Raw genomic sequence first — 230,686 nt, forward strand, 5'->3', positions numbered from 1 at the left:
CCGATCAGACTCCGGTTCCGTTTATCTACGACAACTCTTACGTAAAGGTGCGCGAAATTACGTTGGCTTACCGTCTGCCCAAAAGATGGATCAGCAAGGTGTTTGATGCCGTATCCGTATCGTTCGTGGCACGTAACCCGTTCATCATCTACAAGAACGTACCGAACATCGACCCGGACTCCAACTACAACAACGGCTCGGGTATGGGACTGGAATACGGCTCGCTGCCATCCAGAAGAAGCTATGGTTTCAATGTTAACGTAAAATTCTAATAGTAAGCAATCATGAAAACAATCTATAAAATCGCCTTCGGTATGTTATGTATATGCGGTCTGCTGCTGGGAGCCTGCACCGACTTTGAGGAACTGAATACAGACCCTTCCAAGTCATCCTCTACCGACCCGAACCAGCAACTGTCTATGATTCAGTTGCAAACATGGGGACATTGGCAAATGTGCCAGCCCTATCCATTCTATCTGGCTGCTTTCGCACAATATATGCAGGGCGACTGGAACACCACCAACTATGGCGGACAGTATCGCAAAAATGATGCGGAAATGGGAAACACATGGAACCTGATGTACCCGGCACTCATCAAGAACATTGTCGACATTCTGGACAAGACCAAGGATAACGAACGGGAAGTGAACATCCACTCTGTTGCCCGTATTTATAAAGTATATCTTTTCTCCATACTGACGGATATGTACGGCGACTGCCCTTACTTCGAAGCGGGTAAAGGCTTTATCACCGGTAACGTAAAACCTGCCTACGACAAACAGGAACTGATATACAAGGATTTCCTGAAAGAACTCGGCGAAGCAGCAGATGCTCTGACCGCCAGTGGTGACAAGGTCACGGGAGATATTATCTTTCAAGGGAATATCGACAAATGGAAACGTTTTGCCAACTCCCTGCACCTGCGCTATGCAATGCGCATCGTAAACGCAGATCCGGAACTGGCAAAAGCAGAAGCCATCAAAGCTGTCGGTCAGGAAGCCGGTCTGATGCAATCGGCCGCTGACGATGCCCTGATTGCTTACACCGATATTCAGGACTGGGCATCCAACGAATTCCGCAGAAACGGGCTCGCCCAACTATGGAGAGGTCGCGAAGCATATCCTACGGCTTATCTCTGCAGCACATTCTGGAAACAGCTGGACGCTACTTCCGACCCGCGGCAGTTTGTATTCGGACGTTGCTATGACGAAAGTTCGGCAAACAATCCATTCGGACGTGTGGATCTGACGGAGGAAATGCAGAATACGGAAGCTGCCAAGTTTCAGCCTTGCAACCCGGGTTATTTCTGGTACAGCAACGGGACATGGCCGGAGGGTTATTGGAGCAAGCTGACTAATAAATGGCAGGACAAAGCTACCCGTCCGCAGCTCAACAACATTTTCCTGAAAGGCGATATGCCCGGAGTGGTTATGACATACGCGGAAGCGGAATTATTACTGGCGGAAGCCAAAGCCCGCTGGGCAGGAGACATCACAACAGGTGCCGACGCTTCCACCCATTATAAAAACGGAGTACGCGCAGCCATCCATTTCCTGGAGAAATTCGGTGCCAAGACTTTTGACGATCAGGTCATCGATACCTATCTACAGGCTAATTCACTACCTGCCAGCGGATTGGATGCACAGCTTACTGCTATCAACACCCAATTATGGATTCTGCACTTCAACAATATCCCCGAAGGATATGCCAACTGGAGAAGAACAGACATTCCGGTGTTGCTTCCTTCTCCCCACTACGGGGCAGTGACGATTGATTCGCAGACTACACCGCTGCGTCTCTGCTACCCGCTCTTTGAAAGTTCGTACAATCCGGAAGGTTATCAATCTGCCATCCAGGCTATGGGAGGCAAAGACGACTGGAATTCACCGGTATGGTGGGACAAATAAACCTAAGATCATCAACACTAAAAGAAAAAACGATTATGAAGAAAATAATATTTATATGCACGTTGCTGGTATCTCTGTTTGCCATGAGTGGTTGCAGCGACGATATAGACACTCCGGTACTGACTACTGACGAATATCCGCGCATACTAGGCCGCTGGCCGGACAAGCAGGAGGATGGCACATTGGGTAAATTCAGTATTCCATTGAATCAGGTGCTTTCCATCAATGTACAATACACTCCTGCCGAACTATGCGAGGGGACATGGTATCTGGATGGAAGGGAAATTCATAAGGGAGTAGGATTGACGTACATTCCTTCGACTATCGGCACTTTCCACCTCGAACTGATTGTAAAGACGCCGACTAAGGAAACCACCCGTGAAGCTATTATCCAAGTAACCGAAGCAACAGAGTAAACCATTAAAACTAGAATTGTATGAAAAAAAGACTTATAATCTATCTGGCCTGTCTGTTTGCATGCCTGATAGCCTCCTGTTCCGAAAAAGATGAAGTAATCAGCAACGGAGGAGAACCGCAAAACTATGTTCCTTTTGCCATCAACAAAGGGGTGAATATCAGTAACTGGCTGTCGCAGGTAGACGCCATCCCCGCCAACGGCTTCTCACAAGCCGAAGCACAAAAGCTGGCCGGATACGGTTTCGACCACATCCGTCTGCCGATAAACGAAAAACTGTTCTTCACGGAAGACGGTCAGAAGATACCGGAAGCATTCACACTGTTGCACAATGCCATAGGATGGTGTCGGGATGCCGGAATGAAAGTGATTGTAGACCTGCACGTATTGCGCGATCACAACTTCAATACAACGGTCACTACATCGGGCGACCCGATTGAGAGTTTCTACGACACATTTGAAGATATGAAATGGGCGGGATGGTTTGCCAATGGCTCCGGCGTGACGGTGAACAATGTAGATAATCCCAGCAAAAGCGGTATAAACACCAGCAACAGGGTGTTCTCTGTGGTACGAAAATCAGGAGTGGACACTTGGTCGAACGCCAAGAAAAAGGATTTTTCCATTATTCCTGTCGGGTCAGGCAAAATGCAGTTCAAGTACCTGCGTGCCAAAATATACAAAAGCACCAAAAGCACTATTACCGTTGTATTGAGTGACGAGAACAATACGAACGACGGTTACTACGGATATACCAATACTACAGCAAATGAATGGGAAGAAATCGCCGTAGATGTATCCAACTATAACAAAAACTGCGGTCGCGTGGCTCTCCGTCCGGAAGAAGGAGAAACGATGTATTTCGACGATGTATTCTTCTCCGACAGTAAAACTGGTGACAACAAGATTTACCCTGAAAGTGGAACTACCACCGTTGTCCCCAAACTCTGGACAGACAAAGACGCCCAGTACAAATATCTCGACTTATGGAAAACGCTGGCGGAAGAACTGAACCAGTATCCCAACGATCTCGTTGCCTACGAGTTATTGAATGAACCGGTAGCCCCTTACGCCTCACAATGGAACTCTCTTTCCGCCCAACTGATTCGTGAACTCCGGCAAACGGAACCCGAACGTAAACTCATCATCGGCTCTAACCGCTGGCAGAGTGTCAACACTTTCAACGAGCTGACTATTCCCGGCGGTGATCCGAATATCATCTTGAGTTTCCACTTCTACAACCCGCATCCCCTCACGCACTACCAAGCCGAGTGGACGGAAGAAAAAGACCTGAATGTACCCATTCACTATCCGGGCGAACTGATAGAAGAGGCGGACTTCAACCAACTATCCGAAGCGATGCAAAAATTGGTGACTCCTTATATGGGAACGTATGATAAAACCACGCTTGAGTCACTCGTATTGAAAGCGGAGATGAAAGCTACCAGTCTCGGCGTACAACTCTACTGCGGTGAATTCGGTTGCTACAAAAAGACTCCGGCTGCCGACAGAATGGAATGGATACGGGACGTAGTATCTATCTTGAAGGATCGTCACATCTCCTACTCTTATTGGGAATATAAAGCAGGATTCGGTTTCTGCGATTCACAAGGAAACGTGATTGAACAAGAGGTACTGGATTTGTTAACTAAATAATAGTCATTCAGATAACAATAATCATTCAAATTAAAAAAGAAATATGCGACAAACATTCATCGCTATGGGAATTTGTTGTGCTATCGGCATTTCCACATTAGCTTGTCAGGATAAAAGCAAAGATTACACCGATCCTACGCTGCCTGTGTCCGAACGTGTCTCCAGCCTGATGTCTCAAATGACATTGGAGGAAAAAGTTGCCCAAATGTGCCAATACGTGGGATTGGAACACATGAAGAAAGCAGAAAAGGATATGTCTGCCGAAGACTTGAAACACAGTCATTCGCAGGGTTTCTATCCCAATCTACATTCTTCCGATGTGGAAGAGATGACGAAAAAAGGACTGATTAGCTCGTTCCTGCACGTGGTAAAGGCCGAAGAAGCCAACTATCTGCAATCGCTGGCACAGCAAAGCCGCCTGAAGATTCCACTCCTGATTGGCATTGACGCCATTCATGGAAACGGTTTGTATCGTGGTTCGACCATTTACCCCACTCCTATCGGACAGGCAGCTACTTTTGACCCTGCACTGGTAGAACGGATGTCGCGGGAGACTGCTATTGAAATGCGTGCCAGCGGTATGCACTGGACGTTTACTCCGAACGTGGAAGTGGCACGTGACGCTCGCTGGGGACGTGTGGGCGAAACATTCGGCGAAGATCCCTATCTGGTAGGACAGATGGGGGCGGCTACCGTACGCGGATTCCAGACAAAGGATTTCACGGGAAACGATAAAGTGATTGCGTGTGCAAAGCATCTTGTAGGTGGCAGTCAGCCAGCCAACGGAATCAACGGTGCTCCTGCCGAGTTATCGGAAAGAACGTTGCAGGAGGTATTTTTCCCGCCTTTCAAAGATTGTCTGGAAGCGGGTGTATTTACAGTGATGACGGCTCATAATGAGTTGAACGGGATTCCTTGTCACGGAAATAAGTATCTGATGACGGAAGTATTACGCAATCAGTGGAAGTTTGACGGTTTTGTTGTCAGCGACTGGATGGATATTGAGCGCATGCACGACTATCACAACGTAGCCGAAACGCTGAAAGACGCTTACCGGATCAGTGTAGATGCCGGAATGGGAATGCACATGCATGGACCGGAATTCTACGAAGCTATCATTGAGTGTGTGAAAGAAGGGAGTATTCCTGAAAAGCAGATAGATGCTGCCGTTTCTAAGATTCTGGAAGTTAAATTCAGGTTAGGATTGTTCGAGAATCCGTTTATCGACCTGAAAAAGAAAGATGAAATTGTCTTTAATGAGAAACATCAGCAAACGGCACTGGAAGGAGCGCGGAAGTCTATCGTCCTGTTGAAAAATGAAGGTAATATGCTGCCATTGGATGCTTCGAAATATAAGAAAGTGTTTGTTACCGGACATAATGCCAACAATCAGTCTATCTTAGGTGACTGGGCAATGGAACAGCCGGAAGAACATGTCACTACCGTATTGAAAGGTCTGAAAGCTATCAGCCCCGAAACGAATTATAATTTCCTTGATCTCGGCTGGAATGTACGTTTGCTATCGGACAATCAAATAAAGGAAGCAGTGCAACAGGCACGCAGCTCCGATCTGGCGATTCTGGTGGTAGGAGAAAACTCAATGCGTTATCATTGGAACGAGAAGACGTGTGGAGAGAACAGCGACCGTTACGAGCTTTCTTTGCCGGGACGTCAACAGGAACTGGTGGAAGCTGTGGCTGCTACGGGGGTTCCGACAGTCGTTATCCTTGTCAACGGCCGTCCGCTGACTACCGAATGGATAGATGAAAATATGCCGTGTATCATCGAAGCATGGGAGCCGGGAGTAGCCGGAGGACAGGCTTTGGCGGAGATTCTTTACGGAAAAGTGAACCCAAGCGGTAAACTGCCGATTACGATTCCAAGAAGCACCGGACAGATTCAATGTATGTACAATCATAAATTTACCAACCATTGGTTTCCGTATGCAACAGGAAATTCATTACCTTTGTACGAGTTCGGTTACGGTTTGAGTTATACGACGTATAAATATGAAAACCTCAAACTGTCTGAAGCAACGACCACTCCTGACAAAAGCGTGAAAGTAACTGTAGATGTCACGAATACCGGAAAAATGGATGGTGAAGAAACGGTTCAGCTCTATATCCGCGACGAATACAGTTCTGCTACCCGCCCTGTAAAGGAGTTGAAGGACTTTGCCCGCATACCTTTGAAAGCAGGAGAAACGAAAGAGGTTTCATTTACTCTTACTCCCGAAATGCTGTCCTACTATGACGCTAATATGCACTATGGAGTGGAAAAAGGAACTTTCAAGATTATGGTGGGAGCTTCTTCAAGAGATACCGATCTGCAAAGCATTATACTTACAGTGAAATAAAATAGATATGAAGAAATTACTATGTCTCGCCCTGTTATTGTCTGCCGGAAGTGTTTATACCGGCAGCGTTTCGGCAAGCAACCAACCTGCCGGTAAGAAATCCGGCAACAACTCAAAGGATATATACAAAAAGACCTGGATTGACTTCAACAAGAACGGTGTAAAGGATGTATATGAAGATCCTTCCGCGCCTATCGAAGCCCGTATTGCGGATTTGCTTTCGCAAATGACACTGGAGGAGAAGACCTGTCAGATGGCTACTCTCTACGGTTCGGGACGGGTGTTGAAAGATGCATGGCCTACCGACGGATGGTCTACAGAAATCTGGAAAGACGGTATCGGAAATATCGACGAGCAGGCCAATGGACTGGGTAAGTTCGGTTCTGAAATCTCCTATCCGTATGCCAACAGTGTGAAGAATCGCCACACTGTTCAGCGCTGGTTTGTGGAACAGACACGACTGGGTATTCCGGTCGATTTTACCAATGAGGGAATACGCGGATTATGTCACGACCGGGCTACCATGTTTCCCGCTCAATGCGGGCAAGGTGCCACGTGGAACAAAAAACTAATCCGGGAAATTGCGAAAGTCACTGCTGATGAGGCGAAAGCACTCGGATATACCAATATTTATGCTCCGATTCTGGACATCGCACAAGATCCTCGCTGGGGACGTGTAGTTGAAAGTTACGGAGAAGATCCTTATCTGGTAGGCGAATTGGGTAAGCAAATGATTCTTGGTCTGCAAAGTGAAGGAATCGTTGCCACTCCGAAGCATTTTGCCGTTTATAGTATTCCGGTCGGTGGACGCGATGGAGGTACACGTACCGATCCGCACGTGGCTCCGCGTGAGATGAAAACTCTGTATCTGGAACCATTCCGTAAAGGTATTCAGGAGGCGGGTGCATTGGGCGTCATGAGTTCTTACAATGACTATGACGGGGAGCCTGTTTCCGGAAGTTATCATTTCCTTACGGAAATTTTGCGTCAGCAGTGGGGATTTAAGGGATATGTAGTTTCGGATAGTGAAGCGGTGGAATTTCTACACACTAAACATCGTATCACTCCGACTGAAGAAGAAATGGCGGCACAAGTGGTAAATGCCGGATTGAATATCCGCACCAACTTCACTCCGCCACAGGATTTTATTCTTCCATTGCGCCGTGCTATTAGTGAGGGCAAAGTCTCTCTGCATACGCTTGATCAACGTGTCAGTGAGATTCTTCGCGTTAAGTTTATGATGGGGCTTTTTGATAATCCGTATCCCGGTGATGACCGTCGCCCGGAAGTGGTAGTGCATAACGCCGCCCATCAGGATGTATCTATGAGAGCAGCTTTAGAATCCATCGTGCTTCTGAAGAATGAAAAAGAGATGCTTCCGCTATCCAAGAGTTTTAGCAAGATAGCAGTTATCGGTCCAAATGCCGAAGAAGTGAAAGAACTGACTTGCAGATATGGTCCTGCCAATGCATCCATAAAGACTGTCTATCAGGGAATCAAAGAATATCTGCCCAATGCAGAAGTTCGCTATGCAAAAGGTTGTGATATTATTGATAAGTATTTCCCGGAGAGTGAACTATACAATGTTCCATTAGACACACAGGAGCAAGCAATGATTAATGAAGCCGTAGAATTAGCAAAGGCTTCGGATGTCGCTATCCTTGTATTAGGTGGAAATGAGAAGACGGTTCGGGAAGAATTTTCACGTACCAACCTCGATCTCTGCGGGCGCCAACAGCAATTATTGGAAGCTGTTTATGCCACAGGAAAACCTGTCGTTCTGGTAATGGTAGACGGAAGAGCAGCCACAATCAACTGGGCAAACAAATATGTTCCTGCCATCATTCATGCCTGGTTCCCCGGCGAATTCATGGGAGATGCCATTGCCAAGGTTCTTTTCGGAGACTATAACCCGGGCGGACGTCTGGCAGTTACTTTCCCGAAATCTGTGGGACAGATACCTTTCGCTTTCCCATTCAAACCGGGTTCGGATTCTAAAGGAAAAGTCCGTGTTGCCGGTGTGCTTTATCCTTTCGGATATGGTCTAAGCTATACGACCTTCGGATATTCAGACTTAAAAATCTCCAAACCGGTTATCGGGGCACAAGAAAATATCACTCTTTCATGCACTGTAAAGAATACAGGAAAGAAAGCAGGGGATGAAGTAGTCCAGCTTTATATCCGTGATGATTTTAGTAGCGTAACAACCTACGATAAAGTATTACGCGGTTTCGAACGTATTCATTTGCAACCGGGAGAAGAACAAACGATTAGCTTTACCCTTACTCCTCAAGACTTGGGGTTATGGGATAAGAATAATCAGTTTACAGTAGAGCCGGGAAGTTTCTCGGTGATGGTAGGGGCTTCTTCGGAGGATATTCGGTTGAAGGGAAGTTTTGAGGTTCAATAAATAAATCTAAGATAGTCACTAAAAGCAATGTGAGGCAGCCCCCTAATATTTAGGCTACCTCACATTCTTATTTATTTTTCTTTCATCAATTATAATAGGGGCATAAGTTATGCTTAATAAAATTGCTATATTTATTCTGTATATCAACTATAACTTATAAAAAGACGAAACTTATCAATAAGCCTATTTATACAGAACGTATTCGTCTGTTCACTCGAAAAAAAGATTTATCGACTAAAGATATTGCCCAATTCACCAACCTTACTATTCGTGGGGTAGAAACAGCCCGTTATCGAATAAGAAAGAAACTTGCCATTCCCGGAAATATTAATCTTGTTGATTTTCTGATTAACTTTACATAGAAACATTTACTGAATATTCCTTGTAATTTCACCCCCTATTCTGTTGGGATTTTCTAAAGAAACTTTATCTTTGTAATGTCACACAATTACAAAGAATATGGTTCGTTTTAATCTTGTTATCACCATACTACTAATGATAAGTATGGCTGTCAAAGCCAAACTGACCAGCCGGATGTTCGATGTCAGGCATGTAGGCTATGCGGAAGGTCTTAGTAGTCAACGTGTTTTTTCGATTGTCGAGGATGGAGACGGTGCTATGTGGATTGCCACAAAAACCGGGATAGACAGATACAACGGCTATACGGTAAAGAACTATGATTTACCGGGTAACTTCTATTATGGTGATCTTGCCGGACGCAGGCTTTACTTATTATACGACGCCCGACAGGGATTGTTTGCCTACGACCACACCGGACGAATCTACCGATACTCCACTATCTACGATCATTTTGAACAAATCCTCCATCTGGGACATTTGATTCAGGAAGAAGTCATCTTGAACAAACTTTGTTTGGATGATGACGGAACCTGGTGGATGGGATCTGATAAAGGACTATACAAGCAAGAAGCGGACAATCGTATAGTTGCCGTACTCAAAGGACAATATGTCAACGACATCGCATTTGCCGGCGAATCACTTTTTGTGGGTACTTCTAACGGAGTCTGGCAACTTTCACACGCCCTGCCGGATAGAAAACACCAACTGCTGGAAGGATGGAATGTACAGACATTGTTCTGCGACAAACCGAAAAAAGAACTCTGGATAGGAACATTTGGCAGCGGCTTGTCTGTAATGAACCTCAACACTTCCAAAGTATTTACGCTGGAGGGACAAGGGAATACGTTCCTTCATCCGATACGGGCAATTACAGACTATGATGAGCATACCATACTTATAGGCGTGGACGGTGGCGGCGTGTATGCGATAGATAAAGACACACAGAAAGCCCGTTTACTGATGAATACCAAAGATGACACAGATACTTACCTGCGGGGAAACGGCATATATGCCGTAACCAGAGACGATCAGGGTAACATCTGGATAGGTAGTTATACGGGAGGCGTATCTGTAGCTATCCTGCTGAAACATCCCATCTCGATATTAGCGCATGAAAAGGGAAACACCCATTCCCTCATCAGCAATAACGTGAATGATATCGAAGAAAACCCGGATGGCAACCAATGGTTTGCTACCGATAATGGAATCAGCATCCGAAACACCCTGTCAGGCACCTGGAAACACGTGCTGAAAGAAATTGTAACCATTTCTCTTTGCACATCCGGAAATGGAAACGTATGGGTAGGAACATACGGAGACGGGGTGTATCTATTGGATAACAGCGGGCGCGTGCTACGTCATCTCACCAAACAACAAGGGCAATTGACTACCAATTATATTTTCTCCGTCAGACAAGACATGGAGGGGGACTTATGGATAGGAGGTCTGGACGGATGCCTAATCATGTTCGAAAAAGAAAAAGGCAACAGACGTTCCTTCGACGTGAACTGGGTGCAGTCCATTGAACCTATCGACCGAAACCAGGTAGCGGTGGCTACCGTCAACGGTTTCTTTCTGGTGAACAAACACACAGGAAATATACAGCACTATGCCAATTCACAGGAATTTCACAATCAGAATGTCAGTGCTTATATCATCTCCATGCTATTCAATGACGACGGAACAGTGTGGCTGGGAACCGAAGGGGGAGGATTGAACCTGTATGACATGAAAAACCGAACGGTAAAAACTTTCACTGTTCAAGAAGGATTGCCGTCCAACGATATATATAGCTTGCAGCGAGACGACAAGAAACGCTTGTGGGTCAGCACCGGAAAAGGAATTGCCTTGATAGACAGCCTGCGCGTGTCGAACCTCAATTATGCGGGCAATATAGACAAGGAATATAACAAGTCTTCGTTTGCCCGATTAATGAACGGTGAGTTTGTATATGGCAGCACGGATGGCGCTGTCTTTATCATGCCACTCGACATTTCAACCGTTGACTACTGGACGCTCCTGCGTTTCACGGGACTGACAGTTGACTATCAAAACGCCAAGGAAGAAGAATCGTTGAAACCCGCCATTCATGATATGCTTGCCGACCATGCCGTACAGCTCGGCTATAAATATAACTCGTTTACTATTTCTTTTGAATCTATCAACTATCGTTTCCAGCGCGATATTGTCTATCAGCACATTTTAGAGGGGTATGACAATGACTGGAGTAAACCGTCTGCCGAGGGAAAAGCATCCTACACCAAAGTATCACCGGGCACTTATCTTTTTAAGGTGCGCAGTCTGCGGCGCAGCGACGGAAAGACTATCTCCGAAAACACCTTAGAAGTACACGTGAGCCAGCCATGGTGGAACTCGTGGTGGGCTTGGACTATTTACCTATTTATAATAGGCTTCATTTTCTATTTCATCCTGCGGTATAAAAGCAACCAACTCCAGAAGAAATACGACGAAGACAAAATACGTTTCTTCATCGACACAGCGCATGACATTCGCACGCCGGTGACGCTTATCATGGCACCGCTGGAGGATTTGAACCGGGAACAAGATCTTTCGGACAAAGCCCGTTATTACCTGAATCTGGCCCATGAAAGTACCCGCAAGCTCCATTCACTCATCACACAGTTGCTCGAATTTGAAAAGGTAGACGCCCACAAACATTCCTTTTTATCGACTCCGCTTTGTCTGAATGAAGTTTTGCTGAAAGAAGTCTCCGTCTTCCGGTCTTTTTGCGAGAAGAAGCAGTTGACACTGAATCTGACCCAACCCGACGAATCCATTTTCGTTTCGGCAGACAAGCATCTGATAGAGATGTTACTCGACAATCTTCTGTCCAATGCTTGCAAATACACAATGCCCCAAGGAGCAATCAGCCTGGATCTGAAAGTTACGAAACGCAAAGCCATCCTTTCGTTGAAAGATAACGGAATAGGTATACCAAAGAAAGCGAGAAAGCATATCTTTTCCGATATTTACAGAGCCGAAAATGCCCGGCAGTCACAGGAAGAAGGAACCGGATTCGGACTATTGCAGGTGCAGCGCATTGTAAAGATGCTACATGGAAAAATCACTTTCTGTTCCGAGGAGGGCAAGGGAACTACTTTCACCGTAACATTGCCACGAACTACCACCGTAGCCGAACCCGTGTCACACGAAGCATCCCTCGAACACTTTACCGACACATCGGATAAAAACAACCACGAAACAGACAAGATAAAAGATCCGGACGACCGGAATACATTGCTCATTGTAGAAGACCACGAGACTCTCCGTCACTACCTCCGCCAGACCTTTGAACACCTCTATCGGGTAATTGATGTCGCCAACGGAGACGAAGCTATCGCCTGCCTCGCCAATGAATATCCGGATATCATCCTCTCCGACGTCATGATGCCCGGCATACGGGGGGACGAACTTTGCAAACTGGTCAAAGAGAATCCCGACACATCGGGTATTCCTGTCGTTCTGCTGACGGCAAAGGCTAACCATGAAGCAATAGTGGAAGGATTGAAGAAAGGCGCGGATGATTACATCCCCAAGCCATTCAGTACCGAAATTCTGAAACTAAAAGTGCAAGGATTGATTGACAATCGAAACAGACAACGGCAGTTCTTCATGCGACAGGCCATCGCTCAAGTAGAGGCGGGTAGCAAACATAACGACAATGAAAGTAATATAAGCAATGAAAGTGTCGACAATGAAAGCGCAACGACAGCAAGCGAAACAATGGCCGAGGGTGACCGCCAATTCATTATGCAAGCCACCCGCTTCGTTCTTGAACATTTGGATGAACCCGATTTCAACATCAATCTCTTGTGTCATGAAATGGCAATGAGCCGGACACTGTTCTACAGTCGTCTTAAATCACTGACGGGAAAAGGGCCACAGGAATTTATCCGTATCATCCGACTTCAGAAGGCTGCCGAACTGCTGAAAGAAGGCAAAAGCGTAACCGATGTCGCCGCCGAAACAGGATTCGTCAACACGAAATATTTCAGTTCATTGTTCAAGAAACAATTCGGGATGCAGCCGAGTAAATATAGTGGGAAATAGACAACCTTTAAAAGATAAGAAAGGAATATATTTTAGGCACGGATTACACGGATTTCACGGTTTTAATGCAATGATTACGCAAAGCAACCGTGTTTATCCGTGTAATCCGTGCCTAATCCTTAATTTACAATTTAGTTCATAACCGTACTGGTTATGAATTAAACAAGGATAGTCTCTTATTCTTATTGCTCTCTATAGCTATTCTTTTATAGCTGGTTCCCTATTCAAACTTATTTTATTCGCTACTTTTATTTCGTTCCACTATAGTACACTTTGCGTCCGACTATAGTGGTACGCAAGGTACACTATAGTTATCTTTGCGGAACACTATAGTGGAACGAAAAAAGAATAGCTAACGGAGCTAATCTGATTAGGCAAACAAAGAAATAAAAATAGTATTTGACTCCTTTCCGCACCGAAACAATCTTTGAAAAAGAATGGGCAGGATAACGTCCGTTCGATAAAAATCAGCAGATTTGTCAGCAATCAAACCTTATATGTCAGCAATCTGACCATCGTTTTAGCCTGATATTAGCATCTTTGCACCAGGCTTTACAAGTATAAAGCACATATTACGTTCAACCTTTTAAAATGCTAAAACGATGAAAAAAGTAGCACTATTTCTATTTTTATCCGTTTGCTTCGCGCAACAATCCTGCTCGTCTGATTCTGTTGGAACGGAACCGGAGGAGAATCCACAAGACATTCTTTTTAAAGATGATTTCAACTTTTTCGACGAAAAAGTATGGACGAAAGAAACTCATGAACCCGGTTGGACCAATCAAGAACTGCAAGCATACGATGCCGCCCATGTATCAGTAGGAAAGGACGGGGATAAATCAGTTCTGATTCTGACTGCCGAACGCAAAGGGAATAAAATCTATTCCGGCAGAATCAATTCAAAAGGGAAAAAGAATTTCAAGTATCGCAAGATAGAAGCAAGTATCAAGCTTCCCAAGACCAACGGCGGACTTTGGCCTGCATTCTGGATGATGGGAGACAATGACAAACAGTGGCCGGCATGCGGAGAGATCGATATTATGGAAATGGGAGAACAGAGCGGAATGGCTGCGGGCGATTCGGAAAAACAAGTGAACACCGCCATTCACTATGGTGCCAGCGTGGCGGATCACGAACAGCAATACTACAAAGCCAATGTTGCCAACAGTCTGCAAGACGGCAATTATCACACCTACTCTCTGGATTGGGATGAAAACAGCCTGACCATATCCGTCGACAACGTGAAGTTCCATACATTCGACATTAGCTCGAACTCTTACTTTCACGACAACTTCTACGTCCTGTTCAACCTCGCCGTGGGAGGTGCGTTTACAGGAATTACCGACGTCAATAAACTGACAGGCCTGAAAGACGGTCAAAAAGTAAATATGTACATCGACTGGGTGAGAATATTATAGGAATCTTAAATATACATGCTATGAATATGAAAAAATGTAAGTATCTATTGTTTTGCGGAACGCTCGCCCTTGGGATGGCGGGAAGTTTCCAGCAAGTGTATGCAGCAACAGAACCAAGTTCACAAGCTGTTCAACAACAAAGTAACAAGGTAACCGGAAAAGTGAACGATGCCACAGGTCCCATCATCGGGGCTTCTGTAGTGGAAAAAGGAACTGCCAACGGAACCATTACCGATTTGGATGGAAATTTCAGTTTAAACGTAAAAGCAGGAGCTACGCTCGTTGTCAGTTACGTAGGTTATAAATCCGAAGAGGTGAAAGTGGGAAAAGGTCCTTTGAATATCACTTTGAAAGAAGATGCCAAAGCATTGGATGAAGTGGTGGTCACCGCCCTCGGTATCAAGAGAGAACGCAAAGCATTGGGCTACGGCATTGATGAAGTAAAAGGTGAAGCCTTAACCAAAGCCAAAGAAACGAATCTCATCAACTCCATGGCAGGACGTGTGCCGGGCTTGGTAGTCAGCCAGACTGCCGGCGGTCCTTCCGGCTCTACACGTGTCATTCTGCGAGGCAGTACCGAAATGACCGGAAACAACCAGCCTCTTTATGTAGTGGACGGTGTACCTCTGGATAATACCAATTTCGGCAGTGCCGGTACAAACGGTGGCTTCGACTTGGGCGACGGCATTTCAAGCATCAATGCCGATGACGTGGAAAACATGTCGGTATTGAAAGGTCCTGCAGCGTCCGCTCTTTATGGTAGCCGTGCCAGCCACGGTGTCATCTTGATTACAACCAAGCGCGCCAACAAGGACAAAGTCAGCGTAGAATATAACGGAACACTGACTTTTGACACCCAACTCGCCAAATGGGACGAAGTGCAGCAGATATACGGTATGGGAAGCAACGGTACTTATAGCTATGATGCCATATCCAACACAAACAAAAGCTGGGGACCCAAGGCAGACGGTTCAAACATGCTGAAGTATTTCGATGGCGTGGAACGTCCTTTCCTGATTATTCCCGACAATACGTCCAGCTTCTTCCGCACGGGTATCACCGCCACCAACTCCGCCATCATAGGTGTGAACAACGGAAAAACCGGTATTCGCTTTACCTATACGGACATGCGCAATAAAGACATTGTTCCCCAGACGCACATGAGTCGTGATATTTTCAACCTGCGTGCCAATACGTCTACAGGAAAAGTAGACTTGGATTTCAGCGTCAACTATACACGGGAAGACGTGAAGAACCGCCCGGCATTAGGCGACAGCAAGTCAAATATCGGTAAAAACCTGATGACCCTCGCTACCACTTACGACCAGGAATGGCTACAAACCTATCAGACTGCCGATGGCGAATATTCCAACTGGAACGGTATGGATCCCTACAACGTGAATCCGTACTGGGATATCTATAAGAACTTCAATAAATCCAAGAAGGACTTGTTCCGTATGAATGGCAAGGCTGTATGGAACATCGACCAGCACCTGAAACTTCAGGCAACATTGGGCGCCGAACTCAACTGGTTCACGTTCGATGATTACAAAGCGCCGACCACTCCCGGATTCGAAGCCGGAAGACTTCAAAACAGCGCTTTCCGCAACCGCATGTACAACTTTGAAGTATTGGCTCTCTATAACAACCATTGGGGTGATTTCGATTTCAACGCTACGTTGGGCGGCAATGTATATAAGGTGAACAACCAGACCACTGTTACCACCGCTCAAGACATGAAGATACGCGATGTCCCTTCATTGACGAGCTTCAACGAGATCAGTGTAGTGCCCGGCAGTTACCGCAAGCAGATTAATTCGGTCTACGGAGCAGTGAACGTAGGATGGAAACACATGCTTTACCTGGATGCTACGTTGCGTGGCGACCAATCGTCTACCCTTCCTGTCAGTAGCAATATGTATATGTACCCTTCTTTCTCCGGTAGCTTTGTGTTCTCCGAGCTGACGCAACTGGGTGACCTCCTGCCCTACGGAAAGCTACGTATGTCATGGGCGCAAGTGGGTAGTGATACCGATCCTTATCAATTGGGACTTGTCTATACGAAATCCAAATATGCTTATCCCGGATATACCATCGGATATATCGATAACGGAACCATCCCCAACAAAAACTTGAAACCGACCAAAACAAATTCTGTGGAAATGGGATTGGAATTAAAATTCCTGAAGAACCGTATCGGGCTGGATTTCACCTACTATTCTCAAATCAGTAAAAACCAGATTATGGGAATGGCAAGTTCCTGGACCACCGGTTATAACTATCGCTTAATCAATGCCGGCAAAATAGAAAACAAAGGTATTGAGATTGCCCTTAGCACACGACCGATTCAAACACGTGATTTCTCCTGGGATATTAATCTGAACTTCTCCAAAAACAGCAATAAGGTAAAAGAACTGGATGGCGAATCGGATATGTTTGAACTGGAAAAAGCTAGTTGGCTCGACGTTCAGGTAGCCGCTAAGGTAGGCGAAAACTTTGGTTCTATCGTAGGCCCGGACTTCCAACGAAACGAAAAGGGAGATATTCTGATTGACCCGCAAACCGGTCTGCCGCAATATGACAAAAGCAACCACGTATTGGGTAATGCCTCCTGGGATTGGACAGGCGGATTGCTCACCAATTTTACCTACAAGAATGTTTCGCTGGTAGCGGTATTCGATGTGAAAGTAGGTGCCGACCTCTATTCCATGTCTGCCCGTGCCGCGCACGAATCGGGTAAAAGTCCCGAGACATTGGCTGGACGTGATGCCTGGTATCGCTCGGAAGAAGAAAGATTAGCAGCCGGCATTGCGAAAGGAGCCGATAACTGGAAACCGACAGGTGGATTCGTTGCTCCGGGTGTCATTGACAACGGTGATGGAACTTATCGTCCCAACGACATCTACATCAATCCCGAAGACTACTGGATGAGCGTTTGCCGTAATGCACCTTCTATGTTTATTTACGACAACTCGTATGTGAAATGCCGTGAACTGACATTGAGTTATAATGTACCCAAATCCTGGCTAAAGAACGTAATAAGCGGACTGACCGTTTCGTTCGTTGCCCGCAATCCATTCATCGTATGGAAGAATATCCCGAATATCGACCCGGATTCCAACTATAACAATACCACCGGTATGGGACTTGAATACGGCTCATTGCCTTCACGCAGAAGCTATGGTTTTAATGTAAATGTGAAATTCTAAAAAGAGATATCATGAGACAATCTAAATACATCACAATCATCCTGATGGCATGCACCCTGTTTTTCGCTTCTTGTAGCGATGAATACATGGAAAACATGAACACTGACCCTTCCAAGGCTGCTACCATCGACCCGAATGCACAGCTCACCACTGCCCAACTGCAAACATACGGAGACTTGGGCATGATAGAGATCTACCGTAACTACCATTATGCGTTCACCCAACAACTGATGGGATGCTGGAACACCACTAACTATGGTGGACGCCACACAGTGGACAATAATGAAATGAGCCGCATCTGGACATCTTTCTATACCCAATCTCTGAAGAACATTACCGACGCTGAATATCGCACGGCCGAAGATGCAGAGAAAGTGAACATCAACTCTGTGCTCCGCATCTATCGGGTTTACCTCATGTCTATCATCACTGACACTTACGGAGACGCTCCTTTCAGTGAAGCCGGACTGGGATTCCTCGAAGGGAAGTTCAATCCCAAGTATGATAAACAGGAAGATATTTACAACGCTTTCTTTCTGGAACTGGAAGATGCTGTCAATAAAATCGATCCGACCAAAGATAAAGTGACAGGCGACCTCATCTATGCCGGTGATGTGGTTAAATGGCAACAACTGGCAAACTCACTTCGCCTTCGTTTTGCCATGCGAATCTCCAATGTCAACCCGACAAAGGCACAAACGGAATTTGAGAACGCTTTAACTGCCAACGGCGGTGTGATAACGGACGCTTCCGGCGACGCTCTCATCAAATACACAACAATAGCATTTAGTTTCGGACAAGAAGCTTACTCTGATTATCGCGGAAATTCATTGTCGCAACTGTTGTTCGGCAACGACCCCGCCAACAATCCAAGTTATCTCTGCTCTACCTTCTTTAATCAGTTATACAACTCCGGCGATCCCCGTACATTCAGAATTTCCCGTTGCTATTACGACGGACTGATGAGTGCCACCAGTACCGACAATCGTGTCGACATCACCCAGGAGATGATTGACAAAGGAATTGCTTTCAGTCCGCGCGACCCGGGTGCTTATTCGTGGGAACCGTGGCCTACGGGTTACGACAGCGATATTTGTGCGGAATTAGCCGTCAACAATCCTTCCGTTACGGCAACCATGGCTCGTGAAGTGGAACCCAAACTTGCCAATAATTTCCTTAAAAGCGACAATCCGGGTGTAGTGATGACCTCTGCAGAAGTGAAGTTGCTGATGGCGGAAGCTACCGTAAAAAAATGGAACGTCGGAAGTGTTTCGGCAGAAAATCTGTACAAGCAAGGAGTGCGTGCGGCCATGGATTTCCTGACAGACAACTACGATTGCACGGCTATCACCGATGAAGAGTTTGATGCATTCATTCAAAACAAAGGGGCTTTCGGGCACACGGACAATCAGAAACTCGAAGCCATCAATACGCAGGCATGGATTCTTCACTTCACCAACCCTACCGAATGTTGGGCAAACGTGCGTCGTTCCGGTTATCCGAAATTGAAATCACCGGCAGAATATGGTTTCGGACAATATCTCACCGGTGGCACGGACATTCCGGTTCGCCTCTGCTATCCTGTATTGGAATCTTCATATAATAAGAATAACTATAACGAAGCCATTGAACGTATGGGAGGAACAGATAATTGGCATGTCCTTCTGTGGTGGGATACTGAAAACTAACTATTAAATAATCATCCATTATGAAAAAGATATATATTGCACTATTTGCCCTACTCGCTGTAGGCTCCACATTTACTGCATGCACCGACGAAGAACCGTTCGCTACGATAACAGAGAATGATGATCCGCATATCCTTGATCCGGTGTTCCCTGACAGAACAAATGGTCAATTGGCTACATTCGCCAACATCAGTCGGGATGCAAACCTATCCATCTCACTGACCGTAACTCCGAAAGATTACACCACAGTCACGTGGTTTATTGACGGACAGGAAGTAGAATCGGGCACCGACTCCGACAAGGAAATGAACCGCAGCCTGAAAGCCGGTACGTATAATTTGAAGATAGAAGTAGAAACCGTGAAAGGGAAAAAGACTTCCCGTGAAGGATTGGTATTGGTCAACCCATTGGCAGATGACCCCCAATCCAAGGAAGTAGCCTTTGAGCGGATTGTATCTCCCGGTAAGACTGCCCGTCTATATGGTAGTAATCTACAGAACGTAACAGCCATCCTCTTGGGAGGAAGCACGGTCACCGATCCCACTTATGTTGAATCGGAAGATGGGGACTATCTGGAATACACTGTTCCGACAGACGTAAACGAAGGCGATTACCGTATCGTTCTGCAAGATGCCGAAGGCAATGAATATGGAGCCGACATGGTAAAAGTGACTAAGTCTTCCTTAATCATTTCGGGAGCCAACCGGGCTACTGCCAACGTGGACTGGACTATTTCCGGCATCAATCTCGACAACATCGCTTCTCTAACCATCGGCGGGCAGACAGTGTCTCAATTCAGCAACCAATCTTCTACGGAGATTACGCTGACTTGTCCGGATTTGTCTGATGGAAGCTATACGATGACAGGCAAGACGCGTGGCGGAGAGGCTGTACAGTTCTTGAACGATAATGCTACGACTACCGAGCAGACTGTTACCGTATCTACCGAAACAACGCTTTGGTCGGGACATCATTACGTTTCATGGGATATGCCGGACGGTGATCCCAACAAAATTTTTGGTTTGATTCCGATGGATGTGTTTGCCGGTATCACAGCCGGATCAACACTGAAAGTAGTCTATTCCATAGAACCTACTGCCGAATATCATCAGATGCGACTTGCTACCGGCAATTGGTCATACTTCACAGATCCGATAGACTTCTCGGAAAACGGTGAATACACACTGGTACTGACACAAGATATGTTGAATAAGATTCAAGCTGAAAACGGCTTCATCTGTGTAGGACATGGCTATTATGTAGATTTGGTAACCCTGAAATAATTATCCTACACAAGTGTGCAAATCATTCGCTCTGAATGACAGATTGGAGAAACTACGCTATTTAAAAAATAAATCATAATGAAACTAAGAAATATTATCTTAATGTCCGCATCCATCGCAGTGACTGCCTGTTCCAAACAGGCAGTTCCCACTGCCATTCCTGCAGACGCAAAAATAGAACAACAAGTGGAAGACCTTCTATCAAAGATGGACCTTGACGCCAAGATAGGACAAATGACCGAGCTGGCCATTGATGTATTAGGAGAGACAATAAATGGAGAATTCCAATTGGACGAGGCAAAACTCCACAAAGCGATTGCTGAATATAAGGTAGGTTCGTTTCTCAATGCTCCCGGTCCGGTGGCACAAAGCCCGGAAAAGTGGAACAAAATTATCGGTCGGATACAAGAACTGTCGATGAAAGAGATTGGTATTCCATGCATCTACGGATTGGATCAAAATCATGGTACTACCTATACATTAGGAGGCACACTCTTTCCCCAGAACATCAATATGGGTGCTGCGTTCAATCCTGAATTGGCCTACGAAGCGGCACGTGTGACGGCTTATGAGACAAGGGCAAGCAATTGTCCCTGGACATACTCCCCCACTGTCGATATGGCACGCGATCCCCGTTGGCCGCGTGTGTGGGAAAACTATGGAGAAGACTGTTTAGTCAATGCCATTATGGGCAGCAATGCTGTTCGAGGCTTCCAAGGAGACGACCCTAACCATATTCCCGCCGACCGGATTGCTACCTCCGTAAAACATTACATGGGATACAGCTCGCCGCGTACCGGCAAAGACCGTACGCCGGCTTATATATCCGTTTCCGAACTGCGTGAAAAATGCTTTGCACCGTTCAAAGCCTGTGTAGAAGCAGGTGCATTGACCATAATGGTCAACAGTGGTTCCATCAACGGAAAGCCTGTGCATGCCGACCACGAACTCCTCACAAAATGGCTGAAAGAGGACTTGGGATGGGACGGAATGTTGATCACCGACTGGGCGGACATCAACAATCTTTATACCCGTGAACATGTGGCGGCAGACAAGAAAGAAGCCATCGAAATGGCAATCAATGCCGGCATAGACATGGCTATGGAACCGTATGATCTCAATTATTGTACATTACTAAAAGAGTTGGTGCAAGAGAAGAAAGTACCCATGAGCCGCATTGACGATGCCGTCCGCCGCGTGCTTAGGTTAAAGTTCCGCTTGGGTCTGTTCGACCATCCGAATACCTTGCTGAAAGATTATCCTCTCTTCGGCAGCAAGGAACATGCACTGATCGCACTTCATGCTGCCGAAGAATCGGAAGTATTGCTAAAGAATAAGGATAACATCCTTCCGCTTCCTCAAGGAAAAAAGATATTGGTAACCGGTCCGAACGCCAACTCCATGCGTTGCTTGAACGGCGGTTGGAGCTATTCGTGGCAAGGACATCTGACCGACAGATTTGCCGACAAGTATAACACCATTTATGAAGCAATCTGCAACAAATTCGGCACCGATCATGTCCGCCTGGAACAGGGAGTAACCTACAAACCCGAAGGTGCTTACATGGAAGAAAATGAACCGGAAATCGAAAAAGCTGTCGCCGCAGCCCGCAACGTGGATATTATTATCGCCTGTATCGGTGAAAATTCGTATTGTGAAACACCCGGTAACCTTTCCGAACTTGCTATCTCTGCCAACCAAAGCAAATTGGTAAAGGCACTTGCTGCTACGGGAAAACCGATTATCCTGATACTCAACGAAGGTCGTCCCCGTATTATCAACGACTTGGAACCATTGGCTGATGCTGTTATTAACGTTCTATTACCCGGAAACTATGGCGGCGACGCATTGGCAAACATTCTGGCAGGAGACGTGAACCCCAGTGCCAAGATGCCTTACACATATCCGCGACACGAAGCGGCACTAACCACCTACGATTATCGGGTGAGCGAAGAAATGGACAAGATGGAAGGCGCTTACGACTACAATGCGGTAGTCTCCGTTCAATGGCCTTTCGGATATGGATTGAGCTACACTACCTTTGAATACAGCAACTTCCAAACGGACCAGTCCTCATTTACCGCAGGAGATGAATTGCACTTTTCCATAGACGTAACCAATACCGGTAAATATGTCGGGAAAGAAGTTGTCATGCTGTTCAGCAGTGATCTTGTGGCTTCGCTTACTCCTGAAAACCGCAGGTTACGAGCCTTCAAAAAGGTAGAACTGCAACCGGGCGAAACTCAAACTGTCACTCTATCCATCAAAGACAGCGACCTGGCTTTTGTCAATGCTGATGGACAATGGGTGCTGGAACAGGGGGATTTTCGTATGCAATGCGGGAATCAAGTATTGACGATTACTTATAAGTAAGCATTTATAAGTAAGTGTACATTATTAATGCAAACTGCTCCTTTTAATTCAAGCGATTGTATGTCTACAACAAAAGACGGTCGTTTGAATCAAAAGGAGCAGTTATTTTTAGCTGAAAAAAAGCAGCATTATCACAAAGGATATTCCTCAAAAGCATACAAAATGGTAGACAAATAACGTTCACCTGTATCAGGCAATAACGCAACGATCATCTTACCCGCATTTTCCGGTCGCTTCGCCAGCTCCGTAGCAGCATATACAGCTGCCCCCGAAGATATACCTACCAATAAACCTTCTTGTTTGGCTAATTCACGACTTGTACGAATAGCATCGTCATTCTGCACCTGAATAATTTCATCTACAACAGAGGCTTTGTACGTCTTAGGAATAAACCCTGCACCGATTCCCTGAATCTTATGAGGACCAGGTTTTCCTCCCGACAGTACAGGAGAATCAGATGGTTCCACTGCCACTATCTTTATACTCGGATCACGCATCTTCAACGCTTCACCTACACCGCTAACTGTCCCGCCAGTACCTACACCGGCTACAAAGATATCGACTTTCCCCTCGGTATCTCTCCATATTTCCAAGCCGGTAGTCCGTAAATGCATGGCGGGGTTAGCAGGATTCTCAAATTGTTGTAAGATGACAGCTCCCGGAGTTACTGTTTTTAATTCTTCCGCTTTGGCAATTGCCCCTTTCATACCATCCGCACCAGGAGTCAGCACTAATTCTGCTCCTAAGGCTTTCAGAAGATTACGTCGCTCAATGCTCATTGTATCAGGCATCGTCAGAATCAGTTTATAGCCTTTCGCTGCTGAAACAAAAGCCAATCCCACACCGGTATTGCCGCTAGTCGGTTCAATGATCGTTGCTCCGGATTGTAAGACACCTTTCGTTTCGGCATCCTCAATCATAGCCAATGCGATACGGTCCTTAACACTTCCCGCAGGATTAAAAGATTCAATCTTTACAATCAGACGGGCTTTCAAATCATTGTTTTTATTATAGTTACTAAGTTCCAATAACGGAGTATTACCTACTAGATCCGTCAATTTCTTTGCAATCTTTTCCATATATCTGTTTTTAAATTTTCTTGTTTTAAGATATGACAAAGATAGTGCAGATTCTGTTCAGGGGAAATACCACAGATGTGGTAATTTCATACCACATCTGTCTGATTAAAAAGCTCATTCTCTACCGACTCTTTAGTATCTAGGACGCTTTATCAGTATTCAAATAACGTGATAGGGCTTCCAGGAAGTAATAGTCGGCATAAACCAAGGGCACATCAATCTCTTTTCCATGTGGCAGACTGCCCGTCGAATGTTTCAAAAGAAATCCAGCATTATCGCCCAGTTTTGCTCTATACAGATCAGATGCCAAACTGTGAATCATCGTGGCAGCCGAATCATAGTATTCCGGACTCTTTGTATACTGATATAGTTCTAAAAGAGCAGAAGCAGCTATGGCAGCGGCAGAAGCATCTCTTGGAATATAACCTAGCTTTGTATCATCAAATTTCCATCCCTTTGTATATCCATCCTGCCCAACATTAAAGTCCCATAAAGGTATTTTATCTTCCGGCAAAGACGGGTTATTCAAAAAGAAATCAGCCATTTTTTGTGCTACAGACAAATACTTCGGATCCCCGGTTTCTCTATACACCATTGTAAATCCATAAATCCCCCAAGCCTGTCCTCTCGCCCAGGCAGAATTATCGGCATACCCTTGAGCAGTGGCCTTATCCCTGATTTCTCCCGTTATGGAATCATAATCGACTACATGATAGCAACTGAAATCTTCCCGAAGATGATTCTTGATAGTAGTGTTTGCATGTGTAACAGCCACATCATAATACTTTTTATCCCCCGTCTCTTTGGATGCCCAAAAAAGCAATTCAAGGTTCATCATATTATCTATGATTACAGGAAATTGCCACACTATTGTGTCATGGGGTGCTTTCCCTCCTTCCCATGATTTGATTGAATGAACATTCGGATTAAATCTCGTCATTAATGAATTCGCCGTTTGTACCAAAATGTCTCTATAACTTTTATCTTTCGTCAAAGCAAAACCTCTGCCAAAGCTATTGTACATCATAAAACCGACATCATGATCTTTTGTATTATACTTATTCGGCTCAAGTGGTAATGTCCATTCCACTGCTTTCTCCTTCCAGCAACTATCGTTTGTAAGCTCATATAGCATCCACAATGTACCCGGAAAAAAACCGCTTGTCCATCCATAGATATCTGTCGTAGATAAACTGCCATCTTTTTTCGTACTTCTTGGATATCGCCCTTGCGTTTCACCTAAAGATGTCAGCATACAATGAGTCTGTTCACACGCATAGATAATATTCTCTTCTACAAACTGCTTTCTACTGTCTACAGAAGTACACCCCACCAGCAGAATAAAGATAAAACTACCAAAAATGAATCTACTATTTCTCATTTTGATTCTTATAAAATAATATTCCTACTTACTTTCATTAAATAAAAGCGTTCCCAATCCCAGGCATTGCGCATTCCAGCTCTCACCACCCTGTCCACGCACTTTATCTACCGCTTTCTTAGTATATTCCACTTCTGCTTCTGAAAGTCCTTTCCTATTATAATAATGATTGTACACCATTTCATAGATAGGTTGAAGATTTCCTCTGTCGATCGTTGAAATAGAATTTCCATACACATTCCCCTGAAAGGGAACATCGTCATTACCCAGATTATATTTTGCCATATATTCAAAGCCTTTCAACAAACGATTGTCCATACTTTTATATAGATCAATTCCCTGTTTCCACGCCACCTCACAAGATTCTGCCAATCCCCCTATTCCATATTGCGCATGGGTCTGATCTCTCCCACTTTCAAAATTCTGTCCGGTATCATAGATGTTCTTCGACAACGTTCCGTTACTACCCTCGGTCGTTGAATTATAAAAAGCGATAGCTCTGTCAAAAATCTCTTTATCATCCAAAAATACCCCAACCGCTAAATGCATTTTGGTTATCGCAGTATCCCAGTTTCCCGCGCGCCCACGTTTCCAGTCTTTTATCAAGTCATAAAAGACCTCTTTAAACATTTTTTCAGCCTGAATGATATCCGCTTCTTTCCATCCCGCATCTGTATAACGTAATATTTCAGCAGCATTTATCAGATTGAAACCATACCATGCTGACATCAGCATATCATCTCCCCCGATCAAAGCCGTCAATGTACCCGACCAGGCATTCAATATCTCAATAGCTTTATCAGCATAACGCTGTTCACCTGTTATAACCCACATTAAGGCACAATGATATGCCATCTGGGAGTCACTACTCATTGCTCCCGCTGCGGGACTATTCACTCCTTCTGTTCTTTCTACTTCCGCATAAGGACCCTGTACTACATAATTCACATTAGCGTGACCTTTCAACATTTCATAACTCAGTTTCCAAGGTTTTGCATAATAAAAAGCCTGCTCCTTTATCCTGGCCATATCTTCGTAAGTAAAAAGGATACCCGGATGTGAGAATACCTTGACCACTTGCGGCTTTACTTCCTCCTTCGGAGAAATAGTAATATCTTTCATTTCATCGGATGAATCACAACTCATCACTGTGAAGGATAATAATAAAAATGCCAAATATCTAATAATCTTATTCATACTCAAGTATATTTTAATATTTTACTTCCACTCTTTCAACGGAGTTGTTTTATACTTCGCCTTTGCTTTCTGTGGGATCAGTTTCACACAATAGTTCACCTGCGTAGAGGCAGGTATTAGAGTTTCAAAACCAATTATGGTTACACCATCATTAGGAGCATCGTAAGAATTGGAAGATTTAGCAGGAGCAGTTTTCAGTTTGATTTTCTGATTAGTCTCTACTCTGAAAATCATTTTCTTCGTCCCTTCAGTCAGTTCCAGACTGTAATCATCCAGTTTTCTGACAGTGGCTTTGGTAACCATTGACCAAGTCAATTCTGTCGCTTTATCCAATGACTCGATTTCATCCTGCACTACCACAAAGCGATTATCAACAATGGCAATCCCTCTCCAGCAAGATTTCACCTGCCCTTTATACGCATTCGTCAAGTCCGAAATAAGATGCATGAATCCGGGAGAATCGCCATAGCTATTAATACGGGTATATCCGCCTACATCTTGTTTTTTCTTATCAAATGCCAATGTATTATGGGAGAAGTTATTATATCGATAAACATCCCATCGCTGTGAATTCTGCTTTCTGTTCCACAAATCAATTCCTATCGTTTCTAAAGAAGTATAATCCTGTGGTCCAAGATCGATTGCCCAGCGCACTCCATCTGCTTCCATGATAAATGACCCTATATCCATATGGGAATGGTTGGCTCCGGCACGTCCGGTTTTAAGTCCGACAAAGATGGCATTGGAATCTGTCCAGGAAGTTCTCATAGAACCTACCGGAGTTACACCCTGTCCAACCCATAAATTCCGGGATGGTGGAAGAATACGGTCCAGGTCGATGTTCTTTCCCCATATCATCAATGCTGGAAGGATTCTGTTTTTTGTAAATGAACTGCTTTTCTTTTTAGTCAGGTAATAATATTGACTCCACAACACAGTCGAATCACGCATCTTATCTGCAAACCAAAAAAGAGTAGGATTCAAAGAAGTGGCATCACCACTGTCGCCGTAATTAAAACTTTCTTTCGAAGGAGTTATCATATTCTCGATGAAATAGGCAGAAGGCAGAAAACCTTCCATTGAAGACAGCCCGAAATCAGTATGAAAGAGTTTTTCAATAGCAGACAGGAACAGCACATTGAAACTGGTACCATAAGACCAATAGGTAAACCCTTCGGGATAAGCACCATCCGGAGCATATCCCTTCATTGGTAAAGCGATAGAAGAGATAGCTCTATCTACGACTACTTTTGCTATTTCCGGTATATCTTCATAAACTGCTATGGCTCCATAGGCCATTCCGGTGTTGCACACTTGGTTCCAGTTATGACCGGAAGAAAGCCAACTATTGTTATCTGTACTGAATGAGGTGTCTATTCCTTTCTTGATAATGGCTTCTTTGATTTCACTTTTTGAAGACTCCGGCAAATCACGATATAACCAGTCATAACCGATTGCCATAGCCAAGGTCATTTCTGCCACATCCAGGAAGTGAGAAGGATTCCAGTCTTCAAAACCAGCAATGGCCAGCATTTCTTTCTCTGCCCTCGCTTTAAATCGTTCATCCGAAGTCATGCGATAGGAATAAGACAGATAAAAGATCCTCCGCAAAGCCTCACGTGAAACCTCCAGAATTCTACGTCCTTTCTGTACTCTCTTCAAAGCATCCACTTCAAAGAGTTTACGAGCTTCCGACTGAATGACATCATCTATCTTCCGCCATAGTTCATTCTTTTCAATATTACTTTTTATTTGTTGAATATCACTATCAAATAACAGTAATCGGGGATGCTCTCCAAAATTCGCTGTTTTATCCAAATGCTTCAACTGGGCATTTGCTTCTATCCCTCCAACGAGGGATAGAAGTATGTATAATAATAGAAATTTAATTGTTCTCATATTGTATCTGATTAATAAAGTGTACCTTCTATTGTGAGATTATAAATACCCATATTATGAGTGTAATCAGGATGCTGTATAATCCGCAATGCAACAGGTTCATCCGAAACATTCTCTAACTCCCATGACAAAACTGTTGTTTCATCTACCTCATCAGTAACGGCATAATCCGTCCATTCTTCATCGCCTACGCCTTTTGTCTGAAGTATGGCTTTACTTTTCTGCCCGGTATCTGCTGCAATTATCTTCACGACTATCGACTTAACTCTACCGAAAATAGGAGTTTCCAAAGCACCACCATCAGCAAAATTCTTTAATAACAGACGCCCTTGTGTCGCACCATTCGCATTCGCTGGTGGTTGGGTTGTATTCTGGACACGTCCCTGATAAATCTTAGTACGTAAAGTCCTTCCTTCCACTACGCGATCATAATGCAACTTTTCATAGAAAGTGTATCGATCCGGTGCCTGTCCTGTCTCCGTTACCACATAGATAGCCAAATCTCTAAACCTTTCATCCATTAAAGTGATGTCAACTGCTTCTTCCGGCAACAAGTCCGTCACACCCTCTATCACTAAATCATAAATAGCCAACGAATTTCCCTTAGTAATAGCCGGATCTTGCATGATGCGAATAGCTACCGGATTGGCAGAAACATCGTTCAGTACCCACTTCATAGGCGAATTTGCTGTAATATCTTCACTCATGGCAAGGTCTTTCCAGTCAGTAGTTCCCTTATCCCGGTATTGTATCAAAGCACGGGTAGCAACATCTCCGGCAGTTCCGGCAGAAAGAGCCAAAGAGATTTTACTAATAGAACCCAGTACAGGAAATTCAATATATCCGCCCCCTGTTCCTATCTGCAAACGTCCTTTAGAGGTACTCTCTCCATAGATTGAAATTCTGTTCTCTGTATAGTCAATACGACATCCATGCAGTTGTACTTTCAATGTTTGTTCTCCTATCGTTCTCTCAAAGTGCCCGTCTTTAGTATTCCAAGTTCCTCCGGGGAAAGCCGAGCCGTCACTAGCCTTAAAGATTTTTATACCTTCACCATCATTATAAAATCCTTCGTTGAACAATGTGTTTTCCGGAGATGGCCCCGGGTCAACAGGAGATTCACACAAAGTTCCTTCCAGGCTAAAATCATAGATTGCCAAGGCAGTTGAAGAAGCTGCCTCATCTGCAACAACCTTCACATAAATAGGATATTTCATTATTTTCCTATCCAATACCCATTCATAAGCATTGGTGCCTGAAAGAACCGGGCTTTTAGCATAAACTTCCCAATTTCCTCCTTTTGCCTTAATCATTAATACGACTTTAGTTCCCGTATTATTAGCCGAAGCGTTAGCCGCTACCAATGATACTTTTGAAACACTGCCTAGCAATCCTGTCTCTATAGCTCCGGTATTGGCATCCAGCAAAATACGTCCGTCCGAGGTCGTAGTGCCATTCACTGAAACACCAGGGGCATCCGGTTCCAACTGACATTGTGTCAAAAACACCTTCAAACTCAAATCCTGAATAACCTCATCGGATACGACTCTCTCAAAATAACCATTAGAGAAAAAAGAAGGAAACGGCTGTCCACCGGATGTCAAATACTTATTTTTATCATCAAAATGCTCATCCAGTACGGTTACGGGCTCTACCACGACCGGCGGTATCACTTCTCCCGGTTCATCTTTCTTTATCAACTCTTCATTGTCACTACAAGCCATCGCAGCAAAAAGAAAGATGATTAACAGATATATATCTTTTATATAGTTTTTCATATCAGACTATTTTAAAGTTAAACGCTTTATCGCAAAATTCATACGTTGCAGGTTACTGCTTGTCTCGTTGATATACAAATAGGCGATATACTTCTGATCATGACTCTTTATCAGCACTCCCTGATCTTGTCCTAACTCATAAGCATGTGTAGTAACTCCATCCAACGCCGCCTGGCGCAGATCAATCTCATCGACGTATATCGTAGGCACGCCACTAGTCTTTAGTTGACCATCAGGCCAATACCTTTTCTCCATCAAAGTGCGGTTGGTTGCTCCCGACGGGATTTCAACAGGATATAAATATCCTTTCTCATTGGACGGGGCCACCAGTCCATGAGCAAATGACCATCCGGAACCCATCGTCGATTTAAACGTATATATAAAATCAATCTTGTCGGCAATACCCAATTCCTCTACTTGAGCCACGGAATAAGATTGCATTGTCTCCAAAGAAAAACAGTTCCTCTCACCGGACGACAATGACAGATTCTTAAAGATTTCCACACTACTCACTGTATATTCAGGAGACTGAATAGTAGCCTCACCACCTTCGGTTATACTACGAAAATGAAACCTTATCTTATTTCCTCTGGCTTCTTTAGGCACTACATAAAAATAGCGTATAGTTGCAGCGATCGTATCAACAATATAAGCCTTGGAGACTGTTCCTTCGGTACTTGTTTCTGTAGCAATACGCACTTCCTCTTCTTCTCCGTTATTAGGATTGGTATATCTGCTATTCATGGCAATTCCCGTTCCTTCGGCACCCGGAAAGGATGCTGTTATCTCTACAGCCTTTATCGAAGTACCGTCAGTAGACCCTATCGCATAGGCAAACTCTAATGTATTTCCCACCAGAACCGGGCCTGCATCTTTCCGTAAGAGATCATTTCTCAAAGGGCTTTCATCGTCAGAACAAGACGAATAGAACACCACTGTAACAGTATACAGCAGTAAATACAGCGAAAACCAAATTATCTTTTTCATATCTTTCCTTATTCCTTTTCAACAACAATAATCTCATATTCCTTATATACCTCTCCACTTCCAGAAATAACGGTATACTTCACAGCTGCGCTAAAGTTAGTCCATACTCCCATTTTAGGAGTGATAGTTGCCTCGGGAGCCAAAGAACAACGAGGTTTTAGATGGGCTAAATTCACTCCATTCTTGACTTCCACATTAATAATCCCATTTACATCATCAATCGTCACTTGTGTAGCAACATTGCGATTATCTGCCGTATATAATTGCACAGAACTTATATAAGCATCCGTCCGGTCCGTTACCTGATACACTTCTTCATCGGTATCACAAGCTCCCATAACGATGGCAAGGAATAATACTTTTACCATTAATATGATATGTGTTTTCATTTATCTATGTTTTAATTACAACCATGGTTTATTTTGAGTCAGATTAGGATTCAGTACCCGCTCATCCTCCGGTATATTGTAAATGTAATATCTTGGGAAAGTACGGTCTGTTGCATTCTTATACTGATCTTGAATAAAATCATTCAAAGTGCTGCGTAGTTCCCGGCCATTGGGGTAATCCCAAACTGTTTCTGCAAGGCGCCACCTCCTAAGGTCAAAGAACCGTTGCCCCTCTGCCACAAATTCGATAGCTCTTTCCTGTTTGATCGCATCAAAAAAAGTATCCTTCGTCTTAAATTTATTACGATCCAGTGCAGGGAGTTTTCCCCGTCCCCTGATCTTGTCAATCAGGTTGTACAATTCATCCGACGGGCCATGAAGTTCATTCATTGCTTCACAATACATCAACCAGACATCCGGCAAACGCATCAGATAAAAATCCTGCGGTCCGTTAGATCTTGAATAGCCCGCATACTGTCTGACAAACTTGCGGAACATATATCCCGTCCTACTATCATTATAATCCAGATACCCATTCTTATTACCAAACATAAAAGCCAGGCTGTCTCCAATAGTCATTCCGTCAGGAGTGATTGTACGCATCTTCTGCCCGTTCCATACAATAGTACTGCGCATCCGGTAATCACGTCCTTCATATGTTTTAGGGTTAGCTGATCCATTTGCCAGATTCTGGTTTTTGTTCAGAATTATAGGGTCAACATAATCACCTGTTTTGGTACTCTGATATAAATTTACCAAATAATTTGTCGGCTGCATGTTTGCCCATCCATTGAGTACACTGCGGTTTCCGAAGATTTTGACAAACTCTTCTCCCTGCCCGATATTGGGTCCTCCGTACTGAAGAGAGAAGATGACTTCCGAGCATTTTTCATTTTCCAGTGTAAAGAGTTGAAGATAGTTGGGATTCACATACTCTCCGGGAGCACCATCCTTAAATAATTGAAGATTGTAGGCAGGTTTCATTACCTCCTTGAAATTACCGATAGCCTTTTCATAATATTCATTGGCTTCCGACTCACTTTGCTGGAAATTGTCGACTTCCGGACGTCCGTTCTTTTTCCAGCTAGCCCAAAACAGTTCTAACTTCCCCTTAAAAGCATAAGCGGCTATTTTGGTTGCCCGCCCCTGGTCTTCACTCGATTCATACGAAACCGGAAGTACCGATATAGCATAGTCATAGTCTTCGAAAATCAAATCTTTCACCTGCACAATAGGCGTTCTAGCAATAGAATAGGCTTCTTCTTGTGTAGGCACATGGTCCAAATATTGTATATCACCATACAAATCAATCATCAATGCATAATGAAGGGCACGGATAAAGCGGACTTCTCCTTCATAACGTCTCAAAAGATTAAGTTCTTTATCAGTCACAGCTTCTCCCTGCATTCTGCGTAATTGCATGATAGCATTATTAGCCCGGTTGACAGAAGCATAGCATTTATTCCAATAATCAGAAGTGATTGACTGGCTATTTGCATTTTGAAAATAAACCAGGTCAGCATTCGGATAACAATCCAGTCTATAAAATAATCCAAATGCATTACGCATGGCATTATAAACGGCATTTACCCCTTTCTCCGCATCCTCGGTAGTCTCCCAAAATGTATCTGCACTGATCTTGGTAGTAGCCGGATAATCCAGCAGATTATCAATGCAGCTTGTCTGTACCAACAAGACAACCAGCAATAATATATCTCTCATAGCTCTTTTCATACTATATCGTTTTAAAGCGTTATATTTATACCTAAAGAATAGTTTTTCATAAGCGGGTAAGGAATCTCCGAACCACTTTTAGGAAGTTTCTCCGGATCCAATCCCGGCCATTTGGTTATCGTAAACAGATTCTCTGCTGATACATGTATGCGCACGGAGTTTACACCTATATTTTTGAGAATCTTTGACGGTATTCTATATCCTAACTGGATATTCTTCAATCGGATATAGTCACATGAGTATAACCAGAACGTAGATTGTTCCTGATTAAATCCACCATTACTCCCCGATGTCAGACGTGGAAATTTCGCTCCCCGGTTATCAGGTGACCAAGTATCCAAATGATGCTCCTGGAAAGCATAACGAGAAGTATATACATTTACATTATTGAAATTATCCAGCCAGAAATTCTTTCGTCCCGCATTTCCCTGGAAAAGCATACTCAAATCGAATCCTTTCCAATCTGCATTGAAACTTATACTAAAGTCACTTGTCGGAATGTAGCGCATAATATTGGGCATAGCCACTTTATCATTACTGTCAATCATTCCGTCACCATTGATGTCTTCCATCAAAAGATCTCCCGGAGCTAAGTTATCACTTTGGTAAGGAGCATTGGCCACCTCTTCCCACGTTTGTACAATTCCGATCGCTTTGTAGGTATAGACCATCTCGTAAGGATAACCCAGGAACTTATCTCCGCGTCCCAATCGTTCATTCCATTTAAGCAGTTTATTCTTATTATATGAATAGTTGATACCAACACCATAAGAGAAATCAGCAATCTGATCTTGCCAGGAAAGAGAAATCTCCGCTCCCCTGTTTCTCATCTCTCCGATATTCCTGTCGGGTGCTTCCAGCCCCGACAATAACCTGGATACTTGTCCCGGACGAATCATACTTGTAGTCAGTTTATTATATAAGTCCAGTTCCATCTTCAAGCGATTGTTGAAGAAAGAAAGTTCCAATCCCAGATTTGTCATAGCAGTAGATTCCCAGGTAAAATTGGGGTCAATCAATTTATAAGGAGCATAACCTTCCACCAATACATTATTTCCGAACGTATATGGGTAAGAACTATATGTATCTTTCTGATAATAACGGTCTACCCCTGAATTATTTCCGACTTTCCCCCAAGACATTCTGATTTTTCCGTTAGATACAATATCCTTTAAAGGTTCAAAAAATCCTTCTTCCGAGAAACGCCACGCAGCAGATACAGAAGGGAATGTTCCCCATTGGTGACCTTTGGAGAACTTGGACGATGCATCCCAACGTATCAATGCCTGTAGCATATACTTATCGAGTATATCGTAGTTCAATTTAGTCACAATAGAACGTAACCCCTCTTTGCTAGACGAACCGCCTGTAGATTGAGTGGTCACTCCCGCACCGTCTATTTCAGTCAGATTCGGGTGAAACCTGTCATTACGGGAACTACTTTGTGATCTTTCATGCCAATATTCTTCAGAATATATAAACTGGAAGCGCAGATTATGCCCGCTGAAGATTTCCTGATTGTAGATAGCATGCAGGTTCAGGATTGTCTTCGTACGTTCGCGTGTGTAATCTGTGATGCCGGTACTCTTAGTTACAGTTTCATAACCAGCTAAGCCTGTTTGAAAGTTCTGTAAGATAGTAGGCATACTCCATGATTTTGTAAAGTCATTCCGGTAAGTCAAACCATAATCTGCCCTAAACTGGAGAAACGATACAGGTTTCCACTCCAAAAAAGCCATACCATTAAAGTCTTTGCGTTCCAGCTTATTGTTGTTTATACTATATTTTGCCAAAAGGTTACTGGCCAAAATATCTTCACCATAGGCCATAGCCCCACCATACTCCCCTGTCACCGGATGTTGCGGTAAGATACCTGCCACTGTTCTGACCATTTCCCATGTTGAAGCATTCCCGTAAGAAAGTAATCCTTCATCTAGGGGATATACCTGATCCGACCATTGCCCTGCGGCATTCAGACCTACTTTAAAATGGTTGCCAATTTTCTGATCTACATTAACACGGAAAGAATAGCGTCTGTAATCGTTATTAATCATCAATCCTTCCTGATCTAATAAACCGATAGACAGATAATAAGTTCCCTTATCATTTCCACCCGTAGCAGACAAACTGTGATTCTGTGTAAAAGGAGAGCGGAAGATGACATCCCACCAATCAGTATTAGGATACAACAGCGGATCGACCATTCCCTTCGCCATCCATTCATCAATTGTTCCATCTTTATAAATAGCTCCACTATTACCATTTGTCGCTGCTTGGTTATGCAACGTCAGTGCCCTTGGATAGTCTGCTAAAAAATCATAGAAACCGGTCGCTTTTCCAACGGAGAAATTACCTGAATAATTCACGTTTACCCGCCCTGATTTCCCTTTTTTGGTTGTAATCAAAATAACGCCATTGGCTGCTCTGGAACCATATACTGCTGACGAGGAAGCGTCTTTCAATACAGAAATACTTTCTATGTCATTCATATCAATCCGGTCTATCTCTATGTCAGGGATACCGTCAACTACAATCAGAGGAACAGAATTGTTGACAGTTCCCAGTCCGCGTACTCTCAAAGTAGCCCCATCCTTCCCTGCCATACCGCTGGACTGCTGCACCATCAATCCCGGTACCAATCCACTTAATGCAGTAGAAGTGCTTGAAATAGACCTGCCGGATAGTTGCTCATCAACGGATACCATTGATACCGCTCCCGATAAGTTTACTTTTCGCTGTGCACCATAACCAACAACTACTACTTCTTTCAGTAAATGAGAATTTTCCTTCAGGATAACGGCTAATTCTCTTTTCCCATTTACAGGTTTTTCAATTGTTTCATAACCTATATACGAAAAGACAACCGTTGAAGAAGGATCTACATTGTCAAGATGAAATTTTCCGTCAATATCAGTGATAGTGCCTTGTGAAGAGCCTTTTATTAGTACAGACACACCAATCAAAGGAATTCCTTTTTCGTCAACGATAGAACCGGTCAATCGTTCTGGTCTTTCTTTCGATTGAGTTTTAGGAACAATTGAAACAACCCGGTTTTCATTTATCTTATAATCTAAAGAGGTGCCGGATAAAATCTTCTGCATGGCGGATTCTATTCCTACATTCTCACATTTGATAGAAACCGGTTTATCCAGATCTTTCAGATTCTCCGAATAGAAGAAACGATAATCAGTCTGCTTTTCGATGTTTCTGATTACTTCTCTAACAGGGAGGTTAACAACACTCAAGGTAATTTTTTCCCGTTTTGTCTGTTGTCCATAACATTCAAAAGCGAACATTATAAGGCAACAAAATAGACATAGGAAGCCTGTAATTCTTGAACCCAAGAATTTTACTTTCAGATATTTTTTCATATCTTTGTGAATAAATTGTTTTTAATAATTAGTGATTAGGACAATTTAATTAAGGTCGAAGGAATTGCCCTTTTCTTCGGCCTTACATTTTTTCTAGTCAGATGTGTCTCATAGGCGTCATATTAATTTATAAAGTTAAACATTTTAAGGTCAATCGTTCATTATCTTTTCAAAGTCTTTGCTTCGTTTCTTGTCCACTCTGATTTTAATGATTCCCTGTTCCCATGCATAGTCAATAGGTGCAGTGTCTCTCATTAAGTCAAGCGTTTGTTGTATCGTTTCGTCCATCAGGATTCCTGTAAACTTGTAGTGTTTCAACAGTTCGTCTTCGATACTTATCTGTACTTTATATTTACGTTCAAGTTTCTTTACTATACTCTCCATTGTCTCTTTTTGGATAATCCACTTAGGATCTTTCCATGATGTATATAAGAGAGTATTCACATCCTTTCGGAATTCGACCTGTATATCTTCCTTATTTTTCTTACAAATCAAAACTGTTTCATTTGGTTTTAGATAAACTTCGGGAATGTCCCGCCCTGCATCGGGTTTCACTTTTACGGAACCTCTGACTAAGGTCGTTTCCACAATATCCTCATCATCGTAGGCTTTCACATTAAAACTGGTTCCCAACACTGTTATTTCTGTTCCCTTGGCAGAAACAATAAATGGCTTCTTATCTTTCTGCACTTCCAAAAAGGCTTCTCCGTGTAGTTCAATCTTTCGCTCCTCGTTCCCAAAAGATTTTGTGTATGTAATACTACTCCCGGAATTTAATGTTACAACAGAACCGTCCGGCAGACTTAAGACAGATTTAGAGCCTAAAGGAGCATTTACCATTGTAATCCCATCTACAACAAGACTGTCATTATGACTTCCCCATTCATAAGCAGCCCAACAGGACAGAATAAGGAGAGCAATCGCTGCTACATTTTTCCACATCATCAGATATCTTTTCTTCTGCACAGGCTGGTTGTGAGATTGTTCCTTAATAGTACCCATTACTCTATCATAGGCAGACTCCAGATAATTATCGGGTTTCATGTTTCGGGCAACCAATTCAATTGTGTAGACTTCTCTGAAATAACGTTTATTGTCCGGAGTTTCCAGCAGTTTTTTCAGTTCAGTCCGTTCCTCTTCTGATAATCCTTTCTCGAAAAAAGAAGATACCAGTTCATTTATTCTATCTATGTTATTATTTTCTTGCATATATATTAAAGACGATGTAAGTTAGAAAAAGGGTGGTTCTAAATCTGAAAAAAAATAAAGATTAGTAAGATTCCCAGTTTTTTTCTTAAAATAAGAATCGCTTCACGCAGATTAGATTTTACTGTATTTACAGAAATATCCATCTTTTGAGCAATCTCGCTATATTTGAGTTTTTCGAAACTTCTAAGTTTTAAAGTCTCCTGATAACGTTGTGGAAGTTCACTTATTGCAGCAGTAATGCGGGATTCATCTTCTTGAGAAATAAGATATTCTAATGGATTCTCATCCAAATCAGCCAGCGTATGGCATTCTTCCACCGGAAAAAAATCTTTCTGGACCCGCAGATAATCAATACAGGCATTTTTCACCGTTTGCAGCAGGTATCTTCTCATCGCAAGTTCCTGAATATTCTCCATATTCGCCCACAACTTGACGAAAGACTCGCTAACGATATCTTCTACAATGCATGTATCTTTCACATATCCACAAGCAAAATAATAGAGTTCTTTGTAGTATTGAGTAAAAAAGGATTTAAACTTCTCTTCCTTTATCCAATCCGCACTTTTTCCCATTCCAATAGTATAACAACTTAAAGTTCAACGTGAGTTCGAGATGGAGCAAAGTTACTTAAATATATTATTTAGAGAACGTTTCCCATATATTTTTTGCCATGAACAAAAGAATAGTTGAATCAGAAAAGTACATGATAAGAAAAATATCTCATAGTAATTTACAAGTGATAACCAATCATTTATAATCAAACTAGCCCAAGCCTACGCTAATTATCGTAGACTTGGGCCGACTATTTTCCTGAACTTATTATTTATAAAGTGCGTTTTTGCTTCTTGATGTAATCGACCATGAACAAACAACCGGGCGCATACATATTTCCATGATTGAAGCCCTGCAACTCATGCAAGAAAACTTGGTCGTTACCCAGGCTGCGAAGCACAGCATACAAATGGGCATTTTCCTCATAGCGGGCTGCCAGTTCCTGATTCCGGTCGCCAGTTATTAAATAGATCGGTGGTGTTCCCGAGTGCGCATGATATAATGGAGCAAACTCGTCGATAACAGGTATGCCGTCTTTCAATTTCCGTTCACTCCGAATCGTGAAATGTGTTACTGTCTGTCCGCTAAGTGGGAACCAGGCGGCCACTTTATCGGCATCTACCTGATATTTTTGCAGATAACTTTTATCGAGTGCCAACATCAAAGTCAGATATCCACCGGCAGAATGACCGGATACGTAGATCTTATCCGGATTTCCTCCATATTGGCTGATATGCTTGAATGTCCAGGCTACCGCTTCGGCAGCATCTTCGATGTAAGCCGGATTGGTAGCACGCGGACTTAACCGATAATTGACCGTTACTACTGCAAATCCTTGTTCTGTCAGTTCTCTTGGAATATGTTTACTCCCGCCCGTCAGACCACCACCATGAAACCAGACAACAGTTGGAAAGTCCTTGATACCCTCCGGGTAGTAAATATCGAGTTTACAACGTTCCAGACGATAAGCATCTGTTTCATTTTCCAAAAGATAAGAAATATCTTTCTTGTCTTTATAAATAGTTTGTGCTGATAATGACACAACACAGGCTAATAACAGAAGAAGAATTCGAGTTCTCATATAATTAACATATTAAGATGTAGACAAAATTATGTACATCTTTTGTATCACGCAAATAATCAACCGTAAATTTCTATAGATAAACGACAATCTCCCGCCCGAATATGTACCCGAAAACACATTTCCAGACAGGAGATCCACCATTATAGACAACAAAGTCCCTCTCTAAAGTTTCTTGATGGAGAAATCGGCGAAACGGATTTCTTCATCGCGCAACTGGTCTTGCCAGCTACGGTTCTCGCCCAAATAGCGGTAGATACCCCATTTGGGGCGAAGTCCCGTACAATCGGTGCGCCACATATCCATCTTCTGGGGATCGAGTTTCAAGAGAACTTTCCCGTCTTTCACGCGCGTGATGGTTACTTCATAAGAACCATCCTCACCGAAACGGGCTTTCTCTTCCACCTCTACCCAGTTACCGAGGAAGTCGGCCAAATCCGTGCTGACAATAGTCGTAGTACTCTCGCCACGCTTGTCATAGCGCACACGTAACTGTTGTCCGCCCTTACTATTCGAATAGGCAGTCAGTGTAATGAGCGGAGAGCTGACGTCTGCCGTACCGGATGCGTTGTCGATGCCTTTCAACTGGTGAAGATGGGAGAATTTGGTAGTTGTACGAAATCCTGCCGGCAAACAGAATTTCCAACGGAACACCATTGTCTCTCCTTGCTGGCCAACAAGGCTTTGTGGAGATTTATTATCTGTTTTTATTTCATTCCGCTGACGGTCTGTGATATTCGGCAGACCGCGGTCATCGTCTATCGCAGCATGAATAAATAATGCGAATACATATTTGTTCAACTGATTGTCACGCACCTGCTGAATATGCTGGAAATGCTCCGTTTTATGCTCGCGCGAAGAATCGGGAGCCTCGTGGTTGTAGCCCGAGCGCTTTATCAAGTCGTACGTTTTCGCGCTGTTGCCATCGGCTATTAATGAACCGTCCACTTGCTGTTCCGGTTGTCCGGGCTTCGGCTGTTCCTTGTCGTCTATCACTTCGGATGAACTATTGGAGCAGGCAATAAAGGCAAAGAGGGCTAAGAATAAGATTCCTGTTTTCATACGTTTATTTCATATAGGTGGTCAGGAAATCGACAGACTTGAAGAAAATCTCTTCCATCTTATCAGAAGTCTTTGAACTTACGTTGTGGTCATAATACTTATACGTCAGCAGGTTGCAGACGCCTCCTTTTTTCTTTAGTGCCGATGCAAACATTTCACTTTGCTCACACTCTACCGTCACATCACACGTGCCACATACCAGCATGGAAGCAGGGATATTCTTCTTTGGAATGAGATTGATAGGAGATGCTTCGCGCAGGACTTTCGGGTTCCGGTCACAGAAATAAGCGATGCGTTGAGCATCTTTTGTCTTCATGGTGATGGCAGCCTTTTCCAGATCATAGATACCGGAATAGCCGACAAGTGCTTTCGTTCCGGGAACAGTCATGGCAGCAACTGCCGCCAGGTGTGCACCTGCAGAAGTGCCCAGGAAGCCGACACAGGCAGGATTTACATTCAATTCGGCAGCATGCTCCTGCACGTATTTCACAGCATCCAGAATATCTTGAATGGAGACTTTCACGGTTGCGTCGGATTGCGGTGCCAGTGTATAAGAGACACGTACACCTGTAATACCCTTTTGCTTTGCCAGGTATTGAGACAGAGATCTGGACGAACCATTATCTCCACGTGCCCATCCACCTCCGTGGATGTAGACCACGAACGGAGCGGGTTTGTCAGTCTCTGCAAAGTCTACTGTGAGTATCAGCTCATAATCCTTATGTTTCTTATACACAATGTCTTTGGTAGTCACTCCCTTATAGTCCTTGCTTTTCAGACGGTCCGGCTGATAGGTATAAGGCACCATCACATCGGGAATGGTATTCACATCGATAAACTTCGCATATTTCTTTGCATACAGCAGCGCATAGGAGCCGTCCTCATTCTGCGTCATCTTCATGCCATAGCGATTGGAAAATTGCTGCGGTTGCGCTTCCTGGGCAAGGCAAAAAAGCGGCAGCATACACAAACATAAAATCAGTTTCAATTTCATGATATCACTTCATTAGGTGGGATAATCTTATTTCTTCTTTAAAATTAGATACGGTATCGTTTCTACATCCGACGTACTGTATTTCAGTCCGATGCGCTTTGCCGTATCTATGTACTTCTGATTGCCCAATGCCGTTCCCGCTTCATAAAGAAGAATGGCGGCACGCGACTGGTCGAATGGTTTAATCTGCTTGAACTTCCAGCTTTCGGGATTCATATAATAAGGATACAGATAGTCTACTGCCTGCGAAGCCACTTTGCCGTTGGCGGCCGGAGTATTCCACAAGTTGATACCTATCTGGCTGGTAATCTGATTGGCTTCCATCAGAGCTTCGAGAGCGAAAGTTGAATAATGCAGGGAGAGCGTCCGTTCCAGTTCTTGGGGTAGTGAGCCGTCATCGGCAATCTGTGCACCCATTTTGGGGAGGATGCTTTGCTCGGCTACTTCACGGATGCGGTCGGTGCGGTCCAGATAGGCGAGTACCATCAGGTGAATGGCTTCGTACCACAGGCCATGATTGTTGGCAGCATGAGATTCTCTTTGTCCCTGTGTGCTGTTCTCCATCCAATAACAGAAAGCGGTAGCCCAGTCATCGAGCTTTTTCTTGTCCGAGGCAGTCCAGCTTTTCGAGCTTTCTATCAATTTGGCAACTCCCAGTGCACGACTGAAACGGCGGGAGTCAATGAAGCCCGAACCACGCATATTTTTCATTCCCGGAACGGATTGTGCATAAGTCATATTGGGGTTCATACCCAATTTCGGGTCGGTAAACCATGTTCGTAAATGATCGGCACAGGCTTTGGCGTAGACTTCTTTTCCGGTGATGTAATAGAGTACACCCAAACAGTAGGCAGCGTCGCCAAAACGGTTGGCATTCTCACGTTCAGGGTATTCATAAACTTCCGGGTTGCGTTCGCCATCCTTACGGATATAGGGAAGCCCATCTGTCTTCGTAGAGTCCGGCCACCAGTATGGGGATAGAGTCATATAATCCCGGGGGTCCTTGCTGGGAGGTAATTTCTTTTTAGCTGTTACCGACAGAGGAGACATCTTTATATATTTCTCTGCCGCCTTTTCCTGTAATTCGATGTACTGGGTCACCTCTTTATCGCCTTTCTGATAATCGGTCTTCAGCTTCTCGAGCAATGTCGCATTAAACGGTCCCAACGGTGCCGCGTTCAGTACTCCCCAACAAAGGCATAGAGCCCATATAGCAAAGATTCGTCTCATAAATGTATTCTTTTAGAGTAGTGGAGATGAGTGGTTAAGATAAGATGTGTAATGGTAAGATTAATAGTGAAGCAAGTAAGAGGTAAGTTAGCAAAAAGCAGGTAATCAGGAAATAAGCAACCAAGCAGTAAGTAGTTGAGTATAAAATATTTGCTACTTAACTACTCACTACTTGATTGCTAAATCTTTACTACTTATACTAGCTCCAGATTCGGTGATTCTTCTTTAAGAGAAGAAACAACCACCGTTAATATCAATATTCGTACCTGTCAGGTAAGAAGATTCGGAGCAAGCCAGGAAGCAAACCAGTTCGGCAACTTCATCAGCAGTTCCCTCACGACGCAATGCGTAAGAGCCTTTCATACGTTCACGATTCTCCGGTGTATTGAAGCGGTCGTGGAACGAAGTAGCAATCGTACCCGGACAGATAGCGTTGCAGCGGATTCCTTGAGGACCGAGTTCTTTGGCCATAGAGCGAGTGAATGTCATTACGGCACCTTTGGCAGTTGCATACATGGAAGCTCCGTTGCCACCGCCGTCGCGGGCAGCCAATGAAGAGAAGTTTACGATAGAACCACCCTCCGGCATCATCGGAACTACCTCACGGGTACAAAGGAATACGGAACGCATATTGACATCCATCAGGAAGTCATACCAGTCTTCATCCTGTTCGGTGATTTTCTTACGGCCTACGATTCCGCCTACTACATTTACCAATACATCTACCTTGTCGCCAAAAGCCTTGTTGCACTCTGCAAAAAGATTCTTCACCGCAGCAGCTTTCGTCATATCACCCTGAACAGCGATTGCTTCACCACCCACGTTTTTAATCAATGCCAGTGTTTCCTGTGCATCGGCTTCATTATCAAAATAGTTCAAACAAACTTTAGCGCCTTCTGCGGCTAATTTTACAGATATTGCGCGACCCAGGTCACGTGCACCACCAGTTACAATAGCAACTTTTCCTTCTAATTTCATAATTGTCTTTTTTAAAATACGTTTATTTATTGATTTGTTTAATCTCTCCTACTGTCAGGAAGATGGAGCACAACGATAGTGGTACCAAAGCTCCCAACAGGCTGAATAATAAAATCCAGTTTGTAATATAGCTGGCAAAAAGAATAGCCAGAATTGTACCCAACACGGCCGAAGCACCTCCAAGACCTGCTAGAGAACCTACGGACTTGCCGCTATGCAAATCGCTCGGAATGGTCTGCAAGTTCGTCATGAAGAACTGGAAGCCTCCCAATACCAGTGCCATAAAGAGAATGGCAACCGGAGCCGTGGTAGACATGATAGCTGCCAGAATGGACGGAATGATTATAAATCCACCAATCAGCATGGCTGCTTTGCGGGCATAGTTCACAGTCTTTCCACGGTTTATCAGCCAACCGGAATACCAGCCCCCGGCAACACTTCCCAAAGCCGCGCCCACATAAGGCACCCAGGCAGAGAACGCCACCTCTTTTATATTCAGATGGAATACGTCAGCAAGATAAAGCGGCAGGAAGGTTACAAACATCCACCAGATAGGGTCGAGGAAGAATCGGCCGAGAATGACAGACCAGTTCTTTTTCACGCGCAACAGTTCGCCCCAGCTCTTTCCTTTATCTTCTGTCTTTATCTCCTTTTCGGGCTGACCGCTTAGAATATAAGTACGCTCTTTTTCCGTAATCCAGGGATGCTCTTTCGGAGTTGCCTTATTGATTATCAACCAGGGAATCAGCCAAATCAATCCCAATCCACCGACTACAATGAAAGTCAGTTTCCAGCCAAAGGCGATGAACAGCATCAGAATGATAATCGGAGCAAGAATGGAACCGATGGAAGCTGCCGCTCCAAACAATCCCTGTGCAAAAGCACGTTCTTTCTGCGGGAACCATTCGGCATTACTTTTCGTAGTGCCCGGCCATGGGCCGGCTTCACCCAAGCCCAACATCATCCGGAAAAAGGTCAGTGAGAAGATTCCTCTGGAAAGAGAGGCCAGCGCATCCGCCGCTCCCCATACCAGCACACTCCAGAAGAAACCTTTCCGGCATCCAATTTTATCGTACAACTTGCCGGAGACAAGTTGGCTGATGCCGTATGCAATCATAAAGAAAATCGTAATCAGGCCGAGAATGTCTTTCGCTTTCTGCGACGCATCGGGATCGTTACGGTCTATCAGACCGAGGTCGATGGCGATACCCTCGCGATTGGTGACAAAGGTGACTCCGTTCTTCTCTTTCATCTGCACATTGGCTACGCTGACCGAATCGCGGTTTCCGTTGGCGGCTGTCAGGATATACTGGTCGCCCACCAATGCGGCGTGGTTGCCTTTATCGCTCAACGCCTCCGCCTCGGGCAGAAGACGATAGTCGATATTAGCCACCCACATATAGTTGAGCGTGCCTCTATCCAGATAATTGATGATGGTTATCAACATGATTAATCCGATAACCACCCATCTAAGTCCTTTTACTTTCATGCGCCTAGAGGTTTAAGAAGTCTGCACGCACGGGACTAAAAGTATCAATCAGAATACCAGCTTCCAGGCAAACGCATCCGTGCCATTCATCCGGTGCTACGTAATAACCATCTCCGGCAGAAAGAATCTCTTTCTTATCGCCGATGGTGAGTTCGAATTTGCCGCTCACCACGTAAGTGGCCTGGCTGTGATAATGCTCGTGCATGGTTCCTACCGCACCTTTATCAAATTTCACTTTGACCATCATCAACTGTCCGTCATACGCCATAATCTGACGATTGACACCCGGAGCGGGGTTTTCCCACTTCAAATCTTTCTCAAACTGAAAAGTTTCACTACATGTTTTCATACTTTCTATCTATTAATGGTTTGTTCTCATTTGGCAAAAACTCCGCAACGACCGTTCCAGTCGTAATTCTTTCCTTCGACGGACAAGTGATGTTTATTCTCTTTGCTGTCTTCTGCGTTGGCCAGACAGAGTGTTACGGAATGTCCACCTTTATATATAGCTTTGATAACGGTGTATTCGGCCGTATCCATCACCACTTTCACTTCCTCGCAGGAGGATGTCAGATTGTTGGAAGTCTCCATCACTACGTCATAATCTCCATGCGTTTCGATGGAAGTAGCAAACGTGTGATTCTTCTGTTCTTTTTCTCTGATTAGAAACGCTGTCTCGTTTCGCAAATTGAAATCCGGATCATTAGCTCCCAGGCGAAGCATCTTTAGTTCTGTCTGGGGAGTGGTGGCCGCACTAATGGTATAGAGGCGGTTGTCCTTGACAAAAGTGAAACTGGAGGTGTTCGTTTTCTCATTCTGTCCCCAGGCTTCCAGCCACAGATGCTGATAACCGTTCTTTGTTCCGAGGGTTTGCAATCCGTTGCTTGCTTTGGTATATGGGAAATTCAAAGAAACGAAGTGCCCGTTATACCATAGCGGATAGTCGTATTGGTGTTCCTTGTCGGAGTTAGCCTGCAACACGTCCAGTATCAGCGGGAATTGCAGGAAAGGAGTAGTCACATACACTAATGTACGTTTCATTTCCACTCCAGAATATGCATTGGTTTCTTTGGCTACCATCACTTGGAAATGATCTCCGTTGAAATCACTGTAAATGATGTCCGAATGATAACGGGAAGACACTTTTATATCGCCACCGAAATTAGACGTTTCATCGACCACCAGTGTGTTGTGTGCAATGGTCTGTTTGGCAAACGATTCGTTCTCACGTGTGTAATGTCCCTTATTCTTGGCTTCGATATTGAGAAAACGAGAAGCTCCGTAATCTGTCAGAATCTCGTTTCCATTATCGTAATAGGCCATTGTGAGTTTATCGTAATGTCCGTGGCTAAGGCCATGAGAAGTGGCTTTCAGGGTCAGGGCACTATTCAGTTTAGGGTCTGTCGAGCGAATCACGGCAATGCCTCCCTCGTCTCCTTTGCGTCCGTCGCGGAACACACTGCTGCGATATACGATTGGAGCAGCTTCGCCACGGGCAATATCACGGGCTACCCGGAAACCACCGATTGTAGGCAGATAAGTATGCTGGTATTCGTTCGCTACGGAGAGCAATGATTTATCCGACGGATGGACATTGTATAGAATATCTGCAGCGTAAACCAGTTCCTGTGCAGAAAGTCCTTTCAGCAGGGCATCGTTGATGTGGAAGAATTCTCCCTCATAAGATAGCTGTATTAACGTGGAAAGTGCTTTTGAGAGTATGCTGTCGCGATAGCTGAAGATTTTCAGCTCCGGCAGTTTGTTTTCAATGCATTGGGCGAAGATGACGAAAGGCCAGATGGCATAACGTTGATAGTAGGCCCCCTCTGTGAAATAGCCATCGGGAGAGAATAGATAATCCATTTGACGGATGAATCCTCCGTGTTTGCCTGTTTCGTCGGAGCCATAAAGGGCTTTCTTCACGTAATCTTCACGATTCATGGCGAAACCAATCATACCTACGGCAGCCGTAGCCCAGGTGGCATGATTATGCATCTTGTTGAAAGTCTTATTGTTTGCATGGTTATCGCCCATACCATCCATGATGAAGTCCGCCATTGGGGCAAACAGATTCTTTTCGATGGTGGTGCGCTGCTTGGCCGAGAGTGTATGATAGATGCAATCGTATGCTACTGCTGTATGTACCAGCCATACACTTTCATTCAGTGTCTGCCAGAACAGGCGTCCGGGAACAGGGGAAAGTGATACGGGATGGAAACTCAATGTAGGATAGAGCTTTGCATAGGCTTCCAGCATATCTGCTACGTAACGGGCGTATTTCTTGTCACCGGTCAGCTGATAGGCAACTCCGCAATGAAACATGGCATAATAGTTCGACTTATGCTGTTCGTGTACCACCCCGCCACCGCCATCTGTCGGAACGGGAACGGGGATAGGAGAATTCAACGCTGCGTCGGCTGCGCTCAATACTTCCGAGAGCGTTTTATCGAATGCAGGCACGGTTCCCTTTCCTTCCCTCATCTCGTTCACTTCTTCCTGTGTGAAAAGAAGAGACGGATGTTGGGCAAACGAAAGGAGACATCCTCCTAAGACCATGAATATACAAATAATAAGTTTTCTCATCTAATCATTATTTTCTTGTTCCACTTACGATTACGGTTATTGCGGAAGCGAATTCTTTTTCAAACCAATAGAGAGTTTTTCCAATTCGCTGCCCGGCACTGGAGTATAATTGTATGCGTCGGCATTGATATATGCGGGACGGATATTATACATTTTTCCTTGTATAGCTTGGGAAGTGGTAGTTACCATTCTGCCGGAGTTCCACAGGTTACAGTTGGCTATGCGAACTTTCTCCCAGGTGGCCTCATCCAAACGGATGGTTGCTCCTCCGCGTCCGCTGTTGTCAAAATTACAATTCTCTACTGTCAGTACTTGTGGACCAATCAGGCGCATCACGCTTCCACGCTCTTTGTTACAACAGTCTGCGAAATTACAATGTCTGATAGTGATATAAGGGCCAGCCGTACTTTCATCACTTCCTCCACGATAAATATTAATAGGTAAACCCAGCAAACGATAGAAAGAACAGTTTTCAATCAGCATATCATCCGCATTGTAACGACCGATATCGTCTTTCTCGGCGGCATAGTTGATGGCATCTCCAGATAAGTCGCGGAAAAAGCAGTTTTTGATTGTCACACTCTTGGCGAAAGTGGCTTTCGTTCCTTTGATGGCAAAGAAGCCGCCCTCTCCGAAGTTCTGAAATTCGCAACCGTCTACTGTCAGTGTATAAGGTTGTATCATATCGATGGCTGTAGAAATTCCCGCTTTAGCCAAGGCTTTACCGGGTTCCAGCACTCCGTCAAATGCGATATTCTCAATAATCAGTTCACCACCGTCGGCGATGGTTACCATGTTATCCGGTTTCTCTCCGTTGAAACGAACCAACGGTTTATTGGCTGCGTTGGCAGCGCGAATTGTCAGCGGTTTATCGATGAACATGGCGCTTTGGATAGGATAGGTACCCTTAGCCAGAACAATAATCCCACCCGGTTCTGCTGAACGAATGATTTCAGAAAGATCAGTTCCCGGAGCTGCGTTGTATTCCTTATGAGTCTTTGCAGATGGTTGCGCTACCCGGTTTTCAAACCAGGAAGCACCTTTATCCTTACGTATTGCGGCCTGATCCGGCAACTGGGGAGCCTTTAGTTTCTCCGTAGTAAATCCCGGAGCCGAATAGTTCTTTGCCAGTTGCACTTTATTGCCTTTGAACTGAATACCTGATACATCATCAACGGCTATGTAAGGCTGAGACAGTTCCTTATTTATTATGATATTATCCGTAAAGCTCACATTGTCCGGTGCAAGGGTACGTTCCATGTCTTTGCCTGTGCCGAATTCGATATTTGTACAGTCTACGAAAGTATTACGGTACATCTTCACGTCAACTACCTGGCAATAACGGTTAGGCAATGAATTAGGTACGGCATCCATCACTCCCAAAGCAGAGAAGAAACGGGTTCCTGCCAGACCGACCAAAGTATTGTCATAAATCTGATGTCCGGCATTGACTACGCGAATACCGCCTGTGTTACGGAGCCCGTTGCCAATAAACAGGTTATTATTAACCGTGTTACGGTCACCGTGTCGCAGTGCTACTACTCCCTCGCATTCTAGCAAGATATTGTTCCGAATCACATTATCGCTGGATTTTATAGAGATTACTTCCACTTCGCCGGAACAGCGTTCGAACAGGTTATTTTCAATTATTGTGTTCGAGGAACTGTATGCCTGTTGGGAAGTTCCCACACGCATGGTTTCCGCACCGTTCGAACCGTACACCGGCCTCTCTCCGAAATAATTATGGTCTATCTGATGATGATTTTCCAGACAACGTTCATCGTTGAGGATGACAATCAAGGTCACCCCCAAATTAAGTTTTCCTGTCAATGAGCAATGATCTACACGGTTATGACGACCATAAAGCAAGATATAGCTGTAAGCCTGGTCCCGACGGGACGGATTGAATCCGTCTATCACACAATTTGTCAGGCGACAGTGATTGGCCAGTTCCTGTCCGTTGCGGAATTCTATCACAGAACCTTTGGGAGCGTATCCATCTGTAAAATGTAATCCATCGACAGACATCCACTCTCCTGCTATCCACAAAGTAGAGCCTCCCTCAATTTTTACTTTTCCAGGATTCAAGGCTTCTATCTTGATAGGAGCTTTCTCGGTTCCCTTACCTGTCCACTTCAACTGCATGTCTTTATACTGACCATCTTTGATATAAATCTGGTCACCCGGTTGTGCTGTCTTCAGGCAGGAAGCTACTTCGGGAAGTGTCACATCATATCTCTTTGCAAAAGAGGTGAAGGGAAGCCCGATAAGTAAGGAGGCTATAATCGCTTTATGTATCTTTCGTGTCATCATTGGTTATTGAACTTTTGAGTAATCGTAGTCTTTCTTCTGCCAGTACATATCAAATTCAATGGAACTGGATGAAGGAGCATTGGTGTTATTGTACATTTTAAAGTCAATCGTCTTTATATGCAGTAGTCCAATACGTTTCACGTTATCAGCGACATTAGACGTCGAACCATTTACATTATAATATAATATAAGCAAGACGGCACCTACATTCACTTTTTGCTCTTTTCCCACTTCAAAAATACCAGGTGCCCATACATCTGTGTTTATTGATGTTTTCATGCTCGAAATGCTAAATCCACGACAAGTTTTAGCTTCAATATCTATCGGGAAGGTAGTTTCATCAATATTATCCAACGTACCGTTTTTCACTTCATCTATCAATGCTTTATAACCGGACTTAGTTGGGTCTAAGTATAAGAAAGTCAATACCGGAGTACCATAACAGTTTCCATTGATTCCTGGCACCCTATTCTCATCTGCCGAATTATTTATCATATAAAAATTCTTCAACTGTCCATTAGAACCCGCCGGGCTATTGATTTGCAATGTTCCTGCATTAACACCCGAGAAGAAGAAATAAGGATTCACAGAATTATATTCACTTTCAGAGACAGCCGGTTTATTATTTGCAGAACAAGTTGCAGCCTTGTATTGGTAAGATATTGGATCTACTTTTGTTCTCCAATCCGCATTTGCATACACCAATCCTGTTTCCGGAGAGAAGAATGAAGATAATTCTTCTACGTCACGGCCTTGTGCATATACTTTCTTGTTCTCCCAGAAATAAACGAAAGGCACTTTGACTACAAATGCATCTGTCAGAGTATGCACCTCACGTCCGTCAAAATAAGAAATCTTCAATGCCATCGTATTATCTCCATCCACATAGTTTTCCGACGAAGGTACGGCAAATTTCAGTTCATTCTCTGTTTGAAGAGCAATATTACATTCAATGGTTCCCAATATTACTTTATCAATCTTATTCAAATAAGTACCATTCAGAACGACTATATCTCCTATGTTTGCAGGTTCAAAAGAAGAAGTAGTAACATTCGGTTCATAACGTGCCACGGTCATCTGTGGTGCAGATTCAATCGGAGTTTCCACCTGTGACGTACCATTGAAATATCTGAATGTAATAGCAGCTTTATCACTTTCTACATAAGGAATCTTCACTAAGATTTCATCCTCATTCTGCGAAAGTATGCTAGCCTCGTTTCCAGTAGTATGTCCTTCAGCTGTAAAAAGCACAGCACTGATTACGTTCATATGGGAACCTGAAATCAACAGTTTATTACCCATCTCTACCTCGGTAGGCATTCCCGTTGAGGAAATAGTGGGAGCCGGATATTCAATGGTAAAATTGCCTTCTGAAACTCCTTCGCCAACTGAATTACTTAATACAATTTTTCCGCTCTTTGCATTACCGGTCACTTTGAGTGATAAACGCTCATTGGACACTTTTTGAAGTATCATGACTTTTTCTCCTCCAATTGTCGCACTGACCACATCGTCCAGATACTCTCCGGTAACTACGATTTCACTTCCGATACTTCCACTCTCCGGTGAGAAAGATACGATTTGTGGCGCACTGACCACAACGTCTTTCATGGATATAGAATCACAACTGGTCCAAAAGATAACACATGCAAATAAGGATGCAAGGCTCCATTTTCTATATTGTTTCATATTCGTATTCATTTTAAGAGATTAATAACCCGTATTCTGTGCAATATCCGGATTGATGTTGATTACACTTACCGGAATCGGGAGGAATGTCTGCCAATCAGCAATATCATTTACGACATAGGTATATTCCGAATAGAAAGTCTCACTTTTGAAATAATTATTCACTGTTTGAGCAGCCGTACCCCAACGGAGCATATCGAACCAACGCTGGTTTTCAAAAGCAAGTTCCAGTCTTCGTTCATTACGTACGGCTTCTCTGAAGTCGTAACGGTTAGAAAGATCGGCCAACGTATAAGTTGAAACACCGGCACGTTCGCAAATCATATTCAGATATTTCAAGTTATCAGCAGACGGACCCGATATTTCATTCGTCAGTTCTGCGTACAACAATGCGATATCGCCTACACGGATAATCGGCCAGTCACTCTCACCATCATACTGCGTAGACACAGGATTTGTGTACTTCTTGCAATAACGGCAGTTACCCGTAGTCACCCATTCTTGAGTAGTCGAGTTAAAGTACTTCTGGGCAATATTTACATCCAGGCGTTTGTCTGTTGCGCCTCTCATTGTATAGGCAGTAATGATATTATCACTTGGAGTATTATAGCCGGAAGAAGTTCCTATAATCACATTTGCACCATTATTGACCGGAGCAAACATATTACCGAATGGAGAACCGAGTCCTACATTACCCGAAAGATAACGGGCTGCAAAAATGATTTCCTTGTTCATCTCATTTGTGATGTCGAATATCTTATTATATGCTACCAGATCAGCACCTGTCTGCGGATTACCTACGGCAGCACTTTCAAGTACCTCCTTGCATAACTGTGCGGCGCGGGCATACTTGGCGTCTCCCGATTTATAATGAGTCGCATACACTTTTGCCAACAATGCTTTAGCAGCATTTCTGTCTGCACGCCCCATATCTGCATCCGCCATTCGTTCAGGCAACATTCCATTATCAAGAATCCGTTCCAGATCACCCTCAATCAGTGCATAAACCTCTTCTACCGTAGAACGCTGCATATCACGGGCTACATCTGACGGAACCTTGGAAGTAACTATAAACACAGGACCCCATAAACGAACAAGATTAAAATATTCTAAAGAACGGAGAAACAAAACCTCTCCCTCATATTGATTCCGGGTAGTTTCATCTTCTACCACATCAAGATATGAAATCGCATTATTGACACGGGCAATCGTTGCATAACAAGAATTCCAATACTCTTCCACCCATTGGTGCTCTGCCACGATAGTTCCCTGGTCAAGCTGTTCAACCAATTTCGTAGTGCTGGCGGAAGAACCAGTAGCATACATACGTCCATTATCCGAACGTAATTCAGTCATTGCCCATTCATAATACATCACGTCATGAAGAGAATTATAGCAACCAAGTACCAGATTATTCACTGAAGAAGCATTTTTCACATATTCATCCGCAGCAACTTCCGAATAGGGATACTTGTCCAAATCACAAGATGCAAACAGTAACGTTACTAACAGTAATCCTATATAATTTACCTTTTTCATCGTTCACTTTCCATTAAAAGTTAATATCAAAACCTGCGGAGATAGTACTGGTCAATGGGAATCCACCGCGCTGATATCCCGAAATCATAGAGCTTGAGTATTGAGAAGAAGTCAGGCGGGATTCCGGATTGATACCCTTATAACTGCTTCCCCAAATGTAGAGCAAGTTACTACCGGACACATAGAAACGTACACCCGACAGTTTCAACTTACGCGCAGCCGTACTTGGCAATGTATATCCCAATGTGAAGTTTCTCAAACATGCATAAGAAGCATCCTGCAAAGGATAATCAGTCAAACAGATATCATATCCCAACTTCAGATAAGGTACTTTTCCGTTACCCGGATTTTCTGCACTTACCCAACGATCCTTGGTGTAAGCTTTGTTCCATTTCACTGTCTCATTGTAATAAACGTCACCATTGTAAACGTCAATTCCCTGTACTCCCTGAATCAGGAACGAAATATCAAAATTCTTAATCTGGAATGTGTTCGTGATTCCCCATGTAAAATCCGGATACGGATTACCCAAAGGAACACGGTCTTCAGGAGTCAACGAACCGTCATTGTTGGTATCTACGATACGCAATCCACCCGGTACGTCATTCGAGAAGTGAGGATTCGCATTGATTTCCTCCACACTATTCCATACACCATTCGTTTTATATCCATAAAATTGAATCAACGGTGAGCCAACTTTAGCAATGTAACACTCGCTTCTTTCCCCCTGATTGATAACCTGTTGTTCACCTCCCAGCTCCAGCAATTTATTGCGCGACAAGGAGAAATTTATATTTGTATCCCATGAAAACTTACGATTCTTGATATTGTGCGTATCGATCTGTATTTCCACACCCGAATTACGTACCTTTCCAATATTATTCCAATAATAACTATATCCGGTGAATGACTGTGTAGGCTGCTCAAACAACAGAGCACGAGTCACAGAGTAATAAGCATCTATCGAGAGATTAATCCGGTTCTTGAAGAATCCCAGATCCAGACCATAGTTGAATTCATCTGTCTTCTCCCATGTAATGTGAGGATTAGCAAGCGAAGAAGATATATTTGCCGAACCATTAACCAGTTGTCCATTACCAGTACCTGTCACATAGTTCGCACTGTTCAATACTTCAAGAGCTGCATCATAACTGATACGGTTATTTCCCGTCACACCGTAAGAAGCACGGAGTTTCAAATTAGAAATAACTTCGATATTCTTCATAAACTTCTCCTCATTCACACGCCAGCCCAACGATACAGAAGGGAACCAGGCATTGCGATTTCCTTTCGAGAACAAGGAAGAACGGTCCAGACGTAAAGAAGTAGACAAGAGATAACGACCCAAATAACTGTAATTGATGCGTCCCAAATAAGACTCCAATACCACATCCGGATAACGGAAAGTTCCCGTACCATCAGTATTCCCATTCCCTTTACTTGCCAATGAATAAACAGTTGCCGCATTCAGCGTATGAACATCATCAGTAGCAAATCCTGTTGCAGTCATGGCTACTCGCTGGTTACGAGTGGACTCCACAGTATAACCCAACAAAGCATCAATGCTATGAGCATTATTTCTTCCGAAATCAATGTGATAATTCAATGTATTCTCGCTCAACAAATCCACATAGAGTGTGCTAAAATAAGTAGCTCTGCTCTCTTCTTTATCTTTTGTCGCGTCTTTATTACCATAATAGTAAGACGGGCTAAAACGGACATTCAAACCATTGGACGTCTTGAATTGCAACCCTTTACAAAGATCAATAGTCAGATACATACTTGCCAAACCCTGCATGGACTCACTCCAACGAGAAGTATTGGCCATCACACTACGGGGATTATTATTGGCTGATGAGAAAGGAGATGATTTCTCCAGCGTCGGATTTCCCTCCGCATCTGGTGTACCGGTAGGAGTCATGATATTATTGAAATGACTACCTCTTGCAAAACCTGAATACCCTGTCATTTCAGTACTCCAATCATTATGATAAACAGGAAGAAAAGACGGAGTACGATAGAAATCTATAAAATTATTTTTCGGACGTTCTGTTTTGGTATAAGTCCCGGATAAGTTGACCCCTACACTAACAATATTCGAGAGTTTGGCATCCAATTTCGTACGGAAATTCAATTTATCCAATGAGTTCTGCAACATCACACCCTCATCTTTGGTATAGGCAGCCGAAATAAAGTACTTCGTTTCTTTACGTCCACCGGAAACGCTCATCTGCACATTGGTAATACCTGCCATATCGCGCAATCCCTCTTTCTGCCAGTCGGTAGTCCCCATCTGACTTTCCAGATAAGCAGCTCCACGAGCTGCCGCCGGTACAGACGGACCTCCCATTTCTGCTTCCTGCGTCAACAGATTCAACCACTCGGAAGAAGTCATCATATCGTGCAACTGATAAGCATACTTAAATCCCTGATAGAACTTGAACGAATATTTCGGTTTATCGGGAGTACCGCTTTTGGTGGTTACCATGATAACACCATTTGCCGCACGTGACCCATAAATAGCGGCAGAAGCCGCATCTTTCAATATTTCAATAGACTTCACATCTGCCGCATTGATAGATGAAAGTCCACCGGCTACCGGAAAGCCATCAATAATCACCAACGGCTCACTTTCAGCCGAGATGGAACCTGTTCCACGGACACGGATAGACGGTGTCACACCGACTTCAGACGTTTCATTAGAAACGGTAAGTCCGCTCATAGAACCTTGCAAAGCAGTAGTCATATCACTCACAGGAGCATTAATCAGTTTCTCACCTTCCAATTTGGAAATCGAACCCGTTAAGTGAGACTTAGCCTGTGTACCGTAACCGATTACCACCACATCATCCAACATCTTCGAATCTTCTTCCAACGTCACATTGACAACGGTGCGTTTGCCTACCGCCTCTGCCTTATCAACGTAACCGATATACGAATAAACCAAAATGGTCTTTGAATTAGGAACTTTAATGGAGTATTTACCTTCAGCGTCTGTCACAGTACCTGTAGGAACAGCAGCATCTTTAATTGTCACTGAAGCCCCGATTAACGGACCTTGTTCATCTATCACCTTACCAGTAACTACATGCTGGGAGTAAACGTTCAATGCTCCAACTAACAACAAGAGCACCAATACGACTTTTTTAAAATGCAGAAGTTTGTTCATAGATTAGCGTTTTAATTTCTGTGACAAACGTAACGATTAAAATTGGTAAACCAAAATTTTGGTCTACCAATTATTATTTATTAACAATACTAAATAAACATCTCATAAACAGTACTTTATGCGTACCTCTTTATAAAAAGGGAAAAGAATATTTTTGCTATAAAGCTTTACTTTGAAAGATAATATTCGTACTTTTACACCCGAATTAAGAAAGAAAACCTTTTAAAATTTTTATATCTTATGAAGGACGAAGTAAATTCGCAACCAGTTAAACTTGTCATCGAGCACATAAAAAAACAAATCGCAGAACGTCAAATTCTGCCTGGTGAACGTCTACCGTCTGAACGGAAATTATCGGAACTGCTGAAGGTTAGCCGTTCCCATGTTCGTGAAGCTTTGCAAAAGATGGAGTTGTATGGTATTGTAAAAACATATCCTCAAAGTGGAACAGTGGTTTCCGAGTTCTCCAAAGATCAATTGGATACCATGATTACCGATGCTTTAAAGATAAGCAAATATGACTTTTCCAGTTTGGTATATGTACGCGTTCTGTTAGAGATCGAGGTCTGTAAACTGTGTGCATCAAACCGTACAGAAGAGGATTTGGAGAATATTGAAAAAACACTTATCGAATTGGAAGAAAAGTTCGACACAGAGCTTCGTGTTGAGAAAGATTTTGCGTTTCATCAAGCAATTGCACAAGGTGGACACAACCCAGTAATTAGTTCACTCTTGCTTATCATTACTCCTGATATATTAAAATATTATCAAAAATATAAAGTCTGCGCTGTTCCACAAAAAACAGTTCATGCAGAACATAGAGAGATGTTGCAAAAGATAAAAGATAAAGACAAGGACGGGATGAAAGAGCTGGTACTTCGCCACTTGTCCAACCTGATTGATTTTGCCAAATTATCAGCTAAAGGAGAGATCCCTGAATTCGAATACGGGCATATCTAAAAAGCAAAAGAAAGCAATAAAAAATAATAGAGGAAGACATTTGTTCTCCTCTATTATTTAATATTATAACAGCCACTCTTTCAATTAAGCTGCCGGATCGGGAGCTTCCCCTTGATTGCCGCCCGGATTTTCGCCATTGCCAAGATCAGAGCCACTATTACTGCCACTTGTTGCCACAACATCCAATGGTACATATTTTGAGATACTCATCTTATTCAACATCGTTTTTAACTGAGTTCCCGGAGTAAAAACTATTTCTCTCACTATGATATTGCTACTATCGACATCCTTAGCTTCTATACCACTTTTAGCGTTAAAAGTAGGACGAAGTGTACCGAACTCACCTAACTTCACCGTTTTTCCCTCATCCATATATCCTTCCAATGAATCAAGCAGACCATCTAAGACTAATTTAACCTGACCACAATGAGTGCTACAAATCAATGATACATTTTTACACAATTTCGAGAAATCAATCACTCCGTCACTCACCGGAGCAGCAACATACTTCTTAGTTTTGGTTTCATCGAAATTAAAGACCCTTTCTTTTACTACATACCGTAATCCCATAATTTTAAGTTTTAAATTATTTCATAAAAATGTTGTTTTGTGATCACGATGCAAAGATACAGCAGGAAAAAACCGTCGAAGTGCTTTAATGGTGCTTAACTACTCGTTAATCTAAAATAGTCCTTTTAGACAAATATTCGTGTAAGCCACCAGCACGATCTTCTTTCCATTGGAAAACAACCTCAACTGGAAGGTTAATCTTATTTGATAAGATAAGTAGCCACTACCGGATAATGATCCGATTCTTTATCTGCCCAATAACAAACATTGTACGCCTTTACTGTAAAGGCTTCATTCGGAGCATAAATCAGCCAGTCGCAGGTATAAGTCGGACTTGGAACGGGCACCGTCCACGGAGCAGCGTCGCTCAAACAGTTTACTGTGAAATACTTCTGAAAAGCAGTCATGGTAACAGAACCACGACGGGAGTTCAAATCCCCACCGAGGATGATTGGTTTGTCCAGTTGTTCCATACAAGCAAGAATCTCATCAATCTGTTTCAGACGGGCAGCATCTTCGTACTTATGGTCCAGATGTGTCGTAGCAAAATAAAATTCTTTGCCCTCTTTCATCACTTTTACATAACCAAACGAACGAACGTAGTCGTTTTCCTTCAATACACTCAATTTAAAGCTTTTCTCTTCCGAAATCGGAAACTTGGAAAGAATTACATTTCCATAGTCTCCTCCGGTAGGAATATCAAGTGCATGGGCAAAATAATAATACTTCATGCCTGTCAGTACCGATAATCTTTCAGGAGTATTCCAGGGATTAATCTCTGTATTTCTTTCTATTTCCTGAAGTGAAACAATGTCCGGATCTTCCTGTTTTATAACCTCGGCTATTTTATCAATACCTTGTTTGCGCCCACTGTAAGTATTGTAAGTCATCGCTTTTACTGTAACTTCTTTCTGCTTATTTTTGTCTCTCTGCGCCATCACAGGGGACAACAGACAGCATACCAGAAATAACGAAATGCATATTCTGAAATTCATATATCGTCAATTAGTGAGTGAATGTTATCCTTCAAAACAATCTTTTTTACCTAATACCCTATTAATCCTTTTCTATCTTGCGAATCTTATGATTCCAATAATCTGAAACATACAATGCACCGTCGGGCCCGAATTGCACTCCTTCCGGATGATTGAACTGTGCCTTATCCAATGGCCCATCCGTAGTACCGGAAGTACCTGTACCTGTATAACTTGTCACTACTCCATCAGGTGTAATTTTCGCGATACGATGCTTTTTACGGACTGCTACATAAATATTGCCTTCTTCATCCAAATCCATCTGACAAGGTTCTTGGAGTCTGGCATCGTTTCCTTGTCCTTCTACAAAGCCTGTTTTATCATACTGTCCAATCCAAATATGAAGATTAGAAAATAATCCGGTCACCATATCATAATCCCCTTTATAAATCACATCCTTCTCCTGTGAACTCATATACACTGTAGTTCCTGCCTTATCGAAAAGGATGCAACGGATCTTCACTTTCGATGCATTCTTTCCGTCCGCATCGGGAAGTTGTTGTCCGGTAGTCACCATCGTATTCTGCTCCGGATCATATTTGTAAATCATGGCATTTCCATGAGCTACGGAAAAAACTTCTCCCGTAACAGGATGTACGCCTACATTGGTAACACCGTTACCTAAAGACGAAGTTATCGACCATATTGCAGCAAGACTTCCAGTATCATACTGATGCGCATCATTACTCCATGACATAGTGGCGATATGTGCGCTTCCGGAACCATTCGCATCATTAGACAAGAACAAAGTGTTGCCATCCAGTGAGAAAGCGATATTCATCATTCTAAATGCAACTCCACCCGTTACGTCCCCACGAAGAAAAGTAGCTACTTGATTATCTTTTGCAATACGAATATCACGGTCATCGTCTTCCACAATATACAAAGTGCCTTCCTTATCAAAGGCTATAGAACCTGGTTTCCAAAGGACTGCTTCCATCAAGGAACCCTCTTTTTTCTCTGTTTTGGCAGCAGGAACATAGCTGCCGATATACGAGCTTACAATAGGAGACTGAGAATATTCAAATTCTGTTTTATAAGTCAGTTCCTGAATATTTTCCCCCTGACCGATATATATTTTCACCGGACCGGAGCCAGAACCTCTCTGCACATTGGCAGTAATAATATTCCCCAAAGCACCTGTCACCTCTGCATCTACTCCGTTGACCGTCACTCGGATATTATCCAAGTCCGTACCAAAATGAGTACCATATAAAGTCAGGCTAGTAGACTTTCCACCTGCCGTCGGAGTATACATCGTAATCTTAGGAGTAACTTCACCTTCTCCGATTTCAGGCGTCATATCCTGCCGATTCTCATCTTCGCAACCAGCAAAACCTACTGCTCCAAGCAATAGTGTATATATAGAAAATCGTTTCAAATGATGAATCAATGTTTTCATGTTTCTATCTTTTTAGATTAATCGTTTATACTGAATGTAGCTACTACCGGAAAATGGTCTGATTCTACATAAGCATCATAATACACATCATAAGCCTTCGGAGCCATTCCTTTATCCGGGGTATACAACACGAAGTCAATAGCCTTTACCGGAACGGGAGTTCCGGTCGTCAATCCATAGTTCCCGTTCAGGCAACCAATATCAAAACGCTCATACAATATCTTCATCGGACCCGAATCAGCCAACGCATTAAAGTCGCCGGTCAATATCATCGGGGCATCCATCCCCTTCGTTTTTTCCAGAATAGTTGAGGTCTGATTGATACGGTTGGTTTCATTACCGACATGAGACAAATGAGTTACTCCGAAATAGAAGTTCTTCCCCTCTTTTTCTGTTTTCACGACTCCCATAGAGCGTGGGTAAACATCTTCCACGGTCTCTATTCTCGGTAAATCATAATTCACCTCGTCGCTTATCGGATATTTTGAGAGAATCAGATTACCGTATTCTCCACCATCCACATCACGGGTTTTAACGAAGAAAGCATATTGCATTCCCGTCACCTCTTTCATCAAAGCAATAATATCCGCTTTCTCGACCTTATTGGTTTTCGTTTCAAACTCCTGTAAACCGGCCAGATCCGGATTTACCTTTTTAATCACTTGAGCAATAGCCTCCATTCCTTTCTTTCCGGAATAAACTTTCTGCCCGCTGTATATATTGTAGGACATGACTTTTACCAGTACTCCATCCTTATCGTCAGGAGGAGTTACACCATCATCATCCGAACTGCAGCCGATAAACAAACCGTTTATCAACAGTACCAGTAATAAATAGAATTTATGTTTCATTGTTACATTCTTTTTTATCGTTTACCTTATCTGATATCATTCACAGTTACTTCCACCACCCGGCTATAGTTCACATACGGTTTGCTTTCCGCCGTTACCGTAGCCGCAACACGCACGTATACCCGATTCTTATTGGAAACAATCTTATAGTGATTCTCAATAAATTCGGTATCACTCATCAAGTCAATGACATGCGTACCACTGGCCTTTGTTCCCAATGAAGAAAGAGTAGCATGATTAGCATTGTTCACGTCTACTCCCGGAGCATAATTCCAGATAACGGAAACATCTGTCAGTTGCAATGTTTCGTTCGATGTCTTTGCATCGTAGGTAAGTGTCAGTTTATTATCTGCGGATACAGTAACATCAAGACTAATACGCGAAAATGGAATGGTATATAAGTCAACCTGCGTTTGTCCGTTCACGGTGACATATCCCTCACACACTCCAACAAAAGGGCCGTCCTTTGCCTGAATGCGGTAATTACCATTAAATACTTTGGTATGCTCAAATGTCCCATCCTGCCGGGCCCGGAAATCGACCGAAGCAGTAGCTCCGGTGTTCTGCTCATACAAACTCATCATCACCCCACTACTTCCCGGCACAGGCATGGGAATCGGCTCATTCGTTTCCTTGTCATAAATGGTGCCATGCACACCGCCATTCGGTGCATCATAATTGTCGATGTCATTTTCGCATGCTACCATGAAACAGGCGAATAATGCAGTCAATCCTATATTTATTATTTTATTCATATCGGTTTTTCTTTAACTTATAATTGAACATATCAGTTGCCGTAACCCGGATTCTGCGTCATCAACGGATTTGTACTCAAATCTTCCGCACGGAAAACCGTATAATAGTTCTTTTCGAGGAAAAGACGTTTTCTCTTTTCAGGTACCCCAGTTTCAAATGTGTATTTTCCACTCTTAACATTGTAATATGGACAAAGAGCTGTACCACGGAAATTAGTCAAGCCACCTTTGCTGACATCCAAATGGGCCAGACGCCAACGTTTCAAATCCCAGTAACGATGCTTCTCAAAAGCAAGTTCCACTTTTCGTTCATGGCGAACCTTGTCAAGAGTCAAATCACCGGCAGTCAACAGTTTGATACCTGCCCTGCCACGAATCTCATTGATATCTTTCAAAGCCACATCCAAATGCTGATTCAACTCCATACAAGCCTCTGCACGATTCAGGTAGATTTCTGCCAGACGGAACACAACCCAAGGGGTAGAAGAACGTTTTGCATCAATATCCGTATAATCCGTCAGACTTTCGTCCAAAAACTTACGCTGATAGAAACCTGTTTTGCTGGCGTCACCTACACTTAATGAACCACCGTCTTTCCCGGAAGTATTGTAAGTCTGTCCGTCGATAACTACCTTATTCTCCTTATCCGGTTGAGCGGAAGCTTCATATTTGGTTCCTATTCCATCCTGTCCGTTGATTACTCCGCGCATCCACTCTATTTTACCACCGCCATATCCTTTATAATCAGCGCCAGGCAAGTAAACGGAACCTAATAAACGAGGATCTTTATTTTTAAAGATGTCATACGGACTGTCGTAGCTAATCGCCTTTCCACCGCTATCCTTCATTTTTAGTTTACCTTCTGTGCCGTCGATATATTCAAATTCCTCAACCATTTCCAGAACCGGAGACATACCACATCCCCAACCATCACCACGATATGAGAAAGGAACGTTCAGTTTATCCCACATATGCCCTTTTCCGGCAGCTACATTATACTGTTTCTGAAAAATATACTCTCCATTATCTCCGTTCACTGTCTTAGAAAAAAGATTATAAAAGTTCTGTGCCAGCTCTTCCGGATCCGTACTTGTCGACTTGTACAAGCTATATACACGAGGAACCATCTCATCCAAAATCTTTGATGAAGCTGTATAACATTCGTCAAAGTAACGCTCCGCTTCTGTCTCTGGAATATAAACATAGCCTTTGGAAACGGCTTCCCCCGTCAAGGTAAGTGTTTTAGAGTATTTGGCAATAGTGCCGGCATACAATGCTGCACGAGACCACAAAGCCAATACCGCCCCACGATTGGCCCGATATTTGGCATCGCTGTTGCGCACTTCCGGCAATGATCCATAGACGGCTTTACACTCATTGATTATAAAATCATACGTAGCTGCTTCCGTATCACGAGCCTGATACAGCGCTTGCGTATTTCCGGCGGTGTATTCTTGAGGAATAGTTTGCAAAGGCACACCTCCGTAACGTTTCACCAACCCAAAATACTGCATTGCACGGATAAAGCGAGCTTCTGCTCCAATCTCTTCTTTTTCATCCTCACTCAGCACTGAAGTCTTTTCGATATTCAGCAGGAAGTTATTTACGATACGGATTTGTTTATAACGAGTCACCATATCGTCATTAAATACATAATCGCCATAAGAATAAGTAGAATTTGATTTATCAAATGCACTCTCTTTCTGATAACTGGCCGTAGCCTCATCCGAAAGACTGGTCTGATTCGCCAAATTCGCTTTCTTGCTTCCATACCAATCATCAAACTCATCCAGCTTTAATCCGGAATCATACATATCCGCCAAAACGGCTGTAATTGCTTTCGGATTCTGCCAAATTAGATCCGGAGTGTTAACCCCACTGGTACTTTCACGATTCAGGTAATCATCACATCCCGTCAATCCGAGGATAGATACTCCGGCTATCCATATATATTTCAAATAATTTCTATTCATTGTCTTTATAGATTTTAGAAGGTTACATTCACACCAAAGTTATATGTCTTCATTTGCGGGTAATAGCGCACTCCGCTAGAGTTGCTTTCCGGGTCAACATTCTTCATCAATCCATCACGATTAGTGAAAGTCAGCAGATTGTTGCAGTTGATGTAAAAACGCACACGGTCGATAGCTGCTTTCTTCGTCAATGCTTTAGGTAGTGTGTACCCTAGCTCCAATGTTTTCAGACGCAGATAACTTGCATTGTGCAGTGACCATGAATTACCGGAACGATTATCCGCAACACCCGCTACACGAGCGGCAGGCATATACCCGGAAATCCACTTACTATAAGGATCGGTCGGGTCTTCCCGATGCCAACGGTCGGTCATGATGGCCAGTCCATTACCCAAACCCTGCTGGATAAATGGGTCCAGAATATCCCCACTGACATAAATATCATGACCTGCCGCCCCCTGAAAGAATACCGTCAGGTCGAATCCTTTATATTCTCCGGACATATTCAATCCATAATACATACGTGGAGTAGCACCATGTCCGAGTGGCTGCGTATCGTTATCATCAATAATGCCATCCCCATTATAGTCTTCAAATTTCAGATCACCTGGCATTAATGAACGGTTACCGTCTTTATCCTGAACCGGTGAATTCAAGATTTCCTCGAAACTGGAGAACTGTCCGATAACTTTCTTTCCCCAACGAATATCTTTATAACGACCGTTCGTGTTATTACGCCAATCATCATACATATTGGTAGAAGCAGCTCTCTCTACATAATCATACTTAATCCGGGTAGTAGAGAAATTAGCCGACACATTATAATTGAAGTTACCAATCCGGTTCTTATGTCCAACTACGATCTCAAATCCCGTATTAATATCAGAATTCAGATTCTCCTGCGGCATTGATTCTCCGAAAATAGTAGGTAATGATCCTACACGAGTAGCAGGAAGTCCCGAACGGTTTCTACGGAACCAATCGAATTCTACGGAAATCAATCCTCTATGATAAGAGGCTTCAAAGCCAATATTCATAATCTTTGATTCATACCAGGTCAGCCACGGATTGGCCATACCTACCGTAGTCATACCGGAAGTCACTCCGTTGCTGCCCATAATATAGCTCCCATGAGATGTATATCCATCCAGATATTGAAAAGCGTCGAAGTCTCCTTCATCTCCCACTTTGGCATACGAAGCACGGATTTTCAGGTTGTCCATATCAGGCAACAGTTTCTTGAAAAAGGCCTCTTCGGAAACACGCCACCCTAAAGACACACCTGGAAAAAATCCCCAACGGTTACCTTCACGGAATTTATAGGTTCCATCGTAGCGGAAATTGAACTCAACAAGATAGCGATTGGAAAAATCATAATTCAAACGCCCCACCAGACCGGCATGTGCCGTTTCCTGTGTTTTACCGGAGGCTTCCTGATTGGTTTTATCTCCATAATCCAAGTCAGGAATGAGTCCGATAGCAAAATCACGTGTTCCGGTCACCCAACTTCTTTTGTCATTATACATTTCCCATACCAGCATAGCACCAATATTGTGCTTCTTGGCAAACGTATTATTATAGTTCATTGAGAACTGATAAGTCGGTTTATCATAATTTTCCAGTTTCGATTCCAGATGTGCGGTATTAATCACCTTCTCTATATACTCTTCATTGGCATAATCATAAGTATATTCCGACAAATCCTTCCTCCATGTTTTCCATTCCTTATTTGTATAATCATAAGCAACCAATGCTTTTGCCATCAGTCCTTTCACCCAGGGAAGTTTCCAGGTAATAGCCAATGAGCTGTTAAATTCACGACGCAGACGATCTTCATATCCGCTGTCATCCGAACTGGATACATGTACAGGATTAGCCATATCACCTACCGCTCCCCAATAATCCGGATTATCATTGGCATACATGGAATAAGTCGGGATTGCCATTTGTGCCGAACGGAACAGATTATCGCCGTTATAAGGCTTCTTGCGGTTATCAAACCGTCCGCTCAAACGCAACTCTACGTTCACCCCTTTAGCAACTTCTACACTTAGGTTTGAACGGACATTGTAACGTTGGTAGTTCCAGTCGCCCGAACGGATGATGCCGCCCTGATCCATATATCCGATAGACATATAATATTTCACCTTCTCCGTACCTCCCGTCATGCTCAAGTTGTGTGAAGTTTGAGGAGCTGAGCTACGCATGGTTTCATTCCACCAATCCGTACCTGCCGTACCATTCCGGTAAGCTTCCAGCTGCTCCTGCGAGTAAGCAGAAGCTCCGCGCCACGGATTCGCATTATGAATCGCTTCATTGTAAAGTGAAGCATACTCATAGGCATTCATCATTTCCGGATAGCGGGTCACTTTCTGAAAACCTACGTAACCATTATATTCTATCTTTGCCTTTTGCTCCGTTCCTTTTTTAGTAGTCACCAATAAAACTCCATTAGAACCTTTAAAACCGTAAACAGCTGCGGCGGCATCCTTCAGTATGGAAATTGATTCGATGTCATTCGGGTCTAGTTGGGCATAATCACGCTCGATACCATCCACAATCACCAACATACTTCCATATCCGCGAATATCAACAGAAGCTCCGTCATCGCCAGGACTACCACTACGTTGCACGGCACGCAGCCCCGGCAAACGTCCGGCAAGCATATTTGTCACACTAGGAGCTTTTACCTCCATCAACTTATCCGAAGAGATGGCAGCTACCGATCCAGTCACAGAAGCTTTCTTCTGAATACCATAACCTACTACTACCACTTCATCCAACGTTTCCGTATCTTCCTGCAAAGTTACTTTCAATCCGGCTTGTCCGTTTACTTTCACTTCAGCCGTTTTATATCCGATATAAGATATTTGCAACACTCCGTTAGCCGGAACTGACAAAGTGAACTTACCATCCAAATCAGTAATCGTTCCTATACCGGTACTCCCCTTCAACTGTACCGAAGCTCCGATAACAGGTTCTCCATTGGCATCAACCACCACACCCTTTACCGAGATATTCCGTACCGTCTGTTCAACATCTGATATCAAAGGATTTTCTGCATATACCGTGAAAGGTAGACACAAGAACGTCCCTGCCATTAAAGCTGAAACAGTAGCTATCTTCAGCCGGTCATTGAACGACTTTGAGACAACCGTGTTCATTTTACAACCATGTTTCATAGATTAAATTAGTTATGTGTTTTGAGTTTTAAATCCATATTATTATCACATATCGCTACTGCAACCTGCGAATCAGCGCAGCCATAATAGAGATATAGTTTATTTTTGAAGTAAGCCAATCCTTCTATAAATACTGTTCCGTCTTTATATTGACCACTCTTCTCAAAAGCAGCCTCAGGCACAAAGAATGGTTTATCCAAACGACCCAGTACTTGATAAGGATCATCGGTATCGAACAAAAACTGCCCTGCACAATAAGCTCCAGCCGGATATTCCGGATCTCTTTCTTCTTTATATCCGTTCTTACCATTATACAGTAGGACAATACCATCTGTTGTTTTTATGGCAGGAGGACCACACTCTGTCAAACGACTATCAAAATAGCCGCTGCGGGGTTTGGCAATTTCTCTCAATTCATTATTCTCGTTCAATACCGGTGTCCAATCTGTCAGGTTGTCGGAAGTTGCTGCACATACGGCATTTTCCCCCCAATACATAAAATATTTGCCATTCACTTTCTCAATGACAAGTTTTCCATCCTTCACCCCGGTAACAATAGAAGCAGATTTGCTCGCTATATTGGCAAAACGTCCGTTATACGCTTTTGCAAAAGCAAGTCCATGCTTTGTCCAGTTCTTCAGGTCGGTGGAAGTAGCAACTGCCAGACGGGGGAGATGACGATTCCAAGCTGTATAGAGCATTACATATAATCCATCCTCCGTCATTGCCACACGCGGGTCTTCGCAACCTCCTTCCCATTCTATTTCTTTATAGTCGTCTTCGGAAGGGAATAATACAGGGGCATCCGATTGTTTCATCGTCACTCCATCCGTACTTTCTGCATAGCCAATGCGGGATGTTCTCTTTCCTATACCTTGCGCTGAATTATCTTCTGCCCGATAGAGTACTACAATCTTTCCATCTTTAACGGTGGCTGCCGGATTGAAAGTATCACTCTCCTCCCATCTTACCAACTGCTTGCGCATCGGGCATTGAAAAGTAGTCGGTTGTGGAGAAATCACCGGATTCACTCCTTCCGGACGAACGAAAGGACCTATTATCCAATGTTCGTTCTGCTCTTCAACAACAGCAGATGTTTGCTTCTGACCCGAGCATCCGGCAAGTGTCATCATACTAATTAAATAGATTACAGATTTTAGTTTTATCATACGTCATTTTTTAGTTTTTCCGAATCAGTCGTTCCTTGTTTTCTGTCAGCAAAACTACCCTCACTCCACAAAAATTGAGTGTACTATATTCTCAAAAGGGTATATAGGTGCTGTACAACATAATAATTCATTCGTTTGCAACGACGATTTAACGATTTTGAAATATTAGCGAATAGCTTGATTCTGTCTGATGATGTTCCGGGCTAATGGATAGGCAATCAACTGCAAAGCTCCCACTAGGATCAATGCGTACTTCAATGCAAAATCCTGTGATATGACAAATGCGAGTACCATAAAAAGTATTAGTCCGAAAGCACGTCCCAGAAATAGTCCGAACTCATGGCTTAAAATATAGGTATATTCATTTCTTTTTTCGATTTTTACTACTGCATCGATGGTTTGCATCATAATAGGGTAATAAGGCAAGTCAAACAATGGCTGAAAGATCACCTTACAGAGGACAAAGATAATCACTCCGGTGGCTGAAAACAAGATTCCGTTGAACAGAGTACCGATAAAAAAGACAAGTAGCCCGGCTATAAATACCTTCGACCGGTCTTCAGGTTTGGTTATTCGTCCCAATACATAAACCAAAACAGCTGTCAGTGTACCACTGATTCCCTGTATTAAACCCAGTACGCCTTCATCACCTACTAACTTCAGAACCAGAATAGCAGGAGCGGTCACCAAAAATCCCTGTACCATTCCTTTCAGGGAAGCCAGCAACAACATTTTTTTCCAAAGTGTGCAAAACCGGAAATACAGAAAATTCTTCTGCACCGGATTGGCGAACTTACCACGCCATAAAACGGCTACAGCAAACAAAGTCACTATGATTACTCCAACCGTCACCAACCGATAGGCTCCATTAATATCAATCAGGCATCCCATTATTTCCCTGCCATCTATCTGACTGATAAATGCTCCAATCAATAAAGGTACAGTAATCGAAGTAATGGAAAAGAAAAAAGACTCCAGCCCGAAGAAGTAGTTGCGACTATCATCTGTCGTGTTATTCAGAGTCAGCAGATAGCGATTGGTCCAGAAGAAGCCCGATGCAGCTCCAAGTACAAATCCAGCTATACCCAATTCCACAAAGCCTAATGACTTTACCAGCATCATGGCAAACATCGACAATCCACTAACTAATATCCCTCCTGCATACAGCATCTTCACACTCACATGTCGCAACAAGAAACCATTCACAAATGAGGTAGTGATGATACCAATGTACATGAAAAGCTGATAAAAAGCCACCGAAACCGGTTCACTGGTATGGCGCATCACATAAGCACCCACGAAAATCTCAACAACAGGAAGCACCAGCGCATAAAGAAGATTAGTCATCAGCAAGACCCGTACATTAGAAGTTTGCTGTTTGAAGAACTGATACTCTCTTTTTAGTTTATTCATTATCTATTTATTTATATTACGACTTTAATGAACGGAGAATCTCTGCAATAGACAACTCCGCCCCACAGATTACTTCATCACTGGCACCATAATAAAGCCTTATCTTATCTCCCTCTACCAAATGTCCGTTGGTGAAAACTACATTCCCGAAAAATCCGGTTTGTTCGTAAGGAGCAACAGGCTCCATGATAGGTTCTTTACTTCGGGCAATTACCTTTGAAGGATCATTTAAATCAAGTAGAAGAGCTCCCAGACAATAACGGTTTTGATAGTCCGCACCATGATAAATTTCCAACCACCCTTCCTCTGTACAAATAGGTGCCGCTCCTGCACCCACGCGGGCACAGTCCCAACTATCAGGACGGGTAGTTGCAATGCAACAGTGGTTGCCCCAATGCAGTCGGTCGGGTGATTCGGCAAGCCAAATATAGTTGCCACCCAACTCTGGGCTACTCGGACGATGCAGTGCAAGATATTTTCCGTTCACTTTCTCTTCAAACAGCGCGCAATCTTTATTATGAGGAGGGAAAATCATGCCATAACGAGTATAGTTTTTCCAGTCATAAGTATGAATCAGCCCTACACCAACAGCTACAGAAGAGACTTCCGTAAACGTAAGATAATAACCATCGGCAGTAGTGGCCACCCGGCAATCTTCAATGCCAAAAGCCTCTAATGCTCCTTTACCAAAAATAGGAGGATAATCCGGCTCTTCCTTGAAGTGAATTCCGTCTTCACTCGACACCAGTCGGAGATAAGACATGGTAGTCAGATAATTCTGCCCTGCATATCCTATCACACGAGGATCAGAAGCATCCAGTTTCGGGTCATTCTCATCGAAAGAGAGCACTTCTATTTTTCCATCTCTATTATATACGGGAAAACTAATAACTCCCTGTTTCTGCACAGGCCGTTCGGCCACTCGCAGTAATAACCAAATTTTTCCGTCGAAACGGAACACGCCGGGATTCAGGAAACAGGTGATTTCCATACCTTCTATTCCTGGTTGTAAGTCGGAGGGTTTCAACAATGGGTTTTGATGAAATCGTTTTGCAATATCCATTTTCAGATTATTAAATATGTGTTGTTTTTATTTCTGGTGACAAAGCTACCCTGCACAACAACGGAAAAGGTGTACTATATTCTCAAAAGGGTATACAGGTGTTGTACAGCATATTTTTATCTTTGTTTTCTTATTTTTCCTCTCTATCTTTGCGACATGATTCTACGAAAACACTCATATTTCCGCTACATCTGCATCCTTATTTATTCATGCCTGATGCCTGTTTTATTACATTCCCAGAATGTAGTGAAACAGATTTCGAATGCAGACGGGTTATCCAATAATTCAGTGAATTGTTTTCTGGAAGATTCGGAACATACTCTCTGGGTAGGAACATGGGACGGGCTGAATGCCTACAACGGACGTAGCTTTAAAACCTATTCTTATAATAAAAAAAATGCAGGATCTATCAGTAATAATGTAATCTGGCAAATTATCGAGCAAAATGACTCTGTCTTGTGGGTATCTACCGACTATGGTGTCAACCGGTGGAAACGTTCCACACAGCAATTTACTCCTTATTATTTAGGTACGCAGAACAATCCGCCCAAACAAGAGAAATCATTCCTGCTGGGTATCACTTCCGGCAAATACATTATCTGCTATGTGAAGGAACAAGGTTTATTCTATTTTGACGACCGGAAACAGGACTTTGTTCCATTGAAGAATAATCTTCCTGATGACATCAAAAATTTCGTTATTGATTCCAAAGACCAAGTATTCTTCCTCACAGGACATGGACAATTATTACATTATCAACTATCTGTCCATAGCTCTAATCCAGAACTCTCGTTCAAAAAAGAAATCAAACAACCTGCTTCCATTTCCGGCATTTATCTTTCTCAAGATTATCTTATCATTAACGATGACCGGGCATTAACTGTTTCTTTGGACAACCGCATACTGAATAGCATAGATATTCCGGAAAATAAAACGGTTTCGCAAGTTATCTGCCACAAAGAGTATCTTCTCATCAGCTTTATCGAAGGGGGATGTATCAGGTATAATCTGGAAGATAATGCTTCAATGGAATTACCTCAATTACCAGCGAAAGCATCCATTTTCACCATCTACATCGGTTCGCAGAATATACTCTGGGTAGGCACCGACGGGCAAGGAGTATTGGAAGTCTATGAACACAGTTCTCCATTCCACACCGTAAAAACTGATTATCCCGTACGTTGTTTTTGCGAAGAAGATAATGGTAATATACTCGTGGGAACCAAAGGAGAAGGAATTCTGCTGCTTGACAAACAGGAACGGCAGGTCGAACCTTATCTGTCAACCGGCAACGGATTGATTTCCAATTCTGTCTATACTATCCGAAAAAATATGTCCGGAGACATATTTATCGGAACCGAGGGAACGGGCATCAATTATATTCCACTTAATAGCAGTCAGGTAAAGAAGTTAAGCATTCCTGCTGAATATCCGACTTTCAAAGCTGTATACAGCATTCTGTTCACTCATAACGACTCACTATTATGGTTAGGCACTTCCGGCTATGGACTTATCAAACTAACCTTGCAAAGGGAAGGAAAAAGTTATAAAGTGACAGAAATGAAACAATATAAATCTCCCGGACCTTCCTCACCAAGTAATAACATCATTTATTCGGTCATTGCCGGGTATAATGAAAATGAACTTTGGCTAGGCACACGAGGCGGCGGAATCAATAAGTTCGATATCGCATCCGAATGCTTCCAACAAATTCATGAGATAGACTCTACTTTATCCCTAACCAACAATGATATACTCTATCTGACCAAAGGAGATTCTGCCAGCATTTGGATAGGCACCAGTTACGGCCTCAATCGATTATTTCCGGCAGACATTCCGCCATCTATTATGGAATATACGGATCACAACGGACTACCCAACAATACGATTCACGGTATTCTGAAAGATGAAAACGGTAATATCTGGGCAAGTACCAATCAAGGTATCTCTTTTATTAATCTATCTTCGGGAAAGATTACTAACTATTCTTCCAGAAACGGATTACAAAATGATGAATTTTCCGATGGAGCGATTTTTAAGGATAAAGCAGGATGGTTGTATTTCGGAGGAGTCAGTGGGCTGAATTATTTCGATGAGAACAAAATACGTTTACGGGACCATATTGCTACTCTAAGTTTGAATAGTCTAAAAATTAATAATACCAGCCAAAACATTTACGAGCGTATTTTTAATCATACGCTCCGGCTCGACTATGACGAACCTTACATTACATTAGGGTTCACAGCACACGACTTTATCAACAACGAGAACTGCGAATTTAGTTATCGGATTATTGACTTCGCCGATGAATGGATTTACAACGAAAACAACCCCAATATCGTCATCACCAAACTACCTCCGGGGAAATATAAACTGGAAGTAAAATGTACCAATGGTGACCGTGTATGGAGCAATCAGATCTACTCTCTTCATCTGGATGTCGCCTATCCCTGGTGGCTAAGTACTACTGCCTTTATTATCTATTTTATTTTAATTGCTATTGCTATTTATATAACACAGTCCGTCATCAAGAATCGTATCCGACTGAATCGCCAGATTTTACTAGAACATATTGAAAAGCAAAATCAACAACGTATTCATGAATCGAAGTTGAACTTCTTTACGAACGTGGCACATGAGTTCTTCACTCCGCTAACACTGATATATGGTCCGGCACAGCATCTGCTGGAAAAAGCAGACCTTGACAGTTATACGAAAAGGTATATCTACATCATCAAGAACAATGCCGACCGGATGCAGAAACTCATCAACGAACTAATGGAGTTTCGGAAAGCAGAATCGGGACATACGGCTATCTATGCAGAGAAAGTAGATATCCAGCTACTCGTTGATTATGTGTCAGACAACTATACTGAAATTGCTGAAGAGAATAAAATAGACTTTAGTTTCAAAAGTAAAGAAGTGTCGTCTTTTACTACAGACCGGAATGCACTGGAGAAAATTATATTCAACTTATTATCTAACGCCTTCAAGTATACACCGTCCGGAGGATATATCCGGGCTGAAATAAGACAGAATGCCACTACCGGAACATTACATTTCCGTATACGCAACTCTGGTAAGGGATTGACTGAAAAGCAAACGAGCGAAATATTCAGTCGCTTTAAGATTTTCGAGAGCAGTAACCTGAAGCACGCCGGAAGTACCGGAGTGGGTCTGAACCTAACCAAAAGCCTGACTGAATTATTAGGTGGAGAAATCACTATAGAAAGTACTTTGGGAGAATATGTAGAATTCAATGTATCCCTACCTCCTATGCACGTGAATTCCGAAAAAGAAAGTCAGCCTAAAGAAGAAGAGACAGAGGTCAGTGAAATGCTTTTCATTCCTAAGCAGAAAGAAATTACCATACTGATTGTAGAAGACGAAAAGAATATCCGGGAACTGTTGAAAGATATTCTGCTTCCCTACTATCAGGTTCGCGAAGCTGCCGATGGAGAAGAGGCGCTGAAAGAAGTAGAACAAAAGCAACCGGACATCATTATCAGTGATGTATTAATGCCCAAACTAGATGGCATTACACTGACAGATATATTGAAGTCTAATGAACGGACAGCGCATATTCCGGTTATTCATATTTCTGCCAAAAACTCTATTGAAGACCAGATCAATGCCTATAATCACGGGACAGATTTGTATATCCCTAAACCTTTCCATCCAAGACATGTGTTGAGTGCGGTAGAGAATATGATTAATAAATACTCTCTGATGAAAGAGTATTTCAAATCCGGCCGTTCCTCTCTTATTGTAAGGGATGGGATCACCATGCACAAAGAGGATGAATTATTACTGAACAAGATTATCAAGTTCATTGAAGATAATATCGACGATGAATCCATGAATCCGGATTCTCTTGCAGACTTTATAGGAGTAAGTAAAGCAGGATTGTACCGCAAACTCAAAGAATTGACTGAAAAAACACCAAGCGAGTTTGTCCGTACCATTCGTTTAGAGTATGCCGCTAGCCTGCTAAAAACAACTAAGCTCACCGTTACCGAAATTATGTATAAATCAGGCTTCTCGAACAAGTCTTATTTCTACCGGGAGTTTGCGAAATTGTACAATACATCTCCCAAAGAATACAGAAGCGAACAAACAGAAGAAAAAGATACTAAATAACCATTTAACAATAAGAAGACAATGAGAAAACTTTTGATTGTATTGGCGCTCTGTGGTGTGTCAATACTGAATGCGCAGCAACTAAATGTAGCCTCCTACAACGTACGAAACAGTAATCCCAACGATGCCAAAGCGGGAAATGGCTGGGAACAACGCTGCCCGGTACTTACCCAGTTAATCACTTTCCATGACTTCGATATTTTTGGAGCACAGGAAGTGAAACATAATCAACTGGAAGACATGCTCAACGCTCTGCCTGCGTACAACTACATAGGTGTAGGACGGGATGACGGCAAGACAAAAGGAGAATATGCTCCTATTTTCTATCGGAAAGATAAATTCAAGCTACTCAAGTCCGGCAACTTCTGGTTGTCGGAAGACACTACAAAGCCAAATAAAGGATGGGATGCTGCTTATACCCGCATCTGCACGTGGGGAGAATTCAAAGACAAAACCGGTAAGTTCAAATTCTGGTTCTTTAATCTGCACATGGATCATATCGGAGTGGTAGCCCGCCGAGAAAGTGCCAAACTGGTTATTAGCAAAATTAAGGAAATGTGCGGCAAAGATCCCGTTATACTGACAGGTGATTTCAATGTAGACCAAACCAGTGAAAGTTATCAGGTTCTTCATGAATCCGGAATATTATCAGATTCTTACGAGGTAGCTCAAATGAGATATGCGACTAATGGGACATGTACAGGCTGGAATCCGAATACATATACTCCGAACCGTATTGACCATATCTTCGTAACCCCCAATTTTACTGTAGAGAAATACGGTGTATTAACAGATACTTATCGCACCAAGAACGAAACTACTGGAAAGTATGAATCTCATATTCCTTCGGATCATTTCCCGGTAAAGGCAGTATTAAGGTTTAATAGAAAGTAAAAAACTGTATTATGATAATATTATTCAGGATAATATCAAACTTATTTCTTATGGGCTATCATAAAGAAAATATTATCAATTATCCTGAATATATTTTCTGAAAGTAATCACTTTTCGGAACAGCATACAAAAGAAATTGATTGCTGACTCTAAGCATTAAGTTGTATATCCAATACAAAACATCTTCTTTATTTCACATCATCCCACGCATCCGTCCGAAAAGGAAATGCAGCTAATCCAAAAGTATTACGCAGTAAGACATTTCCTACATAGTTACGAAAAGCATACCGCACAGCTATCGGTTGATTGACTTGTTCACTCCAAACTCTCACTGTGGGTGTACGATCTACAATTTGTGCTTGAGCCGGATAAAATTTCTTATCAGCTCCTGCAATCTCAAATCCTTCCAAGTTACAGAATGCCGGCGTTAATCCGGCAGAAGCATTATCAAAAGTGACAATTGCCTTACCCTCTAAGTAATCGACTTTCGTCATCGTCGGCCCAGTAGGTGGAAGTCTACAAATGTTATATGTTTTAGTTAAAGCCAGAGTAGCCAAACGAAGCCCTACTATGTCTTTTTGAGGTGGATGAATACAAAACTCATCACCAATGTCGGTAGTAGAAACCATACCGGAATTGGGTATCGCTTCAAGAGCTTTTGTCTGCGCTTCTCTTAATAAAGCTGCATCCGTATCCTGACTATCTTTATACTTATGAGGAGCAATCTGGACATAATAAAAAGGCATATCCGGTGCTTCCCAAACCTCTCTCCATAACTGAACCATAGCAGTCATCATCGGAGCATAACAGTAATAGTTGAAGATATTCGACTCCCCTTGATACCAAAGGAAACCACGTGCGGTAAAGTTCCTCACAGGCCACAACATGGTATCGTACATGCACTCCAAGCGATGATGCATTTTTAATTTCGAACTTCTGACAGCCTCTATGTCTACTCCATCAATAGAAGCTAATGTTTTCTCATTCATCCATGATTCTATCCGGGAACCTCCCCAGCTACTAATAACCAGCCCTACCGGAATATCGAGCACTTCTGTGACTTGTTTTGCAAAGAAATAAGCAACCGCACTACAAGTCATGACCGCTTCCGGTGCCGATACCTCCCATTTTCTCCCTTCAAAATCAGTTCGTTGCTGTACATCTTTCGTTCTTGAAACAGCAATAAAGCGGATACGGTTACGATAATTACCAGCATGCAGAATTGTCTCCAATGAACGATCAATAGGCTGTCCCGTATTTCCCATCATACGCATATCCATATTAGATTGACCGGAACAAATCCAAACCTCCCCTATCAATATATCTGAAAGGATAACCTCCTCTCCATCACTAATTGTAATGAAATAAGGAGTATAGCTTGCCCCAGGAGTATTCACCTTAACCAACCAGGCTCCGTTCTTATCCGTTAGTACCTGATAAGTCTGATTATTCCAGGAGGTAGTAACAGTAACTTTCTTATTATCCGCCCATCCCCACAGTTTAACGCTACTATTTTGCTGGAGTATCATATGATCTCCCATCATAGCAGGTAATTTAATCTTTCCCTGTATAAAAGATGAAAAACAGAAGCATAAAATCAAAATACTTAGAAGCTTTTTCATATTGTTCATATAAAGTTTGGCCCAGGATTACATTAAAATTGTACCCCTGGGCCAAGATTCGTTCATATCCGTTAATTCATTACCAAACTCATATCGTCAAGGAACGGCTGTTGATTTCCATTTCTTCTCCAAACAATATATACATCTGTCTTATCAGCAGGCATAGTGAAAGTATAAGAAACTTTCTTATGCTCATCAGAACTGCTTAAAACGCCATCGGAAGCCGCAACAAATCCAAAAGTAACTTCCGGAGCCAATGGATTGGATAATGTCGGTATGTCCGTTTCATTAATCACCGCACCAAGCCTGATATTTCCCGGCTGAGACATTTCCGCCGCTGAAGGAGTCTTGAACCAGAAGGAAAATGTATAAGACTTGCCTGGAGTCAACCCTTTCACCTTTCTCCATAACCAGTCTAAAGAATTGGCAGTTTCGTTCTCACGCATACGTACGAATAAATAAGATGATCCGGTATGAGGTATAGGCGAGTTTGCAGCAACCCGGACGGCAGTGGCACTTGCTCCGAATTTACCAATCCCCTGACTATCCGATCCACCCCATTCTCCAAGAGCCGGCCAATATTTGTTGGTAGTAATTCTCTCAAAGCTGTAATCTTCTTCAGGAGTATCCAATAAGTTCACTCCCCCCATTGCTTCAGTTTGCTGAACAATATCTACACTTTTAGTGATACCCTGAGCAGTAATAGTAATCTTTCCTTCCCGGATCACATCACCCCCATTCTTTTCCACTACAAAATTCAAGGTTCCATCCTCCAAGCCCGCGGTTTCGCTGGTAAAACTAATCCACTCTACATCGGTTGAAGCCTCCCAACCGACATTACAAACGAAAGATATAGAGTTTCTTCCACCCTCAAAATCCAGTTTGATAGGACTTTTGGTAGTGATGCTTAACTGTGGCGTAGAAGTATCTCTATATTTCTGATGAATATTCAATCTTTTTTCCAATTCACCGGCCACTATCTTAATCACACCCATTCTGTCCACCCCTTCATCATTTTTAGTAACCTTTGCATTTATGGTAGCACTCTGACTGCCTGCCTTAGCATCCAAAGTAATCCAAACGGCATCTGTTGATACCTGCCAGTCCAAATTACAAAGGAATTCTATCGGTATAGTTCCCCCATAAGTGCTAAGAGCTTCAATATCTTCCGTTATGATATAAAGAGTCGGTTTGTTCTGTATTTCATCATCATCGTCACATGATTGCAAAACTCCGGCAGACACTCCGAATAGCCCGATGCCTATCATTATCATAAATGACTTTATCCAATGGTCTGAAATATATTTTCTCATAATCTATCGCTTTTGAATTATTCATTAATTTCTGCTGAAAGAAGCCGGGTATATCCCAATAAGTCCATATATGACGACTCTCTGTTGAATGTACCCGAGTTTATCAATTGCCTGATAGGTTCGCTATCCGGATAATATCGCAACCCCATTTCATACATACCCGGATTATCACCGGCTTTTGTCATACGTTCCGTTTCACCACAATAATATCCTGACTTTATACATGAATCCATAGACCGGTAGAAATCACTGTAATACTCAAAACAGTAACGTAAATTCTCTCCGGTCGGAGCTGTATACGCAAACAAATCCAACCCGTTATTATAGCACATACGAGCAGTTGTAGACAATAATGTGAGTGTGAGATGCGTATATTGCAATCCCTTTAATGGCCCTGTGTCGTGACGGTAACGATCATAAATTTCCCCCTTCACAGGAGGAGCCGAACCTGCTTTTTCTCTTGAGCACGGAGTATCGCCATCCATCAATATACAGCCGCTTAACAGTTCTTTTACATCCCTTGGGTTTGCAGGAGAATCAATAGCGAACTGAACCAATTCATCATCATCTGTAACCAGTCCGAGCATCAGTATTCCCATTGAATGGGCTACAAGATGATTCTGGTAATATTGCTTATTAAAGTAATCGTTATCTTCCCACAAATTGATACTAATCATCCCTTCCCTATATAGCACCTGGAACCAATCTGTTATATTCTTCTTTGTCTCATCACTCATGATATTCTCCGAAATCAGCATATCATAAGCACAAACCATTGGATACATACCTCTGGTAAGATACATAGCACTGCCCGCATCAGCCACATAACTAATGTCTTTACACGCTTTCGCCCAAGCCTCTATTATTTCAATTGATTTCCGGGCATATTTTTTATCCCCTGTAAACCAGTATGCCAAAGCCAGATCGCGGGAGTTTGATCCGGGAACATAACTCTCTTCAATAAACTTTGTAGGATCTTGTCCCGTATAAGGAGTCGCCGTATAAGTCAGTGCATTGTTACAGCGCTTCATCAGATTGTTGTAGGTCGTTGTTATACTTGCCGAACTGTTGCCTTCAACCATTTGTTTTATATTCAATAATTCCTCTTTGGTATAAAGGATAGAAGGATGTTTATGTTCTATATCAATCGTTTTTATAGATTGTCTGATTTCTATTATCTTTATGTTACCTCCACAAGTAATAGAGAGCTTTCCCGTACGATCCCCTCCAGATGTATTTTTCTCTATATGAATCTTTATAATTGCATTGCCGCTACCCTCTGTCGGCCCCCCAAATGTTATCCACGACACATCTGATGAAATTGTCCAGTTATCATAGCAAATAAACTTAATCAATTCTTCCCCGCCACCATATCCAATACTAACGGCATCATCTGAAACTAAAGCTATTTCCGTATTCTTCGCATTATCATTACACGCCATAAGCATCTGTGCTAACAACAGCAAAGTCAGGATGATCGAATGTTTATATCCTAATTTCATATTATTTTCGTTTAATAGTTAACGTTCTTATTCCATATAAAAAACTTCTTCCAATGGAATACTGACAGGTGAATTATCCGGATTAACTGCCATGATATCCGCCATATAGTCCCACCATTTTTTCACGATTTCATTATCGCCCATATCTTGCGAACCTGCACCATCATTCTTCTGCACAGCATACAATACATTCGTTTCCTGATCCCAGAATATAGAATAATCGGACACTCCGTTCGCCTTCAAAAGCTTTACCAGTTCAGGCCATATTTCGCTATGCCGCTTTTGATATTCTTTTTCAAAACCGGGTTTCAAATACATTTTAAAAGCTTCTCTTTTCATTGTTTACCTCCATTTGTTTACTAAGTACATACAAAAAACGGACAAGTTACCATCCCGGATTATTAGGTTTCAGAGCCGGATTCCGCTGAATTTCTTCACTTGGGATGGGCCACAGATAATCTCTTTCCGTAAACTTACGGGTAAAGCGAATTTCTCCGGTAAAGTCTTTCTCCTGACGATTATTCAGATATTGCACAGCCAACCCCCAACGTCTTAAATCACTGAAACGATGTCCTTCACCAACAAGTTCCACAGCCCGCTCGTGCATAATACGCTCGAACATATCCTCTTTATCTGAAACCTGTAACCAGACCGGTCCGCTATTTAATGCCGGCATATTCGTTGACTGTCTTTTTCTTACCTTATTCAGTTCAGCGACAGCCTTGTCCAATTGGTTATCTTCATTATAAGCTTCAGCCAGCATCAATAATACATCTGCAAAACGAATGATAGGGAAGTTGATAGGAGTGTAATTACGATTGGTGATAGCACCACCCATATCTTCAATCGGAACAAACTTCCGGTAAAAATACACATTCCAGCCTCTGTCATTCTGAATAAAACCATTGGCCACCGTAGTACCTGCCGCAATCGCATACAATTGCTTTTTAGCCCCTGTTCCCACTATATAGCCATTATAATAAGAGTAAGGAACAATCAATGACTGCATCATTCTCGGATCTCTTCCTCTGTAAATCTCACCTAACAGAGTGGTATCAGGGATTGTTTCCAATTTCTGTTTGGTCGAATTCAAGGTTGCCTGAAACGCTTTTTTCTTCACTGCATCACTTTCATTATATCCGGGAATATAATTATTCCAGTTAAACTTCTGTCCATCCTTCTCTTCATACATATCCGCCAAAGTTACCGACGGCATACAAGTAGCACGACCACCGCCATAAGAGCCGCGTGTTCCATACAAAGTACAAAGCGGCATACCATACAAATTGTCAGTAGTACCTTTATTTTGAATGGCAAATACCGTTTCATTATCATTAGGAACCGGTCCTGCCGAAGTGAACAAAGTCAGATAATCCGGATACAATTGATAACCATACTGATTGGTTTTGTTATATACAATTTCCTCAAAATCGGCAATCGCTTCAGACCAATTCTTTGTATAAAGATATGCTTTTCCACGTAATGCATAAGCCGCTCCCTTTGTCGCCCTTCCATAGTCGGAGACCGCCCATTTGAGAGGAAGGTTTGCAATAGCAAAAGTCAGATCTTTAATAATGAAATTCCAAACCTCCTCTCTTGAATTACGAGGCAGCAACATTTCATTGAAAGATTCGGAGACTTCCCAACTCTCATCATAGATAGGTACTCCGCCAAAAAAATCAGCTAAATGGAAATAATACAAAGCCCGCAGAAAATGAGCTTCTCCCAAGACGTTATTTTTCACCTGGTCGTCAATTGACATACCCGATACATTCTTAATAACGGTATTGGCACGCTGCACACCATCATAAGTGTCCCGCCAATTTTGCACCAGGAAATCATACGCACCGTTATATGTGCCCTGTTCAACAGGTCCGCCCGGTCCGTGACCTATATCCGAGTAAGTGTCGAAAAGAGGCATATAGCCATAAGCACCATAATCCTTCAGTTGGGCATATACCCCCATAACTCCCGATTTGGCATCGGCTTCCGTTTTCCAATAGTTATTTTGAGCGACCTTATCATACGGAGCCACATCCAGATCATAACAGCTGCTGAATCCCAGTGTCACGGCAACCGCTACCATAATATAATTGACTGTTTTCATAATCATATTTTTTAAAAGACTACATTCACACCTACCGTTATCTGCTTCATCGTCGGATAAGTTGTACCACTTATCTCCGGATCAATCCCTTTATAGGAAGTAAAAGTTAGCATATTCTCCAAACTTGTGTATAGTCGAAGTTGGGATATATCCAGCTTTTGAAGAAGTTTCTTAGGAATCTTGTACCCTATCTGAACATTCTTTAATCGCAAATATGACTTATTCTGAACCCAAAAATCACTCGGCTGGGCATTTAACGTATTCAACCCGGTCAGCAATCTGGGATAAGTGGCATTTGTACGCCCTTCCCGCCAGGCACCTTCGGCTATTTCTTTGTTGATTACATCTCCATAATTAATATATCCCATATAGAATTTATCTTGCCAATATACCTGCAAACCGGCATTTCCCTGGAACAAACAAGAGAAGTCGAATCCATTCCATTCTGCCCCTAAGGAGAAGCCATACGTCAGACGGGGAGCAAGTCCATGCCCTACTGCATATTTATCATTATCGTCGATGACACCGTCACCATTCAAATCTTTATATAAGAAATCGCCTTTCTTCGGAGTTCCATAAGAAGCAAACGGGTTAACACGTTGTCCGGTAGCAGGATCGACCGGTGCGTCTTTAATCATCTTTTCAACAAACAACATATCTTCGTCCGTTTGAAGAATCCGGTCTACCGCCAATACATATTGAATATTGATAGGATAGCCTTCCTGAATCATGTTCGTCCCCGAAATCGATCTTTCCTCTCCTTTAAACCGGGTTACTTCATTATCTATGAAAGTAAAATTACCACCCACAAAATAGTTTACTTTACCAATCCTATGATTCCACTTCAGATTCATCTCCATACCTCTATTCCGCACTCTTGCTGCATTTTGAGTAGGGATAGACGCATTACCAACAAGCAATGGTGCCGGCAGATCGATAAGAATATCATGTGTATCTTTATTGAAAAATTCTATTGTTCCATCCAACTTTGAGCCAAAAAGACTGAAGTCAAGTCCAATATTGGTGACATAGGTCGTTTCCCATGAAACCAACGCATTAGCTAACTGTATCTGTGCCAACCCCGGCACAACAGAGTTTCCTAAGACATAATTATCTTTATTGTACACAGACTGGTATTCATAATTATCTACCGCATTATTACCCAATGCACCCCATGAAAGCCTCAACTTCAACATATCCAGCCATTTAATTGAATTCATAAAGTTTTCTTCCGACATACGCCATCCCAAGGAGAAGGAAGGGAACGTCCCCCACCGGTGATCTTTATGGAAGCGGGAAGAACCGTCCCGGCGAATATTCCCTTCAAACAGATATTTGTCCGCCCATGACAGATTTATTCGTCCGAAATAAGAACGCATCACCCAGTCTGTGGCAGCCCCACTTGTTTCAGAATCCCCGGTGGCACCATTAATGACCGACAAATTATCTGCAAGAAGATCGTATCTCTTCGCCTCAAACCATTTTACATTATCCTTTTCCTGACTGGCTCCCGCCAATATGCCTACATCCAGCTTATCAAAAAATGTCTTCTGATAGCGAGCTACCACATCAGCTACATGATGCGTATTAGTCCAATTCTTATTCCTTACAAACGTTCTACCGGCTGCCATCTGGGTTATTGTGTTGGATTGAAAACTCCAACGGTCAGCATAAACCGGAGTCTCTTCCTCTTGCAGATTATTACGGCGATACGTGTAAGAAGCCTCTATATTTAAACCTTTGAAAACCTTTATATTCGCCCAGAAACGGGAAGTGAGATTATTAACTTCAATATCTCCCTGATACATATTCAGATGATAAAGAGGACTTTGTACCTGCTGATTTTCCTCCGGATTCTCGGCAGATCCATACCTGCCATCCGGATGCCGGTAGACAATACCGGGGCTGGAGATGTTACTAAAAAGCGAACTCATGTATTTGGAACCCATCTCGGCATTTGATTTCAGACCGCTGATATTCATCCCCATTGTAATCCAAGGCTTTAGTTCGGCATTCACGTTCAGACGGGCAGTAAATCTCTCATAAGCCGAATTCTCCACAATACCCGGATTGTTCAGATAAGCCACAGAGCCAAATGCTTTCAGTTTCTGGTTTCCGACAGAGAATGATAAATTATGATTAGTAGACACCCCTGTTGAAAAAACTTCATCCTCCCACTTTGTGTTCGGATACAAGTAAGGTTCATTGGGGTGAACTCTCCATTCCGCTATTTTCCGTTCCGAATATACCGGCATTGCCGTCGGGTCAACATTATAAGCCGCTTCGTTATAATACTCCATATAATCGGCATAGTTGTATACAGTTTCAATTGTATTCGAAGGTTTCTGGAAAGAAACATACCCATTATAGGAAATCGACGCTTTGCCTTCCGAGCCTTTCTTGGTCGTTATCAGGATGACTCCATTGGCGGCTCTTGAACCATAGATAGCAGAAGATGACGCATCTTTCAGTACAGATACTGATTCTACATCCTGTGGATTCACCTCATTTATATTTCCTTCTGCCCCATCAATAATAATCAATGGCGAAGAATTATTCAGAGTTCCCTGTCCCCTGATAAGCAAGGTAGCTCCATCGTTATTAGGACGGGCTGATCCCTGATTGACATACAGTCCCGAACTTAATCCTGCCAATCCGGTTGAAAGACTGGTCATCGGGCGGCTTTCGGCCTGTTCTGCCAGATTCACCGTAGATACCGAACCTGTCAGATTCACTTTTTTCTGGGTGGCGTATCCTACTACCACCACTTCTTCCAGTGTTTTCCCATCCTCAACCAGAGTAATAGTCGCTCCATTAGCCTTTGATGCAATCATTTCCTGAGAAGCATATCCCATATAAGAGATGACAAGTATATCTTTTGCCTGAACATTGACAGAAAACCGTCCCTCTATATTAGTGATAGTCCCCGTTTGCTTCCCTTTTACCTGAACGGTAGCTCCAATCAGGGGCTCATTGTTCACATCTACGACTTTACCGCTTATATTTAACGGATCTTGAGCCCACAGATCTCCTATCGGGATCATGAGCATGAACATAATCACATATAATGAATATATTCCTTTACTGATGTTTCTCTGTTTCATAGATATTAATTATTAAAGATTATTTTATTCAATACAGCGCCCATGAGTCAAAATCACCGGACCTAACAAATGCAGGTTATGAGCTGTACGATCATTGGTACGCAAAACCTCATTAAAGATTTTCTCCTCCGGATAACGGGCATGCCCTACCTCCCACAGTGTAAATACCGATTGATCGTTGTAGTTAATCCAAGAGTCTTCACCTGTATAAAATCCTCCCTTGATAGAAGCATCTTTAGTGATATAAAAATCAGCATAGAAGAGTAAAGGCAATTTAATACTCTCACCGGTAGGAGCTACATAATGATGAAGATCCAGCCCGTTCAAACGTCCCATTTCTGCTGCTATCATTAGCAAATTAGTCGATAATCCCGCATACTGTAAGGCTCTGTTCGGCTTCGTAGTCTGTCCGTAATGAGTCAATGCAAAATGCCTGTAACGATCCATTATCTCTCCATCTTGTGTTGGCCATGAGCCGGGTTCACCACAGTAAGGCGGTTGTCCTTTCATCAAAATGATACCCTCAATTACCTTCTTTATATTATGTGGATTTGTTTCTCCGTCATATACATAATTCACCAGCTCATTATCACGCAAAATAATACCAATAGACATCAACCCCACAGCTTCCGCAACTATATGATTCTGAAAATATTGTTTTCCAAAGTAGTCATTCTCCACCCAGCGTTTCACGCCTTCTTCTATATGAGGAAGCAATATCCGGAGCCATGCCTCAAATTGTATCTGCTTACTTTTTTCTATCAAGTTATCCGCGCAAAGCAAATCATAGGCATAAAGGAACGCAAATACGCCACGTGAAACCAACATTCCGGTATTAGGATAGAATTTATCCGGATCGAAATAAGTGCCCGGAACATTTTTAGGAGAAGACCATTCATTGATTATTTCAATGGCTTTGTGCGCATAGCGTTTATCTTTAGTGATCTGATAGCCAATTGCCAAATCTCTTGCAGCCGACCCGTCACGTATAGCAGCTTTGTAGAAAGACATACTGGCATCTCCCCGATACACATTCGGTTTCCATTTCTTGTCTGCATAACCGTCTATTTCACCTTTCAGTTTTTTCCAAGCTGTTTTCCAAGGCTCAATATCCGAAAGAGCATTTCCCCGCATCAACTCAATGTCCGTACCCGACAAAATCAGGCGGGGATGTTCCGCTTTAATTCTAACCGTTTGGTTCTGAGAAAGTGACTTGCCTGCGATGAGAACCATCAAAAACAGTAACAATGATACCTTCATCAACTTGTTTTTCATATAGTAATGATTTTAGTTAGTAACTCTATTCTTTCAAGTGCATGGCTCTATACCTCATTAATGCTTCTACAAAATAATAATCTGCATAAGTCAGGGGTACATCCACTTCGCTATTCTGCGGTAAAAAGCCTACACTGTGTTTAAGTATGAAATTACAGTTTTCTCCCGGCTTTGCCAGATACTCGTCCGAAGCCAGTGTTCTAAGCTGTGTTTCGGCAACAGTGATATATCCTTGTCCGGTTACCTTGTCTACATAACCCGACAGTTCCAGTAAAGCAGAAGCCATAATGGCAGCAGCCGAAGCATCTCTCAAGGCATCCGGAACTTTTGGATCGTCAAAGTCCCAATAAGGAATCTTATCCTGAGGCATCTTCGGATGATTAAGAAGGAAGCCGGCAATATGCTTTGCCTGTTCCAGATAACGTGGTTGTTTCGTTTCCCGATACATCATAGTATATCCATACAATGCCCAAGACTGTCCCCTGCTCCATACCGATTCGTCACTATACCCTTGCCATGTACATTTCTGAAGTGCATTGCCGCTGATTGTATCATAATTCACCACGTGATAACAACTATAATCCGGTCTGAAATGATTCTCCATTGTTTTGTCAGCATGAGAAATTGCCATATCATAGAAACATTTATCACCCGAGAACTCCGTTGCCCGACAAAGTAATTCAAGGTTCATCATATTGTCAATGATTACAGGAAACTGCCAATGCAAAGTGCCCGGATGACTCCATGAACGTGTGCATCCTACAGCAGAACGGTAACGTGTAGATAATGACCGGGCTGTAGTAGTGACTATATCCATGCAGGAAGTATCCCCCAATAGCCGGTATTTATTTCCGAAAGAACAGTTTATCATAAAACCGACATCATGGTTATCTTTATTATACTTCTGGATCTCGACTCTATCACTCATCTTGGAAGCCATCTCCTTGAGCTGCTCATCTCCGGTATATTCATACAAATACCAAAGAGTCCCGGGATAAAAGCCACTCGTCCAGAAATAAGAATCCGAGGTTTCAAGCGCGCCATTTTTATCTATCGAACGGGGTAACATTTCCGGGATAGAATCCATAACAGAATACATATGCTTATATTGTTCTACCGCCCGGTTCAAGGCATAATCGACCATGTGTTCCATAGAAGGTTCCAAGGTTGTCGTACATCCTGATACCATCAATGAGAGCAGACATATTGCCACATAATTTTTCATATTTTCTTTGCTTATAATTTGAGATATATTAAAAATTTAAAGATCCATCCAAAGGTTTTCTCCTGATAGCAAGAGCAAAAGTAGGAGATTACAGAAAGCAGCATTGGATAAAAAAGTTCCAAAGGTTCTATAATTTTGTTCATATCCCTATTACAAACCGTTTTTTGTTTCATTATCTCAAAAAATAACGATACATTTGTAATTATCGAACCTGCTATCAGATATAAAATATATAATAATAGTCCCCCATTATATGAATCCCTAAGATTAATACCAAAACTAAATATAGGAAGTTCCGAAAACAATAGAAACTTAATTAACGCTTTTAATATATGCCTGAACATAACAGACTAGTCGCTATTATATTTATGCTGGTTTCATGCGTCTCATCCATCGCTGGATTCGAGACGATAAACTTCCAGCATTTATCACTCAATTCCATGTTTCCCCAGATTACGATTAACGGACTTTATCAGGATGAATCGGGTATCTTATGGATTGGAACTAAAGACGGTGTGAAGAAATATAATGGAAATTATATCGAATCTGTCAACTTCATGGGAATAAACAACTGGATACAGTCCAACCTTGTTCCGACAATCTGTGGGGATAAGAAAGGCCACTTATATGTCAATACGGATTACAGCATCATTGAATATGACCTGATAAAAGAGGAAAGCCGTATCATATTCAGCCAGCCCAACACACAGATATTGCCGTCCATTGCCTTCAATTATGGTACCAACTCATTATGGATCGGTTTATTGGATAGTGTCTATAATTATAAAGAAGGTATATGTCAGGCCAAATACAAAATTGATGGCAACAACCTAAGTATCTCATCGCTGAAAGAAACGTCCGGCAAATTATTATATATCGGCACCAAACATGACGGGGTATTTACCATTGATCCATCAGGCAGGCAACAGAAAGTACTGACTACCCGCAGTGAAATTATATCGATAAACGAAGATAGCCGGAACAACATCTGGGTGAGCACCCTGAATGAAGGATTATTCAAACTAACTCCATCGGGCGACGTTATCCAATATACGGAGCCTACCTTAGCCAGCAATTATGTAAGAACAGTATGTGAAGACAACAACGGAAATATCTGGATAGGAACCATGTTGGGATTGAATGTCATCAACTCGCAAACAGGTGATATCAGTTTTTATGGTCTGGAAAAAGAGGGTAGTGCGGGACTAAGCAACCTCTCTGTCTGGATTATCATGAAAGACGATCAAGGCACAATGTGGTTCGGTACCTACTATGGAGGGTTGGATTACTACAATCCGCATACTGACATCTTTGAATATAATAATCTGAAACTGGGACATGCCGGTATCGGACCCGTAATCAGCAAAATTATAGAAGACAAGACAGGACGGATATGGATCAGTACAGAAGGAGACGGGTTGGTATCCTACCTACCCGAAACAGATGCATATACATACTATACGAAAGAGAACAATACAATATCCCACAATAATGTCAAGACTTTATATTATGATGATACATCCAATACTGTATGGATCGGGACTCATCTCGGCGGACTTTGCAGTTACACGATTGACAGAAAAGAATTCAAACATTTCACTATCGATCTATCCGACCATACAAAACGGTCGGAAATCGTTCAGGCTATCATCCGTCACAAAAATATCTTATATCTGGGCACGCTTTCGGGAGTATATTATATGAATCTGGAAGATGGCAGCATTCAAAAGATACATCTTCTCGACAAATACATCTATGCTGTAAACTCATTGATGATAGACAAGCAAGACAACTTGTGGATTGGAGGGAATAATCTGTGCTATTACAGTATCAAACAGAATTATGTACGCAGTCTTGACAAATATCTTGCTAAAATCACCGCTTCTTCCAAGAATACCATTACGTCTCTTATTCAAGATAATAGCAATCGCATCATAGCCACCACATTAGGCGCAGGTATTCTCATTTATCATCCGACCCAAGATCGGTTCGAACAGATAAATAGCAAGAACAGCAATCTCGACAGTGATTATCTAAGTGCCGTTTATCCTCTGTCCGATCATCAGCTTTTGGTCACCAGTGCAAACGGCTTATCCCATATCGATCTCAAAACAAAAAGAAGCTATAATTATAAGTCACAAAACAAGTTCGTCTTGCCGTCGATGATTCCGGGTGACATAATGAAAAGCAGTGATAACCGTATCATCATGGGAGGAATAAACGGCCTTGCCATGATTTCTGAAAAGAATTTGTTTCCGGAAAGTCTATCCACTAAAATGTTCTTCTCCAAACTATTTGTTAATAATAAAGAAGTGTCGGCAAATGATTCTTCCCGAATATTACCTCGTTCTCTTTTTGCAACAGACTGCATCAGGTTGAAGCATCATGAGAATAATATATCTGTCGAAATCGGAACCAACGACTTCGTAAATCTCGGACAATCCAGATATCAGTATAAACTGGATGGCTATAACAATAGCTGGATTGAATTTCATCCCCAAAAATCAATCAACTACATGAACTTACCTTATGGAGACTATAAGCTAAAAGTAAGAAACATTTCTTTTAAAGATGAAGCCGAACTTAATGAAATCAGTCTGGGGATCACGATTATCCCTCCTGTTTATGCCACCTGGTACGCTTATCTATTATATACGCTGCTAATATTAGCCATCATTATCAGCATTGCCTATTTCTACCGTTCCAAGCTATTGTTAAGAAATTCACTGGAACTTGAAAGGCGGGATAAACTGCAAAAAGACGCGATAAATGAATCCAAAATGCGTTTCCTTGAAAATATATCACATGAGTTAAAAACACCGATCGCATTAATATCCGGACAACTGGAACTTATTCTTATGTCAAATTACTCATTGGCTACTATCCAGAACAGCTTGCGTGAGGTACATAACAGGGCTGCCAAAATGGGTGCTTTAATCAATGAACTACTCGACTTCCTGAAATACAACAAAGAAAATTTCACGTTAAGAATCAAACAGCAAGATATCGTTTTATTCACACAGGAAATATATGATTCTTTCGTTAGCTATGCCGAACTAAAGAATATTCATTTCAATTTTGTGTTCGACCAAAAGAGCCAATACACGTGGTTTGATGAAGTACAACTACAAAAGGTTTTCAATAACATTCTATCGAATGCTTTCAAATTCACTCCGGAAAATGGAACAGTCGAGATTAAAATAACGACTTCTGCGTCTTCCGTAATTATAACATTCAATGATTCCGGCATTGGGATACCTAAAGACATGACAGAACGAATCTTTGAACGTTTCTTTCAGGTAAACAACTCTGTAAACAGAGAACTATCCAACACCGGAACAGGGATAGGCTTATCACTGTCACTCAATATTGTAAAGGCACATCATGGACAAATAACGGTTGAAAGTGAAGTAGGAAAAGGTAGTTCATTCATTGTCGAATTACCAATCGGTAATGAGTACTTTAAAGAAGATAAAAACATCACCATCATAGAGAATCAAAGGAACACAGGGATAATCAATAGCCCGATTAGTATAGAGAATGAAGAAGAGAGCTTGGAAAACCTGGAAGATTTCATCATACAGCAGAAAAAGGATTTCGATCATTCATCGACTTTACTTATCGTTGAGGATGACGATGAATTGAGGAAATTACTCATAGAGATATTTGAACCCATCTTTGAAATCTATGAAGCAAAGAATGGCGAAGATGCATTCAAAATCGCACAGCTCAATTCACCGGATCTTATTTTATCAGATGTGATGATGCCCGGCATCTCCGGTATAAATCTATGTGCGAGGATAAAGTCTCATTTTGACACCAGCCATATTCCGGTCATTCTGCTCACTGCACTTAGTAGTGTGGAACATAATATTAAAGGACTCAATTGTGGAGCCGATGATTATATCACCAAACCATTTAATATCAGAATTCTAATCGCTAAATGCATTAACCTACTAAATAACAGACGAAAATTACAGGAACGATACAGAACTTTAGAAAACAATAGTGCAGAGCAACTGACCAACAATAAGCTCGACCAAGATTTCATCGATCATATAATAAGAATTGTACAAACCAAGTTGGAAGAAGGAAACGGAGATATTAACGTCACCCTGTTATGTTCAGAATTAGGACTAAGCCGGACAAAGCTATTCCTGAAAATGAAAAAGATAACAGGGGAATCTCCTCATTATTTTATTCAAAATATAAAACTGAAAACTGCTGCAAAAATGCTTCGGGAGAATGAAGAATACAACATTAGTGATATCAGTTTCCAACTGGGTTTCAGTTCATTAAACTATTTTGGAAAAAGCTTTAAAGAGTATTTCGGAATGTCTCCTACTGCTTATCGTAAGTTTCACCAGGAACAAAAAGATAATCACTCAATATAGTAATATGGATGCGTGCAAGATACTTTTGTCTTGCACGCTTCACCACTTATTTAAAAGTAATCATAATCTGCTCATCAATACCCTTATCAGGCATTCGCACACTACATACACCGGTTTCTTTATCCCAATTCCATAATACAGATTCCGTGTCATTCTCTAAATCTTCTTCCAATCGTTCCGTCTTAGCTTTCTTTATCTTCTTTCCTTTGGCAGTTACCTCTTTCGGAGCTTTCGCAGAATAAATACGGAATAATAGATTTCTCGGACCGGGGACAGTGTAACCTTTTCCTTCACGGACAGAGACAGTCAATTCATATCCATTTGCCAAAGTATTACAAACAATCGGCGTTTTGACAAATTCATTGCGCTGATATCCTAAGTCTTCTCCTTCATCCTCGTAGAGAGTAAAGGTAGCCTGTGCACCCTCTTGTGCAGGGAAAACTTCAAAAGTTAGTGGATATACCGGTTTCTCATGGGTGTAGTTCATCACCGGCATGGTGGGAATGATAGAACCTTGCTTCACAAACATAGGAACGGAGGACAAGGGAGCGTCAACCGTAGTCCATTGCTCTCCGGTGTAAACCGTCTTCTTGTTATTATAGTCAATCCATGTACCTTCGGGCAGATAGACATTTTTGGTACGAGCGCCTTTCTTCACCACAGGGGCTACCAGTAATTCACGGCCGAACATAAATTGGGCATCCGTAGAAAATGTTTCCATATCCATTGGGTATTCGAGAAACAGAGGACGCATGATAGGCAATCCTGTATCATAAGCTTCGCGGGCATAAGTATAGATATAGGGCAATAAACGATATTTCAACTCGATAGCTGCCTTTGCGTTCTTTTCTGCTTCGGGCCCGAAAAGCCACGGTTCCACCGGATTATCTCCCTCGTGGTGAATACGGCTCAAAGGATTGAATGCTCCGAACTGTATCCAACGGGTATAGAGTTCGGCCATAGCCGGATAATCTTCAATATCTCCACAGTAACCAGTAATGTCACAGGAAGAAAACGGTATCAGTCCTAAACCGGCGGAAAGCATTACGGGAATCTGATTGGCTAACTGTCCCCAGCCTTGCAACACATCATCTCCGTTCCCGCTATCACCTGTCCAACCGAACGTATAGCGTTGCAATCCGGCATAAGCAGCACGCGTCATTTGGAACACACGACGGTCCGGGTTCCTCTTTTCAAATTGTTCTTTCACCACTTTATCCCAAGTCAATCCATAGACATTATGGATTTCATCGTGCATACCCAGATAGTGTTTCATGACGAGACGTTCCGTCTGCTCTTCGTTACTCCAGGCAGGTTCGCCCATGTCCGTCCAAAAGCCGGAGATACCATCGTCAATCGGTTTCTGCTGATAGGTTCCCCACCAGTCGGCTACGGCAGGCAAAGTGAAATCCACCACTCCACAGTTACCACCCCAAGGCCAGGGCATATCGTAGCTTTTACCGTTCGTACTGTCCTTTACAAAATAACCCAAACGATCTGCTTCTTCCCATTGCTTTTTGTTGGCTTGTGCAATTACCGGATCTTGAGATACTACTACCTTAAAACCCATCCCTTTCAAATCCGAAAGCATCTTCTTCGGGTTCTCATAGTTTCCTTTGCGCCATTCGAAATCCTGCAGATATTCCGTCCAGCCAATGTCTTGATAGATAATATCACAAGGAATTCCACGTTTCCGGTAACCCTCGGCTATTTCGCGACTTAGCTTTTCGCTTGTCAGCAGGCCACGGCATTGAGCAAAGCCCAACGCCCATTTCGGCGGCATGATAGGTTTGCCCGTCAGTCCGACATATTGGCCGATAATTTCCTTATAGTCCTTGCCGAAGATAAAATAATAGATCATTTCACCATTCGGAGCTTCAAAGCTGTAATAGTCGCGACTTTCCGTACCGAACTTAAATTCCGTTTTGTACGTATTATCAAGAAAAATACCATACCGATAACTGCTCATAAAGAAAGGAATACTCTTGTAGAGCGGATCTTCCACTATACTGTAACAGGGTTTGTCACTATTCCACATCTTATAAGATTCGCCACGACGGTCCATCTTTCCTGTCTTTTCTCCCAGTCCGAAAAAATGCTCGTCACGACGGAGCACTTTATATTCCGTCTTCTTTGTTCCTTCACTCACATGCCCCTTGTCGGCATAATCACTAAACAGGAGTTTCTGATACTTATCAAATATCTGAAGACTCAACGGAGATTTATTTACCCGAATACGCAATTTCGGAGTAAAGATCTCATAACAGGCTGCCTGTTCGTCTACATGGACGGTTCCTACATCTTCCAACTCTTCATTAATCACTGCGAAAGAGGCATTCTTTCGTTGCAGTTGTCCATCGGGCGAAAACCAAACTTTGACTACCGAAGGACTACAAAGCTGTAACTGCAACGCAGCACTGTCCGTCAGGTGAAAAGTCACCTGACGGCCTTGTTGTGTAAAAGAAGTGCATGTGCGCGCTGCACTTTCCGCCCACACCAATGTCGGGAATACCAAACACAACGCCCATACCCAAAATTTATATCTCATCTTCATACTTATCATTTTAGTTATTCTATCTACAGCCGCTTCATGCATTATTGCTCATATAGTAAATTAAGGCACGGATTACACGGATTAACGCTGTTGTTTTACATACTCCATCATTCTAAAAACCGTGAAATCCGTGTAATCCGTGTAATCCGTGCCTAATAATATAAGATTAGTTTGCTAGAAGACTTACAATCATTTTTATTCAGCCACAACCATTGTCCAGTATTTCAGGGACGGCAATGTGAAAGAAACAACTCCGTTCTCCTGCGTAAAAGCCAGTTCCTGCAAAGCGCCTCCATGTACATCCGGTGAAGCTACCCATAACTTGTTCACTTTGGCCGGCAGATTCATTTGTAAAGCAGCTTTCGTAATCAAGATCGGTTCCGGCATCGTGCCGTCCACATCTCTCCAGCTAAGGCTGTTCGCTTGTGAGAAGTTAAGAAGATGTATCACTTGCTTGCCACCTACCTGCTTGGCATAAGTAGTAACTGATCCCTGTTGAGGAGGCCAACTATTCAATCTCATTTCGCCATTAGTACAATTCATGGAAACACTATTTTCCGTACCGCCGTCACGAAGCAGATTTTGATAAGAAGTCAGGAAATCATAATAACGAACCATCGCTGTTTTCAGTCCTTCGCTCATTGTCAGGTTCTCATTCGGAAAGTACTCTTTGCACAACATGTGATCGCCTCCCAACTCCAGGTGCGAACCACCCAAAGCAAACATGACAGCATCCGTCAGCAGAATACCCGGCGTATTAAATTCTCCCCGGTTATCCGCCTTGTTATAATTCATATAAGCTGCAAAAACCGTATTCAACTGATAATCGCCATATACTCCATTTTCATAAAGAATAGCTTTCAGATTGGTAAAATCAGCCTCATCCGCCCATACTTCATTATAGAAGAAATCCACTTTATCCGTCTCCCCTATCTGACGGGCACCGTAACGGCTCACCGCATTCATCACCAAACTCTTGTCCGGATGCACCTGCTTCATTGCATCTATAAAAGAGGCATATCCCTCACGCAAGTTAACAGGAATACCACTATAATTATAAAGCGTGCTACGTCGTCCCAACTGGTCTATCTGATAACCATCGAAAGCGAAGTTTGCATATACATCGTCATTCCTTTCGCCCAGATATTTCTGCCATTCCTTGTTAGAAGGATCTACCAGATAAATATTACTTTTCCATCCACCCGGCAAGTCATGACTATCCTTAGTCGTGTGAGAAGCATCCTTAAACAGATACCATTCCTCCTTCACTCCATCCGTAGCAGCATCTTTCAACGCTCCGAAACAAAGATTATAAAACATAGACTTCATACCGAAACGATGCTGCGCTTCAATGTAATTTTTCACCGAACTTGTATAAACCTCCCGGTTAGCGATATCCATATATACCTCATCCAACTGTGTACGTGTACCACCCAACGGCCAGTGATGCTTATTATGCCAATCCTGGAACTGCACCCAGTTGATATGATGACGGTTCAGGTACTCCATCTCTTCCTGTGTCTTTTCGGCTGTCTTCTCCTGACTGAAATCAGCTACAAAACCATAACGCGGAAAACGTGCCGGATCACTGGATACATCTACCGCAATCGTACCGACTATTACATCCGTTCCGTTCTCCTGACGGTAAAGCTCTGCCATGTACCCTTTAAAATCAGTGGTAGGCGGTTGCCATGTCCAACTCGTACCATTTACCGATTCTTCTCCCACCGTTTCACCCGAAAGGCGATAACGCACTTTAGTTCCGGCAGGCAAAGCATCATCCGCTGTAAACACCACTTTCTCCCCCGGTTTATAAAAAGCCTTGTCCGTAGACAGGTCCACACTTAAATCCGATGTTACCGGAGTCACTTCGGTAACACCGCCCGAAGCTCCTCCTTTCTGTTGGTTCGACTCATTATCATCACTGCAAGCCATACACAGGAAAGCAGCTACCAGATATATTATTTTTTTCATCTTGAATTCTTGTTTTATTGTTTCACAATCGAGATCGTCTCTTTCAACTGGTCAATCGTAATCTGATAAGAACCGGCCTCCTGAATATTCCACTTATAGTCCAGACCACCCAAATCTGCATCCGGATACATACTGCTCAACTCTGCATCCGATTTAGTGACGAACAATGCTGTTTCCACTTCACCCGTTGGAGTTTTACCGTCCTTATCCGCCATAAACCAATCTCCGTTCCAGTCAGTCTGCTTATCGCAGGAAATCTTCATCTCACCGGCTTTCAGCATACCGCTCCATGTAAAGATATAAGGACTGTCGACACTCTTAGTCATCGGTGTAGCATTGTCCAGACTCCATCCGTTCGGAGTTGCCTCACCCACCAGATACAATCCTGCGTAAGGAGTAAACGGACGCATCAGCATCTTTTCTTTTCCTTTGCCTGTATAGAACCATACTTTATAAGGTTTGCCACATTCAGCCTCTTTCATTTGCCATTTATTATCGTCGCCTCCAAGCACTACTGACGTCGAAGTGTACGGAGCATTTGCTACGGTAGGATGGAAGAAAGCATCCGACTGACCGAAATCCGCCACAGAGCTAAACTTAAATTCTCCGTCTGCCTTCCAAGGAATCACAGCCCCATAATGGAATAAATCCATCTGAACAGCATCTTTAGACAGTGCCTCAAATCCCCAGCCACCATTTCCGGTAAACGAACCGACAATGAAGAACTCGTCAAATCTCCAACCGATATCTTCCGTTTCAGTCAGTGTCAACGTCAGATTGAGCAAGTCTACTTTTACAATATAGGTTGCCCCTTCATCGATTACAAACGGCTCGTCCGGCTCGTCGCCCGATGTACGGTAAGTCAGCTTGAGTGCTTCCACTGCAGTGGCGTCACGGTTGTACGACGGCAAGAATTGTCCCAATGTCGTTATAAATTTCAATGATCCGGCGTTCAGTTTTCCTGTCCATGTAAACTGTCCGTTATCCGTACGCTCCATCGCTGTCGCATTGTCGGCAGCCCACCCATTCGGAGCAGCATCACCAATCAGGTAAAGCGTAGTAGTAACCGGCTGATATGTAGTCACCGTAAAAGCAGTCGTCGCACTTTGTTTCTGCTCTTCCATTCCGGCAACAACCGCTGTGATACGTGCCTCCAACTCCGCTTTCACAGCATAACCGATACCGAACTGCGTATTCAGGAATTGGTTGAGTTCTTCCACTTTCTTAGTCCATTGATACGTTCCCGTACCTAAATCCACCGAATAAGCATTTGCAAAGTCCGTTCCGGCTTTCGCCAGTTCCAGCATATAAGAGATACGGTTACCGCTTCCATAATTCGTTCCGGTAGTCCATGAGAGAGCGAGTGCTTCCTGACTATGGTTCTTTTCGTTCAACACCAAGTCCTGCTGATTCACCGAAAGAGTGAGGGTATCATGTCCTTTATTTGTCTCCATATAATCTTCGGCACAGGCAACCATCGTTCCGCCGATGAAAAGAGAGCATAACAACTGATATATATATTTCTTCATGATATTATTTATCTAAATGAATGATTATAAAACGGATTAATAACCGGGATTTTGAGTCATCAGATGATTAGAGTCCATCTCTGTCTGCGGAATAGGCAACAGGAGACGTTCCTTGGTCACATTATTCTTACCGATGGATTTCAGGAATGTCAATGCATAATTTCCATTATCCACACGGATCATATCAAACCAGCGGTGTCCTTCAAAGGCAAGCTCCATCCGGCGCTCGTGAATAATCTTCTCCCTCATTTCAGTCTGCGTCAGAATAGTCGGCACATCTGCCAGTCCGGCACGTTTGCGGACGATGTTCAATGGTTCGGCAGCCTGGTCGGGATGTCCCTGCTCGTTCAATGCTTCCGCTTTCTTCAATAGAACATCTGCATAGCGATATACTACGAAGTTGTTGGGATTGGTATTATACTCCGGAGAAACAGTCTTCGACACAAGGAACTTGCGCACATTATAACCTGTATTCGACCAGGAACGTCTGTATTCCATTCCGTCAAAAGCAGGACAACCTTGATACAAGACAGTAACGTCTTTCCGCAAATCACCGTCCTCATATTGCTTGAAAAATTCTTCCGTAGGCAGGTTCCATCCATAAGCACCGGCCACCAGACTTGAGTTACGAGGTCCCATGAAAGTCGACAGCCAGGATGATTGGTTATCACCGCCCCAGAAATCATATTCCGTACTGCCGGAATATTGTACTTCGAAAAGGGATTCCGGACCATTATTGATAGTGGCATTGAAATTATCGGCATAATTGTATTGGGTCAAATCGTATCCCATCGCAGCAATATTGTCGCACAGAGTCACTACTTCATTATAGTATTCGCGATGATTGGGCGCCAATGTCAGATAAATATCCGCCAGCATAGCCATTGCAGCTTCTTTGCAGGCACGTCCTCTATCGCTGTCTCCATAACTGCTTTTCGGAGGAAGCATATTTACCGCATTCTTGCAGTCAGAAAAAATCTGGGCATATACCTCATCTACCGTATTACGGGCAATATCCGTAGATTCTCCCGGTTCAAACGGTGTTAAACGCAAAGGCACACCTCCATACAGACGAACCAGAATATAGTAGTAATGTGCACGCAGGAAATAAGCCTCACCCATGCAACGGGTCTTTACCTCATCGGAGATAGCTGCCGAAGGCAGATTGGAAAGCACAATGTTACAACGTCCGATACCTACCCACGGAGAACGCCATACGTACAAAGCAAAGCCATTATCACTCTGGGCTATGAAATTGGAAGCCTGCACAGTTTCCAGTCCGTCGGTTCCCCCTCCGGCGCCTACCTCACTGTTACCTGCGATAATATCGAGGCTCCAGATACGCTGGTTATACATATTGGATGACTGAAGAGTCTTGTAACAGGCAGTAGTCAGTGCCACGGCAATCTCGTTCGTTACTTCCGATTCGGGATCGACGCCATATTTAGGATATTTATCTAAGAAATCGTTGCATGAGGTCAATGCCAGCATGGCAAACATCATCATCAAAGTTGTTATCTTTTTCATATTCTTCCTCCTGATTTAAAAGTTAAAGTTCAAACCCATGCTGAACGTACGTGAGATAGGGTAGCGGCTGCTGTCGATACCATTAACGTCAACCTCCGGGTCAAAGCCGGAATATCCGGTGATAGTCGCCACATTCTCGCAAGAGAAAGAGATGCGGGCATTTTCCAGTTGAATCTTTTGCATCCACTTTTTAGGCAGTGTATACGAAAGCGTAATGTTTTTCAGACGGAGGTAGGAACCGTTTTCCACAAATCGGTCGGATACGCGGCAGTTCTGATTCGGGTCTCCCCAGATAGCACGCGGCATGGAGTTGCTTGTTCCTTCTCCCGTCCAGCGGTTCAGTACGGCTGTGGTCTGGTTGTAAGCGGCTGCCATTCCTTCGTTGTCTACATTGTTGGCATTATAAATCTTGTTTCCCGATACGCCTTGCAGGAAAACAGAGAGTTCCCATCCCTTATAAGAGAAATTATTGCTTAGAGAGAAGAACCAGTTCGGATTCGGGTTGCCGATAACGGTACGGTCTTCATCGTTGATAACTCCATCGTTATTCAAGTCCCGGAAACGGATATCGCCCGGAGCAGCGCCCGGTTGGGTAGCATGGCGGTTCACTTCATCCCAGTTCTGGAAAAGTCCGTCGGTTACGTATCCGTAGAATACATTAATCGGATAACCGGCTCTAAGCATAGTCACGTATGAGTTACCCATCTGGTTGATGAACATCGGAGTTTCGCTGTTCAAGTCCTGAATTTCGTTCTTGTTATAAGTGGCTGTTAAGGCAGACTCCCAAGAGAAAAGCCCTTTCAGGTTGATAGTACGCAAGGTCATTTCCACCCCTTTGTTGCGCATCTTGCCGGCATTGGTGAAAGTTTCGGTAGTATCTTCAAAACCGGAAGTGATAGGAATGGAAGCCTTCACCAACATATCTGCTGTCTTCTTGATATAAGCGTCCAGCGAAAGGTTGACGCGTGAATTGAACAGGCTCATGTCTACACCAAAGTTGGTCTGGCGCACTTCTTCCCAATGAATATTCGGATTGGAGAGAGTAGTAGATACCAGAGCGGTGGAGTTGTTGTTGCCGAAAGGATAGACTCCTGTGTTATAGGAAGCAACAAAGCCGTAGTTACCGATTTCCTGATTACCGGTCACACCGTATCCGATACGCAGTTTGAGGTCATTCACCGGGAAGTTGTCTTTCGGAAACCAGTTCTCCTGGGAAATACGCCATGCCAGCGAAACGGAAGGGAATGTTCCCCAACGGTTGTTCTTACCGAAACGGGAAGAGCCGTCACGACGCACAGTAGCTGTAAGCAGGTATTTATCTTCGTAAGAATAGTTGAGACGTGCCATCAGAGAGAGCAGTGCCCAGTCACTCTGGCTACCGCCAAGACTGTACATCTTCTCACCGTTGTCCATCTCATGGATATTATCAAACATGAAGATATTCTTTTGAGCATTCAGGTAATCGTAGTTGTTCCACTGGGCGGAAGAACCTGCCATCACCCCTACCCGGTGTTTCTGCGCAAAAGTGTGGTCGAATACAAAATAATTATCCCACAAATAGGTAAATGCTTTGTTATCGCTCTTATAGCGGGAAGATTCTTCTACCGGATTCGGTTTCCAGTTGTAAGCCGGAGTAAAGTTGTCGACAAACCAGAATTTGGCGTCATAACCGAATGTACTTTTCAACTTCAGCCATTTGGTAAAGGTGATCTCTCCGGTGATGTTTGCCAGGAAGTTATATCCTTTTGTTTCATTGGTCATCATGTGCAGCGTACCGATCGGGTTACGGATGCTTCCGTACCATTGCGCCTCCTGTCCGGGACCGCTCCAACTGCCGTCCTCATTCTTCACCGGTTGGGTGGGGAGTGCTTTCATTGCATCACCGATGCTATAAGTTCCTCCTTCTTTCACGTCCGTACTGAATGTCAGGTTGGTAGTGAATTTCAGCCATTTATTAACTTGGGCATCGCTATTTGCCTGAAAGTTGAAACGACGGTAATTAACGCTTTCCACAATACCGGACTGGTCAAGGAAACCACCGGATACATAGTAATGTGCTTTTTCCGTACCACCGGAGTAGCTAACCGAATAGCTTTGCTTCACTCCCGTGCGCAGCATTTCATCCAGCCAGTTCGTTCCTGTTCCCAATAAAGAAGGGTCTGCCCAATAAGGGTTTGTATTATCATCATTATTAGACAGCATATCATTGCTCAAAGCGGCATATTGCGCAGCGTTCAGCATATCGGGCACTTTAGTGGCATTCTGAATCGCCCAGTTAGCGTTTACCGTCACCTTTCCGGCACCCTCGGCACCACGTTTGCTGGTAATCATCACCACACCGTTCGCACCACGCGAACCATAAATAGCTGTTGCCGAAGCATCTTTCAATACGTCCACCCGCTCTACATCGGCCATATTCAGAGCAGACAATCCCAAGTCGGTAGGTATTCCGTCAATGACAATCAGCGGGTTACTGTTATTGATTGTTCCCAAGCCACGGATTTTAATGGTGACATTATCACCCGGCTTACCGGCATCGATAATCTGCACGCCGGACACCTTTCCCTGCATTGCCTGACCGATATTGGCCACCGGAGAGTCTTTGATATCCTTCACTCCGACAGAAGATACAGCTCCGGTCAGGTCGCTCTTTTTCATCGTTCCGTAACCCACTACTACAACTTCGTCCAATACTTCCGTATCTTCCTGCAAGGTTACTTTCAAGGAGTTTTTCCCGTTCACCGGAACTGTCTGCATTTTATAGCCGACAAAAGAGATGGTCAGCGTGCTGTTAGTCGGAACGCTTAATGAGAAATTACCGTCTACATCGGTAATTGTACCGTTCGTTGTACCTTTTTCTACCACACTGGCACCGATCACCGGTTCGCCCGTGGCATCTACGACATGTCCTTTTATTGAAATCTGTTGTGCGAATGCACTAAGAGATAGGAACAAGCCCCACATTATTAGTAAGAGGCGGCGTTCAAAGCCTTTCGACTTCATACTCTGTTTCATGTACATTAATTTAAAGTTAATATTAGGGTTACTTTTGTTTTACTCTCTGTGTCATTGCTGAAATGACCGTGAAACAAAAGTATCTACATTTCATACTGCTTCTTAAAGCAGATAGCAAAAATATAGTGATTTATACAGTATCTCACAGTATAAACCACTAAATATAAGAACGTTACAAAATAGAAGTCAGACAAAAAAAGTAGTGGTTTTCTTATTCTTCCACCTTCCCTATTTGCATTACTTTAGCCTCAAATTCATCTCTTTCTCCCACAGCCTTGTTACGGACACGGGTCCGGTAATTATAAATGGTAGTGACGGAGTAACGAAGGAATTGCGCTATTTTAGTGCTGTCCGTAATTCCCAGGCGGATGAGAGCGAAGATACGAAGTTCGGTATTCAGCTGTTCTCCCGGTTTGGGTTGCATCGGTTCGGTAAGCAGGGCATTAAATTCCTCCACAAAACTGGGGAAGAGTTGCAGGAAAGTCACGTCGAAGTTCGCATAAAACTCTTTCAGTTCTTCATCAAGGAACTGGGAAGACTTAATAGCCTTATATAGTTCTTCCACCCTTCCGGCAGCGGCAATCTTATTCAGGGAACGGCGGTATAAATCCATCTTATCGAGATAAGTGGAACATTGGTCCATGTATCTCCCGATATATTCCTCCTTGATATAGTTGGCTTCCGAAAGCGTATGATTCATTTCTTTCAGTTGCGAATTGGAATCGTGAAGTTCTTCGTTCAGTTCTTGCAGGAGCGTATTGGTATCGACCACTTCGCGGCGCGCAGCAGCTACCTTTTTCATCTGTTTATAGACAAAGAAAATGGCAACCAGCAAGAAAACGGAAAGCAGACTGATACATATCAACGAAACTTTCATCTCCTGTTGCTGACGTTTGGTTTTTAATTGATAGGCCTGGTCGATGATAGGAAAGACCTGCGAGATTTCCAACGTACGAAGACGGGCATTGCAAAGAGTGGCATCCTCCAGGGAACATTTCAGATAGTTGTAGGCACGGTCGATGTCTCCTGCTTCATAAACAAGAGAAGCGAGTTTGCGCAACGATACATATTCTTTTACCGCTGATTTCAAATCGGCGATGGCCGAAAGAGCCAGGTAATGTTTTTGCCCCTGCTTATCTCCTTTCAATCGACAGCCTTCGGAAATGGTATAAGTAATCATTGCCTGTGCATGGTCATCCAAAGACGGTTTACTGTAATATTCCATCAGCATATCAATCGCTTCATCGTATCGGGCATGAACGATGTACTTATCTGCCATCACCAATGCATGTCCCAAAGAGTCGGAAGCATTGATCTGTAACAGGGAATCCCGGTATAAATCCGTCATCCGGTAATATTCTTTCTTGGCTTTCTCCGTAACGGCATAATCACCCATCAATCCATAAATAGTGCGATATAGATGATAATAATAGCCATATAGATAGTCGGGCAGTGTTTTCTTATCAATTTTCCCCAATAATTCGAGGGCTTCTTTGTACATTCCGGTAGTTCCCATCACTTCCGCCATATTCATGGCAGAATCATCCAAGTAGTCCAGTTTATTTAAACGATGTGCCAGTTCCTCTTTCCGTTGGGCATAGACAAAAGACGAATCCAGATTATAAGCCCGGTATTCATCGAAAAGACGTCCGCAAAAACCATATCGCTGCTCATCAGAAGCAGCCTCAACCAACAATTTCTTCAAGTCAGCAATTCGTGCCTCCTTTTCCGCTCCATAAGTCTGACGGTTTTTAATGATACCATCAATCTCACGAAGTAACGCATCGGTACTCTTATTATCTTTTGCATAAAGCAGACCAGAAAGGACGATTGTCACAAAAATCAGAATAACTTTTTTCATAGTGCCGTATGTATTATATCTGCAAAGATAAAAGTCTTTCAGAAACTTCCGGCTTTCAGGAGAAGATTATTGCAGGTAGAAAGAACAATCTTTATTAAAAAGAGAAGGTAAATCGGATTTATTATAAACATAATTATTATATTTATAATAATCAATATTGCAGTCATTGTTAATTCTTTTATTCCAGTCACTCCCTACTAGAAACGATTTTGGTTCTTCGTCAAATTTGGTGGTAATCTCTTTTTTATTTCACCGGTCTTCTTCTTTCTTAATCCTATTAAAAGTTGTAGATATGTTTGCTTTTTAGTAACTTTAAAGACACCACATCATTAAGAGTTACAATGCAACAAGTCATATCTACAACGTACAAATATACATCAAAAAAAGAAAATACTCCTACAAATAGGGGATTATTCCATGATTTCAGATTCAGTCTTGGCTACGATAATCTGCAACAAGATGGTATCTCTGAAGCTGTTAGCTCATTGACGGTCTTTCTACATACGGCTGGCAAGGGGGCTTCCTGTCCTTATTGCGGACATTTCAGTCACCGATTGCACAGTTACTACTCCCGTCATATTCAGGATCTTGAAGTTTACGGTCATACTTTGGAGTTAGTCATAAAGGTTGGCAAATATTATTGTGATAATGTTTCTTGTCCACAAAAAATATTCTGCGAACCGTTGTCTTTTCTGGCTCGTCGGTATGGTAGACGGAGCTATCTTGTTGAGGAACGCATCAGATCGATAAGCTTGGAACTTACTTCCCGAAAGGCCTCTTCTCTTTTACAACTGTTCCATATAACGGCCAGTAGTTCTTCCTGCTTACGCATCCTACAACAGTGCGGACAACATAATCCTATGCATAATAAAAGTATTTATGTAGGTATTGATGATTTTGCCTATAAAAAAGGTAAGGATTATATGAGTGTGGTCGTAGACCAGATGACACACATACCTATTGCTTTGTTAGAGGATAGAAACGGAGAAGCACTTGATAACTGGCTCATCCGGAATCCTCAAATACAATATATAACGAGAGACCGTGGAAGATGTTTCACAGAAGCTATAAACAGAATAATCCCTGGTGTTACACAAATCTGCGACCGGTTCCATCTAATCAAGAATATGACGGACACGATGATACCGGAAATAGAGAAAATGATTCGTCAGACCAAGAAAAAGCTCAAATACGAATATCCTGACAGAGACACGGCTTCTTCGTTAATTCTTCAGGACATATTTAACATGGGAGATGTCCGACACAGAGAAAAATTAAAGATATACAGGGAAAGCTTGAACTTAAAAATGCAGGGGATGACCATTGAGCAGACAGCCACACATTTGGGTAAGAAAAGTCGCTACATTTATAAGATCATTCACAACAGAAGAATAGGGGCATACTTGAATGAGCAACAGAAGACAGCTCTTAAATATGTATCCGAACTGGCTACAATCATTAGTGCGGGCTGTATTACTCGAAAAATATTGGCGCAAAAAATGGGGAGTAAAATCAGTGGCGCACTTATTGGAAGGATAACATCCAGCTTGCGAAAAAGGTATCAACAAAAGAGGAAGGAAATCAAGGAGCATAATGAGAGCATTGAAAACGGAAGTAAAATACAGAGAGTTTCACAGAATCAGATACGCAAATACATTCTAAAGGGAGAATCGGATAATCCTAAACTAGCGGAACTGTATAAGTCCTCACCACAGATAAAAGAACTCTTAAGCGTGTGTCAAAATTTCAGAGACATGATTAATGGGAACACTTATGATAAGGATATTAGAAAGTGGATTGAAAAAGCGAAGGCAACACGGAATATGCCACTAACGAACTTTGCATATGGTATTGAAAAAGACTGGGAGGCAGTACAGGCAGCTATTGATATCCCCTTCAGTAACGGATTACTGGAGGGGACAGTGAATAAAATTAAAGCGGTAAAAAGACAGATGTACAATAGGGCAGGAATTAAACTACTGAGAGCGAAGATTATTTATTCACAATAGAAGAAGTACCACCAAATTTGACGAAGAACCACGATTTTTAAATTTCATTTCTCATATTCTCATTAATTATTATAAACAGCATATAATCAAACAATTATCTTATGAGAAATATCGTATTGAAAAGTGTTTCTCATAAGACAATCCCTATTTTAGCGTAAATTCCGGCTTATTCTCATAACGTTTTAGGCTATTTCTCATAGTCAGCTTACCAGCCTTCCCTTTCGTGACAAATCCTCATTAAACAACCGTTATACACCCGTTATACTTCTATTATCCCATAACCATCATTACATTAACGTGCGTAAGCATTCGGTCTCGTGCGTATTCTCTCCAAACTCTTATAAAGTCAAAAGCCAGACGGAGTACGTCTGGCTTTTGACTTTATAAACCTTTCTTGTTTATCCTTTCCAATTAAATGGCAGTAAATCGGAGTAGTCGTTTTTCTCTTCTCTTTCTTTATCCTGTACTCTAATCACCACGTCCTGCATCCATAGTTTTGGGTTCACCTTATTTTCCCTGCAACATCCCATCAGTGAAAAGAATATTGCCGCTGCGTGTGCTGCCTCATGCGATCCGGAGAAGAGTGTATTTTTTCTGTTTACAGTCAACGGTCTAATAGAACGCTCCACCGGATTATTATCAATGCAGAACTGTGCATCATTGACATATCCGGACAGTTGTTCAAAGCGTGTGTACATATAGAATATGGCCTTGGCAACAGGCGATTTATCGACCGTATGTTCATATTCCTCTTTGCACCATTTTTCCAGTCCTTTGATAATAGGGTACGATTTTTCCCGGCGAAGCTTTACTACAGCCTCGCCTTCCAGATGTTCTATCCTGATTTCCTCCTCCACAGCATACAGTCTGCCTATTTGTTCAAGTGCATACCTTGCTCTGGGAGGGTCATTTCCTTCCGCTTCCACAAACTTGCGCCTGACGTGTGCCCAACAGCACAAGTGCAACTTTCCGGGTAGCGTGTCGAACTCGTCATATACTGCAAAGCCGTCACTCTGTACCACGCGGACCTGTCCTGCCAGCAGTGTGTCTATTCCGCTGCTGCCACGCCCCTTGTGATATTCAAAGAAGGGGGTATGAAACCGGGGCAGATAGAAGTTCCACATATACCCGCGATGAAGAGCACCGGGTCGGTCGCTTTCAAGTACGGGGTGGGGCGTCTCATCGGCCATGACGTAATAACTGTCCTTAACCAGTTCACGAAGCTCATTGTAGATCGGCTCCAAACGCTGTGCGGCAGCCATCATCCAGTTACTTACGGTGGAAGGACTCAGATGGATGCCTTCACGCTCAAAAATGTCCAGCTGTCTGTGCAGAGGCAGGTGATCGTAATATTTGGCGGTGGCAATGTGGGACAGTACACTCTCCGAGGCATTGCTGTGAGGGTGTGCCATTACGGGCATGGGAGCAGTTATGATACGACCGTCGGCAAGCCGGTATTTAGGACGGATGATGCGTCTCACATAGAATCGGGCAGGGCTGACGGCATATTGTTCGCTCACTTCCTCCCCCAGCTTCGTCGCTCCCTCCAGAGAAAGACCTTCCGGCATGGGAATGATGATTTCTTCACGGGGAAGGGACGGATCGATGGGCTTACGGGCGTGGGGAGTAATCTTTTGGGTGAAGCTCTTACGGAAACGATTGTAACCATTCTCCGACCGGGCAGATTTCTCAGCCGTTTTCTGCTCCTCCGCTACCGGGTCATTGACATCGGACGGAGATTCAAAACAGATGCTCAATTGGTTGGCATCTTCGGGAAGATGACGTTTTTCACTGGATTTACCCCATAAACGGCGTGTCAAATCAGCCAATTTCCATCTCAGGTCAGCAATGACGGCTGTACAGGCTGAGATTTCCTCAACTTGGCGGGAATACTCCTGCAAAGAGGCTGCGTATTTTCTCTGAAGTTCCGCATGTTCCTTTTCAAGACGTTCACGTTCCTTGCGCAACTCTTCGTACTCTTCCAAAGTAAAGGTAATGACTGGTTCTTTCACTGCATATCCACTTTTTTATTATGTGGCAAAGTTATCAAAATAAACCTGTACGGCTTGTAGGATGGGAGATTACTTTTCAACTGTTTTCCGATACTTTTTAACAGTAAGCAGCTCATTCAGGCGATTCCAGGAAATTTGAAGAAAATCTCTTTTCCGTTCGTCCTTTTTCAAGAAGAAAGAACTGTGGTTCAGACGACGGCATTCCAGTCGGTATTCGTCCTCGCACCGATAGAGGATATGCAATCTGCTACGGGAACGGTCAAGAAAAATATGACAACTCTGCTCTGACACGCAAGAACCCGTGTGCCGGATGACCTCGCCACAAAGACCGTCAATACCTTTATGGAAATTACAACCATTGGGATAAAGGTAATAAGACCAGAAAGGACTGTTACGGAAAAGACCAAGACCTAAGGGGAGAAGTAGATCCTGAGGAGAATGGATGCCAAGACTGGAAGCCGAAACTTTATAACGACGACCACCATCAAATATGAAAAGAACAGAATCAAAATGGTTAGACTCGGATAAGAGACTACGCAGCTTTTCACTTTCACTAGAAAATACTAATACTGAACACATAATGGATTAAGATGATTATGAAGGCACAAAGGTAGGAAAGAAAAGAAGGGAAAGAAACACGCACGAGCCCGAATGCTTACTAACGTGCCGATATTGTTAACTTCCCACGGCCGTGGTGACTTCTTTCCACAGCCGTGACGAGTTCCTACCACGGCCGTGGGAAGATCTTGTCACGGCCGTGACGAACTAAAGATACCGGTGCTTTAGTGGAATTATACCGATATCCTAACGTAACTATACCGGTATTCCAACATAACGATGCCGCCATTCCAACGTAAGTATACCGACTACTCTCCCCATAAAGTCCCACTTGATTAATCTTAAAACAAGGCACTTGACAAGAAATCAAGGCTGACAATAAAAGTGCATATATTTTATTATCAGCATCTATTGTCATACAGTATAAAATTGATAGTCAACCACTTAAACATCATCTTGACAGATTGACAATAAAAAGAGCACAAATCGTTAAGTATTAGCTCTACAAAATAATATGACTGAACTTTCTGGAAAGTTTTGTGGAAAATAAAATTGTTATTTTGGAAATAGCAGCATAGTATCATTGTCGTTTTAGTATTACCCACACACCAGCATTATCCTTGCCTTTATGCTTCAAAACACCCATATTTTTCATAGTAGAAAGATCGCGTTCTACTGTGCGCTGACTCACCGACAAAGTCTCCGACATTTGTTTGGCGGTGATTGTCGGTGACTCCTTTATGAGATTTAGTATTTTCTGCTGTCGTTCAGTGAGTTTAGTCTCCGACATATCTTCGTCATTGTCTCCGACATCTGGCATGTCGGTGGAGGCAAAAATGGTGGTCTGAAATTGAGTTGGAGTAGATTTGAATACAGGTTTCAGCTCATCCCTATATCCATCCAAAGTCTTGGTCTCATTGCAAATGCGTGTAAGTCCACTGCCTCGCTTCTCCATATAGTCCAGTTGTGCCATCACATTTGCGAGTATCGGATTACGTCTTTCGGAAGAAACGTCCGCAATATCCAAGTCTTGAATCAATGCCCCATTATACATGCCTCCGGGTGATGTTACAGTAAGACGGTCATCATAAATATCAAGATGTACCTCACTACCCATCACAGTATAGTCTCGGTGAATGAAATGGTTAACCATCGCTTCAAGAACTGCGCGTTCCGCATACTCTGGTTTATTTTTTCGTCCATCAGGCAATTTTTCCCAACCTCTCTTTGTATTTGATTTTACAAAGTTCATTGCTTCACGAAGTAACATCAGCACATTACCAGTGAACTCGGCATCATTAATAGCATCCCCCTTCACTCTGCCATCCCACCGTGTACAGTATAGACGTGATTGCCACAATGGAGAATCATCAGCGAACAATGCACCTGCGTTAGTAAGGCATCCGGTGTTAGTAACGAGTCCAAATGACAAAAGATATTTTTTGTTCCACTCTTGGCTTGTACGTGTTTTGAAAGTGTTTGCTATTATCGTGAAAGAATGGTCTTCAACTTTATAATCCGTGTGTAGGGAATCAAATGTTTTATTTGAGCCTTTCAATATCAAGCGTACCATTTGCTCTGCCGTTGCAGGTAAACTCTCATCGCCAACACGAACAAAAGCAATACGCTGACCATCACCGACATAATAGTAAGGAGTATAACTGCCAGCATTAACTTTCAGTTGTAATATGTCAAGGTCACCAATTCTTTGTGGAACCATTTCGACATCAGGCAATGGATCCATGTAGTCGCGAATCTTGCTGCTGATGGTTTCACAAACATGCTGCACATCATCAAGACCTCTGACAACACCATCATCGTCTATGCCAAAGAAAAGTGAACCGCCCCGACCATTGGCAAAAGCACTTATACTCTTTAGCCAGCTCTTAGGCTTCTTTTCTTCAAGCATTAATTTAAAATCGTATGCGGTGCATTCTGCTATCAGAGTCTCTAATTTCATTTTTTATGATGGCTACTATATTATCAATCAATAAAATTCATTGTCTATTCTCGTTACAAAATTACAACTAATTATCGAAAAGCAGTATAAGAATCATCGTTTTGCGTATATTCTAAGCACTTTTTCATGAAACGTTAATAACAAGTAGAGTGATAGCCAATTTTTCCACCATATCTACCAGCTTTTGATATGATATCGATGCCATTTGTATTTTGCATCCATTCTTTTGCACTAAGGCGATAACTGAACAACCCCAATTTTAATTGTGCCGAATTCGACACAATTAAAATTGGGGTTGTTCAGCTTCTCCCAAATACCTAGAAATTCTACAGTGTTTCGATTCCTAAGCCTATTCGAGAAGAAGAATACAAAGGTAAGTACCTTACAATAGAAACAGACAAAAGAAAAACAATTCCGTTAATAAGCCCTCAACCCATAATCGAATCTCATCTTCTTGCTATCTTTCACTTCGATTTTCAACAGATTGTTTCCTTTTCGCAAATAACGGCTATAATCACTGATATTGTATTGATTGTACTGCCTGGTCTGTTTTGCCTCCTGTACAAAGACTTCCACTCCATTCAACCACACTTTTGCTTCTCCGGCAACATTCAGCCATAAAGACAGATGGTTGAAGTCCTTATCTACATTAAAAGTAACTTCAGATACTATTGTGGAACGAGGAGGACATTCGAAAGGCAAAGAAGTCATTTTCAGTTCCTGACCGTTCACACCGACAAGGCGGGTATTCTTGCTTCCGTTCTGGCTGTCCGCAATCAAAATAACAGCTTTCACGGGGGTGATTTCATACAAACGATTGTGCATCAGGTGCAACAAGCCTTCCGGTATTTTAGTCACTTTCCGGTCATAAGTAATCAAGCCGTTCACTTCCCCTTCCACATCGGTAGTTTGTGTATAGACTGCCGCACTCAATCCCTGGGCAATCAGCGTTTCCAAATCATATAACAGGCGACCGTAGCTATCAATCAATGCCATTGCCCCGTCGATATTCTTATACCCCCAGTTTCTCATATTCGGATTCCAGATATGCTCCTTAATCGCCCAGCCATAACCGCCGAACTCTCCTAATACGGAAATACGGTTACCGTTATTCTCCGGCAGAATCATGGAAGTGACAGGATAATTATGCACGTCGTACATATCGCCTACACCTCTATCCGTCCATCCGGTCACTCCGTTTATCAGACGTGTATCGTCGTACTTAATCACTTTATTCACGATTTCCACCGTATTGTGCTGTCCCCATCCTTCATTGAATACAACCCAAGTAGTGATACAGGGATAGAAACGGAGACGGTCAATCATCTCGAACATTTCTTTTTGCCATTGGCGGGTGTGTTCTTCGGGAGCATTCCAATCAGTAGTAGCCAACGGATTGACATGCTCCTCTTTTTTCCTTGACGTAGCAAAACCGGATACCATATCCTGCCACATCATCAGACCGAGAGAGTCGGCGTAATAATAATACTGTTCCGGCTCCACTTTGATATGTTTACGGATCATATTAAATCCCATCTTCTTCAACTGCACCATGTCCCACAGCATCGCTTCCTCGGAAGGAGGAGTCAGCAATCCGTCGGGCCACCAGCCTTGATCGAGGGGACCGTATTGGAAGATGGGTTGATTATTCAGGCAAATACGATTATATCCGCACTCATCTTTCCGTACATCTACTTTTCTCAAAGCAAAATAACTCTTTACCTGATCTAAAACACGCCCTCCATTGGATAAGGAAATATTCAAATGATACAGTTTCGGAGATTCCGGAGACCATAAGACAGCACCCGGAACGTCTATCTCCATCGTATTACTCAACTTCTGTTCCACCGTCCTGATTACTTTGCCATCATCCAATACTTCTATTTTTACCTCTTCATTACCTTTAGCTCCGGCTATGTCGAAGTTCAGCTTTACGGACTTCTTTTCAATATCAGTGGAAGGAAGCACCTGACGGATATAAGTTTTATCTACCGCTTCCAGCCAGACTGTCTGCCAAATACCCGATACGGGTGTATACCAAATTCCCTCCTGATTGAGTTGTTGCTTGCCACGGGAAATAGATTCCGTATCTGTCGGATCGGTTACAGCTACCTCAATGCTTTGAGGCCCGCTTTTCTTCAAAAACTTAGTAATATCAAACGAGAACGGATTATTCCCTCCTTTATGTGTGCCGGCCAACCGGTTATTCACCCACACCTGACATTCATAATCCACCGCTCCGAAATGCAGGATAGTAGATTTATTCTTCCAGGAAGGATTTAGTGTGAACTCACGTTGATACCATAGTTTATCCGTAGGAAGAAATGTCTTCTGCACTCCGGACAGTGACGATTCAATCGCAAACGGAACAAGGATTTCTCCCTCAAAGGAAACATTCTTCCGGGACGTGTTCTGATCCGTTACGGCATACTTCCACAATCCATTCAGATTGATCCATTCTGCCCGTTGCAACTGCGGTCTGGGATAACTTTGCCACACATTTTCCGGCGTCACCTGTTCAGCCCATACTGTTTTGATTTTGTCTCCTTTAGGCTCCCATGCATGGGCAAACACCTGTGAGATGGCTCCTAAAGCCAGAGTAAATAAGATTCTCTTATCCATAAGCGTTAGCGGGTTTTATATTCTTTAAAATCTTTCCGTCGATTCTTATTGTAGGTATTCCACATTTTCTGGAAATACAAGACATCGCTCTTGTCTGCCCATTCGAAATAGGCCGTTTCCAGTTCTTTTGCCATTTCAGGATATTTGCCGATCAGGTTGTGCTGCTCGGTACGATCTTCCCTGATATTGTACAATTCCCATTCATCTCCCTTTAAATTGGCCGAAACTAGCTTCCAGTCACCTTTACGCACCATGCGGTTGCCTTCATGTTCCGCATAGATATACCTTTCGGGCATCTTCTTTCCTTTCACAATCGGGAGGATGGATTTACCTGCCGTAGGCAGAATCGCTCTTCCCTGATATTCTTTCGGATAAGTGGCTCCTGCCAGTTCCACACAGGTAGACATGATATCGGAGAATTGTGCAGGCTGATGATCCAGTCCGCCTTTGTTCTTCACCTGATTCCCCCAGGAAATGATACATGGGGTTGAGATACCTCCTTCGTGAGCATAATGTTTATACAGCGTGAACGGTGTGCAACAAACATTCGCCCAGCCTGTGCCGTAATGATGATAAGTTCCGGGTAAGCCCATCTGGTCGAGTTCGGCTCCCGTATGCGTATGATATTCGACTCCGGTCTGTTTGTCGAAACCAAATTCGTGCCATTCGGCACAAGCTCCGTTATCGGACATAAACATGATAAATGTATTGTCCAACTCACCGTTCTTTTTCAACTCATCCACTACCCGGCCGATATTCGCGTCCATCACATCCACCATCGCTGCAAAAATGGACATACGACGTGCCAGGTCGGTCTGCTGATCTTTCGTCAATGAGTCCCATGCCGGTAACGGATGCGTTTCATCTTCAAACAGACTTTCGGGAACCACGCCGCGCGGACTAAGTTCCGGTTTGCCTTGCATCAGTTTCAGGTCAACAATCCGTTTCCAACGTGCGTCACGAATCTTGTCCCATCCCTGCATATAGAGAGACATGTATTTATCGGTCACTTCTTTCGGTGCGTGCAAAGGAAAATGGGGAGCATTATAAGCCAGATACAGGAACAGCGGTTTCTTTTCCTGATGTGCTTGGTCGATAAAGTCAATCGCATAATCCGTTATCACATTCGTTGCATAGAAGGTTCCTTCTTCATAGTGTCTGGGGGTACGGTCTTTCGGCAAACGGGTATATACTTCCGGATTCCAGAAAGAATTGAATCCACCCAACAATCCGTAATACTCCTGGAAACCACGAAGAATGGGGTTCGACTTGTTCCCCAAGTGCCATTTTCCCGACATAGCCGTAAAATATCCGGCGTCTTTCAAGACTTCCGCAATCGTGACATTATCCGAATTGGAACGGAATCCCGAATATCCCTTCGGCCATGCAGGGTGACTGCCGTCCATGTGTCCCAGTCCTGTTTGATGAGGATAAAGTCCCGTCAACAGGTTGGCACGGGACGGGCAACTGCGTGCACTGTTGTACATCTGCGTCATCCGGACACCATTCTTTGCCAGTTTATCCAGTACCGGTGTATGAATCTCACCACCGAAGCAGCCGAGATCGGAGAATCCCAGGTCATCCGCCAGTATGATAATAATATTCGGCTTGTCCTGCGCGTAAGTCATCGGGACCAGAGCCAGACTGCCTGCTATCAATAAAGAAGTTTTCATTTGGTATTATAATTAAAGTTGGGTTTGAATTTACCATTCTCATAGATCATCGGAATCAATCCGGGACGACACGTTACCTTATACTCTGCCGCCTGCGCCCCACGCGGATTGAAGAACATGGTAGCCCACCAGTTTCCATTCTTATCCTGGAAAAGATTATTGTGTCCTCCTCCCGTGATGGCATTGTAGCGTTCGCTGTAGGGACCATACACATTATCGGCGGTCGATATGATGCAATCATAGCTATAACGGGTTTTCGGCGAAGTCACTCCCTTTTTCTCGACATAGGTATCTCCCTCTGACGTACGGTGCGACCATATAGCCTGTACCAGGTGATACTTGTTATCGTATTTGAAGATAAACGCGCCTTCGACATACGGTTCCGGATTAAATTTCTTCTCTTTCAAGGTTTTCAGTTCCTCGGCGAAACCGCTCATATCCGGTTTCATGCGGGCGATGTAATGGTTGTGCCCGACAAAATAGACCGTACCGTCCGTATCTTCAAACAGACTTCCGTCGATGTTCGGAAAGATGGCTTTGTCTTTATTCCCCTCGATATTCTCGTATGGGCCTTCCGGCTTTCCGGTCTTACTCCGCAGGATGAAAGAACCTCTTCCGCCTGCCGACTCATTCATGCAGGCAACGATAAACCAGTTCTTCACACTTTTGATATAATGCATTTCCGGAGCCCATACAGCATGGAAACGGTTGTCCATCGGATCACCGTTGATGGATTTTTTCTGATATTTCTCTCCTGCTTTATATACTTTCGGCTTCTTTTGCCAAGTGCCGTCTTTTTCCATCGACCATATATGCCCCATAGCTTCCCAAGACTTCATGTCTTTGGAACGCCACAGGTACAAACCGTCATTCCAGTCCCAGCAATGTCTCTGTCCCGGAAAATGTCGATCGGGGGTAGAGGTGGTTCCTGTGATATAATAATAGCCGTCGGGCCCCAGTGTAGCCCAGGTGTCCCTCATCCAATAATCAAATGCCAGCTTTACAGATTTCGGAACACGTAGTTCCGGAGCGTTTGTATTTGCCGTTCCATATAACTGCGCTGATGCTGTACAGATGGAAATAAATCCTGTAAGCAAGATCAATCCTAATCGTCCAATCAATTTCATATATTCCTGTTTTATGTTTACGTATTCTTCCTATTTAAGATAGTTAAATGGGTTCTGTTTAAAATGATAGCGTCTTTGCGGAAGGGGTAGTGGGTCCTGCAAACGTAATTCCCATGCCAGCAACCGGGTCAGAAGTTCCGTTTGAATTTCGCTATATTTCTTCTCACCAAACAGATTATGAACTTCCGAAGGGTCTTTCTTCAAGTTATAAAGTTCACCGTTTCCATAATGATTCATTACCAGTTTCCAGTCATCCTTTCTTATCATGCGTGAAGTGCCGCTTTGTGTCCAGGTGTTCAGTTCGTCAAAGTGGGCTATCTTGCCGGGAGTCAATGCGCCTTCCTGCTCGAAAGTCAGGGAAGCGTCCAGTCCGACGTCAGCTCCACCGAAGCCTTGTTGAACCACCATGCTGGAGAATTCTTCTTTGGGATAAGCCTTCCCGGTCAACATCGGCCACAAGCTACGTCCCTGAACGCCTGCCGGTATTTCGGCACCGATGGCAGAGCAGAAAGTGGGGAAAAGGTCGGCTATCGATACGTGGCCATCCATAGGTGCAGGCTGATTCTTGATCTGATAGCCCGCCCATACCATCGGAATACGTGCCAAGCTTTCGGATAGTCCGGCTCCTTTACGGATTAATCCGTATTCTCCCCAATAATCACCGTGGTCGGAGAGTACAACAAAGATGGTATTCTCATATTGTCCGCTGGCTTTCAATGATTCGATCAATCTTTTGATCTGATCGTCTATCAACCGGATCATTCCGATATAATTGGCACGGATTCGGGGCAGGTCCTGTTCCAGATTGGGGCAGGATGCATCTTCCAGTTCTGCCAGAATACGGTATTTCTCTCCTTTCTTTGCCAAATCCTTGCGTGATGTCTTCAATACGGGAAGTTTGTCGGGCGAGAACATGGAGTAATAGGGTTCGCATACCTGATAAGGGTTGTGGGGTTCCGGAAAGGATACCCATACGAAGAAAGGATTTTCTTTCTGTTTCTCAATCCATGCCAGTGCTTCGTTCACGATTTTGGTGGGATGCTGCTCTTCCAGGGAGATTGGAGAGGGTTCCAGCCATTGGCCTCTGGCTTGCTGATTCAGGAAACGGGCAGTTTCTTTCTCGGCGGGAGTCGCCTTTTTGTTCTTTCCCCAGTGTCCGTATTCAGACCAAAAGTCCAAGTCGGCAGGTTTCAGGTAAGCATGATTCTTGCCGACCAATGCTGTCTGATATCCGTTTTCTTTCAATACTCCTACCAAATCCTGTTGATAGAAAATGTCAGGGATATTGTGGTTCGTACGTACGTGAGTGGCAGAAGGAAAACGCCCGGTGAACATGGAACAACGAGCCGGAGAACTGGCCGGCATCACAGTATATGCCTTGTTGAACCATACATTCTCCTGTGCCAGTTGGTCTACATAAGGAGTCACTTCCAAAGGAAAACCCTCCCTGCCGCACAAGTCAGCACGTTGCTGGTCGGTCATAATGACCACAATATTCGGTTTGCCGGTTTGTGCCGTGGCTGACATAGCCAAACCTTGTATGGCAAGTCCTGTGATACAAAAGACTGTATTTCTCATATTTGCTTCTTTTAATCTCATAAATATGTCTTCATAATTAGCTGATATCATAAATTTAGGCACGGATTACACGGATTAACGCTGTTGTTTTATATTACCCATCATTCTAAAAACCGTGAAATCCGTGTAATCCGTGCCTAATAATATAAGAGAATCTTACAAAAGTAGTTATCATCTTATTATTCCCTTATTTAAAGCGATATACAACCATGGAAGCGGCTTCCAGTTCGAGCGGTTTGTTCAGGTCCAGTCCGACTTCAGTTTCCACCGGTTTGACTTCATTCGGAGTAGCCGGTGTGTTTTCTTTTCCCGGAACCAGTACTAGGCTTGTCTTATGAGCCTTGACCGGACGTTTGAAACCGGAAACTTCCGGCTGCAAAGTGACTTTCTTATCCTGCAGGTTTATCAGTTTCAGGATATATTGCTTGCTGACCGTATCATATCCCATTGTTACAAAGATATTCTGCATACCTTCCATATCTTTAATCGCTGCATCCAAGCACACATCAAACGTGTGATCCCTGAACATCTTTGCCAGATAGAAGAAAGAAGTCTTTACGCTACTGTCCACTCCGTTAATCAACATCGGCAGGAAAATACGGTGTTCCAGGAAATCCCAATGCCTCATCACCGGACGTTCGGCAAACAGAGGATTCAAATCGCCGTTACGCTCTATTGACATACGGATTGCCCCGGTAGCCAACAGATTATAAGGGTATTTTCCACTGATTCCCAATTCACCGATAAATAAATCAGCGACGCCTCGTTTATAGTTGTCAAAACGATAATGCTGTTGACAGGCCCATTCAATCGAATTATAGTAATGTTCATCGAACACCTTTACATTTTTCGGGTTGATAAAATTGGCAATATCTTTCCGTTTGTCGTCATTCTCCCTCCCCACTACCCGGATAACGCTATTAGCGATATAAATCAAATCGGGATATTTAGCAGACAATGCCTGATAGATCTTTTCATAACGTTCCCAATACACAGGTCCGAAATCTTCATTACCGATCTCGACATATTTTAATGGGAAAGGGGCCGGATGGCCGTTCTTCGCACGTTCGGCTCCCCACTTCGTAGTCGTATCGCCGATGGCATACTCAATGGCATCCAAAGCATCTTGAATATACGCATCCAAATCGACGTCAATATGCCTGAAATTCCATTGCGGACTTTGCTTTACCCAACCACTGCAAATCATACCGGTAGGCATAACATACATGGCATCGGCTCCTACATATTCGCATAATTCATAAAACTCATGATAACCGATTCCGTCGGTACGGTAATAAGGCGCCCATTTACTCCACTGGCCCGGACGGTTTTCAATCGGCCCGAGTGTTTTCTTCCAGTGATACATTGTTTCTTCATTGACTCCATGTACAATGCATCCACCCGGAAAACGGATAAAACTGGGAGCAAACTCTTTCAGATTTTGAACAATGTCTTTACGAAATACGGATTTCCCCTCGTTCCAGGTATCGGACGGGAACAGGGAAACAACATCTATCTGAAATTGTCCTTTCGACATAGGCTGAATAGCAAGCATTCCGCGCCGGACATTCTTTTCCGGTTTCAGTTCGCCCGTATATTTTGTCCAGTTCCGGTTTCCGACGTTCACTTCAACAACGTTGCTCACTTTACAACCCAGTTCATCGACCAGAAAGACCCGTAATGGAGCGGAATAATTTCTGTTTTTCAGGAACAGGGAAAGCCGATAGGACGTATCTGTGTTCAAATTCATTCCATAATATCCCCGGTTGAGAATCATAGCATCCGGATGATTGGCAATATCCTCCGTAACATTCACCAGCATTGAATACTTGTTTTCCTCACTCATCGGATCTTCCTCCGTGCGACTGACAAACACAGGTGCATAAGATAACGGATAAGTCGTCCATCCAATCAACGGATCGGCCTGAAACACTTTCTTCTCTTTAACACGGGGAGCCGGAACATTTTCATACAACCCGTTCTTTACTGATAACCCGGCAGGCGGTGTTGCTTCTTCAAACGAACGGTTACGTATCAGTTCGGCGTGCAGGGCGCCCTCACCCATCATTCCTATTTCCTCATAATGGAAACCGTACTTTACGGGAGCCACTTTGCGGGTTTTCGATTTATTGATGTACAATGTTCCATCGGATGAAGACGGAAAAGAACTATTCGCATATACCAGAGGTAATGTGAAGAACAGACCGATACCCAACGTAAGGGATTTTAATGTCGGATGATTCATAGCATTGTGTTTTTAGAGTTTCACATTGCAAATGTGGTCTTTTCTATCCAAGAAAAACAGAAAAATAATGCTTAATACCTGCAATCATGTATAAAAATCAGCTGCCGGACAACAATCTGAACATGAGTGCTGTCCGTTTGAACAATCCTACGACTGTTCCAAACAAAAAAAGACGTATCTTTGGTCATGAAATTAAATCCGTAAAGCCATGAGAACCACCGCCCTTAAAATCGTCCTCTCTTTTAGTCTCGCGCTCTTAAACGCCAGCCTGTCGACGGGACAGATACAATATAATAATATACGCTTCAAACAGCTAAGCATAGCCGAAGGACTCCCGCATAATACGATCAATGCGATTACCCAGGACAATCACGGATTCATCTGGTTCGGCACACGCAACGGCTTATGCCGCTTCGACGGTTATAATATTAACCTGTTTGCACACAATGAGGCCGACAGTACCTCGCTCTGCCACGACTTTATCACCCGTCTGTATAACGACTCGCTGCGCAATGTTCTATGGATCTCCACCGACCAGGGTATTTGCAGCTACGACTACCGGACGGAAGATTTTACCCGTTATCGGATTAAAGGAAATACCAAAGATGATGTTTGTTTCCTGAACACCAGTGACGGGATGCTCCTGGCGGCCTGTAGCAACGGACTCTACCGTTACAATGAACAAGACAGCCTGTTCGTCCCTTTTCTGCTTAATGAAGAGAAACCTCATGTGAGGTATTTTGCAGAAGACGGAGATAAAACCCTGTGGATAGACACCAACAAAGGACTGATGCGATACAGTCTGGAAAAGAAACAGTTCGTTTCGCTCCCTACCCTGATCCAGCCTTTTGCACATCAATGTAACAATGCCGTGTTGATCTCGTCCAACCAACTTTTATTCAATACCAATAATGACTTCTTCGTTTATCACATACAAAGCAACACCCTGTGCAATCTCTCCAAAGACCTGGAAGTAAAAGATTTCCGGTGTGCGTCAACCGACCATACCGGGAATATATGGGTAGGAACGGAGTATGGCATCTTCGTGTTCAACAAACTTTACCAACTGATTGCACACTACGAACAATCCGAACGGGATTTAAGTGCCCTGAACGATTCGCCCATTTACAGTCTTTATCAGGACAAGGCTCATAATATGTGGGTGGGAACCTATTTCGGAGGAGTCAACTATTATATATTCGGCTCCGACCAGTTCCAGATATATCCATACGGAGGCAGTTTCAATCATTTGAGTGGAAAAGCAGTCCGCCAGATTATCAATGCGCCGGACAACGGATTGTACATCGCCACGGAGGATGGCGGATTGAATTACCTGAACAGTAAAAAAGAGATTACCCGCGCCGAACGGCTTCACAAACAGATGCAAATCTACGCCAAGAACATACACTCTCTATGGCTCGACAAAGATAACAGCCTATGGCTCGGACTGTTCCTGAAAGGAGCTCTTCACTATATACCGCATCTGAACCGTACGGTGGACTATAATCTATTGTCGGAAGAGGTTTCGTCCGGCTTCTGCATCATCGAAGACAAGAACGACCACGTTTGGTACGGGGGGCCTTCAGGCTTATTCCTGATCGACAAGAAAAAAGCCAATGCCCGGCCGGAAAAGATTTCACCGCTCCGGGTGTTCAATCTGGTACAATTCAATGACAGCATACTTTGGGCAGGAACCCGAAAAGGCAGTATGTTCCAAATAAATACCCGTACGCTGAAAGTTACCTCACTCCCTATCTTGCCGCACACCGATCTCTATGTAACCTATATCTACCCCGATTCACACCAACGGATATGGATAGGGACAGACAACAACGGGCTTTATGTATCAGACCGCAACGGAAGCATCATCGCTTCTTACAGCAAAGAGCAGCTGGGCTCCAATGCCATTAAAGGCATCATAGAAGATGAAATGAACAACATCTGGGTAGGAACCGGAAGCGGGCTCTGCTGCATCAATCCACAGACGGAAAATATCGACCGCTATACCACAGCCGACGGACTGCCGATTAACCAGTTCAACTACTCCTCCGCCTGCAAGAAGCCCGACGGAGAGCTGTATTTCGGAACCATCAACGGTATGATTTCTTTTTATCCGGAACAGGTACGCTCCGTCAATCCTCATTTCAACATTGCCCTGACTGCTATATGGAGCAACAGCGAATATATGTCGCCCAACAACGAGAAAGCGTCCATTCCGTCCTCCATCTCCGAACTGACAGAGATTACCCTGACACATGACCAGGCCCAATCCCTGCGTCTCGAATATTCCGGACTGAATTATCAATATACCTACAACACTCAATATGCCATGAAAATGGAAGGCATCGACAAGGACTGGCAGTTTGTGGGCAACCAGCATCAGGTACGCTTTTCAAACCTGCCTTCAGGAAGGTATATCTTAAAGATCAAAGCCAGCAAAGACGGTATTCACTGGGACGAAACAGGACAAAAGGACCTTGTCATCAGAATCCTCCCCCCCTGGTGGCTATCACCGGGAGCGTATTTTGTATATGCATTGCTCTTCTTACTAATCATCTACGTCGCCTACCGATATACCAAAACGCGTATCATCCTGCTCATGCGACTGAAAACGGAACATGAACAGCGTGTCAACATGGAGAACATGAATCAACAGAAAATAAATTTCTTCACATACATCTCCCATGATCTGAAAACACCATTAACCCTGATTTTATCACCTCTACAACGATTGATCCAGCAGCCGCAGATTAGTAACAACGACAAGGAGAAACTGGAAGTTATCTACCGTAACGCCAACCGGATGAATTATCTGATTAACGAACTATTGACATTCAGTAAAATCGAAATGAAACAGATGCATATCAGCGTCCGTAAAGGAGATGTCATGCACTTTCTGGAGGAACTCTCCCATATCTTCGACATCGTAGCCGGAGAACGGGAAATCGACTTTATCGTCAGTCTGGAAGATACCAAAGAAGAAGTTTGGTTCTCGCCTTCCAAACTGGAACGGATTCTTTATAATTTGCTCTCGAACGCATTTAAATACACACAACCCGGCGGATACGTCAGATTAAGCGCCAAACTGATTAAAGAGGAGAAAGAAACCATGGTTCAAATCTCCGTCAAGGACAGCGGCAGAGGAATTCCCAAAGACGTTCAGGAACAAATATTCGAAAGCTACTACCAGGTCGAAAAACGCGACCACCGCGAGGGATTCGGTTTGGGATTGTCGCTCACCCGTTCGCTCATCCACATGCATAAAGGAGAAATACGGGTAGAGAGCGAGGTCAACAAAGGTTCGGACTTTATCGTCACCCTGAACGTATCGGAGGATGCCTACGCACCCGACGAACGCTCTTCCGAAAACATCACGACAGAAGAAATACAAAAATACAACCAGCGAATCAAGGAGACAATCGAACTCATCCCCGAAAAGCTGACCAACAAAGAGAAAGACTCCGGCAGAGAATCTATCATGATTGTGGAGGATAATAAAGAGATGAATGATTACCTCGCCAGTATATTCGGTGAGAAATATGACATCATACGTGCCTACAACGGAGCGGAAGCCTGCAAGAAGATAGCCAGACAACTGCCGAATCTGATTATATCGGACTTAATGATGCCGGTGATGGACGGATTGGAATTCACGGAACGCGTCAAGCAAGATGTAACGACCAGTCATATCCCCGTCATCCTGCTGACTGCCAAGACGGATGAAAACGACCATACAGAAGGCTATCTGCGGGGAGCGGACGCCTATATCACCAAACCTTTCAACGCCAAGAACCTGGAGTTGCTGGTACAGAATATCCAAAAAAACCGGAAACAAAATATCGAGCACTTCAAACAGGCGGAGGAACTGAACATCAAGCAAATCACCAACAATCCACGGGATGAGGTGTTTATGAAAGAACTGGTAGAACTGATTATGGCGAACCTCACCAAGGAAGATTTTGGAGTAACTGAAATCACAGCCCATCTCCGCATCAGCCGTAGTCTGCTGCACATGAAACTGAAATCACTCACGGGATGCTCCATCACACAGTTTATACGTACCATCAAGATGAAAGAGGCTAAAACCCATTTACTGAACGGTATGAATGTTTCTGAAGCTTCATTCGCTGTCGGTATATCAGACCCGAATTACTTTACAAAATGTTTCAAAAAGGAATTTAATATCACTCCGACAGAGTTTCTCAAGCAATTGAAATAGAAAGCTATTTGATAAATTGAACCTAGCCTTAGATGAGGTGCCGGTTATCATCTTTGCTCTATTTCAATCTTCATTTTTACCCACTACAAAAACATTGTCATGTAGACGGGGATATAATCAATGCCGTTATCTACCAAATGTTTTATTAAGATTTGCCAATATCCACCAAATCTTTGGCAAACTCGTCTGTTTGGCTATGTAAGAAAGGAATATGTTTTAGGCACGGATTACACAGATTAACACGGTTTTTAATTAGTTGATTTCTTAAAACCGTGAAATCCGTGTAATCCGTGCCCCAAAAAACATCCTGTAAAAAACTTGTTGCAGTGCTCACGAGTTTATGTTTTGCATCCAAAATTGCAACTGCAGATATCTATAATTAACTAATACCTTTTTCACAAATCTTTTGCTACCATTCCTGGAAACGTAAATCGGCTTCCGGATTCTGACGACGAATCAGTTCTTCATTGACCTGATAAGTAACGCCGCCTTTCGTATATTTATAAGAAAGCGTAAACTTAGGCTGTTTCCCTACAAATTCCAGTGATTCGGCTGCAGGATCTAATGTGGCGGATGCATCTGCGATAGCGACACTTCCCCCGGCCTCGATAGTAACACTTCCATCTGAATTGACTGTCAGATTCACCGATTCATTGTTTTCCAACGTTTGTCCGAAGCCCGGTCTGCGTACCTTGTTTCTGCCTAATGAAACAAAGTCGCGGGTCATATTCTGACTCAAATCCTTGTTATTGTATTCAGTCACCTGCTGGGTGGATAAGTTGGTTACTTTCCCTTTCACAAAGTAGGTGCCGTGATACTGGCTGACAAACTTGACAACTACAATACTGTAATCCTTCAAATTGCCATTCACGTCGGTACTTACTTCATCCTGATTGTGATCGACCAACCGGAAAGGGATGGCATAATGCTTATCCAAAGCGGCATCGTCATTATAAAAAGCATCGGAGAAAGTCACTTTCACATCTGCGATTGCCAGGTTCGGGTTGCTGATCGTCATCTTGTTCGGATTAGCCAACTGATAATAGTTTTCCGGCATTAGTGTCAAGCCCGTACCATCCAATAAAGACGGATCGATCTCGAATGTAGCCCAATCATCGGTATGCACTTCTCTTTTGCCGCCAATGGCCACTCCTACCTTTATCGACATATCGGTGTCGGCTACCAGTGTCCGCAAAGGTTTCTGCGAAGCAAAGTACACCGCACTCTTATCGTAGTCCTTTTCATAATCGTCATAACAAGCAGTCATCAGAACGCTTATCAGCCCTATCCATAATATATTTAGTTTCTTCATTGTAAATAAGTATTTATATCAACCACACGTTATTCCCAACCCTGATTATTAATTAGATTCTTATTCTTTTCCAACTCTGAATATGGTAGCGGAGCGAAATAGTTTTTCACTTCATATTTCCGTTGCTCCACCTTCTGCACTTTGAAGCTGAATGTACCGTCTTCATTGCGGGTGACGCCAACTCCTTCCACCTCTTCGTTCAACGGCAATACCCAGCGCCGCATATCAAAATAGCGATGATTCTCAAAAGCAAACTCCAAGCGGCGTTCATTCTGAATCAGCTTTCTGAACGAGTCCTTACTTTGGGCTACTTCATCCAGATAAAGATCAAAATTAATGCCTCCTGCCTGCAAACGGATCGTTTTCATTATTTCATAAGCAGAATACAGACATCTCTCCCCTTTCACCGTCGGGTTGCCCCATGCCTCATTGGCAGCTTCGGCAAAGTTAAGAAGAACTTCCGATTTCCGTAATAAAGGATTGTAATGAACCGAATTTAACGTCTGGATCGGATTCAGCATAGCCGATTTCTTGGATACGAATTTAGCCAGATAATAACCGGAACGTGTAGCATTCTCGCTAAACGACGGAGAATCTTTTCCACCCTCGGACATATCCAGCGACTGACCGGAATCGCCAAATGTAGCACTGTGATAATAAACATTCAATGCAAAACGATTATCCAGTACGGCATAAAGCTGCATCATATCAAAGTCTGGATCAGACAAGTCAATGCCGGAGCGGACGTCGGTTGCCGGATAACCGTTCTTCGCATAAAAAGCCTTTACCAGATTATGGGAAGGAGTGGCACGGGCACTTCCATAATAAAATGGCGGGAAATGAAAACCCTCCAGCAGATTGTTATTAAAATACCTGCGGAAAGCATAATCGGAACTTTCCGTCTGGACATCGGCTATGGAAGAAGCCGTGACAGGAACAAAAGTACCGAAACCTTCCATACCCAGAATCTTATTAATCTCTTTAGCTACCGCTTCCCATTTTGCCTGGTAAACTGTAGGGTTCAGTATTTCGAATTGTCCCATACCGGTAATCTTCGTCACGTCATCGTCCTGCATGGCTGGGCTGGCACTATATAAAAGCGCACGGCTTTTCAGAACAGCCGCAGCAGCTTTCGTGGCACGCCCAATTTGTGTATTACCAAACTCCAGGTCATCTCCCTGATAAGCGTTCGGCAACAGTTCGATGGCATTATTCAAATCGTTTACAATAAAATTGACTGTTGCCTGATATGTAGGACGGAGGAATTCACCATTCTGCGCAGCTTCTTCCTGCGAAATAAAATGATCTGCCAACGGAATACCCAATGCTTTTCCATTCTTCCCCTTTCCACCGTACATCTTCAATAGTTCGAAATGCCACCATGCACGCAGGAAATACGATTCACCTTTCAGACGTAACTTGATTTGCTTGTCTACTTCCGGATCGGTACGGTTGTACTGCACCTGGTCGGTCAAGCCGTTTTCGAGGAAAGAATTTACATAATTCAGCATGTTGTATGCATTGCTCCAGTTTCCAATCGGATTGTTAAACGCCGTCATACCGCCCATGCTTAATTTATAGACAGAAGAGCTATGCAAATTGGTCATTGCATTATCAGTAGCACAATCCAAAAAGTTATCTTCGAAGCAATCCGGACGGTTGGCTATGCCATTATAAGCCTTATATAGTACGCCTTGAGCAAGCTCCGGGACTCTCCATGTATCGGAGTCTCCGATCTGCCACGTCACCTTGGTATCCAATGTGTCGTCACAAGCACAAAAGAGAAACAGACCTGCTAAAACGCAACTTCCTAATATATGTTTCATATTGCCATCTATTAATTGTTCAAAATTAAAATACAAAAGAGACTCCACCTGTAAAGCTACGTGTCACCGGGTAGTTGGTCACACCGGCATTCAGCAGTTCAGGATCCAGATCCTTCACGGAAGAAAGCACGAACAAGTTGGCACCACGGGCAAAAACCTTGATCTTCTTCACTACCGAACTCGGAGAGAACTGATTGAACGTATAGCTCAACTCGACATTCTTCATACGGAAGAAACTTGTATTCTCCAGCCAGAAGGAAGAATTACGGAAGTTGTTCTCACCGGCAGTCGTCGTCAGACGAGGATAGCTTCCGGTCGGGTTGTTTACCGGATGGTAACGGTCTAATGCCAGTTTGGAGTATTTACTTTCTCCGTTGTTCCAATAATAGGCATTCGTTGCCCAGGTGTGAACACCCAGTTCGGAGTATCCCTGAAGATACAAGCCCCAACCTTTGTAGCTTACACTGAAGTCGATACCCAGTGTAGTGCGCGGGAATGAGTTTCCAAGTTCTTTCACATCACGACCATCGATAACCTTATCACCATTCAGATCCCGGTAGGCGATGTCACCCTCCTGATAATCGGCAAATGTCTGGGTTGCATGTCCGTTGATAGCTACGTCTTTACCAAATAATCCTTCGGCAACCAATCCCATCATAGCATCGGTAGAGCGTCCTACGGTGTAGCGGTATTCTTCACCATGTTTCACCTGATTCCATTTCAATACTTTGTTCTTTGACCATACGAAATTAGCTCCTACCGAGTAAGACCAGTCGTTGACGCGGTCGCTCCAGGTGAACATTCCTTCTATACCGTGATTCAGGACAGAACCCATGTTATCCTGGTAAGTAAAGTTGCCTGTATAATCCCCGTAAGATGCATCGACAGAACCAATGATGTCTGTATGTTTTTCACGGAAATAGTTTATTTCGGTATATAAGCGGTTGTTCAGGAACAGACCTTCCACACCAATATTCCATTCTGCCGCCTTTTCCCATTTCAGATTCGGATTGCCTGCACGAACGAAAGTAGAATAGTAAGCCGTAGCACCGTTGTTCGTTGTTCCGAACCGGAAACTGCCGTCCTGTGCCCAGGCACGTTCATACAATAAATGTTCCGTGCTTCTGTCATATCCCAGAATACCGGCACTCGTTTTCAGTTTCAGGAAGTTCACGTATTCATTGTCTTTCAGGAAATCTTCATTGCTTAGAATCCAGGCAAGACCACCCGCAGCAGAGAAGAAATATTTGTTTCCCGGTTTGAAACGGTTGCTTCCCATCAATGCCATATCGGCTTCCACAGCATAACGGTGGTCGTACATATAATTCAGGCGCAATGCGTAGTTGGCATTGATGATGTCCTGGGTCACTCCCTGATTGGTTGTTTTTGAGTACATATAAGTCAGGCGTGCCGATACATCGTGTTTTTGATTGAATGTATTCTCATAACCGGCAAAAGCATTCCATCCCAATGTCTGTTGCAAGGTAGTCGACTTCCGGCTTTGTGAAGTGGCTACATCTGTTTTCTTCATCTGGGTATACATGATTTGTTCCTCACCGGCAAAGTCACGGTATGTCTTGATGGCATACGTCGGATAGACTTTGCTCAAAGAGAGTTGTAAGTAATCATAGTTGTCGAAAGAAAGGAAAGCACCGGCTTTCAATCCTTTTGTCAGCATATCAAGATCAAATTTCAAACCGATATTGGTCTGACTGCGTGTATAGCGTTCGTCTGTATATCCTCCGTACATGGTTTCCGCATAAGCATTCATCGGCTGCCGGAGACTTGCACCGAATAAAGGAATCCCGTCCGAACCGCCTGCCAGTCCGGTTTCTTCCGGTGACATTGTCAGCGGGTATTCATTCGGACGATGAGTAGACAAAGCCGTAAATACCTGCCCGCAGTCCAGTTGCCCCCATTTACGCATTTCCATACGTCCGGCAACGTCTGCAGATATAGTCAGGAAATCCGTTACATTAAAATCCAGGTTTCCGCGAAGAGTCAGGCGGTGCAATTGCGGAGTATAGGTGACGTCTTCAAATCCGCTACCTCCTACATATCCGGCAATCAAAGCATAACGCACTCTGTCGGTACCTCCCGTCATATCGAACGATACTTTCCGATAATTGGCATTTTTGTTCAACAACTGATCGTACAGATCAACGTTCGGATACAGCAGATCATTGGCTCCTTTGGAGTTTTTATATCCTTCCAGTTGTTTCTGGTTATAGTAAGGAGTCAGTCCATCGTTTGCACGCGCTTCATTATACAGATTAGCATACTGATAGGAATTCAAGAAATCCGGTGTACGTGTCATCTGTACCACACCTACTTCGGCAGTGGCATTATAAATACGGCGGTTGGCCTTTCCTCTGCGGGTAGTCACCCACAGCACACCATTCGCCGCACGTGCTCCGTAGAGAATCTTGGCAGTGGCATCTTTCAGCAACTCGATACGTTCGATTTCTTCAGGAATCAAATCCGCTGCCGGACGCTCCACACCGTCGATAATAACGATAGCCGTATTCTCCGACATACCATGCTGGCCACGGATAAATAAATCAGGCGTATTATTTCCCAATCCGCTGACTGTGGAACGAACTTGCAGACCTAGCATTTTACCTTGCAGCATATTCGTCAGCGTCAAATCAGGGAAGGTTCCGAACTGTCCGTTCTCCAGTACGCTCGTTGCGCCTACTTCATTCCCTTTATACGTCTTGCCACCATCGGCTCTGTTCACCAGCGATTCTTCGGTCAGGAACAGGGGCTCTTTCTTCAGGACAATCTTTTCAGGAACGATATTGCTGCCTGTCAGCTTATACACTTTATCTTCATATCCCAAAGCCTCCACCATGACGGTTGCGTCATTCTCGACCTTCGTCTGAAAACGTCCCTTTGCATCTGTATATAGAACGACTGCACCTTCTCCACAAATGATAGAAACATTCTTCAACGGGCTACCTTTCTCGTCGGTAACAATAGAAACTATTTCCACCAGAGGCTTCTTCACCGACTTTCTCTTTGATTTATTTTGTGCGAAAGTCAGGCTAGAGCCAACGATAAGGACAAATATGAGCCCTATCAGTCTTATATATCTAATCTTGTTTCTCATATACTTTTCTTTATTTTAGGTATCACCATCCGGGGTTCTGTTGAAGATTATCCAAAGCCGCCACTTCATCCATCGGTAGCGGATACCAATAATTACGCTTGTTAAACGTCCGCACGGCTGTCCTCACCGGAACATACTCGTAAGTAAAGTCGGTCAGCTTATAAGTGCAGGCTTTTTCCACTTTCAACTGGTCGGCTGTATAAGAATGGTTGATCGGGGTTGCTTTGACACCCATAATCGGATATTCACCTTTAAACAGGTCTTCAGCAATCATCCAACGGCGGATATCATACCAGCGATGTCCTTCGAACATCAATTCCACACTACGTTCCCGGCGATAAGCTTCTCTAAAGTCAACTCCATCCGGCAGTTCACCGATTCCGGCTCTTACACGAATTTTATTCAAAGCCTGACGAGCCGACATCGTACAACCTGTTACGACTGCATCCGGATCACCTGTCGCTTCAAAAGAAGCCTCTGCCATATCCAGGTAAACTTGTGAAACGCGAATGTACACAGCCACCAGACGATATAATTGGAAACCTGCCTCGCCAAACAAAGGCACACTTGCTTCCGGCCAAATGAACTTCTTACACATATATCCGGTCTGTTGGGAACCTCTCGTAAACTGATTGGTAGAAATAAAATTCTCGGAGTAACCACCCGAATAAGTGGTCAGATAATAGGGAACACCCTGTAAATTCTTTCCCCATTGCTCACCAGGCACAAGGATATTATTAGTGAAGCGAGGGTCTCTGTCCGAATAAGGATTGGTAGTCTTTACCGCATCATAACCAGAACGAGGATCAGTGATCGGATAGTATTTACCATCGGTTCCCTTGCGTTCGTACATATCTACCGCATTTTGTGTCGGAGCATTATAAGGAGTACCTTCGGCACCGGTTTTATTATCGTATGGTTGTGTCAGCCATTGCGCTCTGACGAAAGCAGACCAGTTACCATGGTGCCAACGCAAGAACCACAAATATTCCGGCTGTGCGTACTGATTGGAATTAGGCATTAACTGAATGCTACGATATTCGTCATGATTCATCAGACGATAATATTCGTGACTTTCGATAGCATTGATAGCCTTCTGCGCACTACGGGCAGCTTCGGCAGCCATTTCTTTTCCATATCCTTTGTTTTCAATAGAATTCAGGTCATTCTGCATCAAAGGGCTGGCAGCATAAAGCTGTGTCATCGCTTTTAATGCCATAGCACTCACCCGGTCAGGCCGTCCATGTTCTTCATCAGGCCAGCTTATAGGCAAATATTCAATAGCCTTATCCAAGTCAGTCTGCATCCAAGCATTGGATTCCTGATAAGTTTTACGGGGAAAGTCAAAGTCGTCCGATGCTCCCCATAGCTGATCAAAGATAGGCATCCCACCATATCGCTTGATAATCTCAAAATAGAAGTAGGCACGCAGGAAATGAGCCTGCCCCAACAGTTTTCTCCTTTGGTCGTCTGTGATGGATTTCACCTGATCTACTCCGCTAATTACACGGTTCACGATGCGAAGCCCGGTATAGGCACGAGAAATAGCACTTTTAAAATTCGCTCCATCACTTTTACTTCCTATTTCGAAACGTGTACTGGCATTCTCCAGCCAGTTACCTGCATTGACAAACTTCGACGGATCATTATCGCGGACGGATGCATATTCATCTGATAAATTACCTACCGTTACATATGTATTCGAATAAGAGTTGATACCATGTGTAAAGATTAATATATCACCATTTTGAAAGATGCGGTCCATGAACCCTAACAAACTGCTATAATCTTTATAAACATCATCTTCGGAAAGTCCGTCATCAGGAGAGCGGTCCAGATAGTCCTCACAGCTTCCTACAAACAGCCCCAACAGAATGATCCATATCCAATTCAACTTATGTCTTCTCATATCAGTAAATTTAAAGTGTCTCATAATCCTAATCTAAAACCAATGTTATAACGTCTCACCATCGGATAAACATTCTGTCCCGAATGTTCGGGGTCTCGGCGGGAATCGCCTTTCGAGAAGGTCAACAGATTGCTACCGTTGACATATACTTGCAGTTTTGTCAGACGTAAAGGCTGCAACCAACGCTTCGGGATCTGATAATTCACTTCCAGATTCTTCAGACGTAGATAAGCATGATTGGTATATGTATATGTACTGGCTACCGAATTATAACTTCTCTGAACATGAATGCTGGGACGAACCGGACCGCTTTGAATCAGAGCATCAGCTGTCCATGTATTCAACGTATTCGGTTGAGCCTTGATATTACCTTCCGGGAAGTCCCATAAATAGGAAGGAATCGCTTCTTTATAAACATCCAGGGCACTGTACCACAACATATTGAATCCGAATCCTTTGTAAGAACCACCCAACGTAAATCCGAGTGTGGTTACAGGATAATTCAAATCCTTCATCGGAACCATATCTTTACTGTCGATCATACCGTCTCCATTATAATCGATGTAGTACAAGTCTCCAGGAATCAGCGTATTATGTGTACCATTGGCAATAGTGGACTGCGCCGAGTTATAAATATCATCCAATGACTGGAAGTTTCCCGTTGCCAAATATTTATTCACGTATCCGATTGACTTTCCGGCTTGTTTCAGATACTCACTCTGATTCTTCGGGTCATCAATAAAGACGACACGGTTCTCACTGGTTGCAAAATTAAACTTCGCATAATAATTAAACTTTCCGATACGATCGTTCCAAGTAACATCCAGTTCAAGACCGTGGTTTTTAGTCTTACCCAGATTCACCTGCGGGAAAGCAATACCACTATCAGCCCATGACGGAATCGTATTACGTGTCATCAGGATGTTATTACGCTTTTCATCGAACAAATCCACAGTAAAGTTTAGCTTACCCCACAAACCTATTTCGATACCGATATTCTGTTTGATAGATTCTTCCCAAGTAGCATCGGGATCGGCCAGTTTTCCTTCTTTGTACAAAGGTCCCCAGTTACTGGTCTGATATTTACCAAACTGTGCATTGTCGGAGAGTTGCTCAAACTTTTGGATATAATTGAAACGGGTAGCACCTTTATCATTACCAACTACCCCATACGAATAACGTACTTTCAAGTTTGTCAGTATTCCTTTGGTCCATTTCTTCACCCATGGTTCTTCACTGATACGCCAACCGATAGAAGCAGACGGGAAGAAACCGAAACGGTGTCCCGGAGCAAACTTCTCTGAACCAGTGTAAGCACCGTTAAACTCGGCAAGATAGCGCTCTTTGAAATTGTAAGTGACACGACCTACCCAGTCTTCTTCGTAAGCCGGGAAGTTCATCACATTCTGATTAGTCGATTCGTTCATCTTACGGTTAAACACAAACAAAGCACTTACATCGTGATCGCCAAACTGACGGCTGTAATTCAATGCTAATTCATAATAAAGTTTACGTCCGTAAGCCTTAAAGCCGTCATAAACACCACCGACAGGCAAATCTCCGGGAGCATTTTCATCCGGATAACGTTTCTCGGTATAATTATAAGTAATTGTTCCGTCAGCATTGTAAATAGGATTGGCGTAATCATACACCCGATTCATACGAATATGTGTACGCTGGGCAACCAAATCATCTTTACCCAAAATCTTACCCGGCATCAACTGGGTGGTCCATGATGAAGAAGTAGTATAAGACAACGATGCTTTCAATGATAGCCCTTTTGTAATAAAGTCCAGCTTCTGATTCAGGATTACATCGTAGAAACCTTGATGCTGCTTAATATTACGACTACCTCCTTCGTTCATCAAACAAGCTATATTCTGATCGGAACTTAACCCGTCTCCCCATATTCCATTGCTATATTTAATCGGAAATTCATTACTTGGAGCTGTGAAGAACGTTTTGAAAAAGCGCTCATCCGGAGAATCGACATTCTCATAATAAGATGGTTGGTTCTGATACCCCATCTTACCGGCCACATTGAATGACAGTTTAGTGGTGTTTGTTATATTGAAGTCGAAATTACTACGCCAGTTATAACGACGATAAGAGAAAGAAGGATCAAAATCCTCTTGTTTGGTAGTATTAAAAATATCTCCATCATGCAAATAGCCCAAGGATACGAAATAACTCATTTTCTTCGTACCACCGCGTACATTAAGATTATAAGCCTGTTCATAACCTACGTTCTTCACCAGTTCTTTCCACCAGTCAACTTCAGGAAAGACATCATTATATGGACCGTAATTTCCGGTAGCATACGCATTTTCCCATGCGGCAATGGTAGATTCGGGAACCATTGCCCCCCAGTTACCATCATTAGCCTGTGCTCTGTTATACTGTTTCATAGAGGTCACATAGTCAGACCATTCAGGAGCGGCAGAAGGTTGTTTGAAACCGAAGTTAGCAGTGAATGATATTTCCGGTTTCTGCTCAAGTCCACGTTTGGTTGTCAGCAGAATCACACCGTTCGCACCTTTCACACCGTAAACCGCAGTCGCCGAAGCATCTTTCAGTACGGAAATAGATTCGATTTCGTTCACATCGACATCATTAAAGTCACGTTCGATACCGTCTACCAACACTAACGGAGCAGCTTCTCCCCAAGTGGACTTACCACGAATCAACAAAGAAGCTTTATCAGCTCCCGGCTTTGAGGTGGAGTTAATGGCAACCACACCGGGCATCTGGCCTTGCAAAGCTTCGGAAACGGAGTTCACGCTACCTATCTTTAATAAATCATCTCCTTTTGCAGTAGCAATGGAACCAACACTGGATACCTTTTTCTGTACACCGTATCCAACCACTACCACTTCTTCCAGTGTCTCCGTATCTTCTCCTAAAGAAATTACTCCTAAAGTCGTTTTATTCTTTAAATCCAGTTCCAGAGTTTTATAACCCACATAAGAAATGACAAGTATGTCTCCTTTCGATGCCTTCACAGTAAAATTACCGTCAAAATCAGTAATCGTACCGCTTCCCGTACCCTTTACGCGAACACTGACACCAATCATCGGTTCACCAGATACTGCATCCTTCACTTGTCCCTTCCAATAGTCTTGTTGTGCCTGCACGTCCAGCGTACAAAACAAAAAGCAACAAAGACACAAGAAAGAAAAATAAAGTCTGTCTCTTTTCATAAACATTATTTTTAACTGTTAACAAATTCTTTATCTCAAGACACAAATTAAGCGGGAAAATCTTCAAATGAAAAGGAAGAATCTCCTTAAAACCCGTACAAATGTGCAAAATAGATTTCTCTACTACATTTCTGAACAAATCATTTCCACATTGGCTTTATAACGTGCTCTTTGTCTACAGTGATGTTATATATGCCATCGTTTCCCTTCTCCAGGATGAGCGGAACAATACGTGTTTTACGAGGCTGTACAGTGGAGTCCGAATGGTGAACGTGGTAAACATAATAGTATTTTCCATCCAGCCCTTTAAACACATCTCCATGTCCCGATCCGTTTTCTCCTACCAGGCTACGATGAATGATCGGACTGTTCGGGTGCTTCTTCCACGGACCCAAAGGGGAAGAAGCAGTGGCATAGCCTACCGAGTAGTCGATATTCATAAAATGATTGGCAGAATAAAAGAGGTAATATACCCCGTCCCACTTCATAACAGTCGGTCCTTCCATTACCGGTGCGGACTTATAATTCGGAGTCTTTTCCCAAGGCTCCGTGCAGTCCATGCATTGTTTCAATGTTTCCGGTTTGATACTTCCCTTCTTTATGTCAAACTCGGCTACCCAAAGGTAATTACCTTTATTAAAGCGGACATGATATAGGTAGTATTTCCCATCATCGTCTTTGAACAGGAATGAGTCGATATTTTTAGCGGAAGCATCTATCGGCTTGACTTCCTTCTGACGAAAAGGTCCGAATACCGATTTTGAGGAAGCAATCACTGTTTGCTCATTAGCGGTATAAGTGAAATAATAAGTTCTTTTATCCTTAAAGTATTGAGGTGCCCAGAAGCCTTTTTCACCATACGTTCGATCTCCTTTCCGAAGTATCATTTGCAGGGAAGTGCCATCAGGTACCGTCCAATGCTCCAGATCACTCGACTCAAGGATAGCAAAGCCCAACGGTTCCTGATTACGTGTACCTGTGAGATAATATTTTCCGTTCTCCACAAAAATAGTAGGGTCGGCATACATAATTTCTTTCCAATCATCAGCACACAATTGGAAGGCAGACATAAATGTCACTCCCAGAACAAGTGTTACTCGTGATAAGATTTTATTGAATGTATTCATCAGTCTGTATCTTAATTGTTATACCATTTTCTATCAATTCAGCTCCCATGCCAAACGAGGTTGCTCACCGTCAAGATTCCATATAGAGGTATCCCAGTCGAGAGTACGAATGGCTTCCATCAGGTTATCGATGGTAGTCAGGCCGTTATAACGATCTACCGTAGTGATTGCACCTACGTTTACACTAGCCTGGTCAGGCAGTGCTGGATTGTTTGGGAACACACATTCCATAGCAGGGTTAGCGTAACAGGAATAAGCCACATTCTGGCTGTACCGTCCACATACCTTACCCGACTTGGGTGCAGCTTGAGAGAATAAATATGTGTTCCATGCCACGCAGTGATGAACGGTAATACCGGAGCCTGTTACGTTATTAGCGTTACCCATGATACCTCCCACCTGATTTTGTGCCGATACATCGCAATCGCTCCAACAGTAGGATATGGCAGAAGTAGTAGAAGCACCGGACATCGGTTGTACCCATCCGGCAATACCACCGCCCGGATTAGCTACCACCATGGGAACCGCTTTCATCACTCCGTGTGAATAGCAGTGGGAAATATTGCTTCCAAGCAACCGGCTGGCAATACCGCCGACGCATGACTGGGTAGTGATATCACCTATATGATAACACTGTTCTATAACAGCTCCCTCACGCGCTTCACCGCAGATACCACCTGCCGACCACAAAGCGGTAATCTTCGTCTCCGAACCACATTGATAAATCTTACTTTCTGCTCCGTGAAGTCGTCCGCAGATACCGCCTGCCTGACCGTCATCCCATGCATTGTTTCCCGAAGTTAAATTGATAGTGCCCGATACCCGAACATTTTCCACTATACCCGCACCGGAAACGTTACCTGCCTGCCCGGCTACAATACCCGCAAGCTTCTTATCAGCGGTAACTTGCGCGTTCGTAAACGTCACATTGGCACATCGTCCCGTCAACATGCCGAAGAAGCCCTGATAACCGGATGAAGAAGATGTAATTTTCAGATTATTGATAACGTGTCCGCAGCCGTCGAAATCCACAGGTCTGACAGCAGTGGCTTCCACCGGAGTCCAGTCCATCCCTTGCAGGTCGATGTCCGCACCCAGACGTACGTAAGTAGTCTGTCCGTCTTTGAGATATTCACCGAGCTTGGCCAAGTCTTTGGGCGCAGTGATGATATATGGATTACCGATACCACCCTGTTTTTGTTGCAGATAGAAAGTCATGGTACTCTTCTCTTCGTTGACGGCAAGATCGTCAGACTTCAGTTTCAGACCGAGCACGTATTTCTTGGTATTGTCCAGTGTAGTAAGATCATGGAAACGCAGACCGACAGCATGCAACACATCGTCACCTTTGAAGTCGAGACTGTTGGCATCCAGGTCGTAGTTAGCCGCAGGCAATAGCGTGTATTCCTCGCCAAACGAGTGGGCATCGACTACTGCAAATTCCGCTTTTGCTTCCTTTTCGCAATGGCTCTTCTCTACCATAATGGTATATTCATATTCAGGCTCATCCAGATATAGGTCATACTTGCCAGTCTGATTAAGTGACAAAGTGATACCGGAATAAGTAACTTCCGCCTTTTCCGGCTGCGTCAAATCCATAACTTCACCACAGGAAACCAATGAAAACGCCATCAACGACGCTGCAATAGGAATATATCTTTTCATAATTCAATTCTTTTTTAATGATTAAAAAACAGGGATTACCATACCAACATTGTCACCTGACAACCACACTTTTCCACCATCTATCCGAACTACTTCCATCTCCATCTCTTCTTTGAGGAAAGAAACTCCCCGGAATGAGAATGCCGCCCTTATTTTCTGACCGACAGTTGCAGGTTTCCCGGTAAACTTCACATGAATGTATTTGCTTTGATCCGAATTCTGCAAACGATAAGTCAGGCGCTTGGAATTGATTGCAGCCTGAACCTGTTCCTGCTCCGCAAAAGTACAAACTCCATCCAGACTATAAAATCCTATTTCGGTATATCCCGTTATATCCTTTCTATCAACCCCGTTTTCAGCATAATCCGTTTCTGCGCAAGAGGCGAAAACCAACAGGCATGCCAATAATACATATATTACTTTCATAAGCGAATAAATTTAAGATAATTACTTTCTAATGGTTGCCGACAATGTTTCTACCGATCCATCCTTATAAGCCACTTCGGCCGTAAGCACTTGTCCGTTCAGGTTCTTATTCACTATATCGATTTCCCGTCCATCCACTTTCAACTTGTAAGAAGCGGCATCAGCCGGCAAATTCAACAGTTGCACCAACGCATACCCATCCACTTGCTGATATTTCAACAGCGGAAACTCTCCCGTCACAAGCTTAGTTTTGACATCATCTTCCCACAACACACTGTCATCCGACTTCAGCAACGCTACATGATATGTTGTACCGGGAACAAGATTTTCAACCAGTGTATAATCGCTTTCCGAATCAAGCGGCTGACGCACTACCTCTGTCCCGTCCTTGTCCGTCACCGACAACACTCCCGTCTTATCAACTCCGTTACCCCAACTAATAAATAACTCCTGTTGCCCTTCGACAAGACTGGAAATAGCCAGCCCATTTTGAGCAGCGATGAAATCAGGATATAATAATGGATTGGGATTGTAGAACCCGTTTGCATCCAGTCCTAAATAACGGGAAAAATAAATTCCTCCAAGCTCCCACATTTCAGTATTCGCATCGTAAACAGCTCTCGCCCCACCGGGAACAACGCTAAAACGCCCGGTAATGGCATACGTATCATATTTCTTGAATACCTCATAAAAAGTCTTATACCAATTCTTCGGATACCAGGAATAACTCTCAAAAAGACTCTTGAACTCGGCAGCACTAACCGGTGTACCGGCATTCGCCTTTTCAGCTATCAGATTAAGATATTCGTAGATTTTCATTCCGGCTGTATAACCATTCTTGGTTCCCCATTCTCCCAACGCATCGGCCACATGAGGATTCAACGCACGCACCATAGAGAATTCCGTGCAAATCAGTTTTTTGGTTACACCGTACTTATTGCGGATGATCCGGAAATCATCTTCCGCCTGATTGATATTCAATGCGTGAACATGCAGGTCGAGTCCCACCACATTAGGATTGTTATTAACCACAGAGACTACCGCAGGTACCGTTTCGCTCTTCGGCAACTCGGACACACGATTCAATGCCCCGGCATAAATATCAAATGTCCAGCCGTTCGCCTGCTTCCAAGTAGTCAGCCGATTGGCAAACTCATTCAGAAATGCCCGGTAATCTTCACCATCCGCATGACAGAGGTCGGTATCCAATGCATTTTCCCACTCCGGTTCGTTACCCATAACCAAAATGTCAATATTCTGCGCCATCTGGTAAGTTTGCAGTAACACTTCCGTTGCCCGGAATATATACTCCATCTCCTTCGTTCCTACTTTGGGAACCGTATCGGTATATAATTCAAAAGGTATTTTCAGGCTTAATATGAACTTCACACGGTCGCCCAACGCTTTCTTGGCCTGGATAAATTTCAGTGTGGGAATATGTGTCTTGATGGCTTCTTCTTTCACGCCTACAATCTTCCCGTTTTCATTTTGAAGAAACAGAGTGGGGATATTGACAAACCCTCTCACCCAATTCACTTTCGACTGCTTCAGCATCTCTATTTCCGTAATCGGGTAGTCTATATTTTCATTATAGTTCGCCCCCAAATCCTGCGCCTTTGTTCCCATTGAACATAAGAACAGCAATACAAACATTAAAAAAGCTTTCATTTTCATATACATACTTCAAGGTTAATTGTCCGACATCGAACAGAACAAAGGTAGAGAAATAAATCCCGCTAGAATAGAACGATTGTTTTATCAACGGGATTTATGTTCAGAATAAACATTTGACCTTATTTTAATGGTTCTTCTTCTACTTCACTGCGATAATAACCATCCACTTCGGCAAAGAAATTCTGTTTCAGAGAATCGAGAAGTTCGGGGTGTTGGGCCGCCTCGTTCTGATGTTGAGTCCGGTCGGCTTTTACATTGAACAATCCGTATTCACCCAGGTTGCCTAATTCATTTCCGGTCAGGTTGCGTTCGGAACCTTTATAAGGAGGCATCATGATCCAGTCGCCCGAACGGTAAGCCATACGTCCCTGTGCTTCCAATACTACATCTTTGCGGGCAGTTGAAGCTTTTCCGAAGAAAGCATCGAGGTAATTCCGGCTATCCAGCCCTTCCGGCAAATCGGCATGTACCATTGAACCCAAAGAAGCAAGGATATCCACCTGGCAAACCAGCGCATCAGATACAACCGGCTGAATCTTTCCTTTCCAATAAACAAACAAAGGAATATGCGTACCGCCATCAAACAGACTGTACTTGCCTCCGCGAAGTCCTCCTGCAGGAAGATGATTGCCTGCCAACTCCGGAGCACCGTCTTTGTAACCGTCATTCAAAACAGGACCGTTATCGCTGGAGAAGATAATCAGTGTGTTTTCCAACAATCCTTCTTTCTCCAGGTGAGCAAGCAATTCACCGACACACCAGTCCGCCTCAACGATAGCGTCACCACGAGGCCCCATGGTTGTTTTGCCTACAAAACGCTGGTGGGGAGCACGGGGTACATGAGGTTCGTGCAGGCCGTAGTACAAGAAGAAGGGAGCATCCTTGTGTTCGGTTACAAAATTCTTCACCTTATCTACAAAATAGTCGGCCATGTCCTCGTCTTTCCAACGGGCTTTCTGACCGCCTTTCATATAACCGATACGGGGTATTCCGTTTACTATGGAGTTATTGTGTCCGTGTGCCCACTGCATCTTCAGCATCTCCGGGTGAGAGATGGCAGTCGGTTCTCCTTCAAAATTCTTCTCGTAACTTACTTCGATGGGATCAGCCGGATCGAGTCCCACGACATCGCCGTTTTCCACGTAAACGGTCGGCACACGGTCATTGGTTGCCGCAATCAGGCAAGAGTAATCGAAACCGATTTCCCTGGCACCCGGTTTGACGGTTTCATTCCAGTTGACATTTCCGTCGCCCATACCCAAATGCCATTTTCCGATAGCTCCGGTCACATAACCACATTGCTGCATCATCTTCGGCAAAGTGAACTGATGCTCATTGATGATAAGAGGAGCATCGCCGGGCAGGATTTTTGCATCCTTATTTTTCCACGGATACATTCCGGTCATCAAGGCATAACGACTGGGAGTAGACGTCGCCGAAGTGGCATATCCGTTCGTGAAGCAGACTCCTCCATGAGCCAGACTGTCGATATTCGGGGTATGAATGGTAGTCGATCCATAAGCGCTGACATCGCCAAATCCCAGATCATCGGCAAGAATCACAATCACATTCGGTTTTTCTTCTACTTGCTGCGAGGTACAACCAACCAAAGACAATGTAGGAACAAGATAGATTAATGTTTTCATCATATTATGCAGTTAATAACGATGCAAATTTAGCCACCGCTTATCTATTTATATAGAACAAATGTTTAATAATGGGGAGTCATGTCCATCCTGTACTTATTCCCCCGAAAAATACATCTTTTACCTCATGAAAACACCCAAAAGAAGGTGGCAGTTCTTCTTTGGGATATTATTGCAACTATTTGGTTCAATATCAAAAAACAGTCTTTATAAGATTATCTACCTTTGTTTCTATCAAAAACTCCTACGAATCACCGTCCGGAAAAGAAGAATTATCATCATACTATTTACTCAAAAAACACACTATCATGAAAAAACTCATTCATACTTTGGCACTACAAAGTATAAAAGTAAAACTCTTGGGACTATTACTCTTTTTAGCGGGAAACTTACAGGCATGTTCCGATGAAGAAACCGCATCCATTCAAGTCAATGCGGATGTGCTCTACTTTAACGGTACGGGAGAGACGCAGGAACTGCAGATAGAATCTTCAGGGGAATGGACTGTCACAGTGGCCAAAGGGGGAGAATGGTGTCATTACAAGATGAAAGAAAATGCACCCTCTGTCCTGTCCGTATCCACAGACGCCAATCAAACCGGGAAAGAACGCCTGACCCGGTTAATCATCTCTTCCGGCTCCGCTGAAAAAAGAGTGGAAGTCTATCAGAGGGCAGCCTCATCCTCCACCACGCCCACTTATCCGCAAGTGGATTCAGATCTGCCTCTTTCTTCATTAACCGATGAACAGGGGAATATTCTGCCTGATTTCAGTAATATCGGCTATATGGGTAGCGAGCAGGAGATTCCCGATGTAAAAGTGGTAGAAACCATCGAAGCACCCGCAAACGGGGCAGATGCCACCCGGTTAATCCAGAATGCAATCGACAAAGTGGCTCAAATCACTTCCGCAACCAATGGTTTCAAAGGAGCCATCCTCCTGAAAAAAGGATGTTACAGCATTTCAGGAACGTTGAACATCCGATCATCGGGAATCGTACTTCGTGGTGAAGGAGAAGATTCTAAAACGGGAACCGTATTGATTGCCACAGGAAAAGGACAAAGAACTCTCATTAAATTTGAGGGTACGGGTTCTTCTTCTCCCAGTAGTCCTTCTCTATTCAATATAAAGGATGATTACGTTCCGGTAGGCCAGTTCTGGGTGAGGGTTTTAAATCCGTCCTCTTTTCAGGTAGGAGATAAAGTGACCATCTATCGTCCCGGAACCGCCCAGTGGATCAGTGATCTGAAAATGAATCAGATTCCGGAAAGAACCACCGGAGACCCTATTGTACAATGGACTCCCGAAAGCTACAACCTAAGTTACGAACGCACCATCACTCATATTATAGACGATGCGCTGCACTTCGACAATCCCATCATGATGGCTATGGAAACCCCATATAATAAAGGTGCCGTATTCAAATCGAGCTTCAAAGGAAGAATCAACCGGTGTGGAGTTGAGAACATGCTGATAGAAAGCGAATATACGTCTGATACCGATGAAGACCACGGATGGGTTGCCATAGAATTTAATAAGATGGAACAGAGCTGGGTGCGCAATATCACTTCCAGGTATTTCGGCAACGGACTGGTTAGTTTGAACTCCGGAACCCGGTATGTAACAGTGAAAGACTGCAAATGCCTGGATGCAAAATCCATCATTACCGGTGGAAGACGCTATTCTTACAATATGAATCAGGCACAACAATGCTTAGTGATAGACTGTGAAGCCACCGAGGGACGCCATGACTGTGTTACGGGCAGCAAGGGAGTCGGTCCTAACGCATTTGTCAGAGTCAACATACGGAATGCACATGGGGACACAGGTCCTCACCAGCGTTGGAATGTAGGCACGCTCTATGACAACATCAACAGCGACGGTCCGATCAATATACAGGATCGCAGTAACTGGGGAACAGGACACGGTTGGGCCGGAGCCAATCAGGTACTCTGGAACTGCACCGCCAAAGAAGTATGTGTTCAGAATCCCTGGGTATCGGCGAAGAATTATAGTATAGGAACTAAAGGAACCAAACATGCAGGAGACTTTAAGAATCCGGTTCGTCCGGACGGTGTTTGGGTAAGGGCCAATGCCACCGTATCACCTGCCTCTCTCTTCGAAGCACAACTGGAATTACGCAAGCGGACGGGAAGACTTTATCATTAAAGAAGTTGCGCAAAAGAAGTTGACGCATTACCTGTCAATTACATACAACAATCCCCTTATTTCAACCCTGTCTTATCAATTAAAAGGGAGAAATAAGGGGATTTTCTTTAGAGGAGTTTCAACCTGTGAGATGTCTATTTACCGATTACCGCATCCCATGTCGTTGCAAAACGGAAGTTACCGATGTTTCCTTTATAGTTCTTGCGATACCTGTAATAGATTGACTTCAGCCCGTTTTTCAGTTCATCTCCTTCGGCATTTGCAACCAGCCCATTTGCCGGTTCGCCCTGACTCAAATCCGGATTGACATACAAGACAGCCTGCTTCTTGTCGTAATCCACTTTCAGTACCAATAAATGCGTCTGGTTGTAATCGTAAGTTTCAGTACCCTCGGTACAATCCGTACGTACCGCCACACCGAATTTAATCTTGTCTTTCCCTTCACCGGCCACAAACACTTTGCCGCGCACAGCCCTGCTAAGCGGATTAATATCCAAGCCTGCAAAATCATAAAACTTAGTGGAACCCAGTTTCTCGAAATTGACCAGAAAAGCCAGATAATACGCACCACGGGCATACTCCTTATTACTCTTCGTCAACGGATAAACACTCACCCGGTTCAACTGCCCTTCGCCCGCCAGATTAATCGACGGTCCGCTCTCATTGTAACCTTTATAAGAAAGCGGCTCACCGATAACAGGTCCCTCTTCCACTTCCACCGCTTTCGCATTGAACGCACCATACCAGGTATTGAAACGCGGTGTATCCTGATCGCTCGTATAAACTCCCTTTTCCAACTGATCCCCGGGTTTATACCCTTTCAACAAATTATTCCTCAAGGATTGTGCATGCCCCATCAGAGCAACAGCAACCATGATTACCAATAAACATACTTTCTTCATCATTCAATATTTTATTTAGTTTGGATAAAACACTTATTTCTGATAATAAAGGTCGAAAACGATGGTAGCGTCGGCAGCATCATTGGAGCCATCCAGTTCATTGATCTGACGAATCAGCATAATACCTATCTTACCGTTCTTCGAACTCTTGAAAACAACTACGCCATTCAGATCGAACCGGTCTCTTCCCGCAGACTCACCAGGCTTGATGCTCTGCACAGTGATACGGTCTATCTTCGAAGTTCCATCGAACAAAGCCGGAGTCGCCGTTTCCGAAATTTCCGCCAACTGATCGTTTCTGACTAAATCTATAATGTTCTTCTCCTTTTCGATACTTTCCTGAAGCACCAGGAATTTAGTCTGAATATCGGCATATCCCGGGAACATCGTGATAGCAGTCTCTTTATCCTTGGCATCATCTTTGGACGTTGTGAAAAGATTCGTCCCGTTACATCTGAAGTTCCTAAGATTATGAGCAATCTTATCGAAATTACCAAAAGCAAAAGCAGGACCGGAATAAGTGTTTGCAATCAAATCTATCTCCGAACGGCGTTTCTTGTTCTCGTCGGCATTTAATGTAGGATCGTCGTTCATGTAGCAGGCAGTCTGTATATCCAACTGGCCGGCATCGGTCACTGTCAACAGACAGCCGAAATCACGATTCTGCGCACTTCCCATCATTTGATTTTTGAACACCAACACTTTGGCTCCGGGTTCGGGAGGCGTCACCTCTTCTTTCACCGTGCAAGTTACCGCATCAAACATCACCTCTTTCGCTTTGCCATTCATCGTGTAAGCCACTATCAAAGAATAAGAGCCTACCGGCATATTCTCCGGAACGGTGAAAGTCAGATTTCCACTTGCCAGACTACTGTTGGTCATCGGAGTATCTTCGATAGTAAGCTGCTTACGCAGGCTGACTTTCGTTACCACCACATCTTCCCAGTTACTCATTCCCACCGTTACCGAAGCACCGGCTTTCAAACTACCCAGAGTGGCTTTTGCGGCATTCACGTCTGCAAACTCAAGTTCCTTTTCTTCGGGTTCCGGCTCCGGTTCCTGCACTTCAACAAACCGCTGATAGGTATATGTTTTCTCCGTTTCCGGACTGCCCGTATCATATCCGTAAGTGATCTCTACCGTATTGCCGTCCTCACTTAGTTTGAACCGATGCTTGTCTCCGCTCTGATAAATCAATACCGATTCATCCACCACACGATATTTGCCCTGCAAATCCACATGTTCGAGTGCCTCCGTCTCTATATTATAGGTACAGATGTACGAAGTGTGATCGGCATTGAAGGTCGCTACAAACTTCTGTGATGTGCTTTCACGTGTCCAGATTCCCTCCAGCAGGTTATTTCCCAGGTTCTTGTCCCAGTCATCGTCCTTGTCGCAGGATACAAACAGGCAGGACGTAAGAGACAGTAATACATAAGACACCAGATGCAGTGTCCGATTAAAAAGAATGCTTTTTTTCATAATAATATGTTTTTCAATTCAACAAATTCTACGATGGTAAAAATAGGCACTTCCTTTCCAATCTATTTTCTAATATGCACCAAAGAATTGCAAATTCCTTTTCGCACTTATAATTTTCCGTCGAAACCTTATAAGAATCGTTCAACTATCTATCTGATAGGGAAAAGGGCACAAAATAATGGGAGTCTTTGGGAGGTATTTTGCTGTTTTTTGCTATTTTTGTTGCAAGTAAAAACACTCTTTCCTTAAAATCATCCACTTATGAAAAGACTTTTTTGTACATTGCTGCTTGCTATTTCCGTACAGTTTCTTTTTGCCAATCAGCCTTATCATTTCTCTCATTTGTCTGTCAAAGATGGATTATCCCAGCTGAACGTCACCTGTATCTATCAGGACAAATTAGGATATATATGGTTTGGTACACGCAACGGACTCAATAAATTCAACGGAAATTCCTTCGAGGTTTACTGGAACCATGCCGACGATCCGCACAGTATCAGTAGCAATATCATTAATTGCATGGCGGAAGATGCAGAAGGCAACCTGTGGATAGGCACAGAAAACGGCCTGAACATGCTCGACAAGAATAAGAACGAGTTTAAACGGTATCATATCAACCAGCAGGAAAACAAGGACAAGAACAAGATTACCTCACTTTGTCTTGACCAGCAGGGTACCTTATGGGTAGGAGCCGCCTCCGAAGGACTGTTTGCCTACACTCCCCAAGGAGATTCCCTGAAAAACATCTCCACCAAAGAGCTGAAAGGAAATTGGGTAAATGATATTATTGAAAGGGACCACAAACTCTACATCGCCTCCTACAACAAAGGACTGCTTATCTACGATTTACAGCAACAGGCAGTAGTCCGTTCCTTCCAACAAAATTCCGAATCACTGCCTATCCCGTCGAACCGGATCAGAAAAGTGCACATCGACAGAAAAGGAAATATATGGCTGGGAAACGACACACACGGCGTCTATGTCATCAAACACGATCCGGCGGAAGTGGTGTGTTACAATACCCGGAACGGACTATCCAACAATAACGTCCGTTGCATCAACGAGTCTCCCTCGGGTGAAATATGGATAGGCACTTTCGACGGTCTGAACATCCTCAATCCGGTGACCAACCGGATACAAACCTATCGCTACGGCACACAGGGCACATTGAGTCATCATTCCATCTACAGCATTCTGTTCGACCGGATGCAAACCATCTGGATCGGAACGTATGCAGGAGGTATCAGCTACTATAACCCTTACGGACATCTCTTCGACTTTTACAGTCCCAGCTCGTCCCTAAACAAAACCCTGGGTATCTTAGGTCCTGCCATCGAACACGACGGGACTTTATACATCGGAGCCGAAGGAGGAGGATTGATTACTTTCGACCTCGAACAGCAGACTTTCCAGCAATACATACTCCCGCACAATCCCGGTGAGTCGATGCAAAGCGTCATTAAAACCGTCTATTACGACAAGAACCGGATTTTATGCGGAACGAGCATCGGGGAAATCTATGAATTCAACCTGCACAATCACCATTTCTCACTGATCTTTCAGAATAATGACCGGAATCCGATTTACCACATCAGTAAAAGCATTTCCGGAGAACTGATTGTAGGTTCTACAAGTCCGAAAGAGGGACTGATGTTTATTTCAGATATCCCATCGCTTCACGTGCAGACCGAATTTGCCGTAAAAGGCGAGGGCACTTTCCGTTTTGCCAGTGTCATCTGTGTATGCGAAATCAGTAACGATGTGTTTCTAATCGGCACTAAAGAGAAAGGCTTATTCTTTTATGACAAGATCAATCACTCCCTGCTTTCCTACAACCACACCAACGGACTAACTGCCAAACATATCAGCAGTATTCTAAAGGACCGTTCCGGCAGGATATGGATCAGCAGCATGGATGGCGGACTAAGTGAATTCAACATCACGACCGAGCAATTCACCACCTACAATGAGAAAAGCGGCTTGCAAAGCAATCAGGTTTGCAAAGTGGTGGAGGGAGCCGACAACAGTTTATGGATCAGCACGCTAAATGGCATTTCGAGATTAGACCTCCGTACCCGAAGCATCACCAATTACAACAAAGAAAGCGGAATACAGATACAGGAGTTTTCTCCCTGTGCAGGATTCCGCCTGTCCGACAACCGGATTTTCTTTGCCGGCAACAACGGTTTTACCCTGTTCAACCCCAATGATATTGTCACCAACCCCAACGTCCCTCCCATTATATTGGACAAACTATATATCAACAACAAACTGGTATGCCCCAACGACAAAGAAAATGTACTGCAGGAGAACATCTCCACCCAAAAGAAAATCGTACTCAATCATAATCAGACCAATATAACCATTGAATACTGTGCGCTGAACTATATCTTCAACAGCAAAAACGAATATTCCTACAAACTGGAAGGGTTCGACTCCGACTGGAACAAGGTCGGCAACCGACGCACTGCCTACTACACCAATATTCCGGCCGGAACTTACCACTTCATCGTGAAAGGCTCCAACAACGACGGAATCTGGAATGAACAGGGAGCCACACTGGAAATCGTTGTCCTGCCTCCCCTGTGGAAGACCTGGTGGGCTTACTTGATATACAGTGCCGTCGCCATTGCCCTGATCGCTTTCATCATCCGCTATTTTACGGAGAAGAAACGCCTGCAAAACAACATCAGGCTCAAACAGATGGAAGCGGAAGTGCACGAAGAGTTTTATCAGGAACGGAACCGTCTCTTCACCAACTTCTCGCATGAACTGCGTACTCCGTTGACCTTAATCATGGCTCCATTGGAGGAATTCGTAAGACGAACGGATTTGGTGGATGATGTTCATTACAAATCCCAGCTGATGCTGCGCAACGCGCAACGCCTGCTCCGTATCGTCAACAACCTGATGGACCTGCAAAAGAATGAAAGCGGAACCATGAAACTACAAGTTTCCGAGCATGACATCGTCAAGTTCACACACGAAGCGGTAAGCTCTTTCCAGGATCTGGCACTGTACCGGAACATCCATTTAAGGTTCAAACATGCCGTAGACGAGCAACCGGTGTGGTTCGACTGGAACCTGTTGGAGAAAGTTTATTTCAACTTCCTCTCCAATGCTTTCAAGAACGTACCGGACGGAGGTTCCATACGAGTGGAACTGAATGTGAAATCACTCTCCGAACTTGCTATCTTCGTGCCTGCCAGACTGAACAAGTATAAGGACCCGGAAATAAAATACCTCACCGTATCCATTCAGGACAACGGTGTCGGCATTGATCCCGACGAACTGGAGAAAATCTTCCGTCCTTTCTATCAGGTAGCACAAAACGAACATTCCAAATCGGGAACGGGCATCGGACTAAGTCTAAGCAAAGCCATTATAGAAATGCACCACGGAGTGGTATGGGCAGACAACGCTCCCGACTCCGGCGCAGTCTTCCAATTTGTCCTGCCTATCGACAAAAACGGTTTCGACCCGGAAACGATGGTAGAATCATCCTCCAACGAAACCGTATTATTTAATGTGGAACTTCCGGACACTGCTTTCGAAGCCGAGCATTCGGGCAAGAAGCAGGCCACGATTCTGATAGTAGAGGACAATCGCGACCTGAACAACTATATCTGTTCCTGTCTGGCGGATAAATACAACGTAATAGGAGTGACCAATGGTGAAGAAGCACTCGCCAAGGCCATCAACCTGCTGCCAAACCTGATTATCACCGACCTGATGATGCCGAAAATGAACGGTATCGAACTGATCCGGCAACTGAAGAAAGACATGAATACCAGCCATATCCCTATCATCATGGTCACTGCCAAGACGGGTACAAACGATATTAAAGAGGGATACGCCGCCGGAGCGGACGAGTACATCACCAAACCTTTCGACGCTTCGATATTGAAAGTCAGAGTGGACAACATCATCCAAAGTCGGGAAAGGCTGAAAGACCTGTACAGCAAAAACTTCTCGCTCGAATCCCTGGGAGTGGATATGACATCTGTGGACGAGAAATTTATGCAGAACTTGTATGCCACTTTGCAGCAGAACATTGCCAACTCCGACCTGAACCTGGATGCTTTCTGCAGAGAACTCGGTTTAAGTAAATCGAACCTCTACCGGAAAATAAAACAGATCACCGGATATTCGCCGAATGAATTTATCCGCAACTTCCGGTTGGAAACTGCTGCCAAGATGTTGAAAGAAACAGATATGACAATTACAGAAGTATATTGTGCGGTGGGTTATAACAGTCTGGCCTATTTCTCCAATTGCTTCAAGGCATTGTATGGCGTTTCACCAACCGAGTTCAAGAACAAAGCGGAGGGAAAATAACGCCTACTGTCATCCTTCAAAACGATTAAATGTTTGATTGTTGCACCGTAACAGATTATTATTTCATCATTGTATCTAAGGTTTTTCAGTGCAGAGATTAAGGATTTTCAGTGCAGGAATTAGTGAGCTTTTATGCAGTCGGGTAGTCGTCCCGTTGTAAGGGGATAATAGTCACCTTATAGAATGATAAATATCACCTTATAAGATGACATTAGTCACTTTATAATATGACTATCTGTCTTTAGAAGGATGAGAAACTCTAAAGATACAAAATTAAACAGTAAAAAGCAAGAGGGAGACTGGAAATATTGCCTCATCGGCGGAACGGATGGATTGCATTTCCGCACGTTAGTTTGTAATATTCCACCATACGTTTGTAAAATGACGTATTTTTCAGGGAGTGTCCGTTTTTACAAGCATTAGAATAGCCTGTGTAATCGACTCTCGTCGGAACGTCCTATTTTTGAGTCAGAAAAACATCGTCGGAGTTTTATCTCTGCGATCGAAGTAGTTATCAGAAATAGAACAGAAATCTTTTATTTAACAATTTATTAAACTAATATTTATGAAACAGAAAGTAGCTTTCATGCTATTGGTTATTTCGTTCTGGTGTGCATCTGCTATTCAAGCACAGACGGGAAGCCAAATTACAGGTAAAGTTGTCGATGCCTCCGGGGAACTCGCAGGAGTCAGTGTGGTGGTAAAAGGAACAACAAATGGAGTGACTACAAACATGGACGGCGAATTCAAATTGGGAAACGTAAAATCCGGCGACGTTCTGAAATTCTCTTTTGTAGGTTATAAAACCCAGGAAGTGAAAGTGGGCAATAAGAAAAGATTCGATATTGTAATGGAAGAAGATGCCCAGACATTGGAAGAGGTAACTGTAGTGGCTGTGGGTTACGGTGACGTCAGAAGGCGGGATCTGACCGGTTCTATCGGCAAAGCTAATATAAGCGATATGACGAAAACCCCGGTAAACAATATCGCGGAGAGTCTGGGTGGCCGTATTGCCGGTGTACAGGTGACTTCTACCGACGGAGCTTTGGGGGATAACTTCAATATCGTCATCCGCGGAGCGGGTTCGCTGACGCAAAGCACGGCTCCTCTCTATGTAATAGATGGATTCCCGCAGGAAAGTTCCAGCATGAGCGCCCTCAATCCGAATGACATCGCATCTATCGACATCTTGAAAGATGCGTCCGCCACAGCTATTTACGGTTCGCGCGGTGCCAATGGTGTCGTTATCATCACTACCAAACAGGGACAGGCTAGCAAGGCGAAAGTAACTTATAACGGAAGCGTCAGCATAAGCAAAGTCAACAAAACGATGGATATGATGAGCGGTTATGATTTCGCTTTGTTACAACAGGAAATCATGTCGGCAGACGACTTCTCCAATTATTATCTGAAAAATGGCGTCACCCTGGAAGATTACAAAACTTTTAGAGATTATGACTGGCAGGATGAAATCTACCGTACAGCCGTCAGCCACAATCACTATGTGGGATTGAACGGCGGTAGCGACAAGATGAAATATTCGGCTTCGCTCTCTTACAGCAATCAGCAGGGTATTGTTATCAATACGGATTTGAGCCGTTATCAGGGACGTTTCAATTTCAGCCAGCAAATCAATAAGAAGATAAAGGTAAATGCGAATGCGAATTTCGCCAGTAACGTGCAGAACGGAGTCAGTCCGTCGGCACAGGCTTCGTCGATGTCTCATTCCTTATTATACAGTGTTTGGGGATACCGTCCGGTTTCTCCGTCGGGTTCCGACCTGTTGGCGGCCATGTATGATGAAGATGTGTCGATGAGCGATGACTATCGTTTCAATCCGGTACTTTCCGCACGGAATGAATACCGTCGCAACACGACTAATCACCTGCAAGCTAACTTAGGAGTGGAATGGGAAATTATCAAGAACCTGAAATTCAAGACTACCGCCGGATATACGGGACGGGACATCAAAAGAGAAGAGTTCAACGGCAGTCAGACCCGTACAGGTAACTCGCATCCTAAGAATACACAAAGCAAGGGTATCAATGCCAAGCTGACTCAACAGGAAACCAGAAATTACCTGAATGAGAATACGTTGACTTATCAGTTCAACAAGAACAAACACAGTTTCAACGCCCTGGCCGGTCTGACTTTCCAGAAATATTCCGACTATACGACCAGCATCACGCAGGATTACATCACGAACGAATCTTTCGGCATGGCTGGTATCGGTAAGAGTGAAGCTACTCCGACAACTACCGCATCGCTGGGCGACAATGCTATGATGTCTTACTTCACCCGTTTCAATTACAATTATAAATCAAAATATTACGCAAACTTTACCATACGTGCCGACGGCTCTTCCAAGTTTGCCAAGGATAATCGCTGGGGATACTTCCCGTCCGGTTCGCTGGCATGGACTTTTTCACGTGAGAGTTTTGTAAGCGGGAATCTTCCCTGGCTGTCAAACGGTAAATTACGCGCAAGCTGGGGTCTGACGGGTAACAACCGCATCGGAAATTATGATTATATGGCGCAGCTGATTACACACAGCGACTACTATAAATATCCGTGGGACAGCTCTTTCACTACCGGTTATGTACTGAATTCCATGGCCAACCCCAGCCTGAAATGGGAGACGACCGAACAGTTCGACCTCGGTATCGATCTGGGCTTCCTCAAAGGCCGCATCAACCTGACACTGGACTACTATATCAAAACGACCAAAGACCTGTTATTGAACGCGGAAGTTCCGGCAAGTTCGGGTTATGCCACAGCAACACTGAATATCGGTAAGCTGCGTAACAAAGGTTTTGAAATCACCCTGGAAAGCACCAATATCACAACGAAAAACTTCACATGGAGCTCTAACTTCAACATTGCATTCAACAATAATGAAATTATCGCCCTCAACTCCGGACAGAAAGAAATGCTTAGCTACGTCAGATGGGACAATGCCTACAACAATATGCCTGCTTATATCAGCCGCGTAGGTGAATCTGCCGGAAAACTGTATGGCTACATCTACGAGGGTACTTACAAGTACGACGATTTCAACCAGACCACTAATTCGGACGGCTCCATATCATACAAACTGAAAGACGGAATCCCCAGAATCTCCGACAGTGTGCAACCGGGTGACCCCAGATACAAGAAACTGTCCAACGACGGAACCAACAAAATCACCGACGACGACCGTACCATTATCGGCAACGGACAACCGAAACACACGGGAGGATTCACCAACAACTTTGTCTATAAGAACTGGGACTTGAACATCTTCCTGCAATGGAGCTATGGAAACGATATTCTGAATGCAAACAGAATGGTTTTCGAAAACCCGAGCAACCGGACCAATACGAATATGTTCGCCTCTTACAACAACCGCTGGAGCGCAGCCAATCCTACCAGTGACATGCCGAGAGCGAAAGCTCTGGACGCCAAACATTACAGTTCTCTGTACGTGGAAGACGGCTCTTTCCTGAAGTTAAAGACCATCTCTTTAGGATACAACTTAGGAAGAAAAACGCTCTACAAACTGGGTATTCAGGCAGCCAGAGTGTACTTCTCCGCTGAAAATATAGCCACCCTCTCGGGATATTCCGGTTCAGACCCGGAAGTTTCCGTCCGCAACAGCGTATTGACTCCCGGATTCGACTGGTCTTCCTGCCCGCGTTCATTCAATGCATCATTTGGCGTAAACATAACATTTTAAAGAGTATTCAACATGAAAAAGATATATCGCAATTTAAAGACCGCTGTACTGGCATTAGGATGTATGTCCTTACTACTGTCATCCTGTTCAGACTTCCTGGATAGAAACCCGCATGATTTCGTCTCTCCCGAAATCTTCTACAAAAATGAAAGTGACTGTATGATGGCACTGGCCGGAGTTTATTGGACACTGGCTACCGACCATGTATACGGTGAGAGGTACTCGAATATCCTATCCAATACCGACGACTTGAGTTACTATGCCCGCCTGAACCAAAGCGGTCAGGTTTATACCAACTCACACAATTCAAGTAATAATGATATTTACCAGACGTGGACGCAGCTCTATTCTGGTATCAACAACGCCAACGTATTATTGGACAATATCGATGCAGCCAACATTCCGGATGCAGCCGTGAAGAACCGCATTAAGGGGGAAGCCAAATTCCTGCGTGCCTACTACCACTTTCTGCTTGTACAGAGCTGGTATGAAGTACCCATCCGCACGGAAACCGTGACCGACATCAATAACAGTTCCCTTGCGGCAACTCCGCATGCAGAAGCCATTGACTGGATTATCAAGGAGATGGAAGACTGCATCGACCTGGTGGATGACTCCAAATACGATCTGTCTCCATCACACGTCAAAAAGACAACTGTTCAAGGCATATTGGCACGCGTCTGCTTATGGCGTGCCGGATCGCCCTCCAATGGCGGCAAGGAGTTTTATGAAAAAGCGGCCAAGTATGCCAAGGCTGTATATGACTCGCATAAGCACAAGCTATATCAGGGAGATATTTATGCGATCTGGAAAAACATCGCTTCCGACAAGTATGATACGGAATACAATGAAAGTATGTGGGAAGTGGAATTCATCGGTACCCGCGTGGACGGCAAGTTTACCTACTCACGCATAGGAAACACTATCGGAAACTGGCAGGAAAACACTTCTGCTACCGGTAAGGGATATGCCTACGGGTTCTATTGCGGTTCATTGATCTTATGGGATTTGTTCGAGAAAAACCCCGGTGACTTACGTCGTGACTTATCAATGGCTACTTACAAACTCAACACCAGCGACGCTGCGGTATACTGGAAAGATACGGAAATCGTGACACGCCGTTGCGGCAAATACCGCAGGGAATGGACCACTACTTCTCCTAAAGAGAAGAACAACGACCAGATCAACTATCCGGTGCTGCGTTATGCCGATGTGCTGCTCATGCTGGCCGAAGCCGAGAACGAAGCCGGTAAAGCTCCTACTGACCTGGCCTACGATGCAATCAATGAGGTGCGCGAACGTGCCGGAATTGATAAAGTGGAGAACCTGTCATACGCGGAATTCCAACAGGAAGTGCGCGACGAAAGAGCCCGTGAACTCTGTTTCGAGAGCCTGCGCAAGTACGACCTTATCCGCTGGGGAATTTATTATGATGCCGCTCATAACAAACTGACTGAAGCCACGAACGACAAACGGTGGACTACCAGCGGGTATTATAAAGCAGCTAAAGAATATGCAGCCAATACGGAAGAAAGGCATCAGTTCCTGCCTATTCCGATGAAAGAATTGGGAGTGAACTTACTTCTGAAACAAAACTCTTATTGGAGTAACACAGCAGAATAGTCTTATCTCCCGTTTTGAGAAACATTATACCCCCAACAGAAAAACCATGAAACAGCTATTAATTACAGTCCTTTTGTCAGGAAGTTGCGGATTTCTTGCTGCACAGAAAACAGTTAAAACACCTGCCATATATAAACCTATCCGTACCGAGATGTATAAAAAGGGATGGATAGACTTTAACAAGAACGGGGTGAAGGACATCTATGAAGATCCTTCAGCACCTGTCGATGCACGCATCGAGGATCTGCTCAAGCAGATGACGCTGGAAGAAAAGACCTGTCAGATGGTCACTCTGTATGGGTATAAGAGGGTATTAAAGGATGATCTGCCCACTCCTGAATGGAAGAACCAGTTGTGGAAAGATGGTATCGGAGCCATTGACGAGCACCTGAACGGATTTCAACAATGGGGACTTCCTCCATCGGACAATGAATATGTCTGGCCTGCTTCCCGTCATGCGTGGGCGTTGAATGAGGTGCAGCGGTTCTTTATAGAAGAAACCCGGTTGGGTATTCCTACCGATTTCACCAACGAAGGGATTCGTGGGGTAGAAAGTTACAAAGCAACGAACTTTCCTACTCAACTCGGATTAGGACATACCTGGAATCGGGAACTCATCCGCCAGGTCGGTGTTATCACCGGACGGGAAGCCCGTATGCTGGGGTATACCAATGTTTACGCACCCATACTCGATGTGGGGCGCGACCAGCGGTGGGGACGTTATGAAGAAGTGTACGGGGAGTCTCCTTATCTGGTAGCCGAACTAGGCATTGAAATGGTGCGGGGGATGCAGCAGGATTATCAGGTGGCTGCCACGGGAAAGCATTTCATCGCTTACAGTAATAACAAAGGCGGACGTGAAGGCATGTCCCGCGTTGATCCGCAGATGTCTCCGCGCGAGGTTGAGATGGTTCATGTTTATCCTTTCAAGCGGGTGATCCGTGAAGCGGGATTGCTGGGAGTGATGAGTTCTTACAATGATTATGACGGGTTTCCTATCCAAAGCAGCTATTACTGGCTGACTACCCGCCTGCGCGGAGAGATGGGATTTCGTGGATATGTTGTTTCCGACAGTGATGCTGTGGAGTATCTTTATACCAAACATAATACTGCCAAGGATATGAAAGAGGCGGTAAGGCAAAGCGTAGAAGCCGGATTAAATGTCCGTTGCACGTTCCGCTCTCCCGATTCTTATGTATTGCCGTTGAGGGAATTAGTAAAAGAGGGGGGATTGAGTGAGGAGGTCATCAATGACCGGGTACGGGATATTCTGCGTGTCAAGTTTCTAGTCGGACTGTTCGATCATCCGTATCAGACAGATTTGAAAGGGGCGGATGAAGAAGTGGAAAAAGCAGAAAACGAGGAAGTCGCCCTACAGGCTTCCCGGGAATCGATCGTACTGCTGAAAAACGATCAAGACGTGTTGCCGCTGGATATTTCAGGTATCAAGAAGATAGCGGTTTGCGGACCGAATGCGGATGAATGTTCTTATGCATTGGGACATTATGGGCCGTTGGCGGTAGAGGTGACTTCCGTACTGAAAGGTATTCAAGAGAAGACGGACGGGAAAGTGGAAGTGCTTTATAGCAAAGGATGCGAACTGGTAGATGCGAACTGGCCGGAATCGGAATTGATTGATTTTCCGCTGACGGAAGAAGAGCAAAAGGAAATAGACAGAGCTGTCAGTCAGGCAAAAGAGGCGGATGTAGCAGTAGTTGTATTGGGAGGCGGACAGCGTACGTGCGGAGAGAACAAATCCCGCAGTAGTCTCGATCTGCCGGGGAGGCAACTCGACCTGTTGAAAGCAGTAGTGGCTACGGGCAAACCTGTCGTACTGGTGCTTATCAACGGAAGACCTTTGTCTATTAACTGGGCTGACAAGTTTGTTCCCGCCATTCTCGAAGCGTGGTATCCGGGAGCGAAAGGTGGAAAAGCGGTAGCCGATGTGCTTTTCGGAGATTATAATCCGGGCGGTAAACTAACTGTCACTTTCCCGAAAACGGTCGGACAAATTCCTTTCAATTTCCCGTGCAAACCATCTTCTCAAATTGATGGGGGGAAGAATCCGGGAATGGATGGCAATATGTCACGTGCCAACGGTGCATTGTATGCTTTCGGATATGGCTTGAGTTATACCTCTTTCGAATATTCCGACCTGAAAATAACTCCGGCAGTTATCACTCCTAATCAAAAGACGTATGTCACCTGCAAAGTGACGAATACAGGCAAACGGGCAGGAGATGAAGTAGTACAACTCTATGTGCGCGATGTGTTGAGCAGCGTCACTACGTACGAGAAGAACCTGGCCGGGTTTGAACGAATCCATCTGAAGCCAGGTGAAACAAAGGAAGTTTCTTTTCCCATTGACCGGAAGGCATTGGAGTTGCTGAACGCGGATATGCATTGGGTAGTAGAGCCCGGTGATTTCACACTGATGGTAGGGGCTTCTTCTACGGATATTCGTCTGAACGGCACGTTAACAGTGGCTGACCGCATAAACGACTCTACTCCGCAAAGCAAGGAAAACGAATCTCCAATAAGTGCAAGTACGAATCAGGAAATGGTGAATAACGTGGTGGATAACGACCTTACCACTTTTTGGGAGGGAAACAAAGGGGATTACATCACCTTTGCCTTACAGAACGAAGCGAAAGTGGATGGCATTTCCATTGCCTTTCATCGGGACAACGGACTGGAAACCGATTTTGAAATACAGCTTTCCAGTGGTGGCGGACAGTTCCTGACGGTGTACTCCGGCACAGTGAAAGAGTATCATAAGCTGTTGAACTTTCCTTTCAAAGGAACTACTGCCAGCGACCTGCGTATCGTGTTAGGCAGTGACAGAGTGGGCATTACAGAAATCAAATTACCTCAAATTAGAAAATAAGATATATGAAAACCAGACTATTCCTCTTATTTATTATGTGTCTGTTTATTCTGCCGTCGGCATCAGCACAACAGAAAGAATATTCGTTGTGGTACAGTCAGCCTGCACCTAATGAAGGAGCTGAAAACATTGTAAAGAGTCGCGGATTCCCTTATGACAAATATTGGGAGAGATGGTCTTTACCCATAGGGAACGGATATATGGGGGCTTGCATATTCGGACGCACGGATACGGAGCGTATTCAGTTGACAGAAAAAACATTCGGCGTCAAAGGACCGTACAAGAAAGGGGGCATCGGCAACTTTGCGGAAATATATATAGAGGGTATTCACCATGACCAGCCATTGAACTACAGACGTTCACTGCGCCTCAATGACGCTATCTCCAGGGTAAACTACCAATACGAGGGTGTGAACTATACAAGGGAATATTTCGCCAACTACCCAAGCAATGTAATCGTCGTAAAGCTCAAAGCGGACCAACCCGGAAAAATTTCGTTCACTCTTCGTCCCGTGCTTCCTTACCTGCACGAATATAACGACGAAGGAACCGGACGTACAGGCAAGGTATCAGCGCAGAATGACTTGATTACCCTGACCGGAGATATACAGTTTTTCCGGCTTCCGTATGAAGCGCAGATTAAAGTAATTCCCAGTGGGGGACAGCTAAAAGCGATGAACGACGAATCGGGAAACAACGGAACCATCCGCATACAACAGGCTGACAGCGTAGTGTTACTGATTAATGCACAAACTGCTTATCAACTGAAAAGTTCGGTATTCACGGCATCTCCGGAAAACAAGTTTACCGGAAACGAGCATCCGCACCGTGCTGTCAGCCAATGCATACAGAAAGCGGCCGACAAAGGATATGAGGCATTGTGCAAAGAGCATATAGCCGATTATCAGTCTCTCTTCAGCCGGGTGGACTTGCGTCTTTGTAATGAGACTCCCGGTATACCGACTGACAGCCTGTTGCACGACTATCAGAGAGGAAAAGAAAGTTTATATATGGATGAATTATTGTTCCAGTACGGACGTTATTTATTAATCGCTTCGTCGAGAAAGGGTTCGTTACCACCCCACCTCCAGGGAGCATGGAGCCAGTATGAATATGCGCCCTGGTCCGGAGGCTACTGGCATAACATCAATATACAAATGAATTACTGGGCTGCCTTTAACACGAATCTGGCGGAAGTATTTATTCCTTATGTGGAATACAATGAGGCTTTCCGTCAATCGGCCAACGAGAAAGCGACAGGTTATATCAAAAAGAATAACCCTGACGCCTTATCGGCCATCCCCGAAGAAAACGGATGGACCATCGGAACGGGGGCAAACGCTTTCTCAATAGATAGCCCCGGCGGACATTCGGGACCTGGAACGGGAGGATTCACCACCAAATTATTCTGGGATTATTATGATTTCACCAGGGATGAAGATATACTGAAGAAACACTCTTATCCCGCCATGCTGGGTATGGCCAAATTTCTTTCGAAAACTCTGAAACCGACAGAGGAAGGATATTTGCTGGCTGATCCGTCTTCTTCGCCTGAACAATATCATAACGGTACGACTTACCAGACGAAAGGTTGTGCATTCGATCAGGGAATGATTTGGGAGAGTTTTCATGATGTATTGAAAGCAGCGGATATCTTAAAAGAGGAGTCGCCTTTCCTCCGGACGATAAAAGAGCAGATTGGCAAACTGGATGCCATCCAAATTGGAGAATCGGGGCAGATAAAAGAATATCGTGAAGAAAAAAAGTATAGTGACATCGGAGATCCGCGCCATCGCCATATTTCGCATTTATGCGCACTCTATCCGGGTACGCTGATTAATGCGGAGACTCCTGAATGGTTGAAGGCGGCTACCGTAACTTTAAACAACCGGGGAGATAAATCGACAGGATGGGGTGTCGCCCATCGTTTAAACTTATGGGCACGGGTAAAAGACGGAGATATGGCGTACCAACGATACCAGCTGTTATTGAAGAAGTATATCCTTGAAAACCTGTGGAATATGCACCCGCCTTTCCAGATTGACGGAAACCTGGGTGGGACTGCCGGAGTAGCAGAAATGTTGATTCAAAGTCATGAAGGATATATCAACCCCCTCCCCGCCCTGCCGGCTGCATGGAGAGACGGAAGTTATGAAGGTTTGGTAGCCCGGGGAAACTTTGTAGTTTCCGTTTTCTGGAAACAGGGGCTCATGACTCAAATGAATGTCTTATCCAGAGCGGGTGGCGAATGCGTCATTCAATACAAGGATATTGCCAATTTTACAATCAAAGACGCCAAAGGAAAGAAAGTGAAAACTATCCGGGAAAGTAAAAACCGGATCAGATTTACCACCCAAAAAGGAAATACCTATTACTTAAACCATTAATAAAAGATATGAGACTGAAAAAACAAATAGCTATTCTGGCACTGGGAGCAGGTTTCGCCGCCTGCACTCCCCAACCGGCAACCAACCTCATTGAAGATAACATGGAGTTTGCACAGCAACAGCTCCGGTTTGCTTTTGATGAGATAGATTATGCCATCGTCAATGAGTCACCCGAAAGCCGCGCGAAACGGGAAAAGAACGGTTGGGGAGAACTGACCAACCCCCGCAATTCGGAACCGGACGGGACACTGAACCTGGTGCCGTCCAAAGACTGGACAAGCGGATTCTTTCCGGGAGAACTTTGGTTCCTTTACGAATATACCCAAAACAATTTCTGGAAAAAGAAAGCCCAGCAACATACTGATATATTAGAGAAGGAAAAGATGAACGGAAGTACTCACGACATGGGTTTTAAAGTCTATTGCAGCTTTGGCAACGGATACCGTCTGACGCAAGATGAACACTATAAGGAGGTCTTGCTGCAATCAGCACGCACGCTCGCTACACGCTTCAAACCGGCGGCAGGGATTATCCGGTCGTGGGATCATAGTACGGCCAAATGGGCATGTCCGGTGATTATTGATAATATGATGAACCTTGAACTGCTGTTCTGGGCTACTAAGGAGAGCAAAGACTCTACGTTTTACCGGATAGCGGTCGATCATGCAAGAACTACGATGAAGCATCATTTCCGGCCTGATTTCAGCAGTTATCATGTGATAGATTATGATAGAATTACAGGGCAGGTATTAAAAAAGAATACTCATCAAGGCTTTGCCGATGAATCTGCCTGGTCACGCGGACAGGCATGGGCGCTCTACGGATATACGATGTGTTATCGCGAAACCCGGTTACCGGAGTTTTTGGAGCAGGCTCAAAACATAGAGAAGTATCTCTTTACTCATCCCAATATGCCGGAGGATCTTATTCCTTACTGGGATTTCGATGCGCCTGGCATACCCGACGAGCCACGTGATGTTTCAGCGGCTACGGTCATCGCTTCGGCACTTTATGAACTTAGCTTGTATGATCCTGAAAAGGGTGAACGCTACAGGAGCAATGCGGATAAGATCATAGAGAACCTGACGAAACATTATCGCGCTACGCTAAAGAAAGACAACGGTTTCCTGTTATTGCACAGCACGGGGACCAAACCGACTAATACGGAAGTGGACGTACCTATTGTCTATGCCGACTATTATTTCATAGAAGCGTTGATGCGTAAAAACAAATTAGAAAAAACGGGTAAACTGTTTTAATCTTAAATCATATCGGTAAGAAAAACGGAGGATTTAATTGTTTAAACTAACGGATAAAAACATGAAGAAATCTGCTAAATTATGGATGGTCATTCTCTTCCTATTCACCGGAGCAGGAAGGGTAACTGCGCAAATTCCATCTACCAGAATATACGACGGAAAGAAACTGGCTAAGGTAAAAGCCCGTATGGAGTCGAAAGAATATGCGTCTGCCATCACTAAATTGATGAATGAGGCGGACAAAGCCCTGAAAAGTAAACCTGTCTCCGTGATGGATAAAACGATGGTTGCGGGTAGCGGGGACAAACACGACTACGTTAGTATGGGACCTTACTGGTGGCCCGATCCGACGAAGCCCGACGGTCTGCCTTATATCCGCAAAGACGGAGTACGCAACCCTAATGCAACCAGTGACTGTACGAACATCGGAAAGACAATTAATGATATATCGACTTTAGGAATCGCCTACTATTTCTCCAGCAATGAGAAATATGCAGCCAAAGCTGCTGAACTCACCCGTATCTGGTTTCTGAACCCTGAAACTCGCATGAATCCCAACATGAATTATGCACAAATGATTCCGGGACATAATGAGAACAAGGGCAGAGGATTCGGCATGATTGATGTTTATGCGTTTATCAATTTACTGGATGCAGTGGAGATGATGAATACTTCCACCGACTTTACAACAGCAGACCGTTCCGGTCTGAAAGATTGGTTTACCGATTATCTGGAATGGATTCGCACCAGTCCTGTAGCCGACGAGGCAAGGACATCTGAAAATAATCATGGAGTATCTTTCGACGTGCAACAAACGGTATATGCGCTCTTCACCGGAGATTCCGTCCTGGCACGGAAGACAATCAGTGAGTTTGCAAAGTTACGATTGTTCCCACAAATCGAACCCGACGGTAGACAGCTTAGAGAACTGGAGCGCACCAACGGACTTAGTTACACAAACTACAATCTGGCTCTTATAATGGATATGTGTGCAATCGGCCATACATTAGGTATAGATGTCTACAACAGCACTTCCAAAGACGGGCGCTGCATCGCGAAAGCATTGAAGTATATGGCTTCTTTTATCGGAAAGCCACAAAGTGAGTTTCCATACCAGCAAAGCAGGGATTGGGAAAAAGAGTTGCAAACAAGTTGTTGGATATTGCACCGTGCTTCTTTCTATGACAATAAATCGGGTTGGGAGGAGATCTGCCAAAAATATTTGAAGCCATCCAGTACGGACAGAAGGCGATTGTTATATAGTTTAGAATAATTCAATAGGTATATTATAAATATTACACGACATTGGAATAGATTAAGATGTTTCTGAATAAGATATTACCAGATTCTGACAAGATTGGGTAATGTCTTATTTTTATAATGAGGAAAATTGTTACCTTTGTTATATCTTATATTTACAATAAGATCAAATCTAATTTTTCCTCTTATGAAAATAATTAAAGCTGCCCGCATCGTTACCCTCATTACCGGACTAGTAGTAGCCGGAGTGTTCTTTTCATCCCCTGTTTCTGCCCAGGACATTTCGGGAACCTGGCATGGAAAACTTTCCATTCCCACCGGTTCACTGACTATTGTATTCCATATCAGTCAAACAGGACAGGGAACTTATGTGACGACATTGGACAGCCCCGACCAGGGAGCTAACGGCATAAAGACGCAGACTACTTCTTTCAATGATTCTACATTGACAATCCAGATACCCATTATCCATGCCTCTTACAAAGGAAAATTGGATAGTAATCAAACAATCAGTGGGACGTTTACACAGGGAATGCCTATTCCGTTGAATTTGGAAAAGGGAGAAGCCAGCCGCCCCAAGCGCCCGCAGGAGCCTCAACCGCCTTTCCCCTACAAAAGCGAAGAGGTCATTGTGAGGAATGAGCAGGATGGCATCAACCTTGCCGGAACATTGACTCTTCCCCAAAAGGGAACTAAGTTTCCGGCAGTGGTTATGGTGACAGGGAGCGGTGCACAGAACCGGGATGAAGAAATCATGGGACACAAGCCTTTCCTCGTCATCGCCGATTATCTGACCCAGAACGGGATTGCCGTACTTAGATGTGATGATAGGGGAACTGCCGCTTCACAAGGTAATCATGCAACAGCTACCAATGAGGATTTTGCCACAGATACGGAGGCTGCTATCAATTATCTGCGCAGCAGAAAAGAAATTAATGCGAAGAAAATCGGTATCATCGGACATAGTGCAGGTGGAATCATTGCATTCATCGTTGCAAAAAAAGATCCGTCGATCGCATTTGTCATTTCATTGGCAGGAGCCGGTGTGAGAGGTGACAGCCTGATGTTGAAGCAGGTAGAGTTAATCTCTAAGTCTCAAGGAATGCCGGATGCCGTCTGGCAGGGGATGAAACTGTCTATACGAAACAGATACGCCATACTGCAACAAACGGATAAAACTCCCGAAGAGTTACAGAAAGAATTGTATGCAGACGTTACCCAAACAATGTCTCCCGAACAATTGAAAGATTTAAATACCGTCCAGCAGATATCTGCGCAAATCAGTTCGATGACTTCTCCGTGGTACCTGCATTTTATGCGATATGACCCGGCCGAAGACTTGAAGGAACTAAAATGTCCGGTTCTGGCACTGAACGGAGAAAAAGACATTCAAGTGGATGCCGCCATGAACCTGACCGCCATCCAAGAAAAAATCACTGGAAATGGAAATAAAAATGTAACTATCAAAGCCTATCCCAACTTAAACCATCTGTTTCAGACTTGCGAAAAAGGAACACTGGCGGAATACGGGCAACTGGAAGAAACCATCAGCCCGGAAGTTTTAAAGGATATCATGGAATGGATAAAGAAACAATAAGCCCATTTACGATATACCTTTCAGACGACATTTCTTAATATCACATCGTCATTCTTTCCAATTCTTGCAAATATTTGAAGAATTTGCAAGAATTGGAAAGAAAAACGTTATATTTGTAGGTCCCAATATAATATAAACAAGTGATAGTATGATTGAACTTCCACCTCAAATAAGTCAGAAAGAATATTTAAGTGTTCTTCTGACTGAACCGCTTGAAAAACTCAAAGCAATCATAGAAAAAAACAATGATAAGTATAGTTACTGGTCTGATGTAAAATATCAAAGGACTCCTGATGGAATATCCAATAAAGAATTGTGGTGCTACATAAAAGCATCACGAAAAGCAAAACGAATGATCGTATGGAAAAAGTATGGTATATCTATCAGTATAACCAATGCCATGCAACGAATGTGTCACGAGTTTGATATGAACTTCGGTGGTTCCTGGGGAAGTAATTCAATCATCCCAGCAGAAAACAAAGAACAATATCTAATTAGTTCATTAATGGAAGAAGCCATATCTTCCAGCCAAATGGAAGGAGCCGCAACCACCAGAAAAGTAGCAAAGGAGATGTTGAGAAAAAGCCTTTCTCCACAAGACAAGTCTCAACAGATGATATTCAACAATTATCAGACCATACGCTTTATAACTCAACATATAAATACCCCGTTATCGTCTGGGCTATTACAACAAATTCATGTCTTAATGACCGAAAAGACATTAGAAAACCCAGCTGATGCCGGGAGATACAGAACGAATGACGAAGTAGTGGTGGAAGATGCCATATCACATGAAGTAGTACATACCCCTCCTCCATATGAAGACATTCTTCCGTTTATTGAAGATTTATGTACATTCTTCAATGAAAACAATCCCAAAGTATTTATTCATCCGATCATTAGAGGCATTATCATTCATTTTATGATTGCCTATATGCATCCTTTTGTGGATGGAAACGGACGTACAGCAAGAGCCCTATTTTATTGGTATATGCTAAAAAGTGGCTACTGGTTGACTGAATACTTATCTATTTCAAGGGTTATTGCCAAATCAAAAAAGTCCTATGAAAATGCTTACTTATACACGGAAGCAGATGAGAAAGACATGGGATATTTCATAGCTTATAACCTTCGGGTGCTGGAGCTTGCCTTTAAAGAACTACAAACTTATATTAAACGTAAATTAGACCAGAAACATCAGGCATCTGTATTCTATAAATTAGATAATATCAACGAACGCCAGGCAGATATTCTTAGGCTTATTAATGATAACCCTAAAATATTATTCACTGTAAAAGAACTGCAGAACAGGTTCTCTGTCACTCATACTACTGCTAAAAATGATATTGACGGTCTTGTAGAAAGAAAACTGATAGATGAAATATCACTCAATAAAGTAAAGAAAGGGTATGTAAAAGGAGAAATGTTTGATGAAATTGTTAAATCGATTACTTAGCCTTTCCAATTCTTGCAAATATTTGAAGAATTTGCAAGAATTGGAAAAAGTAGATAATTAGGCATAGTTCATATATCCTATGATACCTCAAAATGTATTACCTTACGTTTACACTGATATTGTACAAATTGATTTAAATCAAAATCGTCCGGCCTGAACTCACCTTGAAAGATTTTGTTTTACCTTTGCAGCCGAAATAAAAAAGCGGCAGATCAAAAGGTAAAAAGCAACAGGTATTAGGTAAGTTTGGTATGAAGAAGAGTCTTATTGCATTGGCGTTCGGTACACTCGGATTGGGTATTGCCGAATTTGTGATGATGGGAATTTTGCCCGATGTGGCAAAAGATTTAGGTATTAGTATTCCTACCGCAGGGCATTTCATATCTGCTTATGCATTAGGCGTCTGCGTTGGTGCCCCTGTACTGACATTGGCCCGCAAATATCCATTAAAACATATTCTGTTGGTATTAGTTACCTTGATTATGATAGGTAACATCTGTGCGGCTATGGCTCCCAATTACTGGGTGTTACTCGCTGCCCGTTTCATCTCCGGTTTACCTCATGGCGCATACTTCGGAGTAGGATCTATTGTTGCCGAGAAACTGGCCGATAAAGGCAAAGGCTCGGAAGCCGTCTCCATCATGATTGCCGGAATGACCATTGCCAACCTATTCGGTGTACCTCTGGGAACTTCTTTAAGTACCATGCTTTCTTGGCGTGCCACTTTCCTACTGGTCGGTATCTGGGGAATTGTTATCATGTACTATATCTGGCGATGGGTTCCCCATGTAGAAGGTTTGCAGGACACCGGCTTTAAAGGGCAGTTCCGTTTTCTTAAAACTCCGGCTCCATGGTTGATTCTTGGTGCCACAGCCTTAGGAAACGGCGGTGTATTCTGTTGGTATAGCTACATCAATCCGCTGCTTACCAATGTGTCCGGCTTCTCTGTAGAAAGCATTACGCCTTTAATGATTCTTGCCGGTTTCGGTATGGTGATGGGAAACCTGATTAGCGGACGTCTCTCCGACCGTTACACTCCCGGAAAGGTGGGAACTGCCGCACAAGCACTTATCTGCGTGATGTTATTGCTTATCTTCTTTCTCTCTCCATACAAATGGGCAGCCGCCCTGTTAATGTGCCTTTGTACGGCAGGACTGTTTGCTGTATCCAGTCCGGAACAGATATTGATTATCCGTGTAGCAAAAGGAGGAGAAATGTTGGGAGCAGCCTGCGTACAGGTTGCGTTCAATCTCGGAAACGCCATCGGTGCCTATGTAGGCGGACTGGCTGTCAGTGGCGGATACCGTTATCCTGCCCTGACAGGTGTACCGTTTGCCTTGATCGGATTCACTTTGTTCTTGATTTTTTATAAGAAATACCAAGCAAAATACTAAAACTCTCTCAAAATACCTATCTTTGCAGTCAGATTATCTTTTAATTAAATAAAAACGAAATAGATAAATGGCATTGCAATGTGGTATTGTCGGACTACCGAACGTGGGTAAGTCGACTCTTTTCAACTGTTTGTCGAACGCAAAGGCACAAGCGGCAAACTTCCCTTTCTGTACAATTGAACCGAATGTAGGTGTAATTACCGTTCCTGACGAACGTCTGAACGCACTGGCAGAACTGGTACATCCCCAACGAATTGTTCCTACAACTGTAGAAATCGTAGATATCGCCGGACTGGTGAAAGGCGCAAGCAAAGGCGAAGGACTGGGAAACAAGTTCCTTGCCAATATCCGTGAAACAGATGCAATCATCCATGTGCTCCGTTGCTTCGACGACGACAACGTGACACACGTAGACGGAAGTGTAAACCCTGTCCGTGACAAAGAGATCATCGACTACGAACTCCAACTGAAAGATCTGGAAACAATCGAAAGCCGTATTCAAAAAGTACAGAAACAGGCACAAACAGGTGGAGATAAGGCTGCTAAACAAGCTTATGATGTACTCGTCCAATATAAAGATGCACTAGAACAAGGTAAATCTGCACGTACAGTGACTTTCGAAACGAAAGACGAACAAAAGATTGCTCACGAACTGTTCCTGCTAACCAGCAAACCGGTGATGTACGTTTGCAACGTTGATGAAGCAAGTGCAGTAAACGGCAATAAATACGTAGATATGGTACGCGAAGCCGTGAAAGACGAGAATGCTGAAATTCTGGTGGTTGCAGCCAAAACAGAAGCGGACATTGCCGAACTGGAAACGTACGAAGACCGCCAGATGTTCCTTGCCGAAGTAGGCTTGGAAGAATCGGGCGTAGCACGTCTTATCAAATCAGCTTATAAGCTATTGAATCTTGAAACCTATTTCACAGCCGGTGTGCAGGAAGTACGCGCCTGGACTTACGAAAAGGGATGGAAAGCTCCTCAATGTGCTGGTGTTATCCATACTGACTTTGAAAAAGGCTTTATCCGTGCCGAAGTTATCAAATACGAGGACTATATTCAATACGGATCGGAAGCAGCTGTGAAAGAAGCCGGAAAGCTGGGTGTGGAAGGAAAAGAATATGTAGTGCAGGACGGAGACATCATGCATTTCCGTTTCAATGTGTGATTATCAATAATCACCAACGACTCATTAATTATTAATTCGCTAATAACATGAAGTATCTCATCGCAGGAACTGGAGGTGTAGGCGGCAGTATCGCAGGATTTTTGTCGCTGGCAGGCAAAGATGTAACCTGTATTGCCCGTGGTGCTCATTTGCAAGCAATACAAACGGATGGTTTAAAACTGAAGTCGGATTTAAAAGGCGAACATACGCTCCGGATTCCGGCAACTACCGCTGAAGAATTCAATGGAAAAGCGGATGTGATATTTGTATGCGTGAAAGGTTACTCGGTCGATTCTATTGTAGAACTCATTCAAAGAGCCGCTCACAAAGACACGGTTGTCATCCCCATACTGAATGTGTATGGAACAGGACCGCGGATACAGAAACTTGTCCCGGGAGTCACCGTTCTGGATGGTTGCATCTATATTGTGGGGTTTATATCCGGCACAGGAGAAATCACCCAGATGGGGAAAATCTTCCGGTTGGTGTACGGCGCTCATCGCGGCACTATCGTCAAACCCGGATTACTGGAAGCCATCCAACAGGATTTGCAGGAAGCAGGTATCAAAGTAGACCTTTCACCGGATATCAACCGGGATACGTTTATCAAATGGTCGTTTATTTCGGCAATGGCTTTAACTGGGGCTTACTACGATGTACCGATGGGTGAAGTCCAAAAGCCGGGAAAGGTACGGGATACATTCATCGGACTCACAACAGAGAGCGCTGCTTTAGGAAAGAAGCTAGGTGTGGAATTCCCGGAAGATCCTGTAACTTACAACCTGAAAGTTATCGATAAACTGGATCCCGAAAGCACTGCTTCCATGCAGAAAGATCTGGCACGCGGACACGAATCCGAGATACAGGGACTGCTCTTCGATATGATTGCAGCAGCCGAAGAACAAGGTATTGACATACCGACCTACCGGATGGTTGCAGAAAAATTCAAAGAATAGCCACTAGAGAAAGAATGAAACCTATTAAATAAATAATACTACCAAGCCTATGTATTCACTTCTCAACATCAACTGGAACCCGAATCCCGAACTATTCAACCTGTTCGGTATTTCTATCCGTTATTACGGATTATTGTGGGCAGTAGGAATATTCTTTGCTTATGTTGTTGTTCACTACCAGTTCCGGGATAAAAAGATAGAAGAAAAGAAGTTTGATCCGCTTTTCTTTTACTGTTTCTTTGGTATTCTGATCGGTGCCCGCCTGGGACACTGTTTATTCTATGATCCGGGATACTATCTGTCACATTTCTGGGAAATGATTCTTCCCATCAAGTTTATGCCGGACGGAAACTGGAAGTTTACCGGATACGAGGGATTGGCCAGTCATGGTGGCACACTGGGATTGATGATTTCGCTCTGGTTGTATTGCCGTAAGACAAAGCTCCACTATATGGATGTGGTAGACATGATTGCCGTAGCTACTCCAATCACAGCCTGCTTCATTCGCCTTGCCAACCTGATGAACTCTGAAATCATCGGTAAACCGACTGATGTGCCCTGGGCATTTGTTTTTGAACGCATTGATATGCAGCCCCGCCATCCGGGACAGCTTTACGAAGCCATCGCCTATCTCATCCTGTTCTTCATCATGATCTATCTGTATAAGAATTACAGCAAGAAATTACATCGTGGATTCTTCTTCGGTCTCTGTCTGACTTACATCTTTGTCTTCCGTTTCTTCATCGAATTCCTGAAAGAGAATCAGGAAGCATTCGAAGACCACATGATGTTCAATATGGGACAATGGTTAAGCGTTCCATTTGTCATCATAGGCGTTTATTTCATGTTCTTCTATGACCGGAAGAAAGTAGAAAAGAAATGAAACATATCATTGATATAGAAACTTGGGAGCGGAAGGAGAATTTCAACTTCTTCCGCCACTTCCAGAATCCACAATTATCCATTACCTCCGAAGTAGAATGCGGAGGAGCAAAGAAACGGGCCAAAGAGGCTCATCAATCCTTCTTCTTGCACTACCTTTATGCCGTGCTTCGTGCAGCCAATGAGATTCCAGAATTACGCTATCGTATTGATCCGGAAGGTCGCGTAGTGCTCTATGATAAAATAGATATTCTATCTCCAATCAAAATAAAAGAGAACGGCAAATTCTTCACCATACGCTTTCCTTATCACGAAGATTTCGATACCTTTTATCAGGAAGCCCGGAAGATTATTGATTCTATTCCCGAAGATGGTGATCCGTATGCAGCCGAAAATGGAGAGGTAGCCCACGGAGATTACGGTCTGATCCTGTTAAGCGCGACTCCCGATTTATATTTTACTTCAATCACAGGTACACAAGAAAAACAAAGTGGCAACAATTATCCGCTACTGAATGCAGGAAAAGCAATCACCAAAGAAGGTAAATTAGTAATGCCTATCGCTATGACCATTCATCATGGATTTGTAGACGGGCATCATCTTTCATTGTTTTACAGGAAAGTAGAAGAGTTACTAAAATAAAGCACAAACAAGGATTATCATTCTCCCCCATTGCTTCATATTACAGATTTTAAATTAAGGGGAAATAATTATTTCCCCCTGACTATCTTCTTGATATCATTCAGCTTATTCAGTGCTTCAATCGGAGTGAGATTATTCACATCCAAATTCAGAATCTCATCACGAATCTGACAGAGAATCGGATCATCCAGTTGGAAGAAACTCAACTGCATCCCTCCACGGTTCTCGCTCACTTCCGTCAACGGTTTACCGGAAATACCTTGTTGGCGATTGTCAGATTCGAGCTGCTTCAGTATCTCATTGGCACGTTTCACTATACTTTTCGGCATACCAGCCATCTTTGCCACGTGAATACCGAAAGAGTGCTCACTACCACCCCGCTCCAGCTTACGAAGGAAGATTACCTTATTATCAACTTCTTTCACCGATACATTATAATTCTTGATACGCTTGAAGGATTTCTCCATCTCATTCAATTCATGATAATGCGTAGCAAATAAGGTACGTGCTTTAGCTTTCGGATGCTCATGGATATGCTCTACAATTGCCCAAGCAATGGAAATACCGTCATAAGTAGACGTACCACGTCCCAACTCATCAAACAACACCAGACTTCGGGAAGAAACATTGTTCAGAATATCTGCCGCTTCATTCATCTCCACCATGAATGTTGATTCTCCGACCGATATATTATCACTCGCTCCTACACGAGTAAATATCTTGTCTACCAAACCAATGTGCGCACTCTCCGCAGGAACAAACGAACCGATTTGAGCCAATAATGTAATCAATGCCGTCTGACGTAAAAGCGCAGACTTACCGGCCATGTTTGGACCTGTAATAATAATAATCTGCTGCGTAGTGCTGTCCAGCATTACATCATTAGCAATATACTTCTCGCCAATCGGAAGCTGCTTTTCAATCACCGGATGACGTCCCTGGCGAATATCCAACACATCATTATCCTCAATGACCGGACGAATATAACGATTCTCACGGGCGACATTGGCAAATGACAACAAGCAATCCAAACGTGCAATCTGATTCGCATTCACCTGTATCTGCGGAATAAACTCCGTCAATGCCTGAACCAAATCCGTATATAATTGAGTCTCCAACGCAAGAATCTTATCTTCGGCACCCAGAATTTTCTCTTCATATTCCTTTAGTTCCTGTGTGATATATCGCTCCGCATTAACCAACGTCTGTTTACGAATCCATTCTTTCGGAACTTTATCTTTGTGGACATTACGAACCTCGATATAGTAACCGAATACGTTATTATAAGCTACTTTCAAGCTCGGAATACCCGTCGACTCACTTTCACGCTGTTGTATCTTCAGCAAATAATCTTTTCCTGAATAAGAGATTTGGCGCAATTCATCCAGGTCTGCATTCACACCGTCTTTAATTACTCCGCCCTTATTTATCAATAAAGGAGGATCATTATTTATCTCTTTAGCAATCCGGTCACGAATAGGAATACAAAGATTCAGCTGTTCACCAATACGATTTAAGCTGGCATTATCAGCTTCCAGACATGCCTCTTTTATTGGCTCAATTGCTTGCAAAGCAACTTTCAACTGAACAACTTCACGAGGCGACACACGGCCTACAGCCACTTTGGAAATAATACGCTCCAAGTCCCCTATCAAATGCAACTGCTCTTCAATCAGTTCTTTAAATTCCGGTTGACGGAAGAAATATTCAACTACGTTCAAACGTTCATTGATTGGTTTCTCATCTTTCAATGGAAAAACCATCCAACGTTTCAGCAGACGTGCCCCCATCGGGCTGATCGTTCTGTCAATCACATTGAGCAGACTGCTTCCGCCGTCATTCATATTGCCAATCAGCTCAAGACTGCGCACAGTGAACTTGTCCAGACGGACGTATTTATCTTCTTCAATACGAGCCAATGAGGTGATATGACCAATCTGCGTATGTTGCGTCATCGTCAGATATTGCAGGATAGCACCGGAAGCAATGATACCATTCTTCAAATGCTCCACCCCAAAACCTTTCAGATTCTTCGTCTCAAAGTGTTTCAGCAATTTCTCACGAGCCGTCGTTTCTGTAAACACCCAATCATCCAGCTCGAACGTGAAAAACTTACTGCCGAAATTACCTTCAAACATCAAACGTTTGCCACGTTCAAAAAGAATTTCCTTCGGGGCGAAGTTGTTCAACAGTTTATCAATATAATCAAAAGGTCCTTCTGCAGTTAGGAATTCACCGGTAGAAATATCAAGAAAGGCAACCCCACAGGAAGCTTTCCCGAAATGAACGGCAGCAAGGAAGTTATTTTCTTTATAATTCAGGACATTATCATTGATAGAAACACCGGGAGTCACCAGTTCGGTAATGCCACGTTTCACCAATTTTTTCGTCATTTTCGGATCTTCCAACTGGTCACAGATAGCGACACGCTTTCCGGCACGAACCAATTTCGGAAGATAAGTGTCGAGAGCATGATGCGGGAATCCCGCCATCTCAACAGTCTTTCCTTTCCCGTTAGCACGTTTTGTCAGTGTGATTCCTAATATTTCCGATGCAACGATGGCATCCGTAGAATATGTTTCATAAAAGTCACCGCAACGAAACAGCATCACTGCATCCGGATGTTTTGCTTTCAAATCCAGAAACTGTTTCATCATCGGGGTGAGGACGATTTCTTCTTCGTTCACGGTTCTCTCCTTTTCTTTTTTATTTAGGGTAAACAATTGCAATATCTTTGCAAAGATAACGGTTTTTCGGCAGAGAATCAACGGTATCCTCCAATTCAATTTTCACAATTAGTGTTGCATACCATCAAAAAAAGAGGGCTTATTTCTTAACAAGTAGGAGAAAAATATTAAAACGTGTTATAAAACATACTATTTTTCTTGGATAATTTGCTAATTTCCCAATAGTCCGTATCTTTGCAATGTGTTTTTCATAGTATTAGATTTAAGGTTAACAAAGGTTGGAGCAAGGCGTTGCTCCTTTTTTTATGTCCGTACGTTTCTTCCCTATTTAAATTAGAAGCAGAAAACGCTTGCTTCCAATGATAAAATACTTCTTTCCTCTCCACAACCCAATCCTACACATACATTATAAATCATTAGAGCAATGCAAAGAGCCAGCTATAATATAGCGCAAACCAAAATTCTATACTTTTATAAAAAAATAATAAACTTCAATTAATACTTGTCCAGACAGAAATTCATATTCTGCATACAAATATTAGCATTTTTCTTGTTTATATCGGCTAAGAATAATACATTTGCATCTATACAAACCAAATTAATATAATTATGAATAAAATTCCCATTTTTTCATTGACACTACTTTTTGCTTTAATTTTACCATTATTTGCAAATGCACAGGTAACAGTAAAGGGTATTGTAACTGACGAAAGTGGGGTACCATTAGTTGGCGTTTCCGTCCGCTATAAGGAAGTCCCCCAAGTTGGTGTTACCACAGATATTGATGGTAAGTTTTCCATCAAGGAAGTAAAAGAAGGGAAAACGCTTGTTTTTTCCTATATCGGTATGAAAAATGCAGAGCGTTTACTAAAAGGGACAACCTCTTTCATCAAAATACAAATGGAGGCAGAAACAAGTGAACTCGATCAGGTTGTTATCACTGGTTATACTCAAACCACATTTAAAAAGATGACAGGTTCAGTAGGCATCATTACTGCCGATCAGCTAAAAGATCAGGCTCAACCGACTGTTGACGCCTTAATGCAAGGTAAAATTGCGGGTGTAGCCGTATCAGCTGTAACCGGACAGCCCGGTAGTACACAAAAAATACGAATCAGAGGTACCAATACTGTTACCGGAGACGGTGAGCCACTATGGGTAATTGACGGAGTTCCTATGCAGGGAAGTACAGCAGACATGCCCAATAGTTCTGAAATAAAATCGGGCCAGTTTGATGATTTATTCATGAATGGTGTTGCAGGGATCAATCCGAGTGATATTGAAAGTATCACTATCTTAAAAGATGCCTCCGCCACAGCAATTTATGGTTCACGAGCCGCAGGTGGTGTAATTGTCGTTACTACCAAAAAAGGAAAACAAGGAAAAACCAGAGTTAACTATTCTGGTAATGTTTCCGTCACTTTGTCACCCCAACGAGATTATTCTTTGATGAATTCAAAAGAAAAGCTTGCATATGAACAAGGATTATGGGATGAATTTTCTGCTCCCGGCTTTGAAGCAGGAAAAACAGATTATCCTATCGTAGGTATAGTAGGTATTATTAGATCCGGAAAAGGTCGTTTTGAAGGATGGAATAAAGAACAACAGGATAGCTATATTAACGAATTAGGACAAACAAACACTAATTGGTACGACGAACTATTTCGTAATGGCGTATCCACTACGCACAATCTATCCATTAGTGGAGGAGGAGAAAAATATACTTACTATACATCATTATCATATACACGTAATGCCGGTCTATTAAAAAATAATGACTACGATCGTTATAATATAACTGCTAACCTTTCTATGAACCCCAACCAAAAAGTAAAATTGGATTTTGGGGCATCAATGTCCTATCAATACTCTAAATCGCCAGCATTAAATAACATCAATCCATTTACTTATGCTTATTTTGCTAATCCATACGAAAGTCCATATAATACAGATGGTAGCTACAGAGCAGATGAAACCTATTATTCATTAGGAGAATATAATAATAAAAAAACATCCAGAAAAACTGTTCCCGACAGTGGCTTCAATATCATGCGTGAGATGAATGAAACTTCTTCACGCACCAAAAATGTCAATACTACCGTACGGACAGGAATCGATTATAGTATTATCAGCAAATTACGTTTTGTCGGATTAGCTTCGTTCACTTATTCCACTAACCGTTTAAAAGAGATCTACAACAGTGATACGAAAGCTGCTTTGGACAATCGTTTATCAGTAGATGGGTTAAGTCAGAAAGAGTATGCCTCTATATTACAACGCAATATTGACAACGAAAGTTATATGGTACGCGGACACTTCGCTTATGACGATCAATTCGGAAATGACCACTCTATTTCCCTTATCGCTGGTGCCGAGCTCCGTGGAAGTAAATCAAACAGTCTGTATAGCAAACGATATGGTTATGATGCAATAACAGGCAATACAATCACCCCGCTGCCATCAACCACGGAAGGTATCGGATATGCACAATTAAAAGAGTATTTGGCAGCCCTCGATGCCTCTACCGGAGAAACATGGAATGAACAACGTTTTGCTTCCTTCTATGCTTCCGCCGACTATTATTATAAAAATAAATATGTGCTGAATGCTTCTTTCCGCACTGATGGTAGTTCCAATTTTGGTAGTAACAAACAATTCAATCCCAACTGGGCTGCAGGTGCTGCGTGGAATATCAGTGAAGAAAACTTTATGCAATCTCTCAAACCGGTATTAAACCGGTTAACCCTCCGTCTGGCAACCGGATTCACTGGTAATATCAACCGTAGCGTAAGTCCACAAATCATCATCAACTATTTTGATGATTACCGCAATGTATCAAATAATGTTTTTCATATTGGCAGTATCACCACACCACCTAATCCGGACTTACGCTGGGAAAAGACTCAAGATGTAAAATTAGCCTTAGATTTCGGACTATTTAATGACCGTCTGAATGGTATCATCGAAGGGTATTACCGAAAAAGTTCCGATATAGTAACAAGTGTGCAAGTATTATCAACTACCGGATATACCAGTCAAAGATACAATACTGCAGAGTTAGAAAACAAAGGTATTGAAATCACCTTAAACGGAACCCCTGTAAAAAGTAGAGATTTCACATTGGCTTTATCTGCCAATCTTGCCTACAACTTGAATATAGTAGCTAAATATAATCCATCATATAAATCTATGGGATATTCCAATCTATGGGAAGGCTATCCTGTAGGCGCTATTTACAGCGGCAGATTTACAGGTATAGACCCTGATACAGGACTTTATACCTTCCAATTACGCCCGGATGCAGAAATACATACCGCCACAGATTTGAATAAATCAGATAACTATCGTTATTATCTAGGAACAGACGAAGCTCCTGTAACCGGAGGTTTCAATGTAACAGCAGAGTATAAAGGTATTAGATTGAGTGTTAATGGTACTTTTGCAACAGGAGCTAAACAGTTTGAGTACATTGAATCCCCCGCCTCATACCAAAACACAGGGGGAGGAGTACAAAATCAATCAACACAAGTCTTCCAAAACGATTTATTCGCCCAACATTTAAATGTTCCCAAGATTGCTGCCGACCGGTGGACGACTACTAATACCGATGGTACCTATCCCCGAGTTTGGAATGTATTTGGTGAAGCATATGGTTTTAACTATTACAATCCTATGAGCAAAGAAATAACTCGAGGAGCTTTTCTTACAAATCTATCATATATGCGTATCAAAAGCATAATTTTAGGTTATACACTGCCCAAAAAACTACTGAAACAAACCAATCTTTCAAATGTAGATTTTTCGATGGCACTCAACAATTTTATAACTGTCACAAGTTATAAAGGTATGGATCCGGAAACACCAGGAGCAACCTATCCTGTAAGCCGGTCTGTTATGTTTAGCGTAAATGTAGGATTCTAAAAAAAAAGACAATGAAAAGAAAACTATTTATATTTATATGTTGCAGTTTGTGTATCGCACTCACCTCATGTACTAAATACCTGGATGTAAAACCCAAAGGTAAGGTTATACCCAAAACTGCTGAAGAATTTTCTTCTATCCTTCATTATTGGTTAGATGATATTGAAAAAGGTCTAGATGATGTTATCGTTCTTTCACCTGAACGAACTGCCGATTTAGAACTTTTTGCAGAAGATCTGGACGGCACCTTAGCTAGTAGCTATGGAGCAATAGATTTATATGCAGGAACTAGTATCAACAGAAATCAAAAATACTATTCAACATTATATTCCGCTATCAAAGATTGCAACATAATCATTGGAGAGATGGAAGATACAGAATCAGAAACGGCCAAAACCTTATTAGGAACCGCATGGAGCATCCGTTCTATTTGCTACTACAATTTAATGATACGTTATTGTGAACCTTATCAATTACAAACAGCTTCCGAAACACTAGGATTACCTCTCGTGGACGAATTTGATATCGAAGCCAAGCCAAGCCGGTCCACTCTTAAAGAAACAGCCGATTTTATATTGAAAGGATTCCAACATGCGCTATCATACAACTCAACAGATAAAAACTATATTTTTACTGCACCAATAACTAAAGCCTATATGGCACGTTTCTTCTTTTGGACACAAGACTGGAATAATGCCATTATTTATGCTAAAGAAGTTTTAGATAAATATCCAATGCTTGAAGCTGACGAGTATGTTAACGCTATAAATCAAAAACTAGAGCCAACTAAGAACGTCATTATACGTTCATATACAAATGAGAATGATGTTGCAAGCATGGGATATCTAACTGCTCAAACAAATGTCCAGAAACGCCCTGTATGCAAAAACTTAGTAGACCTTTTTGGTAATACCCCAAATGATATCCGTAATTCAGGGTTTAATACCAAACGAATAACAACTAAAGTCGTTACCACAAAATTCCGTAGTGAAGAGTTATGTCTTATCATTGCTGAAGCATACGCACATTTAGGTAAAGAGACTGAAGCATTAGAATATTTGAATTTATTACGTTCCAAACGGATTACGGAAAATTATATAGCTTATACAATGGATAATCTCCCTGAAGTTTTTAAACAGAATATTACGACAGATGCAACAGGGACACCACTTACCAAATTAATGTCAGCTATCCTTTGTGAACGTAGGAAAGAACTATTTTTGGAAGGTGATCGTTGGTTTGAGCTAAAACGTAATGGACGTCCAGAATTCTGGATTGCCGCTAATGGGAAAAAATATGTAACGGAAAAATATTTATATACTTTCCCTATTCCCAAATCTGATGTGAACCTATTTCCTGGGCTTATCATACAAAATCCGGGATATATTGAATAATCATTAATACACTAGAACAATGAAAAAGCTATTATATACAATATTTATATTCATCATATCCTTTAGTACTTTTTCAGCCTGTGACGAATCTGAAGAGTTAACTCCTAAAGTAGATGATACAACAAGTGATTATTTACTTCCAACCGGAGTAATTCTCACCGCTCAAGAACGGGAAGAAGTCCAAGAACGCTGGAATGAATATAATACTGCCATTAATCAGTAAAATTAAAGAAAGATGAAAACTATAATAAAGGAAATAACTAAAATTCTGACAATAACATTATTGGCAATGATGGTTACTTCATGCAATAATGATGATGATGCAGGAGCAAATCTCTTCTTTAGCCGCTCTATCTATGTTCTACCGGCTACTGGAAGTTTAAATATAGAACTAAAAGCCTCTGTAGCTCCAGAAAATGATCTGATAGTTCCTATAACCATCGATGGTTCAGCAGTGTTAGATGATGAATACGAAATATCAGCTAAAGAATTTATAATAAAGGCAGGAGAAACAAATGCCCAAATAACAATAACCCCCAAAAATAATCTAGCCCAAGGAAAAGAAATCCGTTTGTCTATCAATCCGGTAGCAGGATATAGCTTAGGAGATAAGAATGTGGCTATCATTCCGATAGAAACCAAAGAACGTATTATGTACTCATTCACCACTTCTTATTCCCGCATTCTTAGTTCTATCCAAATATGGGTTGAAATACAAGGTGAAATTAGTGGACGAAGCTATATCCCTCAAACAGACATTGTACTTCCATTAAAAATATCTTCTTCCAGTACTGCAGAATTGGATACTGATTTTGAAATCGAGAATCACTCAACTTCTATAACTATTCCGAAAGGTACGCGACAAGTCAACTTCAGCGTTAATATAGTAGAAGGAGCAGAAGATTATGCTGGAAAAGAAGCCATCCTTGAATTGAAAGCCCCGGAAGGAGAAGATCCTGATTTATATTATGCAGGTTCATTCACTACCTTCACTGTAAAATTGGATCAATTAAAATTTATCGACTTATTAGGCAAATGGAAACCTGTTGAGCTTAGCAACGAAGATGGTTTTTATGTATGGGGTGAGGAAGAACTCCCCAGTAACGATTTTGAAGGAAAATTACCTAAAGATTTTGCTGCTGGTGACTATTTGGAATTTACTAACGAAGGCGGAGTCGATAGAATTATTCCCCACATGACTGGAGGTTTGAAAAAATATTTCTGTGGACCAGAACACAAGGTTACATTCGATCATATAAACAAAGAGTTCCTTGATGCTTCTATATTTGACTATATAATGGTCCCCTATTTTAAAATAACCAATATAAACAAACTCTTTTCTACAAAAACAGAAATTGGTGATGCCCTTTTGGGATTAGATAAAATAGACGATAACAATATTTATGTCTATATCCACGACTATATTCCAACCGATTTCTTTACGTACTCCTATGAACAATGGGGAGGATTTGATGCTGAAATGTTTGGTATTACATATAAATTCACACGAGTAGAAGAAGAATAAAAAATTAAGGATGCCCGAGCCATACGGGCATCCTTAATTCAAATTATACATATCTTATTTTCTCAACGCCTTCTCAATTATAAACAACCGATAATCATAATCCTCTCTTAACTTTTTCGTCGGTGCCATTGCTTTGGCTTTGACATATTCCTGTTTCAAATCCATCAGACATCCATACCAAAAATGAGCTCTCGCCGGAACAGACAGATATGAAATGCTTTCAATTGGCTCCATTCCCCAATGAGAATTAGTTTCTCCAATCGCAAAGCTAGAAGAACCGGATGATGAACCTTTTTCTTTCACCGGACTTACATCCGACCATGAAATAACAGCATTCAAGAATTGTCCTTGCATAAAACGCTTAAATTCAGCAGAACTCTTGCCCATCCTGGCTTCCTTGAATAAGAAACTTATCAGATCTGAAATAGCCTGCTGTTGCGTGTAAGGATCATTCGATTTACTTTCACTAAGCCAAATATTACTCAACTGCACTAATACCAAGTTTCCCAGGAATTTTTGAGAATAATCGGCAACACTCCCTGTTAAGGCACAATGATTCAGCAATTCCTTATCATCCATCCATGTCATCTTTTCAATCGCATCCAGCATCCACAAAAAAGATTGGCGCTGAACCTCTTTTGGCACTGATTGAAAAGAAGGATAAACATCTCCATAGTAACTATCATTCAAATAAATACCACCCACTTGTTGCAGTACATGCTTCATGTATTCATTCACCTGCTTGATGATATGACCATATAAAACAGCACGCAGCTCATAGTCCACATCCTCCTTGTCCAACCACTGGTTGGCATTCTTTATTACTTTCGCTATATTCTCACAAGCTATTGTTGCCGAACGGATAGCATCATTCCCTAAATCCCTTTCCATTCCACGAGGGTCATAATACGCTTTCCTGTTTTGCGGCCCTTTAAACAACAATAACGGATTGTGGTTACGTTCAGATATCAACGATTGCAAACCGGATAATTCCTCCTGCGGCGTATTCTTTTTCATAGGTTGATACAAATAACGAATTACCCAATCATCATATACCCCTAACACCGATTGCACCAGAGGCATTCCTTCACTATAACTATCATCAGAAAGCAAATAGTTCATGGGGAGCTTATCCATAACGGAAGCAGATAACCCATGTTGCTTAACAAACTCCTTCGAACGAAGCGAATCAACAGGATAAGCAATAGATCCTGCCATATTATCACTCAACCCCAAACAATGTCCCCAATGCCTCAATAATAAAGACGTTAACGCTTCCTCTACCAAGCCCTCATCGGGCAGCAACGTACGAGCCTTCTCATTAAAAGAAGATGTTTGCAGAAAATAATCCAACTGGATTTTCGATGCCAAGTTGTGCGGAATGTAAATATTGGCACTTATAATCTCTCCTGTCAACGGATCACTCCAACAGTTGTCTGTAATCTGGTTAGACGGTGAAATGACATAACGAATACAGGATTTAGTAATATTATTGGCATCAAACACCGTACCGTCTTTAGGATAAGGCTTCACTACCAGCGCATTGGGAAAACCAATCTTCTGAAAAGACTTGTTCCATATATCAGCACTACGATACACACAGCGCTGCCAGCTTTCGGGCAACAGAGTATCTACATAAAAGACAATAGGGTTTTCCTCTGTCAAATTCCAACGATTCACCCAATACTGCACTTCACTTCCTTGCGCTTCATCCGAAAAGCTAACCTTGTCACTCCATAGAGTACCAACACGAGGATCTGCCAAACGAGGAAGATAATCTTCATCCTCCGGTAATAACATAAATGTACGCTTCACAACCGCACTGAAAGGAATATCGTCTGCTATCGGGAAAAGCCCGAATAACGACATGGCAAGACTATAACTCATATTGCATGAGATAGATACATTATCCGAGTAAGAGGCAATCCCGGATATCATCGACCGGTCTTGTTTAAAAGTAGCCTTCCTTTTCACCCAGCCATCCATTGTATTATATGCTTTCGGATCTATCGGATTCATGTATTCGTCATCTTTAAACACATAAGAAGTGACATCAATCACCAAAGCACTATCAGGAGAATAAGCCTTGATTGGAAACTGCTCCAGAACAATATCACTAAAGCTCTTTTTCAATGCATCGCCGATACGAGAGTCATCACCGGTAATCGGACGATTGGCAACCCGATAAAGTCTGACCAACGAATCAGATTGGCAAAATCTCACCTGCAAAGAAGTGGCAGGGCGAAATCCCACGGACGATTCCTGCGGATTACTAACTTTATCAACCACCCCTCCCATCAACAGACGTTTACCTAAAACAGCCTTAGGTATTTCCATATATATCTTATTCTCAATCCAATAAAGATTCATTAATCCCTTGGACTCCACGCTATTGGATTTACCTTTCAATAGCTTTTCATAATCACTTTTCGATTTTACTTGCTCTGTTTTTTTCTTTTTCTTAGCTGCCCCTTCCAAAGGATAAGAAACGGACAGGGCAAAGACCGACAAAAAAAGTAAAAGGATATATTTATTCTTCATAATCATCTGTTTAACGCATTATTCATTTGATGAAGCAATAATTGATAGTGAAGTCGAGTATCTTTATCGACATGTTGCTTTTGATTATTCAATAAGTCGCGCACCCGCAAGAAATAACCATAACACATACTCTCCTGATTTCTGGGGACAAAGTACTCGGCCATTGGTTCTTCAAATCCGGCTACAGGATTAAACATACGTTCCAAGTCCGACACACAACATCCTTTGTGTCCTTCCCCTATCTTATGATGAAGCGTGGTTAACGATTCCCAAACATCCTCATCTGCCAATGATTTCGAATCTTTATTCCAATTAATCTTTGCCGTTGAAGCTAACTGTTTAATAAATAAATTCTGCAACTTCATTTGAGTAGAGGTTAGTTTACGCCCTTTCAAAGTAGGACTCCAGATGTATTCATAAATGTCATTCATACATTCGTCAACGTCATATTTATCGCCTTCAGCTTTCAGTGCCGAAAATTCCACACGGGCAGGAGCCGCCATCAATAATTTCATCAGCACATTACGCAAAGCATCAGAAGGTTTACCAACCATAGGCAACTTATCCAATACATCGCTGTTATCTAACCAATCCAGCGTTTCCAACTGTTCCAGAAAATAACTCATTGCCTCTTTTTGCTTTTCCTTCGGTTCACTTTCCAGAGCTTCCACTTTATCACCGACCAGTTTTTCATGCAGATAAATGCCACCAATATTATGATAAACATGCAACATATAAGTCAAATACTGCATTATAATACCATCATAAATAGCAGATCGGTGTTTATAATCATTATCTTCCTTATCCAGCCATTGATTCAGATTATCCAGGATATACTTCAGGTTTTTCACACCATATTGAGTTGCTTTTACCGCATCATCTCCCAGATCTTCCGTTTGAGAACGAGGGTCAAGTATATCCGACTGTTGTTTTCCATACCGATATACAGGATCACCGGATAAATCCGTAATCCACTTTGAAGTAATCGCATACTCTTCTTCCTCTGTTTTAGCTTCCGGTACTGGTGTATAATTCCAACGGATCAAATAATCATCATACAGCCCAAAGCGGGGAGGCATCATACGAACCCCACGCTCCATATCACCGGGTTGTGCCACATAATTAAAACGTGCATAATCCATTATAGAGGTAGTGGTGCCATGTTTCTGTGTAAACGAAGGAGAACGCAGAGAGTCCACCGGAATGACGGAAGAAGCACTCATATTGTGCATAAATCCGAGACAATGTCCTACTTCGTGTGAAACGACATAACGTAAAGCATCATCCATCACTTCCCTTGGAATAACTTTATGACGGACACGTTTGTCAGCTTGAGCAGTCTGGATAAAAATCCAGTTATTCAACAACTTTATAACATCATGATACAGATATACAGAAGCATTCAGTATTTCTCCACTGCGCGGGTCTACCCAAGAGGGACCCATTGCATTTTCAATAGCAATCGGTGCATAACGAATACAAGAGTATTTCAAATTATCCGCATCAAATTCCGGATCGTCTTTCGGAAATTCTTTAGCCTGGATAGCTTGTGTAAAACCTATTTTTTCAAATGGTTCATTCCATTGGTTGACAGCTTCAAATATAGATGCTTTCCAACTATCAGGGAAACAACTATCTACATAAAAAACAATCGGCTTCACAGGTGTCACCTTTTTACCCTCTACATAACTTTTTAAATCAGAAGGCTCCAAACGCCAGCGATTTGCATAATAGATTGCCCGCATCGTCTGTTTGGTTGCCGAATATTCTTTTTTTATAGTCGGGAAAATACCAATCCGGCTATCCATCAATCGGGGACGGTAGGAAACAGAATCCAATAACAGGATAGAACGTGTCACCTTTGCAGTCAGAGGTTCGTCCTTAATGTCTTTTCCACTACCTCCGGTCAACGAATAAGTATAACTTAGGCAACTCCGGACAGATATATTGTCCTTAAAAGCTTTAAAACCATCAACAAACGACTTGCTACTTTGAAAAGAAGTGGAGCGCTTACGTCCTCTCGACATATTTGCACTATATTTATCAAAAGGATCTATTAGCTTATTGTCACCCACAAAAAAACCGGTAACATCAAACACAACAGCCGTACTATCATTATTATAAGCAGAAATATCAAAGGCTTGCAATATGGCATCCATGTTGCTTAATGCAATAGCCGTCTTCAATCGATTGTCATTATCACCACTCACATTATCTGTTTGAATAGCAGACAGACAGATTTTGTTATTCAGTTTTTCAAAACGAAAATGAATAGGTTCGGTAGGTTTTGATCCTATAATGGCATTTCTATTATCACTGATTTCTGTAACTGCAGAGCCCAACAACATATCACGTTTCAACAACGATAATGGAAGTTCAAAATAAACTTTTTCTTTCACTTTGTGTACAGTGATGAAACCTTCTGCTTTCGAATGATTAGATGAGAACAGTTTATCATAAGCAGTTTTTTCTTTCTCAACGGATTCTTTCTTTTTTGTCTTTTTACGTTTAAAAGAAATAGCATTTGCTGATACAGCTCCTCCCAGCATAGAAAATACTAAAAGAGCCACCCAAATTCTTTTCATTTTGATAATAGTGTTAATTCATACTCTAGTAATAGAATACAAATCTAAGAATTATAAAGAATTATCTCCAATAAAATCTACTTTTTTCTGTCTTCAAATAAAGCGATTATGACTGCTTTTAGAACAGGATAAAAGATTATCAAGGCTTTCGCACTCCAAATGGTTAAAAGTATACCATATAAGATTGGCATTATTTGAATCTTATATGGGTCCTTGAACAATCCTAAAACGCATAAACTTATCCCACCTAAAAAAATCACTAAAAAGAACACTGCAGATATAAAAATGGGAAACGGACCGTCATATTCAGTAAAATCGGCTAATCCAAGCCATTTCTTCCATTTTCTCCACCGTTCTCTCCTCCTTTCTTCCGGTTCCCTTTCCTTCCTCATTCTCTCCGACTCTATCACACGCCGACGGAATTCCTCTTGGGGACGCTGTAAACTGAGATTGTATCTCCGCATCTTTTCACTAATGCGTTTCTTTTTCCTTTTTGTCACTCTTATATTTGTTATTTCTTGTGTGGTTTTACCTATTTATTTCTTTTCTGCCTGATAGACTCCAAATATAATGCAACCTGCTCCCAATAATGTAATCCACGTGATTTGTTCGTGAAGAATGATTACGGATGCCACCATTGTCACCAACGGATTGAGATAGATATAACTGGAAGCTCTAACAGTTCCCAACTGTTTTAAGACCACATTCCAGAGGACATAACATATCAAGGAAGCCAGAACAGCTAGAAACAAAAGATTGGATAATACAATCGGTTTTAAAAGTATATCAAGATCCGGTTGCAGCGGATGAAGAAGAAAGGCGGGAAGTATGGTCAATACTCCATAAAAAAATATCTTGCGAGTGATAAATACAGTGGGGTAACGCCCCGTCATTTTCTTTATCACCAAACTATAAAATGCCCACGACAAGGCGGCAAGTAAAGTAAGCAAATCCCCTACCGGAGATAATTTAAGTACAAAACTGCCGTTAAAGACCACCAGTCCTACTCCGATTAAAGCTAATATGGAACCATAAATCAAACCTTTGGTGGCTTTTTCACTCTTATAAAAGAGAAGGGAAAGAATGGTGGTAAGTAAAGGAGCTGTGCAAATGATGAAAGCTACATTGGATGCTTGCGTGATTCCCAAAGCTGTATTCTCGGTAAAGAAATAGAGTGAACCACCGAAAAGACCTCCTGCCATCAACCAAAGTTCGTCTTTCCAATTACCCGCAAACAGACGTTTGGGAGAAATCACCCAAATACCCAGATAAGCAATGAGAAAACGATAAAGGAATATCTCCTGTGGGGTCAGTCCGTGATTAATCAGTACTTTGGTTGATATAAAGGTCAGTCCCCAAATAGCAACTACAAGTATCGCAATCAGATGGTAATATCCATGCTTCAATTCCATAGTGATGGTGATGTTTTTTAATAGAGTACAAAGATAGCGAGAAGTTATGGAATGTTTGTTTGGAGAAGTAACAAAAAGCCCGTACCTTTGTTTATGTTCAAAGAAAGCTCCTAAAATAAGGAATAAGTTATGGAAAAATATACAGCACCGGACAGAAAACGTATCCCCTATGGCATGATGAACTTTGCAGTAATCCGCCGCGACGACTGTTATTATGTAGACAAAACCCGGTTTATACCCATGATAGAAGAGGCGGACAAGTTTTTCTTCTTTATTCGCCCGCGCCGTTTCGGCAAAAGTCTCACAGTAAGTATGTTGCAGCACTATTATGATATACTTGCCAAGGATAAATTCGAAGCGCTGTTTGGCGACCTTTACATCGGAAAGCATCCTACGCGCGACCGGAACAGCTATCTAGTACTATACCTCAACTTCTCCGGAATAGTAGGCGAACTGCACAACTACCGCAAGGGACTGGACGCGCATTGCCAAACAATGTTCGACTACTTCTGTGACATTTACGCCGACTATCTCCCCAAAGGCATCAAGGAAGAACTCGACAAAAAAGAAGGAGCTGTCGAACAATTTGAATACCTGTTCACAGAATGTAATAAGACCAACCAACGTATTTACCTCTTTATTGACGAATACGACCATTTCACCAATGCCATTCTCTCAGATATAGAGAGCCTGCACCGTTATACGGACGAAACGCATGGCGAAGGTTATCTGCGTGCCTTCTTCAATAAAATTAAAGCCGGAACCTATTCCAGCATCGAACGTTGTTTCATTACCGGCGTAAGTCCCGTGACAATGGACGACCTCACAAGCGGTTTCAACATCGGAACCAACTACTCGCTCACACCGGAATTTAACGAGATGATAGGTTTTACGGAAGAAGAAGTCCGCCAAATGCTTACCTATTATTCCACCACCAGTCCATTCAATCACAGTGTAGACGAACTGATAGAAATAATGAAACCTTGGTATGACAACTACTGCTTTGCAGAAGAATGTTACGGTGAAACCACTATGTACAACTCCAACATGGTACTCTACTTCGTCAAGAATTATATTCAACGAGGCAAAGCCCCCCGGGATATGGTAGAAGACAATATCCGTATCGACTACGAAAAATTACGTATGCTCATTCGGAAGGACAAAGAGTTTGCCCATGATGCCTCCATCATACAAACATTGGTGAGCGAAGGCTACGTCACCGGAGAACTGAAAAAAGGTTTTCCTGCCATCAATATCACTAATCCTGACAACTTTGTGAGTCTGCTTTACTATTTCGGTATGCTCACCATTAGCGGCACGTATAAAGGAAAAACCAAACTCACCATCCCCAATCAGGTAGTCCGTGAACAAATCTACACCTATCTGCTAAGTACCTATAACGAAGCCGAACTTAATTTCAGTAGTTACGAGAAGAACGAACTTGCCAGTGCCCTTGCCTACGATGGCTCTTGGAAAGCTTACTTCGACTATATTGCCAACTGTCTAAAACGCTACACTTCCCAGCGCGACAAGCAGAAAGGTGAATTTTTTGTCCATGGCTTCACACTTGCCATGACAGCACAAAACCGTTTCTACCGCCCCATCTCTGAACAGGACACACAGGCAGGTTATGTCGATATTTTCCTTTGTCCGCTACTGGATATCTATTCCGACATGAAGCATAGTTACATTGTGGAACTGAAATATGCCAAGTATAAAGACCCCGAAAGCCGTGTGGAAGAATTGCGACTGGAAGCTATTGCTCAAGCCAATCGTTATGCTGACACCGATACGGTGAAGAGAGCAGTCGGCACTACACAGCTTCATAAAATCGTAGTTGTATACAAAGGAATGGATATGCCGATATGCGAAGAGGTTTAATACAAAAAAAGAACTCGCATTACAAGCGTATCATGCAAAAAACAGATAGGCTAACAATATGAAAAAATCAATAAAACGTTTGTCAAAACCTTTATAAATGAAGAATTACCCTCATCACAGCTATCTGTAATGAGGGTAATCATGTTAAAAGAGAGTTTCAATACATCTTCTTACTATCAAATTCCTACATGAAAAACTATTTTGTCACCTTGTAAGTTCCACTTACATAATCTTTTGACTTCATCTCTCCGGGAAGAGTTACGGTAGCGGTAACACCCTTAGGAATGGTGAATTCCCAAATCCAAGTGTCACCCTCGTATTTCCATGCGCTCTTAATGAGTCCGGCGGCGGAACGGTATTCGGCAGTTACATGTCCCAATCGCTTGTCTGGAATGGGTTTCATAATGATATGCTTGAAGCCTGGGGTGGCAGGATCGGCTGCGATGCCGGCAACAGTTTCCCAAATCCATTCACATACGCATCCGTAGGCATAATGATTGAAGCTGTTCATACCGCGTGGTCCCATTCCCTTATCTATCATATAGCTGTTCCACCTTTCCCAAATAGTGGTAGCTCCATTGTCCACAGAATACAGCCAGCTTGGGTTCTTACGTTGGAAGAGTAGTTCATAGGCAATGTCTTCCATGCCATTCTCCGTGAGGGTGGCCATAAGGATAGATGTGCCCAGAAATCCGGTCTGCAAGCAAAGGTCGTGTTGTGCGAAGTTTTCGCGCAGGCGGTCTATCATCTTCGCTTTGGCTTCGCCTTCCACAAGCTGGTTTTTCAAGGCGAACAGAGCAGGAGTTTGCATGGTGTTGAGGATGGCGGTTTTGAAAGTGCCATCCTCGTTGAGGAAGTTCTCTTTGATGTATGCTTTTGCCAAGTCGACCATTTGCTGGTATTTGGCAGAATTGCGACCGGTGGCAGCAGCCATGTCGCGCATCATGGAAGCATCTATTACCCAGTAGGAAGCGCTTAGATAGTTCCAATAGCTAATGGCATCAGGAAGCGGACCTTGGGGAGAGAAAGCCAGTCCGCTACAGCTTTCCAGCGGTTCGTAGCTCAACCAGTCGGCCCATTGGTAGTTGCCGTTCTCGCCGCAGAGGGTCTCGTGGTTATACTTGGTGTCGTTGATGTGGTTCATAAACAGGTCCATGGCATTCCAGTTCTCCTCAATGATTTGCGTATCTCCGAATTGTTTCCACACCGTCCAAGGCACAATGATTCCGGCATCGGCCCATCCCAAACGCATTTTCTCATCACCGTATTGTGCTAAGGGAGCCACTCCGGGGAATCCGCCCAAACTGTTCTGGGTGTCGCGCATGTCACGCATCCACTTGTGAAAGAACTTCATGGTGTTAGCAAAGAACGTACCGGTTTCCGCAAACACTTGTGTATCTGCTGTCCAGCCCAGACGCTCGTCGCGCTGCGGACAGTCGGTGGGTATGGATAGGTAGTTGGATAGCTGTCCCCAATAAGTGTTGGAGATGAGCTTGTTCACAAGGTCGTTGCCTGTGGTGATAGTGCCGGTCTCCAGTTCCTTTGTGATGGAAGTGACGGGAATGGATTTCAACGACTTGATGGCGACATTCCCGGTGGCAGTTATGGAAACGTAGCGGTAGCCGAAGAAGGTGCAGTGAGGATAGTAGGCCACATAGTTATCTCCGGCAGCAAAGGTGTAGTCCAAGCGGATACCAGTGTGGGGAATGCGCAGGTTTTCGCGGTGGCAGCTTCCTTCCGGACCGTCCATGCCACGAATCTTGGCACCGTTGCCGTCATTGAGCAACTCTGCGGGAAAGCAAGTCAGCACTGTTCCCTCGGCGGCTTTGAATACGAAAGAGGGTATGCCGGCACAGTTTTGCCCGAAATCCACCACTAATGTCTCTCCCGGACTTATGGTCATCTCCGTGCCCGATGCGAACTCACGGGCGATAATCACTTTACCGAACTCGTTTTCTTTCGCTCTTTCTATCTTCTTCCAAATGTATGCTCTGACAGGAGCGAGGGCGAGATCGGTGCGCAGATAGACCTCCGCTCCGTCCGAAGGCAGAATGTCACCAGAAAATTCGGTATTCTCTTCGGGTGTGGAGAGTTTGTCCACACATTCGTAGCCCATCGGTTCGCGTGCATCATACTCTTCTCCGTCAAAGATGCCGGCATGTTTCACCGGACCGGCAATTCCGGCTTTCCAGTTTTCGAGGTCGGTACCGTAGCACTTCTTAGTTCCGTCAGAAAAAGTCAGTTCCAATACACCGCGGAAGGCACACTTTTTGCCTATCATGCCGTCATATCCTCCGGGGGTTATGATTTTGTCAGCCCACCATCCCGGTGTCACCTGTACGGAGAGCATGTTGTCGGCGTTTGGCTTGGTACGGATGACGTCTGTGATATCATAGGTGAAAGAACGTTTGGTCTTGGCATAGTGTGTGAAGCCCGGTTTCAGGAATTCTCCGCCTACGGGTTTCCCATTCACATACAACTCGTAAACTCCCAGTCCGGCGGTCATCCACTTGGCAGAGATGACTTTCTGTTCATTTTTCACGGTGGACACGAACCAACTGGCACCATCGGCTGCGCGACCGTTGTTATGTCCTTTCACTATAGGAGCGTCTACTGCTGAAATCCATTTGGATTCGTTCCAGGCCGACGCTTCCAATGCGTGAGTACGTTTTCCGACTTCAGTTGCGTTTATCAGTCCGCTATTCGAGAAAAGCGCGAAAATCATTACCGGAACAAGATTCGCAAAACAATGGAAATTCATTTTCATACTTATATGTATTTTTTAGTATTAAAAGATTAACTTAGAAGTGCTGTTTTATGGGACTTGCACAACAAAATTACAGAATTATATGATATGACAGACGATTTCTACATTTTTTTTGACTCAACAATGGTTTCTGTTCAATCTGAAGCTTTTTACGTTGGAGAATCGATTATCGGGCAAAACAACGACATATTGTAAAATAATATAATCAACGCATTCGCTAGTTCTATTGTATCAATTATTTATCAAATAAGAAAAGAAGATGACGGTTATTCATTGCAGTCATTCTTTCTTCTTTACACGAGAACCTCGAAATCGAATAAACTCTATTCAAGTTTTTAATAAATAACGAAGGGGTTTATTAGAAACGGTATCCAAGTTTATTATAAACTCTTTTTTGACGCTTTTAATACCTGAAATAGAATTATTGCAACAAAAATGGGCAAGAACCTTCACAGTTTCTTGCCCATTCGTTATCCTATGTTATGCATTTCGCACATCCACCTATTGAACTTATGTCACAATATTTATATCTTTCATCATTCGTTTTCTATTTTTAATTTCCCCAAATATACGAAATAAAAACGATAAAGTCAATAGAGAAAGCGTGGTTATCTGAAAATAAACACGTAAATTTGTGCCTCGAATTAGAAATAACAGTATAAATCACTATAAATAAAAACTTTATCACTATGGAGTACAATTTCAGAGAAATTGAAAAGAAGTGGCAGAAAAGGTGGGTGGAAGAGAAAACCTACCAAGTTACGGAAGATGATTCGAAGCAAAAATTTTATGTACTAAACATGTTCCCTTATCCATCAGGAGCCGGCCTACACGTAGGACACCCGCTGGGATATATTGCTTCCGATATTTATGCCCGTTACAAACGACTGCAAGGCTTCAATGTACTCAATCCGATGGGATATGACGCATACGGTCTGCCTGCAGAACAGTATGCCATCCAAACCGGACAGCATCCTGCAATCACTACCGTCAAAAATATCGACCGTTACCGCGAGCAGTTGGATAAGATAGGGTTCTCTTTCGACTGGAACCGTGAAATCCGTACTTGCGACCCGGAATATTATCACTGGACACAATGGGCCTTCCAAAAAATGTTCAATAGCTACTATTGCAACGACGAACAGGAAGCCCGTCCTATCGAAGAATTGGAAAAAGCTTTTGCAATCTACGGAAACGAAGGATTAAACGCCGCTTGCAGTGAAGAAATCAGCTTTACTGCCGAAGAGTGGAATGCCAAAAGTGAAAAAGAACAGCAGGAAATCCTGATGAACTATCGTATCGCTTATCTGGGTGAAACAATGGTAAACTGGTGTGCTGAATTAGGAACTGTATTGGCGAACGACGAAGTAGTGGACGGAGTCAGCGAACGTGGCGGCTACCCCGTTATACAAAAGAAAATGCGTCAATGGTGTCTGCGTGTATCTGCTTACGCACAACGCCTGCTCGACGGATTAGATACGATCGACTGGACAGATTCTCTGAAAGAAACTCAAAGAAACTGGATCGGACGCTCGGAAGGTGCTGAAGTGCAATTCAAAGTAAAAGACAGTGATCTCGAATTCACCATTTTCACCACTCGCGCAGATACAATGTTCGGTGTCACCTTCATGGTATTGGCTCCGGAAAGCGAACTGGTGGCACAATTAACTACTCCTGAACAAAAAGCAGAAGTAGATGCTTACCTTGACCGTACCAAAAAACGTACGGAACGCGAACGTATCACCGACCGTAGTGTTACCGGTGTATTCAGCGGCTCGTATGCCATCAACCCGTTCACAGGTGAAGCAGTGCCCGTCTGGATCAGCGATTACGTATTGGCCGGATACGGAACAGGTGCTATTATGGCTGTACCTGCACATGATAGCCGCGACTATGCATTCGCCAAACATTTCGGACTGGAAATTCGCCCGTTGGTAGAAGGTTGTGATGTAAGCGAAGAAAGTTTCGATGCCAAGGAAGGTATCGTTTGCAACTCTCCACGCCTTGAAGTTACTCCTTATTGCGATCTTTCGCTGAACGGACTGACTATCAAAGAAGCGATAGAAACAACCAAGAAATATGTAAAAGAACATAATCTGGGGCGTGTGAAAGTGAACTACCGTCTGCGTGACGCTATCTTCTCACGCCAGCGTTACTGGGGCGAACCGTTCCCTGTTTACTACAAAGACGGAATGCCTTACATGATCGACGAAAGCTGTCTGCCACTGGAACTTCCGGAAGTAGCTAAATTCCTGCCTACCGAAACAGGTGAACCTCCATTGGGACACGCTACTAAATGGGCTTGGGACACAGTAAACAAATGTGTAGTAGAAAATGAGAAGATTGACAATGTAACTGTCTTCCCGCTGGAATTAAATACCATGCCGGGATTCGCCGGTTCTTCGGCATACTATCTCCGTTACATGGACCCACGCAATCATAAAGCACTGGTTGATCCGAAAATCGATCAGTACTGGAAAAATGTAGACCTTTATGTAGGTGGTACCGAACATGCTACCGGACACTTGATCTACTCTCGTTTCTGGAATAAATTCCTGCACGATGTAGGTGTATCTATCATGGAAGAACCATTCCAGAAGTTAGTAAACCAGGGAATGATTCAAGGTCGCAGTAACTTTGTATATCGTATCAAAGATACCAACACCTTCGTTTCGTTAAACCTGAAAGATCAGTACGAAGTTACCCCTATTCACGTAGACGTAAATATCGTATCTAATGATATTTTAGATTTGGAAGCATTCAAGGCATGGCGTCCTGAATATAAAACGGCCGAGTTTATCCTCGAAGACGGAAAATACGTTTGCGGATGGGCAGTTGAAAAGATGAGTAAGTCAATGTTCAATGTTGTCAATCCGGATATGATTGTTGAAAAATACGGTGCAGATACACTTCGTATGTACGAAATGTTCCTTGGCCCGGTAGAACAATCCAAACCGTGGGATACCAACGGAATTGACGGTGTACACCGTTTTATCCGCAAATTCTGGTCGCTGTTTTACAGCCGTACAGACGAATATCTGGTAACGGACGAACCTGCAACGAAAGAAGAATTGAAGAGCCTTCATAAATTGATTAAGAAGGTGACAGGTGATATTGAACAGTTCTCTTATAATACATCTATCAGCGCATTCATGATTTGTGTAAACGAACTCTTCAACCTGAAATGCAGCAAAAAAGAGATTTTGGAACAGCTCATTATCACTCTTGCACCTTTCGCTCCGCATGTTAGCGAAGAGCTGTGGGATGTACTGGGACACGAAACTTCCGTATGCGACGCCCAATGGCCTGCATACAACGAAGAATATCTGAAAGAAGACACTGTCAACTATACCATCTCTTTCAACGGAAAGGCACGTTTCAATATGGAATTTGCAGCAGATGAAACTTCGGACGCTATCCAGACGGCAGTATTAGCCGATGAACGTTCACAGAAGTGGATTGATGGCAAGACTCCGAAGAAAGTCATTGTCGTTCCGAAAAAGATTGTAAACGTTGTTGTTTAAAAACAAATTAGGCACGGATTACACAGATAACACGGTTTTGATTAATTAGAACCACGAAATCCTTGTAATCCGTGCCTAACATAATTATAAATCCAAATGCATAAACTGACAAAAGCGGAAATAATGAGAGAAGTGAAAGATTATATCTACATCACTCTCGGATTGATAAGCTATTCTTTGGGATGGGCAGTATTCCTATTACCTTATCAGATCACTACCGGAGGAACTACCGGTATCGGAGCTATTATCTATTATGCAACAGGATTTCCAATCCAATGGTCATACTTCATTATAAATGCAGTGCTGATGACCTTCGCCATCCGGATATTAGGTCCCAAATTTAGCATAAAAACCACTTATGCTATTTTCATGTTGACCTTTTTACTCTGGTTATTCCAGCTAGTGGTAAACAATTACATAAAAGCACCGGATATGACGCCTGACGGCAAACCGTTATTGCTTGGTATAGGACAAGACTTTATGGCTTGTATTATCGGTGCAGCCATGTGTGGTGTAGGTCTGGGCATCACTTTCAACTACAACGGAAGTACGGGTGGAACAGATATTATCGCTGCTGTTGTTAATAAATACAGAGATGTATCACTCGGACGAATGATTATGATCTGTGATGTATTCATTATCGGTTCCTGTTATTTTATATTCCATGATTGGCGTCGGGTTATCTTTGGTTTTGTCACTCTGTTTATCATCGGTGTTGTGCTCGACTGGATTATCAACAGCGCCCGCCAATCGGTTCAATTCTTCATCTTCTCCAAGAAATATGATGAAATAGCCGACCGGATTATTAAAGATGCCGACCGGGGAGTTACAGTACTCGACGGTACGGGATGGTACAGCAAAAACAACGTAAAAGTGCTGGTAGTACTTGCCAAGAAACGCCAGTCACTCGAAATCTTCCGCCTGGTGAAACGAATCGACCCGAATGCATTCATCTCACAAAGCTCCGTCATCGGTGTATATGGTGAAGGATTCGATAAACTGAAAGTGAAATAGGCAATTCACCAAGCCATAAACAACCTCTGTAAAAACAATATTAAACAATGAAACGCAAACTTGTATTTGCCACCAATAACGCTCACAAACTCGAAGAAGTGGCCGCGATTCTCGGAGATAAAGTCGAATTGCTTAGCCTGAATGACATCGGTTGCCACACAGACATTCCCGAAACAGCTGATACACTGGAGGGTAATGCCCTGTTGAAATCTTCTTTTATCTATAACAATTATCACCTGGATTGTTTTGCCGACGACACCGGTCTGGAAGTAGAAGCGCTGAACGGAGCTCCCGGCGTCTATTCCGCCCGCTATGCAGGAGGAGAAGGACACGACGCACAAGCCAATATGCTCAAACTGCTTCACGAACTGGAAGGGAAAGAGAATCGCAGAGCACAATTCCGCACTGCTATTTCTCTCATTCTGGATGGAAAGGAGTATCTCTTCGAAGGAGTGATAAAAGGCGAAATAATCAAAGAAAAACGGGGTGATTCCGGATTCGGTTACGATCCTGTATTCAGACCGGATGGTTACGATCAAACTTTTGCAGAACTGGGAAACGATATTAAAAATAAAATCAGTCACCGGGCATTAGCTGTAGAGAAACTTTGCGAGTTTCTGCAACGCTGATTATTCTGACTATTGTTTCGTCCAATTTATTACTCTGACATCATTGAATCCATCAACAGTCGATTCGAGTTTTGTGGATTTCTTAACTATATGATACAGAGTTTCATAAAAGAGATATTGCTTACTTCCAAAGAAAATTATTACTTTGCAGAAAAATAAAACGCAATGAAGAAAGTTACATTATTTACTCTACTGACGTTACTATTATGTACTTCATGTGTAACGAAAAAGAAGTTTATGCTCGCAGAGATGGCGGCTACCACAAGCAAAGATAGTTTACAAAGACTATTGACCGACTGCCGTAACACAGGCGACCAGATGTCAGCACAAATCAAGAAACTGTTGCGTGATACAACTCAAATGGGAAACAGTATCCGTCAGTATCAAAGTATCCTGAATGTGAACATGACTGAACAGGAAAAACTGAACGCCCTGTTAAGCCAGAAGAAAAATGAGCTTAGCGAAAGAGAACGCACTATCAACGAGCTGCAGGATATGATTAATGCTCAAAATGACAAAGTGCAGAAACTATTGAGCAGCGTGAAAGATGCATTGCTGGGCTTTAGCACCGACGAACTGACCATCCGTGAGAAAGATGGGAAAGTGTATGTAGCCATGTCGGATAAATTACTGTTCGAATCAGGAAGTGCCCGCTTGGATAAGCGCGGTGAAGAAGCTCTTGGCAAACTGGCCGAAGTGTTGAACAAACAGACAGACATTGATGTATTTATCGAGGGACATACCGACAACAAACCTATCAACACGGTGCAGTTTAAAGACAACTGGGATTTGAGTGTGATTCGTGCTACTTCTGTTGTTCGCATCCTAATTAAGAACTATCATGTGAATCCGCTGCAAATACAACCCAGCGGCCGTGGTGAATATATGCCTGTTGCCGATAATGAGACAGCAGAAGGCAGAAGCAAAAACCGCCGTACGGAGATTATCATGGCTCCGAAACTGGATAAGTTGTTCCAGATGTTGCAGACTTCGGAAGAGGCTAAATAAAAATTATACTATAAAAGATTATATTACCCTATAGAGGTACTAATTAAAAGAGAATATATCAAAACTCTCTTTTCCACAAAATCCCCCACACTACAGATAGTTTGTAGCGTGGAGGATTTTAATTTATAAGGAGTTTAACACTCTATTTGTTATGAAAAACAAACCCTATTTCAATACAAATCCAGTGATATAAACCTTATTCTATTTACTTTCCCCAGTTCGATGGTTTCTTTCCCATCTTAAACACCATCGTACCACCATTTATGATATCCCCATGAGTGATAAAGTAATCCTTATATTTCTTTCCGTTTAAAGTAACCGACTGAATATAAATATCCTCCGGTGACTTGCGCAAGGCTTGAATACGGAATTCCTTATTGCCCGCAAGTTTCAATGTACACTCATCGAAAGCAGGAGTACCAATGATATATCGGCCATCGGCAGGATTTACCGGATAGAATCCCATAGCACTAAACACATACCATGCCGACATCTCTCCACAATCATCATTTCCGGCATATCCGGAAGAAGTATTATTATACAGATTATTTATAATGTGGCTAACGTACTTTTGAGTTTTCCACGGTTGTCCTGCATAGTTGTAGAGGTAAGCGACATGATGGCTAGGTTCATTGCCGTGTGCATACTGACCCACAAATCCCGAAGCATTATCATTTAATTCCCCGCTCCGGTGATGAGTAGTAAAGAATGTATCCAGTTTCTGTTCAAAAGCCTTTGCTCCACCCGTCAGTTCAATCAACCCTTTGACGTTGTGCGGAACATACCAGAAATACTGCCAGGCATTTCCTTCCGTAAACGGATAACCTCCGTTTGCACCGTATTTATAAGGATCGAAAGGTTCCATCCATTCTCCCTTATCATTCTTCGACTGGAAGAAACGAGTTGCCGGATTGAAAAGATTCCGGTAGAATTCAGAACGCTGGTAGAATCGTTGGTAGTCGGTGTCTTTTTTCAGTTTTGCAGCCAGTTGAGCAACACACCAATCATCAAAAGCCTGTTCCAATGTAATGGAAACCGATTGAGTCTGAATATTTTCGGGCATATAACCATACTTCTCCCATACTTCAAAAGGAGAATTAAGATGCGCAGTGATCGAACTGTTGTATACTGCCTCATAAGCCTTTTCCACATCAATTCCAGGGATACCTTTCAGAATGGCATCCGCAATAACAGGGATGGAGTGATTGCCAATCATGCAGTAATTGTCCTGTCCCCATAATTGCCAGACAGGCAGATAACCGTAATAATCATACTGCCGTATCATGCTCTTTACGAAATCGGCCACACGCTCGGGTTCGAGCAAAGTATAGAGCGGATGTACCCCGCGGAAAGTATCCCAAAGAGAGAAAGTAGTATAATGCGTTTCATTACTACTCACCTTACGAGTTGTATAGTCCGCCGCCATATATTCACCGTTCACGTCAGACATCGTATTAGGCTGTATCATCGTATGATAAAGAGCGGTATAGAAAATCTCCTTTTGAAGTTCGGTTCCTTTCACGTCAATCTTTCCCAGTTCCTGTTCCCAGTCGGCATCTGCTGCTGCCACATACCGATCGAAATCCCAATGGGGCGCTTCCTGGTCCATGTTCTGACGGGCGTTTTCCATAGAGACAGACGAAAGGGCTACTTTGCAATTAAGCGGTTTGTCATCCAGTTTTCCAAAGTGGAAACAGCCGTGGAGATTGGTTCCATTAATCACCGCTGTGTTATCGTGTACACGCCCCCCGTCTCTTAACGTAGAGGAAAGAATCGGACTCGAAAATTCCATATAGAAATAAATCTTACGCAATTTGGCCCATCCTGTAATAATGCGATACCCCTCTACAGCATGATTGTTCAGGATACGGATTTGAGAGTTGATGATGCGACGTCCCCAACTGCCTTTATTGGCCGAATGGTCTAAATCCAGTAGTATCTCCGCGTCCTTGTCAGCCGGATACTGATAACGATGAATACCGGTTCTTTGAGTGGTAGTGAGTTCGGCATTGATATTTTCGTCTTTCAACATTACCTGATAATAACCGGGACCGGCTTTCTCTTCTTCATGAGTGAATGCAGAAGAAGTACGTCCGCTACTGGTTGGCATGATGAGAATATCAATTAGGTCGGAAGCCCCCGTACCACTCAAGCGGGTGTGACTGAAACCGTAGATGGTACGCTTATTATAATCATAGCCGGACGCATCTCCCCAGTCAGGAGCTTCATTTGTATCAGGCGAAAGTTGTATCATGCCGAATGGTGAAGTTGCTCCCGGATAATTATTACCCGACAGACCTCCATTGATGGCCCCTGTACCAATGAAAGGATTCACATACTTAGTGATTTCTCCGGCTTGGGAAGTAGCCAAAGCCAGAGAAAAAGCACAGATTCCTGTTATAAACCTATTCATAGCAATTGATTTATTCAGCAATGATTTCTACAATCCGACTGTTCAGTTGTTGAGTAGTAAACACTTCCAGTCCCACATTCATCAGATACTCTCCTGAATACAGTTGATCGTTACCTTGAAGCGAAGAATTGCTACCCGGCATCAAATTGATTTCCTTCACACGATACATTCTATCAGCATCCAATCCCTGCAAACGTACCGGTAATACCTTTTCTGCATAACGCGGATGGATATCAAATGCATACAACACAGCTTTATTCTTATCTTTATTTACATACATAGAAGAGGTATGATTACTGCCATAAGGAGAAACCAAACGATACAGATCTCCATCAAGAATTACAGGTTTCAAACGATTATAATTTTCCACAGCCTGATTGCAATAGATATGGTCATTCTCGTTCATATCATCCAGCTTGATATCAAAACCCAGTTTACACATCATTGCCACATCCGTACGGAACTTGATGCTGGTTCCCCGGTTCCAGGTCGTAACATGTGCACACATCGTCTTACTAGGAAATATTTGTGAGAATCCCCATTGAATAAATAAACGTTCGATAGGGTCCGTATTGTCGCTAGGCCAGAATTCCGTAAAGTATTTCAATGCTTCGAAGTCAGAGCGTCCGCCGCCACCGGCACAAAGCATCATCGGCAAATCCGGATATTTATTTTTCACACGCTCCAACACTTTATACAGTCCGCGCACATATTCGATATACAGATGCGACTGTTTATCCTTCAGATAGGAAGAGTAGATATTGGTGATAGGACTATTGCAATCCCACTTAAAGAAAGCGATTCCCGGATAGTTTGTCATCAATTTGTCTACCACACCGAATACATGATCCTGCACTGCCGGATTACTCAAGTCGAGTACCAACTGATTTCTGAAATAATATTCATCCCGATTAGGCAGATGAATCACCCAATCTTTATGCTTTTCATACAGTTCACTTTTCGGATTCACCATTTCAGGCTCTATCCATATTCCGAATTTGATACCTTTCTTTTGTGCCTCTTCTACCAAACGTCCTACACCATTTGGCAGTTTATCCGCCGTTTCTTTCCAATCACCCAGTCCTTGATGATCGCTGCTACGCGGATATTTATTACCAAACCATCCATCATCGAGCAGAAACATATCCACTCCCAGTTTGACAGCCTCATCCATCAATCCAATCAACTTATTCTCATCAAAATCAAAATAAGTAGCTTCCCAATTGTTAAGTAGTGTCATACGGGTCTGGTCACCCTTCTTAACCTGATACTTGCGCGCCCAATCATGAAAGTTACGGCTGGCCTCTCCCTTACCGTTCAGGCTATAAGTGAAATAAAAATCTGGTGTGCGAAAAGTTTCTTTGGCAGGAAGGTTGTATTCCGAAGCGTACGGATTAATACCGGAAATGATACGAAGTTCATTCTTATTATCCACTTCAAAGGTAAAACGGAAGTTACCTGTCCACCCCAAAGTACCGACTAATACCTCTCCTGAATTTTCCTCCGACGGAGCACCCAGAGACAACTGGAAAAACGGAGAAACAAACATATTGGCACGCGCACCCAACTTGGTATCAATCGTTTTTTTACCAAATGCCAATTCACGCTCGGCTATGTTAACCTCATGTGCCCAGTCACCGGAAAACTCTGTGAGAAAATACTTATCACGGTTAAGATGGAGCATGGAAGAAGCATATTTGCTCAATACAACAGGTTTCTTCTCCTGATGATTGATTTCAGTGAATGTCTTGATGATATTTTCCGCAGTATACGTTATATAGTGCAATTTCACAGTCACAGGATATTTGTCATCCTTTAGGGTAATCACCGTTTCTACACTTCCGTCATTCTGTCGGCTACTACTATGTTCCACATATTTCAACAATAAAGATGGGTTTCCATCATTATGAAGCACTTGAATAGCCGGCTCGAAATAATCCTCTGCCCCATGTGTGATATAAACCTCGGTTCCCTGCGGCAAGTAGGCAAAGTCCGATTCATGATTCAGTTTTTTACCCAGATAACGCTGGTATAAACGACCGTTGTCTCCCACCTGAAAGATCAGGCTTGTGCAATCAGTTTCAATCTTAATAATAGGTTTGTCAGCTGCCTTCAACATACAGGAGATGCCCAAAAGACAGAATAAGAGAATAGCTTTTACTTTCACGGTATATTTATTTAATGTTATTGCAATTATTTTTTATTTATCAGTACGGAACGGAGCAACCGGAAGTCCAGCAATTCCATAAAGATTACACTCCGGATTATCCGCCCATCCGTAACGTGCCGCAATGGGTATTTCCACTTCCGGCGATTCAAGGATCACCTCTTTCCCCCGGATAGTGGCAGTTGCCTGATGAAATACTTGATCCGGTCCGGCAACAATAAATCCTTTGGGTTCGCCTGCTGCGGCTTTCACTTCACAATCGAAGCTAAGTATCAGTTTATTTCCCGAAATACGGTAGCTCTGAAAAGTCGGTACATCATACGTGCCCCTCTGATAAGTATTTGCCAACGACAGGAGAGCCAACCGTCTTCCCACCTCCTGTTTGTTTTTAGGGTGAATATCCTGCGCTACACCAAGGTCAATAGCCGATACCATACCTGTACCTTCCATAGAAAGTGCATCGGCCTGCGCTTCACGTAATGCAGCCCATTTCGAATCGGGTTGTACTTCTTGACTACGCAAGTAATTTGCCAACTGCACGAAGTAGAAAGGCAGCTCCTGTTTCCATTGTTTTCGCCAGTCGGCTATCAGCGACTGAAAAAGAGGGGAATACTGCCGGTCACGACCTACATTAGCTTCACCCTGATACCATATAACACCCTTAACTGGAAAAATCGTGAAAGGATGTACCATTCCGTTATACAACACAGACAGATAACTGGAGCCCTCCGGTGACATGGGTGCAGATGGCAATTCATCCAAAGTTAATCCGATGCGATAGTTCCAGCTTCCGGCCAATGATATTTTCCGTTCACCCATTTCTGCATACAAAGTTTCTGGTTTTCCATGAATACCGCCTTCTCCTCCGAAATCAGATACACGAACTGTAATAATACCTTTGCCGACTTTAACTTCCGCAGCCGGAATCGTATACTTCCGGAAGGTGGCAAACCCCGACCCTCTGGCTATTTCCTTACCATTGTAGTAAGTAATATCTTCATCATCTATCATTCCCAGACTAAGAGTTACCTCCTGTCCTGCCCATTCAGCAGGAATATCTATCTCCTTTTGAAACCAGACAATACCGTCGAGCCCATCCAGTCCTTTTTCTTCCCAATAACCGGGTAACTCCATAGACTTCCATTCTTTCCCGGTCTGTAAAGCCGAAATCCATTGCGGAGTCTCTTGAGCAAAACCGGCATCCCGGATAATAAACTGTTCACGCCAGTCTTTCATCTCTTGTTGATAAACAGCAGAAAGAGCTTCTTTATTAAAATTCAGTCTCCTCATTTTAGCTGCTTCTTCCTGAAAACCCATCACCTGTTGCAAGGTGCCGAAGCTTGTCCATGCTTCGGCCGGAGTGCCGCCCCAAGTACAATCTATCACACCAACAGGTACATTCAATTCCTTCCACAACTGACGGGCAAAGAAATAAGCGACAGATGAAAACTCCGGAACAGAGGAAGGGCTACATTCCTGCCACCCCCCTCCATTCATTTCTATGTTATCCTGCGGAGTTAAAGATACAGTCTTTTTTACCTGTAATAGACGAATAAACGGATAATTAGCTTCCGCCACCTCCTGTTCATAATTCATAACCTTGCCCCATCCGGCAACCGGCATTTCCATATTGGATTGTCCGGAACAAAACCAGACTTCCCCCACCATTATATTCCGCAAAGTCAGTATTTCGCCATCTGAAAGCGTAATTTGATAAGGACCTCCGGCGGCAGGAGTAGGTAACTGCAAAATAAAACTTCCATTCACTCCCGCTTTAACTGCATATTTCCGGTTATCCCAACTCGTTTTTACTGTGACTTGCTTACCAGCTTTTGCCTTGCCGGGCAATGTCAACGTACTCTTTTGCTGTATCACCATATGATCGGTGAAAAACGAAGGTAAAGTGACTTTAGCCTGTGTACAAACAGCTATGCACAGAGCCACAAGAGTCATTCTATATTTATTCATTTTCGATTAGTTAATTGATTCCCGGCTATTAGTTGAATTCCAGCACTTTCACATCCTTGGCAGGTATAGTAATTTCTATCTGATTTCCGGCAGTAGTCCGGTTACCACTCCATAATTCTTTCACCTGATAACTGTGCGTTTGCTCCAGTCCTATTCTATCCAACGAAAGTGTCATTGTCTGCTCCTGTTCCGAATAGTTGAAAAGTGCGCAATGGAATGTTCCATCTTTCTCCTTTCTTACAAAGATCTGTTCCGATTGAGCTCCATTTCCCTCTACCGGACGGAACACTTCACCCGTGGCAAGAGCATTGATATCAGGATTCGTCAGATATTTCAACGCTTTGTCTTTCCCGTCTTTTCCTCCGGCTGCACTAAAATCATCTCCACCAATGTAGATACCTGTAATAACGCCAGAAGTGATACGCGCCCGATTTTCACCGTCTGTAGCATCTCTCAACACAATATGGTCTGCATCATTGAATTGATAGATGTACTTCTGCCACCATCCATAAGACAATGCATTCAGTGTGTATTCGGTATCCTTGATTTTATTCCATGCATCGCAGGCAATTCTACGCGACTGGGCATATTGTGCCGGAAAAACAGGAGAAATAGAAAGATTGATATACATATCTCCAAAATATTTATCCAGCAACTGCATCCCATAATTATACCCCTGAATGCCTGTCGTCACTTCAGGAAGATACCATTTATCAGCCTCCATCGCTCCATGGGTCATAAAATCCATTTTCACATATTCGAATCCTGTCCGATGAAACAAACCGGATGTCTTTTTCATCATCGCCTCTACAGCAGGATGAGTAGGATCGATGGCATAAGCACCATCCAGCTCCTGTGGTTTTCCGTTAGCATATAGGTAGATATCCTTGTATTTATATTCAGGAGCGGCATCCACCGTCCGTTCGGGGTCACGCGCCCAATCGGTAAACGGAGTCCAGTAGATACCTCCAATCTGACCGTTCGATTTACATTTTGCAATGAATGACTTCAATTGTTCTTCATTCATACAGTCCCAACCGGAATCCAATCCGACATAAACCGTATTATCCGAATTGACAAAATGATGATTTTGAAGATTTTGTTTGATAAAATCCGAAACCTCCATCGCTTTATCATAAGTCAGGTTGAATTGCAAAGCTCCCCAACTGTTCCAACCGAACGGAACCGCTTTTCCCCACTCCTTCGGAGGTGCCATGATTGCATTAACCTTTGCATAAGTTTCCAATCCGTCGCACCAGTTTTCAAAGAATCCCAATAATATTTTGGGAGACTTGATCTTCTTACCTGTCAATGCTCCGTGAGGTTTCACATCTCGCGTCAGTTCATCAGCCACCCCACCATAGCAGACCAGAGAACCGATATTCCGGCTATCTCCTTTGCCGAGAATGATGGCAGTTTTCCAATTATCATGTTCCACCGAACCCACTACAAGCCCGCTACGCCCTTCATTATTAAAGACCGCAGTCACTTCATAGCTGGTGAGTGTATCAAAATCGAGCACATGAGACTGATATCTAATCCATTTATCATTGTCAAACGGCATAAATAAGGCACGGTTATCACCTGCCGGGAGCAATCCGGACATACGGTCTACATTTACAGGTGCCATCCGGTTGGAAGCAATCTTATCATTTCCTTCCAAGGTAAACTCCGTCAATACATATTCCTTATCCGGATAAAGATAAAAGCATTGTATCAGCTTGGGCAAAGATTTATCTGTATATTCAATCTTATACAAGGTTCCTTTTCCAAAAGCATCCAAAATTTTGTGTTTACTTACCTTATGACGGGCATAATCCCGTGTGGTAACCGTCCGCCCTTCCCATAAATAAGAAGCATACAGCCCATCACTAATAATTTTTGACTTTTGAGAAAGCGTTATGCCTCCTTTCTGATCATCGAAGCAGATTTGCCAATCGCCCGTCATCAGGCTTTTATTTTCGGCAATGCACTCGGAAAAAGTGAAGAACAGGAACAAAGTTCCAAGAATGATTTTAAACTGTCGAAGTTTGTTTTTCATATGGTACAATAAATATGGTTTAAATAGAATAAAAGTGTTCCCCAAAGGTAGGCATTGCCAGAAGTATTACTTGACGTAAACAAGTCAAAAAATGAAAGGTTTACGGCAATATGCCGCTCAAACTCTCTGAATCCACAAATATTCTATTTATCCGCATCATTTATAGCATCCGTATTCCTTATATCCTGTGGAACGATGGCTTGCTTTCCACTCTGATACTGTTTCTCGAAATCTTTCGGAGTCATGCCGAATTGTTTCAAAAACAGTTTGCTGAAATAAGACGGAGAATTAATACCCACCATATAACAGATATCTCCAATCCTATATTTACCTTCCTGAATATATTCCGCCGCTTTCTTGAGCCGGATCAAACGGATAAAGTCAAGTGGGGAAAGATTAAATATCGTTTTAATTTTTCTCAACAAACTGGAACGACTCATACAAAGAATATCCGCCATTTTCTCCACTCCGAAATTATCATCGGTTATATTGTCCTCAATAATCCGGATCACCTTATTCATAAATTCCTCATCCGCTTTGTTCATCTGCATATTATCCACAGAGAAGAACGGACGTTTCGAGAATGCTTCCCTCTCCCGGCGGCGGTTATTGAGCAATGACAATACCTGTTCCTTGAGGTAACCGAACGAGAAAGGCTTCTCCACATAGGCCTCCGCCCCATACTTCAATCCATTGATTTTACTGTCAATATCATTCTTGGCAGTCAGGAAGATAACAGGGATATGAGAAAGCTCAAGATCTGACTTAACTTCCTTACACAACTGATACCCGTTCATCACCGGCATCATAATATCACTGATGATCAAATCGACATGGCTGCTTTTCAACACTTCAACCGCTTCTACCCCATTCTTCGCCGTTTCTACCGTGAAACTTTCACGCAGTCTTTCTGAAATGAATGTCAACATATTTTCATTATCTTCTACCAACAACAGAGTATATCCATGCATATCTGTTTCAACGGAAGTCTCTTCATCCAACTCCACAATATCTTTCTGTACGACTTTACTGTTTTGCAGGCTAATGCCTTCTTTGTTCAAAGGAACGGTCAACACAAAAATATTTTCCTTTTCATAGGTAGTGTCAAGAGAAAGCGTCCCTTTATGCAAGGATGCCAATGAACGTGCCAGTGACAATCCGATACCCACCCCATTTTTAGGCATTTCTCCTTTTTCCATCTGATAGAAAGGTTCAAAAATATATTGGCTCACTTCCTCCGGAATCTTGTTTCCATCACTGATTACCCGAATGGTAAAATAAGATTTATCCTTTTCCAGTTCTACCTGTATATGTTTTGTAGCATACTTCAAAGCATTATTGAGCAGATTACTCACAATCTTAGTTATTGCTTCTTTATCTACGGCTGCCCATACCTCTTCTTCCAATAGTTTTAATATCAATTCTTTGTTGTTCAGATTGAAAGTTACTTCAAAGCGGGCTACGATTCCTTTCAGAAGGGCTACAATATCCACACTCTCAAATTTCATGGAAAGTTTATTGGCACCTATCTTCTGGAAGTCAAGAAGTTGTCCGGTGAGTTCAAGCAACCGCTTCGTGTTCTCTACGATGACACTGATATATTTCTTCTTCTTAACTTCCGGAATGTCCTCTTCCTGAATAGCCTCAAGCGGACCGTTAATCAGTGTCAGGGGAGTACGCACTTCATGCGCTATCTCTGTGAAAAAATTTACTTTCGATTCATATAACTCTTTCTCTTTTTCTATCTCAAAGAGTTTCTGACGTTCTTCCATCTGACGCTCCTTACGCCGCTTGTACCATAAAAACCAACAGAATACAACTAAAATGATAGCCAGTATATAAACAATATAAGCCCATACGGACAGCCACCAGGGAGGCAGGATGACAATAGTCAGCGAGCGGGTAGAAGGTTCGGACTTACTGGCATGATGGGTTGCCTTTACCTGAAAAGTATACTTCCCTGGCGGGAGTTTGGCATATGATATATTCTTGTTGCTAGCAGCACGAATCCATTCTTTATCTAGCGGGAGCATACGATAATAGTATTGATTGGTTTCCACTGTAGAATAGCTTAACATAGCAATATCAAAACTGATATTCGACTGGTCATAAGGAAGTACTATTTCACTGGTATGCACAATGCACTGTTTCAAAGGTGAATTCGGACTATGTACAGTAATTTCCTTATTATAAATACTGAATTTGGAAATATAAACCGGAGGTAGCGAACTATCTTGATCGGAAGAGTCAGGATCGAAAGCAATCAGCCCGTCCACTCCTCCAAAATAGAATTTGCCATCACGCGCTTTTAGTGCCGAACGGTAATTGAATTGATTACCCAGTAGTCCGTCTTTATTCGTAAATACGCTTACATCTCCGCTTTCCGGATTGAACCGCACCAGTCCTTTATTAGTTCCAAACCATAAATTAGAATGTTCATCCTCTAAAATATCATAACATACATCGTCCGGTAATCCCTCATTGATGCCGAAAGATGTAAAGTCATCCTGTGCCTCATTATAACGACAAATACCGCCACGGTCGGTAGAGAACCATATATTGCCTTTACTATCTTGCATAATGGAACTAACGGAATTGGAACTTAGTGTATTCTTTTTCCCCGCTTCATATACATAATTCTGAAAAGTTCCCGACTCGGGTTTACATCTCCATACACCATTCCCCATAGATGCCACCCAAATAGTACCATCTTTTGCTTCCATGATACAAAAAGCCCAATTATAACCAACAGCATCCACCCTATGATATTCCTTTTCATTCGGTTCTGCCATATAAAGCCCCCATCCAGTTCCTATCCATTTGTGTCCTTTACTATCTATCATGAAATCATATACGCTACCCTCATCAATACCAAGCTCCTCTTCAGACAAACACCGGATTCGTTCATCAGGCAAGCTAGTTTCATTCATCCCCTGCTTGAATAATCCACTGTAAATACGATTGTTATAATGTCTGACACACAAGGTTATAAGATGGCCCGGCACATTATCATATACTTGGTGCACTTTACCGGAGTGGGGATTCAGCACATTGATTCCATTATCTTCCGTACCAATCCAAATACAGCCGTTATCATCTTCCGCCAATCCCCGGATACGCTTGGTATTCAAAGAATGTCCGTCACTTCCGGGGACGTATTTATCAAACGAAAGACGATGATTCGGCAAATAATTGACTCCACCGAACATTGTTCCGATCCAAATTCCTCCTTGAGTATCCTTATAAATTGAATAAATGATATTATCCGACAGACTAAACGAGCGCATCAGGTCTTCTTTGAGATGCAGCATACTGTTCTTTTTCTCATTGATGATAAACAATCCGTGATGAGAACCGACCCAAAGTTCATCTCCGAAGCAGACTATATCACGCAAGAATGTTTGTCGTTCACCAGGAAAAGGAATATTAGTGAATTGACGAGTATGAGTATTATATTTCAGCAGTTCTCCTTCGTGGATAGCGAGTATAATGTCATCATTCTGAAAACATATACTCATTATATTCTTATTAATCAATGATTTCCCATTGCAATCTGTAAGATACTGTTCAAAAGAGTCCTTATCTTGATTGTATTTGTACAAACCTACTCCGGAAGTACCTACCCAAACTTCTCCTTTCTTGTTGACAGCAATACATTCGGGACTTTCATTTTTTAAATTACTTTTATCCGTAATCGGATAATGACTCACTTTATCTGTTCCGTTAAACCGAAACAAACCCTGATCGGGAATTAGCGCCCATATATTGCCAGTAGAATCAGCAAGTATTTCCGCCACCCAATTGTCCGGGGTAATCTTATCTGATGATTCAGGTTTCAAGTGCGTGAAAATATCCATAGCTGGATCGTATAAATAGATTCCCCGATCGGTTCCTACCCAAAGTTTACGGTCTTTATCTTCATAAAGAGCACTGATATTATGATTGCCCGTTCCAGCTATCTGGTCGTCACAATTGAGTTGAAGGACCGACGTACCGTCATAACGGTTCAGACCGTTCTTCGTACCGAACCACATAAATCCATAGCTATCCTGCAAGATTGTCTTCACATTACTTGCCGACAATCCATTTTCTCCATTGATATGGGTAAAATAAAATTTGGAATATGCTTGTGCCTTGACAGATAGTGCAGAAAGTAACAGACTGCACAATACCGATAATATGAAGATGTATCTTTTCATAGCATGGATATATTATTCGTTATGCCACAAAGATAAAAGATTTTTTTATCCTGCTTACCATCCTATTACAAAAAGAACCGCCAAGCATTTTGATATGCCTGACGGAAATTTGTTCTCCCGGTAAGAAACAAAAGTTACCAGCCGGTGGGCTGACTTATATTAGGATTAGAAGTATCTTCTTGTTGCGGGAGTGGCCATGAATCGAATTTCGGGAATGAACAACGACGTTCCTCCAATTTAATAAATGCCTGGGTATCGGGATTCCATGCACCATAAATAGCACCATTCATCACATCGTTACCAATTCCCCAACGCCGGATATCATCATAACGCTTGCCTTCGAAGCAAAGTTCCACACGACGTTCGCGACGATACAACTCACGCACTTTTTCTTCCGAGTTATAGACAGTTTCATCCATTCGGGGCATTCCGCCACGAACGCGGATAGCATCAATGTATTCTTTCACTTTCGGATCATCCCAGTGCCCTGTTTCAATGAGACATTCAACATAATCCAGCAGTACTTCCGCATAACGATAGATTACGAAGTCAAGGCTACCTTGTCCATTGTTTCCACGATCATCCTCCGTCATAAACTTTTTCATCATATAACCACTGCGTATACCGTCATTTCTGCCAATATAATCACCGCAATCAGGATTGAAAGGATTGAATGTGTAATTAGAAAAACCTGTGTTGTCCCCCGGTGTAAAAATACTCACATTCATACGCGGATCTCTTGCTCCATGATATGGATCTTTTTCATAAGCTTCTCTTTCAGAAGTAGATAAAGATTGAATGGTCCGACCATCTGCCGTTTCATAAGTATCGACAAAAGATTTCAAAACACTCATTACGCCTTGTCCGCCGAAGCTACCTGACATACAACGGAAAAATACACCACTTGAACCTCCTCCTTTAAACAAGATACGCTCTTTGTTCTGCTTTCCCGTATAGGTAAACAAATCACGGTAATTCTTACCCGGATGGTTATCGGAAGCGGTAGAATAATATAGTTCAAATTCGTTACTTTTTATCAGTTCCCATGCAGCCGCTTTAGCAATATCATATCGTTTGAACTGGAGATTGATATCCATCTTCAAAGTCAGGGCGATAGACCGAGACATACGGTCACGTCTTCCTTCATCCCAGATAAACGGAAGAGCTTCTGAATTGATTACTTCATCTAGTTCAGCGTTAATCTTATCCAGACATTCGTTAACCGGGGTACGTGCCATATAAATTTCTGTGGGTAATAAAACTTTGTCTACATACGGAATACCATCATTTCTCCCATACCAGTTCAATAAACGGATATGATACCATGCTCTCCATACTTTTGCTTCCGCTTTCATACGGTCGCGTTCATCTTCATTTGTGAAGTATGCCTTATCAATATGATCAAGCAAGCGGCAACAGTTACGGATTTTCCGATAACATTGGTTCCAGGTATAAAACTGATATTCCCATGGTCCTGGGTTATTATTGTCGGCAGGAGGAACCAGCGAACCGTTTCCCAATTGTTGGATACGCACATCAAAGTTACCCGTAAAATAGACATTATCCGTTGCTCCATCCTGAAATATCATACCGATTTCATCTCCACCCCAGTCACCTTTCACCCATAATTTACAAGTACCAAGCGCCGATTCACATTCTTGTTGCGTCTGCCAGAAATCATCATCTGTCGAAGCGTTCGGTTTATCTCTGGTCAGAAAGTCTTCACAACTACCGAATAAGCCCATAAGCCCGGCAAGGAACAGCCCTTTAAAAATTATTTTATTATATCGTTTCATAATACGTCAATGTTTTAATGATTAGAAATTCAAACTAAGACCTACAGAATAAGTTTTCAGCAACGGATAAGACCCCATCTGACCACGGCTTTCAGGATCAACCATACTTTCTTTGGCAAAAGTAAACGGATTCTGAGCATTCACATATACACGAATACTTGAAACACCTACTTTTTTCAATGACATCTGGTCAAACGTATATCCTACCTGAATGTATTTCACACGACAATAACTTGCATCGAAATGCCAATAATCAGACGCATGGTGATTATTACCATAATCGGGTGACGGTGTCAGTCTCGGATAATGTGCACCGGGATTCGACGGGGTCCAATAATCCAACTGCGCTTTCATGGGTGTCAATCCGTCTCCTGTCAGATTCAATCCGTTAGAGAATGGTGCGCTATAATAAGCATCTACTCCTGTAACTCCCTGAAAAAGAACCTCAAAACTCCACTTCTTATAATTAAAGGAAAGGTTTGCAAAATAGTTCAGGTCGGGCTGGTCATTTCCACGAATTACACGGTCATCGGTAGTAATCTTATTATCAGGTTTTCCATCCGGACCTGACACATCTAAATATTTAATGTCTCCCGGTTGTTGCCCGTCAAAGATGACCACGCCTTCTTTAGGTACCCAATTGCCCGAAGCGTCTTTCGTAAAGTCACTCTCCTGCAACAGACCATCAGTAGGATAAACATAATAACTGTTCAAAGCATAACCGATCTGATTAATTGTAGATCCGTTATCATAAGGCGCTCCAAATAAGTCTATGATTTTATTTTTGTTTTGAGACAGACCACCGTGGATGCTAAAACCGAAATCTTTAAATTGCTTGTCATAATTTACACTGAACTCCCAACCTCTATTGCGTACTTTTCCTGAATTGATGGCACTCGCCCAAATACCACCGATAGAAGAAATAGGAGGGGTAATTAGCATACCAGAAGTCGTCTTTTCGTACCAATCGAAAGTAAGGCTCAAATCCTTGAACAAACGGAGGTCTGCACCGACATTCAGCATTTTCACTTTTTCCCAAGTAATTTTAGGATTACCATATTCCTTTTCTTCACCATTACCCATATCTATAAATGTCTGATATTTATACAGACCGATATTCTCGTTACCAAGCAAACCATACGAACCTCTTAACTTCAACTCATTGATTTCATTCTTCAAAGATTTCATAAATTTTTCTTCATGTACATTCCAACCTACAGCAATCGAAGGAAATACGCCAAATTTTTCACCGTCTCCAAAGCGTGAAGAACCATCGCGACGTACAGTACCTTCCAAAAGATAGCGCCGATTATATGTATAATTTGCTTTAGCAAACATGGAAATCATCGAATAGCTGTCCCAACTATTATTATGAGTCAACTCCTGATTGTAACCTCCGATGACAAACAAACGGTGGTCACCTTTATCATAGGTATATTCAGCAGTACCACCCAAATAATAATAGGTATCATGATCTCTATAATCAGTATAGTTTGCTCCCCATGTATTCAGCAGCACATCTGTGTTGTAATCAAAAAAGTTATAAGCATCACGCATGGATTTTCCTCCACGGCTACTGATACGATAAGAATACTGCCCTTTCAATACCAAATTAGGCAATATTTCCCAACGGGGGGAGATGTTGACGCTGATATTATCTTCATAATCTTCACGTATGCCCGAATGATCGATAAAAGCTGCGGGATTGGCCATCATAGGCCTGTTTCCGTAATAAGTGAAACTACTTCCTTCTTTCTTCGGATAACGAGTCACTGTATTAGGTGGTGTCTTATACATCCATTCAAATAATGACTTGTCGGCATCATCCGTTTTAGGTTGCTTCCGGTTAGTGCGGTAAGCATTGAAGTCCATATTTACAGACAGATTATCCCGCAAACTGACAGTGGTATTGGCACGAATATTCAACCGATCGGAGCTTGTGTGTTCCGTCAACCCCTCATTCTGCATATAATTTACACTCAAGGCAAAACGCGCCAAACTACCACCACCTGAAACAGAGACAGAGTGATTTTGAACATATCCAGTGCTAAACAGGAAATCTGCCCAGTCCGTATCAGGGTATTTATAAGGATCAGCACCGGCTATTGTATTTTTAATTACTTCCTCACTATACAACTCGTCACCTCCAATATTTTTTTTGGCAACATTAGCCATTGTCATATATTCGGCTGCATTTACGAAATCAGGAAGATAAGTTGCTTTTTGAACACCAAAGTAACCATCATACGATACATTAATTTTTCCTACTGTACCACGTTTAGTTTTCACCACAATTACACCATTGGCGGCACGTGCACCATAAATAGCAGCGGCAGCGGCATCCTTCAGAATAGTCACACTTTCAATTGTATTCGGATCCAGTTGATTCATATCCATTGGAATACCGTCAACCAATACCAACGGGTCATTATTAGTATGTAAGGAGGAAATACCGCGAATCTTAATGGAAGCTCCGTCTCCACCCGGCATACCAGAACCTTGCGTAACAGTCAGTCCTGTTACACCTCCCTGTAAAGACTGTGAGATAGAAGTAATAGGCTTAGAATTCAGATTTTTAGTGATATCCAATGTAGATACAGAAGAAATTGAATTCAACTTTTTCTCTTCCGAGTATCCGGTAACTACCACTTCATCCAATGCTTCGGAATCTTCGGACAAAGAGACACTCAAATTACTAATAGCACGGGATACAACATATTCATAAGGTCGGAATCCAAGATAAGTAAATACGATCACATCTCCTTTTTGAGCTTTAATAGAGAAATATCCGTTTGTATCGCTTATGGTACCAATCGTAGTACCTTTAATAAGAACATTGACACCGGCAATAGGAAGCGGTTGCACTGAGTTTTCAAGTATCTGCCCCTGAATAGTCCAATTTCGCTCCTTCGTGTCATTGGCAACAGCAGGTGTTGATTCCAAAGCTAAAGACTTTGTTGGAGTTCCCAACAATAAACAGGCAAATAACAAAGAAATTACTGCCGTCGAGCTTCTTTTCATAAGTTTGAATTTATAGGTAAAACAAAATTGTATTTAATGAATCTCATGTTTTTTATTAGATCTAATATTTATCTTTAAATGCAATGCAAATATACCCGATATATAATGAGTAATTGAGTTATAAACGCTGCAAAAAATAGAATATTTGCTTCAAACATCGCTGTGAACTCCTGTAGGGTGCATTCTTGTCATTTTATGAATCATTTGTATAGAACAAAAAAATCACGATAGACTAATTTTGTCTTATAATAAAAACAACTACCTATTCTTATATTAATCACATAATTATATATTTGAACCATGAAAATTAAAACTATCAGTTTTTCTCTAGTTATTATGATGTCCTCCCTTTCGGGATGTACGGATACAATGGAGGCAAAAGACAAAGTCGAACTATGGTATGAACAGCCTGCTAAAGAATGGATGAGTTCTGTACCGGTAGGAAATGGTCGTCTCGGGGCAATGGTATTCGGCGGTATTGAAGAAGAAACCATCGCACTGAATGAATCAAGCATGTGGTCAGGACAATATGACGAAAATCAAGAAATTCCTTTCGGAAAAGAAAGAATGAATGAATTAAGAAAACTCTTTTTCGAAGGAAAAATACAGGAAGGAAATCAGATTGCAGGAGAATTTCTGCATGGCAACGGACATTCTTTCGGCACACATCTTCCTATTGGTGACTTGAAACTTACTTTCAGCTATCCGGAAGGTACGGTTAGCAATTACCGTCGTTCGCTCGACCTGACTACAGCTGTCAGTACAACCAGTTACACAATAGGCGACATTAATTATGTGCGCGAATGTTTTGCTACCAATCCGGACGATGTACTTGTATTACGGATGTCCGCCAATAAAAAGAAAGCCATTCATGCAAAACTGTCATTAAGCATGTTGCGGGAATCCGAACTCTCAACCGATGGCAATCAACTGATTTTCGACGGAACTGTTAATTTCCCCAAGCAAGGTCCCGGCGGTGTGAGTTTTCAGGGACGCATCGCTGTATCTGCACCTAACGGAACATTACAGGCTGAAGATTCTACTATATCTGTAAACAATGCCGATATGCTGACTATCGTAATAGATGTACGCACCAATTACAAGAATAACACTTATCAATCTCTTTGTAAAGAAACTGTAGCTAAAGCTGAAAAAAAAGCATATAAGAAACTGAAGAAAGCTCATATCAATGATTATTCTTCTCTTTTTGACCGTGTTTCCCTGAAGTTGGGAACGGGAGAATACAATAACCTGCCAACTGACAAAAGATGGGAACAAGTGAAAAAAGGTGGATATGATCCTGGACTTGACGTATTACTTTTCCAGTATGGACGTTATCTGCTGATTGCTTCTTCACGGGAAAACTCACCACTTCCGGCTGCCCTACAGGGCTTCTTCAATGATAATCTGGCTTGTAATATGGGATGGACAAATGATTATCATCTGGATATCAATACACAACAGAACTATTGGATAGCGAATGTAGGTAATCTGGCAGAGTGCCATCTTCCCCTTTTCAAATATATCAAAGACTTATCTATCCATGGAGCCAAAACTGCTCAAAAGATATATGGATGTAAAGGATGGACAGCACATACCACAGCCAATATATGGGGATACACAGCTCCTTCTGGAAGTATCCTCTGGGGATTATTTCCAACAGCAAGCAGTTGGATTGCCTCACATCTTTGGACTCAATACGAATATACGCGCGACAAAGATTATCTGGCAAAAACCGCCTATCCTCTGCTAAAAGGAAATGCAGAATTTCTTCTCGATTATATGGTCGAAGATCCCAATACAGGCTATATGGTAACAGGACCCAGTATATCACCAGAAAATTCTTTCCTTTACGAAGGTAATAATTTATGTGCGTCAATGATGCCCACCTGTGACCGTGTATTAGCTTATGAAATATTCAATGCCTGCATTCAGTCATCACAGATTTTAGGTATCGACCAATCATTCAGTGATAGCTTGCAACAGGCCCTCAAAAAGTTTCCTCCAATCCGTCTGCGTGCCAACGGTGGCGTACGGGAATGGTTGGAAGATTACGATGAAGCAAGCCCTAATCATCGCCATACTTCACACTTACTGGCTCTTTATCCTTACGAACAAATTTCATTGGATAAAACCCCGGAACTCGCAGTAGGTGCACGCAAAACCATCGAAGACCGTCTAGCTGCAGAAGGTTGGGAAGATACGGAATGGAGCCGTGCCAATATGATATGTTTTTATGCCCGGTTGAAAGATGCTAAAGAGGCCTATCAAAGTATACTTACTCTCGAGAGTATATTCACACGAGAAAATTTATTGAGTATCTCCCCTGCTGGTATTGCCGGAGCACCTTATGATATTTTCATTCTTGACGGAAACGCAGCCGGAGCAGCTGGAATAGCAGAAATGTTAGTACAAGGCCACGAAGGGTATATTGAATTCCTACCTTGTCTGCCGGAACAATGGAATGTGGGAAATTACAAAGGCTTGTGTGTCAAGGGAGGAGGAGAAGTTTCTGCCGACTGGAATCAGTCTTTAATTAATGAAGCAACTCTGAAAGCTATTGTTGACAATACATTTACCGTAAAAGTTCCACAAGGAAAGGATTACACGATTACGCTGAATAACAAACAGATCGACCCAGCAATTAATAATGGATTGATTACCGTTTCCATGAAAGCTAAAGATATATTAAAATTCAAATAAGTAAGTTTATGTACAAAATCATCACTTTCTTCCTTTTCCAGATATGTGTCTTGTCCGTATTATCAGCACAAGAAACGATTTTTGTGAAAGCAAAATCCGACGACGCGACTCCGCGTCTGCAAACTGCCATAGAACAAGCACGTCGCTTGAAAGGGAAGAAAGTAGTGATACAACTGGAACAAGGAGACTATCATTTATATCGTAAAAGTAGTTCCAAACAAATTTACTTTATTTCCAACACTGCTTCCAAAGAAGAGAATCCGGATCCTACCAAACATATCGGTCTTTGGATAAAAGATATGAAAAATCTCGTCATTGATGGGGGTGGCGCACATCTGATTACACACGGAGAAATGACTTCTTTCGTCATAGACCAAAGTAAAAATATAACACTTCGAAACTTTACACTGAAAGCGGCTGATCCTTCGGTTACGGAAATGGAAGTTATCGATACAACGACCTACACAGCTACTTTTAAAATTCATCCCAATGACCGGTATGAAATTGTGGATAAACAAATCAAATGGTTAGGAACAGAATGGAGTTTTACCGGAGGAATCGCTCAAACATTTGATTTGCATACTAATATAACAAATCGTTGTAACCTGCCTACCGATCATGCCGTTTCCCTTACCGATATCGGGAATCATCAGATACACGCGATATACGACCAGAAAAAAACGTTATATCCGGGAGAAATATTTCAGATGCGGAATGCCATCCGGGACCAAGTCTGTGGATTTATTCATTTAAGCAAAAACATTGCACTTGAACATCTGAATCTGCATTTTTTAGGAAATTTCGGAATCGTAGCCCAATATTCAGAGAATCTGACTTATAAATATTTAAACTGTGAACCAGAATATGGCAGTAACCGTACCTGTGCCGGTTTTGCCGATTTTGTGCAAATGTCCGGATGTAAAGGAAAGATTTGTATTATCCATTCCCGCTTTGAAGGAGCACAAGATGATCCGGTCAATATACACGGCACTCATCTAAAAGTTATCGCTTACGAACCGGGAAATAAAATATCAGTTCGTTTCATGCACCCACAGTCTTACGGATTCAAGGCTTTCTTTCCCGGAGATGAAATTGAATTTACCAACGTACATTCATTGCAATGTCTACATAAAGCATCCATACGAAAAGTAGAGAGAGTAAATGACTATGATTGTAAACTTACGCTAGATGACTCCATTCCTTCTGCCCTACAACAACAGGAAGTAGTAGTGGAGAATATCACTTGGACACCGGAAGTAGAAATCCGCAACAATTATTTTGCCCGGACACCAACAAGAGGAATACTCGTTACAACTCGCCGAAAAGTCGTAATTGAAAATAATGTGTTTTATCGAACCCCGATGAGTGCCATTGCTGTTTCCGATGATGCCCGCAGCTGGTATGAATCAGGTCCTGTGTACGATCTAACCATCCGAAACAATCATTTCATAGAATGTGGAAGTCCGGTTATCAGCATTGCTCCTGAAAATGACCACCCAAACGGGACTGTTCATAAAGGAATCCGCATCGAAAAAAATCGTTTTACACTGAAAGATAAACTGGCTATCTATGCCCGTTGGACAGATAATATCCAAATTTCAGGTAATTATTTCGAAGGAGTTTCCCCTATTTCCACAAAAGAGTCTGTTTTATTGAAGCATTGTACAAATGTAGAGAATGACTAGAGTTATTGGGTATATATTCTGTATGAACAATATACCCAATCCACTGAAAAATAATCAAATGAATGGCTTTAATATCAACCTATCTCCCGGCAGAGTCTTAAGATCTGATATCGTTTTCTCCTTTCCGTTCTGAATTAATTTTACCTTTTGTTTTCCCCAAGGATTACGCACAGAGCAATTACCGCCTTTTTCACTGGTAATACAAACCTCATGAACTTCCCCATCTTTTAGGACTGCATCTACCAAAAAAAGCACCTCTGACATGCAAAGAAACAAAATACGCACCTTTATTTCTATCCCAATTAGGAAATAAAATAATCTGTCCGCTATAACTCTACATAAGGCATTCATTAATAACTACCGGTAAAGCAAAATCCTCAAACCAGATTCCCATATTACCCATATAAAAATAATCAGTCTGATCGTTATATCGACCACCTATCTGCATAACTGCATCCGTTGCCGTTTGATTGGGTAAAGTGGCATATCTCACCTGATGTTTAAACTTTTCCAAATCAAGCATACCTATTCTAACAGCCTGTAAATTAAGGAATACAAGATCATTTCCACCTTCATTCTGATGTGCACGGAGTGTATTTATCAAACGTTGTTTCACATCGGAAGGTACATCTATTCCGTATTCTTCACCTGGAAATACATTTGTCAGATTCGCGGGCACATTATATATGATCTGATCCTTTTCACCCGGCACAGAAACATATATATCACCATACCTAGAAGAATTATATATAGGATATGCGGGCATATTGGTCAAAATATGCTTAACTTGTTTAATCAATATCCGCTCCTTTTTTGTCACATTCAAAACTTGAGTGGCTTTCAGATAAGCGTTGAATATAAATTTACTTAAAGTGATGTCTATCTGCGTATCATTATTAAATTTAAACCCTGGCTGCAATCCATAAAGTTCGTGAGGGACAGACGGAAATATATGATACCTATCATTTCCCCATTGATTCCCTTTAGCATCTTTACGACTCACGTAATCTACCAAAAACAAAACAGCATCTTTCATTGGAACAAACGCCCGTTTTTCTACTAAATCTACATAAACCAGATTCTTGTCTAAATGATTGCTGGAAAAAGTAACCCCTTCTTTCACAGATGGATTTTATTGTCAGCACCTACATATTTACCATCTATATCCGAAAAGCAGTGCGGATCGATCATCGTGTGATATAACGCTGTATAAAAAGTAGTTTTATCCGCTTCGTTTCCCTCTATCTTTATTTTCGACAATGCTTGATTCCACATCTTCCGCGCATAAGCAGAAACTCTGTTGAAATCCCAGATGTTTACCTTTCATCACTTTTGCGTGTGGATGAATAACAGCCTTCCTGATATATCGGCAATAATTTTTATCGTCATTTGATTCATTCTTACGGGAAGTACCTTCGGGAATGTCTGCACTCCACACACCGAAATCTTCTAAAGGACGACTAAATAAACAGTATAATTTCCCTGACCTTCACCATTTCCCCAACCGCTATTTTCGGGAGTGCATCTCATCCACCCCCGAATAACATAATCATCAACAACCTCAATGAATTGTTCGCTGGAAGTTTCTCCTATACGACGTGCCAAATCAATCTGTATACGAGATTCTTCATGTTTGGGATACGTAAAGCGTATCATCCCCGAACGCGGTGCTGCAGTTAATTCCACCTTAATATCATAGTCGTCAAGTTTCACCTTATATTTATCAACATGTGACGACTCCGTTTCATGAGAAAATCTGGAACGATAACTTTCTTCCGGATTTTCTTCTGTTCCTTTGAAAGTGTGAAGTTTGCCTGTAATGGGCATAACCAGAAAATTACCCAAATCTCCATACCAACCAATGCCGCTCATGTGAGTAAAGCTAAATCACTCGATAGTGGAATGATGATAAGAATATCCCAAACCGTTGTCTCCTCCCGTTTTCGTATCCGGACTTAGCTGTACTAGACCAAAAGGAGTATATACCCCTGGAAAAATTTTACCTAACCCAAAGTCTGTATTTACTACATTATCTAGTGCAGTGGCTCCGATCATCTGATTTACATAATCAACAAATTCTTAAGCATTTGTCTTTAGCGGTAAACAACCTTTCAGTAGAAAGAATCCACCGATCAGTAAAGAAAGTAATCTGCTTATGTTTTCCATGTTTACAATTATAAGTACAAATAACGATACAAAGATAGAAGAGAAACGATGTGTGCTAAAATACAAATGCGCCTATTACTGATACAAATGCGTCATCCTTGTCATGCCAATAACAGAGCGAAGCAAAAAATAAGGCCGTTCCAACATTTTGAAACAGCCTTATTTTTTGCATATCCTTTAAATCCTACAACCCCAATTCAGCCGAAATCTCCAGCATCCGTTGAATCGGCTTCACTGCTTTCTCTGCCACTTCAGGATCTACCGTAATTTCCGGTGCTTCATTCTTCAGACACTCATACAGCTTCTCTAACGTATTCAACCGCATAAAGCTACACTCATTACATCCGCACGTACTATCGTTCGGAGGAGCGGGGATAAACGTTGTTTGCGGACACTTCTTCTGCATCTCATGCAAGATACCCGATTCGGTAGCCACAATATATGTATTTTCAGGATGATTCACGGCATACTTCAACAGGGCAGCCGTAGAACCTACCACATCCGCCAGTTTCAACACCGTACTCTTACATTCGGGATGTGCCAATACCAAAGCTTCGGGATGCTGTGCTTTCAGTTCCACAATCTTTTCAACCGAGAATTGTTCATGCACATGACAGGCTCCGTCCCAAAGTAACATATTCCGGTTCGTAACAGAGTTAATATAATTCCCCAGATTCCTGTCCGGACCAAAGATTATTTTCTCATCTTTGGGGAAGCTTTCCACAATCTGCTTTGCATTGGTGGAAGTCACCACTACATCTGTTACCGCTTTCACGGCAGCCGTCGTATTGACGTACGAAATAACAGTGTATCCCGGATGCTCTTTGACAAACTGCGCAAACTTATCTGCCGGACAACTGTCGGCCAGCGAACAGCCTGCTTCCATGTCGGGAACCAACACTTTCTTTCCCGGACAGAGCACTTTCGCCGTCTCACCCATGAAGTGAACACCACACATCACAATAATATCCGCTTCCGTTTTTGCCGCCCATTGAGCCAGTGCCAGACTGTCGCCAACGTAATCGGCGATGTCTTGTATTTCACCCTTCTGGTAGTAGTGACCCAGAATGATTGCATTCTTTTCTTTCTTCAGCTCGTTAATAGCCTTTATTAGTTCATTCATTATTATATTCTTTTTTCTTTCCTTCTAAAAAAAATCCTTTGTTAGTAATGATAGCCTGTTAATAGTGTTAGCAAATAAATCCGTTTTTTCTTGCCGGATAAGTTATTAGTCCATGCTTCTACTTTATGAGTCCGTTATGAACGGAAAAAAAGAAGAAGATATCCTATCTATTCACTTCATTATCAATGAGAGTACCGACAATAGACAATTTGCTATTAACTCCCTGTTGATAAAGTGCAAAGTTAAAAACTTTATGGATATAAACGGATAGATAAGTGCTGAAAAATATGTTTATGTCTGCATGGAAAGTTTTGATTTTATTTTTTGGAATGTTCATAACGAGTGCCTCATATATCTTCTTTTGAATAATGCAAGAATTATTTTTCAAAATCTTTGCCGATAGTTTTGACAGGTTTTAAACCGTTATCAACATCTCTGTTAACAGAAAAGAATTACCTTTGTAGCAAGAACGTAATAAAAGAAAAGACGTATGCGTAAACTGAAAATAACAGAGCTGAACCGTATCAGCGCCGAAGAGTTCAAACAGGTTGAAAAACTGCCTCTGGTAGTAGTGCTGGACGATATTCGTAGTTTGCACAATATAGGTTCTGTGTTCCGCACTTCGGATGCATTTCGTATTGAGTGCATTTATCTTTGTGGTATAACAGCCACTCCTCCACATCCTGAAATGCATAAGACAGCTTTAGGAGCAGAGTTCACTGTTGACTGGAAGTATGTTAATAACGCTGTTGATGCTGTTGATAACCTCCGAAAAGAGGGGTATATCGTTTATTCCGTAGAACAAGCGGAAGGGAGCATCATGTTGGATGAACTTGAACTGGATAAGACGAAGAAATACGCCATCGTGATGGGAAATGAAGTGAAAGGAGTACAACAGGAGGTTATTAACCATTCAGACGGCTGTATAGAGATTCCTCAATATGGTACGAAGCACTCCTTGAATGTTTCTGTAACTACCGGTATTGTAATTTGGGATTTGTTCAAAAAGCTACGTTAGCAGCTTAAAACCGCATTGGTTAATAAGTAGTTGATAACTGGTGGATAATGTAGTTAATTCACTTATAATCAATATATATAAAATTGTTCATAAGTATAGAATCCAAGTGATGTAATTATACTCTTTGCAGGATATATAGATGCTGTTTACAGGGGATATATATTCTGCGTATTGGACATATATGCGCTGCACGTTGGATATATAGTTCCTGTAAGTAGCATATATAGCTCTTGCACATTGCTTAGATTTGCCCGTTCTCCACCATCAACACTACACGTTCCGTTAGTTTGTCTTCACCTTGCGGATCATATTCTTTTTTTAAACTGGCTCCGAACAATGCGGCAAATGCCTGATAGAACCCTGCTTTGAAAGGTCCCATAAATGCTTTCACCAGTTCATAACTAGTCTGGTTGCTCTGACGGTCCACTAACTTTATCAATAGTTTTCCTTGTGTAAAAGAGAGCTTCTTCATTCGGGCGGTATATTGATCTTTCAAGCCTTTCTCAACCCGTTTGATATGTTTTTGGCGAGCTTTTTCATTTGGTAATGTTTGGAGATATTCGTAAGTTTCGATGATAGCTTGGTTAATTTCCCTGGAGATAGGATATACCTTTTTCACGTTACGAATCAACCGGTAATATTCCTGGCGTTCTTTTTCATTTTTGAATTTAAGAGGTTTGAAGATGTACACAGTCGGTAACTGGATAGATGGGATTGTATCTCCGTTGTAGATGCACATCGGAACCAAATATCCATTAATGCTTTGTTTTTCCTGCGCTTTCAAATGCGTTGAACAGTAAACAATAGCAAACAGTGTCATTACTACTATGTTAAGCCTTCTTTTCACGATACAAAAATAGAATTAAAATTTTATTATTCAGACATTTCTCTTCGATGTTAACCTATTTAAAGTATCTTTGCGGCCTTATCTGTTAAAAAGCAGGAAGAATAAAACATTTTATTGATGAAAACTATTCAACTTTTACGGTTGATAAGTATTATAAACAGCCTGTTAATAATTCCTGCTTGTAGTGCTCAAAACCCTTCTGAAACTGTTTTAGAAGATATTCTTGAAGATTTATCTGTTAATAATGATACTGATAACTCTGTTAATACACTCAATTGGGAAAATGAGTTGGAAGAACTTTCCAATCGTTTGCAGGAACCGGTTAATTTAAATGCTGCGACCCGTGAACAACTTCGTCAATTTCCTTTTCTAAGTGATATACAAATCGAACATCTGCTGGCTTACATCTATATACACGGACAGATGGAAACGATCTACGAACTTCAGCTGGTAGAAGATATGGATAAGCAAACAATCCAGTATTTACTGCCTTTTGTCTGTATAAAAGCTATTAACAATGAACCTGTTTTTCGGTGGAAAACTATGTTGAAAAGTGCAGGTAAGTATGGGAAGAATGAACTGTTAACTCGCTTTGATATACCGTTTTATAAGCGAAAAGGTTATGAACATACCTATTTGGGACCTTCTGTTTATAACTCTGTGAAATACAGTTTCCGGTACAGTGACCGGCTTTATGCAGGAGTCGTTGCTGAAAAGGATGCCGGAGAGCCTTTTGGAGCTTTGCATAATCGCTATGGTTATGATTATTATTCCTTTTATCTGTTATTAAAAGATTGTGGACGGTTAAAAGCGTTGGCTGTTGGTAACTATCGTCTTAGTTTCGGACAAGGCTTGGTGATTAGCACCGATTATCTAATGGGAAAAACAGTCTACGCTTCTTCTTTCAACAGCCGTAGTGGCGGGATAAAGAAACATTCTTCTACCGACGAATACAACTATTTCCGAGGAGTAGCTGCCATTGTTTCTTTGGCAAAAGATTGGGATATTTCCGGTTTCTATTCACATCGTTCTCTAGATGGAGTAATCACTGATGGAGAAATCACCTCTATCTACAAAACCGGGCTGCATCGAAGTCAAAAGGAAGCGGATAAAAAGAACCTGTTCACCATGCAATTAACAGGTGGAAATGTGAGTTATCAACACAACCGTATCAAACTGGGTATCACTGGTATTTACTACCTTTTCAACCGATCTTATGAACCGGAATTAACAGGTTATTCCAAATACAATCTTCATGGAAACAATTTCTATAATCTGGGGATTGATTATGCCTATCGCTGGCATCGTTTTTCTTTTCAAGGAGAGACGGGCATAGGAAAACAAGGTTGGGCCTCTTTGAACCGTTTGCAGTATTCACCGGTTCAAAACACTCAAATCATGTTGATACATCGATTCTATTCATATAATTATTGGGCTATGTTTGCCCATTCATTTGGTGAAGGAAGTACCACTCAAAACGAACAGGGGTACTATATCGGATTGGAAACTTCTCCTTTTGCTTATTGGAAATTCTTCGCTTCATTTGATTTATTTTCGTTCCCGTGGAAAAAATACCGGGTTAATAAACCTTCTCGTGGAACAGATGGTCTGGTTCAAGCTACTTTCACTCCACACAGCAATTTATCCATGTATCTAAAGTATCGCTATAAACAAAAAGAACGTGACTGGACAGGCAGTAAAGGAACACTAACACTTCCTATTTTTCATCATCAACTTCGCTATCGTTTGAACTATTCTTTAGGAGATGTGTTAAGCAGTCGTACAACTTTAGATTATAATCATTTTCATTCTCAGGACAGAGCTGCTAATAAAGGATATCAGGTTACACAAATGATATCCTCCCAACTGCCTTGGGCCAGGCTGTTTGCTGACGTTCAGGGCAGTTACTTTTTTACAGACGATTATGATTCGCGTGTATATATCTCGGAAAGCGGATTGCTTTATACGTTTTACACTCCGTCCTTCCAAGGGCGTGGATTCCGGTGTACGTTTCGTTTGCGATATGAACTGAACAAACATTTCCTGTTGATAACCAAGTTCGGCGAAACCGTCTATCTGGACCGTAATGAGATAGGTTCCGGCAACGATTTGATCTGTGGAAATAAAAAAGCAGATATGCAAATGCAACTGCGTATCAAGTTTTAGGCTATCTTTGTGCAGAACTAATTGGAGAAATTAGTAGACAAAGTGAGCAGTTTAATTTTGCGGTGTTAACTAAGAATGATTAGTTGATAAAGTGGTAAATTGTAAATGATAAAATTAGAATAAGATGACTATTATTTTTCCTTCACCCATCTTCGGCCCTATCCATTCCCGCCGTTTGGGCGTTTCTTTGGGAATCAATTTATTGCCGGACGACGGTAAGGTTTGTTCATTCGACTGCATTTATTGTGAATGTGGTTTCAATGCCGAACATCGTACGAAGAAGCTTCTCCCTACCCGTGAAGAAGTTCGTGCGGCTCTTGAAGAAAAACTGAAAGATATGCAGGTGAACGGTCCCGCTCCTGATGTACTGACCTTTGCCGGAAACGGTGAGCCGACTGCGCATCCCCACTTCCCGGAAATTATAGAAGATACGCTTGCGCTCCGTAATCAGTATTTCCCGAAAGCAAAAGTGAGCGTATTGAGTAATTCTACGTTTATTGATCGTCCTGCCGTGTTCGAAGCATTGAACAAGGTAGATAATAATATTCTGAAACTGGATACAGTGGATGAAGAATATATCCATCTGTTGGACCGTCCTAACGGAAAATATTCTGTGAGAAAAATCATCGAAAAGATGAAAGAGTTCAAAGGAAACTGCATCGTACAAACGATGTTTCTGAAAGGAGGTTATCAGGGAAAGGACATGGATAATACATCTGATAAATATGTGCTTCCCTGGATAGAAGCAGTGAAGGAAATCGCTCCCCGTCAAGTGATGATTTATACGATTGACCGGGAAACACCCGACCATGATTTACAGAAAGCTACGCATGAAGAATTAGACCGTATTGTAGCTTTACTGGAGAAAGAAGGGATTTCGGCAACAGCTTCTTATTAAAATCTATGTGGTAGATATACCTGTGCCGAAAAGAAAGTAGTCAATGAGGCTACGGGTAATTTGAGTCTGATCCGGTAAATCCTTTCTTCACATAATCTTTTGGCAATATCCCGAATTGCTTCTGGAAGCAACGGGCAAAATACGAAGGATTATTGAATCCGACAATGAAACAAACCTCATTGATCCGGTATTCTCCTTCGCGCAGAAGTTCTCCGGCTGTTTTGAGCCGTATCAACCGGATATAATCATTGGGAGGCATTCCGGTCAGCCCTTTCAACTTACGTTGCAGATTGGAACGGCTGATTGCCATC

132 protein-coding genes and 2 pseudogenes (2 of these 134 cut by a window edge) are annotated in these 230,686 nt (G+C 42.9%); 48 read left to right on the forward strand and 86 right to left on the reverse strand.

The window, feature by feature from the left end:
• The 13 genes and pseudogenes from H8796_RS04830 to H8796_RS04885 form a co-directional block, all read left to right on the forward strand.
• Positions 1-272: the 3' portion of a SusC/RagA family TonB-linked outer membrane protein gene (locus H8796_RS04830; protein WP_117932632.1), read on the forward strand. Its footprint begins 2,908 nt before the window's first position; the window shows 272 of its 3,180 coding nt (coding positions 2,909-3,180); its start codon lies off the left edge, out of view; its stop codon occupies positions 270-272.
• A gap of 12 nt (positions 273-284) precedes the next feature.
• Complete coding sequence (locus H8796_RS04835) at positions 285-1,907, forward strand: SusD/RagB family nutrient-binding outer membrane lipoprotein (protein ID WP_117932630.1); 1,623 nt, start codon at positions 285-287, stop codon at positions 1,905-1,907.
• A gap of 35 nt (positions 1,908-1,942) precedes the next feature.
• Complete coding sequence (locus H8796_RS04840) at positions 1,943-2,323, forward strand: hypothetical protein (RefSeq protein WP_007757599.1); 381 nt, start codon at positions 1,943-1,945, stop codon at positions 2,321-2,323.
• A gap of 20 nt (positions 2,324-2,343) precedes the next feature.
• Positions 2,344-3,978, forward strand: a complete 1,635-nt coding sequence (locus tag H8796_RS04845; protein ID WP_117932629.1) for a cellulase family glycosylhydrolase — start codon at positions 2,344-2,346, stop codon at positions 3,976-3,978.
• A gap of 43 nt (positions 3,979-4,021) precedes the next feature.
• Positions 4,022-6,334, forward strand: coding sequence for a glycoside hydrolase family 3 N-terminal domain-containing protein (locus H8796_RS04850; RefSeq protein ID WP_117932627.1), 2,313 nt, complete (start codon positions 4,022-4,024; stop codon positions 6,332-6,334).
• A gap of 7 nt (positions 6,335-6,341) precedes the next feature.
• Positions 6,342-8,744 (forward strand): glycoside hydrolase family 3 N-terminal domain-containing protein, encoded by a 2,403-nt coding sequence (locus H8796_RS04855; protein ID WP_117932625.1) that lies wholly within the window; start codon positions 6,342-6,344, stop codon positions 8,742-8,744.
• A gap of 224 nt (positions 8,745-8,968) precedes the next feature.
• Positions 8,969-9,106, forward strand: a pseudogene (locus H8796_RS25595) (helix-turn-helix transcriptional regulator); the annotation flags it as partial.
• Between the two features lie 97 nt (positions 9,107-9,203).
• Positions 9,204-13,175, forward strand: a complete 3,972-nt coding sequence (locus H8796_RS04860) for a hybrid sensor histidine kinase/response regulator transcription factor (protein WP_117932621.1) — start codon at positions 9,204-9,206, stop codon at positions 13,173-13,175.
• A 602-nt stretch (positions 13,176-13,777) separates the two neighbouring features.
• Positions 13,778-14,593, forward strand: a complete 816-nt coding sequence (locus H8796_RS04865; protein WP_117932619.1) for a family 16 glycosylhydrolase — start codon at positions 13,778-13,780, stop codon at positions 14,591-14,593.
• A 20-nt stretch (positions 14,594-14,613) separates the two neighbouring features.
• Positions 14,614-17,802: a SusC/RagA family TonB-linked outer membrane protein gene (locus H8796_RS04870; RefSeq protein ID WP_117932617.1), complete on the forward strand. Its 3,189-nt coding sequence runs from the start codon at positions 14,614-14,616 to the stop codon at positions 17,800-17,802.
• An 11-nt stretch (positions 17,803-17,813) separates the two neighbouring features.
• A complete protein-coding gene (locus tag H8796_RS04875) occupies positions 17,814-19,490 on the forward strand; it encodes a SusD/RagB family nutrient-binding outer membrane lipoprotein (protein ID WP_117932615.1) in 1,677 nt (558 codons plus the stop codon).
• Between the two features lie 20 nt (positions 19,491-19,510).
• Positions 19,511-20,773 carry a hypothetical protein gene (locus H8796_RS04880; protein ID WP_117932613.1) on the forward strand — a complete coding sequence of 421 codons (1,263 nt, stop codon included), beginning with the start codon at positions 19,511-19,513 and terminating at the stop codon, positions 20,771-20,773.
• 78 nt (positions 20,774-20,851) lie between these two features.
• Positions 20,852-23,146 carry a glycoside hydrolase family 3 N-terminal domain-containing protein gene (locus tag H8796_RS04885; RefSeq protein ID WP_117932611.1) on the forward strand — a complete coding sequence of 765 codons (2,295 nt, stop codon included), beginning with the start codon at positions 20,852-20,854 and terminating at the stop codon, positions 23,144-23,146.
• 131 nt (positions 23,147-23,277) lie between these two features.
• Here the strand turns inward: H8796_RS04885 and cysK are convergent, their stop codons facing one another.
• The 23 genes from cysK to H8796_RS05000 all read right to left on the reverse strand — a co-directional run bounded on the left by cysK (position 23,278) and on the right by H8796_RS05000 (position 56,849).
• Positions 23,278-24,225: a cysteine synthase A gene (gene cysK, locus H8796_RS04890; protein WP_117932609.1), complete on the reverse strand. Its 948-nt coding sequence runs from the start codon at positions 24,223-24,225 to the stop codon at positions 23,278-23,280.
• A 139-nt stretch (positions 24,226-24,364) separates the two neighbouring features.
• A complete protein-coding gene (locus H8796_RS04895; protein ID WP_117932607.1) occupies positions 24,365-25,606 on the reverse strand; it encodes a glycoside hydrolase family 88 protein in 1,242 nt (413 codons plus the stop codon).
• A 24-nt stretch (positions 25,607-25,630) separates the two neighbouring features.
• Complete coding sequence (locus H8796_RS04900) at positions 25,631-26,803, reverse strand: alginate lyase family protein (RefSeq protein WP_117932605.1); 1,173 nt, start codon at positions 26,801-26,803, stop codon at positions 25,631-25,633.
• 21 nt (positions 26,804-26,824) lie between these two features.
• Positions 26,825-28,702, reverse strand: coding sequence for a heparinase II/III family protein (locus H8796_RS04905; RefSeq protein WP_117932604.1), 1,878 nt, complete (start codon positions 28,700-28,702; stop codon positions 26,825-26,827).
• A gap of 11 nt (positions 28,703-28,713) precedes the next feature.
• Positions 28,714-30,480 carry a hypothetical protein gene (locus tag H8796_RS04910; RefSeq protein ID WP_117932602.1) on the reverse strand — a complete coding sequence of 589 codons (1,767 nt, stop codon included), beginning with the start codon at positions 30,478-30,480 and terminating at the stop codon, positions 28,714-28,716.
• A gap of 6 nt (positions 30,481-30,486) precedes the next feature.
• Positions 30,487-31,467: a DUF4466 family protein gene (locus H8796_RS04915; protein WP_117932600.1), complete on the reverse strand. Its 981-nt coding sequence runs from the start codon at positions 31,465-31,467 to the stop codon at positions 30,487-30,489.
• 8 nt (positions 31,468-31,475) lie between these two features.
• Entirely contained in the window at positions 31,476-31,856 is a 381-nt protein-coding gene (locus H8796_RS04920) for a hypothetical protein (RefSeq protein ID WP_147340092.1), read from the reverse strand.
• A 15-nt stretch (positions 31,857-31,871) separates the two neighbouring features.
• A complete protein-coding gene (locus H8796_RS04925; protein ID WP_117932597.1) occupies positions 31,872-33,590 on the reverse strand; it encodes a RagB/SusD family nutrient uptake outer membrane protein in 1,719 nt (572 codons plus the stop codon).
• A gap of 11 nt (positions 33,591-33,601) precedes the next feature.
• The gene (locus H8796_RS04930; RefSeq protein WP_158570807.1) at positions 33,602-36,886 is read right to left on the reverse strand and encodes a SusC/RagA family TonB-linked outer membrane protein; all 3,285 of its coding nucleotides are present in this window, start codon (positions 36,884-36,886) and stop codon (positions 33,602-33,604) included.
• Between the two features lie 225 nt (positions 36,887-37,111).
• Positions 37,112-38,170: a FecR domain-containing protein gene (locus tag H8796_RS04935; RefSeq protein ID WP_117932593.1), complete on the reverse strand. Its 1,059-nt coding sequence runs from the start codon at positions 38,168-38,170 to the stop codon at positions 37,112-37,114.
• Between the two features lie 38 nt (positions 38,171-38,208).
• Positions 38,209-38,742: an RNA polymerase sigma factor gene (locus H8796_RS04940; RefSeq protein WP_117932591.1), complete on the reverse strand. Its 534-nt coding sequence runs from the start codon at positions 38,740-38,742 to the stop codon at positions 38,209-38,211.
• Between the two features lie 251 nt (positions 38,743-38,993).
• Positions 38,994-39,803, reverse strand: a complete 810-nt coding sequence (locus H8796_RS04945) for an alpha/beta hydrolase (protein ID WP_117932589.1) — start codon at positions 39,801-39,803, stop codon at positions 38,994-38,996.
• Between the two features lie 165 nt (positions 39,804-39,968).
• Positions 39,969-40,865: a heparin lyase I family protein gene (locus H8796_RS04950; protein WP_117932587.1), complete on the reverse strand. Its 897-nt coding sequence runs from the start codon at positions 40,863-40,865 to the stop codon at positions 39,969-39,971.
• Positions 40,866-40,869: 4 nt separating this feature from the next.
• Positions 40,870-41,859, reverse strand: coding sequence for an alpha/beta hydrolase (locus tag H8796_RS04955; RefSeq protein ID WP_074556591.1), 990 nt, complete (start codon positions 41,857-41,859; stop codon positions 40,870-40,872).
• A 27-nt stretch (positions 41,860-41,886) separates the two neighbouring features.
• Complete coding sequence (locus H8796_RS04960; RefSeq protein WP_009001240.1) at positions 41,887-43,089, reverse strand: alginate lyase family protein; 1,203 nt, start codon at positions 43,087-43,089, stop codon at positions 41,887-41,889.
• Positions 43,090-43,314: 225 nt separating this feature from the next.
• Positions 43,315-44,067, reverse strand: a complete 753-nt coding sequence (locus H8796_RS04965) for an SDR family NAD(P)-dependent oxidoreductase (RefSeq protein WP_004324067.1) — start codon at positions 44,065-44,067, stop codon at positions 43,315-43,317.
• A 22-nt stretch (positions 44,068-44,089) separates the two neighbouring features.
• Positions 44,090-45,556: an MFS transporter gene (locus tag H8796_RS04970; RefSeq protein ID WP_117932586.1), complete on the reverse strand. Its 1,467-nt coding sequence runs from the start codon at positions 45,554-45,556 to the stop codon at positions 44,090-44,092.
• A gap of 4 nt (positions 45,557-45,560) precedes the next feature.
• Positions 45,561-45,905 carry a cupin domain-containing protein gene (locus H8796_RS04975; protein WP_004324069.1) on the reverse strand — a complete coding sequence of 115 codons (345 nt, stop codon included), beginning with the start codon at positions 45,903-45,905 and terminating at the stop codon, positions 45,561-45,563.
• A 26-nt stretch (positions 45,906-45,931) separates the two neighbouring features.
• Entirely contained in the window at positions 45,932-48,139 is a 2,208-nt protein-coding gene (locus H8796_RS04980) for a heparinase II/III family protein (protein WP_117932584.1), read from the reverse strand.
• A 36-nt stretch (positions 48,140-48,175) separates the two neighbouring features.
• Positions 48,176-50,452 (reverse strand): chondroitinase-B domain-containing protein, encoded by a 2,277-nt coding sequence (locus H8796_RS04985; protein WP_117932582.1) that lies wholly within the window; start codon positions 50,450-50,452, stop codon positions 48,176-48,178.
• A gap of 3 nt (positions 50,453-50,455) precedes the next feature.
• The gene (locus H8796_RS04990; RefSeq protein WP_117932919.1) at positions 50,456-52,141 is read right to left on the reverse strand and encodes an IPT/TIG domain-containing protein; all 1,686 of its coding nucleotides are present in this window, start codon (positions 52,139-52,141) and stop codon (positions 50,456-50,458) included.
• 21 nt (positions 52,142-52,162) lie between these two features.
• The gene (locus tag H8796_RS04995) at positions 52,163-53,680 is read right to left on the reverse strand and encodes a RagB/SusD family nutrient uptake outer membrane protein (protein WP_117932580.1); all 1,518 of its coding nucleotides are present in this window, start codon (positions 53,678-53,680) and stop codon (positions 52,163-52,165) included.
• A gap of 13 nt (positions 53,681-53,693) precedes the next feature.
• Positions 53,694-56,849 (reverse strand): TonB-dependent receptor, encoded by a 3,156-nt coding sequence (locus H8796_RS05000; RefSeq protein WP_004324074.1) that lies wholly within the window; start codon positions 56,847-56,849, stop codon positions 53,694-53,696.
• 240 nt (positions 56,850-57,089) lie between these two features.
• Between H8796_RS05000 and H8796_RS05005 the strand changes: the two genes are divergently transcribed.
• Positions 57,090-57,809, forward strand: coding sequence for a FadR/GntR family transcriptional regulator (locus H8796_RS05005; protein ID WP_074556597.1), 720 nt, complete (start codon positions 57,090-57,092; stop codon positions 57,807-57,809).
• 84 nt (positions 57,810-57,893) lie between these two features.
• On the opposite strand, the gene H8796_RS05010 is transcribed toward H8796_RS05005, so the two are convergent.
• The 10 genes from H8796_RS05010 to H8796_RS05055 form a co-directional block, all read right to left on the reverse strand.
• The gene (locus tag H8796_RS05010; protein WP_117932578.1) at positions 57,894-58,379 is read right to left on the reverse strand and encodes an HU family DNA-binding protein; all 486 of its coding nucleotides are present in this window, start codon (positions 58,377-58,379) and stop codon (positions 57,894-57,896) included.
• 200 nt (positions 58,380-58,579) lie between these two features.
• Positions 58,580-59,374 carry an endonuclease/exonuclease/phosphatase family protein gene (locus H8796_RS05015; RefSeq protein WP_117932576.1) on the reverse strand — a complete coding sequence of 265 codons (795 nt, stop codon included), beginning with the start codon at positions 59,372-59,374 and terminating at the stop codon, positions 58,580-58,582.
• 61 nt (positions 59,375-59,435) lie between these two features.
• Entirely contained in the window at positions 59,436-60,815 is a 1,380-nt protein-coding gene (locus tag H8796_RS05020) for an SMP-30/gluconolactonase/LRE family protein (protein ID WP_117932574.1), read from the reverse strand.
• A gap of 17 nt (positions 60,816-60,832) precedes the next feature.
• Entirely contained in the window at positions 60,833-61,666 is an 834-nt protein-coding gene (locus H8796_RS05025; protein WP_117932572.1) for an endonuclease/exonuclease/phosphatase family protein, read from the reverse strand.
• A 26-nt stretch (positions 61,667-61,692) separates the two neighbouring features.
• Entirely contained in the window at positions 61,693-62,421 is a 729-nt protein-coding gene (locus tag H8796_RS05030; RefSeq protein ID WP_009001250.1) for a DUF3823 domain-containing protein, read from the reverse strand.
• A 32-nt stretch (positions 62,422-62,453) separates the two neighbouring features.
• Positions 62,454-64,394: a RagB/SusD family nutrient uptake outer membrane protein gene (locus tag H8796_RS05035; protein ID WP_117932570.1), complete on the reverse strand. Its 1,941-nt coding sequence runs from the start codon at positions 64,392-64,394 to the stop codon at positions 62,454-62,456.
• A gap of 14 nt (positions 64,395-64,408) precedes the next feature.
• Positions 64,409-67,576 (reverse strand): TonB-dependent receptor, encoded by a 3,168-nt coding sequence (locus H8796_RS05040; protein ID WP_074556600.1) that lies wholly within the window; start codon positions 67,574-67,576, stop codon positions 64,409-64,411.
• A gap of 8 nt (positions 67,577-67,584) precedes the next feature.
• Positions 67,585-68,745: a glycoside hydrolase family 130 protein gene (locus H8796_RS05045; RefSeq protein WP_117932568.1), complete on the reverse strand. Its 1,161-nt coding sequence runs from the start codon at positions 68,743-68,745 to the stop codon at positions 67,585-67,587.
• Between the two features lie 165 nt (positions 68,746-68,910).
• Positions 68,911-70,158, reverse strand: a complete 1,248-nt coding sequence (locus tag H8796_RS05050; RefSeq protein ID WP_009001254.1) for an MFS transporter — start codon at positions 70,156-70,158, stop codon at positions 68,911-68,913.
• Positions 70,159-70,174: 16 nt separating this feature from the next.
• Entirely contained in the window at positions 70,175-71,221 is a 1,047-nt protein-coding gene (locus H8796_RS05055; RefSeq protein WP_117932566.1) for a glycoside hydrolase family 130 protein, read from the reverse strand.
• A 156-nt stretch (positions 71,222-71,377) separates the two neighbouring features.
• On the opposite strand from H8796_RS05055, the gene H8796_RS05060 reads away from it, so the two are divergent.
• Both H8796_RS05060 and H8796_RS05065 read left to right on the forward strand, forming a co-directional pair.
• A complete protein-coding gene (locus H8796_RS05060; RefSeq protein WP_187343945.1) occupies positions 71,378-75,361 on the forward strand; it encodes a hybrid sensor histidine kinase/response regulator transcription factor in 3,984 nt (1,327 codons plus the stop codon).
• A gap of 21 nt (positions 75,362-75,382) precedes the next feature.
• Entirely contained in the window at positions 75,383-76,255 is an 873-nt protein-coding gene (locus H8796_RS05065; protein ID WP_117932563.1) for an endonuclease/exonuclease/phosphatase family protein, read from the forward strand.
• Between the two features lie 188 nt (positions 76,256-76,443).
• On the opposite strand, the gene H8796_RS05070 is transcribed toward H8796_RS05065, so the two are convergent.
• From H8796_RS05070 to H8796_RS05105, 8 genes are all read right to left on the reverse strand, one after another.
• On the reverse strand, positions 76,444-77,877 hold the full coding sequence (locus H8796_RS05070; RefSeq protein WP_032854056.1) for a sialate O-acetylesterase: 1,434 nt from the start codon (positions 77,875-77,877) through the stop codon (positions 76,444-76,446).
• A 71-nt stretch (positions 77,878-77,948) separates the two neighbouring features.
• Positions 77,949-79,190 carry a BACON domain-containing protein gene (locus H8796_RS05075; protein ID WP_117932561.1) on the reverse strand — a complete coding sequence of 414 codons (1,242 nt, stop codon included), beginning with the start codon at positions 79,188-79,190 and terminating at the stop codon, positions 77,949-77,951.
• 17 nt (positions 79,191-79,207) lie between these two features.
• The gene (locus tag H8796_RS05080) at positions 79,208-80,692 is read right to left on the reverse strand and encodes an alginate lyase family protein (RefSeq protein WP_117932559.1); all 1,485 of its coding nucleotides are present in this window, start codon (positions 80,690-80,692) and stop codon (positions 79,208-79,210) included.
• 27 nt (positions 80,693-80,719) lie between these two features.
• Entirely contained in the window at positions 80,720-81,031 is a 312-nt protein-coding gene (rhaM, locus tag H8796_RS05085) for an L-rhamnose mutarotase (protein ID WP_074635802.1), read from the reverse strand.
• 46 nt (positions 81,032-81,077) lie between these two features.
• A complete protein-coding gene (locus H8796_RS05090) occupies positions 81,078-82,799 on the reverse strand; it encodes a RagB/SusD family nutrient uptake outer membrane protein (protein ID WP_074556604.1) in 1,722 nt (573 codons plus the stop codon).
• A gap of 11 nt (positions 82,800-82,810) precedes the next feature.
• On the reverse strand, positions 82,811-85,903 hold the full coding sequence (locus H8796_RS05095) for a TonB-dependent receptor (RefSeq protein ID WP_074635808.1): 3,093 nt from the start codon (positions 85,901-85,903) through the stop codon (positions 82,811-82,813).
• A 24-nt stretch (positions 85,904-85,927) separates the two neighbouring features.
• Entirely contained in the window at positions 85,928-87,178 is a 1,251-nt protein-coding gene (locus H8796_RS05100; RefSeq protein WP_117932557.1) for an alginate lyase family protein, read from the reverse strand.
• A gap of 25 nt (positions 87,179-87,203) precedes the next feature.
• A complete protein-coding gene (locus H8796_RS05105) occupies positions 87,204-88,403 on the reverse strand; it encodes a glycoside hydrolase family 88 protein (protein ID WP_117932555.1) in 1,200 nt (399 codons plus the stop codon).
• Between the two features lie 332 nt (positions 88,404-88,735).
• On the opposite strand from H8796_RS05105, the gene H8796_RS05110 reads away from it, so the two are divergent.
• Positions 88,736-92,797, forward strand: coding sequence for a two-component regulator propeller domain-containing protein (locus H8796_RS05110; protein WP_117932553.1), 4,062 nt, complete (start codon positions 88,736-88,738; stop codon positions 92,795-92,797).
• Between the two features lie 46 nt (positions 92,798-92,843).
• On the opposite strand, the gene H8796_RS05115 is transcribed toward H8796_RS05110, so the two are convergent.
• The 6 genes from H8796_RS05115 to H8796_RS05140 form a co-directional block, all read right to left on the reverse strand.
• Positions 92,844-95,360, reverse strand: a complete 2,517-nt coding sequence (locus H8796_RS05115; protein WP_117932551.1) for a glycoside hydrolase family 31 protein — start codon at positions 95,358-95,360, stop codon at positions 92,844-92,846.
• 186 nt (positions 95,361-95,546) lie between these two features.
• Positions 95,547-97,325 (reverse strand): glycoside hydrolase family 66 protein, encoded by a 1,779-nt coding sequence (locus tag H8796_RS05120; protein WP_117932549.1) that lies wholly within the window; start codon positions 97,323-97,325, stop codon positions 95,547-95,549.
• A 14-nt stretch (positions 97,326-97,339) separates the two neighbouring features.
• Positions 97,340-98,854 (reverse strand): SusF/SusE family outer membrane protein, encoded by a 1,515-nt coding sequence (locus H8796_RS05125; protein WP_117932547.1) that lies wholly within the window; start codon positions 98,852-98,854, stop codon positions 97,340-97,342.
• Positions 98,855-98,890: 36 nt separating this feature from the next.
• A complete protein-coding gene (locus H8796_RS05130; RefSeq protein WP_370449123.1) occupies positions 98,891-100,354 on the reverse strand; it encodes a RagB/SusD family nutrient uptake outer membrane protein in 1,464 nt (487 codons plus the stop codon).
• 42 nt (positions 100,355-100,396) lie between these two features.
• Positions 100,397-103,396, reverse strand: coding sequence for a TonB-dependent receptor (locus H8796_RS05135; RefSeq protein WP_117932917.1), 3,000 nt, complete (start codon positions 103,394-103,396; stop codon positions 100,397-100,399).
• A 211-nt stretch (positions 103,397-103,607) separates the two neighbouring features.
• Entirely contained in the window at positions 103,608-105,257 is a 1,650-nt protein-coding gene (locus tag H8796_RS05140) for a DUF6377 domain-containing protein (protein ID WP_117932543.1), read from the reverse strand.
• Between the two features lie 341 nt (positions 105,258-105,598).
• On the opposite strand from H8796_RS05140, the gene H8796_RS05145 reads away from it, so the two are divergent.
• Positions 105,599-107,266, forward strand: coding sequence for an ISL3 family transposase (locus H8796_RS05145; RefSeq protein ID WP_117938157.1), 1,668 nt, complete (start codon positions 105,599-105,601; stop codon positions 107,264-107,266).
• 398 nt (positions 107,267-107,664) lie between these two features.
• On the opposite strand, the gene H8796_RS05150 is transcribed toward H8796_RS05145, so the two are convergent.
• The 8 genes from H8796_RS05150 to H8796_RS05185 form a co-directional block, all read right to left on the reverse strand.
• On the reverse strand, positions 107,665-109,278 hold the full coding sequence (locus H8796_RS05150; protein ID WP_117932118.1) for an IS66 family transposase: 1,614 nt from the start codon (positions 109,276-109,278) through the stop codon (positions 107,665-107,667).
• 69 nt (positions 109,279-109,347) lie between these two features.
• Positions 109,348-109,857 (reverse strand): IS66 family insertion sequence element accessory protein TnpB, encoded by a 510-nt coding sequence (tnpB, locus tag H8796_RS05155; RefSeq protein WP_117932120.1) that lies wholly within the window; start codon positions 109,855-109,857, stop codon positions 109,348-109,350.
• Positions 109,858-110,416: 559 nt separating this feature from the next.
• Entirely contained in the window at positions 110,417-111,796 is a 1,380-nt protein-coding gene (locus H8796_RS05160) for an ATP-binding protein (RefSeq protein WP_117933243.1), read from the reverse strand.
• 417 nt (positions 111,797-112,213) lie between these two features.
• Entirely contained in the window at positions 112,214-114,418 is a 2,205-nt protein-coding gene (locus tag H8796_RS05165; RefSeq protein WP_117933245.1) for a glycoside hydrolase family 2 protein, read from the reverse strand.
• Between the two features lie 5 nt (positions 114,419-114,423).
• Positions 114,424-116,091, reverse strand: a complete 1,668-nt coding sequence (locus H8796_RS05170; RefSeq protein ID WP_187343946.1) for an arylsulfatase — start codon at positions 116,089-116,091, stop codon at positions 114,424-114,426.
• On the reverse strand, positions 116,088-117,218 hold the full coding sequence (locus H8796_RS05175; protein ID WP_117933247.1) for a family 43 glycosylhydrolase: 1,131 nt from the start codon (positions 117,216-117,218) through the stop codon (positions 116,088-116,090). The genes H8796_RS05170 and H8796_RS05175 overlap by 4 nt, the downstream gene beginning before the upstream one ends.
• A gap of 30 nt (positions 117,219-117,248) precedes the next feature.
• Positions 117,249-118,796, reverse strand: a complete 1,548-nt coding sequence (locus tag H8796_RS05180) for a sulfatase (protein WP_117933538.1) — start codon at positions 118,794-118,796, stop codon at positions 117,249-117,251.
• Positions 118,797-118,983: 187 nt separating this feature from the next.
• A complete protein-coding gene (locus H8796_RS05185) occupies positions 118,984-121,041 on the reverse strand; it encodes an alpha-L-arabinofuranosidase C-terminal domain-containing protein (RefSeq protein WP_117933249.1) in 2,058 nt (685 codons plus the stop codon).
• A gap of 208 nt (positions 121,042-121,249) precedes the next feature.
• On the opposite strand from H8796_RS05185, the gene H8796_RS05190 reads away from it, so the two are divergent.
• Positions 121,250-125,260 carry a two-component regulator propeller domain-containing protein gene (locus H8796_RS05190; protein WP_117933251.1) on the forward strand — a complete coding sequence of 1,337 codons (4,011 nt, stop codon included), beginning with the start codon at positions 121,250-121,252 and terminating at the stop codon, positions 125,258-125,260.
• A gap of 409 nt (positions 125,261-125,669) precedes the next feature.
• On the opposite strand, the gene H8796_RS05195 is transcribed toward H8796_RS05190, so the two are convergent.
• The 10 genes from H8796_RS05195 to H8796_RS05240 form a co-directional block, all read right to left on the reverse strand.
• Positions 125,670-126,572, reverse strand: a complete 903-nt coding sequence (locus tag H8796_RS05195) for a BT_3987 domain-containing protein (protein ID WP_117933254.1) — start codon at positions 126,570-126,572, stop codon at positions 125,670-125,672.
• 29 nt (positions 126,573-126,601) lie between these two features.
• Positions 126,602-128,398 carry a RagB/SusD family nutrient uptake outer membrane protein gene (locus H8796_RS05200; RefSeq protein ID WP_117933256.1) on the reverse strand — a complete coding sequence of 599 codons (1,797 nt, stop codon included), beginning with the start codon at positions 128,396-128,398 and terminating at the stop codon, positions 126,602-126,604.
• Between the two features lie 25 nt (positions 128,399-128,423).
• Entirely contained in the window at positions 128,424-131,510 is a 3,087-nt protein-coding gene (locus tag H8796_RS05205) for a SusC/RagA family TonB-linked outer membrane protein (protein ID WP_117933258.1), read from the reverse strand.
• A 22-nt stretch (positions 131,511-131,532) separates the two neighbouring features.
• The gene (locus H8796_RS05210) at positions 131,533-133,419 is read right to left on the reverse strand and encodes a RagB/SusD family nutrient uptake outer membrane protein (protein WP_117933540.1); all 1,887 of its coding nucleotides are present in this window, start codon (positions 133,417-133,419) and stop codon (positions 131,533-131,535) included.
• Positions 133,420-133,439: 20 nt separating this feature from the next.
• Positions 133,440-136,619 carry a TonB-dependent receptor gene (locus H8796_RS05215; protein WP_117933542.1) on the reverse strand — a complete coding sequence of 1,060 codons (3,180 nt, stop codon included), beginning with the start codon at positions 136,617-136,619 and terminating at the stop codon, positions 133,440-133,442.
• 140 nt (positions 136,620-136,759) lie between these two features.
• Positions 136,760-137,746, reverse strand: coding sequence for a glycoside hydrolase family 43 protein (locus H8796_RS05220; protein ID WP_117933260.1), 987 nt, complete (start codon positions 137,744-137,746; stop codon positions 136,760-136,762).
• 33 nt (positions 137,747-137,779) lie between these two features.
• The gene (locus H8796_RS05225; RefSeq protein WP_117933262.1) at positions 137,780-139,411 is read right to left on the reverse strand and encodes a DUF1735 domain-containing protein; all 1,632 of its coding nucleotides are present in this window, start codon (positions 139,409-139,411) and stop codon (positions 137,780-137,782) included.
• Positions 139,412-139,432: 21 nt separating this feature from the next.
• On the reverse strand, positions 139,433-139,837 hold the full coding sequence (locus tag H8796_RS05230; protein WP_117933263.1) for a hypothetical protein: 405 nt from the start codon (positions 139,835-139,837) through the stop codon (positions 139,433-139,435).
• 21 nt (positions 139,838-139,858) lie between these two features.
• Positions 139,859-141,517 (reverse strand): hypothetical protein, encoded by a 1,659-nt coding sequence (locus H8796_RS05235; protein ID WP_117933265.1) that lies wholly within the window; start codon positions 141,515-141,517, stop codon positions 139,859-139,861.
• A 113-nt stretch (positions 141,518-141,630) separates the two neighbouring features.
• Entirely contained in the window at positions 141,631-143,157 is a 1,527-nt protein-coding gene (locus H8796_RS05240; protein ID WP_117933543.1) for a sulfatase-like hydrolase/transferase, read from the reverse strand.
• Positions 143,158-143,465: 308 nt separating this feature from the next.
• Between H8796_RS05240 and H8796_RS05245 the strand changes: the two genes are divergently transcribed.
• Positions 143,466-145,325 carry a BACON domain-containing protein gene (locus tag H8796_RS05245; protein WP_117933267.1) on the forward strand — a complete coding sequence of 620 codons (1,860 nt, stop codon included), beginning with the start codon at positions 143,466-143,468 and terminating at the stop codon, positions 145,323-145,325.
• A gap of 134 nt (positions 145,326-145,459) precedes the next feature.
• On the opposite strand, the gene H8796_RS05250 is transcribed toward H8796_RS05245, so the two are convergent.
• Positions 145,460-146,230: a hypothetical protein gene (locus H8796_RS05250; protein ID WP_009001294.1), complete on the reverse strand. Its 771-nt coding sequence runs from the start codon at positions 146,228-146,230 to the stop codon at positions 145,460-145,462.
• Between the two features lie 30 nt (positions 146,231-146,260).
• Positions 146,261-147,709 carry a hypothetical protein gene (locus H8796_RS05255; RefSeq protein ID WP_117933269.1) on the reverse strand — a complete coding sequence of 483 codons (1,449 nt, stop codon included), beginning with the start codon at positions 147,707-147,709 and terminating at the stop codon, positions 146,261-146,263.
• 261 nt (positions 147,710-147,970) lie between these two features.
• On the opposite strand from H8796_RS05255, the gene H8796_RS05260 reads away from it, so the two are divergent.
• The 14 genes from H8796_RS05260 to H8796_RS05325 all read left to right on the forward strand — a co-directional run bounded on the left by H8796_RS05260 (position 147,971) and on the right by H8796_RS05325 (position 173,276).
• Positions 147,971-152,047, forward strand: coding sequence for a hybrid sensor histidine kinase/response regulator transcription factor (locus H8796_RS05260; RefSeq protein ID WP_117933271.1), 4,077 nt, complete (start codon positions 147,971-147,973; stop codon positions 152,045-152,047).
• Between the two features lie 565 nt (positions 152,048-152,612).
• Positions 152,613-155,762: a TonB-dependent receptor gene (locus tag H8796_RS05265; RefSeq protein WP_117933273.1), complete on the forward strand. Its 3,150-nt coding sequence runs from the start codon at positions 152,613-152,615 to the stop codon at positions 155,760-155,762.
• Positions 155,763-155,774: 12 nt separating this feature from the next.
• Positions 155,775-157,385 carry a RagB/SusD family nutrient uptake outer membrane protein gene (locus tag H8796_RS05270; protein WP_117933275.1) on the forward strand — a complete coding sequence of 537 codons (1,611 nt, stop codon included), beginning with the start codon at positions 155,775-155,777 and terminating at the stop codon, positions 157,383-157,385.
• 46 nt (positions 157,386-157,431) lie between these two features.
• Positions 157,432-160,272: a beta-glucosidase gene (locus tag H8796_RS05275; RefSeq protein WP_117933277.1), complete on the forward strand. Its 2,841-nt coding sequence runs from the start codon at positions 157,432-157,434 to the stop codon at positions 160,270-160,272.
• Positions 160,273-160,277: 5 nt separating this feature from the next.
• On the forward strand, positions 160,278-162,659 hold the full coding sequence (locus H8796_RS05280; protein WP_117933278.1) for a glycoside hydrolase N-terminal domain-containing protein: 2,382 nt from the start codon (positions 160,278-160,280) through the stop codon (positions 162,657-162,659).
• Positions 162,660-162,667: 8 nt separating this feature from the next.
• Complete coding sequence (locus tag H8796_RS05285) at positions 162,668-163,918, forward strand: glycoside hydrolase family 88 protein (RefSeq protein ID WP_117933280.1); 1,251 nt, start codon at positions 162,668-162,670, stop codon at positions 163,916-163,918.
• A gap of 61 nt (positions 163,919-163,979) precedes the next feature.
• Positions 163,980-165,191 carry an alginate lyase family protein gene (locus H8796_RS05290; protein WP_117933282.1) on the forward strand — a complete coding sequence of 404 codons (1,212 nt, stop codon included), beginning with the start codon at positions 163,980-163,982 and terminating at the stop codon, positions 165,189-165,191.
• Between the two features lie 174 nt (positions 165,192-165,365).
• Positions 165,366-166,775, forward strand: a complete 1,410-nt coding sequence (locus H8796_RS05295; RefSeq protein ID WP_117933284.1) for an alpha/beta fold hydrolase — start codon at positions 165,366-165,368, stop codon at positions 166,773-166,775.
• 148 nt (positions 166,776-166,923) lie between these two features.
• A complete protein-coding gene (locus tag H8796_RS05300; protein WP_117933286.1) occupies positions 166,924-168,231 on the forward strand; it encodes a Fic family protein in 1,308 nt (435 codons plus the stop codon).
• Between the two features lie 251 nt (positions 168,232-168,482).
• Positions 168,483-169,625 carry an MFS transporter AraJ gene (gene araJ, locus H8796_RS05305; RefSeq protein WP_117933288.1) on the forward strand — a complete coding sequence of 381 codons (1,143 nt, stop codon included), beginning with the start codon at positions 168,483-168,485 and terminating at the stop codon, positions 169,623-169,625.
• 67 nt (positions 169,626-169,692) lie between these two features.
• Positions 169,693-170,796, forward strand: a complete 1,104-nt coding sequence (gene ychF / locus H8796_RS05310; protein ID WP_117933290.1) for a redox-regulated ATPase YchF — start codon at positions 169,693-169,695, stop codon at positions 170,794-170,796.
• A 47-nt stretch (positions 170,797-170,843) separates the two neighbouring features.
• The gene (locus H8796_RS05315; RefSeq protein ID WP_117933292.1) at positions 170,844-171,752 is read left to right on the forward strand and encodes a ketopantoate reductase family protein; all 909 of its coding nucleotides are present in this window, start codon (positions 170,844-170,846) and stop codon (positions 171,750-171,752) included.
• 49 nt (positions 171,753-171,801) lie between these two features.
• A complete protein-coding gene (gene lgt / locus H8796_RS05320; protein ID WP_117933294.1) occupies positions 171,802-172,635 on the forward strand; it encodes a prolipoprotein diacylglyceryl transferase in 834 nt (277 codons plus the stop codon).
• Positions 172,632-173,276: a chloramphenicol acetyltransferase gene (locus H8796_RS05325; protein WP_117933296.1), complete on the forward strand. Its 645-nt coding sequence runs from the start codon at positions 172,632-172,634 to the stop codon at positions 173,274-173,276. Before lgt ends, H8796_RS05325 begins: the two co-directional genes overlap by 4 nt.
• A gap of 68 nt (positions 173,277-173,344) precedes the next feature.
• Here H8796_RS05325 and mutS read toward each other — a convergent pair whose 3' ends face one another.
• The gene (mutS, locus tag H8796_RS05330; protein ID WP_117933545.1) at positions 173,345-175,933 is read right to left on the reverse strand and encodes a DNA mismatch repair protein MutS; all 2,589 of its coding nucleotides are present in this window, start codon (positions 175,931-175,933) and stop codon (positions 173,345-173,347) included.
• 639 nt (positions 175,934-176,572) lie between these two features.
• Between mutS and H8796_RS05335 the strand changes: the two genes are divergently transcribed.
• The 4 genes from H8796_RS05335 to H8796_RS05350 are packed head-to-tail and all read left to right on the forward strand — an operon-like array spanning position 176,573 to position 182,803.
• The gene (locus H8796_RS05335) at positions 176,573-179,884 is read left to right on the forward strand and encodes a SusC/RagA family TonB-linked outer membrane protein (RefSeq protein ID WP_117933298.1); all 3,312 of its coding nucleotides are present in this window, start codon (positions 176,573-176,575) and stop codon (positions 179,882-179,884) included.
• Positions 179,885-179,895: 11 nt separating this feature from the next.
• A complete protein-coding gene (locus H8796_RS05340) occupies positions 179,896-181,278 on the forward strand; it encodes a RagB/SusD family nutrient uptake outer membrane protein (RefSeq protein WP_117933302.1) in 1,383 nt (460 codons plus the stop codon).
• A 19-nt stretch (positions 181,279-181,297) separates the two neighbouring features.
• Complete coding sequence (locus H8796_RS05345) at positions 181,298-181,501, forward strand: hypothetical protein (RefSeq protein WP_115483879.1); 204 nt, start codon at positions 181,298-181,300, stop codon at positions 181,499-181,501.
• Positions 181,502-181,513: 12 nt separating this feature from the next.
• The gene (locus tag H8796_RS05350) at positions 181,514-182,803 is read left to right on the forward strand and encodes a hypothetical protein (protein WP_117933303.1); all 1,290 of its coding nucleotides are present in this window, start codon (positions 181,514-181,516) and stop codon (positions 182,801-182,803) included.
• Between the two features lie 54 nt (positions 182,804-182,857).
• On the opposite strand, the gene H8796_RS05355 is transcribed toward H8796_RS05350, so the two are convergent.
• The 3 genes from H8796_RS05355 to H8796_RS05365 all read right to left on the reverse strand — a co-directional run bounded on the left by H8796_RS05355 (position 182,858) and on the right by H8796_RS05365 (position 189,341).
• Positions 182,858-185,350, reverse strand: coding sequence for a zinc-dependent metalloprotease (locus H8796_RS05355; protein ID WP_117933305.1), 2,493 nt, complete (start codon positions 185,348-185,350; stop codon positions 182,858-182,860).
• The gene (locus tag H8796_RS05360) at positions 185,347-187,929 is read right to left on the reverse strand and encodes a zinc-dependent metalloprotease (RefSeq protein WP_117933307.1); all 2,583 of its coding nucleotides are present in this window, start codon (positions 187,927-187,929) and stop codon (positions 185,347-185,349) included. Before H8796_RS05360 ends, H8796_RS05355 begins: the two co-directional genes overlap by 4 nt.
• A gap of 536 nt (positions 187,930-188,465) precedes the next feature.
• Entirely contained in the window at positions 188,466-189,341 is an 876-nt protein-coding gene (locus H8796_RS05365) for a DMT family transporter (RefSeq protein ID WP_117933311.1), read from the reverse strand.
• A 129-nt stretch (positions 189,342-189,470) separates the two neighbouring features.
• Here H8796_RS05365 and H8796_RS05370 point away from each other — a divergent pair, with 129 nt between their 5' ends.
• Positions 189,471-191,222 (forward strand): AAA family ATPase, encoded by a 1,752-nt coding sequence (locus tag H8796_RS05370; protein ID WP_117933313.1) that lies wholly within the window; start codon positions 189,471-189,473, stop codon positions 191,220-191,222.
• A gap of 196 nt (positions 191,223-191,418) precedes the next feature.
• On the opposite strand, the gene H8796_RS05375 is transcribed toward H8796_RS05370, so the two are convergent.
• On the reverse strand, positions 191,419-193,989 hold the full coding sequence (locus tag H8796_RS05375; protein ID WP_117933315.1) for a family 78 glycoside hydrolase catalytic domain: 2,571 nt from the start codon (positions 193,987-193,989) through the stop codon (positions 191,419-191,421).
• A 689-nt stretch (positions 193,990-194,678) separates the two neighbouring features.
• On the opposite strand from H8796_RS05375, the gene leuS reads away from it, so the two are divergent.
• From leuS to H8796_RS05395, 4 genes are all read left to right on the forward strand, one after another.
• Complete coding sequence (leuS, locus tag H8796_RS05380; protein ID WP_117933317.1) at positions 194,679-197,513, forward strand: leucine--tRNA ligase; 2,835 nt, start codon at positions 194,679-194,681, stop codon at positions 197,511-197,513.
• Between the two features lie 96 nt (positions 197,514-197,609).
• A complete protein-coding gene (locus H8796_RS05385) occupies positions 197,610-198,527 on the forward strand; it encodes a YitT family protein (protein WP_117933319.1) in 918 nt (305 codons plus the stop codon).
• A gap of 47 nt (positions 198,528-198,574) precedes the next feature.
• Positions 198,575-199,156: a non-canonical purine NTP diphosphatase gene (locus H8796_RS05390; protein WP_117933321.1), complete on the forward strand. Its 582-nt coding sequence runs from the start codon at positions 198,575-198,577 to the stop codon at positions 199,154-199,156.
• Positions 199,157-199,321: 165 nt separating this feature from the next.
• The gene (locus H8796_RS05395) at positions 199,322-200,164 is read left to right on the forward strand and encodes an OmpA family protein (RefSeq protein WP_117933323.1); all 843 of its coding nucleotides are present in this window, start codon (positions 199,322-199,324) and stop codon (positions 200,162-200,164) included.
• A 205-nt stretch (positions 200,165-200,369) separates the two neighbouring features.
• On the opposite strand, the gene H8796_RS05400 is transcribed toward H8796_RS05395, so the two are convergent.
• The 7 genes from H8796_RS05400 to H8796_RS05430 form a co-directional block, all read right to left on the reverse strand.
• Positions 200,370-202,577 (reverse strand): GH92 family glycosyl hydrolase, encoded by a 2,208-nt coding sequence (locus tag H8796_RS05400; protein WP_117933547.1) that lies wholly within the window; start codon positions 202,575-202,577, stop codon positions 200,370-200,372.
• Between the two features lie 10 nt (positions 202,578-202,587).
• Positions 202,588-204,696 (reverse strand): alpha-galactosidase, encoded by a 2,109-nt coding sequence (locus H8796_RS05405; protein ID WP_370449161.1) that lies wholly within the window; start codon positions 204,694-204,696, stop codon positions 202,588-202,590.
• Positions 204,697-204,777: 81 nt separating this feature from the next.
• Complete coding sequence (locus H8796_RS05410; RefSeq protein ID WP_117933327.1) at positions 204,778-206,712, reverse strand: sialate O-acetylesterase; 1,935 nt, start codon at positions 206,710-206,712, stop codon at positions 204,778-204,780.
• Positions 206,713-206,740: 28 nt separating this feature from the next.
• The gene (locus H8796_RS05415; RefSeq protein WP_370449157.1) at positions 206,741-208,753 is read right to left on the reverse strand and encodes an alpha-galactosidase; all 2,013 of its coding nucleotides are present in this window, start codon (positions 208,751-208,753) and stop codon (positions 206,741-206,743) included.
• Between the two features lie 143 nt (positions 208,754-208,896).
• On the reverse strand, positions 208,897-212,952 hold the full coding sequence (locus H8796_RS05420; RefSeq protein ID WP_117933329.1) for a hybrid sensor histidine kinase/response regulator transcription factor: 4,056 nt from the start codon (positions 212,950-212,952) through the stop codon (positions 208,897-208,899).
• 134 nt (positions 212,953-213,086) lie between these two features.
• On the reverse strand, positions 213,087-214,748 hold the full coding sequence (locus H8796_RS05425; RefSeq protein WP_117933331.1) for a RagB/SusD family nutrient uptake outer membrane protein: 1,662 nt from the start codon (positions 214,746-214,748) through the stop codon (positions 213,087-213,089).
• Between the two features lie 21 nt (positions 214,749-214,769).
• Positions 214,770-217,769 (reverse strand): TonB-dependent receptor, encoded by a 3,000-nt coding sequence (locus H8796_RS05430; RefSeq protein WP_117933333.1) that lies wholly within the window; start codon positions 217,767-217,769, stop codon positions 214,770-214,772.
• 300 nt (positions 217,770-218,069) lie between these two features.
• Here H8796_RS05430 and H8796_RS05435 point away from each other — a divergent pair, with 300 nt between their 5' ends.
• The gene (locus tag H8796_RS05435; protein WP_117933335.1) at positions 218,070-220,472 is read left to right on the forward strand and encodes a glycoside hydrolase N-terminal domain-containing protein; all 2,403 of its coding nucleotides are present in this window, start codon (positions 218,070-218,072) and stop codon (positions 220,470-220,472) included.
• Positions 220,473-220,480: 8 nt separating this feature from the next.
• The gene (locus tag H8796_RS05440) at positions 220,481-222,157 is read left to right on the forward strand and encodes a right-handed parallel beta-helix repeat-containing protein (RefSeq protein ID WP_117933337.1); all 1,677 of its coding nucleotides are present in this window, start codon (positions 220,481-220,483) and stop codon (positions 222,155-222,157) included.
• Between the two features lie 334 nt (positions 222,158-222,491).
• Here H8796_RS05440 and H8796_RS05445 read toward each other — a convergent pair whose 3' ends face one another.
• The 5 genes and pseudogenes from H8796_RS05445 to nadA all read right to left on the reverse strand — a co-directional run bounded on the left by H8796_RS05445 (position 222,492) and on the right by nadA (position 225,446).
• Positions 222,492-223,280, reverse strand: a complete 789-nt coding sequence (locus H8796_RS05445) for a hypothetical protein (protein ID WP_117933341.1) — start codon at positions 223,278-223,280, stop codon at positions 222,492-222,494.
• Positions 223,277-223,432, reverse strand: coding sequence for a glycoside hydrolase domain-containing protein (locus H8796_RS25340; RefSeq protein ID WP_233530325.1), 156 nt, complete (start codon positions 223,430-223,432; stop codon positions 223,277-223,279). Before H8796_RS25340 ends, H8796_RS05445 begins: the two co-directional genes overlap by 4 nt.
• Complete coding sequence (locus tag H8796_RS25345; protein ID WP_233530329.1) at positions 223,380-223,595, reverse strand: hypothetical protein; 216 nt, start codon at positions 223,593-223,595, stop codon at positions 223,380-223,382. The genes H8796_RS25340 and H8796_RS25345 overlap by 53 nt, the downstream gene beginning before the upstream one ends.
• An 11-nt stretch (positions 223,596-223,606) precedes the next feature.
• A pseudogene (locus H8796_RS25350) lies at positions 223,607-224,212 on the reverse strand (hypothetical protein).
• 295 nt (positions 224,213-224,507) lie between these two features.
• The gene (nadA, locus tag H8796_RS05455; RefSeq protein ID WP_117933343.1) at positions 224,508-225,446 is read right to left on the reverse strand and encodes a quinolinate synthase NadA; all 939 of its coding nucleotides are present in this window, start codon (positions 225,444-225,446) and stop codon (positions 224,508-224,510) included.
• A gap of 490 nt (positions 225,447-225,936) precedes the next feature.
• Here nadA and H8796_RS05460 point away from each other — a divergent pair, with 490 nt between their 5' ends.
• Positions 225,937-226,464, forward strand: coding sequence for an RNA methyltransferase (locus tag H8796_RS05460; RefSeq protein ID WP_117933345.1), 528 nt, complete (start codon positions 225,937-225,939; stop codon positions 226,462-226,464).
• Positions 226,465-226,705: 241 nt separating this feature from the next.
• Here the strand turns inward: H8796_RS05460 and H8796_RS05465 are convergent, their stop codons facing one another.
• Positions 226,706-227,284 carry a DUF4294 domain-containing protein gene (locus H8796_RS05465; RefSeq protein WP_117933347.1) on the reverse strand — a complete coding sequence of 193 codons (579 nt, stop codon included), beginning with the start codon at positions 227,282-227,284 and terminating at the stop codon, positions 226,706-226,708.
• Positions 227,285-227,428: 144 nt separating this feature from the next.
• Here H8796_RS05465 and H8796_RS05470 point away from each other — a divergent pair, with 144 nt between their 5' ends.
• Both H8796_RS05470 and H8796_RS05475 read left to right on the forward strand, forming a co-directional pair.
• A complete protein-coding gene (locus tag H8796_RS05470) occupies positions 227,429-229,477 on the forward strand; it encodes a helix-hairpin-helix domain-containing protein (RefSeq protein ID WP_117933349.1) in 2,049 nt (682 codons plus the stop codon).
• Between the two features lie 124 nt (positions 229,478-229,601).
• Positions 229,602-230,375: a radical SAM protein gene (locus tag H8796_RS05475; protein ID WP_007762636.1), complete on the forward strand. Its 774-nt coding sequence runs from the start codon at positions 229,602-229,604 to the stop codon at positions 230,373-230,375.
• Between the two features lie 49 nt (positions 230,376-230,424).
• On the opposite strand, the gene H8796_RS05480 is transcribed toward H8796_RS05475, so the two are convergent.
• Positions 230,425-230,686, reverse strand: partial view of a hybrid sensor histidine kinase/response regulator transcription factor gene (locus tag H8796_RS05480; RefSeq protein ID WP_117933351.1) — the final stretch only. The gene runs 3,731 nt beyond the window's last position; 262 of the gene's 3,993 nt are visible here — the last part of the coding sequence; its start codon lies beyond the right edge, outside the window; its stop codon occupies positions 230,425-230,427.

It is taken from the genome of Bacteroides sp. M10, assembly GCF_014334015.1.
Lineage (GTDB): Bacteria > Bacteroidota > Bacteroidia > Bacteroidales > Bacteroidaceae > Bacteroides > Bacteroides intestinigallinarum.

Coding starts and splice junctions, on each gene's coding strand:
- H8796_RS05135 (WP_117932917.1), bottom strand. CDS start 103,396: ATGAAACAGAGTATGAAGTCGAAAGGCTTTGAACGCCGCCTCTTACTA.
- H8796_RS05250 (WP_009001294.1), bottom strand. CDS start 146,230: ATGATGAAGAAAGTATGTTTATTGGTAATCATGGTTGCTGTTGCTCTG.
- H8796_RS05005 (WP_074556597.1), top strand. CDS start 57,090: ATGAAGGACGAAGTAAATTCGCAACCAGTTAAACTTGTCATCGAGCAC.
- H8796_RS04900 (WP_117932605.1), bottom strand. CDS start 26,803: ATGAATAAGATTATTAGATATTTGGCATTTTTATTATTATCCTTCACA.
- H8796_RS05265 (WP_117933273.1), top strand. CDS start 152,613: ATGAAACAGAAAGTAGCTTTCATGCTATTGGTTATTTCGTTCTGGTGT.
- H8796_RS05375 (WP_117933315.1), bottom strand. CDS start 193,989: ATGAAAATGAATTTCCATTGTTTTGCGAATCTTGTTCCGGTAATGATT.
- H8796_RS04970 (WP_117932586.1), bottom strand. CDS start 45,556: ATGAAAGTAAAAGGACTTAGATGGGTGGTTATCGGATTAATCATGTTG.
- H8796_RS05230 (WP_117933263.1), bottom strand. CDS start 139,837: ATGAAAGTAATATATGTATTATTGGCATGCCTGTTGGTTTTCGCCTCT.
- H8796_RS05430 (WP_117933333.1), bottom strand. CDS start 217,769: ATGAAAAGAAGCTCGACGGCAGTAATTTCTTTGTTATTTGCCTGTTTA.
- H8796_RS04880 (WP_117932613.1), top strand. CDS start 19,511: ATGAAAAAGATATATATTGCACTATTTGCCCTACTCGCTGTAGGCTCC.
- H8796_RS05315 (WP_117933292.1), top strand. CDS start 170,844: ATGAAGTATCTCATCGCAGGAACTGGAGGTGTAGGCGGCAGTATCGCA.
- H8796_RS05295 (WP_117933284.1), top strand. CDS start 165,366: ATGAAAATAATTAAAGCTGCCCGCATCGTTACCCTCATTACCGGACTA.
- H8796_RS05145 (WP_117938157.1), top strand. CDS start 105,599: ATGCAACAAGTCATATCTACAACGTACAAATATACATCAAAAAAAGAA.
- H8796_RS04985 (WP_117932582.1), bottom strand. CDS start 50,452: ATGATGACACGAAAGATACATAAAGCGATTATAGCCTCCTTACTTATC.
- H8796_RS05405 (WP_370449161.1), bottom strand. CDS start 204,696: ATGTTGAAGGCAGCTGACAAACCTATTATTAAGATTGAAACTGATTGC.
- H8796_RS05130 (WP_370449123.1), bottom strand. CDS start 100,354: ATGTTTGCCATGCTGGCATTGACCTCATGCAACGATTTCTTAGATAAA.
- H8796_RS04865 (WP_117932619.1), top strand. CDS start 13,778: ATGAAAAAAGTAGCACTATTTCTATTTTTATCCGTTTGCTTCGCGCAA.
- H8796_RS05030 (WP_009001250.1), bottom strand. CDS start 62,421: ATGAATAAAATAATAAATATAGGATTGACTGCATTATTCGCCTGTTTC.
- H8796_RS04950 (WP_117932587.1), bottom strand. CDS start 40,865: ATGAAAACAGGAATCTTATTCTTAGCCCTCTTTGCCTTTATTGCCTGC.
- H8796_RS05440 (WP_117933337.1), top strand. CDS start 220,481: ATGTACAAAATCATCACTTTCTTCCTTTTCCAGATATGTGTCTTGTCC.
- H8796_RS05140 (WP_117932543.1), bottom strand. CDS start 105,257: ATGAAAAAAGTTATTCTGATTTTTGTGACAATCGTCCTTTCTGGTCTG.
- H8796_RS05435 (WP_117933335.1), top strand. CDS start 218,070: ATGAAAATTAAAACTATCAGTTTTTCTCTAGTTATTATGATGTCCTCC.
- H8796_RS04920 (WP_147340092.1), bottom strand. CDS start 31,856: ATGAAAACACATATCATATTAATGGTAAAAGTATTATTCCTTGCCATC.
- H8796_RS05020 (WP_117932574.1), bottom strand. CDS start 60,815: ATGAAAACATTGATTCATCATTTGAAACGATTTTCTATATATACACTA.
- H8796_RS05175 (WP_117933247.1), bottom strand. CDS start 117,218: ATGAAATTGATTGGACGATTAGGATTGATCTTGCTTACAGGATTTATT.
- H8796_RS05350 (WP_117933303.1), top strand. CDS start 181,514: ATGAAAACTATAATAAAGGAAATAACTAAAATTCTGACAATAACATTA.
- H8796_RS05190 (WP_117933251.1), top strand. CDS start 121,250: ATGAGAACCACCGCCCTTAAAATCGTCCTCTCTTTTAGTCTCGCGCTC.
- H8796_RS05370 (WP_117933313.1), top strand. CDS start 189,471: ATGGAAAAATATACAGCACCGGACAGAAAACGTATCCCCTATGGCATG.
- H8796_RS05275 (WP_117933277.1), top strand. CDS start 157,432: ATGAAACAGCTATTAATTACAGTCCTTTTGTCAGGAAGTTGCGGATTT.
- H8796_RS04870 (WP_117932617.1), top strand. CDS start 14,614: ATGAATATGAAAAAATGTAAGTATCTATTGTTTTGCGGAACGCTCGCC.
- rhaM (WP_074635802.1), bottom strand. CDS start 81,031: ATGAAAAGAGAAGCTTTTAAAATGTATTTGAAACCCGGTTTTGAAAAA.
- H8796_RS04925 (WP_117932597.1), bottom strand. CDS start 33,590: ATGAAAAGAGCTATGAGAGATATATTATTGCTGGTTGTCTTGTTGGTA.
- H8796_RS05400 (WP_117933547.1), bottom strand. CDS start 202,577: ATGAATAGGTTTATAACAGGAATCTGTGCTTTTTCTCTGGCTTTGGCT.
- araJ (WP_117933288.1), top strand. CDS start 168,483: ATGAAGAAGAGTCTTATTGCATTGGCGTTCGGTACACTCGGATTGGGT.
- H8796_RS05420 (WP_117933329.1), bottom strand. CDS start 212,952: ATGAAAAGATACATCTTCATATTATCGGTATTGTGCAGTCTGTTACTT.
- H8796_RS04990 (WP_117932919.1), bottom strand. CDS start 52,141: ATGAAACAATATAGAAAATGGAGCCTTGCATCCTTATTTGCATGTGTT.
- H8796_RS05110 (WP_117932553.1), top strand. CDS start 88,736: ATGCCTGAACATAACAGACTAGTCGCTATTATATTTATGCTGGTTTCA.
- H8796_RS04915 (WP_117932600.1), bottom strand. CDS start 31,467: ATGAAAAAGATAATTTGGTTTTCGCTGTATTTACTGCTGTATACTGTT.
- mutS (WP_117933545.1), bottom strand. CDS start 175,933: ATGATGAAACAGTTTCTGGATTTGAAAGCAAAACATCCGGATGCAGTG.
- H8796_RS05165 (WP_117933245.1), bottom strand. CDS start 114,418: ATGGATAAGAGAATCTTATTTACTCTGGCTTTAGGAGCCATCTCACAG.
- H8796_RS05220 (WP_117933260.1), bottom strand. CDS start 137,746: ATGAATACATTCAATAAAATCTTATCACGAGTAACACTTGTTCTGGGA.
- H8796_RS05120 (WP_117932549.1), bottom strand. CDS start 97,325: ATGAAAAAAATAATATATCTGGTAGCTGCTTTCCTGTGTATGGCTTGC.
- H8796_RS04845 (WP_117932629.1), top strand. CDS start 2,344: ATGAAAAAAAGACTTATAATCTATCTGGCCTGTCTGTTTGCATGCCTG.
- H8796_RS05215 (WP_117933542.1), bottom strand. CDS start 136,619: ATGAAAAGAGACAGACTTTATTTTTCTTTCTTGTGTCTTTGTTGCTTT.
- ychF (WP_117933290.1), top strand. CDS start 169,693: ATGGCATTGCAATGTGGTATTGTCGGACTACCGAACGTGGGTAAGTCG.
- H8796_RS05055 (WP_117932566.1), bottom strand. CDS start 71,221: ATGGATATTGCAAAACGATTTCATCAAAACCCATTGTTGAAACCCTCC.
- H8796_RS05410 (WP_117933327.1), bottom strand. CDS start 206,712: ATGAATAAATATAGAATGACTCTTGTGGCTCTGTGCATAGCTGTTTGT.
- H8796_RS04905 (WP_117932604.1), bottom strand. CDS start 28,702: ATGAGAACAATTAAATTTCTATTATTATACATACTTCTATCCCTCGTT.
- H8796_RS05000 (WP_004324074.1), bottom strand. CDS start 56,849: ATGAACAAACTTCTGCATTTTAAAAAAGTCGTATTGGTGCTCTTGTTG.
- H8796_RS05080 (WP_117932559.1), bottom strand. CDS start 80,692: ATGAAATTAGGATATAAACATTCGATCATCCTGACTTTGCTGTTGTTA.
- H8796_RS05245 (WP_117933267.1), top strand. CDS start 143,466: ATGAAAAAACTCATTCATACTTTGGCACTACAAAGTATAAAAGTAAAA.
- H8796_RS05240 (WP_117933543.1), bottom strand. CDS start 143,157: ATGAAAACATTAATCTATCTTGTTCCTACATTGTCTTTGGTTGGTTGT.
- H8796_RS04975 (WP_004324069.1), bottom strand. CDS start 45,905: ATGAAAACATGTAGTGAAACTTTTCAGTTTGAGAAAGATTTGAAGTGG.
- H8796_RS05345 (WP_115483879.1), top strand. CDS start 181,298: ATGAAAAAGCTATTATATACAATATTTATATTCATCATATCCTTTAGT.
- H8796_RS05385 (WP_117933319.1), top strand. CDS start 197,610: ATGCATAAACTGACAAAAGCGGAAATAATGAGAGAAGTGAAAGATTAT.
- H8796_RS05355 (WP_117933305.1), bottom strand. CDS start 185,350: ATGATTATGAAGAATAAATATATCCTTTTACTTTTTTTGTCGGTCTTT.
- H8796_RS04840 (WP_007757599.1), top strand. CDS start 1,943: ATGAAGAAAATAATATTTATATGCACGTTGCTGGTATCTCTGTTTGCC.
- H8796_RS05015 (WP_117932576.1), bottom strand. CDS start 59,374: ATGAATTTCAGAATATGCATTTCGTTATTTCTGGTATGCTGTCTGTTG.
- H8796_RS04835 (WP_117932630.1), top strand. CDS start 285: ATGAAAACAATCTATAAAATCGCCTTCGGTATGTTATGTATATGCGGT.
- H8796_RS05105 (WP_117932555.1), bottom strand. CDS start 88,403: ATGAAAAATTATGTGGCAATATGTCTGCTCTCATTGATGGTATCAGGA.
- H8796_RS25340 (WP_233530325.1), bottom strand. CDS start 223,432: ATGTGGAATCAAGCATTGTCGAAAATAAAGATAGAGGGAAACGAAGCG.
- H8796_RS04895 (WP_117932607.1), bottom strand. CDS start 25,606: ATGAGAAATAGTAGATTCATTTTTGGTAGTTTTATCTTTATTCTGCTG.
- nadA (WP_117933343.1), bottom strand. CDS start 225,446: ATGAATGAACTAATAAAGGCTATTAACGAGCTGAAGAAAGAAAAGAAT.
- H8796_RS05290 (WP_117933282.1), top strand. CDS start 163,980: ATGAAGAAATCTGCTAAATTATGGATGGTCATTCTCTTCCTATTCACC.
- H8796_RS05170 (WP_187343946.1), bottom strand. CDS start 116,091: ATGAAAACTTCTTTATTGATAGCAGGCAGTCTGGCTCTGGTCCCGATG.
- H8796_RS05195 (WP_117933254.1), bottom strand. CDS start 126,572: ATGAAGAAACTAAATATATTATGGATAGGGCTGATAAGCGTTCTGATG.
- H8796_RS04855 (WP_117932625.1), top strand. CDS start 6,342: ATGAAGAAATTACTATGTCTCGCCCTGTTATTGTCTGCCGGAAGTGTT.
- H8796_RS05270 (WP_117933275.1), top strand. CDS start 155,775: ATGAAAAAGATATATCGCAATTTAAAGACCGCTGTACTGGCATTAGGA.
- H8796_RS05100 (WP_117932557.1), bottom strand. CDS start 87,178: ATGAAAAACAAGTTGATGAAGGTATCATTGTTACTGTTTTTGATGGTT.
- H8796_RS05300 (WP_117933286.1), top strand. CDS start 166,924: ATGATTGAACTTCCACCTCAAATAAGTCAGAAAGAATATTTAAGTGTT.
- H8796_RS05065 (WP_117932563.1), top strand. CDS start 75,383: ATGAGAAAACTTTTGATTGTATTGGCGCTCTGTGGTGTGTCAATACTG.
- H8796_RS04960 (WP_009001240.1), bottom strand. CDS start 43,089: ATGAGACGAATCTTTGCTATATGGGCTCTATGCCTTTGTTGGGGAGTA.
- H8796_RS05060 (WP_187343945.1), top strand. CDS start 71,378: ATGATTCTACGAAAACACTCATATTTCCGCTACATCTGCATCCTTATT.
- H8796_RS05205 (WP_117933258.1), bottom strand. CDS start 131,510: ATGAGAAACAAGATTAGATATATAAGACTGATAGGGCTCATATTTGTC.
- H8796_RS05010 (WP_117932578.1), bottom strand. CDS start 58,379: ATGGGATTACGGTATGTAGTAAAAGAAAGGGTCTTTAATTTCGATGAA.
- H8796_RS04860 (WP_117932621.1), top strand. CDS start 9,204: ATGGTTCGTTTTAATCTTGTTATCACCATACTACTAATGATAAGTATG.
- H8796_RS04935 (WP_117932593.1), bottom strand. CDS start 38,170: ATGCAAGAAAATAATAACATAGATAGAATAAATGAACTGGTATCTTCT.
- H8796_RS05075 (WP_117932561.1), bottom strand. CDS start 79,190: ATGAGAAAATATATTTCAGACCATTGGATAAAGTCATTTATGATAATG.
- H8796_RS05225 (WP_117933262.1), bottom strand. CDS start 139,411: ATGAAAAGATATATTCCTATTGCAGCGTCGTTGATGGCGTTTTCATTG.
- H8796_RS05425 (WP_117933331.1), bottom strand. CDS start 214,748: ATGAAACGATATAATAAAATAATTTTTAAAGGGCTGTTCCTTGCCGGG.
- H8796_RS05210 (WP_117933540.1), bottom strand. CDS start 133,419: ATGAGAAGACATAAGTTGAATTGGATATGGATCATTCTGTTGGGGCTG.
- H8796_RS04930 (WP_158570807.1), bottom strand. CDS start 36,886: ATGTTCGCTTTTGAATGTTATGGACAACAGACAAAACGGGAAAAAATT.
- H8796_RS05255 (WP_117933269.1), bottom strand. CDS start 147,709: ATGAAAAAAAGCATTCTTTTTAATCGGACACTGCATCTGGTGTCTTAT.
- H8796_RS05460 (WP_117933345.1), top strand. CDS start 225,937: ATGCGTAAACTGAAAATAACAGAGCTGAACCGTATCAGCGCCGAAGAG.
- H8796_RS05200 (WP_117933256.1), bottom strand. CDS start 128,398: ATGAAACATATATTAGGAAGTTGCGTTTTAGCAGGTCTGTTTCTCTTT.
- H8796_RS05025 (WP_117932572.1), bottom strand. CDS start 61,666: ATGAAACATAAATTCTATTTATTACTGGTACTGTTGATAAACGGTTTG.
- H8796_RS05235 (WP_117933265.1), bottom strand. CDS start 141,517: ATGTATATGAAAATGAAAGCTTTTTTAATGTTTGTATTGCTGTTCTTA.
- H8796_RS05340 (WP_117933302.1), top strand. CDS start 179,896: ATGAAAAGAAAACTATTTATATTTATATGTTGCAGTTTGTGTATCGCA.
- H8796_RS05070 (WP_032854056.1), bottom strand. CDS start 77,877: ATGAAAAAGCTTCTAAGTATTTTGATTTTATGCTTCTGTTTTTCATCT.
- H8796_RS05260 (WP_117933271.1), top strand. CDS start 147,971: ATGAAAAGACTTTTTTGTACATTGCTGCTTGCTATTTCCGTACAGTTT.
- H8796_RS05325 (WP_117933296.1), top strand. CDS start 172,632: ATGAAACATATCATTGATATAGAAACTTGGGAGCGGAAGGAGAATTTC.
- H8796_RS04885 (WP_117932611.1), top strand. CDS start 20,852: ATGAAACTAAGAAATATTATCTTAATGTCCGCATCCATCGCAGTGACT.
- H8796_RS05395 (WP_117933323.1), top strand. CDS start 199,322: ATGAAGAAAGTTACATTATTTACTCTACTGACGTTACTATTATGTACT.
- H8796_RS05115 (WP_117932551.1), bottom strand. CDS start 95,360: ATGATAAGTATGAAGATGAGATATAAATTTTGGGTATGGGCGTTGTGT.
- H8796_RS05050 (WP_009001254.1), bottom strand. CDS start 70,158: ATGAATAAACTAAAAAGAGAGTATCAGTTCTTCAAACAGCAAACTTCT.
- H8796_RS04875 (WP_117932615.1), top strand. CDS start 17,814: ATGAGACAATCTAAATACATCACAATCATCCTGATGGCATGCACCCTG.
- H8796_RS05185 (WP_117933249.1), bottom strand. CDS start 121,041: ATGAATCATCCGACATTAAAATCCCTTACGTTGGGTATCGGTCTGTTC.
- H8796_RS05095 (WP_074635808.1), bottom strand. CDS start 85,903: ATGAAACAGAGAAACATCAGTAAAGGAATATATTCATTATATGTGATT.
- H8796_RS05470 (WP_117933349.1), top strand. CDS start 227,429: ATGAAAACTATTCAACTTTTACGGTTGATAAGTATTATAAACAGCCTG.
- H8796_RS05090 (WP_074556604.1), bottom strand. CDS start 82,799: ATGAAAACAGTCAATTATATTATGGTAGCGGTTGCCGTGACACTGGGA.
- H8796_RS05465 (WP_117933347.1), bottom strand. CDS start 227,284: ATGACACTGTTTGCTATTGTTTACTGTTCAACGCATTTGAAAGCGCAG.
- H8796_RS05045 (WP_117932568.1), bottom strand. CDS start 68,745: ATGATAAAACTAAAATCTGTAATCTATTTAATTAGTATGATGACACTT.
- H8796_RS04850 (WP_117932627.1), top strand. CDS start 4,022: ATGCGACAAACATTCATCGCTATGGGAATTTGTTGTGCTATCGGCATT.
- H8796_RS05365 (WP_117933311.1), bottom strand. CDS start 189,341: ATGGAATTGAAGCATGGATATTACCATCTGATTGCGATACTTGTAGTT.
- H8796_RS05040 (WP_074556600.1), bottom strand. CDS start 67,576: ATGAAACATGGTTGTAAAATGAACACGGTTGTCTCAAAGTCGTTCAAT.
- H8796_RS05285 (WP_117933280.1), top strand. CDS start 162,668: ATGAGACTGAAAAAACAAATAGCTATTCTGGCACTGGGAGCAGGTTTC.
- leuS (WP_117933317.1), top strand. CDS start 194,679: ATGGAGTACAATTTCAGAGAAATTGAAAAGAAGTGGCAGAAAAGGTGG.
- H8796_RS04965 (WP_004324067.1), bottom strand. CDS start 44,067: ATGAAATTAGAAGGAAAAGTTGCTATTGTAACTGGTGGTGCACGTGAC.
- H8796_RS04955 (WP_074556591.1), bottom strand. CDS start 41,859: ATGAAATTGAAACTGATTTTATGTTTGTGTATGCTGCCGCTTTTTTGC.
- H8796_RS05335 (WP_117933298.1), top strand. CDS start 176,573: ATGAATAAAATTCCCATTTTTTCATTGACACTACTTTTTGCTTTAATT.
- H8796_RS04940 (WP_117932591.1), bottom strand. CDS start 38,742: ATGGGAAAAAGTGCGGATTGGATAAAGGAAGAGAAGTTTAAATCCTTT.
- H8796_RS05125 (WP_117932547.1), bottom strand. CDS start 98,854: ATGAAGAAATATATATATCAGTTGTTATGCTCTCTTTTCATCGGCGGA.
- cysK (WP_117932609.1), bottom strand. CDS start 24,225: ATGGAAAAGATTGCAAAGAAATTGACGGATCTAGTAGGTAATACTCCG.
- H8796_RS05035 (WP_117932570.1), bottom strand. CDS start 64,394: ATGAATAGAAATTATTTGAAATATATATGGATAGCCGGAGTATCTATC.
- H8796_RS04995 (WP_117932580.1), bottom strand. CDS start 53,680: ATGAAAAAGGTAAATTATATAGGATTACTGTTAGTAACGTTACTGTTT.
- lgt (WP_117933294.1), top strand. CDS start 171,802: ATGTATTCACTTCTCAACATCAACTGGAACCCGAATCCCGAACTATTC.
- H8796_RS05415 (WP_370449157.1), bottom strand. CDS start 208,753: ATGAAAAACAAACTTCGACAGTTTAAAATCATTCTTGGAACTTTGTTC.
- H8796_RS05160 (WP_117933243.1), bottom strand. CDS start 111,796: ATGAAATTAGAGACTCTGATAGCAGAATGCACCGCATACGATTTTAAA.
- H8796_RS05280 (WP_117933278.1), top strand. CDS start 160,278: ATGAAAACCAGACTATTCCTCTTATTTATTATGTGTCTGTTTATTCTG.
- H8796_RS04910 (WP_117932602.1), bottom strand. CDS start 30,480: ATGAAAAACTATATAAAAGATATATATCTGTTAATCATCTTTCTTTTT.
- H8796_RS05390 (WP_117933321.1), top strand. CDS start 198,575: ATGAAACGCAAACTTGTATTTGCCACCAATAACGCTCACAAACTCGAA.
- H8796_RS05360 (WP_117933307.1), bottom strand. CDS start 187,929: ATGAAAAGAATTTGGGTGGCTCTTTTAGTATTTTCTATGCTGGGAGGA.
- H8796_RS05180 (WP_117933538.1), bottom strand. CDS start 118,796: ATGAGAAATACAGTCTTTTGTATCACAGGACTTGCCATACAAGGTTTG.
- H8796_RS05475 (WP_007762636.1), top strand. CDS start 229,602: ATGACTATTATTTTTCCTTCACCCATCTTCGGCCCTATCCATTCCCGC.
- H8796_RS04945 (WP_117932589.1), bottom strand. CDS start 39,803: ATGAGAACTCGAATTCTTCTTCTGTTATTAGCCTGTGTTGTGTCATTA.
- H8796_RS04980 (WP_117932584.1), bottom strand. CDS start 48,139: ATGAGAAAACTTATTATTTGTATATTCATGGTCTTAGGAGGATGTCTC.
- tnpB (WP_117932120.1), bottom strand. CDS start 109,857: ATGTGTTCAGTATTAGTATTTTCTAGTGAAAGTGAAAAGCTGCGTAGT.